Raw genomic sequence first — 230,686 nt, forward strand, 5'->3', positions numbered from 1 at the left:
TTGGAAATAGCACCCGTTATTAGGGCCTGGAAAAATGGGCGTTCAGACCAAGAAATCAGCAGCGCTATGGGGGTGGACCTTTGGAAATTGAATCAACTGCGAAACGACCTCCAGAAAGCGCACACCCGTTATCGTCTTCAGGCTAAAAAGCACTAAAGGCAAGAACAAAAGGATTTCATGCCTTCGGCCTCAAAAGGTAATGCTTTTGCACCCAAGGGCATTAAGATCGACTAGGCAACCCCTGGGTGCTACGCACCCGGCCGACTCACCGACTCGGCGGCGCTCGTACCTTGGCGTCACTTATCCGTGACGCCACTCGCCCTAGGTCGCTTCACTATTGCAAAACTCTTAGCAACTTGTTGCTGTAGAGTTTTGGCATGCCCCTTGCGGGTAGACCCTCCTAAAATCGAGTAGCTAGAAAACAGGATAATTAGTCCTGTTTTCTTTGCTCTCACAGAACCGGACTTACGTTTGCCGTATCCGGCTCCTGAAATTTCTCACCGAATTAATAATGATTCGACAACAACCCAACTTCGTATTGGTGCATATCGATAAGACCTAGATTCTCAAAGTATTGATTTGGCAGTATCTGATGTATGATGTGAACATTAGAATTTTTCCATTTTGTCACAGCCATTTTTAATCCATTTCCTTTGATACCTAGCTTTCTCATCTCTTTATCCATTGCCTTGCAGGTTTTCCATTGCTTCATTTTCACCATTCTTAATCTTCTGCGTAGCCAACCCATAAAGTTTCGTGTAAATTCCTTAATGTTCGCTACTCGATAGTAATTCATCCATCCTCTTAACACTGGATTTAGCTCTTTGATTATGTTTTCAAGCTTTCTCCCTGAATTTCTCCTTGTAATTCTTCTCACTTTATCTTTGAAGCGTTTTATCCTTTTCGGATTGACTCCAAGTGTTTTCCTCCGAATTACAAATCCTAAAAATTCAACACCTTCATGCACGCTTGTAAGTTTGGTTTTCTCTTTGTTTATCTTTAGCTTCAGTTCTTCTTCTAAGACTTTTGTGGCATAGGCTCTATAGTCACCTGCTGTTTTCTTATCTTTTGCAAAGATAAGAATATCGTCAGCGTAACGTACTATCCTTATGCCCTTTTTCATCATCTTTTGGTCAAACTGATTGAGGTAGATATTACTAAGTAATGGTGAACAGACGCCGCCTTGCGGGCTTCCGACTTCTGTCTTTGAGAAGTTATCACTGTGCATTACGCCTGATTTTAGAAAGTTTCTAATCAGGTCTAATACTTGCCCGTCACTTATTTGTTCTGATACTGCTTTTATCATGATTTCATGGTCAAGGGTATCAAAACATTTACTTAGGTCCATATCTACCACATGCTCTAAACCATACTTATTCATAAAGCGTTCTGCTTTGGCTACTGCTTGGTGTTGTGAATGATTAGGTCGATATCCATAGCTTGATGGATGAAATGTTTTATCAAAGATTGGCTCTATAATATTTACAATGGCCTGCTGCACCACCCTGTCCTTTACGGTAGGAATGCCTAGTAATCTTACGCCACCTTCTGGCTTCTCGATTTCTACTCTCCTAACTGGACTGGGTTCGAAGCTTTTGGTTTTCAGTCTTTCATGAAGAAACTCAATATTTAGCTCTAGTTTAGCCGCAAAATCAGAAACGGTTTCCCCATCTATCCCAGGGGCTCCTTTGTTTCTCTTTACGTGCTTAAAGGCTAGTTCTAAATTTTCTTTTCGATATATTTTATCGATAAGGCTGTACCATTTCTTCATGACTTTCCTCCATTGTTGCTGTATCTTTCAGCATCTTTTGTTTGAGCTATATGTTCTTCATTAGGGTTACTTGACGTCTCTAGCTCTATGGCAATCTTATCTTCGTTCCCCTAATTATTCATATCCGTGTGGTCGAGGTAGTTCGCAAGTTTTCTTATGCCAACTATTCGTACCTTCTAGCGTTTCAGCTTTCTTTTAACTCCTTCACTCTTACAAAAGACCTTTCGGATACACTTTGAAATCTCTTCTGCCCTTCGCATCTGTCATAGGCTTTTGACCTAAAACAGTCACATCAACTTTGTGATGTGTCACTTAAGTTTTCTCCTCCTTGCGATTACTCGCTTTCATTGGCTTAAGTTTAATCACTACTACGGCTTCATCTGCATACTGCACCCTAATTTCACTTCTTGCTTTCGCTTGAAGTAAAGCCTACAGCTACGAGTACAGTACTTCCAAGGTTAAGTTGCTCTGCCTGTCGTTAAAACGACCATCATAACACATGTAGCTAAGCTAATTTTTGGGACGTTCCCACTTAATGGAGGGTTATCCGCTACATATGCCAACGTTGGTTCACTGACGTTCCGTTCCAACCACCGCCATCAGCTTCCTTCAGACCCTTTCGTCGCCGAAAACGCCCTTGCTTACAGCTTGTCTTCCCTTTAGCTAGGTGACAGGTTTTCTTTCAAACCATTGGCTCGGCAACATGCCTCGCAAACATTAACATAAGGGGGCACACCCCCTTAATAACCCCCATGTATAGGAAATTATCCACAACCCATAATTTCCTATACATAAATAAAGGCCTGGATTTACCAGACCCCCAAAATTTCATGCCCAAATCTTCTTTATGCTGTTTATTACATCATTATAATATTGGTCACCACTATGCATGCCTATTATTATAGTTTCGCAGCTACTGCAAATAAAGCGCCTCTTTATAAAAATACCATCCTTAAATCCATAAATTGGCGTCTCGCCACAAACTATACAATGGGGCAATACTTGTGCCATTTACATCACCAGCCTCTTTTTACATAATACTATTATAAGCATTGCCACCGAAAAACGTTCATATACCTACAGTAATTAAATCTACCCCAATTATTTGGCCTTCTGAGTTCCTTGATGGTCCACATAGTATTCTCCTGGCAATAACAATTTAGACACCGGTACAATTTCAAAATCTTGTGCCTTCAACGTTTTAATAATAGGCTCCAACGCTTCTGCTGTGTGTTTCCCGTTGTTGTGAAAAAGCACAATGGAGCCAGGTTCAACTCTTTTAATGACTCTATCATAGATTTCTTCTGCACTTAGGTCTTTCCAATCTAGGGAATCTACATCCCACTGAATCACATCGTAACCTAGCGAATTGCTGATTTCAATCAACCTGCTATTATAATCACCAAAGGGCGGCCTAAATACTGTGGGTTGAAACCCCGTTATCTCCGCAATCATTTCATGATTATCTTTAAGTTCCTTTTTAATATCCTCCTCACTTAGTTTAGAAAAATGTGGATGTGTGGTGGAATGTAACCCGATCTCATGCCCTTGCTTTACTATTTCTTTAGCAACGTCAGGATAATCCTTAAGCCAAATGTTTACCAGAAAAAAAGTCGTCTTGATATTATACTCATCTAGCTTGGCTAAAATATCATCAGTATATTCGGCACCCCAGCATGCATCAAAAGAAATGGCTACCTTCTTTTCAGTAATACCCACCTTATATATCGGTCTAAGTTCATTGGAACCAGTAGCGGCTATGAAACCTGAAAAATCGGTAAAAAATATAGTGAATAGTAGCATTACACAAGCAAACAACAATACTCCCGCCAGCTTGCCCTTTCTTCCCCCTAAAATAAATATCATCTAAATTCCCTCCTAGCCCTTAACCCTTAACAAATTTTATTCCTTAGCTTTGACTGTTATTACACCCAAATGGGTTGAGTACAAAGGAACAGGTGTGTTAAGATTGTTTCGTAATTTAAGGAGCGGTGCAAATGAAATTAGAAAATAAAGGTGTTTTCAGCGTTGTTGGTGCGGCCATTCTTTGGGGCATGCAGGGGGTGCTGAGTAAATCCGTTTTCGCCACTACAATGAGCCCGTTTTCATTAGCCACTTATAAAGTTGGTTTTGCTTTTTTGGGGCTGATGCTTGGGATTTTAATATTTAGGCCAAGTTATTTTAAGATAAAACTTAAACACTTACCCTTGTTAATTGCTTACGGTATTACGGGCGTTGGATTATTTAATCTCTTTTTACTTCTATCTGTAAAACTTAATACCGTATCTACTGCAATTACCTTAATATATACGGCTCCGGCTTTTGTTTCGATTTTTTCGGCCCTATTCCTGGGTGAGCACTTCTCAACAGCAAAACTTTTTGCGCTCATTTCCACATTATCGGGGTGCTTCTTGGTGGTAAAGGGCTATGCTATAGATTGGTCTGCGCTTGATTGGTCAGGACTTGGCGCTGGTTTAGCCGCCGGGTTTACCTACTCCTTATATAGTGTCTTGGGAAAAAAATGCGTTCACTTTTACAGTCACTGGACTGTTATGTTATACGGGTTAGGATGTGGCACAGCCTTACTGGCAATAATTGCACCACCTGGTGACTTTGGTCTATACCCAGGCATTATTTGGTTAAACATTTTATTCCTGGCCTTAGGTACCACTTTGCTGGCAAACATTCTCTATGTGTTGGGACTAACTTTATTAGAGGCCAGCAAGGCGAGCATGATAGCAACATTAGAACCGGTAGTAGCTGTACTTTTAGCTATGCTCATTCTCAAAGAAACCTTGGTTTGGCCCCAAGTGGTCGGCTTTCTAATGGTTATGTTCGCGGTTTTTCTATTAACACTAAAAAAACCAGATAAATCCCTGCTATCCGCAAAGAAAAATAAAACCGAGGGGGTTTAAAAATACCACCACGGTTTTGCAATATTAATAGTCGTCTTTAAGCTATTTTTACAACTGCCGTAAAGAACCCGACTGGCAAATCAGCTAACTTGCACCCGCCGTTAGACTGTGGCATGGCGGGCCCATGCCCATAATGTAAAGCGGAGACAATTGTCATTGTCTCCGCTTAAAAATTAAATTTGTGGCAACGGCCTACTCTCCCGGGGCAAAAGCCCGAGTACCATCGGCGCTGGAGGACTTAACTTCCGTGTTCGGAATGGGAACGGGTGTGTCCCCTCCGCTATGGTCACCACAAACTTGTAAACTTGTATAAAAAGTTCTCTCAAAACAGCACAGTAAAGGAAGGATCCAAACCTAAGGATGTGAATGTGAGGTCAAACCCTCGACCTATTAGTACCAGTCAGCTAAAGATATCACTATCTGTACACTCCTGGCCTATCAACCTGATCATCTTTCAGGGGTCTTACTGGATTAACTCCATGGGAAACCTCATCTTGAGGGGGGCTTCGTGCTTAGATGCTTTCAGCGCTTATCCCTGCCAGACTTAGCTACCCAGCTATGCCGTTGGCACGACAACTGGTACACCATCGGTCTGTCCATCCCGGTCCTCTCGTACTAGGGACAGCTCCTCTCAAGTTTCCTGCGCCTGCGACGGATAGGGACCGAACTGTCTCACGACGTTCTGAACCCAGCTCGCGTACCGCTTTAATGGGCGAACAGCCCAACCCTTGGGACCTACTTCAGCCCCAGGATGCGATGAGCCGACATCGAGGTGCCAAACCTCCCCGTCGATATGGACTCTTGGGGGAGATAAGCCTGTTATCCCCGGGGTAGCTTTTATCCGTTGAGCGACGGCCCTTCCACTCGGTACCGCCGGATCACTAAGCCCGACTTTCGTCCCTGCTCGAGATGTCTCTCTCGCAGTCAAGCTCGTTTCTGCCTTTACACTCTTCGAATGATTTCCAACCATTCTGAACGAACCTTTGGGCGCCTCCGTTACTCTTTGGGAGGCGACCGCCCCAGTCAAACTGCCCACCTGACACTGTCCCCACACCAGTTTATGGTGCCAGGTTAGAATTCCAACACATCAAGGGTGGTATCCCACCAGCGACTCCAGATACACTGGCGCATATCCTTCTAAGTCTCCCACCTATCCTGTACATCATGTGCCAAAACCCAATATCAGGTTACAGTAAAGCTCCACGGGGTCTTTCCGTCCTGTCGCAGGTAACCGGCATCTTTACCGGTACTACAATTTCACCGAGTCCCTCGTTGAGACAGCGTCCAGATCGTTACGCCTTTCGTGCGGGTCGGAACTTACCCGACAAGGAATTTCGCTACCTTAGGACCGTTATAGTTACGGCCGCCGTTTACCGGGGCTTCAGCTCAGTGCTTCGCCCAAGGGCTAACACGTCCCCTTAACCTTCCGGCACCGGGCAGGCGTCAGCATCTATACTTCAGCTTTCGCTTTAGCAGACACCTGTGTTTTTGCTAAACAGTCGCCTGGACCATTTCTCTGCGACCTCTTCGTGCTTAGAAAGTTAATTCGTCACACTACTGAGGTACCCCTTATCCCGAAGTTACGGGGTCATTTTGCCGAGTTCCTTAACGAGGGTTCTCTCGCGCGCCTTAGGATCCTCACCCCGCCTACCTGTGTCGGTTTACGGTACGGGCACCTGTTGTCCTCGTTAGTGGCTTTTCTTGACAGTGTGGGCTCGGCAAGTTCGCTACTTGAATTTCGCTCCCCATCACCTCTCAGGCTTCTCGATGTGCGGATTTGCCTACACATCACCCTACGGGCTTGGACGCACACAACCAACGGTGCGCTTTACTTACCCTACTGTGTCACCACTTCCTCAAACGGCCACCAGGTGGCATCGGAATCTCAACCGATTGTCCATCGCCTACGCCTTTAGGCCTCGGCTTAGGTCCCGGCTTACCCTGGGCGGACGAACCTTCCCCAGGAAACCTTAGGCTTTCGGCGAAGAGGATTCTCACCTCTTTTATCGCTACTCATGCCAGCATTCTCACTTCTGTACGCTCCACTGCTCCTTACGGTACAGCTTCGCTGCATACAGAACGCTCCCCTACCCCCAATCGAAGTGCGAAGTTCGAATTTCGATGTGCGATTTACTTCCACGTTTGTATAAGTTTATACAACTGCCTTCCGACATGGTCGTAAGCTTCATTAAGTTCTTCATATGCTCCTTTTTCTAGATACTCTAAATCTCTGAGCATTTCTAGCAATACTTGAATCTCATTGCAAGAACCTAATGCGTTTCTTAAAAAGTGCTTGAACTCTTTATTTGAGTCCTTACGTCCATATCCTTCTGCTATATTTAACGGTATGGATATGGCTGCTCTTCTTAATTGACTTCCTAACTCATACAGTTCGTGTCTTGGTAAAAGGCTTAGGCTTAATTTGTTTACCGTAATACTTAATTGGTAAGCTTTCTGATATACCTTGAGGTCTCGAAAGCTTTTTATCAATTTCCTAAACCTCCATTCTCACACCTCGAACTTCCAACTTCACACCTCGACTGAGCCGAAGCTTCGGTGACGGACTTTAGCCCCGTTACATTTTCGGCGCAGAGCCACTTGACCAGTGAGCTATTACGCACTCTTTAAATGGTGGCTGCTTCTAAGCCAACATCCTGGTTGTCTCTGCAATTCTACATCCTTCTCCACTTAGTCCGTACTTTGGGACCTTAGCTGTCGGTCTGGGCTGTTTCCCTCTCGACTATGAACCTTATCACCCATAGTCTGACTCCCTGGCATCAATTTGTGGCATTCGGAGTTTGAAAAGGTTCGGTAACCTGGTAGGGCCCCTAGCCTTTTCAGTGCTCTACCTCCACAAATCTAACCAGAGGCTAGCCCTAAAGCTATTTCGGGGAGAACCAGCTATCTCCGGGTTCGATTGGCATTTCACCCCTACCCACAGGTCATCCACCAACTTTTCAACGTTGGTTGGTTCGGGCCTCCACGAAACATTACTTCCGCTTCACCCTGCCCATGGGTAGATCACCCGGTTTCGGGTCTACGTCAATAGACTAATTCGCCCTATTCAGACTCGCTTTCGCTTCGGCTCCGTACCTTATGGTACTTAACCTCGCCTATTAACGTAACTCGCTGGCCCGTTCTACAAAAAGTACGCCATCACACTTTTAACGTGCTCTGACTGCTTGTAAGCATACGGTTTCAGGTTCTATTTCACTCCCCTCCCGGGGTGCTTTTCACCTTTCCCTCACGGTACTCTTCTCTATCGGTCGCTAAGGAGTATTTAGCCTTGGGGGGTGGTCCCCCCGGATTCCCACGAGGTTTCACGTGTCTCGTGGTACTTGGGATGCTCTCTCACATTCAAAAACTTTCGCCTACAGGACTATTACCTCCTATGGTGGGCCTTTCCAGACCTCTTCGGCTAGTTCTTTCCTGCTAAATGAGAGTCCCGCAACCCCCGTTGGGATGTGAGAAGTGGGATGTTGGAGGTGCGATTATTCTGCAGTCCTTTTTGACCCTTTTAGGGCCTTCTCTTTTGGGCCTTTTGACCCCAAAGATCTGCAAAAGCTCTCACTTCTCGCTTCTCACCTCTCACCTCCCAACGGGTTTAGGCTGTTTCCCGTTCGCTCGCCGCTACTAGGAAAATCGAGTTTTCTTTCTCTTCCTCGGGGTACTTAGATGTTTCAGTTCCCCCGGTTCGCCCCGCTATGCCTATATATTCAGCATAGGGTGACAGAGGTTTGCTCTGCCGGGTTTCCCCATTCGGACATCTCCGGATCTACACTCGCTTGCAGCTCCCCGGAGCTTTTCGCAGCTTACCACGTCCTTCTTCGCCTCTTAGCGCCTAGGCATCCACCGTATGCCCTTCGTAGCTTGACCTTCTTACTTTACTTCTTCGCCTTAGGTTTTTGGATCCTAAAACAACTCAATTCTTACTCAATGAATTGTTTCTTTTCCTTTACTGTGCAGTTTTCAAAGAACTTTTCTTCCCTTTGTTAAAAGAAACTTCTTGACTCTTAATTCAAGAAGTCCTTCAAAACTAAACAGCGGATTTTCTCTCTTAAAGCCTAAATCGACCTAGGAGTATTTCTTTTCTCCTTAGAAAGGAGGTGATCCAGCCGCACCTTCCGATACGGCTACCTTGTTACGACTTCACCCCAATCACTAGCCCCACCTTCGGCGGCTCCATCCTTCTCGAAGTTCGAGGTCCGACTTTCGAGGTGCGATTTCTCCTGTCTTCCTTTAGGGTCTCTTGGGTCTTCTCTTGCTTTTTTCTTTTCTTTATCCTTGACCCTCAAGACCAGCTTGAACTCGCACTTCTCACTTCGAACTTCCAACTTCGAGAAGGTTAGGTCACCGACTTCGGGTGTTGCCAGCTTTCGTGGTGTGACGGGCGGTGTGTACAAGGCCCGGGAACGTATTCACCGCAGTATGCTGACCTGCGATTACTAGCGATTCCGACTTCATGCAGGCGAGTTTCAGCCTGCAATCCGAACTAAGAACTGCTTTTTGGGATTGGCTCCACCTCGCGGCTTCGCTACCCTCTGTACAGTCCATTGTAGCACGTGTGTAGCCCAGGACATAAGGGGCATGATGATTTGACGTCATCCCCACCTTCCTCCGGTTTGTCACCGGCAGTCTACTTAGAGTGCCCAACTTAATGATGGCAACTAAGTACAGGGGTTGCGCTCGTTGCGGGACTTAACCCAACATCTCACGACACGAGCTGACGACAACCATGCACCACCTGTCTCTCCGTCCCCGAAGGGAACTCCCTATCTCTAGGGATAGCGGAGGATGTCAAGCCCTGGTAAGGTTCTTCGCGTTGCGTCGAATTAAACCACATGCTCCACCGCTTGTGCGGGCCCCCGTCAATTCCTTTGAGTTTCAGTCTTGCGACCGTACTCCCCAGGCGGGGTACTTAATGCGTTAGCTGCGGCACTGAAGGGGTCGATACCTCCAACACCTAGTACCCATCGTTTACGGCGTGGACTACCAGGGTATCTAATCCTGTTCGCTCCCCACGCTTTCGCGCCTCAGCGTCAGGGTCAGGCCAGCAAGTCGCCTTCGCCACTGGTGTTCCTCCTAATATCTACGCATTTCACCGCTACACTAGGAATTCCACTTGCCTCTCCTGCCCTCAAGCCAACCAGTTTCCAGTGCCAATCCTGGGTTGAGCCCAGGTATTTCACACTAGACTTGATCGGCCGCCTACACGCCCTTTACGCCCAGTAATTCCGGACAACGCTTGCCCCCTACGTGTTACCGCGGCTGCTGGCACGTAGTTAGCCGGGGCTTCCTCCTCGGGTACCGTCACCTTACACGCTATTGACGTGCAAGACTTCTTCCCCAATGACAGAGCTTTACGACCCGAAGGCCTTCGTCGCTCACGCGGCGTTGCTGCGTCAGGGTTTCCCCCATTGCGCAATATTCCCCACTGCTGCCTCCCGTAGGAGTCTGGGCCGTGTCTCAGTCCCAGTGTGGCCGTTCACCCTCTCAGGCCGGCTATCCATCGTCGCCTTGGTAGGCCGTTACCCTGCCAACTAGCTAATGGAACGCGGGCTCATCCTTTAGCGGGAGCACTAAGGCCTCCTTTACTCAAAATATCATGCGATATCTTGAATGTATCCGGTATTAGCAGCTGTTTCCACCTGTTATCCCGGTCTAAAGGGCAGATTGCCCACGCGTTACTCACCCGTCCGCCACTATCCGTCCCCGTAAGTCTACCGAAGTGTCTTTACGGTTAGAACCGTTCGACTTGCATGTGTTAAGCACGCCGCCAGCGTTCGTCCTGAGCCAGGATCAAACTCTCCTGTTAATTATCTTAAGCTCATTTGAGCTTAATTATCTTAACTTGAAGTTCTCTCCGGCTCCTCTTTGCTTTATTTTCTTACAAAAAGGGTCCGCTTAAATCTTTTGCCTCGGTACTTCAAACGCTTATCACGCTTGGTTGCCGCTGCTTTAAAATTTAGGCTTTAAAACTTTCTTTCCGCTGTTCAGTTTTCAAAGACCTCTCTCGCCGCCGCTTTCGGCGACAAATACTATCTTATCATATTTCTTCCCGCGTTTCAACTGGTATTTTCTACCTCGTCTCTCCGCTTCTTCCGCCGCCTCTAAAAGCGACAAAATCTATCCTATCATCTCTCGCCTTACTTTACAACTGGTAGTTTTTGCCTCGTCTTCTTTCGACTTACTGCTGCATCGAGCGACAAAAGTATATTACCACATCCTATGCCGAACTGCAACTGATATTTCCTTCAATTACTATCGATGCGGCGATATAGAATATATCATATTACTTGTCCACTGTCAATCATTTTTTGGCACTGGCTTTACAGTTCAGGAGACATATCTATTAGCCTGGTGCCGTAAAAATGTGCGTGCTGCCTATCCATTTAAAAGGCCGACCGAATAAGAACGGCCGGCCTTCTTGGCTAAGCTTCTTTCTTTTTTGGCATTTTTTGTATCAATATGGCACAATCTGGGCATACCAGTTCGCATATACCACAAGCAATACAATCTTTTTCGCCATGACCGGGTTCCACCGAAGGTGTGCCATATACGCCTAACTTTTTTGACCAGCCAATCGTATCTACGGGGCATTTCTCTACGCATAACCCACAACCCTTGCAAAGATTGGGGAACAAATGAAAGATACCCGTACCGTTTTCGTGCGTTTCAGGTTTCCAAGGACTGCTCATCCCGTTACCTCCTTCGGTTATAATTTTTCCTTAACCAACTCTATTCCCCGTTCAATCGCCGTATAATTTAAATCCCGCAATTTCGGGTCCTTTTCAAATTTATAGCCCAACTTCTTTTCAATGGCTTCTTTAGCCTTTTCTAAATTAACAACTCCTGTAGCACCAATAACTGCTCCCATAATAATGATGTTAAACACGCGGGGGTGCAATTCATCTTTTGCCACACGGATTGCCGGTATACCCAAGACCTTGGCAGCATTTTTAGGCAAGTCGTCTTCCACCCCATCAATGTCAGCATCATAAACAAAAACAGTCTTTTCACCTACATATTTTTGAGTACGCCTTACCGCTCGGTCACTCAGTGCTACCACTATATCCGCTGTCTTAAATTTTGGTGAACCAATGGGTTCGTCAGAAATCTGGACATAAGCCACAGAAACGCCGCCACGCTGCTCCACTCCAAAGTTAGGAATGTATAGGGCCTCACGGCCATCCTCGTATGCTGCTTCAGTAATAATCATTGCTACTGATTGAACTCCCTGGCCACCTTCTCCTGCGAGAGCTATCTTTGCACCTTTAGCCATTGCCTAACCCTCCTTCTTATCGCCAGGTACCTTAAGTTCACCAATTTTAAAGTACTGCGGCATCGCTTCCTCAATAAATTTCCACGTTTCTGCAGCATTAGTTCGCCAGTTGGTAGGACAACCGGATAACGCTTCTACAAAGGAAAAGCCGTTACCGCTTATCTGGTTTTCTAACGCCCGCTTTAAAAATTTCTTCAACTGCCTCACATTAGATACCGTGCCCCGGGCCACATACGCGCTTTCAGGGGTAATGGCAGCAACCATTTCCGGCCCCTGAGTAGGATTACCCGTTGAGTCAACATCTCTTCCATAGGGACTGGTTTCTGTTTTTTGGCCAGGAAGAGTCGTAGGGGCCATCTGGCCGCCTGTCATACCATAATTTGTATTATTTACCAAGACAACTGTAATTTTTTCGTTTCGGCTTGCTGCGTTTACCAGATGCTGAGATCCGATGGCATAACCACCGCCATCCCCCATGTATGCTATGCCTATTAATTCAGGGTTAGCTCGTTTGACTCCTGTAATAACCGGTGTAGTCCGACCATGATGTGTTTGTACCGAATCAATATTAAAAAAATCCCACGCCAACAGCGAGCAACCTATATCACAACCAAAAACGGTCTTACCCTGGATGTCCAACTCGTCTATCGCTTCTCCCAATGCTTTCAACACCAACCCGTGACCGCAGCCGGGGCAAAATTTGTGGACCTTGGTTTCTAGACGCCAGCACTTTGGCATTTGTGGTGCTACTGACATAAAATTACCTCCTTCCGCTACTTTTATATTTAAAGCAGTTTGTTTACTTCTTCCACGACCTCTTCAGCAGTTATGCCTTCGCCCGGCTTAAGAAAAGTCTTAATTGGTGTACTCAAGCCGTATATTGCATCAGTTATAAGTTTTTTTAACTGCCCATAAGATGATTCTACGACCAATACAACCTTAGCTTTTTCAGCACGCTTACGCAACTGGTCTTCTGCAATTGGACGTAATGTTATCGGCCTGAAATGACCAACATTCTTACCTTCCTCTTTTAACTGTTTTAGTGCTCCTTGTACAGCCCTTGTTACCACACCGTGTGCTACTATTAATACATCGGCACCCTCAACATCATATTCTTGGTATTCAGCAACTTCTGGAGCAACTTTTTCCCAATTTTTCATAATGTCCGTCACAACACCATATAGTTCATCTTCCGTATTATATGTATTACGGAGATGATGAGGGTCTCTGTCTGTCCCTGGCAAGCCTTCATTTCCCATATATGGTTCAGTGGGCACCATTTTTATTCCTCTGGACTCGGGATCATAAATGGTAAGTGATTCACGCATTTTTGATTGATAACCATCACCCAAAACAAAGGTAGGGAAACGATATTTCCACGCAATATTGAAAGCTTTGATAGTATAATCAAACAGTTCTTGATGAGTAGATGTGGAGTAAACTATTCGTGCCCCCTCTCCATTACCGCCAAAGCAGGTCATAGTCACTTCCTGCTGAGAATAAATAACGGTTGCGGTAGATGGGCCCCCTCTTTGGGTTACTACCTGAACGATAGGAATACGCATCATTTCCGCCATAGACATAGCTTCCTGCATCAAAGTATTACCGGGACCCGCTGTAGCTGTAAAAGATCTTCTTCCTGCTAATACGCCACCGATAGTTGTAAACCCAGCTGATATTTCATCTTCGGTTTGCAAAAACTCTCTGCCGTACTTTGGTGCCATACGGGTCCAGTAGTGCATAATCTCATTTTGCGGTGTAATGGGATAGCCGTACATAATGTCCACATCAGCTGCCACTGCCGCCCATGCCACCACCTCATTACCAGTCATAAAAGCTCTTTTTTCTCCTTCAATCGGCTTTCCTGCCATATGTTTAAGAACACCTCCTAGGGTTTTTTACCACATTCTGTGGATATATCACCCCTTTACCAAAATGAACGGGGCATATATCTATGAATATACTTTATGGGGTTGCCGCAGCTATCTTTGTTTTTACCCGTCGTCTTCAGCTTTTTGTCTACAGCAGTGAAAATCACTGAAATACCAATTTCTTTGGAAACTTGGCGCAAAATTTTCGCACCCTCTTCAATTACCTCCCAATCTGTTTCGTCGCCTAAATGAGTATTGTTAATCAATCCGTGAACAGTACCTAACGAAAGCACATATTCCACAATATCCTCCACCGATGCAGTCATAGGGCGAGAAATATTTATTACGGCAAATAATTTTAGGCTCTCTTCCCGTGCCCCCTCTACAAGATTTAAAGTTCTAGCTCCTTCGACTCCATAACCGATATCCAAAATAACATCCGTCTCTCTTCTTAACGCCCAGCGCATTTCCGGTTTCAGGATTGACCCTGCTTCACCAAGCCCCATTGTTTCTCGAGTCTCCCATGCAATTACATCAATCCCTAGGCTCTCCAGTTCCAATTTAATAGGGCGAAGGGTATAAAAGGGTTCGACCAAATCGAGGTCTACTAGAGTAACATTCTTACCAGATTGCTTTAGTTCCACTGCACGATTAATGGCCATTTCACTTTTGCCGCTGGCGTATTCCCCGATGTATGCTTCCAGTACCCGTTTGTTAATTGTCCCCACCTCTTGCATTAGTTTTTTCGAAAACTAGAATTTTATGTTTATTTACTAAAAATAAAAGAAAAAAGTGGGTTATCCCCACTTTCGCAAATAGTCTAGTTAATATAGTCCGATATTTTTTAAGAACCTAGCATTAGTTTAAATAGCACCACTACAATTAACCCCGGTATTCCTAAAAATCCAACTATTACCACAGTTAAAAGATTGATAGGGACTTGAAAATCAATTATCTGGCCGGCGGTATTCAATATCCAAAGTAATAATAGACCGATTAAAGAATTGTAAAGTAATTTAAATAACCACCTTAAAGGCTTGGCCAAGAAATAAAAGATAAAAAAGATCACTAGCAAAACTATTGCGACTACAGCTATCATAAATAAGAATTGAATATCCATTTTTTTACCTCCTTAATTCCTTTCACTTTCTTCAGCATTCTTTTTTAATAGATGCATATAGCGCCGTTCTGTTGCTTGCATTTCAAAAATAGCATAGTCTACTAAATCTTTCTCTGTTGCTTCATTAAAGATATTCTGAGCCGCCTCCCACTCCCGCTTAGCCTGGTCAAGAATCTGTTCCTTGGTAATTTGCCCTTGGGGTGGATTTAGAGGTAGATTTTCACCGGTTATCGTTTCAATAATTTTTTTTACCAATTTCATAGGTTACCACCTGTCAAAAATACCATTTTCCACATCTATATGCTCGCAGATGGTAAAACTTTACTTTCTTTATTGAAAAACTAGTCTTAATTAAAAAATAAAGCGATTATAATTGAGTAAATTTCATAACTCTAAACCATTGGTATATCAGTAAAAATTCGTGCAATAAAAAAGATTTCACCCCATCCTTGTTGAATATCTTTAGTGACCAAACCAAAATTATCCACAAGGTAGGTGAAATCACTAATGTATATTCGCCAAGAATGCTTATTATCCTTTGAAGAAATTTTAAATCTTCAGCCCCAAACAAAGTTGGAATTGGTTTTGTCACAAATTGACCTAAGTGATTTTGAAATAGCCTTTAAGAGAAGTAGGTTTGGTCCCAAAGGCTATGACCCAACACCAATGCTATATGCTTTAATTGCTGCGCAGCTAGAGCAAATAAGAACTGTTAAAGCTTTAGTGCAAAGGTTAAAGCAAGACCCTGTTTTTCGTTACTGCTGCTGTTTTGAAGTATGTGGCCAGGTACCTTCAGAGGCCACATTCAGCCGGTTTCTAACTAAGATTTCAGAAAGTGAGGATCTGCAAAAGCTATTTCATAAATTAGTTATCCGCGCAAAGGAACTGAATATTATCGACGGTGAAACTGTAGCCATTGATTCAACCAAAATGGATGCTTTTGAGAGCCCTAAACCTCATAGTAAACTTACGGATAACGGTTTAACGCCTAACTGGGGCGCCAAGCGAGATACAAACGGCAATCAAGTAAAATGGTTTGGCTGGAAACTTCATATCCTGAGTGATACCAAAAGTGAGCTGCCACTAGAAATATCCGTTACTCCGGCAAACGTATATGACGGAACTGTTGCCTTGCCGCTGATTGAAAAATTATTTGAGAGTTTTGGAGACCTCTTTAAACCCCGATACTATGCCATGGACTCTGGATATGACTTTAATTACATCTATGATGCTATAGTAAATGACTATCAGGCTAAACCAGTTATAGCTTATAATCCACGAGGAAGCAAAAGCGCCCCCGAAGGGTTAGATAATGATTTGCAACCCATTTGTTCCGCAGGCTATAAGATGGTTTACTGGGGTACAGATGGTGACTATATCAAACTAAGATGTCCTCATGTATGCGGGAAAGTCGATTGTGTCCACGGATCTAACTGGTGTTCCAACTCTAACTACGGTTATGTTAGAAAGGTCAACTATAAAAAGGAACCCAGGTTTTATAGCTATCCGTTCAGAGGTACAGAAAAATGGCAAAGCATCTACAATCAAAGAACAGCAGTTGAACGATGTAACAGTAGACTTAAAGAATATCTCAATCTAGGAAATATCAGGGCTAAAGGGATTAAAAAAGCTCTAACCCACTGCCTCTTAAACTCAATTGCTTTAGTTGCTGGGACAATAGCAGCAAACTCAGGCCAAAGCAAACTAAAAGTTGCTTAGCACTACCTGTGGATAATTCAGTACTTTAAAAAAGAAAATATTTTAGTTATCCACAGATTAAAAGTGGGTTTAGTATTTATTGCATTTTTTGAACTATTTTTGAGAAGTTGCAAAAAGTTAATTATGCAATTTCCTCAATTAATAATTTGCCTGGTATAAAAAAAGAACCCTCTTTGGGTTCAATTAATTTAAAAAAGTTCTATTCGTCCTTCGAATGCCTTTGCTAATGTCACTTCATCAGCATATTCCAAAGCACCACCCACCGGGAGGCCGTGAGCTATGCGAGTTACTTTTATCCCCAAGGGTCTTAAAATTTTTGCCAAGTACATAGAAGTAGCCTCTCCTTCTACAGATGACCCTAGAGCTATAATTACCTCTAAGTTGTCTTTAGGCTGGTGCGTTATTCGGGCTAACAGTTCTTTGACCTTAAGTTGTTCGGGTCCTATCCCATCAATAGGGGAAATAATCCCCTGTAGCACGTGATAATGTCCCTTATACTCCCTGGTTTTTTCTATCGCCACGATATCACCCGGTTCTTCTACCACGCAAATAATACTTTTGTCTCTTTTTTCATCCCTGCATATAAAGCATGGATCTATGTCAGTAAAATTACTACATACGGAGCAATAGGTCACTTTATCCACCGCTTCACGGATAGCCTTGGATAAGGCAAGGGAATTTTCCCTAGGTGAATTCAATAAATGATATGTCAAACGTTGGGCAGTTTTGGGTCCCACGCCGGGGAGTTTACCCAATTCTGTAATTAATCTTGCAATTGACTGGGCATGATGCATCATTAAAATTTCTCCTCAGTACATTATACTAGCCCGGGTATGTTCATGCCCCCGGTAATTTTGTTCATTTCTTCTGACATCATTTCTTGCGCCTTATTCATCGCTTCATTAACAGCAGACAATACCAGGTCCTGCAGCATTTCCACATCCTCGGGGTCCACAACATCTTTCTCAATTTTAACACTTAAAACTTCCTGCTTACCGTTAACGGTAACTGTCACCGCTCCACCGCCGGTGCTGGCAGTAACCTCTTTCTCTGCCATCTCTTCCTGAAGCTTAGCCATCTTTTTTTGCATGGCCTGTGCTTGTTTCATCATCTTTCCCATATTTCCAAATCCCATAAAAATTCCTCCTTAGTTGTTTTCTTCTTCTATCTTATCATGCCCAAAAATCTGTTGTGCCTTTTTTAACACATCCTCTTGAGCATCATTTTTGACATTCTCTTTCATTTGGCACTCTACCCGTATATTTTGTCCAAATATAGTCTTCAACATTTCTTCCACCAATGACCGGTGTTCCTTTTGCCCAAGTCTTTCCCTATGAAAACTGTATTCTGGCGAGTAACCTAGAGTCAACACCCCTTGTTTTAAATCCAGAACTTCTGCCTCAACCAAAAATGCATAAGTAGAAATGTTAACCTTCTTGACCGCTTTGATAATCTTTTGCCACTGGTCCTTAATCCCTTTGCTACTAACGGACGAAGTTTGATTAGGTTCAGCATCAGTAACCTTTCTATGAGTACTGGGCACCCCAGGGGCAAGCGTACTTTTGTTTTCTAGGGCAGCAATTCGGTCTGACAATATTTCAATATTTAAATCAGGTCGAAAATTTACTACCTTTAACATTGCCAATTCTAACATTAATCGAGGGTTGCCACTCCATTTCATGGAATTTTCAGCGTTAGTTAGTATATCAATAGCGAAATCCAAGTAAACCCTATGTAATCCCTGGGATTGTTTGCGTATGCGGTCTATTATTTCGTCCGGCAATGCTATAAGTAACGCAGGGTCTTTGCACACCTGTACCAATAAGATATTTCGTAAGTGTTCTAATAAATCCTGCAATAAAATCTGAGGGTCCTTACCTTCATCCAATATTTTGCCTAAAAGCTGTAATAAAGAAGTTACATTTTTGTCTAGTATTAACTGAGTAATCTCCACTACTACATCTTGAGTTACCGTCCCTAATACATCTGTAACTTCTTTGACTGTAATTTTATTAACTGCATATGAAGTACACTGATCCAATGTCGATAATGCGTCCCTTAAACCGCCATTAGCAGCCTTGGCGAGCAGGGTTAAAGCTTTCTCTTCAATTTTTATGTCTAAAGAATCAACAACCTGCAATAGCCTGCCTTCGATAGCAGTGCTGCCAATACGCCGAAAATCGAAGCGCTGACAGCGAGAAAGAATTGTTGCCGGTATTTTATGAGGTTCAGTGGTTGCCAATATGAAAATAACATGCGCCGGTGGTTCTTCTAAAGTTTTTAGTAAAGCATTAAATGCCTCCGTGGTCAACATGTGGACCTCATCAATAATATAAACCTTATATGTTCCCTCGGAAGGCGCATATTTCACTTTTTCCCGTAAATCCCGAATTTCCTCTATACCCCTGTTAGATGCGGCATCTATTTCCTGTACATCCATGGATGACCCATTATTGATACGAACACATGATTGACAACTATTGCAAGGCTCCGCAGCATTGCGCTCGGTACAGTTTACGCTTTTACCAATTATTTTAGCAGTACTGGTCTTACCTGTCCCCCTTGGACCGCAAAAAAGGTACGCATGGGCAATCCGATTACTGATAATAGCATTTGTTAAAGTTTTTGTAATGTGTTCTTGGCCCACCACATCACTAAAAGACTGGGGGCGCCACTGCCGGTATAAAGCTTTGTAATCCATACCCAGACCACCTCTAAATATTTTTTCGCTATGGTCAAAATATTTCCTTTATTTTTTACTCAAATGCTTTCAACTAGTTTAGGATGCCTGTTTCCAGCACGGTATAAAACAAAACCCCGCATTGCTGCGGGGTATATTAAAACTTTATGGCCGTGCACCCATCCTTGGGAATTACCTTCCGGGCGTAACCCTTGCAGTTAGCTCCAACCAGGCTCCCCTACGGCACACGAAAATACTTACTTACCGCTGCTTCCTTCCGGACCTGACGGGATTGGCAAGTTTCCGTTGCGTAGGACCCGGTTTTCAACACCACTTACAAGAGGCAGACCCCACAAAGCAAAACCCGTAAATGGGAATTCAATCCCGCTATAGCGGATTGCGGGTAACAGGGCACCGCTACCTCCCCATCTAGCACGGCCAAATTTTTAGTCTTTAAAAATGAAAAATGGCGGAGAGGACTGGATTCGAACCAGCGAGGCTGTTACACCTACACGCTTTCCAGGCGTGCGCCATAAGCCAAACTCGGCCACCTCTCCGTATCAAGAAGCAAGAGGCATTATGCCAGCAAAATAAATTAATGGTATCCTGCATCTTACCGCTTGAAACCTAAATATCCTATTTTATCTCTGTCCACCAATAACTTTTGTTGGCGGAGAGAGTGGGATTCGAACCCACGAGGCAAGTCTTACCCCGCCTACTCGATTTCGAGTCGAGCGCCTTCAGCCGGACTCAGCCATCTCTCCGCAGTGTGCCACCTATTTTTTCTCCCTTAATTCACGGAAGAACTGCTTCAAGATATCGCTGCACTCCCTCTTTCTGACACCAGCTATTACATCTAACTGATGGTTAAGTGCAGGAAATTGGACAATATTCATTAAAGACTCTACAGCTCCGGCCTTTGTATCTTGAGCACCGTAAATCAAACAACTAATTCTGGCCATTACCAATGCTCCTGCACACATGGGACATGGTTCTAGTGTTACATAAATACTAGTATCAGCCAAACGCCACCCACCCAGCACCTCTGCAGCTTGCTTCAAAGCCAAAACTTCAGCATGAGCAGTAGGGTCCTTATTAGTTTCTCTTAGATTATGTGCCATGGAAATAACCTTGTTATCTCTAACTACCACTGCACCTATGGGCACTTCACCTTTACTATAGGCTTTTTGAGCCTCATTTAATGCCTCGCCCATAAAAAAGTGGTGATGATCCATAATGTCACCAACCAAGGTCTGCCATATGGTGCGCCCGGGAGGACTCGAACCCCCGACACGCGGTTTAGGAAACCACTGCTCTATCCGCCTGAGCTACGGGCACATCTTGAAAAAATATTAAAATAGTAATGGCGCGCCCGGGAGGACTCGAACCTCCAACCTCCTGATTCGTAGTCAGTTACTCTATCCGATTGAGCTACGGGCGCATAATGGCGGAGAGGGAGGGATTCGAACCCTCGGTACAGGTCTTTACCCGTACAATCGCTTAGCAGGCGACCGCCTTCAGCCAACTCGGCCACCTCTCCAAATTAGATGGTTTTTATCTTCAGTGCGCCAAAGCGCAATTGTTATTATACTATACTCATTTGAAAAAATCAATTTCTTTGTTTTGGTAAAATTAGCTGGCGGAGGGGGTGGGATTCGAACCCACGGCTCCCGGAGGAGTCACTGGTTTTCAAGACCAGCTCCTTAAACCGCTCGGACACCCCTCCGCAAAAGCCTGCCGAAAAGTAGCGACAGACTAAATAAGAGTATAACATATGCATTTTTTATTTGTCAATCTGGATGAATGTTTGCTTTTAGCCAATTTTATCTATACCCATATAAGGCTGTAACGCCTCAGGTACTGATACTGTTCCATCTTCCTGTTGATAATTCTCTACAATAGCAGCGAGCGTTCTGCCGACAGCTAAACCAGATCCGTTTAAAGTGTGTATATATTGCGACTTACCCTTTGCCGGTCTGTATTTTATATCTGCTCGCCTGGCTTGAAAGTCTTCAAAATTACTGCAAGAGGATATCTCCCGATAAGTATCATAACTAGGTAGCCATACTTCTATGTCATAAGTTTTTGCAGCTGAAAAACCCAGGTCTCCGCCACAAAGATTTACCACTCGATAAGGTAAATTCAGCTTTTGTAAAATTGTTTCTGCATTATTTAACAGCCTTTCCAATTCTTCATAAGAATTTTCAGGTTTGCTAAACTTGACTAATTCTACTTTATTAAACTGATGTTGTCTAATTAATCCCCTGGTATCTCTTCCGTGAGCACCAGCTTCCGCCCGAAAACAACCACTATATGCCGTATGATAAATGGGCAGTTTTTCCTCATCAATTATTTCTTCTCGATAAAGATTAGTCACTGGGACTTCAGCAGTAGGAATTAAGTACTGCTCTTTATTTTCCAATTTGAACATATCTTCCGCAAATTTTGGCAGTTGTCCCGTTCCCACCATGGAGTCACGATTTACAATAAACGGTGGGAAAATTTCAATATAACCATGTTCTTTAGTATGGGTATCCAACATTAGATTAATCAACGCTCTCTCTAATCTCGCACCCATTCCTTTCAAAAAGGTAAACCTGGCTCCGGAAACTTTAGTTCCTCTCTCAAAATCAATAATATCTAAAGCTTCCCCTATATCCCAATGAGCCTTGGGTATAAATGTAAATTCCCTTATTTTTCCCCAGACACGTATTTCTTCATTATCATCTTCACTGACACCCGACGGAACCGACTGATGGGGAATATTAGGTATCGATAGCAATTCGTTTTGCAGTTTTTCCTCGGTCTCTTTAACAGCTTCGTCAATTGCCTTGATGCGTTCTGACACCTGCCGCATTTGCACAATCATTTCTTCTGCGTCGTCCCCGGCTTTTTTTCTTCGCCCAATCTCCTCTGATACCTTATTTCTATTGTGTTTTAACTCTTCCACCTCGCCGAGCAATGACCGTCTTTTTTCATCTAACAGCAAAAACTTATCTAGTGATAACTTTGCTCCTCTTTTACTTAATCCCGCATTGACCGCATCAGGATTAGAACGTACAAATTTTAAATCCAACATAGTTAATCACCCCTTAATAAAAATAAACCCCCATCCCTGTAAAGGGACGAGAGTTTTCCCGCGTTGCCACCCTGTTTAACCACAGATAATACTGTAGTTCACTTAAACATCATAACGGCAAATTACCGGAACGCCTACTAAATTCGGCAGTTCACTCCGGAGGGGATTCGACCAGCAAAGAATATCGTTTCACACCAGCCAACGATTCTCTGAAATTCCAGCATAGCCTACTATTCTCCATCATCACTTTAGTTTGTAAAATTGTTACAATGATTATATAACAGATAACCTTCCTAAGCAAATCCTTTACAAACGAACATATTTAACGTCTAACACTCCGTCTATTTTTGCAAGTTCTTTTATTGTCTTAACAGGCACCTCGGAATCTACGTTTAAAAACATTACGGCCCTGCCGCCAATATTTTTTCTACCAACCTGCATACCGGCAATATTTATATCATGCTGACCGATAAGATGCCCCACCGGGCCAATAATTTTGGGTTTATCAATATGAGGAACGACCAGCATATGGCCCTGGGGCACAGCATCAACTGTAAATCCGTCTATGCGTACAATCCGGGCGTCGTGTTTACCAAAAAGTGACCCGCTGATTGTTTTGGTACATTTCTCAGTCTCTACACTGACAGTAATCAGATTTGCATAATCATCCAATTCAACAGATTTATTTTCCGATACGGAAATTCCTCTGCTCTGCGCTATCAGCGGTGCATTCACATAATTAACAGCGTCCTTTAAAATTGGCCGCAATAAGCCTTTTAAAAATGTGTTGGTTAACGATGTCACATTATATTGGGCAATATCACCATTATACTTAATCTCCACTTTTTTGATATGGCTATCTACTAATTGGGAAATAAGTTTTCCCAACTTTTCTACTAGCTCACGATAAGGATTTAAAATATGCTGTAACTCTGGTTTAATAGACGGTATGTTAACCGCATTCTTTACTAATTCCCCTTTTAATGCCTGAATTATTTCCTCCACTACATCAATTGCTACATTAAGTTGTGCTTCTTCTGTGGACGCACCCAAATGAGGCGTTACTACTACATTTTCTAAATCAAATAAAGGGCTTTTGGTTTCTGGTTCGTTTTCAAAAACATCTACCGCTGCTCCGGCTATTTTTCCTTCCTTTAGCGCCTCGTACAATGCCTGTTCGTCAATAATACCACCCCGGGCGACATTAACAATTTTAACCCCAGGCTTCATTTTTTTAATCTGTTCCCCACCAATCAAATGATAAGTTTCTTCGGTCAGAGGAAGATGAATGGTTAGAAAATCAGCATTTTCAATCACACCATTAAAATCAGATAGTTCCACACCCATTTGTTTTGCCCGCTCCTCGGAAATATATGGGTCATACGCCAGCACATTCATTTCAAAGGCCCGGGCCCTACTAGCCACGCCGCTGCCGATTTTTCCTAAACCGATGATTCCCAATACCTTATTTCTAAGCTCAACGCCGGTAAACTTCTTGCGTTCCCAGAGGCCTTGTTTGAGCAATTCATTAGCTTTGGGTATGTTCCGAGCAAAGGCCAACATCATCGCTAGAGTATGTTCTGTAGCGGCTATCGTATTCCCTTCCGGCGCATTAACCACCACAATTCCCTTTTCCGTAGCTGCATCTACATCTATGTTATCAATTCCCACACCCGCTCTACCAATAATTTTTAAGTTACGCGCTTTTTCAATAATATTACGAGTCACCTTTGTTTGACTACGTACAATCATGGCATGATATTCATCAATGAAGCCGCATATTTCTTCCTCTGATTTCTTTGTTCTTACATCAACGTGGAAACCCGCCTCTTCTAGCATAGCCACACCTTTGTCTGCAATCGGATCACTAATCAATACTCTCATACTAAACTCTCCTCTCTTAAATACCTTTTATACTGCGACGACATCATCTTAACAAAATCTATCCCTTTAATTTAAAATTCCTTACTTTAACAGTTCTAAAGAACCACTGCGTCATTTATTTCCATAGGTTGTACATATCCCAGATGGCCTATACGGGACAGTAATCACAGGTACCTTTATAACTAAAAAACTCTCACCCCTTCCGAAATGGAGGGACGAGAGTTTCCCGCGGTACCACCCTTATTGGCCAAATAAAATTCGACCCGCTCGTACGCATGTTAACGGCCATGAACCGGACAGGTTTAATAGCAGAAGCTATTTTTATTGCCTGTCACTCCGAGGTGCCTTTCATTGCCTTAACGGGTTGGTTCACAGCCAACACCAACTCTCTGAGAACCGTTGGGACAATTACTTCTCCTCGTCATCGTATTTGTGCTTATTTAATTAGAAAGGCTTGCCAACTTGTTGGCTTAGTCACACTTATGAGTCAAAAATTATAATTTCTGACATGTACAAGAAATATTAATAGATATAATACCTTAGACTAAAGAAAAATTCAAGCATTAATTTAGTTTTTTCATTTCATGATCAAGAATAATGTGCATAGCGTGCGACCATAAAAGAGGTTCTGCCACAGGCCCCCATTTTTTAACCCAGCTTTGGCATTCAGGGCAATCAGTATCAGTCACCTGTTCAGGTAAGTTCTGTTCCCTGGAATGTCCCTCAATCCATTCTTGATAAACCTTCGCTTTGCTAAGTTTACCTATACGAGCATAGTACCAACCTAGCCAAGCGGTCAGAGGCAGCCACGCACCACCTCCGTAATATTCATCACTAATATAACGTTTTATCCCGCCTTTAAATAATAAACTTCTTTCAATTTCCTCTATGGTGTGTCTCATCACCCGATTGTCCAAGGTTACAACCTCAAAAGGTAAAGCCAGCCATATTAAACTAGAGTCAATTGTTTTGTTCCATCTATCTTTTACAAAATGCCCATTATCAATGTAGCTATGTTCTATCTCTTTTAAAATTAAATCAAGTATAGCTTCAATGTTTTTTTTCTGAATTTTATTTAAAAATCCCTGCTCAGTTTGTGATTTCAGGCCTCCGTACAAAGCTGCCAAAGTCACTGCATGTACTCCTTCACACTCTTCCCAACAATCTAAGCAGCTGGTATGCCAAAAGCGGATTAGATATTCAATTACCACTTTAACTGCCCATTCGCTATCTTCTAAATATGGAGAATTTACGTATTTTTTCCGAAACTGACCTAACGCCCAGAGATAAGTGCCGTACCCATCTAACTGAAAATTCCCCCAGGGTTCTGTCCCTTCATATCCGTCCATTGTAAAACGAGTGTGTAGCAGTTGGTCCGGATGTAATTTTACTCCTTGGTTATACAAAGAAATACTTTTAAACACCTTGTCCTGATAACGCTTCACTACCATACCTGTCCAATTAAAGAAATCTGCTGCTGCTTTCTCTTCGCCGGCCAATATCAGAGCATAGGCAATAAACGAACCATCCCTGAGCCAGCAGTATTGATAAGGCGGAAAATTTGGCGCTGCTGGAAACGCTCCTGATTTATCTTGATGTGTTAAAAGAACTTTTTTGCTAATCTCAGCATCAATCATCAAAATTCCCTCCTTTAAAATCTTTCCCTTAATCCTGTTAAAAAATTAAACCCCGCACATTAAAATAATGTACAGGGTCACTGATGTTTTTTCTTACAAATTTTCCTTTACCATTTTCAAAAAATAACTATGAACACGATCATCTTCTGTAAGCTCTGGGTGAAAAGCACAAGCTAAAAAATTCCCTTGTCTAGCCATGACAACTTTTTCCTCCACCTGAGCCAAAATGCCAACCTGCGGTTCCATATTCTTAACATATGGTGCTCGAATAAAAACAGCATGAAAGGGAACTCTACCAATCGCATTTATGTCTAAATCCACTTCGAAACTCTCTACCTGGCGACCAAAACCATTGCGCACTACCGATATATCCATAAATCCCAAACGTGGTTGTTCAGAACCAATAATATCCTTGGCAAGTAAAATCATGCCCGCACAAGTTCCCATTATAGGGATTCCCTTAGCGGCTAATTCCTTAATAGGTTCCATTAATTTATAGCGATTAAGCAGCTTCCCAATAGTCGTACTTTCTCCACCTGGAATTATTATTCCATCAACATCTTTCAAATGGTGCGGAAGGCGCACTTCTACGGCTTCCTCTCCCAATCTTTCAATTGCCCATTTGTGTTCACGAAATGCTCCTTGCATTGCTAAGACGCCTATTCTCATTTACGTTACTCTTCCTTTCCATCGAAATACCCGTTTTACCAACCGCGCTCCTGCATTCTTTCGTTAGGTTGAATTGAGGATATTTCTAAGCCGGGCATAGCCTCACCTAAACCGCGAGATACCTCTGCTAGAACTTTTGGTTCGTTATAATGTGTTGTTGCTGCTACAATAGCTTCTGCCCTGGCTGCCGGATCATTTGACTTAAATATACCGGAACCAACGAAAACACCGTCACAACCTAGCTGCATCATTAAAGCCGCATCTGCCGGGGAAGCAATGCCTCCTGCCGCAAAGTTAACAACAGGCATTCTGCCTAATTCTTTAACTTGTAACAGTAGTTCATAAGGTGCATTCATTTCTTTAGCTGTAGCCATTAATTCATCTTTTGGCATACCTTGAACACGCCGAATCTCAGACATGACTTTACGCATATGCCTAACTGCTTCTACCACATTTCCGGTGCCCGGTTCTCCCTTGGTACGGATCATTGCTGATCCTTCTCCAATTCTGCGTAAAGCCTCACCGAGGTTTCTGCAGCCGCATACAAATGGAACCTTAAATTGACTTTTATCTATATGGAAATCTTCATCTGCCGGGGTGAGTACCTCACTTTCATCTATATAATCTGCTCCCAATTCTTCAAGTATTTGTGCTTCTACAAAATGACCAATACGAGCTTTAGCCATTACCGGAATAGTAGCCACGTCCATAATACGCAGGATCACTGTGGGGTCTGCCATCCGAGCCACGCCTCCCGCAGCGCGAATATCTGCGGGTACTCTTTCCAGCGCCATAACAGCACAAGCACCGGCTTTTTCCGCGATTTTTGCTTGTTCTGGCGTAGTAACATCCATAATCACTCCACCTTTTAACATCTCCGCTAATCCTTTTTTAACTTTCCATGTGCCCTTTTTAGACAATATTAACTCCTCCTTATGTATATTACATTTTGGTGATTGTCGACTAATATAAGTAATTCCAACTTAAATTTTTAAACCATTGTACTACATTTTAACTAAAACAACAAATATAAACCAGATGGAAAACCTTTCCTTTTGGAGATATTCCAAAGGGGAACTTATCAGTCATCTTTTGTTTCTTTTATCACTACTTTAGCTACAGAAACGATTTTATCGCCTTCATCTAACCTCATCAAGGTTACCCCTTGCGTAGTTCTGCTTAATTTTGATACTCCTTCCACTGCAATACGTATAACTACACCATCGGTATTAATCATCATCAACTCTTCTCCCACTGTAACCAACTTGATAGTAGCCAGTCTGCCGTTGCGTTCACTGCGTCGATAGGCTAATAGTCCTTTTCCACCTCGGGACTGAACACGATATTCTTTAATATCAGTTCGTTTACCGAACCCCTTTTCAGTAATTACCATCACGTCAGCATCTTCTTTGACAATTTCCATACCTACTACCTGATCATCGCCGGATAAATTAATACCCTTAACACCTCTCGTAGCGCGACCAGTACTACGAACTTCTTCTTCATTAAATCGAATGGACATTCCTTCCTTAGTACCTAAGAGTATATCCTCTTTGCCTGTTGTCATCCTAACCCCAATTAACTCATCGTCGTCCACTAAATTTAAAGCAATCAGTCCATCCCGACGAATTGAATCATATTCTTCTAATAAAGTTTTTTTAACAAGCCCATGTTTGGTAGCCATAAGCAGGTAATGATTTGCTTGAAAATCTTTAACTGGAATTACTGCACTAACCCATTCATCTTTATTAAGATAGAGTAGATTAATCAATGCAGTTCCTTTTGCCTGTCTGCTGGCTTCCGGAATTTCGTGACCCTTCAGGCGATACACTTTACCTTGGTTAGTAAAGAATAACAAATGATGATGGGTAGTAGTAATAAATAATCGTTCAACAAAATCCTCATCACGGGTTGTAATACCGGAAATACCGCGGCCTCCCCTTCTTTGACTACGATAAGTCGTAACCGGTAATCTTTTGATATAACCACGATGTGTCATGGTAATAACTATATCTTCCTCGGCAATTAAATCTTCTACATCTAAGGAATCTTCTTCAGCATCAAACTGAGTTCTTCTTTTATCAGCATATTTTTGTTTTATTTGCTCTAATTCTTCTTTGATCAAACTCATTACTAGTCTAGGATTATTAAGTATTTCTGTATAATAAGCAATCTTTTTAATTAATTCTTTATATTCTTCTTCTATTTTTTCTCTTTCAAGTCCAGTTAATCGCTGCAAACGCATATCCAAAATTGCTTGAGCTTGTTTTTCACTAAAGTCGAACTTACTCATTAGAGCTTTCTTCGCAATGTCCGGATTATCAGATGTTTTAATAGTATTTATCACTTCGTCTAGTTTATTTAATGCAATCTTTAAGCCTTCTACAATATGTGCTCTGGCTTCAGCCTTCTTCAATAGGTACTTGGTTCTACGAATGATTATTTCTTTTTGATGTTCTAAATAATGAAAAAGAACTTCCCGTAGGTTTAAAACCTTTGGTTGCCCATCTACTAAGGCAAGCATGATTATACCGAAAGTCTCCTGAAGTTGAGTATGTTTGTATAGTTGATTAAGCATTATATTGGGATTTATATCTTTACGCAATTCAATAATGACACGCATCCCAGTACGGTCTGACTCATCTCTCAAATCTGTAATACCTTCAATTTTTTTATCTCTAACTAACCCAGCAATTTTCTCAACTAATCTCGCTTTATTAACCTGATAGGGTAATTCAGAAACCATAATCCTCATTTTTCCATTAGCCATTTTTTCAATTAGAGTTTTTGCTCTAATTTTAATAATACCCCTACCGGTGGTATAAGCCGACTTAATTCCTTTTCGCCCCATAATTATGCCGCCGGTAGGAAAATCCGGTCCTTTCACAACCATCATTAACTCCTGAGCTGTAATGTCTGGATTTTCAATCATCATAACCAATGAATCAATAACCTCTCTAAGATTATGAGGAGGAATATTTGTAGACATACCTACTGCAATTCCAGAAGACCCATTTACTAACAAATTTGGATACTTTGAAGGTAGAACAACCGGTTCTTCCATTGTTTCGTCATAATTTGGTGCAAAGTTTACTGTATCTTTGTCTATATCTTTCAATAATTCCATAGCAATCTTAGACATGCGAGCCTCAGTATAACGCATAGCTGCAGCGGCATCACCATCTACAGAACCAAAGTTACCATGACCGTCTATCAATTGATAACGAGTAGAAAAATCTTGGGCCATCCGAACCATAGTGTCATAGATGGCAGAATCACCATGAGGATGATAACGGGCCATAACATCCCCAACAACCCTAGCAGACTTTTTATGAGGTTTATCAGGCGTAATTCCTGAATCATACATAGCATAAAGAATCCGGCGATGGACAGGTTTTAACCCATCCCTGACATCTGGCAAAGCTCTACCGACTATTACACTCATGGCATAATCAAGGTAGGAATTTTTCATTTCCTCTTCAATATTTATCGGTACAATTTTACCGTGAGTATATTCATTCATAAGTGGTACCTCCTAAAATTAACTGCATTCTTTAAAAAAATTACTATTAAATATCCAAGTTACGTACCTGTTGAGCATTGACCTGGATGAATTCTTTTCTAGGTTCTACCTTATCCCCCATCAGAATAGTAAAAATTGCGTCAGCTTTAACTACGTCCTCTAAGGATACTTGCAATATTGTCCTGGATTCCGGATTCATGGTTGTTTCCCATAGTTGTTCCGGGTTCATCTCACCAAGGCCTTTGTACCTTTGAATACTAAAATTAGTCCGCCCAGTTTCTTTGAAAAATTTATTTAACTCTTTATCACTATAAAAATAATGTTCTTCTTTACCTCTCTTCAATTTATAGAGAGGTGGCTGGGCAATGTATACATAGCCTGCTTCCACTAGTGGCCTCATATATCGATAAAAGAATGTTAATAACAATGTTCTAATATGGGCACCGTCCACATCAGCATCTGTCATAATAATTAACTTATGATACCTTGCTTTTTCGATGTCAAAATCCTCATCTATGCCGGTACCCAATGCAGTTATCATGGTTCTTATCTCAGCATTGTTCAATATTTTATCCAAACGTGCTTTTTCTACATTAATAATTTTACCTCTCAATGGTAGTATAGCTTGAAATCTTCTATCCCGCCCTTGTTTTGCCGAACCTCCTGCGGAATCCCCCTCGACCAAATACAACTCTGACATGGATGCATCTTTAACCGAACAGTCCGCAAGTTTTCCCGGAAGTGCAGTAATTTCCAACGCATTTTTTCTTCGAGTAAGTTCTTTGGCCTTCCGGGCTGCTTCTCTAGCCCGTGCTGCATGAACACTCTTTTCAACTATTTTTTTGGCTATTGCAGGATTTTCTTCTAAAAAGGCCGACATGTTTGATCCCAAAAACGAATCCATTATACCGCGCACTTCGCTATTACCCAATTTTGTTTTAGTCTGGCCCTCAAATTGCGGATCTTTAACTTTTACACTAATAACCGCGGTCAGACCTTCTCTTATATCCTCACCACTAAGATTGCTATTATTTTCTTTAAGTATATTATGTCTACGTGCATAATCATTGACAACTCTTGTAAGTGATGTTTTAAAACCTACTTCATGAGTACCACCCTCATGAGTGTTAATATTATTTGCAAAGGAGAAAATATTTTCAGTGTACCCATCATGATATTGTAAGGATACTTCTAATTGTACATCGTCTCTTTCAGCTTCAAAATAAAGTGGTTTGGAATGGACAACATTTTTGTTTTTGTTTAAATGATTTACGAAATCTATGATGCCGCCATTATGTAAAAATATCTCTTCTTTGCCACTGATTTCATCCGTTAATGTTATCCTTACGCCTTTATTCAAGAAAGATAACTCACGGAGTCTATTAACCAAAGTATCGAATTTAAAGTCTAATTCCTCAAATATTTCGTCATCTGGTTTAAAAGATATTTCAGTACCAGTTCCTTTAGACTGTCCAACTATCGAAAGTTTGGAAGCGGGTTTTCCCCTTTCAAAGCGTTGATGATGAATACTTCCGTCCCGCTTAACCTTTACTTCCAGCCAAGTCGATAACGCATTAACAACTGACATACCTACACCATGTAAGCCGCCTGCCACCTTATACCCATTACCACCAAATTTGCCACCGGCATGTAAAATAGTTAGTGCCACTTCTACAGCGGGTTTTCCAGTTTTTTTGTGAATATCTACGGGAATACCCCGGCCATTATCTTTCACAGTAATAGTATTATCATGATGTATGGTAACTTGGATTTTATCACAATACCCTGCCATTGCTTCGTCAATGCTATTATCTACTAATTCATATACTAAATGATGTAAACCTCTGGAACTGGTACTACCAATATACATTCCAGGACGTTTTCTAACTGCCTCCAGCCCTTCCAAAACTTGAATTTGGTTGGCATTGTAATCCTGATTATTTAATTTTTCAGCCATTTTAAAACCTCCAATACTTAATTCATCAATAAAATATTATACCATAAAAACATATGTTCCCACAATTTTCCTCCTTAGATTTCTTATGAAATATTCTAAACGATAGTAAAATGTCTAATGGATGACATCTCTAAAAAATCTTATTTTGGGTTTTCCTATTAGTCCATTAATGTTCTATTTTTTCCATTTAATTAAATTTCTAACGAAAAAAACCGTGGTTTAGCCACGGTTAGACGGGTTGATTTTTTACAGTAGACCTTTTTTGCAAAGTAAGAGAGGAAATTGAAGAAAGATAAACCTTCTTTTCTGTAATAATAAATGATTTTGGCTCCATTTCATTTTCAAGTTTTTCCAATAATCCTTCTACAGAAGCTAATTCGACAAATTCGTCTGTTATTAGAGATTTATCTACATTATCGTAATCAATAATAGCTACAATTTCTTTTTTATTAATTAAAACATCGCCGCCAATATGGAGATACACTACTTTTCCCTCCTAAAAATTTACTGACCCATTATCTACTTTATATATTATCCCTTGGTCAGTCAATTCCTTCGTAAGCCCGCTCAAATCTGTTCCAGTAATAAATGTTTGTATTCTGTCTATAACCTTATCCATTAAAAATGTTTTCCTATGATTGTCTAATTCGGAAAATACATCATCTAGTAAAAGTATAGGATACTCACCTATTTCACTTTTTATATATTCTAATTCCGAAAGTTTTAAGGCTAATGCAGCAGTTCGTTGTTGTCCTTGGGAACCGAAGGACCTAATATCAATCCCATTTATCGTAATTATCATATCATCTCTATGCGGTCCCACTAATGTAATTCCTTGGTAATATTCTTCATTATTTTTTTCTTTTAAAGACTGAATATACATCTCTTTCAACACTGAAAGAGAAACATCAAACCCAATATTTTTAACACTAGAAACATATTTTAGTTCAAGGTTTTCAAATCCATTAGTGATTTTTCTGCATACCAATCTAGATAGTGGTTTAAGCTTTTCTATAGTGTCTAGTCTCTTTTTTATTAACTGGCTTCCTAAGTGAATTAGTTGATTCGTCCATACATCAAATTGTTCACCTTTCAAACCCCTTTTAAGGTTATTATTCCTTTGAAGAAGAACACGCTTAAAATCCGCCAAGATGCTATTATATTGAGGACTTACTTGAGAAATTTCATTATCAAGAAATTGGCGCCGTTCTCTGGGACCTCCCTTGACTAGCATTAAGTCTTCCGGGCAAAATAAAACCGTATTAAAATAAGTGCTAACCATGTTATTTTTTTGTAGTTTATTGTTATTAATAAAAAATTCTTTTTTACCTTCTTTTAAGATTACTTCTGCTTCATAATCAATATTATTATTGTGAATCATTGCTTTAATAAGGGCATCGCTTTGATCCCAGCGAATAAGGTCAATATCTTTGTTTGTTCTATGGGACTTTCCCGTTCCAAGAATATTAATAGCTTCCAAAATATTACTCTTGCCCTGGGCATTATTCCCAACTATAATATTGATTTTGTTATGCCATTCCAGCTTTATTAAATTATAATTACGAAAGTTTTTTAATAATAAGTCTTTAACTAACAAATGGTACACTCCTAGCCATGGAAGCAAATCAAAATTGAATCATTTTCAACCGTCACGACATCGCCTGGAAATATTTTTCTAGTGCGTTGGGTAGAATTTTCACCGTTAACTTTTACCAACCCTTGCTGGATAATCGTTTTTGCTTCTCCACCGCTAGAAGTGATGTCTGCCCATTTAAGGAGTTGGTCGAGTCTAATTAATTCACTCTTTATATAAACCTCGCGCATAATGCCCCTCCGAATCTTAGTCTATACTGTTCTTATTGGTAGAATTAGATATAGATAGTTATCCTTAGTAACTGGTTTAATAATTCCGGGACTCAATGTCCCGCTTAGCTCTAAATAAACTTCCTCGTCATCTACAACTTTGAGTACATCTATCAAATATTTTGAATTAAAAGCAATTTTAATTTCTTCACCTTCAATATAAGCAGGTACTTTCTCATGTAGTTTACCCACATCGGGACTATTCATATTAATTATTAAACTGTTTTCTGAAAAAGAGATTTTAATTACATTTGCCTTATTGCCACCTTCATCACCTGCTAATAATGATGCTCTTTCTACCACTTGAAGAAATGTTTTAGTTTCTAGTCTAACTTTTGTAGAATATTCTTTTGGAATAACCTGCTTATAATCAGGAAATTGCCCTTCAATTAATCGGGAAATTAAGGAAATATTATCTATTTTAAATAATACCTGGTTTTTATCAAAGGAAATAGTTATGGACTCTTCATCATTAATAAGGCGGCTAACTTCAGTAAGTGTCTTACCGGGGATAATTTCCAATCTAGATGACAGCCCTTTTTCTAAGACACCGGTTCTACATGATAAACGGTGAGTATCAGTCGATACTAATCGTAATTGGTTTTCATTTATTTCTGTGAGTATACCTGTGAATACGGGGCGGGATTCATCTTTTGATACGGCAACGGATACTTGGCGAATCATATGTTTTAAAAGATCTCCTGGTACGTTAACAGCATCAGTATCAGATAAAGATGGTAATATGGGGAACTCTTCTGGATCGAAACCATTTATAACTACTTGAGAATCCCCATAAATTATATTTGCTGCATTTTGATTAGTCTCAAAGGTAATAGGTAAGTCCGGTAATTTTCTTACTAATTCAGAAAAGTATTTTGAAGGTAGTACTATGCTGCCTGGTTCAATGATATCAGCTTTTATTGAACATTTTATACCCATTTCCAAATCAGTGGCCTTGAGAACTATCTCATCATTATCGGTTGTTTCTAAGAGAATGCCACCTAAAATGGGCATAGTATTTTTTGTTGAAACGGCTCTTTGAACAATTTGTACGCCTTGTACAAGATTTGATTTGTCACACTGAAATTTCATAGTTATGCCTCCCGCCGTATTATTATTATATTTTAGTAATAGTAGTAGGGCTTGTTGATAATGTGGAAAAGACTATTTTTGTCACTCTTGTTAAGCAGAATACCCTGTTACTTATTTGTTGATAATATTTTATGTTATCAACAAGTTGAGCTACATTGTTTTTAAGGTACCGCTTATTTCATTAATAAGGTCTGCTAACGAAGAGTCATTTTTTAAAGCTGTAGAAATTTTATCATATGCATGAATAACTGTAGTATGATCTCTACCTCCAAATTCTTCACCAACTTTAGGTAAGGAAGAATTAGTTAATTCTCTTGAGAGGTACATGGCAATTTGGCGCGGATAAGCAATATTTCTGGTACGTCTTTTTGATTTAAAATCTTCCATCTTTAAGCCAAAGTGCTGGGATACAGCTTTTTGAATTGCTTTTATGGTAATTGGTTTTGGGTTATTCATTTGTACTATAGCTTTAAGTGCTTCTTCGGCTAACTCCAAAGATATTTCTCGATTTATTAGCGATGCATAAGCCACTACCCTAACCAAAGCCCCCTCTAATTCCCGAATGTTTGATTGAATCTTATTGGCAATAAAAGCCATAACATCATTAGGAAGATTTAATCCTTCCAAGGTAGCTTTTTTACGTAAGATAGCAATCCGGGTTTCGTAGTCTGGCGCCTGCATATCAGTAATTAAACCCCATTCGAACCTTGACCTTAAACGGTCTTCAAGAGTTGGAATTTCTTTTGGAGGGCGGTCACTAGAAATTATAATTTGTTTATTAGCTTCATAGAGAGAATTAAAGGTATGAAAGAATTCTTCCTGAGTACGTTCTTTACCTTCTAAGAATTGAATATCATCTACTAACAGTACATCAATATTTCGGTATTTGTTTCTAAATTCCACGGTCTTATCAAATCGAATGGCGTTAATTAATTCGTTAGTGAATTTTTCGGAAGTTACATAAACTACGTTATGAGTGGGTAGTTGGGATAAAACATAATGACCGATTGCATGCATCAGATGAGTTTTTCCTAACCCCACTCCCCCATAAATAAATAAAGGGTTATACGCTTTTGCGGGAGCTTCCGCAACGGCTAGGGATGCTGCATGGGCAAAGCGATTATTATTGCCAATGACAAAAGTATCAAAAGTATATTTTTGATTAAGATGAAAGGAATGAGCATTGTTTTCAGCATCTTCGGTGTCCTTATAGTGGAGGCTTTGCGTTTTTTGTTTTTCAGGCGTAGTGGATAAAGTTTCTCCAGGTAGTACAAAACGTAAAGTAATGGTTTCCTTTAAAATTAATTCGACGGTACTTTTAATAAGATGGTAGTAGCGGTTTTCTAACCAATCTTTTGCAAATTCATTAGGAACGGAAATAATTGCAGTGTTACCAGAGAAGGAAGCCAAGCTGGTATTTTTAAGCCAGGTTTCAAAGCTCGGTTTGCTTAATTCGGTTTCTAAAATATCTAAAGCTTGCTGCCATAAGTCTATTATTTGGTCGGATTGCGTCATAATAAACCTCCTCGAGTTAACATAAAACATCCACACGAAAGGAAAACTTCTGTGGATAAGAAAAAATACTTATGTTTTAATAGAATCAATGAATTAAAGCAGGGTAAATTTGGAAACAATGATTAATAATGAGGTTATCCACAACTTTAAGATAGATTGATGGTGAATAAGGTAAGAATGGAGGATAATTCCCTTTCTAAAGGATTTTCTAAAGGATTTACTAAAATTTGCATATTAATCATAGCAAAATTTATCCACAATATCAACACGGAATATCGTGTTCTATGTGGGTTTTTGTGGATAACATTATTGTATTGCTTCTATTTTCTTGACTGCCGCTATGGATTCGTATATAATTGCTTTATGTCTAAAGGTAAATAAAGGGGGTAAGTAACAATGAAACGAACGTACAAGCCAAAAAGAAGGAAACATAAAAGGGTTCACGGTTTTAGAAGCCGGATGAATAGTAAAGCCGGGCGCAAGGTAGTTAGTAGTCGTCGTCGTAAAGGGAGAAAAAGACTTTCAGCTTAAGGCCGCGTTCAGGTGGCCTTTTACCATTTAATGAGGAAATGTTTATTATTATTATTTTTGGGTACAATAAAAAGTTCGCTAGATTTAAGGTGAAATAAATGCTAGCTGGTGAGAATCGTTTAAAAAGAAAAAAAGATTTTAACAGAGTTTATAGATACGGAAAGTCTTATGCTAACGATATTTTGGTTATTTATGTTTTTGCTAATAACTTAAGCCCAACTAGAATTGGATTTTCGGTATCTAAAAAAGTGGGCAAAGCGGTTCTGAGAAATCGTATTAAGCGTGTTCTTAGAGAAATGTGCCGAGAAAATTTAGACCAGTTTCCTAGTGGCTATGATATTATTTTCATTGCTCGGCAGAAAATAAAAGGAATTAATCAACACTTGATAGAAGTAAAACTATTGCAGTTATTGGAAAAGGCAGGAAAAAAAAGTGGTGCTTTTAAATGACAAGAGTCTTTATATACATTATAAAAATGTATCAAAAATATATTTCCGCAATTATAGGTAGACATTGTCGCTTTTATCCTACATGTTCTCAATATTCTGTAGAGGCCTTGGAGCACTATGGTTTTGTGAAGGGCTTAATCTTAAGTGGTAAGAGAATAATCAGGTGTCATCCCTGGAATGACGGTGGTTATGACCCTGTAATTAAAAATGAAAAAGGGAGGTGAACCCACTAAAATCTTGTGGTTTTAGAGGGGACAAATTTGTGGGCTAGTTTAGTGGATTTTATATCCCAATCGATTCAGTTTTTTTACATACTCACCTTAAAGCTCGGAATACCTAACTATGGATTAGCGATTATTCTCTTCACCATAGTAATTAAAGTAATTTTATACCCATTAACACATAAGCAAATGGATGCAATGCGCAAAATGCAGGAATTGCAGCCTAAAATTAAAGAGGTCCAAAAAAAACACAAGAACGACTCTCAAAAGTCTCAACAGGCTATGATGGAATTATACCGTGAACATGGTGCTAATCCTTTGTCGGGATGTTGGCCGTTATTAATTCAAATGCCTATTCTTTTTGCTTTATTTAGGTCTTTGCGAGTATTTTTTGATCCAGTGCAACACCCTGTGTATGTAAACCTTACTCATGCGTCATTTTTTTGGGTAAAAAATCTCGGGAACGCCGACCCATTTATTCTACCTGTTTTAGTTGGTATTACTACTTTTTTACAGCAAAAAGTTACTACTACTGGAACGGACCAAACCCAGAAAACAATGTTATATGTAATGCCGATTTTTTTGGCTTGGGTAAGTAGAAATTTTCCGGGAGGATTAGCTCTTTATTGGGTGGTATTCAGCATTTTGGGTACTGTTCAACAGATTTATATTAATAAGCAGTCTACTGGCGTGCGGGAGGAGGCAAAAGGTAAATGAGAAGTATTGAAGTTTCTGCAAAAACAGTGGATGATGCTGTTAGTCAGGCCTTGCACGAATTACAGGTGGACAAGGACAGAGTTCAAATTGAAGTATTGGAAGAAGCACAAAAAGGATTATTTGGGTTATTAGGTGTAAAAATGGCCCGGGTTAAAGTGACTATAAGTGATACCCCAGCAAAAATGGCCCGGGAGTTTTTGGAGAAGGTTTTTAAAAACATTAATGTTACTGTGGTCATTGAGGAAACAATAACAGAGGACTATGTATATTTTTCGTTTGCCGGTAAAGACTTAGGTATTCTTATCGGTAGAAGGGGTGAAACCTTGGATGCCCTTCAATATTTAACGAACCTCGTAGTGAACCGAAAAATAGAAGAAAGAGTACGGTTTATTTTGGATGTTGAAGGGTATCGGAAAAGAAGAGAACAAACTCTGCAAAATTTGGCCCTTAAGTTATCAGATAAGGTAAAGAATACTGGTAAGAAAGTGATACTGGAGCCGATGAACCCTCACGAAAGGCGCATCATTCATACCGCACTACAACAGGATAATACGGTGCACACCTTCAGCGAGGGAGAAGAACCGTATAGAAAAGTAGTTATAAACCTCAAGAAGTAACCTAAGCCCAGTAATGGCCACATTACTGGGCTTTATACAATTTATTAATTTAGGAGAAACTTAAAGGAGATACTATCTGTAATGGGAGTGATTGTGTGATTGAAGATACGATTACAGCCATTGCTACCCCTATAGGTACTGGTGGAATAGGAATTATTAGATTGAGTGGCTCTAATTCTTTGGCTATTGCCGACAAAATGTTTAATTCATGGAATGAAGTTAAAGTCCATGAAATACCGTCTTTTAATTTAAGATTAGGATATGTCATTGATCCGGGGGACGGGGAAGTATTTGATGAAGTGTTACTTTCGGTAATGAGGGCCCCGAAAAGTTTTACGGGTGAGGATGTAGTAGAAATTAACTGTCATGGCGGGCCTATTGTAATGGAAAAGATTCTACGCTTAACTTTAGAACTTGGGGCTAGGATGGCTGAAGCAGGTGAATTTACCAAAAGAGCATTTTTAAATGGGCGAATTGACTTGGCTCAGGCTGAAGCGGTAATTGATGTTATTGAAGCAAAGACAGATTTGGCGTTGGGTGTTGCAGTAAATCAACTTCATGGAAATATATCGGAGAGAATTGGATATCTTCAAAAGCGCTTAGTTAGCGTGTTAGCTCAAATGGAAGCTAGTATCGATTTTCCTGAAGATGTCGGTGAAATTGATTGTAGTGAAACACGCCGTATTTTATTAAATATAAAAGAAACTATTCATTCGATGATAGCAGAGGGACAGCGGGGAAAAATATTAAGAGAAGGCCTAACCACTGTAATTATTGGGAAGCCCAATGTAGGTAAATCCAGCCTGCTCAACGCATTGGTCAAGGAAAATCGTGCTATTGTTACCGAATTTCCTGGTACCACTCGGGATGCGATTGAAGAGGTAATTAATCTGGATGGACTGCCTTTAAGGATCGTGGATACTGCTGGCATTAGGGAGACCGGAGATGTTGTAGAAAAAATTGGAGTTGACCGTGCCAAAAAATTATTAGCCGAAGCAGACTTGGTTTTGTTTGTTGTTGATGCTGCCACGATGCTTACAGAAGATGATAAGTTGATTGCCCGCGAACTTAATAAAGATAATACTATAGTATTATTGAACAAACATGACTTAAAGAATATTGAAATGACCGAAAGATTTATTAATGAGACCTTGCCAGAGTTCCAATCATTAAAGATTTCGGCGAAGGAAAAATGGGGACTTGACAAGTTACCTATATTAATTAGAGATAAGGTATTTGGCAACAATATTGTTGCCAAGGATAGAAATATTGTTACTAGGAGCCGTCATTTATCTGCTTTGAATAAAGCGGTAAACTATTTAAATGAAGCTATTAACGGGCTGGAAAACGGCAATATGGTTGACCTTTTAACTATTGATATAAGAGGGGCATGGGACAGTCTCGGGGAAATCACGGGAGAAACTATTGCTGAAGATGTTTTAAATACTATCTTCAAGGAATTCTGTATTGGTAAATGAGGTGTTGTAATGACCTATAGTGCAGGATCATATGATGTAATCGTTATTGGTGCCGGTCATGCTGGGTGCGAAGCTGCTTTAGCTGCGGCAAGATTAAAATGTCGTACGCTACTTTTAACTATTAGTTTGGATAATGTCGCCCTTATGCCGTGTAATCCTGCAGTCGGCGGGCCGGCTAAAGGTCATTTGGTAAGAGAAGTTGATGCGTTGGGGGGACAGATTGGGCTTAACACCGATAAAACTTTTATTCAAATAAGGATGCTCAATACTGGTAAAGGACCTGCAGTTCATGCGTTGAGAGCTCAGGCCGATAAACAACTTTACCAACAGGAAATGACATTGACTTTGGAAACCCAAGATAATCTGGATGTTAAACAAGCGATCGTTCATAAAATTCTCAATCAGGGGAATCAAGTATCCGGGGTTCAAACTCATACGGGAGCGCAGTTTTTTGCGCCCACCGTGGTAGTTACTACCGGTACTTACCTTAGAGGAAAAGTTATTGTTGGTGATGTTCAGTTCCCTGGTGGACCTAACGGCCAATTTCCTGCTAACGACCTTTATTATAGCTTGAAGGAATTAGGTATAAAAATGGGGCGGTTTAAGACCGGTACACCAGCACGAGTTGATCGGCGTAGTTTGGACTTTTCTGTTATGAATGAACAACCTGGTGACGATGGTCCATTGGCATTTTCTTTTCTGACGGAGCAGCCGGTGAGGCCGCATGTTCCATGCTGGTTGACTTATACCAATGTAAAGACCCATCAAGTGATACATAATAATTTACACCGTTCGCCTTTGTACAGCGGCATTATAGAAGGTGTAGGGCCTCGCTATTGTCCCTCAATTGAAGATAAGGTAGTTCGTTTTGCTGATAAGGACAGTCACCAAATTTTCGTTGAACCTGAAGGAATGTTTACTTATGAGATGTATGTACAAGGCATGTCCACCAGTTTACCGGAAGACGTGCAAATTGAAATGCTTCAATCTATCAAAGGGTTTGAGAATGTTAAGATGATGCGACCTGGCTATGCCATTGAATATGATTATGTAGAGCCCAAACAATTAGAAATTAGTTTGGAAACCAAGACCATTCAAGGACTTTTCACCGCGGGTCAGATAAATGGGACATCTGGTTATGAGGAAGCTGCAGCCCAGGGTATTATGGCGGGGATTAACGCTGCGTTATTGGTCAAAGGTGAGGCGCCGTTCCTGCTTAAACGGTCAGATGCCTATATTGGTGTGCTAATTGACGATTTGATTACTAAAGGAACTCAAGAACCATACAGAATGCTTACATCCAGGGCGGAATATCGCTTGCTCTTAAGACAGGATAATGCTGATTTACGGCTTACTCCCAAGGGGCGTAAGCTAGGACTAGTTGATGATCATAGATGGAAAAAATTTGAATTTAAAAGACAGCAGGTAGAGGAAGAGATTAAACGTTTAGGGCTGCACCATGTAACCCCTGGAGACAAAGAATTAGAAGCGTATCTTTTCTCCCTCAATAGCAGTCCCTTAAAAAAAAGTCACAGTATGGCAGAGTTGATACGACGGCCTGAATTGGATTATGATTTAGTAAAAACTTTTGCACCCACACCCGATCCTTTACATGATGATGCCGCCGAACAGGTAGAGATTCAAATAAAATATGAGGGTTATATCAGGAAACAGGAGGAGCAGGTAAAACGATTTATCAAGCTGGAACAACGACGACTACCCACCGACGTAAATTACGATGACATAAAAGGTCTATCTAGAGAGGCACAGCAAAAGCTTAATGAGGTACGACCAGTATCAATTGGACATGCTTCACGTATTTCCGGGGTAAACCCAGCGGACATAAATGTCCTTCTTATTTACTTGGAACAACAAAAGAGGGGCTTTAAATAATGAATAAAGCTATAAACATTTTTAAACAATGCTTAGACAATCGAAATATTTGTCTAGGTATGGACCAGGAAAGACAAATCGAAATGTTTTTGGATTTGTTGAAACAGTGGAATAAAAAAATGAACCTTACAGCCATTGAAGACCCACAGGATAGTGCGATTAAGCACTTGTATGATTCTCTGACGGTGGCATTGGATAGTGGAATTAGAATAGATAGAACAATTAAACTGATAGATATAGGATCGGGAGCAGGTTTTCCGGGAATCCCCCTAAAAATTTTCTGCGAGCAATGGAATGTTACCTTAGTTGACTCATTAAAGAAAAGGGTAGGTTTTTTAAAAACGGTTATTGACCAACTTGATTTGAGCGGCACGTCTGTCATTTGGGGAAGAGCGGAAGAGCTAGGTCAGGATGACAATTTGCGGGAACAGTTTGATGTAGTTACTGCCAGAGCTGTAGCCCCCATTAATGTATTAGCTGAATACTGCTTACCTCTAGCAGCAGTCGGTGGTAACTGTATATTTATGAAAGGCCCCGGGGCACAAGAGGAAGTGACTTTAGCCGGCAGCGCAATTGAAACCCTAGGTGGGGGTGAGGTCCGGATAGAGAAAGTTGTGTTGCCCCAAATACTGCATCAGAGATGCTTGGTAATCATTAAAAAAGTAAAGTCTACGCCAAGGGGATACCCTCGGCGCCCCGGAATACCTTCCAAAAGGCCATTATAGTCAGCCAACCGGATGAGAGTCCGGTTTTTTTAATGCAAATTCACTTCTCTCTGCAGGGAACTGGAATGAATTGTGGAATAAAATAGTAAGATTTAGGTGTGGTTAGGTGGTGCAACAATAGTGGCAAAGGTAATAGCAATTGCAAATCAAAAAGGTGGAGTGGCCAAGACCACTACAGCAGTAAATCTTGGTGCCTGCATGGCAGAATTGGGTAAAAAAGTTCTTCTCGTGGATATTGACCCCCAAGGGAACGCCAGCAGTGGTTTGGGTATCAGTAGAGTGGAATTGGAACATTGCATCTACGATGTATTGATCAACAATATGCCGCCGGCCAGCGTAGCTAAAGACACTGAAATAAAGGGTTTAACTATCATACCTGCTACTATTCAGTTGGCAGGGGCAGAGATAGAATTGGTATCGGCCATATCCAGGGAGATGAAGTTAAAAAAAGCGATAAAAGAAATAAGACAAGATTATGATTTTATTCTTATTGATTGTCCCCCATCTCTTGGTCTATTAACATTAAACGCTCTTACAGCGGCGGATACACTGATAATCCCTATTCAGTGCGAGTATTACGCATTAGAAGGATTGGGACAATTACTCAATACTGTTCAGTTAGTTCAAAAGCACCTAAATCCCCAATTAGAGTTAGAAGGGGTGGTGTTGACTATGTTTGATGCGAGGACAAACTTGTCAATACAGGTGGTGGATGAAGTGAAGAATCATTTTAAGGGGAAGGTTTTTTCTTCCATTGTACCGCGAAATGTACGCTTAAGTGAGGCACCTAGCCATGGAAAACCGGTTATTACGTATGACCCGAAGTCCCGGGGTGCGGAAGTTTATTTCGAACTGGCAAAGGAAGTGATGGAAAATGGCCAATAAGAGAGGGTTGGGCAAGGGACTGCAAGCCCTAATCCCTAATGGTGACACTATGGCGGTGGAAGGAACAATTAGAGAAATTCCGATTAAAGACATTAAACCAAATACATATCAGCCGCGGCGAATATTTTCTGAGGATAAATTAAAGGAATTAGCTCAATCTATCAAGGAGAACGGTGTCATTCAACCAATAGTTGTAAGAAAAATAGGTGCTGATAAATACCAATTAATTGCTGGAGAAAGGCGCTGGCGAGCATGTAATCTGTTAGAGCAGGAAAAAATTCCGGCGGTTATCAAAGATTTGGGTGACAGGCAGGTTACGGAGTTGGCATTAATTGAAAACATCCAGCGAGAGGACCTCAACGCTATCGAAGAGGCATGGGCCTATAAAACTCTATTGGAAGAGTTCGGCTTAACTCAGGAAAAATTAGCTGGACGGATTGGTAAAAGCAGGTCAGCTATTACTAATGCATTACGCCTATTAAACCTGGAGTGTGATGTACAAGATCTCTTAACCTTAGGGGTTATTTCCATGGGACATGCCCGGGCATTATTATCTATTTCAGATGCGGAAAAACAAGTGGCATTGGCGAGACAGGTGGCGGATAAAGGTCTTTCAGTACGGGAGACAGAACGATTAGTAAAAAACACTGCGGAAGGCCGCACTGCTAGAAAGACAGCCGATCAAAAAGTTTTACCAGAAATAATTTCTCTCCAGGAAAAGTTAGAGGAGCAACTCAGCACAAAGGTAGTCATTAAACATGGTGACAATAAAGGAAGAATACTGATCGATTACTACGATAATCAAGACCTAAATCGCATTCTGATGCTTATAGGGGTGAGCGACTAATTGTTTCATGTGAAACATCGGAGAATAATGTTTCACATGAAACATGTAGCAGATAAGCTTCAGATATACTAACTTTAAATCCCGTATATTTCAAGTTGGTGTTTGGGTAATCTAAGTTTAACTTAATGACAGGGGCTAAGTGGTATAGAGCTCATTTAGTTGCTTGCCCGAAAATCAGTAGAGGCTCGTAACTATTTAAATAGGTAAAGATGGAAGATCGAAATAAAGCGGGGCTTTGCCCTGCTTGATTTTTTACCGAGGAGAGGTCAGATGATATATTTTGATAATGCTGCTAGTTCGTGGCCTAAACCCCCGCAAGTAATCGATGCAGTGCGGGAAGCACTGGAGGATAGCGGTGCCAATCCAGGACGATCGGGGCATAGGTTGGCGCGCAAGGCCGCGGGTCATGTATACGAGGCGCGCAAAAGGTTGGCACGGTTCATCGGCGCCGAAAAAGAAGAACGAGTAGTATTCACCGCTAATGCAACAGAGGCGTTAAACACTGCGATAAATGGTGTTCTTAAACAGGGGGACCATGTGGTCACTACTGTTTTGGAGCATAATTCCATGTTGAGGCCGTTGTATTTACTAAAAAAGAAAGGCGTTGATGTGAGCATAGTGTCATGTGACGCATCCGGAAAAATCCGACCGGACCAAATCGAGCACCATATCAAGCTTAATACCAAACTCGTGGCGTTAACCCATGCATCTAATGTAACCGGAACCATACAACCAATAGCTGCCATTGCTGAAATTGCTAGACGCAGAGGAGTTTTGTTGCTAGTAGATGCCGCGCAGACCGCCGGTGCGTATCCACTGGATGTAAGTGCTCTTGGCATAGATATGCTAGCTATGACGGGACATAAAGCTTTTTCTGGACCCCAGGGCACAGGGGCATTGTATGTCTCTCCCGGTACGGCTTTGTTACCTTTGAAGGTAGGCGGTACTGGAAGTTTTTCGGAATTAGAACAACAACCCGAAGGATTTCCTGATTACCTGGAAAGCGGCACACTTAACGGACCGGGCTTAGCAGGACTGGCAGCAGCGCTGGAATTTTTAGAAGAGACCGGACTAAACGAGATCATGGAACATGAACAGCTGCTGTTAAGCAGGTTGGTGACTATGTTAAGGAATATTGAAGGGGTCATCGTTTATGGACATCAGGCAGGGGTATCCCATGTGCCTGTAGTCTCATTTAACATTCATAATTGCGATCCTGCGGAAGTCAGCTTTGCCCTAGATCGGATTTACGATATGGCTGTAAGACCGGGACTCCATTGTGCGCCTCTAGCACATAAGGCATTGGCTACATACCCGCAAGGAACTGTTAGGGCAAGTCTATCATATTTTAATACACTCGTAGAGGTAGACAATTTTATTGAAGCTATTGAACAAATAACTCATGATCTATAAAGCTGACTTGAGAGGAGGAATTGTTTTTGTGGGGGACGGTTGTTAATGCTTTAGCCATAGTTAGTGGGGCAATATTGGGCAAAATATTAGGCAGGTCATTTGCTGATAATCTAAAGATTACGGTAATGCAGGGATTAGGCTTGGGCGTATTACTGGTAGGGATACAGATGGCAATGCAGACAAATAATGTATTGATTGTAATCTTTAGCTTAGTGCTTGGCGGCATCACCGGGGAATTGTTGCGGTTAGAGTGGCATCTGGATAATTTAGGGCGTTATCTTGAAAGTAGAGTCAATAAAGAGAATGGGCGGCAAAGTACTTTCGCCCAGGGTTTTGTTACGGCCAGCTTGATATATTGTGTCGGCGCAATGGCTATAATGGGGGCATTGGAATCAGGGTTGACGGGGCAACATCGTACATTATATGCTAAATCACTTTTGGACGGTGTTATGTCAATCATGCTCAGTTCAACATTGGGGTTGGGAGTAGCATTTTCTGCCCTGCCGGTATTTGTTTATCAAGGGAGTATAACCTTATTGGCTCGATGGATAGGGATGTTATTAAACGAAGCGGTAATAGCAGAAATGACCGCTACTGGCGGGGTTCTGATTATTGGTATTGCTCTTGGTATTTTAGAAATACGTAAGATAAATGTAGGTAACTTATTACCGGCAGTTGTTTTTGCTTTTATTCTGGGGCAAGTCTTTTTAACATAAAGATTCGTGCCAGCTGATTTGATCAAGGACTACAGATGTTAATTACCTGATAAATGACTGCTTTTTGGTAAGAAGTGTCCAAGGGGTTGATAGTATGTCCGCAGAAACACCATATTTGGCCTTAGATAAAGATAAATTAAAGGCAAATATTAAAGATATGGCTCTTTTTTCAGAAAAAGAAGGAGTTGTGCTGCGCCCCCATGTAAAGGCTCATAAGCTGCGCCCTATTGCGGATATGCAAATGCGCGCGGGGGCAGTAGGATTGACTGTATCAAAATTAGCTGAAATGGAAGTCTTTTTATCCGGTGGAATAAAGAATATCTTCTTGGCTTACCAACTGGTCTCTCGGCAAAAAATTCAGAGAATGCTTGAAATCACATACGATGCGATGATCCGAGTGGCGATAGACAATCCTATCCACATCGATATATTAAGTGAGATAGCAAACCAACGACATAGACAGGTCGAAGTATTAGTGGAGGTGGATACTGGTTTGCAACGCTGCGGGGTAGCTACGGCTGAAGAAGCGTTGGGCTTAGTCAAATTGATCAAACAGCGGGATGGAGTACTGTTTAAAGGGATAATGACTCATGCTGGACATGTGTATGCTGCCCGTTCTTATGAGCAGGTACTTCAAATTGGTGAGCAAGAAGGAAAGACTATGGTGGAATTAGCCGACTACCTTGATTCGAAAGGATACTGTTCGGATGTTATTTCGGTAGGGTCAACGCCCACTGCAAAAATATCTGGTAGTATTGATGGGGTGACGGAGATAAGGCCTGGAAATTATGTTTTTTATGATGCTATGCAGGTAGGTTTAGGGGTAGTGCCGCCAGAAAGGTGTGCCTTAATTGTTTGCGCCACGGTGATTAGTAGGGCTCATAATGACCGACGACTAGTTATTGATGCCGGCAGTAAGACACTAGCTTTAGATAAAGGGGCCCATGGGGTGGAGCAGGTCAAGGGTTTCGGTATAATTAAGGGTTTTCCGCATCTTTTATTGGAGCGACTTTCCGAAGAGCATGGCATAATAAGTGTCCTAAGTGACGGCGATATACCTCAAGTGGGCGACCAATTGGAAATAATACCCAACCACGCATGTCCTGTAATTAATTTGGCTGACAGGGTCTTCATCAAAGAAAAAGGCAGGGTTAAGGAAAGTTGGGTGATAGATGCGCGGGGAAAAGTTCAATGATGGGTAAGTAAGCAGAAGTTACGTTTCAAAGTAGCGTAACTTCTGCTTATTTATTTAGCCTATTTATTATTGGTGGTGGACTGCCATGCTAATACCTTTGCTTCGTCATATACTTCTTTTAGTGGTACCCTTGAGCTAACGGCTAGGTCTAGGCAATCCTGGTATTCTGGAGCTATGATTATGGAAGTACCAAAGGTTGAAATTTTTACGTTGACTGGGCCATGAATAGTGTTTACCGCAATGAACTTCCTTTGAGCAGTAACTCTGGTCTCCTCGCGAAATCTAAAGCCAAGGGATGTGGTTTCAGTTTGGAAAACATTCATCAATTTCTGAAGGTCTCCCGGGTTACAAAGAGCAGTTACCAATGTGCCGGGTCTATTACCTTTCATGTATACCGGCGTATAAAAAACATCTAGTGCGCCGGCCTGGAATAGATTTTGCATGAGATAGCCAAAAAACTCAGGATTCATGTCGTCAATGTTGGTTTCAATAATGGAAATGCGTTCCCAGTAGGTGCTGTGGCTGCCGCTTTGGCCAATTAAAACCCTAGCAGCATTTGGAATAGGTAAATCTCTAGAGCCTGCCCCAAAGCCAGTCTTTTCTAATATAAAGTTAGCCGACTCACTAAAGTTAGCCAGTGTTGTCATTAGAGCGGCGCCGGTGGGGGTAGTTAATTCGCCGTGACAACCGGGCGGGGGTTCTCCTATGGGGAAACCTTCCATTAATCTTAATACAGCCGGGCCCGGTACGGGCAAAGTGCCGTGCTCACATTTGACAAAGCCACTTCCAAACGGTAAAGGCGAACAATATATCTTTTTGATACCCAGGAGATGTAGTGCTAATACTGTGCCAACAATATCTACAATGGCATCTATGGCTCCGACTTCATGGAAATGAACATCTTCCACAGAACAGTTGTGTGCAGCCGCTTCAGCTGCAGCAAGACGCTTAAAAACTTCAAAACTTCGTTCTTTCACGATGATGGGCAGGGTGCTGTTGAAGATTATGTCCTTAATATGCCATAAATGACGATGCTCGTCCTGAGACTGAAAAGTGACATTGACCAGTGTAGTTGCCAAACCGTTTTTGACTACGGCGCTCTTTTGGAGCGAGTATCCCTCCAGGGGAAGATTATTCTGTAAGGTATCTAAAAAGAGGGGCCAATCTAGTCCTGCGTCTGCCAAGGCACCTAAAAACATATTACCGCTTATACCGGTGGGACATTGAAAAATAGCAGTTTTCACTAAATCACTCCTTCGCTCGAACAATGCTGCTGGCCAAAGCGGCGGCACCGAACCCGTTATCGATGTTAACAACGCCGATACCGGTGGCACAACTGTTAAGCATGGCCAACAGTGCAGAAAGTCCATTAAAACTGGCTCCATAACCGACGCTGGTAGGAACTGCTATTACGGGCTTATCAACCAGTCCGGCCACGACAGATGCCAGCGCCCCTTCCATTCCCGCCACAACAATTAAAGCAATACTCTTTTCAAATTGGTCTTGCTTATCTAAAAGACGGTGAATACCAGCAACACCTACATCATAAAGCCGAATAACTTGGTGCCCCATCAATTCACAGCAGATGGCGGCCTCTTCAGCAACCGGCTGGTCGGCAGTGCCAGCACTGATTATTGAAACAGACCCTTTTTTATTTGACGGTTGCCCGCTATCTCTGGTAATTAATTTGGACATAGAATGGTATCTGGCGTCAGAAACTTGGGCCGCTACAGCGGCGTACATTTCCTCATTAGCTCTGGTAGCAATAATGCGGTGATTATTTTTGGCCAAAGCCGCGAAAATTACAGCCACCTGTTCAGCTGTTTTACCTTGGCAAAAAATCACCTCAGGGAAGCCGTTGCGCAAGGCGCGATGATGATCGATTTTCGCAAAACCTAGGTCTTCATAATGTAGATGCTTTAACTTTTTTAATGCATCTGCAGGCGCTAATGAACCTCCTGCCACCTGCTTCAATAGTTGTTCAAGGTAACTGTGGTTCATGAGGCAGTCCTCCAGTTAGTATTTCGTTCATACTACCGCTTCTAAAGCCCTTTAGATCTAATGTAACATAGGCAAAACCCAGGTCCTCAAAATAAGAGACAGTTTCTTGGGAAATATCCATAAATTTAGAAAAAGAATCTGTGGGTATCTCAATGCGAGCTAAATTATCATGGTGTCTGACGCGTAAATGAGATAACCCCCTGTTTTGCAAAAAGGCCTCCGCTTTTTCCACCTGTAATAGTTTTTCTGGTGTAATTTGGTGACCATATGGAAATCGGGAAGAAAGACAGGCCATAGCGGGCTTATCCCAAGTGGGGAGCCCCAACATTTTCGAAAGCTCTCTAATATCATTTTTGGTTAGCCCAGCTTCCTGCAGCGGACTGCGTACACCTAGTTCGTCCCTCGCTTTTAGACCGGGCCGAAAATCACCGGCATCATCAGCATTGGCCCCGTCTGCAACATTCAAAACATTTTTACTGATAGCAAGATTCTTAAGTTTCGTAAAAAGTTCTTTCTTACAGTAGTAGCAGCGGGACGGCGAATTGTTTGTAAAGTTATCCTTCGTCAGTTCCTCTGTTTTAATAGAAACATGGTTGATACCGATTTGTTTGACCAGGGCAAGGGCTTCTTGGTATTCACTTTCGGGCATAGTCTCGGACATAGATGTCACAGCTAAAGCTTTTGTTCCCAATTGGTCATAGGCAACTTTGGCTAAAAAGGTGCTGTCCACCCCTCCCGAAAAGGCAATGCAAACGCTGCCCATTTCCTGCAGAATGAGCTGCAAATTATGCAGCTTTGCTTTTAACATTGTATCCTCTCCCCATATAAAGCTCTTAAGGCATAAAACCCGCTTATTCAGGCGAAGTCTATTTTAACTGATTTTAATATACCGCGACTACCCTGTCAATCAAACCGGAATTATCAGGTACTGAAAGGAATTTTTCGTTTCCGTGTTGAATACAACCCAAGGCATTAGACAAAGGAGTGAATGTAAAGCTATGGAGCAACTGTTACAGCAAATCGGTGGCACTACGGCCATAGTGCTGTCGGGACTAACTGCAGTTTTACTGCTTATAGTCTTTCTTTTATGGTTGAAAATCAACGCGATAGGAAACAAATATTACCTATTTATGAAGGGAAGCAGCAGAACCAGTTTAGAGCAGCGACTGATCGAGTATCAGGAGGAAATGTCAGATATAAGAACACAGTTGGGGGATATTTCAAGGAGGCTAGCTTTCGTAGAGCAAATGCAGCCCGGTTATATGCAGAAAACAGGGTTGATAAGATACAATGCCTTTGATGATGTGGGTAGTGACCTAAGTTTTGCCTTGGCACTTTTGAACGAACATGGAGATGGTTTTATTTTGAGCAGTTTATATGCTCGCGACGAGACCCGGATTTATGCAAAACCTGTGGAAAAAGGCTTATCCACTTATCAATTAACTGAGGAAGAGCAATCTGCCATAGACAAAGCTCAGAAAGAATAAATAATATTAAAAGAGGGCCGAGACATGGAAAATCATGTGATAGTAAACTTTCATGCAGGTAGACATAAGACGAAGCAACTGTGGCACCAGGTGCGGGAGGACCTGCGAAAGACTGGTTGGTATTTGGTAGAACATGAAACCCGTTACCCAGGGCACGCTACCGTTTTAGCTCAGGAAGCAGTCAAACAGGGAGCAAAAAGGTTGATTGCGGTCGGAGGGGATGGCACACTAAATGAAGCAGTAAACGGTTTGGCAGGTAGTAGGGTGGCCCTGGGGGTTATTCCTACAGGTACTGGAAATGATTTTGCTAGATCGGTCGGAATTTCAGCGGACCCACTGCAAGCAATAGTACAAATGTACACTGGAAAAGAGCAAAGAATTGATTTAGGTTGGGTGGGAGAAAGGTATTTTCTTAATGCTTGCGGAATTGGTTTTGATGCTCAGGTTGCGAATTTGATTAACGAAGGGTTTAAAAAAATCACTGGAAAAACCGCTTATTTACTGGCAGCGGTAAAGGTTTTTTTATCATTTCGCCCTCAACCGGTGCTTATAGAGGTAGATGGAAAGATAATTGAAAAGAAGATCGTTTTGGTAGCGGTTACCAATGGCCGCTATTATGGCGGGGGCATAAAAATCTCACCTCGGGCCGAAGTGGATGACGGGTTGCTGGATATTTGTATTGTTGAGGACCTATCCCGGCCGCAATTTGTTAAGAATTTCCCCAGTATATACTCAGGGGAACATGTTAAGCATCCAAAAGTATCCTTGCTACAAGGAAGAAGAATTGTGGTTAAAGGGAATGAAGTACTTAAAGCACATATAGACGGGGAAATCAACGGCGGGCTGCCGTTAAGTTATAGTGTGCAACCGGGCGCACTATCGCTTTTGATGCCAGTCAATATGTAGGTAAGGATAAAGAATATGGATAATGGAGACCCTACTGTTTAAAAAGGAGTGTAGGGTTAAATTGAAGCGGATAATTGTGCAAGAAGGGCTCGAGGAAATTAAAGCAGAACTTGATAACAGGGGTTTTGAAACTATAAGCGGCGAAGGTAATGTTGATGCTGCCGCGGTTATTTATAGTGGTGTAAGTTGTGATTGGGAAGGGACGCCGACGGTAACAAATGATTGGGTCCAAGGAAGTGAGACGCCGCTTTTGATTAATGCTGTCGGCATGACTGCCGATGAGGCGGCAGATTTGATTGTTTCACGTGTAGGGGATAATTAGGCAGGAAGGATTTGTATGAAATGATAAGTTTAGCAGAAGTGAAAGAGTACCACGAAATTAAGGCCTATATGGAAAAAGGGCACGAATACCTTGGCACCATGGGAGCGATTGAACATAGTTATAGACATATTGACCGGGTTGCAATAAACAGCAAAAAGATACTTTCCACCCTGGGTTTCCACCCGCGCACCGCAGAGTTGGGTGCCATTGCGGGATATCTTCATGATTTAGGCAACTTTATAAATAGATATAACCATGGTCGCAATGGTGCATTGGTAGTTAGATTAATATTACAACGGATGAACATGAGTCTTGATGAAATCACAATGATTTTACCTGCTATAGGAAACCATGAAGAACAAACCGGGGTGGCAGTCACTCCCATAACTGCTGCGGTAATAATTGCCGATAAAGTTGATGTGCATGGATCTCGTGTCAGGAAAAGGGATATCTCTAGTTTTACTACCCGAGACCGGGTAAACTATGCGGCAAAACATTCTGAATTGGAGATAGAAGACGGTGCAGACCGAGTCATCAGGATGAAATTGGAGATTGATACGAAGGTTTGCTCAGTAATGGAGTACTTTGAAATATTTATGACAAAGATGGTCCTTTGCCGCAGGGCTGCTGAAAAACTGGAATGTCGTTTTGAGTTAGTAATAAACGGAGATAAACTTTTATAAGAAGAACCCACCGCCCCTTATACGGTGGGTTCTTCTTATTGTACTAAGTAAGCGTTTGAGGAGGTTCTTACCTTTCTAATTCCCAGCATTATGCTAGTGGAAATCAGAGTGGCCATGCGCATGACGATGCTAAGCCTTGTATTTTGCAAGACAAAATACTCCATATAACCGCTTACATTAACGATGCCGGTATAATGAACATGCCCGATAGTCGGGAGGCTTTTATTTACCCCGGCTCCAGGTCGAACAGGCCCAGCGGATAATGTGATACTGCCCACGCTTTCACTTTGTCCCAGACAGGCATCTATGGCAATTATGATGGGATTATTCAAATCCTTTTCCAACTGTCGAAGTTTATCAATCATGTTACTGGCATGGACAGGATCATCAAGTGTACCGTAAATACTCAGGTCGGGAATGGCGAACTCTTTTAGTTTGCTGCCTGTGAGCGGACCTAAACTATCACCGGTAGACCGGTCTGTGCCGATGGCTACCACTGCTACTGGTCTGACATTGTTACTATTTAGATGCAGCAGGTGTTTACCTAGGTTGCTGCTTAACTTTTGACTGGCTAAAGGGTCTTGGTGGTCCAGCTTTAGTTTGGGCGGCAATGTATTTGCTTTGTAGGCCAATCTGTTAAAGAATGAATAACCGTTCATATTTGTCTCCTTTTGCCTTTGTTGCCTAGAGTATATGCTTTTTTACCTTACTTTATTCAAGGGACAGTTTTGGTCCCGAAAATAAAATTGGGCAAAGTCACAACTTGACTGCATAAACATTAGGCGGAGGGGGGAAAATTGTGCGTCAGAAATATGTTACATTGCAGGTAGCAGCAACATATATGGGAGCGGTAATAGGTGCTGGTTTTGCATCGGGCCAGGAATTAGTATACTTTTTTGTTCGGTACAAGAATGCTGGATTTTTGGGGCTCGGGTTGACTGGGGTATTATTTGCATTATTGGGAATGCTTACGATAAAAATGGTCAATCACTTTGAAGTTGGCTCTTACACAGAGTTAATTACCAAGACCATGGGACGGGGCGTCGGTAGAGCGCTAGATATTTGGTTAACCATTTTCCTCTTCGTGGGTTTGTGCATTATGTTAGCGGGAAGCGCTGCAGTATTTGTGGAACATCTCAAAGCACCTTTTTGGGTGGGTTTGCTTCTTACAGTAGTTTGTTTATTATCTGCCCTGTTGGCAGGCGGCGAGGGTATTTTGCTTTTTAATACCTGCTTAATGCCACTATTACTAATAATTACACTTATTGTAAGTTTTTCGGCGGTGGGGCAGGAAGCCGCGGTTAATGGAGAATTCTTGGCTATGGATGCAGTTAATACTGGTTTATTGGGCGAAAGTTGGCTTTTGGCCAGTGTCCTTTATGTATCATACAATATGATTATAGGGGTGGTCGTGCTCACTTCTATTCCGTTAGAATTGCGGCGAAATAGCTTGTGGGGAGGGATGTTGGGCGGCCTTGCATTGGGTTTCTTAGGGTTAGTGATGGCCTGGGCATTGGGTTATTATTATCCTCAGGTTCTTGCTTATGAAATACCCATGTTGTTCGTTGCCGGTCAGGTGAACCCGCTGCTAAAACTTCCTTATACCATGGCTCTATGGTTTGCTATGCTGACCACAGCCTTGGCCAATGCCTTCAGCTTAGCCCAAAGGATGTCTGGTGGGGGACGGGACTACCACCGGACGGTACTTGTAATACTGGCCCTTGCTTTACCTTTTGCCGGGCTGAGTTTTGCCCAGATGGTTACCAATATATACCCACTATTTGGCTATATTGGTTTATTTGTAATCTTACTAATATTTGTAAGTGGCTTTATTAAATACCTGAAGCAGCTGTAATTAATGCTTAAATATTTTAAGGTATTTACAATGCTAGAAACAAAAAATGGCTGTTCAGTGGGTGATGGGCAGGATATTGCAAGAATATAATCGAATACTGACTATATGAGGCATTTGAAAATGGTTAATGGACAAACATACTTATAGCTCGGAGAGGAAGAGCATAATGAAAAGGTTGATAGCTTTAGTAGTTGTTATTTTAATGGTCAGCATCATGCTTGCTGGTTGTAGGGGCCAAGAAAATAACAACGATAAAGGGACACAAAACGCCCCTCAAGTGGCCACAAATTCTTCGCAAACAAAAGAACTTCTTGGCGAAACCAGATCCGCTGTCGTTGTCTACTATCAGGACAGCAGCGGGAAATATTTATTGCCGGTTACGATGCCGATAGAACCTACAGATAGGGCTGCTAATGTGGCACTGGAAAAATTATTATCCGGCCCCGAGACGGAACAAGTAAAACCCGTCATTCCCAAAGGTACTAAGTTAAGGGAACTGTATTTAAAAGATAACATAGCATTTGTTAGTCTTACTCAGGAATTTTTAAGTGTTGGGTCCACAAATGAAGTCAATAAGGCAGTGAAGGCCGTGGTTTTGACTTTGACAGAATTTCCCATGGTTGAAACGGTGCAGATATTGGTAGATGGCCAGGTAGTGAAGGACTTACATGGTGTGAATCTTGATAAGGCATTAACAAGACCAGGGGCTGTTAACGGACCTGAATATAAAGATGCTGTGACAGTTTATTATGGTAACTATAACGCTAGTTTACTTGTGCCTTATTCGGCTCCGATTCGCGATGATGACCCGATTAAATCGGCCTTAGAAGCATTGTTGGCAGGGCCCCCGGCGGAGGTAAAAGAGGAGTTAATTCCTACGATATGGCCAGGAACTAAGATAAGAGATATTCGGGTCAATGGCAAAACATTAATTGTAGATTTAAGTCAAGAAGTAATTGGTTACGGCGGCGGTTCTGCTTCAGAAAACATGTTGGTGGATTCTTTAGTAGCGACGATGATACAATTTGAAGAAATAAATGAAGTACAGCTATTAATTGAAGGAAAAGCAGTTAGCACCCTTCCGGAAGGCACTGACGTCTCCGCACCGCTCAAACGACCAATCAACCCTATATTTACTCCCTAAAAAGCTAAGTATAAGGCCAGGAGTGAAAAAGAAGTATATTTTAGATATTTGGTAAATGGGGTGTTTTAGCTGGCTGGAGAAATTACTCGACGTATCAGTACTTTGCAAAGAAAGCTTCAATACCAGGGTATTGATTGTGCTATAGTACTACAAAGTAAAGCTTTATTTTATTACACGGGAACAGCACAGAATGCACACTTGATAGTGCCCTCGCAGGGAGACCCGTTGCTCCTGGTAAAGAAAGACTTTGGTCGCGCGCGAGAGGAAACCGATTTGCAGAATGTGCGACAGTTGGAAAGCATAAAAAAGCTGCCGGACATTGTCAACGATCATTGTAGGACACCAGCTAGAATTGGGTTAGAGATGGATGTTTTACCCGCTAAAAACTACCTATATTACCAGCGACTTTTTGATGGTGCAGAATTGGTTGATGTATCCGGCCTTATCCGTGCACAGCGGATAGTTAAGTCAGTGGCAGAGGTGAATATCATCAGGGAAAGTGCAGCCCGTCAGTTAGAGGTGTATCGGCAAATTCCTGATATCTTGAGGGAAGGTATGGCGGAAATTGAGTTGGCGGCGGAGGTAGAGGCAAAAGCTAGAAAACTTGGTCATTATGGCATTACCCCCTTGCGAGGATTTAATCTGGCCATCTTTTATGGACATATCATGTCCGGGGAAAATGGAGCCGTCCCCAGTAGTTTTGAAGGGCCGACCGGTGGAAAGGGATTAGGACCGGCAATGCCTCAAAGCGCTGGATTGAGAAAAATTCGTGCTCATGAACCGGTAATTGTTGATTATACTGGCTGTTATAACGGCTATATAGTGGATATGACTAGGGTGTACAGTATCGGCTCGCTGCCCGAAACTTTGGTAAAAGCGCACCGGGTTGCAGTGGATATTCAGGATATGATTGCTGAAAAGGCTAGACCCGGTATGTCCTGTGAGAAACTCTACTTTCAGGCCTTAGATTATGCCGAAAAAGCCGGCCTGAAGAGATATTTCTTAGGATACAACTATACTCTGCCCTTTGTCGGGCATGGAGTGGGGCTTGAGCTAAATGAATTGCCGCTATTAGCACGGGGATATGACCAGCCGTTGGTGGATAGTTCAGTAATTGCTATAGAACCAAAATTTCTTTTCCCTGGTCAAGGTGCAGTGGGAATAGAAAATACTTTTCTTGTAACTGAACATGGCTTGGAAAAACTAACGGCCTCAAACGACGAAATTATTGTAATATAAAGGGCCGCTTTGCGGTTCTTTTTTGTTAGTAAGGTGCTGGTTCATTGCTTACCATAAATCACTTAACTGTCAGGTTATTTGCCTTCTGGTTAATTTCTGCTGGTAGAGAGAACGGAGGAATTGCTTGGCAAAAAATAGAATAGACTAGGGACAGGCAGTGCTTGGAAATAATGTAGGCATTAGTTAGATTGCCTTTTTAAGGATATGTAGAAGGGTGGCAGGCATGAATAATAAAGAACTACTCAAAGAATTACCCGCCGTAAATGACCTGCTGACGCGGCCAAAACTTGTGGCTGAGTTACAGCGCATTTCCCGAGATTTTTTAGTGGATGTGGTAAGAGAAGTGTTGGAAAAAATGAGGCAACAAATTCTTTCCGGCGGGGATGCCCTGCCTGCCGTTGAAGAAATTGAACGACAAGTGCTGGCATTAATAGAACATAAAACCCGCCCCAAGCTCCGTAAAGTTATCAACGCCACAGGGGTTGTGCTGCATACAAATCTTGGCAGGGCGGTGCTCTCGGAACAGGCTATAAAGGCGGTGGCCGATACTGCTGCTGGTTATAGCAACTTAGAATTTGATTTGGACGCAGGGCAACGGGGGTCGCGTCATAGTCATGTGGAAAATTTGCTAACCCAAGTAACCGGCGCCCCGGCCGCTATGGTAGTGAATAATAATGCTGCTGCAGTATTATTGGTGCTGTCGGCGTTGGCCAAGAGCAAGGAGGTTATTGTCTCCCGGGGAGAATTAGTGGAAATCGGTGGTGCCTTTCGGGTACCGGAAGTAATGGAACAAAGCGGTGCTATCCTGCGAGAGGTAGGAGCCACAAACAAAACATATTTAAGGGATTATCAGGCTGCGATTACTGACCAAACAGGATTATTATTAAAAGTACATACTAGCAATTACAAGGTGGTGGGATTTACCCACGAGACCTCTCGGCGGGAACTGGTTGAATTGGGGCGAAAGCATGCCATTCCGGTGGTGGAAGATTTGGGCAGTGGCAGCTTGATCGCTTTACAGAGTTTAGGTATTGATGTTGAGCCGACAGTACAGGATTGTCTAAAAGCGGGAATAGATTTAGTTACCTTCAGCGGGGACAAACTTTTAGGAGGACCGCAAGCCGGCTTTATTGTAGGGCGCCATGATTTGGTGCAGTTTTTGAAAAGGCATCCATTGGCTCGGGCGATAAGGGTAGATAAAATGACTATTGCTGCATTGGAAGCAACATTAAGAGCTTATTTAGACCCGGACCAGGCCCAAAGACAGATACCCACATTGAAAATGCTGATGGAAAGCCCGGAAAAGATTAAGCACCGGGCCCAATCATTGGCGGATAGATTAAAAAGGGAAGCACCCCGGTATTTGTTTAATATAATTCCCGGGAAATCTCGCCCAGGAGGCGGGGCTTTACCCACCACGGAGCTGGATACTTGGCTAGTGGAGATTAAAGGGGGCGTTTCTTCGTCCCAATTAGCCGGCAGATTGCGCCAAGGGGAACCGGCGGTGCTGGTACGTATCCAGCAGGATAGTATCATATTGGACCCTAGAACGTTGCTGCCGGGAGAAGATGAAAAATTATCGCAAGCGTTTAGTCAGTGTATAATGGGGTGACCGTATGGATTATGTAATTGTGGGTACTGCCGGGCATGTAGATCATGGTAAGACCGTGCTGGTAAAGGCCTTAACAGGAAAAGATACAGATAGACTCAAGGAAGAAAAGGAACGGGGTATATCAATTGAATTGGGATTTGCGCCGTTGCAGCTCCATGATGGCACAAATGTAGGTATTGTGGATGTGCCCGGCCATGAGCGTTTCATACGCCAAATGCTAGCAGGAGTTGCGGGTATGGACCTGGTTATGCTGGTAATAGCGGCGGACGAAAGTGTCATGCCCCAAACACAGGAACACCTCGATATTATTGATCTGCTGCAGGTAAAGAGCGGAATAGTGGTAATTACAAAAAAAGACCTTGTGGAAGAGGAATGGCTGGATTTGGTGCAGGAGGAAGTGAAGGATGTAATTGCGGAGACAGTTTTAGTCGATGCGCCAATAATCGCCGTATCAGCGGTTACGGGAGAAGGCATGGACGAGCTCAAAAGTTTGTTGGCAGAAAAAATTGCCTATACTCCGCCCAAAAGCACATCGGGCAAACTGCGTTTGCCCATTGATAGGAAATTTTCCGTGACGGGATTTGGTACTGTTGTCACAGGGACATTGTGGGGTGGCGAAATAAAGGTTGGCGACCAGGTAGAAATAATGCCTGAAGGACTGTCCTCTCGGGTAAGAAACCTGCAGGTGCATGGAGATACTGTCAATAGCGCTTCTGCCGGTCAACGGGTTGCTGTCAATCTGGCAGATGTGGAGCTTGAGGAACTCCATCGAGGGCAGATGATCACAGTGCCAGGCTTACTTACCCCTTCGCACCGGATGGATGTGCAACTGAAATTACTCACATCGGCTGCGAAGCCATTAAAACAGCGAGCAAGAGTTAGGCTATATTTGGGTACGGCGGAGACATTTGCACGTGTTAATCTTCTTGATAGAGAGGAAATTAAGCCGGGCGAGAGTTGTTTTTGTCAATTTATGATAGAAGAACCGCTAGTGGGGGCTAGGCAAGACCGATTTGTTGTACGAACATATTCGCCAATGCATACAATCGGTGGTGGTGTGGTAATTGATGCTGCAGCGCCGAAACACAAACGATATCGTCCTCGGGTTTTGGAGTCCTTGGCTACTAGGCTGCAGGGAACGCCGGCAGAACTAATAATGCAGACACTGATACAAGGTAAACAAATGGTTTCTATCCCGCAAATCGAAGAGGAACTGGGCCTTTCTCAAGCTGATATTCAGCAAGGAATAGCGAAATTAGACGCTAAAAACAGGGTCTTACTACAAGTCAATGAAGGAACAGAAGTTATTATGGCAGTGAATGTGTTCCAAAAACTTTCTGATGATGCAAAAAAGTTGCTACAGGACTTCCATCAGCATTACCCTCTTAGGGTGGGTATGCCCAAGGAAGAATTGCGTAGTAGGATGTTTCCCCTGTGGAAGGGAAAACAATTCAACAGTTTTTTACAAGCGGCTGCTGACTCGGGTTGGATTAAGGTAATTGCGAACGAAGTGGCACTAAGCAGTTTCCAAGTGCAAGCTAACCCTGAATTACAGAAGCAGATGGGGCAAATATTAAAGCAGTTGGAAGAGAACCCCTTTCAACCTCCCCTTTGGCCTGAAGTGGTACGGCAGGTAGGGTTAAACGATGAAGCGGTGGAAATACTGTCATACATGATAAGGATAGGTAGCTTAGAACGTATAAGTGACCAGTTGGTGTTTAGCAGAAAAGCGGTCGATGAGGCAAAAAGACGTATTGGACAATATATTGAGGAAAAAGGGACTATCTCCTTGGGAGAAGTACGGGATTTACTGGACAGCAGTCGCAAGTATGTATTGCCTTTATTAGAATACTTCGATCAAATTAAATTTACAAAAAGGGTACAAGACAAAAGAATTTTGTTTTAATTACCGCCGCAAAATTTCGGCGGTTTTGTAGATGTTTGTCAGCGACGATATTTGGTAGTTTTTGTCGATAACAAATTTGGCTATGCAATTGACAGACTTGTCTTAACATTATATAATAACTTAAACGTGACTGACTGCATATTTTGTGCACGACTAGGGTACAATAACAAATTTGTGTGCATACTTCTGCCCGAAAAACGGTGGAGTATGCCCAATTTTATGTTTGCCGTATAAAGACAATGTCCGTGGTGATGGGATAAATATTCGCATTTGTGAATATTTATACAAACCTATTTGAAGGAGGTGGCAGTTGCGACATTCCTTTTTTAACGTATAGAAATGTTCTTTTATAAAAGGAGGTTACATTAAGTGAAATTAAAAAAAAGATTGCTATTGTTTTTAGCGTTGGCATTGGTGATGGCGCTTGCTGTAGGTTGTGGCGCCCCTAAGCAGGAAGAAGGTAAGAAAGAAGAGCCCAAGCAGGAACAAGAAGAGGGCCAGAAGGAAGCTGCAGCAGAGCCGATTAAGATTGGTGTCAACTACGAATTATCAGGTGCGGTGGCAACTTTTGGTCAGCATACCGTTAATGGTATTAAGCTTGCTCTTGCAGAAGTTAACGATGCTGGCGGAGTGTTGGATGGTAGTCAAATTGAGCCAATCATTTTGGACAACAAATCAGAAGGCGCAGAATCCACTAGTGTTGCTACCAAATTAATTACTTCCGAAAAAGTTGTTGCTCATTTAGGTGCTGCTACCACCGGTAATACTTTGGCAGCTGTTCCTATCGCTACTCAGTATAAAGTTCCTTTGTTGACCACTTCTGCAACCAACCCTAAGGTGACTGTGGATGACAGTGGTAATGTACGTGAATACATTTTCCGTACCTGCTTTATTGACCCCCCTCAGGCCATCGTCGGTGCAGAATTTGCATATAACGATCTGGGCGGGAAAAAGGCAGCTATCTACTTTGATAATACCAATGACTACAGCAAAGGTTTAGCAGAAGTATTTGAGGAAGAATTTGTTAAGCTAGGCGGAGAGATTGTTTCTAAGGAAGCGTTTAGCCCGCAGGATAATGACTTCCGTCCAGTAGTGACTAAGTTTAAGCAGGCCGGCGCTGACGTAGTGTATGTCCCCGGCTATTATCAGCAAGTTGGTTTGATCATCAACCAGGCGCGTGAAATTGGTCTGGATGCACCGTTCTTGGGTGCTGACGGGTGGGATTCTCCGAAGTTAGTTGAAATTGCAGGTGCGGAAGCATTAAACAATACATTCTTCACTAACCACTATGCTTCCAGCGACCCCAGCGAAAAGGTTCAAAAATTCGTTGAAGCTTATAAGGCTGAATATGGTGAAGTACCTAGCTCTTTTGCCGCATTAGGGTACGATGCTGCTAAGTTGATTGTTGATGCCATCGAACGGGCAGGCAGCGCTGACCCCGATGCTATCAAAGACGCTTTGGCTGCAACCAAAGATTTTGATGCAGTTACCGGTAAGCTGACTTTCGATGAAAATCATAACCCGATTAAAGAAATTGCTATCATCGAAATGTTAGATGGCAACCAAGAGCTGAAGACTAAGAAAGCTCCTAAATAGGTAAATGAAGAACTGGATATAAAAAAAGGGGGGGGAACCCCCCTTTTTAACCTTTTTTTACTTTTTATAGGATCGGGGTGATAAAGATCGACTCAATAATCTTTTTTATTCAACAACTTCTGAACGGTATAACGCTGGGCAGTATCTACGCATTAATCGCCTTGGGGTATACGATGGTTTACGGTATTATACTACTTATAAATTTTGCTCACGGTGAAATTCTTATGGTTGGGGCGTATGTGGGTTTCTTCGCCATATCTAGCCTGCACCTGAACTTTTTTACAGCATTAATATTGTCAATGTTTGCTGCTGCCGTGTTAGGTGTAGCTATTGAAAGAATTGCTTATAGACCATTAAGAAATTCCACTCGTTTGGCAGCGCTTATCACTGCCATTGGAATGTCACTGTTGTTACAGAACGGTGGTTTGGTGGTACTGGGAACTGATTTTAAAGCTTTTCCGCAAACCATGGTCAAAGAGACTTATTGGATATTGGGCGGACGAGTGCCAGTTACCAACCAGCAAATTTTAATTTTAGCGGTTACGATTGTTATGATGGTTGGCTTACAATATGTGGTTAAACGGACTAAGATTGGTAAAGCCATGCGGGCGGTTTCTTACGATAAAGAAGCAGCCAAACTAATGGGCATTAATGTGGATACGACCATTTCCGCAACTTTTGCTATAGGATCTGCATTGGCCGCAGTTGCGGGCATTCTTTTGGCCATGTATTACCAAACAGTACATCCGCTTATGGGGCTTATGCCAGGACTTAAGGCTTTTGTAGCTGCAGTGTTGGGTGGTATTGGCATTATTCCCGGTGCCATGACCGGAGGTTTTCTGCTCGGAACTGTAGAAGCCATGGTCAGCGGATACTGGGATTCCCAATGGAAGGACGCCATTGCCTTTGGTATATTAATTATAATCTTGGTGGTTAAACCATCCGGATTGCTGGGCAAGGACACCACGGAGAAAGTGTAGGTGAAAAGGATGAAGTTGAGCAAAAATATTATCGGCACGATTTTATTAATATTTGCCGTGTACTTTGCTGTGGGATTTCTAATTAAAGGAGAAATCATTAATCCTTTCCAGCAGGTAAACCTATTTTTGATGGGCATAAACATTATCATGGCGGTAAGTCTTAATCTAATCGTAGGTTTTACCGGGCAGTTAGCCCTAGGGCACGCGGGATTTATGGCTATCGGTGCCTATGTATCTGCAATATTTACCGTTAAGCTCGGTTTGGGTTTTGGATTGGGCGTAATTGCTGGAGCTTTAGCCGCGGCAATTAGCGGTGTAATTATTGGCCTTCCTACTTTGAGGTTAAGAGGAGATTATCTGGCGATAGCCACTTTAGGGTTTGCGGAAATTATTCGAGTTGTTTTTGTTAACACTGAATATGTTGGTGGTGCTGCAGGGATGATTGGCATACCACAGCTTACTAACTGGACATGGTTATACTTTCTGACGGTTGCAACAATTATATTGATTAAGAACTTTATCAACTCCACCCATGGCAGGGCTTGTATTTCCGTACGGGAAAATGAAATTGCAGCTGAAACCATGGGGATAAACACCACTAAATATAAAACATTAGCATTTTCTATGGGTGCATTCTTTGCTGGCGTTGCTGGTGCGCTTTATGCCCACTATTTTTTCTTGATTCAACCCATAACGTTTTCTTTTTTGAAGTCATTTGACGCACTGGTAATGGTGGTGCTCGGCGGGTTGGGTAGTATAACCGGTTCGATAATTGCGGCTTTGTTGGTTACCGGGCTAAGCGCTGCGCTTCAGGACCTAGCGGGCCTGCGCATGGTTATCTATGCGGCAGTACTAATCGTGGTTATGGTGTACCGACCTCAGGGCCTGATGGGTAGCAGAGAGTTTTCGTTGTCTATGTTAAAAAAGGAGAGGGGTGAGGCCGATGACGGAAGTACTAAAGCTAAATCAGTTAACTAAGCTTTTTGGCGGCTTGACTGCAGTATCTCAGGTTGATATGACCTTAAATAAGGGTGAGTTAATCGGTCTTATCGGCCCAAACGGTGCGGGCAAGACAACAATCTTTAATTTGCTTACGGGTGTTTACGTACCTTCTAAGGGTGACATTTTGTTTATGGGCAAGTCAATTAGTGGGAAGAAGCCGTATCAGGTTACTGCTGAAGGAGTAGCCCGGACTTTCCAAAATATTCGTTTGTTTGCAGATTTATCTGTATTGGATAATGTCAAAATTGCCTATCACTGGCATGGGAAATACAATCTAGCCAGTTCGCTGCTACGCTTACCGGGCTATTTCGCCGGGGAGAAAAAGATGACAGAAGATGCAGTGGAATTGTTGGATATATTTAACTTGGCAGATAAGAAGGATGAGATTGCCAAAAACTTGCCCTATGGGCTGCAGCGGCGTTTAGAGATTGCTCGTGCGCTGGCTGCAGGGCCCAAGCTGTTACTTTTAGATGAACCTGCGGCAGGTATGAATCCTTTAGAAACAAGGGACCTAATGGACTTGATCCGTTGGATTCGTAACGAATTCAATTTAACCGTTCTTTTAATTGAACACGACATGTCTCTAGTCATGGGTGTATGTGAAAGAATTTATGTGCTTGATTATGGTAAAATTATCGCAGAAGGGTTGCCGGATGAAATTAAGGCCAATCCCAAGGTTATCGAAGCATACCTGGGCGAGGAGGTATCATATGCTTAAAATAGAAAATCTTAATGTAAAATATGGTGCCATTCACGCCTTAAAAGGGATTTCTTTGTCTGTTGATGAGGGAGCAGTCGTTACTTTAATTGGTGCTAACGGGGCAGGCAAAAGCACTACTTTGAAAGCAATTTCCGGGTTAATGCAGCCGTCAGAAGGCAGTATCGAATACCAGGGGAATAATATAGCAGGAATACCGGCTCAGGAAATCGTGCGCAGGGGTATATCCCAAGTTCCCGAGGGAAGACGGGTATTTGCCAACCTTACTGTAGCAGAAAACCTGGACCTCGGCGCCTATCTGGAAAAAGATAAAGCAGTTATCAAAGATAACTTTGTAAAAGTATTTAATAAATTTCCCCGGCTGGAGGAAAGAAAAAATCAATTAGCAGGCACATTAAGCGGCGGCGAGCAGCAGATGCTAGCAATGGGCAGAGCGTTGATGTCTCGGCCGAAACTTTTGCTGCTTGACGAACCATCTATGGGGTTGGCACCAATTCTGGTGCAAGAGATATTTGATATTATTAAGGAAATTAATGAAGCAGGGACTACAATTCTTTTGGTGGAACAAAATGCTCATATGGCGCTTTCTGTGGCTCAAAAGGCATACGTAATCGAAACTGGCAAGATTGTCCTGCAAGGAACAGCCAGCGAGTTGCGGGAGAGTGAAGAAGTCAAAAAAGCATACTTAGGCGGCTAGCGTTAGCTAGCTGCTTTTACTTCGTCCCACATGTAGCAGTAAAAATCAAGAATAAGCGAAGCATAGGTCAAGTATTCTTGGCGAAACTTGAAAAAAAGTTTAAATCTGTTATAATATCTTTTGTGACAACTTTTATGGGAGTGGATTCGCTCTGGTGTGCGGCCTGGATTTCAAATCCAGTGGGACGCAGCGATCCTGCGTTCGGTGGGTTCGATTCCCATGCACTCCCGCCATATATATCATGATAACTTTATTAATTTGACCGGAAGCATAAGTTTGCCAGATGGCAAGCTTATGCTTTTAATTATTTTTGGCAACTAAAATATTCATAAGGTACCATCTCTCCGTTAAATGCTACTGCAAAGTTGGTAGTATTAATATTATTTAATACATCAAAATTAAATAATTCCAAATAATACTTGCAATTTGCAAATATACGTGATATAAACTAGCTAAAGGTGGTATCTAGAATGAATAAACGAGAATTGTTTCATATCTTTACACGTCGTTTAGGCTTATTAAATAAAAACTGCTGTGATTATAAGTCGCTGGATATTTCTTTAGTCCAAAGCCATATTTTATATGAAATTAGGCGTTTGGATTCCCCATCAATGCAGCAGGTAGCCGAAGCACTGGGCTTTGACATAACAACCTTTAGCCGCCAGGTGCAAACCCTGATACGAAAAGGAATGGTGGATAAAGTCCAGGCTCCTGAAGATAAGCGTATTTACCTACTGTCTTTAACTGACAAAGGCAAATCAATCGATGAAAAAATTGATGATTCTTTAAACACCTACCTAGACGAAATATTTTCTCATCTGTCTCATGAAGAAAGAGAAAAGGTAATTGAAGCAATTGAGCTTTTAAACAGGGCGATGCTTAAATCGGATACATGCTGTATGCCTCCCTTTTAAGGGAGGTCTTATTAGAAAACATACTTGTACTTTACAAATAAACAATGAAAGGAGTGTTTATTTCATGCTGAAACACTACTTCCATGAACAGGAAATGAATGAGCACAAAAACGAATAGGAACAAATATCACGTCATTTTCAGAAGAGAAAAGGCCTGCAAAAACAAGACAGACAAGAAGAACATATCAGCTTTGTCTGGAGTACAAGAAACTACCGATTTTATGTATAAAGCTTAGTTGGTAGACGAAAGTACAATAATACTTAGGATTAAAGAAATTTTCATTATGCGTTTAATACTATATATAAGGAGACGGTTATCATGTCAAAAATTAGAGACGTTGTGAAGCAGAAATATGGAGCGGCAATATCCGAAAAATCAGAATGCTGCGGGAACAGTAGTTGTTGTAGCAGTTTATCGGGGAATCAAGATGATATTATTACTGCTAATCTTTATGATAAGGGAGAAGAGGGATTACCTGAGGAGATATTTAAAGCATCCTTCGGCTGTGGAAATCCTACTGCCTTAGCACAATTAAATCCCGGTGAAACGGTATTAGATTTGGGTAGCGGTTCCGGGATAGATGTTTTTTTATCGGCTAAACGAGTAGGGCCTACAGGAAAAGCGTATGGTTTAGATATGACTGACGAAATGTTAAACGCAGCAAAGGAAAATCAGCGAAAACTAAATATAGATAATGTAGAGTTTTTAAAAGGTTATATTGAAGAGATTCCTCTCCCGGACAGAAGTGTAGATATCATAATATCTAACTGTGTAATAAATCTCTCTACAGATAAAAAGAAGGTTTTGGGAGAAGCTTTTCGAGTTTTAAAAGAAGGCGGACGTTTTGCCATATCAGACATAGTATTGACCAAACCGCTGTCTGAGACAATTCAGCAGGACCTTGTCGTATGGACGGGGTGTGTGGCCGGGGCCCTACAAATGGATGAATACAAGGCGCTATTAAAAGGGATAGGGTTTCAAAATATAAGTGTCGAAGTTACCCGGGAGTATGACCTAGATAGCCCTGAAGCACAAGAATTTCTTCCTAAACTAACAACAGCAGAAAGAAGGGAATATAACGGAGCAGTGGTTAGTGCCTTTGTCCGCGCTAAAAGGCCGAAGTAGATGCAGAAATGAAACGTAAAGGGATTCACAAGCCGACCATAGAGGATATAGTTGAATTAAGTGGTATAGAAACACTGCACCCTGGTGGTTTTGCGCTTACCAAGCGAGTTGCGGAAGTTGCCGCTCTGAAAAAGGGCATGAAAGTTTTGGATGTATCCAGCGGTAGAGGTACACAGGCCATCTATTATGCAAAAAATTTTGGTGTAAATGTGACCGGAGTAGACTTATCAAATGAAATGGTAACTACTGCCATAGAAAATGCTAAAATAGCAAATGTACAAGACAAAGTCTCCTTCGTAAAAGGAGACTCCCAAGAACTGCTCTTTCAAGACAACTCATTTGATGTAGTAATCAATGAATGTGCAGTCGGTATACCTGATAACTCTCAAAAGGTGCTTGATGAGATGGCAAGAGTCTTAAAGCGACAAGGAACTTTAGTAATGCATGAATCCATCTGGCGCAAGAAATTAAATCCGGAGGAAAAAGAAGACCTTTCAGAGAGGTAAGGAACGACCCCGCTTGATTATGAAGAATGGGTTAATATGTTAAAGCAAGCCGGGGTAGCGAATATAATCAGTGAATTTGATGAGTGGTCTAAACCTCATATGTTTTGGGAAGTGCGAAAAGAACGTAATGTTAACCATTACTCCAGAATACTATCTCCAGTTGAGCAGTTGATTACGGCTGGGAGAATTGTTTCTTTATATGGCCTTAAAGGCTTAAAAAAGGGATTTGAAAATAGGAAGATATTTTATAGAGCAATATTGGATGGCAAACTGGGGTATTGTCTCTTTAAAGGTATAAAATAGTTCTCAATGTTATGACTTGAAATTGCTGTAACGGATAACTTGGCAATAGCTTGGTGGGTAAGGTCTTTTAATAGGGGACGATTATTGCAGATGCTTCTTCCCTCAACCACGCCTGCTTAGATGATGATAAATATGTAATTTTTTAACAGTAAAAAGTTTTCATATAAAAATGATCCTTCAGCATGGAGGATTTGGAACATAACTTCTTTTCGTCTAAATTAATAAAGATGAAAAAATAGGAGTTGATCTTTATGAAAAAAACAATTAGTTTCTTGCTTTTAGCAGCATTTCTTTTTTCCATTAATGGCTTGGCATTTGCTGAGACCAAATTAAAGAGTGGTTACTCTGACGTTGATGACCACTGGGCCTTGTCTAATATTTACAACGTTACCGAGCGTGGGTTAATGAATGGTTATCCCGACAATTCTTTCAGACCAGATAAAAACGTAAGTAGAATAGAAATGGCAATCACCTTGGACCGAACTTTTGATTTCAATTTTAGTGCAGTTAAAGTTTGATGATGTATATGATGGTAAATGGTATAGCACTTCCCTTCTGGAAACAACTTTCTTTGGTCTTTTAAATACTGATGATAGAATGTTTAAACCAAACCTGGATATTACAAGAATTGAAGCTGCAAAAGCTATTAAGCAATCTTTTGCAGCTAAAAATTTAGGTGTGATGATGACCCAAATATTCCAATTTATGATGATGCCGAAGATTTGAGTTCAGATGAAAATTCTGCTTTAAGTTTTGTCTTTAATACCGGCATAATGAAGGGTCTAGACAATAATACTTTTGCACCTGATAAGCCGATAACTAGAGCAGAACTAGCAACTGCCTTAAAAAGAACTTTAAACACTTTAGAGGTGGCTGAACCTGTCATGAATGATAACACTGAGGACGCCCCTATAAGTGATAAGAGAGTCATTGAAAACCCGCCTCTCCCAGACAAAGGTGCGAATTAATAGACTTAGAAGACCTGGATACTCCTGTTACTAATGAGTTTGAAAGAGAATAAAATATAACAAAAGCAGCGACAAATAAGAGTCGCTGCTTTTGTTATATAAACACATAAAGTCTAAGATTGTGCTTACAAAAGTTAAAGCTTTACTAAAAAGGCTATATCCAAGTGGTTATATATTTAGATGCTGCAGATCTGCGAGGTATTTCCTCGCAAACCGCTTAGTCAAATTGTTTTTCCACTTAAACTGCACACCGTATACCTGCGTCATAAACGAACCAATTGCCAAAGTACCCTGTAACATACGTACGTTTTCCGGAGAAACGGTATTTAGCCCTAACCACATTGCTAAACCAACTCCTACTGATCCAAAACCTATACGTACAACTTCCCATGATAAGTCCCTTAAGGCACTGTCTAGGGACCTGATAAAGTCTTCTTCAACAGAGTTGTCTTCGAACCTGTTACAAAAGCCGTCAAATTCTCCGTGGAAAGCCGCAAGTTTTTTGCTAAATCCTGCTCTATTACGTAGCTTGATAATTTCAAATAGGCTAATTTCGCTTAGGTTGGCAGGTAGCTTTAAATGAATGATATTTTGGGCCACTTTTATTTCCTTTTGGCCGCCATTATCTAAACCTGCCAGCAGTCTAAATATATTCTGTTCGTCATTATCAGTGATGGCCGCCATACCATGCTTATCTGCGATTGTGTTCGCTTGGATAGATAAATACATATCTCGTATTTCTTTAGCAACCAGTATTCCATAGAGAGTAAATGTTCCTAAGGAATAATTTTTACAATACTCCTCAAAATTGACGGAATATTTATCCGCCAAAATAATATATGGCTTATAGTATTTGTCCACTTATCATAATTACTCTTAAGCTTTGGGTCGGATATTATAAAAATGGCTGTTTCGTGGGATTAGGAAAGTAGCAGGTAGAACAAATACTAAAGTTTATCTAAATAAAGCATTTGGTTTAGATAGCTTTTTCTTCGCCGGTGTTTAAGGTAAAGACCAATGGAATAATGAACAACACTACCAAGGAAGCAACATAAAGACCGGTGACAGGTGTATATAAATCTCCAATGTAACCAATAAGACCTACACCCAAGGATCCTAGGGTACCACCTATGCCCATTACCAAACCGGAAGCCATACCTTTATTTTTCGGAAAAAGGCGATGGCTAATTACCATCGTAACCGGTCCAGAAGAATTTAATGAGGCGCCTAGTAAAGCGATCAAAACAAAAGCAGCGAAGATGTTTTGTGTCTTTAAAAAGAGTACCATCCAAGTACTAGATAGAAGAGCAGACCCTATTATGATTGGCTTAGGCCCAAAAGTATCGGATAAGTAACCGCCGGCAATATTGCCAAAGGTACCCGCAATAAATAAGACTGAAAGCAGACCGGCATTTTCAAAAGTGGGCCGGTTCCACTGTTCCCACATTACCGGTACTATGGTCATAGTGGACAAGACGGTCATAGAATTCAAACCAACAATTGCCATCAAACTGCGGGAACGCCTCAGCCCGGAAAGAAATTCAGGCGTAATAAGTTTTGTACATTGAAAATAATAACGCTGAGAAATTAGAGAGTCAACCTTTTTTCAAATTATTATTAATATATTTTTCGCTGAGACAACAGATAAAAGTAATATGCCGCCGGGTTTTAATAAGCGTTTATTATATCTGCTGCGGTCTGAAGTGTTATAATCATGCCTGATTTACTGATTTCACCTGAAAATCAGGACCGTATCATGTTTCATAGACTTTCCAAGCTGCGTTCTGGGATCTTTAGTATTTTTCACGATTACTCAGTTTGCCTTAGAACTACAGTAAAAGAGTAAAGGTAAAAATGGATACATAGCAGGTGAAAATGACTCAATTAAAGAATAGCAAGATATAAAGACGAACATAGTAGTATAAAGCCGCACGGAATTTCTGTAGGCTCGTCTTAAATCTTCGGGAGGGATAAAGCAGAGTGTTCAGAGCAGCCGTAATATACTGGAGTAATACCGGTAATACACAAAAAGTAGCTCAAAAGGTAGCAGAAGGGCTAAAAGAAGGTGATGCGTCAGTCGATATTATAGATGTTAAAAAGACGGTAGATATTGACTTTTTTGACTACGACCTTATCTGTATCGGGACTCCGTCTTATCATTGGCACCCGCCAAAGCCTATGAACGATTTTTTAAAAACCGCATTTAAGAAGTATCAGAAGGAAGGCAAAGTAAAACTTGGGTCACCAAAGATTGGTGGAAAAAATGCTCTGATTTTCTGTACCTATTCTGGGCCACATACGGGGAAAAATGAGGCAGAGCCAGTGGGCAAGTATGTCGGTCAGTTTTTGGAACATATAGGTTTTAATTTGCTGGATGAATGGTATATCTTAAGTGAATTCCACGGGTCCGAAGAAAATAGCACTAAAGGGCGAATGGGTGATATTAGGGGACTTCCTGATGAAAAAAAATTAAATGAAATTAGGGTAAAAGCGTTAGAGTTGGTTAAGACACTTGGCTAACTTCCTACGTAGTTTTAACGGCACTCTCTATTCAGGGGGTGTTTTTTTAATACAATCAGAGTAATTACTTATCCAAAAAAAGACTCATGTTTTGTCAAAAAATAGTGAAAGATAGAAAAGTATAAAGAATGTGAAAGAAGATGATGCAGATGCAAAGTCCCATTGGCAATATCATCAAAAGATATTCGAGAGAAAAAGAAAATGAAAATTTAAGTTGCGACTAGGTATGCAAATCAGGTTACTGTAGTACATCAGTTTGACCATTTTCAGGCCAGTGAGGGCGCACAGCAGGAAGCCCTAAACAATGAAAAGATAAGGTAATATGGGACTCCGAGGTTAGAGAAATGCACGGGGAAGATCACTTGACGAGTGTAACTATTGAAAATGTTAAGACGAGTAAAACATCTAAGATTGGAGCTGATGGAGTCTTCGTATATATCGGCACTGCGCGAAATTATAAACAAATTCGAAGGTAAAGTGGAAATGAACCAATGGCATTATATCAAGACAGATAAACTAATGGCAACTAATGTACCGGGTGTCTTTGCCGCCGGTGACATTAGAGATAAAGTATATCGGCAGGCAGTTCTGGCTGCTGCTGATGGGGCAATCGCAGGCATTGAGGCGGAAAAATATTTAGTCAAACAGTCTGCTAAAGGCTAGTTGAATATCTAGCCCAGAATATTATTTCATGAAAGTTAGAAAGCCCTTGGCTGCGGGACAGTATATATTCCGCGACAGCTACAGCTTGTCGGTGCGTTGGGGGCTGCATTAGCGAAGCGACAAGTCGAAATAGGCAAGGAGGTAATTCCAAGGCTAAGGCCTTTGGTCCATGGGCAGCGACATAATCTACTTAAACAATAGCAAGATACCCTAAGCAAACAATTACAGATGGCACGCAACAAAATGGCCGCCCTCAACTTGACGCAGCAAAGGTTCTTCCTCCTTACATCGATTTGATGCATATAAGCAGCGGGTATGAAACGGGCATCCTAAAGGAGGGTTGATGGGATTTGGGATATCCCCCTGTAACAATATTCTAGTCCTTTCAATTTCGGGGTTTGGAATGGGAATTGCACTTAATAAGGCTTGTGTATATGGATGACGCGGCTGTCTGAAAAGTGTTTCCTTTGGGGCGAGTTCCAATATTTTTCCTAAATACATTACCCCGACTCTATTGCTGATGTGTTTAATTACACTCATATCATGGGTAATAAATAGGTAAGTAAGGTTAAACTCTTCCTGCAAGTCACGCAGTAAGTTGATTATCTGGGACCTTATCGAGACATCCAATGCTGATACCGGCTCGTCAGCAATAATTAATTTGGGTCTTAAAGCCAGTGCTCGGGCTATTCCTACTCGCTGTCGCTGCCCGCCGCTCAGTTCATGGGGGAAATGATAATAATGGTTCTGCTGCAGACCCACCGCATCCAATAATTCTTTAACGTTTTGCTTTCTTTCCTTTTTATTACCGACACCGTGGATTTCCAACGGTTCGCCAATCAACTCACCAATAGTTAGGCGAGGGTTAAGCGAGGCCATCGGGTCTTGAAAGATTATTTGCATCTCGCGCCTCAAATAGCGTAGCCTACGTTCTTTAAAGGCGGTGATATCGTTACCTTGGAAATATATGTTTCCGGAAGAGGGTTTTAACAAGCGTAGTATTAATCTAGCCACGGTGGTCTTGCCGCAGCCGCTTTCCCCAACTAGCCCAAAGGTCTCCCCGGCTTCAATTGAGAAGGAAACCTTGTCTACTGCATGCACCTGTCCCCTAACGCCTGAAAAAATCCCTTTACTAATAGGGAAGTATTTGCACAAGTCTTGAACATCTATCAGCGATTTGGCTCCTGTGGAGCTAGCTATTGTAATTGGCATTAGCCATGCCCCCCCTTATTTAATAGTATGCCAGCAGCGTACCCAACGCCCCGATTCCTTGCAAATCAAAGGGGGCTGTTCAATGCTGCAGTTGGATATTCTTGCTTCACATCGCGGGTGGAAACGGCACCCTTGCGGGAAAGAAGATGGGTTAGGACTATGCCCGGGAATGATATTAAGCCGCACTTTGTTTTCATCCAGCCGAGGAATTGCTAATAGCAGTCCCTGGGTATAAGGGTGCCCCGGGTCCCTAAAAAGGTCTTTTACCGGCGCTACCTCCACAACCTGGCCGGCATACATTACCACTACACGATGGGCAGTTTCTGCCACCACCCCTAAATCATGCGTAATCAATATTACCGAACTTCCTAATTCACTACTGCTTTTAACTATCAGGTCCAAAATTTGTGCTTGGATGGTGACGTCAAGTGCTGTAGTAGGTTCGTCAGCTATTAATAGTTTCGGGTTACAAGAAAGTGCCATCGCTATCATTACCCGCTGTCTCATGCCGCCGGAAAGTTGAAACGGGTATTCGCCTATTCTTTTTTCCGGGGAAGGAATGCCAACCAAACGCAACATTTCTACGGCCTTAGCTAAACCATCCTTTTTAGACAACCCCTGGTGCATCCTGATGCTTTCGTTGATTTGAAAGCCGATAGTATAGGCAGGGTTTAAAGAGGTCATCGGTTCCTGGAATACCATAGATATTTCTTTTCCTCGCATAAGGCGCATTTCTCCGGGACGCTTGGATAACAAATCTGAGCCTTCAAAAACTATTTCACCTTGAATTTTTCCAGGGGGACAGGGCACAAGCTGCATGATAGACCGGGCAGTGACGCTTTTACCGCTGCCTGATTCCCCGACTATGCCCAGGATTTCCCCACGGCGAACATGAAAGTTCACTCCGTCCACGGCTTTAACCAAGCCGTCTTCAGTGTTGAAATAAGTGCGCAAATCCCTGACAGATAATAAAACATCTTCACGATTAACCTTATCTTGCTGGGCAGCCATATAAATTCCTCGCTTTTTAACGCAGTGATTTTCCTCTTTGCAAAGGGTCCAATTCCGTTCTCATCCAGCCGGATATAATGTTGAGAGATAAGACTGAAAGGGCGATTAATACACCGGGGAAAACAACTAACCACCAACCGCCTGCGGTGATGTATTTTCTACCTTCACCAATAATTAAGCCCCACGAGGCCTTTGGCGGTTGGATCCCGTAGCCTAAAAAGCTCATTGTTGCTTCAGCCAGGATGATTCTCGCGACTTCCAGCACATAAAGTGTCAGCAAAGGGGAAAAAATGTTTGGAAAAATGTGCCGATACATTATCTTTCCGGGGGGTGTGCCAATTGCTTTAGCTGCTTCCACAAGGGGCCCGTCCCGGAGGGAAAGTACCAGGCCCCGGGCCATACGTGCATAGACCATCCAGCCGTTAAATGCCAGAGCCAAGACCAAATTGAATTCCCCGGGGCCCAGCACCATAACAAACACCAGCGCAATCAGCATTCCTGGAAAACAAAACTGGATATCGACAAGCCGCATAATCAAGCCATCTATTCTACCGCCAAAATAACCGGCCGTAAGCCCTAATATAGTTCCAACAGTACCAGATACCAACATAACTAAGAAACCAACTCTTAAGGAAACCCGTCCTCCCCACATTAGCCGGCTCAATACATCTCTTCCTTGTTGGTCAGTTCCCAAAAGGTGTTGAGAGGAACCTCCTTCTAGCCAAACAGGGGGGGTGAGCCTCTCCCAAATAGTTCCCTGGCCCGGGTCGAATGGTGAGAAAATTGGTGCCATGACGCTCGTCAAAATTACTACTGTAATAAATGCCAGCGCAGTAAGCACTAGTTTATCCTTAAGTAATTTTTTTCCCATGGACTTTGCCATATAGAAACGGGGGCGAGAGGTTCTAATTTCACCGTTTGTATCAGCTGCTACCGAGTTACTGTCCATGGTGTTACCTCCCTTTAATCATATTTAATGCGCGGGTCAAAGAAGGGATAGGTCAGGTCAATCACCAAATTAAGTAAACTAATAATTGAGGCGATAACAAAAGTTAGGGCTTGTAACAATGGAAAGTCCTGCTGGTTGATACTTTCAACCACCAACTGGCCCAAACCCGGCCACCCAAAAACAACTTCAATCACTACAGTATAACCGGCCATCATCCGACCCAATTCCCAACCGGAGATTGTTACAATCGTGACGCCGGCATTTTTTAACGCATGGCGTACCACTACCACCCATTCCGCCAATCCTTTTGACCGGGCAGTAACTATATATTGTTGCTGCAGTTGGTCTAGCATAGCCGACCTTACCATTTGGGTAATCCTTCCCAGAGGAAGTACCGAAAGAGTAACTGCGGGTAATACCAGGTGCCTCCACGTACCATAACCCGAAGTATAGAACCACCCAAGCTTTACTGCAAAAACTATTATCAGCATCAGACCCAGCCAAAAGTTTGGCAAGCATACACCCAGTAGTGACCCGGTAGAGCATATTTTGTCTAATAGAGATTTTGGTTTAATTGCCGCCAGTACTCCCAATGGGACAGCCAAAGTAAAAGCAAGTAAAAAAGAAGTCACCAACAGTAGAAAAGTGGCCGGCAAACGCTCCAAAGCCACTGTTAAAGCCGGTTGGCGCTGCCACCAGGACAGACCGAAATCACCTTGTGCTACACCGGAGAAATAGGCCCACAGCTGTATCAAAAAGGGTTTATCTAGACCTAACTGATGGGTCAATTTTACTCGTTCCGCTATGCTGGCTTCTATTGGAAGCATCACATCCACCGGATTACCTATTGTCCGAGTTAAGACAAACACCAGCAGCGATACCCCGCAAACAACTATGATAGCGTTAATCAGCCTAATAAAAATGTATTTATACACAAATTCTCCCCCCCTGGGGGCCAGCAGGTATAGAAACTGGGCAAGGAGTGGGTCAATCTGCCTCAAGGGTTTCACGACTTGTTCCCTGCCCTGCTGGATTATTTTAACTTCATTTCATATACCGCAAGCCTCATATCCTGTCTGGGCTCATACTCTACGTAATCATGCATACCATAAATATCTTGAATGTTGATCAGAGAGATCCAGGCGGGGTCGTCATAAATTGCCTGACCTATTTCCCGGTAAAGCTGACTTCGTTTCTCTAAATCCATTTCTTTTCGTGCTGACTCGATTTTTGCATCCAATGTGTCGGGGTAGGATGATCCTGGGCCCTTGGTATATACATATGTGCCGAATGTTCTGTCCGCATCGAAGATATCGTTACTGTGGAAGGTAAAAATCATGTCCGGAGAGCGCTCGCGGTCAAATAACACCCTTAACCATTGTTGAAAACTAAGCATCTTTACTTCAACATTAAATCCTACCGCCCTAAGCATCTGGGCAATAGCTTCAATTTGTTCACCATCTTTTAACCAGCGGCCGCGTTCGCCAACAAACTCTAATTTCTCCCCATTGTAACCCGCTTCAGCCATTAATTCTTTAGCTTTTTCAGGGTCATACGGATAAGGTGCTAAATCTGGGTTATAACCAATATAGCCGGGCTTAAAGACTTGCCCCTGGGCTACAGTGGCATAACCTTGATAAAGGGCCTCGGCCAGAGCTCTTTTATCCACTGCGTAGCTTGCTGCCTGACGGAGGCGGACATCTTTCATTACGCCTTTAATGGCGTTAAGCCGTAAGAGGCTGAACTCCAGACCATCCACTGTTTTTACTTTAGGAAGGTCGGATACATATTCCGGAAGCATATTTGTTGCTACATCAATTTCGCCCGCCTTCAAGGCCTGCGCTCTGGTGGCATCTTCTTCAATAAAACGATAGATGGCTGTTTTTACTGCCGGCTGAGGGCCCCAGTAATTCTCATTGGCCTCAATAGTTATGGATTGGCCACGCTTCCATTCCGTAAGTTTATAGGGTCCGGTACCGATTAATTGTAGGGGCACTTGGTCCGGGTTTGCCTCTACCCATTCCTTATTCATAATTTTAAGCAATGTTAATCTTACCTTGAAATTAGGGTCGGCTCCTTTGGTTGTGATTTGCACCTCTTCATCTGAAATCTTTTCTATTGCGTCAAAGCTTTCCCAATATCCCCTAATGTCGGAATTCAGCTCATCACTGATCTGACGCCGAACACTGAATACCACATCATCGGCGTTGAAGGGGCTGCCATTATGAAATTTTACGCCCTGACGCAGCTTTATTCGCCATGTTGTCTCATTGGTGGGGGTGACTTCCGTAGCCAATGCTGGAATGGGTTTTAATGACTGTCCATCCATAGCAAGCAAACCCTCCGCTACATTCTCCGTCACCGCACGCATATTACCATCATCCGGGTATTGGACATCCATAGTGCTGGGCTCACTGGGGATTGCTATCCTAACGGTATCCCTCGTTTTTTGCTGGGGTGTTTCCTGCTGTTCCTGTACCTTCGAATTTTTGTCCACTTGTTTATCGCTGACGCTGCCTCCGCAGCCAGAAAGTATCAAACCAACACTCAAAACAAACATCAAAAACAAAGTGACCACAGTAAATTTACGCACTGATTTCCCTCCCTTTACCTATTTGTTTTTTTATTATAAAAATTGAGGACAAGCCGCATTTACCACCTCCCAATTGTTTATTGAAGCTGCATTAAGGGGACATGTTTGTTTGAGGTAAGAAAAACTACCCATATTTTAATTTATTCACAGTTTCGGGTTTAGGTCATAATTATGCGTTATAACAGAAACTTAGTATGTTTTAACATTAATCGTGAACTCTACTATTAAGGTTTGTGTTGCTAGTCATGGTAAGGGTTCAGTGGAAGTAATCCGTAGTCAGCAAAACTTGAGCTAATAAAGTTTATTCAACAAATATCCATCCTAGTAAAAAGAAATACCCGCCAACAGAGGCGAGTGCAATATATTGTGATTTTTTATACGGGACATAGAATTTGTCCATCCTTGGAAAGCTAAGAGTATCAACTTTTGAGGGGCATGCGCTAATGCGATTAACCAGGACAGATAAGCCAGAGAAGCGTTTAATTTATGGGATATATTAAAGTCAAAATATTTAATCGTTGAGCAAATCGGTATATGGGAGCAATACACTCATGATGCTGATTTAAAAGCCCTAAACCAACTTATTGTTAAAAGCTTCAAAACCAACATTAAGATTTTAGAAGCGGCCATGAGCGACTATGTGATAAAATCCCGTGACCGGAACAAGGAAATTACTAAATTTATTGCTAATAACAAAATAGTAACTGATGAATTCATATCAGCAAACGTCTTCGTATACTTACAAGAACATATTGAGAATTTACTTAAATCTTTTCGGACCGCTGTTACCAATGAACAGGTTCGAGACACTATCAAAAAAATGACCATCAAAACAATTAAGCAAGAAGAGAAATACTTGAAATATTTAAAGCTAAAAGGATGGATTGAAGTGGCGCCGCTAAACCGACCGCTTTTAACCTCTTAGAACCTCAAAAGTGCGGTCATGAAGCCTGCTTTAAAACCTGTCGTATTTATATGATCTTATGTTGGTGTATTTCAGTAATTTTAATTTAAAACATAAAAACGGTTAGAAAGGGAAAAAATTAGCAAAAAAGGAGGTGAACAGATGTCAAGAAATAACTGGTCAACATTAATAGTAATCGTATTGATGTTGGTATTGGCCGTTGCAGTATCCGCCTGCGCAAATACTAATAACACCAATACCAAGAATGATAGTGAACAGAAGCAAGCTGCGGAGAACGAACAAGCTCAAAAAGAAGGGGATGAAGGGGCTGGGGAAGAGCAACAATCAGAGCCGCCCCGCCGCGGATGTGCTGCCTGCCATGTCAAGACCGCGGATAATGATTACTCCTTAACCGCAGAGGCAAAATCTCGGGCGGAAGGGCATCCTACCAAGGCACCTGATGGAACAACTATGGATGAAAACACAACAGTGGAAACTTGTCTAGAGTGCCATGCTCCCGGGAACAACGGACGGGGTAAATCTGCGCCGCTAGCATTGAGAACAATTGTTCATCCGGCGCACTTGTATAGTGAGCACTTTGTGGCGAACTATTCGGGCAATTGTTTTACCTGCCACGAAGTGGATAACCAAGGTGTCTTTAACCTATTAAGCCAGAAGGTTGAGACTAACGAGAAGGGAGTGCCCAAGACTGTTCCAATTCCAGGTATGATAGCACCAAGTGAAAGGATAGGAACAGCAGGAACACCCGGATCAACTGGAGCACCTAATACATCAAATACAGCGGGAACATCTGGTACATCAGGAGGTTAAAAAAAGACTTCCGCCTTAATGGGCGGAAGTCTTTTAATGTTTGCGAGGCATGTTGCCGAGCCAATGGTTTGAAAGAAAACCTGTCACCTAGCTAAAGGGAAGACAAGCTGTAAGCAAGGGCGTTTTCGGCGACGAAAGGGTCTGAAGGAAGCTGATGGCGGTGGTTGGAACGGAACGTCAGTGAACCAACGTTGGCATATGTAGCGGATAACCCTCCATTAAGTGGGAACGTCCCAAAAATTAGCTTAGCTACATGTGTTATGATGGTCGTTTTAACGACAGGCAGAGCAACTTAACCTTGGAAGTACTGTACTCGTAGCTGTAGGCTTTACTTCAAGCGAAAGCAAGAAGTGAAATTAGGGTGCAGTATGCAGATGAAGCCGTAGTAGTGATTAAACTTAAGCCAATGAAAGCGAGTAATCGCAAGGAGGAGAAAACTTAAGTGACACATCACAAAGTTGATGTGACTGTTTTAGGTCAAAAGCCTATGACAGATGCGAAGGGCAGAAGAGATTTCAAAGTGTATCCGAAAGGTCTTTTGTAAGAGTGAAGGAGTTAAAAGAAAGCTGAAACGCTAGAAGGTACGAATAGTTGGCATAAGAAAACTTGCGAACTACCTCGACCACACGGATATGAATAATTAGGGGAACGAAGATAAGATTGCCATAGAGCTAGAGACGTCAAGTAACCCTAATGAAGAACATATAGCTCAAACAAAAGATGCTGAAAGATACAGCAACAATGGAGGAAAGTCATGAAGAAATGGTACAGCCTTATCGATAAAATATATCGAAAAGAAAATTTAGAACTAGCCTTTAAGCACGTAAAGAGAAACAAAGGAGCCCCTGGGATAGATGGGGAAACCGTTTCTGATTTTGCGGCTAAACTAGAGCTAAATATTGAGTTTCTTCATGAAAGACTGAAAACCAAAAGCTTCGAACCCAGTCCAGTTAGGAGAGTAGAAATCGAGAAGCCAGAAGGTGGCGTAAGATTACTAGGCATTCCTACCGTAAAGGACAGGGTGGTGCAGCAGGCCATTGTAAATATTATAGAGCCAATCTTTGATAAAACATTTCATCCATCAAGCTATGGATATCGACCTAATCATTCACAACACCAAGCAGTAGCCAAAGCAGAACGCTTTATGAATAAGTATGGTTTAGAGCATGTGGTAGATATGGACCTAAGTAAATGTTTTGATACCCTTGACCATGAAATCATGATAAAAGCAGTATCAGAACAAATAAGTGACGGGCAAGTATTAGACCTGATTAGAAACTTTCTAAAATCAGGCGTAATGCACAGTGATAACTTCTCAAAGACAGAAGTCGGAAGCCCGCAAGGCGGCGTCTGTTCACCATTACTTAGTAATATCTACCTCAATCAGTTTGACCAAAAGATGATGAAAAAGGGCATAAGGATAGTACGTTACGCTGACGATATTCTTATCTTTGCAAAAGATAAGAAAACAGCAGGTGACTATAGAGCCTATGCCACAAAAGTCTTAGAAGAAGAACTGAAGCTAAAGATAAACAAAGAGAAAACCAAACTTACAAGCGTGCATGAAGGTGTTGAATTTTTAGGATTTGTAATTCGGAGGAAAACACTTGGAGTCAATCCGAAAAGGATAAAACGCTTCAAAGATAAAGTGAGAAGAATTACAAGGAGAAATTCAGGGAGAAAGCTTGAAAACATAATCAAAGAGCTAAATCCAGTGTTAAGAGGATGGATGAATTACTATCGAGTAGCGAACATTAAGGAATTTACACGAAACTTTATGGGTTGGCTACGCAGAAGATTAAGAATGGTGAAAATGAAGCAATGGAAAACCTGCAAGGCAATGGATAAAGAGATGAGAAAGCTAGGTATCAAAGGAAATGGATTAAAAATGGCTGTGACAAAATGGAAAAATTCTAATGTTCACATCATACATCAGATACTGCCAAATCAATACTTTGAGAATCTAGGTCTTATCGATATGCACCAATACGAAGTTGGGTTGTTGTCGAATCATTATTAATTCGGTGAGAAATTTCAGGAGCCGGATACGGCAAACGTAAGTCCGGTTCTGTGAGAGCAAAGAAAACAGGACTAATTATCCTGTTTTCTAGCTACTCGATTAGCAAGTTTCAATAGTTATAGAAGTGGCTCACGGCTTCTATCTTTCATCCAAATTAGGGCGCCCAAACTAACTGCTGCCCACAGAAGCATGTAAAGCGCGGGAATAAAATTGACACCTGTTTTTGAAATCAGCCAAGTGAGGACCATTGGCGTGGAGCCGCCCACTATACCCATCCCGATGTTAAATGAAACAGAATAGCCGGATAGGCGGTCACGGGTAGGGAATAATTCCACAAACATGGCAGGGGCGACTCCTCCAGGGACAGCCACTGCAACAGCGAAAAATAGCTGGCCGACCACTGCCGCTTCAATGCTGCCTGATTGCATCCACAAAGTTAAAGGAATCGCAGATGCAGCTATTACTAGCATACTTAATGAAATAAAGTGGGTACGCCTTATGTAACGGTCTGAGAGCCAACCCATAACTGGAATAAGCAGCATTACAATAACCATGGCCACGGTGTTTATCTGCATGGCTCTTTTCAGCATAACGCCGGTATATTCACTCAACCAGGTAGGCAGGTAAACCAAAGAGATATAAAATATGGCGCCATATCCTGAAGCAAAAACCATACCTTGTAATGTTTCCTTAAGATTACTGGAAAAAGCTTCTTTAATAGGTGAAGATTGCTCGCGTCTTTTAGTATGTTCCACAAAATGTTCCGATTTGGGCAGGTGTCTTCGCAGCAGAATTGCGGTACTGCCTAATACTCCGCCTAGTAGAAATGGTAACCGCCATCCCCAGGCCATAACATTATCATGACTAAGCAAACTGGTCACAGCCGCTGCCATTAATGAGCCAAGCAACATGCCTGCACCACTGCCCGCATTGGCCCAACTTCCCGATAAGCCCCTTCTCGAAGCAGGTGAAGTTTCAACCAGGTAAGTTACGGAACTGGAGAATTCACCCCCAACAGACAGCCCTTGGGTCAAGCGAATAATAACCAAAAGTGCTGGTGCCAGCAGCCCCGCGGTGTTATAAGTTGGCAGTAATCCCAGCAAAAAAGTGGGAATCATCATCATTGCAACTGATATAAGCATGGTGCGACTGCGCCCGATTGTATCACCCAGCCAGCCAAATACCCCGGACCCAAGGGGGCGCATTACAAAGCCGGCGGCAAAAATACCATAAGTAGCAATTAATGAGGCAACCTGAGATTCATTTGGAAAAAATAGCTGAGATATAATTGGTGCCATGTATCCGTACAACGCGAAATCGTACCATTCGATAACATTGCCGATAATGCCCGCAATAATTGCAATCTTCCGTTTGTCGTGGGGCAAATGAAAAATCAAGCTAACTACCTCCCCTAAAGTTGTTATTTACTTTAATCCCTACCGTTAAACGCTAGTGTAAATAAATAAAACCACTTTTCAGTGATGAGTTTTTTATGATGACGGATAAGGAGTACTATAAATAATAGTCTATCATAGGAAACAGATGATTTCCAGGTGTCTCAAGGGTTGACAGCAGCTGCAGATGCTTCTTGCGAGAAGAGAGCGAGGCTCAGGGAAGGGAAAAGGCTAATGAAGATAAGATTACATGATACTGCTGATTAGTATAGCATAGGCAGAAAAAAGGTATTTTCTGCCTATGCTATTTATCAGGATATTAGTTTTCTGAGGATTTGCTAGTAGGTATTTCTAGTTCTGGTGCATCCAGGGCTTCCTGGGGCACTTCAATGGAAAAGTCTTCATTAAAACTAACTTCTGTAATCGTGGCCACCATTTCCATGGATTGAATGGGTATAGGCTCGCCATTAAATTCCTCTGCATAGTTCATGAAGGAAGCATAATCAGATCCGTAGGTCAGAAGGTCTTCTACCCCAATATATTCAATACCCCAATAGGACATTGACTTGAGCATAGATGCACTCTTGCTCAGACCTGGGTTATTCATGTCGCCAAACTGACCGCTGGCCGCTTCCATGAATTTATTAAAGTCATCTATCCGCCCATAAAATGCAATTTCGTAGACCTCTGTTCCATTGAGGTCTTTGGTGCCCAGTAGTTGGTAATGCATGTACTCCTGTAGCTCCGGCGGTACTGCTTCCAGTTGCTGCGTTTGCTTTTCTAACAATTTATCCAAGTTAGGCATCAGGTCATCGGGGAACCGGTACCAGACCGTTTCGCCGGTTTCGGGGTTGCTGGTCTGTTGGTAAAACTTGCCGTTAACCAGGTAAAGCTCCGTATTGATTTCCTGCTGGCCTTGCTCGGGCACTTGTACGGTTAAAGTCGCAGTTTGATGGAGACGTGCAGGAAACTCCATTTCTTGAACCATGGAGATAGAGCTTCCAGTAAGGCTCTTTGCATCAGGTGCATCAGCCCGGGCAATTACTGTGAAACTGCCTTCCATCTGCATGCGCAATGTTTTTAACTCACTTTCATTTTTCTGTGCTTTGTTTACAATTTCTGTTGCTTTAGGGTCTATGGAGAATACTGTGTTCAAGAAAGCCGAGCCTTGTTCGTTTGTTAAAAAGGATTTCGGGTCAGCCTCGGTAGATACAAGCCCCTGCCTTTCAAACCAAGAATATAGGGCATAACCCCAATGTTCTTCCCCTAAGGGGACTTCAATACCAACGATGGGGCTAATGCCATCCTGAAGTCCAAGTGTCCTTGCACTGAGTGTAACTGCTTCAACAAGGGTTGTCGCTTCTTCCAGCCCCATTTCCCCGTTGGGGTAGCCCTTTAGAATGCCTTTGTTTATCAACAAGTCAACCGGTGCTGCATCACCAGTAATATTGGCAGCCTCCACCAGCATGGCAGCAAATTCCCCCCGAGTTAACAACCCATCATCTTTTTCTGCAGCCATTGCAGCCACCGGCAAAGTCAAAATCAGTAACATTACCAATAAAACAGAAAAATTTTTAACCATGTTTTTATTCCTCCCCAGCAATTTCGTTATACGCCTGTAGCCTTTGTTTGCCCCTCCCTTAAATTAGCGATTGTACTTGTTGATGTAAATCTTTGTCGTGGTATTATATTCTTCGGAAAATGGTTAATGCCTTTTACCAAAACCAATAAATGGAAAAAATATAAAAATACTCCTTCTCGTTTATCCGGCGATTAGTAAGAGAAGGCGATGTATTGAAGGTGGACATGATTCAAGGGTGGGTGACAAATCAGAGCAGCAGGGCGATATTACAAGGAGAGTAATTTATCGAAGTAAGCTTTGGAAGTATTTGCAGCGGGAGGAATAAAGCCTTTATTTTGGAAAGCGTAGAGCTGGGAGATGATAAGAATTTAATAAAGACCGCGGCTAAGTAAGCAACACGGTCTTTATTTGGATAGTTGCTTTATGGTGCAGTCATTCACATCCTAGATTGCAAGGTAAAAAAGGATACCAAAGTAATGAGCGGCACTGCCACCAAGTACGAAAAGGTGCCAAATGCCGTGGTTAAATGGTATCTTTTTGCAGGCATAAAACACAACACCTAAGGTATAAATCAAACCACCTATCACTAACCAGACCAACAGCCCATGGGGAGCTTGGGCCAGCATCGGTTTTATGGCAACTACTAGTAACCAACCCATAATAAGGTATAGTGCTAAAGATGCATGCTTAATTCTATCCATACGAACAACCTTAAGAACAATACCCGTTATTGCCAGGCCCCAGACAAGGCCAAAGAGAGTCCAGCCCCAAATGCCTTTAATTGCTAAGATTGTTATGGGGGTATAACTGCCGGCAATCAATAAAAAAATGGAGGCATGGTCAAACACTCTAAAAACCTGTTTTATTTTTTCATGGAAAATACTATGGTACAATGTTGAGGACAGATAAAGAAAAAACAAAGTGAAGCCGTAAATACTAAAGCTTACTATACGCCAGACATCTCCTTGAATGCTAGCATAGGCAACTAGGATGACCAGAGCGGCAATGCTGAGCAATGCGCCGATTCCATGGCTGATACTGTTAAAGAGTTCTTCTTTGAGGGAATACCTTTTCGGCAGCTTCCCGCCGGTTTTAGAATTTAGTGTGTCAGAAGCCATATTGTTCACCCCTAATTAATTTAGTATAGTTGTATTTTTTGGCAATAACCAGTTAATATGTATCTGCAATGGAATTATTTAAGCTCTCTCTAGGATGATATTATACAAGTTCAGTATTTCAGTTTTTATCATTCAAGTCAATGCTATTAAGCTAAAATAGTAGGTAAATCCTTTTTAGAGGTAACTTGCCAGTCATAAAAAAATGTGCTCTAATGGATACTAAAATAGAACCTAATAAAAAATTATGGGGATGGGGGATTTTATGTATTGTGAATTTATTGCTACTGCTACATTCGGTCTTGAAAGCGTAGTAAAGAGAGAGTTGGAGCATCTGGGATACGATCGACATGAAGTAGAAAACGGCAAAGTGACTTTTAAAGCAGATGAAAAGGCTATTCCTCATTGCAATTTGTGGCTGCGCTCTGCGGACAGGTTACTTTTGAAAATGGGCCAATTTAGGGCGGTTTCCTTTGAAGATCTTTTTGAAAAGACCAAAGCCTTGCCTTGGGATCAATGGATTACCAAGGACGGCAAATTTACCGTCAACGGCAAATCAATTAAGTCTCGATTGTACAGCGTTCCCGATTGCCAAGCAATAGTTAAAAAGGCAGTGGTTGAAAAACTTAAAGAAAAATATCATACCGATTGGTTTCAAGAGACAGGGCCGGAATATAACATTGAAGTTGCCCTCTTAAAAGATGAAGCTACGCTAACTATTGACACCAGCGGTCCGGGACTACATAAACGAGGTTATCGGTTGGAAGCAGTTGAGGCCCCTTTAAAAGAGACTTTGGCTGCTGCATTGGTAAGCCTAAGTTTTTGGAACAAAGGTAGAGTGCTACATGATCCGTTTTGCGGTTCGGGCACTATTGCAATTGAAGCTGCTTTGATAGGTAAAAACATTGCCCCGGGCTTAAACAGAAGCTTTGCTTCAGAGGGGTGGCCCCAATTAAGGAAACTTTGGAAGCCAGCAAAAGTTGAAGCATTTAAAGCTATCGATCACGATGCTGAGCTAGACATCCTCGCATCAGACATTGATGCGAGGGCCATAGAACTCGCTCAGGAAAATGCAATTGAAGCTGGGGTGGCTGATTGTATAACCTTTAGCTGTGCCCCGGTATCTCAAGTGAAGATTAAGGATAAATACGGAGTGATGATTACCAATCCCCCTTATGGGGAAAGAATTGGTAATAAATCTGAATTAGCAGACGTGTACCTAACCTTAAAAAACTTATTTAAAAATCAAGAAACCTGGTCATTGTATGTCATTACTGCCGATGAGCGCTTTGAACAGATTTACGGTAAGGCGGATAGGCGGCGAAAGCTATTTAACGGGCGCATCAAAGTAGATTATTATCAGTATTATGGTGAGCGGCCGCCAAAAAAAACGGTATAAAAAAGGACCTGCTTTAAGTAGCGGGTCCTTTAGCTCGTGCAGGGGGTTGTTAGGATTTGCTTCAGTCTGTGAATGCAGGAATATGATGGCAGGGGCAGAAATTAGGTATTTGAGAGCTAGAAAACTTAAAGGGACTGATTAAAGTGTTAGATTACCATGTACATACGAATTTTTCATCGGACGCAAAAATGTCTATGAAAGAAGCCTGTCAAGCAGGTCTAAACAAAGGCGTAACAGAGATTGCCTTTACTGAGCACTTGGATGTTATTTATCCTGACAGTAACCTTGACTGGGACTTTGATATTCAAAAGTATAGCCAGACGATACAGCATATGAGCCAAGCTTATCCTGCCTTAAAGATAGTTAAAGGGGTTGAAGTAGGGCTGCATCCTTCCGGCTTGGAAAAGAGTAAGGACTTTACTGACCGGGGCGAATTTGATTTTATTATTGGGTCGATCCATGTGGTAGGAGATAAAGATATGCATGAAGGGGAGTTTTTCCGGAATAAGTCAGTCAATGAAGCATTGGAAGAATATTTTCTCACAGTCAACAGCTTAGTTAAAGCCTACCCCTATTTTAATGTCCTCGGCCATTTGGATTTGGTTAAAAGATATCTAAAGTTTCTTGACTGTAAATGTGGGGATATAAATTGGCACAATTATTATGACATCGTAGAAGATACATTAAAGGAGCTTATTTATTCCGGCCGCGGAATAGAGTTAAATATGTCAGGTTACCGATACGGCATCAATACCAGCCACCCTGATTTTAACACTCTGAAATTGTACCGAGAATTGGGTGGCGAAATAATCACTATCGGGTCTGATGCTCATAAACCTATGGATATTGGCTATAAAAACATTCAAGCAGTGGAGCTTTTACAAGGTGCTAAGTTTAAATACCTGGCCGGTTTTTCCAAACAAATCCCCCAATTTTATAAAATAGGCAGCTAACCGCTTGACAGGCGCAGCGAAAAAAGGTAATATTATTTACGTAAATAATTACCCTGAGGGGGTATAAATCTAAGGAGTGGGGGGTTACCATGAAGGCGTACATTGATCAGCAGCGGTGCGACCGCGCCCCTAGCTGTGTTGTCAAGCGGGCCTGTCCTACCGGGGCTATTGTCCAAGAAAAGGGACGTTTGTTTGCCGGGGGAAAAGTTAGTGTCGATGAGGATGCTTGTGAAGGTTGTGCTATTTGCACGCGGTATTGTCCGCACGGTGCGATAAAAATGAAGCAGTAATCTTATAATTTTAGCCATCCAACTCCGTTTTGGGGTTGGATTTTTTTGTGTTTTTTTAGGCGGTTGATTTAAAGACAATAATTTGGGAAAAGTAATGATAGATTTTCAAAAGGAGTGATATGATGGCCAAAAGTAAATTTTCCACGGACAATGTAAGTGTCCATCCTTCGGTTCAGGAAATGTACCAACATCTAAAAGCGGATAATATGTCAAACACCTTTGACCGCTTTCCTGCACAGGAAAAAATCCGTTGTAATTTTTGCTCCGCAGGACTGAGTTGCCAATTGTGTACTAATGGGCCATGTCGAATATCCGACAAGACAGGAGCGGTGTTAGGAGTTTGCGGCATTGACCGCAATGCCATGGCCATGCGGGATATGCTGCTAAGAAATGTCATGGGGACTGCTACTTATTCTTACCAGGCTTACGAAGCATTCCGTACATTAAAGGCCACCGCCTTGGGACAGACCCCATATGAGATCAAGTCCAAGGACAAGCTTTATGATTTCTCTAAGCAGTTAGGGGTAGATACTTCCGGTTCCGAGAAAGATGTAGCTATTAGATTGGCAGACTATCTGCAGTGGGAGCTTCATCGGGGGTATGACGAACCATCTAAAATTATTGATATATTCGCCCCGCCTCAAAGGGTTGAGCTCTGGCGTAAGCTTGCTCTTTACCCCTCCGGACCGCTTCATGAAATTAAGGATGCTACCGCCAGTTGTTTGACCAATATTGATGGAGATTATGTCTCCCTGGCACGCAAGGCGCTGCGCCTGAGTATATCCTGTATTTATGGTGCGCAAGTTGCCGGGCAGTGGGCGATAGATATCGTACTGGGGACTCCTTATCCTCACGAAGTTCAATATGACATGGGTATTTTGGACCCCGAATATGTCAACGTAGTTTTCAACGGCCACGAGCCCTTTGATGGTGCCGCATTGGTATTGAAAGCCAGGGAAGCGGAAATGCAGGAGCTGGCAAAAAAAGCTGGGGCCAAGGGATTAAGAGTGATTGGTTCAATCGAAAGCGGTCAGGAAATTGTTCAGCGATTTGAACTGGATGATGTTTTTCGCGGTTTGATTGGTAATTGGCTATTTATTGAGCCAATGCTGGCAACCGGTGCAGTAGACTTCTTTGGTATGAGCGAAAACTGCTCACCCCCTTATTTGGCACCTTATCAAGAAAAATATCAGGTCACGCTGGCATCCACTACTAGATTGGTGCGAGTACCTGGGGTAGAGAAACATTATGATTATAAACCCCAGGAGATAGAAGGCCAGGCTAAGGACATGATTATGGTAGGTGTAGAAAATTTTAAAAAGCGGAAAGGCAAAGTGAAATCTCGGGTGCCGCAAAGAATTCAAAAAGGATACTCCGGCTTCGGCGTGGAGGCGTTATTGCAGGCATTGGGCGGGTCAGTGCAACCGCTAATTGATGTAATTGCCGCGAATAAAATCAAAGGTGCGGTAGGATTAGTTAACTGTACTACTTTGGCTAATGGACCTCATGACTATATGACAACAGAACTTACCCGCGAGCTGATAAAACGTGATATCATTGTACTTTCCGGCGGCTGCGGCAACCAAGCTTTGGAGGTAGCCGGTTTTACCAGTCTTGATGCAATTGAATGGGCTGGCCCAGGACTGCAGGAAGTATGTAAGTCCTTAAATATTCCGCCGGTGCTGAGTTTTGGTACCTGTACTGACACTGGTAGAATTGCTGTGCTTGTCAGCGAACTGGCTAAGGCCCTTAATGTGGATAGTGCGGATTTGCCCGTGGCTGTAACTGCACCGCAATATATGGAGCAGAAGGCAACTATCGATGGGATATTTTCGTTGGCCTTTGGTCTATACACCCATCTTTCGCCGACCCCGCCGATTGCAGGGGGGCCCGAGCTGGTTAAGCTTCTAACAGAAGATTTGGTTGAGATTACCGGGGGTCGTGTGGCTTTGGGGGATGAACCTGATAAAGTGGCAGATGGTATCGAACAATACATTAAGGAAAGAAGAGAGCATCTGGGACTAAAAAATTAGTAAAGAGATAAGGCTGGCGTCGTGCCAGCCTTATCTCTTTATTTCGTAGTTTTATTTGTTTTCAGGTTTTCCAACAAGGAAGATTGTCCCCTGTCTTCATCTTGTTCGATTGCGCTGTTAAGACCAAATTGCTCCATTTCTTCAGCTAAAAAATTATTTTCTTGGGATTGGCCGCTTAGTTGCTGTCTAGATGTCTTGTGGTTGCCTGAAAGTTGATTAAGGTATTGATCATACGGTATTTTGCTGTTTACATTGCCTAGTTCCTTACTATGAGCTTGGCTGTCCTTTTGGATGTCTTGGACCAGTTCTTCAGTTAGTTCCTTGCTTGCCTCAGACTTAAGCTTATCATAATGTTTTTTTGGCAAAGCACATCCCTCCTTTATTGTATTATTGGAAAAAGAGGGATGGCGTATACTATTTGCGTAATTAAAAGCTAAAAAAATAGCTTTCCAAAAAAGTTTTATAATTAAAATTCCATCTGTTTAGTGGTCAAGGTCATTAGTTCTGATGAACGGGGAATACAGCGTGTAGCTTCATAATTATCGTTACCGTCTTAAAATGTCACTATCAGCCCTAATTGCTATTTTTTATAAGAGAGAGACCAATTCTCTTCCTAGAAACATCTACATCCAGCACTGTTACAGTGACGATGTCGCCGACAGCCAGCACATCCAGGGGGTGTTTTACGTAGTTATGACTCAGTTGAGATATATGGATGAGGCCGTCCTGATGGACACCAATATCTACAAAAGCACCAAAATCCACTACGTTACGAACTACTCCCTGCAGGCTCATGCCGGGGTTAATTTCCTCAAGCTCCATTACATCTTGACGGAACAACGGCGGAAAGTTATCTTCTCTTGGGTCACGACCCGGTTTCATTAATTCTTCAAAAATATCCTGGAGGGTAGGTAGTCCTACATTTAATTCAGCGGCCCATTGTTTTGGGGATAGCTGTTTCAGAGAACTATCACCTAAGATTTTCTCAAGGGGTTTGCCAAGCTGCTTAGTCAAAGACTCCACTACGGCGTAGCTTTCCGGGTGCACTGCGGTATTATCTAATGGGTTCGCGCTGTCGGGGATTCGTAAAAAACCGGCGCATTGTTCAAATGCCTTAGGACCAAGACCGCTTACCTTTTTTAACTGTTTTCTGGTGGTAAATGACCCTTCTTTTTCTCGCCAAGCGGCAATTTTTTTTGTCAAAGAAGGGGTCAGGCCTGCGACGTAGGATAGAAGCTGTGACGATGCAGTGTTAAGATTGACCCCGACGCTGTTGACACAATCTTCTACCACGCCGCCCAATTTTTCGTTAAGAGCCTTTTGATTGACATCATGCTGGTATTGGCCCACACCGATGGCCTTGGGCTCTATCTTTACCAACTCCGCCAGGGGGTCCTGCAGGCGCCGGGCGATGCTTACCGCACTGCGTAAGGATACATCCAGTTGTGGAAACTCTTCTTGAGCAATTTTCGAAGCGGAATAAACGCTGGCACCGGCTTCACTGACTATGGTATAGTTTACCGGCAAATGATGCTTTTTGATTAACTCGCTGACAAATAGTTCTGTTTCCCGGGAGGCGGTGCCGTTGCCTATTGCGAGTAGGTTAATGCTGTGCTTATTGATAAGTTTCAATAATACCTCTTCTGCCTGTGCGGTTTTATTATGGGGGGCGGTGGGGTAAATGGTATCGGTGGCCAGCACGTCGCCGGATTCGTTTATTGCTGCTACTTTGCATCCGGTGCGAAAGCCTGGGTCAATAGCCACTATTTTTTTATCCATTACCGGCGATTGCAGCAAGAGTTTATCAAGGTTTTCACCAAATATTTTGATGGCTTGGGCTTCTGCCTTGTCTTTTAGCTCAGAACGGATTTCTCGTTCCATGGACGGAAGTATTAGACGTTTTAAAGCGTCCGTAATGGCATCTTCTATGACAGCGGTTGTGGGTGAGTGTGGCTTGATAATTTTCCGAGCATAAAAAGAAGAGATTTTTTCCCGAGGGAAGTCCACATTTACTGATAAAAACCCATCCCGTTCACCACGGTTAATGGCTAAAATTCGGTGCGCAGGGATGGACATGACAGTTTCTTTGTAATCAGCGTAATCACGATATGGAGTGTCATGAACCTCTTCTTTGGCTGAAGCAGTAAGAAGAGTTTCTTTGTGAGAAAGCTGTCTTAAAATGCTGCGCAGTTCAGCATTATCTGATATCCATTCTGCAATAATATCCAGAGAACCGGCAAGGCAGTCTTCACCATTATTCAAGTCCATTTCCGGATTTATGTATTGGGCAAGTATTTCTTGGTTAAGGGGTTGATCCTGTTGGTAGATATGTTGGGCCAGGGGTTCAAGACCTTTTTCCCGGGCCTTTGCCGCTCTGGTGCTTTTTTTCTGCTTATAAGGACGATAGAGGTCCTCCAGTCGCGCAAGAGTTGTGGCTGCTTGAATCTCTTTGGTCAGCTGGGCAGTAAGTTTGCCCTGTTCTTCAATATTTTTAGCTATTTCTTCCTTCCGTTGTGTCAGTTTTTCAAGGTAGCTTACCCGCTGTTCGATATCTCTTAGAGTTTTATCATCGAGACCACCGGTCATTTCTTTGCGATATCGAGCGATAAAAGGAATGGTATTACCTTCTTTTAAGAGCTTTACTACTGTGTCAATCTTTTTTTCCGGCAGATTAAATTCTGCTGCGATTGCATTAATCAACGGCCAACAAACTCCTCTCCTATTGCATTACTAATAATGAAACTCCAAGAAGTACTACGGCTGCGCCGCCAAGGAATTTTAAGCTAATGGGTTCATCGTCTAATCGGTAAAGATGTGCCAGTAATATGGTAAATAAGGGTTCTATGTTTGCCACTGCCATACCCACCGATACAGGGATAAATTTTAAAGCCATAAAATAGCTGAACAAAGCTATTCCCGATAGAAAGCCACCAAACCAAAAATAACGGGCGCTGCTTTTATCAACAACTAAAAGGGTCTTTAGCTGTCCCTTGATGAGGTAGTAACCTGAAAATACTATCAGGGCAGACACGGTGCTGATAGCAGACCCAAGCAGTGCCGAAGTGACAAATGCCAGTCCCGCCTTGCGGGAAACGTTTGTTGCGGCAAAGAAAAAGGCTGCTAGAAAGCCTAAGAAAAACCCACTTTTGGCATCCGGGGCAGTGGACGCTCCTGTGGGGGTGGCTATGACCATGTAGACACCGCCAATTATGATAATGATGGCGGTAATCATTTGCAGCGACAGGAATTCCCCTAAAATAACCCAAGCCATTATTGCCGAAAATACTGGAGCAGTGATTTTGATGGCAGATGAGCGAGTAGCGCCGATCCGGCGAATGCTTCCGTATAGAGAAAAACGTCCAAAAACTGGTCCTAAGAGGCCAGATAAAGCGAAGTAGCCGACCCCTTGCAAGTTTAGTATGGGTTCACTGACTAGAAACAACACCGGCAGGGCCAGTAAGAACATGGCCGTATTGGCCATTAGGGTATAAATAACCCCGCTTTCAGTAGACGCCTGATACATGCCTTTCTTCATAAAAAGACTGCTCCAAGCAAAACAAAACGCCGTCAATAAAGCGAAAAGAAGACCAGTTAATTCCATAATGCATAGCTCCTTTTAAGATTACCTTTTATCATACTATATTATGGCTGATATTACTCATTCTAGTCTTCTAATGGTGTAACGGCATTTTAAAACACAAGTTACAATTTAATAAGTGGGTGTGGGGATAGGCACCGTGGTACCACCTGGTGTCAGCTTGGTCCGATAGTCATTTAGATAAGATACTTCTTCTCTTGCCCAATAAAGCGCCTCTTTATCAACCGCACGAATTAGGATTTCTTCCCGATGCTCTGATGCTTCAGCCAGGGTATCTCCTAATGGGCTCACTAGCTTGCTTTTGCCGCAGCTATTATTACCTACGGTATTTACCCCGAAGACATAAACTGTATTGTCCAATGCCCGGGCAGGAAGCTGAATGTCCCAACGGCGGGACGCGGCAACGCTCCAAACAGATGGACAGACAATAATTTCCGCACCCTGAAGTGCCAAAAGCCGGCTGGTTTCAGGAAATTCCATCTCGTAGCAAATCAATACTCCGACTTTGCCGATTTTCGTATCAAAAATCGGGTAGCGTATTTCTCCTTTTTGAAATATGTTTTGTTCCCTACCCCAGAGTAAGCTTTTTCTTGCAACTGCCCGCAATTCACCGTCGCTGTCAATTATCGCAGCGGCAATAAAGATGTCATCTTTATCATTTTTTTCTACGAAAGGGCAGATTATAGATGATTCAGTTCTGTGTGCCTCAGCCTGCATGGTGGAGACGGTCTTTCCGTCCCTTTCTTCGGCAAGTAGGTTAAACGCCTCTTTAGACAAATAATAGCCGGTGGTCCAGAGTTCAGGGAGTACTATCAGGTCGGCTTCCTGGCCTGCCTGACGGATGGATTGAATGCCGCGTTTGAGATTAGCATCTACATCATTCATTATTGGTGTCATTTGGATACCTGCAATTTGGAACATTTTTTAATACCCCCCCTGAAAGTTTGTAGTGAGTACATTTTACGGGGAAGAATTATCTTTTGCAAATCTTCACGCTTAAATGGTGCGAGTTGGGAATCAGGCGCTATTAGGCAGGAAAGATTTGGGCAAAAATAGAATTAAGTAGGACTAATGATCTTCTCGAAAAGAGGTTTTCTCTTTGACTAACCCGCGTTATCGCCAGTATTCTGCCTTTTTGCGACAGAAGTATGGGGAAAAGGTATATAAGCTTCCGGTAAATCTGCCCGGTTCCTGCCCTAACAGGGATGGAACAATGGGAAGGGGCGGGTGTATCTTTTGTGATGAACAGGGTGCGGGCTTTGAATGCTTGCCATCAGCTTGGTCAGTCAGGCAGCAATTAGAGCGAAACAGAGCCTTTTTCCGCAAACGTTTTAATGCAGAGAGATTTATCGCCTATTTTCAAGCCTTTACCAACACCTATTTCCCGTTGGCTCAATTTAGAGAGTATATGGAGGCCGCAGCAGAGGCGGAATTGGTGGGAATTTCCGTATCCACTCGACCTGATTGTGTCAGTGACCCCTACCTTGATGTACTTCTTTCATTGGCAGAGAAGGGTTTAGATATTGATGTGGAGTTGGGCCTGCAAACAGTAAATTATCATACTTTAAGGAGGGTAAACCGCGGTCATACGTTGGCTGAATTCCTTGATGCAGTTTTACGCGTTAAAAAACGGGGCTTTTCGGTATGTGCCCATGTAATTTTAAACCTTCCAGGAGAGAATATAGATGATGTGATAGAGAATGCGAAGATACTATCCGCTATGAGGGTAGATTATGTCAAGCTTCACTCACTGTATGTGGTCAAAGGGACTGAATTGGGCAGGCAGTACCAGCATGGTGAAATTGAAATGATTACTTTAGATGATTATGTCAGCCGAGTAGTAACGTTTTTAGAGTACTTACATCCGGAAACGGTAATCCAACGCCTAGTAGGAAAGGGGCCTAAAGAGAAGCAATTATTTAGTAACTGGGACACTAGCTGGTGGAAAATAAAACAGATGATTGAAAAACGGTTGGAGGACTTGGATACCTTCCAAGGAGCAAAGTGTGACTATCTTAACGGTGCGGCACTGCGGCGGTTTGAAGATTGACAGCAGGTAGATTTGTAGAGATAGAATTTGGAGGAAGGTAAAATGACAGAAGATAAGGCAAAGGACGACACTTTAAAGGGACTAAGCTTGACTTTAATTGTAGCTGTAATTGCGTATATTTTAGGTAGTAATTATGAGATTATTGGCGGCCCGGTTTTTGCCATAATATTGGGGATGCTTTATAGTAATATTTGGGTGCTTAAGGAAAAATATGGGCCGGGGGTCAACTTTGCAGCGAAAAAAATTCTGCAGTGGTCCATAATTGTATTGGGGGCGTCCTTAAGTGTGCAGCAGGTTTGGCGAACCGGGCGCGATTCTGTTTCCGTAATGTTAATTACATTAATTACTGCATTTATTGTAGCATTGGTATTGGGGCGTTTTTTAAATGTTTCCCCAAACCTTACAAGTTTAATCGGGGTGGGCACCGCAATTTGCGGCGGGTCGGCTATTGCGGCAATTTCTCCAATTATTAAAGCTAAAGACGATGAGATTGCATATAGTGTTTCTACAATTTTTTTCTTCAATATTATTGCAGTGTTGATTTTTCCCTCCCTGGGGCATCTGATGGGCCTGTCAGCCAGTGCCTTTGGCTTATGGGCGGGTACAGCCATTAATGACACATCCTCTGTGGTTGCGGCGGGCTATGCGTTTAGTAAGGCTGCCGGCGACTACGCTACGGTGGTTAAACTCACTCGAACTACCATGATTATTCCCATTGCCCTTATTTTTGCCGTCATTGGCGCGGCGGGTAGAAAAGGCAGCGGGGTAAAAGTACCCTGGAAGCAGGTGTTCCCGTGGTTTATTATCTGGTTTTTGGCGGCATCAATGCTAAATACCTTTGGCATTATTCCTGCGAAAACAGTGCCTTTTGCCCATAAGCTGGCGAAATTCATGATTGTCACGGCGCTGGCTGCAGTGGGGCTGAAGGCAGATTTTCGTAAGATGCTTTCTACCGGGATTAAACCAATGTTGTTGGGAATGATAGTTTGGTTTAGTGTGGCAGTGACAAGCATATTGGTTCAACTTATACTAGGTAAAATATGATTCCAACTGTCCAAACGATAAGTCAGATATTTAATATGGGTATCAAAAGATGCGAAAAGAATTAAATGGGAGGGAGAAAATGCGTAATACTACTATCGGTATGGCAGTTGCCGCGGTGCTGCTGACAATAATCGCCTTTTATCGCGGCGGCAGTGCGTTGATTTTTGAGGGAATTATCCTTGGGGGAAAAATGTTGTTGCAGGTCTTTCCGCTTTTGCTGGCAGCTTTTCTAGTGGCGGGATTGATACAAATCATGGTATCAAAGGAAGTAATCAGCAAGTGGTTGGGGAAAGAATCTGGATTTAAAGGCCTGATGTTGGGTGGCATTGCTGGTGCATTGGTGCCCGGCGGCCCCTATGTATTTTACCCAATCGCCGCTTCTTTTCTGATGGGCGGCGCCGAAATAGGTACCGTGATGGCCTTTGTCACTGCAAAAAACCTTTGGACATTGAGTCGCTTGCCCATGGAGATAGCTCTTATCGGTCCGCGTCTTACCTGGGTGCGTTATTTGGTTACATTAGTATTCCCAGTACTGGTAGGTTTAATGGCCAATTTATTTTACTCAGGAGCGACTGACAGGATAAGGGCACAAATAACTGAACTCAGTAAGGAAGGTGAGACAAAATGATATTCGCTTTCGGACTGTTATCTGTCTTGGCGGTGGTGCTATTTGCGATGGCATATAGGCGTAAGGATGGCAGTCACATCAAGGCAGTGAATATTGGTGGCAAAATGCTGATAAATCTCCTGCCGCTGCTGCTGGTGGCTTTTGTGGTGGCGGGTATGCTTCAGGTGGCGTTGCCTCCTGAGTTAATACAGTCCTGGCTCGGCGAAGAAGCGGGGTATACGGGTATTTTGGTTGGCGGCCTAGGAGGAGCGCTTATTCCCGGCGGCCCTTACGTATCTTTTCCTATTATTGCTTCGATATTTAAGGCGGGAGCAGGTATCGGTACCGCGGTGGCATTTGTTTCCGGCTGGGCAATGCTGGGTATTGGCCAGATGCCATTTGAACTGGCCATCGTTGGTCCGCGCTTCATGCTGCTCCGTTTGAGCTTAGTAGTGCTCCTTCCGTTTATTGCAGGCGGACTTGCATTGGTTTTATTTGGCTGATTTTTGGAAAAAATATAGCTTGTCAGCAGGTTTTTTCTAGGGTAGGTAAAATATACTATATAAGAAGAGTTTTCGCACGCATGTGCATATTTTCACAACCATATGCTGGCGAAAAACTATTTGCAAAGGGTGGGGTGGGGTACCATGAAATTGAGGAACGGTATGCTATGGTTGGTGTTAGTGGTTATGATGGTTGCCGCAGTAGGCTGCGGCGGCAGTGGTGTGTCCCAAGAAGAGCTGCAGCGTGCCCGGGATTTGGCGGCAAGAATTGACGAAGACTTAAAAGATGTTAAGAAAATAGGGGTGACATTTGACCCGGGGAAGAAGGAATACGAAATCACAACTACGATTTATTCCTACTTGAATAAACAGCAGATTGCGGATATCGCGGCCCAGATTAGGGATCGTTTTATGACAGGGATTGATGTAAAAAGCCGTAAAATCTCAGTGACGGTATTTGCCGTGTATGATAGCGGTGAAAAAGTAGGTAAAGCATTCTATGATGCGCGCTATGACAGATTACACCAAACATATTTAGGTACTGATTAGCAAAAAACATCAGCAGGGGGTATATCCCCCTGCATTATTTATACCTAGACGCCCATGTAGTTGCATAATACCTTTCGAGGGATGAAGATATCTATTAGCGATGGATACGCCGTCCGTCTAAGGCGGCAAGCAACTTTTATATATTTTCTCCCAAAAAATCTAGCATCAATGCCAATGCTGCCCTAGCGGAGTTTTCCTTTATTTCTTGTCGCTTGCCATGAAAATGAAATCTCTTTACCGTTGTTTGAGTATTGTTTGCTACGGCGATGTATACCAGCCCCACCGGCTTATCCATGCTGCCTCCGCCGGGACCGGCAATGCCGGTGATACCAACGCCTAGGTCCGTCTCCGCCCTGAAACGCACACCCTCTGCCATGGCAGCCGCGACCTCCGGGCTTACTGCGCCGCGCGCCGATAGCAAATGATTGGAAATGCTCAACAATCTTTCTTTCCAAAGATTATCATACGTGACCAATCCTAAGGGGAAATAGGCGGAACTACCTGGCACCAAGGTGAGTTTATGGGCAAGGAGACCGCCGGTACAGGATTCAGCGGTAGCCACAGAAATATTTTTTTCCAACAAGATACTCCCCACCACTTGGTTAAGGGAATCTGTTTTCAGCACTTTCTTTAATTTTACCGTGTCGTCAAGCCCGGGGAAGTTTTGCAGGTGTATCATAATGTTGGGACCCCCCTTTTAGCGATCATGAACTATGTTCTGGAATATTTTAGAATTCCTTACGGTGTCATCAAGCTGCAAAAAGTTGAGTATGGATGTTTTGATGTTGCGGTCCTCCCGTTAATATTTAGGAATTATATTCTGTAATATTATTTAAAATCCTTTGAAATAGTATTGACAGATTAAAAACACGGAGTATAATTTAAATGGTTAGAACATTATCTAAATATCTAAATGCCTTTTATTAAGGTAAAGGGCTAGGAGGAATGTTATGAGTCCAGTCAATGATACCTTTAAAGCGCTAGCTGACAAGAGCAGGCGCCACATTATCCGAATATTGCACAATGGAGACATGACTGCCGGGGAAATTGCGAAAGAATTTTCTATTTCTAAACCCAGTATTTCACATCACTTAAATATCCTAAAGCAGGCGAACTTGGTAAGTGCGGAAAAACAGGGTCAGCATATTTATTATTCCTTAAATACGACTGTGATACAAGATTTGTTGGGCTGGATTATGGATCTGACCGGTGAAGAGGGAGGTAATGAACATGAATAAGGACATTAAAATTAACTGGGAATGGCCGTTGCTGCTGCTGGTCATAGGTACCCTGGCGGTAGGGATTTGGGCTTATCCACAATTGCCGGACCAGGTACCGATGCATTGGAATGTTCAAGGTGAAGTAGATGACTATGGCAGTCGATTAACAGGGGCGTTTGCGATACCCTTACTAAACGTGGCAATTTACTTCTTATTTATCTTCTTGCCTCGGCTAGACCCCAAATATGATAATTACCGTAAATTTTCTGAGGTTTACCGTATTTTTCGGTACGCAATGCATTTATTCTTTACGGGCCTCTATCTGGTGACAATTGCTACTGCCCTGGGTAATCCGCTGCCAATAGGGCGGATTGTGCCCGCCGGCGTGGCGCTTTTGCTGCTGGTTATTGGTAATTATTTGGGGCGAGTGCGTCATAATTATTTCCTTGGTATTAGGACGCCCTGGACTTTAGCTAATGAGGAAGTATGGCGTAAAACTCATCGGCTTACCGGTTACCTATGGACAGGTACATCTTTGACTGCGTTGGTAGCAGCTTTGATGTTACCCCAAGATTTGATTTGGATGGTATTCTTTCCTTTAATATTGGGACCGCCCTTTTTTGCCGTGGGATATTCTTATTGGCTATATAGGCGCATCAGCCATTGACAACGCCGTGACAGACCAATAAAATAGAAGAAAACTTGGAGGTGTAAATATGAAACACACCTTGGCCTTGTTAGTGGTAAACCGTCCAACTGTTTTATCGCATATAGCGGGATTAATCAGTCGTAGGGCCTTTAACATTGTTAGTATTGCCGCCGGACCTACTGAGGATCCCAAGGTTACCAGAATAACTTTGGTTGTTGAATGTGGTCCTGAGGAGATTGAGCAGGTAATTAAGCAGTTGGCAAAGTTGGTAGATATTATTAAAATTACCAACCTTACATCTAACAAATCAATTAACCGAGAACTGACCATGATTAAAGTAAAAGCAGCAGCAGAAAAAAGAACAGACATTGTTGATATAGTTAACATTTTTCGTGCCAAGATTGTTGATGTTAACAGGGAGACCATGGTGATAGAGTTAACCGGGGAGACGGATAAGATTGACGCTTTGTTAGAAGTCTTGCAGGAGCATGGGATCATTGAAATTGTGCGAACAGGGAAGATTGCACTAGGCCGCGGGCCTGAGGCAGCACGGGATATGGAAGAATAGGAAATAAAAAGGGGAGCTCTAAGGCTGAGCTCCCTTTTTTTGTTGGGCCGTTTAGTGTCATGCCCGGGACTTAATTGAGCAGCCGTCACTGCAGTGAGCGACACGCGGAATAAAAAATCTTTTCGCCAACATTTTAAAATCCCCCCCCTTTTTAATTATCTGAGTAAATTATACCATTGAGGGGTATGGGTATCAAGGGCCCTGATGAAACTTTTATTAGCTTTGGACCTGATACCAGCCACGCTGCTGCATAGCTTGAAAGATTTGTTCAGCATGGGACTGTTCGTCCTTTTGAATGTGCTGAAAGGCCTGACGTACTTGGGGTGTGGCAGATTCCAGCACGGCGGTATCATAACTACTAGATACAAATTTTTCCGTCATCAGCATATCTGTAAGGACTTCCTTGTCCTGAAGTGCTTGGTTTTGAACCAACGGTATCACTCCTTTGAATTTTGATTAATGTAGTTAACTGTTCTTAAGCTGGTTCAACGTATTAATATGTTGTTCTTCCTTTTGTTGTAACTGGGTAAACAAATTTTTTAACTCTTGGTCCTGCAGTTGGGCAGCATAGCTGGCGTATTTTTTTGCGCAAATTTGTTCATGCTCTAGGGCGTCTTTAATTAGTCCTTGTTCTTTTGAAGTAAGCTGCAAAATTTCTCACCTCCTGTATAAATAGAGACTGTACATAGTATGGCAATAACTGTACCCTTTTAATTCAATTTAATTTAGCTAAATTTAATGGTAATATTTGCCGGGTACTGCTATAATTAAGAAAAAATGATAAAAGGAGAATTCCATGAGGCTGGTAAGGAGAAAAAAAGCATATTTCGCGATGCAAGCATGCGTAATTTTAAGTCTTGCTTTTTTTGGTTTGGGCGTTTATTCCCTTTCCAAAGGAAAAGGAACGCTGTTATTACTGCTTTCGGCCTTATTTTTCGTTTCTTTTGAAATAATATTGGTCAAATACACCCGAGTTAGGGTACTGCGCAATCGGCTGCTTAAGCTTCAGCGCGAAGAGCTGGCCCAAAGGGTTAATGAACTCAGTGTACTCTATAAAGTAAGCGAACTTGATTATTCGGCCAACGACCTAGATTCATTTTTGCAGTCACTATTGGAACACACCTGTAATGTTTTCCATGCACCGGCCGGCGAGCTGCTGCTTCTTGAAGGTGATGAACTGAAATATCGTGCGTGGCGTGGTTTAACTGATGCGTATGTCCAAAAGGTTCACTTTCGCATTGGTGAAGGTTTAATTGGACGATCTGCTTTGGGTGAAGTAATCCGTGCCGATGACCTTCATAGTCATCCTCAAGCCCTTTTTGTAGAGGAGAATTTACAGGAAGGTTTCAGTTCGTTTCTAAGTGTGCCGTTGCGAGTCAAAGATAAGATTATCGGCGTACTGGCTATTCGTGCTCGGGAAGTGCGTACCTTTGGTGATGTAGATACGCAGTTGTTGGCTACCATTGCTAACAATGCAGCGTCTTTTATTGATCAGTCCCGCCTTTACTATTTACTGAAGGAGACCAACAAAGAATTAGAATTGGTAAATAAAGTATCTAGGGTACTTAATAGCAGCCTGCATACAGACAAAATCTTTAAAAATCTGCTTGATGAAATCGTAGCTGCTACCGGATTGCGCCGGTGCACCTTATTTAGCGTCGATTACGACAACGGTGTTATTGTCCCGGAAGTTTCTACATTTCTCTCCGAGGGAACCATGGAAAAATGGAATATGCCGATTGATGGCTCATTGACTGGAAAGGCAGTGAGGAAGGGGAAAGCGTTAATAATTTCCGATATGAGTGCAGAAGTACTAAGTGCTCAAGGCAAAGAAAACGTTACAGAGCTTAATATTAAAAACTTGGCCATTATTCCTATTATTTACCGCGGAAGGGTAAATGGTGTGATACATCTAAATGATAGAGACAGCCACGAATTTAGAAAATGGGAAATAGAGTTGGTGGAAGCAGCAGCTGACCATGCCGGTGTGGCGTTGGAGAATGCCCGACTCTATCAAAGAATGGCAGCTCTGGCAGTTACTGACGGCCTAACAGGGGCTTATACTCGGCAGTATCTGAATACTCGTTTTGAAGAGGAATGGGTCCGGTGTCAGCGGGAAAATGCTTCACTGTCATTATTAATGATTGATATTGACGACTTCAAGGTAGTAAATGACAAATATGGACATTTAAATGGGGATAAGGTTTTAAAGCAGCTAGTCAAAATTGTTAAGGAAAATGTGCGGCGCAGTGACGTTGTATCCCGCTACGGCGGAGAAGAATTTGTAATCATTCTCCCGGATACTGACCGCCTAGGGGCCCTAAAGGCCGCAAAAAAAATCCGCAGGGAAGTTGAAAGACAGACAACACCTCAAGTTACGGTATCAGTGGGGATAGCAGAGAATACAGAAGAATATGTTAACAGCGAGCAGTTGCTTCAAGAAGCTGACGCGGCAATGTACGGAGCAAAGAAGGGCGGTAAAAACAGAGTATACTTAGCTTCGAGCGGTAAACTAGAGGTTATTGAAAACTGCGGGCAAAAGAAGTAAGGTTGAGCTTAAATTACAGACCGCCTTTTATGACGGACAGGCCATAGGATCTAATTCCCAGGCATCGCTGCAATTGAATCACTGACCAATAAGGATTAGCGTTGGTAAAAAGATAAATGCGGCTGGGTGAAGTTTCAGGCCAATATTCTAGATGGTAGACCGTATCAGATTGACCTGAGTGCATTATCCAGACCCATATCGGCCCGTCAATGGTTCCGGTGATAATAAATGAAGGTGTATTGAAATGACAGAGCACTGCATTCACTATTCTTTGGGGTGATGCCAATTGGTTTAACGATGTGCTGCAGGACTTGCCTGCTTCTCGGCTGAGCGCTACTGCTTGCTCGCCTTTAACAAGCCGAATGTTCCTAACCACAAAAATGCCTCCCCTGCGTTTGCTTAATGGTAGCATATGCAAGGGAGGTATAGTTTATCACTAGGCTACAGGCGGTAGGCCTTATCCTTTAACTTAAGCATTACCTGTCCGTCCGTTCCTTCTTCCATGTAGTCACTGAGGTCCCAAAGTGCCTGCCGGGAGAACTTGGTGTCGTGGGCCCATTTAAACTCTCCGTAGGGAATGTTATTATTGACGACTAACGATTGTGCCGAAATGGTTTCTGTACGCCCATCCGCTAATTGCAGGATTAAGGATTCTGCGTTTACTGATAATAATCTTCTTGCGAAGAATGGAGTTTCTTCCACGGTAACTGGGTAGACTTGTTCTTGGTAGATGATATGGTAGTTGCCATTTTCGTCTTTTTCCAGATGATTAGCCAGAAGTGTCACTATATCTAAGCGAAACATCCTGCTATTTCCGTAATACCATTCGCCATCTTTGCTGATAGTAATAGGGACCATGTTATCCATATTTCCCTCCTGGTTTTCTACTAATTATACTATTTGGGCTTAGTTGACGCAAATACAGATGAGCTAGGTAGATAGCATGATAAAAACTGATTTAAAAGGAGCATACTCTGTGGATCAAATCTTTCCGGAATTATTAAATATTAAGGATTATGGGGTTATAACCTTTGATACTACCCATGATGCCGTCAAAAGCGAAGTAATTTTGAAAGAACAACAAGCCAGATTTCTGTTGATACCTACGCCAAGGAGTATCTCAGCCAGCTGCGGCATGGCGGTAAAGTTTCTCTGGGAGGATAAGGAAAGCATTATTGCAATTCTTCTAGAACAAGGCGTGCGCTATCATGGAGTGCATCATATAGTAAAAGGGTGATGAAAATGACCGACGGCGCTAGCGAATTTAATTTTGTTTTGAATGGCAAGACCCCCCGACATATATTACGCGGGGAATTTTCTTTAAGTCATGAACTATGTACTATTCTAACTGGTAATTCCGGGGAGGATAATTATTTGCCCGCCGTGAAGCAGTTGGGGTTCGATTTCTTTGGCGTTATTGCTGAATATCCTGATAAGAAGTATTTGAGTACAGACAGCAAAGGAAGAAAGGTTTTCCGGGATTATTGGGGGCGAATTTTCTGGCGGCTGCCTCAAGGCAGGGAACAACTGGTGGAATATCCGGTGGTGGATTTCAATCAGTTAAAAGGCTACCAATTTCCCAGTGTGAAAGAAGTTTCATTTAACCATAGCAAGCTGTTGAAAAATAGGGATATCTTTACTTTCGGTGTGGTGGACGGTGTTTTCCAGACAGCAGCCCGCACCATGGATTTATTGGACTTTTTGGGCATATTGGCTGAGCGACCGAAAAGGGCGGCATTGCTTATTGAGCAGGCGACAGAGTATGCTTGTGCGCTTGCCTCGCAGCTTAGCAGTTTGGGGGTTGATGCTATCTTGGTGGCAGATGATGTGGCTCATTACGGTGGTCTTTTTTGCTCAGAGCAGACATTTATGAGATGGATTGCCCCATGGGAAGAAATGTTATTTCGCCATATTGCTAAGCAGGGCAAACCGGTTTTTTTTCATTCTGACGGAAACATTATGTCTCTTATGGATTGGTTATCTGGTAGCGTATTGGGTGTACATTCTCTAGATCGGTGTCCAGGTATGGATATGGCTGCTATTAAAAATCATTATGGTAATAAGCTAATTCTAATGGGAGGAATGCCATTAGCGGCACTTTATTCGGATGAGCTGGTCCAAGTTAGGGATGAAACTAGTCAACTTATTTCCCAGCTTAGCCCAGGGGGCAGGGGATATATTCTTTCCACCACCAGTGGGTTCCTAACTGAAGAGATAAACCCTCAAGCACTGCAGGAAATGTACCGCTTGCCCCGTGGCTAAGGCAGTGGTATGTTTCAGATTCGCTGGAATGTATCTATAGTGTAATAAAATGAGAGGTGACTGACTTGCAGGGCTATCTGACTATTGCTCGAGGAGCGAGAGTAGAAATTGAAATTAAGAAATCCCGTTTTATTGCCCATGTTAAGCAGGTGGCAGATGCCGAGGAAGCAGCAGGATTCATTGATACCATAAAACTCAAACATCGGGAAGCAGCCCATAATGTCTCGGCCTTCGTGGCCGGTATTGATCATAAGGAGCAGCGGTGCAGTGATGACGGGGAACCGAAGGGTACAGCGGGATTACCTGTTTTAGAAGTATTGAGGCGTAATAATATTACCAACACGGTGGTGGTTGTAACTCGCTATTTTGGTGGCATTAAGTTGGGAGCGGGCGGACTAATTCGAGCTTACGGGCGAGCTGCCCGGCAGGGAATTGAAAGTGCCGGAATGGTACGAATGGAGGTTTTTGTCAAGCTGGTAGTAGAAGCGGATTACAGTTTGATGGGAATTATAGAGAGAGAAGCTGCTGATGCGGGGGCTAGAAGAGGGAAACACCTTTTCCGCGAAAAAGTATTATTAAATTTCTGGGTTCGAAATGAAAAGCTGGAACAGACGAAGAAACGCTTAGTTGAGGCAACTAACGATGCGCTGAAACTAGAGTCAAAAGAAGAGAAATATTTATCGGTGTAGAATTCTATAAAAAAAAATCAGGTGTGCATTTAGGCTGAAAGCACACCTGATTTACGGCCTTAGCCAAATTGGTAAAGCAGTATAAAGACGAATAATAACAAGCCGCTGAAAATAAGCCATGCCATAAATGTGGAGGCATGTTCTTGATGCTCCGTTTCCGGTTTATAATAAGTCTGCATTAATGAAGCGGGTTTTTCGCCTGCCATGTTTATCCCTCCTTGGTAGGTTTGCGTTTGTAAAACATTCTAGTAATAGTTTATTTCGTCAAAGAGTAAACAATTCCTGCCTATAACAGGTAGCAAATGGGAGCGAGAGAATTGGAGCAAGAAAGAATAACAGCTGCAAAGGCCGCGGTGTTTATCGGGGTGCTGGCGGTTTCCTTCGCGGCTATCTTTGTGCGCTGGGCCGAGGCGCCGCCTGTAATTATTGCTATGTATAGATTGCTATTTGCTGCGGCTTTGACGCTGGCTATAATAGTTTTTAAGAATGGGCGTTTCAAAAAAGTGGCGGTTGCTGACATTGGTTGGGCACTGTTGGCCGGCTTTTTTTTAGCGATGCATTTTTATAGCTGGTTTACCTCCTTAGAGCTTACATCAGTAGCCAGTTCCACAGTATTAGTCACCATGCAGCCGTTGTTTATTTTTGCTGGCGCATATTTATTTTCCAGCAAAAGGGTGACCTTTGCTGAGATTTCGGCAGCAGTTATAGCGCTGATAGGAAGCGCTATAATTGCGATGGGTGACTGGGACGCTGCCAATGCCTTTGCCGGGGATGCCCTGGCTTTGTTAGGAGCACTGTTAGTGGCGCTGTATCTTCTGGTGGGAAGACGGGTAAGATCTCATGTGCCAACTTTGGAATATACCTTTATTGTATACTTTACCAGTGCAGCGGTTTTGGCCCTTATGGCAGTAATAACTGACAAGTCTTTTTACCCATATCCCCAAAGCACATGGGCGATATTTTTACTGCTGGCGTTAGTACCTACATTGCTTGGACATAGCTTGTTTAACTGGGCGCTGGAATATTTGGAAACCAGATTTATCTCTGTAAGTATCTTGGGTGAACCGGTAGGAGCGGCAGCGTTGGCTTATATTTTTTTGGGAGAACTACCGGGGATTTATACTGTCTATGGCAGTTCTATGGTGTTATTCGGATTATATTTGTTTCACCGAAAGAAAGTATGAACCACAGTTCGAAAGCATAAGCATTAAGAAAAAGCAGGGGAGGCTGGGCTATTGTGGTTCTTAATCAAGGATAAATATGTATTCGGCATGGCTTTTATGCGTGTATTCTCAGGTTGTATCGAAATTAGCGCAGCCCTGCTGATGCTCTACTTTAACCGGGTGGAAACAGCTGTTAAAATTAATGCGGGGCTGGCATTGGTGGGACCGATAATCTTGTTTTTAGTTATGTCTCTTGGCTTGCTGGGGTTGGCAGGAAAGCTGCCGATCAGTAAAATGGTCTATGTGTTGTTGGGAGTGGCATTGATATTTTACGGCGTTAACAAGGGCTGATTGAAAGCTCGGTTAACGTTGTTTTCTTTTTATGAAAGGAAACAAAATAAGCAGGCTGCCGGCAACCCCTAAAGCGGGCTTCCAAACCTTACGAAAGGTTAGTGACGAGGTGCGGCGTGGGATGCTATCTTGTTTTTGGTTATCCAGCGGCTTAGAACCTCTTGTTTGGTCCGGATTTTGGTCGCTTTCTTGCTCAATAGAAGATTGCTGTTCTCCTGCTTCCTGTTTACCAGTTTTTGAATCGCCCGAGTTATCCGCTGGCTGAGCCAATTCTTTTTTAGTAATCAATAGGAAGCTCAAGCCAAAGGCCAGCAAGGCGATGCCGCTTGCTCCCCAAAACATCACCGGCTTACTAATTTCCAGCAGTTTACTATAGGTTGGCGGACCAGCGGCCACACCGAAGAAACGGACTGTGCCATAAAGGGCGGTAACACCGCCACGTTCTTCTAAAGGTGCAGCACTGGTAACTACAGTATTAACTGCGGGTAGTACGGAACCGGTGCCGATGCCCATAATTAGAATGGCAATAAAGAAGATGATATTGGCCTTAAATATGGATAATACAATCAAGGAGAAAGTCAGTATCGCTAACCCCCCGACGATAAAGAGTTTCATCAGGTTGGCATTATTTTTTAGCACCCTGCCGGATATAAAGGAAGTGGTGGACATGGCCAGTACTGGTCCGGCCAGAGCGAAACCCTTGATTACCCCATTAAGCCCATATTCAACTTCCAAGACATCGGACAGGTATGCTAAAATACCAAACAGGGTAAAAAGAACCACGCTGGCAGCAAGATACGAACCGATAAGAGATTTGCCGGTTTTAGCAAAGATATTGCCTATACCTGCGATGTACTGTTTAAAGGAACTGCTCTCTTTTTCCGATTTTGGTTCCTTTACCAGAAACCAGACGCCCAACGCGACCGGAATGGCGAGGAACGAATAGACAAAGAAGAGTGTGTACCAGGTAATTAAAGCTATCAGAGAGCCAAGAATCGGGCTGACAACTTTGCCCAGTCCGTTGGCGGACTCTATAGCTCCTTGGGCTTGACTCCTTTCGTTACTAGTGAAGATATCACTTACCAGAGCCATCGCAATTGGTCCTGTGCCTGCGGCGCCGACACCTTGGATAATTCGGCCTGCAAGCAGTACCGTATAAGCATTAGACTGAAAAAATATAGGGGCAATTCCCGAAACTAGGCCGCCAATTCCGTAAATCAATAGGGAAGGGACAATAATTAGTTTCCGACTGATCTTATCGGATAAAAAACCTAAAATAGGTATACTTAACCCTGCGGGTATGGAAAACAAGGTAATTATTAAGCCAACTTGAAATTGAGAGATGCCTAAGGCACTTTTCATCTGGGGGAAAACCGGAATAAGCATGGAATTACCTAACACCATTAATAACGGCACGCCACCCAGTGCCGTTAATTTGATAATGGAATCTTTTTTCATTTTATGCCTCCTTTTCTCGGCTAAGAAATAGTGTGCCCCATCGTATGATAAAAAATAAACGGTGCTGCGGCACCGAGAAAAAGAATTATAAAAATAACTAAAAATTTTTTTGTGTTATTATGCGTACACCAGATAGACCATGACCAGGGTTACTACACTTACAGCCAGCATGGCCCCGAAACCGACGATAACTGGTTTGAAACCGGATACACGCATTCGGGCAAATTCCGTACGGAAGCCAATACCGGCAAAAGAAAGCATGAAAGCCCAGCTGGATAAGTGTTTCAGAGAAGTGATATTATCACTGGAGAAAAAGCCAACTGTTCCCAGTAAAGAAAAGGCTAAAAACCCTAGCAGAAATTTAGGGAAGCGGCTCCAAATAAACTGCCCTTTGTTTTCCACTTGGCCTGTCATTCCTTTACGGGCGTAGACTAAAGCGAATGCTAAGATTACTACACCCATTAGGGCATTACGGGTCAGCTTTGCTATAGTTGCAAACTGCCCGGCTTGGTCGGAAAAGGCAAAGCCCGTTGCCACAGCTTCGGCGGTATTATCTACGGCAAGGCCCGCCCAGAACCCAAATACTGTGTCAGATAGACCCATGAGGTGGCCCAGCAGTGGGTAAAGGAATACTGCCACAGCGCCAAAGATTAAAATGGTGGCGATGGCATAGCTGGCATCCTCCTCATCTGCTTCGATGGCTCCGGTGGCTCCGATAATAGCGGATACGCCGCAGATACCCACGCCGATAGCGATGAGACTACCCATTTTGTCAGGAATTTTGAATATTCTTTCCAGTAATTTGACAGTTGCAATGGATACGGATATTTCGATGAGCACCAATAGGAAACCGGTGCCGCCCAATTGCGCCACATGCTGCAATAAAAGTCGCGCGCCCAAAAAGACAATGCCGGTTTTAAGCCACAGTTCATAAGTATTTATTCCGGGGACGAACACCTGGGGAATTGTCACGGCGTTGCTTATTATCATGCCCAACAGGATGGCTATTAGGACATAATCCATATGAGGAATATAGCCAGCAATTATTTTCGCCGCATAGCCCACTGCAAGCAGCAGCAGTATTCCCGGGATTTTCTCAAAAAACCGCATGAACAGGGATTGGGGTTGGCTAATTATTACACTCTGCTTAACAGACAAATGTACCACTCCTTAATTAAATTTGTTTACCAGGGAACATTGCTAATGATACCGAATTTTACTACCAGCGCCACAACACTGGCGAGAATTACGGCGAACCAATCGGTGGATATTTTCATGGCTTTTCCTCCTCTCTTTTAAGGACACAAATAGGCGTTTGCAAAACGCCGCAACCCTTGCAAATTCTATCTTTTTTCTTGCTTAGTTATATAGAACTCCTCACTTGTCTTGTGTAAAATATAGTTAACAGGCAATATCTACATTCAACAAGAAAGGAGATCTATTCTGTGAAATTTAAACAATTATCCCTATCTGATATTTATGACGGTTGTCTTGATTTCGTTGATAAGGATAAACCTCGGTTTCTAGCGCTTCTTGAAGAGCATATTCAACTTTCAGAGTATATTTCGCTGAGTTTCTATCAGGCTTTTTACAAGCACTTTGGTCGCAAACGAAAATTTAAGCTTGAGTCTTTTCTTTATGCACTCATCATTCAGAGAATCTTTTCTATTCCTACAGATGCGCTTCTGATTATTTTTTTGAATTTTTCCAAGGAAATCCGTGAATTCTGTGGTTTTTCTAAAGTACCTGATGCATCAAAATTTACACGATTTAAGCAAGATTTTTCTAAACATCTTCAAACACTTTTTGATAACCTTGTTGATCAAACTGAACCTATTTGTGAGCAAATTAACTCAGAACTTGCTTCATATCTCGTCTTTGATACCTCTGGCGTTGAAGCTTACGTTACTGAGAATAATCCTAAGTTTATCAATCGCTTAATCAAGCAGCTTAAGTCTCAATACAAAGGCAACTCTTCTGTTGACCCATACAAAATGGCATACGGCATTATGCCTTCCTGCGCATCATCAAATCCAAATGTCAAACAGCTTTACATCAATGGCCATTTTTGCTATGTCTATAAATTTGGTATGCTCACAAATGGCCTTGGTATAGTCAGAAATATTTCCTTTTTTGATGAAGACTTTATAAATGCACACCCTGAAATCCCAATAGAGAAAAAGTCTGATTCCCCTGATGAAGATAAATCCTTATCCGATTCTAAAGCACTTAAACCTGTTCTGCGCGACTTTTTTAAAACACATACTCATTTTAAACCCAGCACGTTTATTGGCGATGCTGCTTTTGATACAAACGATTCCTATAACTTTTTATTGAAGGATTGTCACTTTTTAAAAACAGTCATTCCTCTGAACGAACGAGGTTCTAAGAACCTCCCTGAACCCGGGTTCAACGAATCTGGACAACCTCTGTGTCCGTTAGATTCTTCTTTACCCATGAAATATGAAGGTAAAGCGCCCTTAAGGAGTGGCGTTGTTAGAGATAAATGGGTTTGCCCAAAAATGAAGTGGAAAGGTTCTAAACGCATTACTTTATGTGAACATCCTTGCTCCGACTCTCCTTCTGGTAGAATGTTTTATACCTATCCTGAAAAAGACTTAAGACTTTATCCTGGCATTATTAGAGACACCCCTGAATGGATTGATATCTACAAAAATCGTTGCGTTATTGAGCAAACCATTCAACACTTTAAATCCAATTTTGGCGTCGCCAACAGAAAAACTACAAATGCTTTAACCATTAAGGCTGACTTACTCCTTGCAGGAATTACTCAACTGCTTACCGTTATTCTTGCAGACAAACTCCATAAACACGAACTCATCAGAAGCCTTAAACCTCTTTTGGCTTAGCAAATCCTTTATACTTGCTCTTTCAACCCGCAAAATACTTGCGGTTATTTGTGCCGAATTTTTTCTGTCCAACCTCTGCTTAAAATTTTCTGTCCTCTTTATTAAACTTTCTGATTAGCTGCCTACGTTAAATTTTGAATTTCGCAATTACCTAAAGGACACAAATATACCTGCTCCCTATATATGCTTAAGCCCGCATTTTTGCTACTAACGGGGAATTATTTACGCTGTCACCGGACAATGTTTCTCTGAATAATGTGACATAAAACTGTGTTGAAGGAGATGTTCGTTCGGTGAAGAAGTTTAATGAAATTAAAGCCTGGAAAGAGTTATTTGAATTTCCCCTGCTGGGGCGACAGGGGAAGCCGAGAGATAATGGTCTTACCATGATCATTGATAAGGGCTTGGGGCTTACAGAAACCAGAGAACTGCTTGACCTGGCTGCAGATTATATTGACTCTATTAAACTGGGGTTCGGTACCTCGGCTTTTTACTCCCACGCTTTGCTGGCTGAAAAAATTCGCCTGGTGACGTCATATGGTGTGGATATTTTCCCTGGCGGTACTTTCCTTGAGGTAGCTGTGCTACAGGGTAAGCTGCCACACTTTCTTGATACCGCTAAGGATTTGGGGTTCACCGCCGTGGAAGTGTCTGACGGCACCATCAATATGCCACAGCGTTTTCGTACTGCAGCAATTAAAGAGGCTCTAAAAAGAGGATTTAAGGTAGTGGCCGAGGTAGGTAAAAAAGACCCTCGGGATATGCTGGAAACCGATCGTATTTGCGAACAAATAGAGAAGGATTTGGAAGATGGAGCATTTAAGGTAATAGTGGAAGGCCGTGAATCCGGTAAGGGCGTGGTTATTTATGACAGTCAGGGCGCCATAAAAGACGAAGATTTGCGGAAACTGCTGGATAACATTAAGGATCCGGATAGAATACTATGGGAGGCACCTTTAAAAGCGCAGCAGCAGGCGTTAATAATGCAGTTTGGTCCTAACGTAAACCTTGGTAATGTTCAACCAAATGAAATATTGGCACTGGAGGCCTTGCGGGTGGGACTTAGAGGGGATACGTTAAGAGCTTGTCTCAAGGCAAAAGCTGTACTGCCGCCCTTATTTAAAGACGATGAAAACGACTCGGCCACGGCAGAGGAAGAAGTAAAATGGTGTTGAAGCCCAGCCAGAGGTGGATAGATGGATATAACATTAATTATGAGGTCGGAGGATATTAATAACTTAAAAGGGCGTGTGGCGGTGGTCATTGATGTTTTAAGAGCAACATCGACCATGGTCACGGCATTAAGAAATGGTGCTGAAGCGGTTGTACCATTCTTATCACCTGAAGATGCCCGGGCATTTTTCCAAAGCCATGACGGCGATTATCTTATGTGCGGTGAGCGGGGTGGGGTGAAGCTACCGGGCTTTCACCTGGGTAACTCTCCGCTTGAATATAGGAGGGATGTTATAGCCGGGAAAACATTACTCATGACCACCACCAATGGCACTAGGGCCATACGCGGCTGTGAGGCAGCAGAAGAAGTGCTTATCGGCAGTACCCTTAACGCCCACGCTGTTGCAAAAAGGATTAAGGAAATAGACAAATCGGCGGCTCTAGTCTGCGCCGGTACAAAAGGTAATTTCTCTCTTGACGACTTTGCCGCCGCCGGGGCGATAATAAAGTATCTGACGAAAATGTGTAAAGTGTCGTTGGCCGATTCGGCTCAAGCAGCACTGCTATTAACGGAGCAGCATAACCTTCGAAGTATATTTAATCAATCATTGCACGGTCAGCGCTTGGTGGAACTGGGTTTTGAAAAAGATGTAGATTATTGCTCCCAATTAGCAACGATGGACTTAATAGCCGAGTTTGATGGAGTCAGCATACATTTAATTTGAGGAGCAACAACCTCTTAAAAAAATGAGAAAGTATTGAAACCGCCTCTAGTAGGCGGTTCTTTCCATTAAAGGAAGAAAGTTCTTTATGCCCCGGGCAGGATTAAGAAGAAGGTATCGGGAACTTTTTCAGGAATATGCAGTCTAATTGTAAACGAGTCGTTATATCTCTATCAGGGGGTCCAAAAAATGCGCAAGATTTATTCAGTAATAATCGCGGTACTATTGGTACTGTTGTTTATAAATACCGCACATGCTGATGTCGAAAACGATTTAACTATGAGGGTGGAGGCTGGTTTTCAAAAGGAAGCTCAAGTAGGTAGTTGGGTACCGATAACCGTTTACTTGGAGAATAATGGTGAAAAGAATTTAAAGGGACAGGTAATATTAAAGCAGGCTCAGCGATTACCCGTTAGTTATACCCGTTCGGTGGTAATCGCTGCCGGCGCAAAGAAAAAATTAGACTTTTTTATCCCTCTTGGGCGCAATATTCCCACGACCACCAGTGGGGTGGCCTCAAACAATGGGACAACTGCCGTATTCCAAAGTAATGCCGGGGAATTAGTTGAAGAGGTTGAACTCTTTATTACCTCACCTAATACAGTTAATATCGCTGCGGTGGCTCGGCAGAATTCACTTAATTACTTGAACGGAATTAATCTCATTGACCCCGGCAAAACACAAGTAGCATACATGATGCCTGATCAAATTTATTCGTACAGCCAAGTGTTGGGCAATTTCAAGGTAATTGTCATTAACGATGCAGATACAAGTGTTTTCAAGGGTGAACAGTTGTCTGCTCTTAAGCATTGGTTGACAAAAGGCGGTACTTTGATCTTGGGCGGCGGGCCCAACTGGCGCAATGTTATGTCAGGAATGCCTCAAGAATGGCTTCCTGTGGAGCCGCTGGAAACGGTGATGTTGACCCAATTGTCTTCTTTGGCGGTCTATGGGGATGAGAACCCCGCGGTAAATCAACCTATACCGGCGGCAAAAGGAAATCTCCGTACTGACGCCCGAGTACTGGCGTCGGAGGGGGGGGTACCATTATTAGCAGCAAAAGATGTAGGTCGGGGAACCGTCATCTTCTCCTCTCTCGATTTGGCATTGGAACCGCTGTTGTCTTGGCGCGGCAGTGGTAAGATGTGGCAGGAAATTCTTAAAGCAGGAGTTTCCGTTCCCGTGTCTGCAAAAGGCAGAGCCATGTCTATGGGGTCGGCGGATGTTAATAGTAGTATATTTAGAGCACTGCAGCAGTTGTCTGCCCTGGAACTGCCAGGTGTGATGCTGGTATTGGCGGTGATGGTTCTATACTTATTGCTTATTGGCGTTGTTAATTACTGGGTATTAAGGCGTTTAGATCGGCGGGATTGGGCTTGGGTGACCATCCCTTTGTTGGTAGTGTTTTTTACATCCGGAATATATTTAGTGGGTTCCAAGGGCCGAGGTGATGTAATTTCCAGTAATGTCAGTGTCATTGCCTTGGAGGATAATAACACTGCTTGGGGTCAGTTTTATACCGGGGTATTTGCGCCCAGCAGGGCGGATTATAATATCAGTGTCTCTGATACGGTTCTGCCTTTGATTGAAGGTCCCGGATACTATGGGCCCGGGGAAGGCAGGACAACTGCCGTTAGTTGGCAGCAAGGCAAAACAACGGTTTCTTTTGAGCACATGCCTATCTGGTCAATGCGCTCCATGATGTACGAGCAGCCATTAAATATTAATGGCGGTATAGATAGCCAGCTGGCTATCAGCGGAGGCAATATAGAGGGTACTGTTACTAATAACACCGATGAGACATTTACGGAGGCAGTGCTATTTACCGCACAGGCGGATGTAGTTAAGCTGGGGAAATTAGCCCCCGGTCAAACAGTAAAGGTAAAGATAACAACATCTCCATTCAGTGGACAACGAGGGCCGGCAATTTCTTATGAGCTGGCAGATAAGATATGGGCTTTTGGGCGTACTCAGAATTCCAAAGCGGGACAGTACAGGATGATTTTAGACGGGATGTTTGGGTATGAGGGTTCTTTGGAACCTTCAGGATTGAACTTCCTGTCGTGGAATGAAAGCCCGCTGCACGAGGTAGAGATCAATGGTGCGGTGCCTGAGCAGAGAAAGGATTTAAACATGTATTATGCGCCGGTTTCTTTTGACTTGGTTAGCCAGGATTATTCATTACCGGCGGGACTGGTTAACGGCGAAATGTATGCTACGGAGGGAAATAACATTGATGTCAATCCTGACGGGGTCCATTTTCAGGCAGGGTCGGTTTATTACCGCCTGAACCTGCCACAGGCTATCAGCGCCGGTGCCGAAAAAGCCGTGCTTTATTTGCAGGGAGAACCGGGGCTTACCGTCTCTGTGTATAATGCGCAGTCAGAAAAATGGGAGGAACATGGTCTTAAAGGCACAGAAATTATTTTGGAGGATATTAAACCATATCTTAGCAACGGCCAGGTTAAAGTAAAAATCACAAACTCCTCCAAAAACCATAGCTTTTTTCAAGGTATGACCATTTCTATCGATGGGGTGGATAAATAATGTTGCAGGTTGATAAACTTACCAAGTTTTATGGCGATTTTGCCGCCATTGAGAACATCAGTTTTAAGGTGCCTGAGGGAAGTATTTTCGGTTTTGTTGGTCCTAATGGTGCCGGCAAGAGCACCACCATTAAGATATTAGCCACCCTGATGGAACCGTCGTCCGGTACAGCGTGGTTAGACGGTATTGATGTGGTGAAAAACCCTCGGGCTGTGAGAGGATTACTGGGATACATGCCGGATTTTTTCGGTGTTTACGATGACCTTAAAGTGACAGAATATCTGGACTTCTACGGAGCGAGCTACGGACTAGCCCCGGCCCGGCGCCGGGCAGTAATTCCTGATTTGCTTGAACTGGTAGACCTAAGCCATAAAGCAGAAAGTTACGTGGATAATCTTTCGCGGGGGATGAAGCAGCGGCTTTGTTTGGCCCGCTGCCTCGTACATGACCCCAAAATACTGCTGCTAGATGAACCGGCATCGGGACTGGACCCTCGGGCACGAGTGGAAATGAGGGCGCTTTTGCGTGAATTGCAGCAGATGGGTAAGACCATTTTGATCAGCTCCCACATATTGCCGGAGCTTGCGGAGCTCTGTCAGCATGTAGGTATTATTGAAAAAGGCCGCCTGGTGGCTTCGGGTACAGTTGAAGAAATTATGCAGCAGGGGCATTACCGCAAAGTGGTAAAGGTGCGCCTGTTGTCCAGGGAAGAAGAGGCCGCGAAAATTCTGTCGCAGCAGCCCGCGGTTGACCAAGTGGTGGTGAGTGAGGGACAGGTGCAGGCCGGGTTTGACGGTGACGATGCGGCGTTGGCGAAGGTGCTGGCCACATTGGTGAATGCGAAATTACCGGTGATAAGCTTTGGCGAAAGCAGCAATAATCTTGAGGAGATATTCATGCGGGTCACTAAGGGGGAGGTTAACTAATGAAGTTAAATGCAGTATTAGAACGGGAACTGCGCTCGCGCATGCGCAGCTGGCGTTCACCCTTGGCCTTAACTATCTACGCCGGGGTGCTGGCTGCCATTGGCTTTGCTTTTTTTTACCTGAACACCCGCAATCGGTATATGTTTAATTACCAGATGGGGATGGAAATGTATGTCCTGCTGGCAGTGGTTCAGTTTGCTTTACTGGCCTTTGTCACGCCGGCACTGACAGCCGGAACTATTAGCGGGGAAAAGGAACGGCAAACTTTCGATATTCTCATATCCACTAAGCTTTCCGCTGCCGGTGTTGTACTTGGAAAGCTGGCAGCATCTTTAAGTTATGTATTTCTACTGATTATCGTTTCGCTGCCTCTTTTTAGTCTGGTCTTCCTGCTCGGCGGGGTAACTTTAGGTGATTTACTGGGTACTTTTTTGATTTACTTAGTCACGACAGTTTATATCGCCGCTTGGGGGATGTTTTTCTCTGCCATATTTCGGCGTACGCAGATTGCCACGGTAGCGACTTACCTAATAACTCTATTTCTTGGCGGTGGTACTTACCTTATTGCCGCGTTTATTCGTGCGTATTTGGGAGCGAATGCCTTTTCCGGCGTACCCACGATAATTTATTTTAGTCCTGTTACATCTCTATTATACGCTCTGCCGGGGGATGTTGGGATGCAAATTATCAGAGAGCTGAGCAACAGTCATAGTGCTACTCTTAACGAAATACTTTACGGTAATTTGGCGGTAGAGGGCATTATCATTGTGCTCTTGCTGCTGCTTACTATTAATTTAGTCAAGCCGGTGAAGCGGTGGTCGTGGCGGGGGCGAAAGAAGGAGCAGATATGAAAAGGTCAACTGAGCCGAAGGATGAAAGAATAAAAAATACATTGCTGCCTATAAAAAGGCGGCTTTTTGCAATTCACCTGCTTAAGTGTTTAAGCTGGGGGATATTGGGCGGGATGTTGGTACTAATAATTCTTATAGCAATATCCCGATTTATTTACCCACTGACATTATCACTGTGGGGTATGGTGGCCGCCATCCCGTTATTGGGTGCGTTGCTGGCCGCGTGGTTGACGGCACCGGGCTACCATGAAGCGGCTAAAGTTGGTGACTCTCTTGGGTTGGAGGAACGTTTAGTTACTGCTCTGCAATTTGCCGATGCGCGCAGCCCTTGGGCTAAAATGCAGCAGGAAGATGCGATTAGTTACGGGCAGGGTTTAAATGAAAAAAAGATACCATTGCGATTGGAGCGGCGGCCTTTGGGTGTTGCGTTGGTTCTGCTGCTTATGCTGACAATAGTACCGCTGCTTCCTCACCCTACGGCTTCGGTGTTGGCCAGAAATGAGGCGGAAGCTAAAAAAATTGCTGACCAAAAGGAGAAGGTTGCGGAATTGGTGGAGCAGATGGAGAAGCAGCCCGATGCAATGGATAAGGAAGTATTAGACCGTTTAAAAAAATTAGAAAAAGAGTTGGCGAAAAGTACGTCTACACGAGAAGCTCTGAAAGAAGTATCCGCGGCTCAGGATGATTTGAAGAAACTTGCGGCTGAAAAAAAACAGCAGCAATTGGAGCAGCTGACCGCTGCATTATCAGATAATGCGCAATTGAATGAGTTAAGTGGTGCTATCAAAAATGGCGGGGGAAAGGAAATTCAGGCCGCAGCGGCTAACTTAGCCAATAACTTTGGGGGTATGGACCCGGGAGAGCAGCAGCGGGTGATGAAACAACTGCATGCCTTGGCCAATACCAGTTCCCCCACAGCTGCCGATCAATTGCTGCAGGCGGTAGAGGCCATGCAGCAGGGTGATGGGGGTGCCGCTGCCTTAGCCTCTGCTCTCAACGCGTCAGTACAGCAAGGCACCAAAATGCAAAGCATGGCCCAATTAGCACAGATTAAACAAGGACTAGCGGACCAGCAGGTGGCTATGGGAACTGGTCAAGAGGGGCTGCCCCAGGGGGGTTCTCAAACCGGGGGGCAGCAGGGCCAAGGAGAACCAGCTGGAACGGCAGGTGGTTCTGCATCCCAGGGTGGCAATGGCTTTGCGGATAATGGAGGCGACTCGGGTTCTGGTTCAGGTGCTGGGAGTGGCTCGGGTAGCGGCTCAGGGTCCGGCTCCGGGGCCGGATTAGGAAGTGGAAATGGGACCAATGGTTCCAGTAATACTTCTGTTGGACAATCGGGTTCGGGAACACTAGCAGAACCGCAGTTAAAGATGCGGGGATTTGAGCCGATTCTTGCTCCTTCCCGTTTGGGGGATAACGGCACGCCAACTCAGGTGTCAGGGCAGCAGGATGGGAGCTCAAACAGTGATTATCTGGACATTCGGTTGACTCCCCAGCAGGTAGAGGAGGCAGTGGTACCGTACTCTCAGGTGTTGGAGATGTACGCTTCGAATGCTCGTCAAAGTATAGAGCGGGAGCAGATCCCACTCCGATTAGAAGGAATGGTAAGGGATTATTTTTCCTCGTTAGAATAAAGCAGCCTTGGCCTTTCGATTTGTTAGATAAACCAGACCATCAGACAGGCCTATGGTAATAGGGGAGTGAAAAATGAAGGAAATAGAAGCAAAGGTCACTCAATTTCAAACAACCGCCAAAGTAATAAAGGATGAAATTAGCAAGGTGATTGTGGGGCAGGAAAAGATAGTGAATCAGGTGATGCTGGCCCTTTTTAGTGGTGGTCACGTACTGCTGGAGGGGGTTCCCGGCTTGGGGAAAACCATGCTGGTGCGTACGGTGGGGCAGGTGCTGCAATTGAATTTTAAAAGAATCCAGTTTACCCCCGACTTAATGCCCGCAGATATCATGGGCACGAAAATTATCGCAGATAACCCCAACGGCGGGAGGGAATTTCGTTTTCAACCCGGTCCCGTATTTACTAATGTCTTATTAGCTGATGAAATTAACCGGGCTACGCCCAAAACTCAGAGTGCTTTGCTGGAAGCCATGCAGGAGAATACGGTGACGGTAAGCGGTGAAACCAGGCAGCTGCCGGCACCATTTTTTGTCCTCGCTACTCAGAACCCTTTGGAGATGGAAGGTACGTATCCACTGCCCGAGGCACAAATGGACAGATTTTTATTCAAGGTGAAGGTGCCCTTCCCTCAGCGAGAGGAACTGCTGGAAATTATGAGCAGGACTACCGGGAAGAAGGAAGAGGCTGCGGCCCCAGTTGCAAGCGGTGACCAGGTGATTGAGATGATGTCTACCGTGCGACAGGTGATGGCAGCAAAGGCGGTGACGGATTATGCGGTGAGATTGGTACTTGCTACCCACCCAGAGACTGATTATGCACCGGAAAGTGTTAAACGTTTTGTACGCTATGGCAGCAGTCCCCGGGGTGCGCAGGCCTTGGTGATAGCCGCTAAGGCCCATGCTTTGCTGAAAGGGCGTTTAAACATCTCTTATAACGATATTAAGGATATAGCGATTCCCGCATTGTGCCATCGTTTCTTTCTAAATTTTGAAGGTGAGGCTGAGGGGATTGCTCCAGAGCAGCTTCTGGAGGAAATTATCGCCGGGGTACCCACCACAGAGGGATAAAATGTGGGCTGCAAAAAGAAAGGGATGTCTAGTAGCATCTCGGAAACTAGGTAAATAAATCGGGAACAAGAAAAGGTTTTCCCAAGAAGATAGCTCTTTGACAACTTCACATAGCAAAGGTAAGCAAAGAAGGTTAGCTTGGTGGAAAAAAGGCAATAGAAAACTAAGCCGGTGTCCTTAGAGTTAATAGACCAGCCAATAACTAGGGTAGGATGAAATTAAGAGTGTAGGTTTAAGCCGATTTAGAGAAGGTTTCTAAGCCAATCTTTTCTAAAATATTTGGTTTAACAACAGCAACTTGAGCATCCAAGTGTTGATTAATGGCCGCCAAAGTTGCCTGCCAAAACCAACGTTTTTTAGTCCGGGCATTAGCCAACTCAATTTTGTAATCGACAAGTATACGTTTAAAGGTGCGCTCTACGGTAGTTCGTCTAGCATAAACATGTTTCCATGCCTTAGAGTTACGAGGAGTTGGCGTAAAAAGACGCAAATCCCAAATGGGTTTAGTGTAAACCACCCGGCCGTACGCACTAGGAGAACATTCATGTTTTTTAGAACACTTGCTACTATCCTTGTGATGAGGGCAGCGCCACTTAATGCGGCATCTATCGTTGCTAAAACCCCAGTTAAGCATCGGTAAACCTTCAAGGCAGATAGGGACACCATTTTCATCAACGTTAATAGGCCCAGGAAATGTATTGTTTCCTTTAGCCCTATTGTTAAGGTCAATAAAAGGTTCGGTTTCATTAGCATGCAGCAGACGGTAAATATCATAAACATCATGAGCAGCATCCAAAAGGGCTTTAGAAAACTTAAAATCAGGATAGAGGTGAAGCAATTCAGCCCAAGAAACAACAAAAGTAACACTATCATTTCTAGACCCCTGTACCAAACGCAGATAAAGCGGCAGGTCATTTTTACTATCCGCTGAAGTAATAGAGTACAGGGTGTGACCGTAAAACCATTGGTCATGGTAACTATCCCAACCCCAATTAGCATCCGGGTCAGTAAAGACACGTTTGCACTTGCAGCGGTAAATGCCTTTAGAGGGGCAATCACAGATTCTTTTACCGTAGGGAGTGGCACCGGTAAGGAGTGGGGCTCCGTCACCGGCAATAGCCAGTTTGTTGGGATTACCAAGAAGACCTAACTTGGATGATGGTAAAACGGCACACTCTTTTAAAATTTTCTGCAAGATACTTTCTGGCCTTTTCTCAATGACCTGCCCTTTAAGAGCCCTATCAACTAATCTTTTAACAATACCAGGATGCTTAGCAGGTAACTTTTTCCCAGACTTAGGACGTTTTCTCCCTTTGGATTTTGGTTTTCGGATAGCCTTTTGCGGATTATCTAGAAGCCATAAACGTTCCAACAAGTCATAAAAAGTACCAACACCAGGGGTTTCGCCCTTTTCAAACCCGCAAATGGCCCTAAGAACAGGAGAAGCCCTCAACTTATCAACAAACTTAGTAGGGTCATGAATCTGGCAATGAAGCATTACCACCAAAGCCCTAAGAAGTTCAGGTTGATTTTTAGCTGGTCTTCCCAGAGGAGAATAAAGCTTAGCAATGACCTTTTTAACCGGGTCAAGGTTAAATATATAGACCTTCTCAATGAGCGGAGCATAAAAACGAATATTAGCTTCATGCGTCACCGTTAAAGAAACAAGTTCAGATTTCAGCCAATCCTGGTACTCGACATGTGTACGCCAATAACCTAACAAAAAATCGCCTCCAACATTAGTCGATTAGAGGAAAAAATTACCTCTATCTCGATTGTGGGACGAAATTACGTTTGTCAAGTAGCATTTAGACTGTTTTTTTAGAAATACAGATAATTGTGTCACAATACCTCATCATATCTTGCTATGCCGCTTATTTTTGCTATGTGAAGTTGTTGGGTTGAGTGGGGGTGAACCAGTTATTACCAGCTTGTTGTAACCCGGTATAACTGACTTGAGACTTTCCGAGAAACTACGTCTAGTTTAGGGGGGTGAGCCGTGTGGCTGATGTTATCTTTGATAAGAATTTTTTAAGAGCATTAGAAAAGTTGATGCTGATGGGCCACAGGACATCGCCCGGGCGTTATAGCGGCCAACGCCGTTCCGCCCGGCGAGGCGATTCCGTTGAGTTTGCCGATTTTAAAGCATATGCGCCGGGTGATGACTTCCGTCATGTGGATTGGAATGCATATGCCCGGATGGAAAAGCTCTTTTTAAAGCTGTTTTTGGCAGAACAGGATACATCTGTACGTATATTACTGGATTGCAGTGCATCAATGGCCTGGAAAGATGGCAGCAAATTTCGTATGGCTAAGCAGCTTGCCGGGGCATTAGGGTATCTTAGTCTGGCGAATTATGACCGAGTAACGGTGATTGGCTTTGGTGATGAAAATTATCTCTGTGGTCCTTTACGGGGGAAAGGGGCGGCGCGGAAGCTATTTAATTTTATTGAAGGACTGCCCCAACAACAAAGAGGAGATCTATTTACTTTGCTAGAACAGCTGCGGCCTCATTTTAAGGGCCCCGGTATCACCTTGGTAATCAGCGACTTGTTTTTTCCGGTGTTGGATAAGGCTTTGGCTGCATTAAAGCATCAAAGACAGGAAATCGGATTGATACAAATCTTGCACCCCTTAGAGTTAAACCCTGACTATCAAGGAGACTTACAGTTGCTTGATTGTGAAACTGGAAATGAGAAGGAGATTTCCTTTAATAGTTCAGTGCGCGGCCATTATCAGGAACGATTAGAAGATTGGCGGGGAGGCATTAAAAAGCTTTGTCATAAGTATTCTGTTAACCTGGTGGATACTGCCAGTAATGCATCTTTAGAAGAACTGACCTTAAAAAGATTGAGAAAATTAGGCTTTTTGGGTTAAATAAGGTTTCGATCCGGTTTACCTTTATATTTTAGTTAGGAGGTTCCCATGGGTTTTTTATCACCGGCCAGCATCTGGTTTGCGGCAATCATACCAATAATTATCTTAATGTACCTTTTAAAAAAAAGGCGGCAGACGCTGACGGTGTCCAGTACTATGCTGTGGGACAAATTACTAAAAGATATGGATGCCAATACCCCATGGCAGCGGTTAAAGTCTAACTTACTGCTGCTATTACAGCTTTTAGCGGCATTGTTATTGGTGCTAGTACTGCTTCGTCCTTATCTCCCCCAAGTGGTACCTTTAGCCGGTGATACTATCGTTTTGGTAGATGCATCGGCGACGATGCAGGCCACAGATACGGATACCAGTAGATTCGAAGAAGCCAAAAGAAGGTTGGATGATATGATCGCCCGGCTGGGTCAAGGACGGTTGGCCGTAATCCGTGTCGGTCAGCAGCCGGAGGTTGTTTCTGCATTATCAGGGAACCAATCCATGCTTAGGCAGACATCAAAGAAGTTACGGCCGGGTTATGGTAAAGCTAATTTTCCGGCTGCGTTTGCGCTGGCAGAGGCGATGGCCCGGAAAAGCACAGACCCGTTGATTGTAATTATCTCAGACGGAGTCAATCTACCGACCGAGGTAAAATTTAATTTCCCGGTAAGCTTTAACCATGTTGGTGAACGGAACAATGATATAGGGATAGAGAATTTGTCTACCCGGTATGGGGATAATGGGCTGGTTGGGTTAATTAAAGTAAAAAACTATTCCGAAAAGAGTGTTAGCGCGGATATGGAGCTGGCTGCTGACGGGAATCTTATGGATGTACGCAGCATTACTCTTGGCCCCAATGAAAGCCAAAACGTATTCTGGCAGAATAAAGGCTCCGGTACCAAAGTGCTTGAGGCCCGCCTAGTGGTGAAGGATGACTTTATCTTAGATAATACCGCTGCAGCGGTTGTTAAGTCCCGTGCGAAATCTGAGGGAGTATTGGTAACTCGCGGTAACATTTTTTTGGAGAGGGCGTTGACTCTTTCACCCCAAATTACCTTATACAAGACCACGCCTGAGGATTTCCGCCCCGGCGAATTCGACTTTTATGTCTTTGATGGCTGGATGCCTAAAAATCTTCCGCTGGCACCGGCACTGGTGGTGAACCCCCCGGGTGACCAAACGGTCTTTCCGCTGGAAGGCAGTGTAGGCCCTGCTTTTATTGAAAGTGCCACTGGTAGCGCGCTGCTGGAATTTGTGCAGTTTAAAGATGTATTGTTAGCTGAGGCTCGAACACTGCACGCCACACCGAATTCCAAATTGCTGACTGCCGCTGGTAGCACTATTGCTGCCACTTTTACGATTAATAATTCGCGGCAGGCAGTATTTGCGTTTGATTTGCATGATACTGATTTGGCCTTAAAGCCAGGGTTTCCTATTCTAATAAATAATCTTCTGGATTGGCTTGTTCCCCCCGGTGCAGTGCTGACTCCAGCGGTAACGGCAGGGGAGTCGGTATCAATATTATTAAACCCCAAAGCTATTGATGCGACGGTCTCGGGCCCCAATGGAGGGGAATGGCCGCTCCGGACAGGGCTCGGCCAGACGCTTTTTACCGGCGAATATCCCGGCTTGTACTCTCTAAGACAAACTTACTCAGGCGGTAAGGAAGATATTGCTTACTTCTCAGTTAGTATTCCACCGTTAGGTGATAATGGTATTTTACCTCAAGAAGTATCCTCGGACTACGATGGAACATCAGGAGGCACCCAAAACGGGGCAGGTAAGTACGAATTATGGAGATGGCTTGCCTTTATGCTGTTACTGGTTATTGCCGCTGAATGGTGGGTGTTTACCAATGGCTATTAGTTTTGATCATGTCTGGGTGCTGCCGCTTTTGCCGCTCGTTTGGGCGGTGCTATATTATCTATGGAAAAAATCTCAGGTTAATATGGGCTCCGCCAAATTAAGTTTGATACTTAGGTATATAATAGTTTCTTTGATAGTACTGGCGTTAGCAGGAGTATCTTGGAACTTTATTGTTTCTCGCCAGGCGGTTACCTTTTTAGCGGACTTGTCAGACAGCAATAAAGGTGCTGTACCCCGGATGGAGCAATTTATCCGTGATGCCACGGACGCGAAGGATACTGATGATCAAACGGCGGTAGCAACATTTGGGGAGGTTCCATTGGTGGATATCCCTATGTCCTCGGAACCTCTATTTGATACAATACAGGCCATACCCGATAGTAACTATACCAATATTGGGCAGGCCCTGCAGCTGGCAGCGGCCTTATCTTCGGAGGGTTTTCGTAAGCGGGTGGTACTTTTGAGCGATGGAAAGGAAAACCTGGGTGATGCTGTGGAGGCGGCATCCTTGCTAAAAAAGCGCGGCATTCGTGTAGATATAGTTCCGGTGCAGACAGGTGAAGTTCAAGATGCCAGGATAGATAAATTGACAGTACCGGAAGTGGTTCGTGCCGGCGAAAGGATTCCGCTGACGGTGTCGATAGGTAGTAACTTTGAGGGTGCGGCAGAAATATATATTTACCGCGACCGTACGCTGGCGGGTAAGGAAACAGTGCAGTTAGATAAGGGGGAGAATCAGTTTCTGTTCTCCCGGGTTGCTGAAGAATCCGGATTTTACCCCTTTCGGGTAGAAGTACACGCCGCGGGGGATAAAGAGTCCCGTAATAATTCAGGTTATGCTTTGACCCGGGTTACGGGTCCGCCTCGAGTGTTGATGGTAAGTAGTCAGTCGGGTGAATCTGCGTTGATGGCAGCTTTGTCTCAACAATTTCAGGTGGATATCCGTTTACCGGGGGCGGTGCCCCAAACCGAGGCCGGACTAGCGGGGTATGACGGTATAATTTTGGACAATATACCTGCTTTTGACCTGCCGGCTGCTTTTCTTGATGCTATCAAGGTGTCCGTGCGCGATTTAGGTACGGGATTGGTGATGCTAGGCGGTAAGAATAGCTTTGGAGTAGGCGGTTACTACCGTACGCCGATAGAGGAAGCGCTGCCGGTACACATGGATTTACGGGGTAAAAAAGAACTTCCCAGTTTGGGATTAATGTTGGTTATTGATAAATCAGGCAGTATGGGCGGAGACCAATACGGTAACGCCAAAATGGAGCTGGCTAAAGAAGCGGCCATTCGTTCTACCCAGATACTAATGCCCAAAGACCAGGTAGGGGTATACGCATTTGATGATTCCGTCTACCCGGTGGTCGAGTTGGGTCCGGTGACTGATGCCAGAAAGATACAACAGCGCATTGCATCTATCGGTGCCAACGGCGGGACCAATATCTATCCCGCTTTGGCACTGGCAATGGAAAAATTAGCAGAAGCGGAAACCAAGTTAAAACATATTATTTTACTAACTGATGGTCGTTCAGCAACCGGTGGGTCGTATCAGGCCTTAACTGACAGGATGAAAGAAAAGAATATCACTTTAACCACCGTTGCAGTGGGTAATGATGCGGATGCTCAGCTGCTAAGCACGTTGGCCGAATGGGGCCAGGGCCGTTATTACTTTACTGCTGACGCAGCTTCCATACCAAAGATTTTTACTAAGGAAACCATGCTGGTAAGCCGCAGTTATTTGATAGAAGAGAGATTTACCCCGAGGGTTACCGCGCTCAGCCCCATTATGGAGGGGATAGAAGGCCTGCCTGAATTAGGTGGTTATGTAGCTGCCAGTGCCAAACAAACTGCTACGGTTGTACTTAGCAGTCATAAACAGGACCCGGTACTGGCTACCTGGCAGTTTGGCTTAGGCCGATCACTCGCTTGGACTAGTGATGCTGGCGGGCCTTGGAGTAAAGCATGGTCAGACTTTGATAACATTTTAGCAAAAATGGTGGCCTGGACTCTGCCAAGGCACCACGAAAGCGATCTGCTGGTTAACACTGATTTTAGCGGGGAAGAAGGCATGGTCAGCGTGGACACGCCCCGTCAGCTGCTGACTTCAAAGGCGTTTAGTGCGAATTTCATAGGGCCTCGGGGGGACGAGGGAGAGGTAGAATTAAATCAAGTTGGTCCAGGTCAATATCGTGGCAATTTTCCCGTAAGTCAGTCCGGTGTTTATCTGCTGAAGGTGGTGGATAAGTCGGATGACGGTCAGGCCCTCTCCACGGTAGGACTAGTGGTTCCATACTCTCCGGAATATGGACAGACGACGGATGGCCGCGGCATTTTGGAGGCAGTGGCCTCGGCAGGGGGTGGGACTTTGCTGAGTTTACCAGAAGCAGCATTCGCAGACAATCTACCGCCTGTCTCCGGACGGTACCCGCTTTGGCCATACCTTCTAGCTGTAGCTGCCGTACTATGGCCAATCGATATAGCAGTAAGAAGGTTGACTTTAGATGGGCTGCTGAAAAGACTGGTAGGATTTTTTAAAGCCAAACCTGCCGGGGTACCGGAAACGGGGAATATAGAAATACTTAGTCGATTAAAAATGAATAAGGACCGCGTTCGAGAGGAGCAGAAAAGGTGGTCGGAGGATAACGCCCCCGACGGTGCCGTTAGACCGATGAAGGATACTAAAGCGGAGACTGAAATTCCAACGGGCAAAAGGCCACCTGAGCACCCGAGACGAGTTAATGAGACAGCAGATAATAAATCAACCAACGATAATTCATATACTTCCCGATTACTTGATGCTAAACGACGTGCTCATGACGGTGACAAAAGGTAGTATCGCGGCTTTGACCCGGATATTTTTGGGTACAGTTTTACCGGCAGACGTTGCTTGCGGGAAAAAGGATGACCGCATTTATTCTAGTCCCATACCTTGGTGAATAGGATTTAAGCGGAGGGGTTACTGTGCCACAGATTAATTGGATTATAATTTTGGTTTTAATATTAGGGATATTGGGAAAGTCAGATATCATAGCTGCGGCTGCGGCCATTTTACTGGTTATTGACTACGTGAATTTGGAGCGATTTTTGCCTACCCTGGAGCGACGGGGGCTGGAATTGGGGCTCTTATTTTTGGTAATCTCAGTGCTGGTGCCTTTTGCAGCCAATAAAGTGGATGGTAGAGTGATTCTTAACTCTTTCTTTTCCCTGCCCGGCCTGCTGGCACTGATTGGTGGTGCTGTGGCAACCAGCCTCAATGGGCAGGGACTGCATATGCTGCAGCAGAGACCCGAGTTGATGATTGCGCTGGTCTTTGGTTCTATCCTGGGCATTATATTTTTGAAAGGCATTCCGGTGGGGCCGCTGATGGCGGGAGGGATCGCTGCACTATTAATGCGGCTGTTGGGGCAGTGGCCCTAGTAGTTTAGCTGGCCGGATTGTTATGGTGTTTAGCTAGATAATAAAGAATAACTATAGACACCAAAGAAAAATTTACGCCTAAAAACCAGGGATCGAGATAATTGACCCAGCCGCTTATCCGGTGTACCGGGAGCGGGAAAAGATAGGTAAGAGTGAATTTGGTATGGGTAAGGATATCAATAAGAATATGTATTGCCGCTGCTAAGCCGAAGAACTTAAGGGCGGTATTTTTTATTACTATTCCCAGAATAAGTATGGCTGCCCAGATAAATAATGAATGCATCACCTCGTCAGTTAAACGCCAGGCGGGGTTACTATAAATGGCCTCTAACCATCCGGCTCCAGGCTGCTTCTTTCCGGTTAAAAAAAGGTAGGCTGCTGCCGTAAAAAGTCCTAGATCCGGGACTACTGAACCGAATATAAAAGGGATAATATCCTTATGCAGGCATTTATTAAATAGCAGGTACAGCCAAAAGCCATGGCTAAATGTGTCCATCGTATTAACCTCCATGAGAATTATCTTTTTTTAGTTTATATTGACATAGTACTATCTGCTTAAGGCGTTCTTAATGTCCCCAAACACTAAAGACTTTATAGATAGTGATGGACTTGGGTGCGGCCCTTGGTTCAGGAACTGCCAAAGCGATTACCTTAAGATGCCGAAGGCGATTCAATCACTTTTCTTGTTAAATAATGCCAAAGGTAATATAATAAATTATATACTAGCAAATAGGGGGCGAAGATATGACCAAAAAAGTGACCATAAATATACTGAGGCAGATGAAGGCGGGCAAAGAAAAAATAACTATGCTGACGGCCTATGACTACCCAACGGCATTGTTGGTGGATCGAGCCGGAATTGATATGATATTGGTGGGGGATTCGCTGGGTATGACTGTTTTAGGTTTGGAGGATACAGTGCCGGTGACTATGGAAGATATGATTCATCACACCCGTGCGGTTACCCGTGCAGTCAGCCGCTGTTTTGTTGTGGCGGACATGCCATTTATGTCCTATAACATTTCCCGAGAAGAAGCCATTAGAAACGCCGGTCGTTTGGTCAAGGAGGCGGGCGCTCATGCAGTTAAATTAGAAGGAGGAGTGGAGATGGCCCCGGTAGTGAAAGCCATTGTAGATGCGGGCATTCCGGTACTGGGTCATTTGGGTCTTACTCCTCAGACCGCCACCAAGTTGGGCGGATTTAAAGTACAGGGACGTTCCGATACTGCTGCAGACAAAATGCTTTCCGATGCCCGTGCTTTACAGGAAGCAGGTGTCTTTGGAATCGTTTTGGAATGTGTACCTGTTACCCTGGCAGATATGGTTACCAGTTCGGCACAAGTACCTACCATCGGCATAGGAGCCGGACCGGGGTGCGATGGACAGGTGTTAGTTTACCATGACCTACTGGGCTTATTTGACCGTTTTCAGCCGCGTTTTGTAAAGCGGTACCGTGATCTTTCCCAGGAGATTACCGAAGCCCTGACGGAATATAAAGAGGAAGTGCAGACAGGGAGCTTCCCGGCGGAAGAACATACCTTTAAATAAGGGGAATATATTCTAACTTCTTTAAACGGTACATATATTTTAGCAAGTCCGTTTAAAGGGGGAAGAATAATGCAAGTTATAGAAGCATTAATCTTTATGGCTCTGGTGGTGGAATTTCTTACTACGGTATTCAAGAAATTGGTTTCCGACCGGTATAGTCAGCTGGTATCCATGGCCATTGGGATGTTTTTATGTACTATCTATCAGGTAGGCATATTTGCTGCCATGGAACTTGAGACACCATATCCGATAGTAGACTATATACTTTCTGGAATTATTGTCTCTCGAGGTTCCAACGCCCTGTATGAACTTTTAGGAAAAAAGGCCGGTCAGGGATCCCGTTCACAGAGGAAGTAAATTTGTACTAAGGAGCAGAGGATGAATTATATAGACTGGATTTTGCTGGTTTTTATATTGTTAGCTGGTTTTCGTGGCTACCGGCGCGGATTACTTTATGCCATCACCGGGCTTTTGGGTTTGGTGCTGGGCTTTGCAGTGGCATGGTCAATGACGGGAACGGTGGCAGACTTCGTCAATACTAAGTATCATTTGGCAGGGAAAATTAGCCTTTGGTTGGTGGACAAGTTTCCCGGGCTGGCGCTGCCGGCCCAGACGGGTGATGCCGGTATGGTTAACAGTTTATATCGGAGTTTGCTATCCATCTTGATGGGGCAAACGCCAGATAATCCTGTAGCAGCTGTTAAGTTTTTTGGCGAAGCTATTTGTTTTGTATTAGTTTTTATTACGCTGCTGATAACTATCAATATCGTACTTCGACTGCTCGCTTATATCGTTACTGCCGGTATTAACCGAACGGTTTTTGGTAGTATTAATCGGCTTGGCGGACTTCTAGTAGCATTTTTTACCGCCGGGGTTGGCTTAGGGCTTTTACTTACTCTGGTTACTCCGTTATTTGGAGTAGGAAATTACATTCCCGATGGCAATCAAATCAGCGGAATTGGCATGAGAATTCAGGAATCGGTCTTGGCTCCTAAACTGATGTTTCTTTTTCAGGTAGTGATAGCAAAACTGCTTGGTAGTTAAATGGGTTATTTCACTTAAATGTTACCTCCATACCGGGGTGGTAACAATCGGTCCCCTTTGGGGGCTTTTTTCATTAAATTTCGGTATACATCATCTCATCGTCCCATAACTTTTTAGAAATACCTTTGTGGCGGTGACTGGTGATGAGTAGTCGACATATAGACACGTTGGAATACGCCCTCACGGGCATATTAATGGTACCGATACTGCTGTTTTTTGGCTTGATAACAGCAGCGTTAGTGGATCGGGTTATTCCCTTACAGGCAGGAATGCTGTTAAAAGCATATTTGTTTTTGTATCAGGGGTTATATTTGGCCGGGGCCGCCGGAGTAGCTTTTTCACTTTTCCGTCGAAATGGCGCTAAAGGTGCTGCTTTTTGGCTTAGTGTAGCGGCAATACCCGGGGTGTTCATGCATCCGCCGGTACAGGCCATGGTAAGTGTTATTACTGTAGTGACAAACATACCTGCTTCGGCTTTAGCGTTAATAGTCGTAGCCGTGTTGGCGGAACGTGTTGAAAGAAGTCCGCTTTGGTGGTTGTTGTTACTAGCAGCATATCCTTTGCTAACGTGGGAATTATTTCAGTTTTGTGCCTTATGGGCAGCCCCTCAGGCATTGAGTTCTTTTTGGCAGCAGCATGTAATTTTGGAGGGGATTGCCCGCTTTGGCGGCGTGTTTAGTTATCTGTTGGTACTCCTCTTGCTCTTGTTTATCCGTTTCGGGGTTAAGTCAGAGAAACGAAGCGCTGCGTATGTTATCCTAGTTTGCTACTTAGCCGGGGTGTTGGTATCTGCCGGGATACTGTTTACTGTGTTTTCCCGTACCACTCCCCGAGCTTATGCCAGCTACGTGATAGAGTTGGTACCGAAGAAAAATGTTTCTCAACTGGTGGTGCAGTTTCCCCTGCCTTTAAAGAATGGTAAAGTGCCGCCGGCTTTTTTGCGGCGCACTCGGTCAATAGGTAAAAACAGAGATGAGGCACAATTAGCTGTGGTGCTCACTCCCTATGGACGCATGGGCCAGGTCAAAATAAGGGAAATTAAAGAGCCATTGAGGATATTTTGGGATGATAAAGCACCATTAAATTGGTTGGCCGGTGCTAGTGCGGTACCGATAGCGCTGCAACCACGCTATGCGGGAGATTGGTTTCGCTCTTTGGGGCTTGAAAGCACGGCAATGCCTGACTATGCACGGGTGGTAGGACTCCCATTTTTCACCGCCTCTAAAGGGGGGAGCATTTCAGTTAATTTTCGTTTCGAACTGGAGGTACAGGGTACGCGCGGCAGCAGCTATAGGCAGATATTTTGTCAATATCTGCCCATGCAATACCAAGGCAGCATTGATATTACCAGTGAAGGGTGGCAATTGCTGCCAGTCATGGAAGAAGTGATTGTTACGGAGTAAAAGGGAATACTATCATTTAGTTCATAAATCTTATTTTTCGGGTAATCCTATAGTAAGCATGGTAACTTTAACCATACAGGAGGCGATATTTTATGGGAGAAAACAATAAGTTTAAAGAACTGGCGGACAAGCTGGCGGCAACGAAGAAGAATGGATGGCTGAAGTCAGAACCTCAAGAGCGTCAAGAGGTCTTTTCACTGGCGAGAAGGTATATGGCTTATTTAAGTGCTGCCAAGACAGAACGCGAAGCGGTAACAGAAACTGTGGCTTGGTGTCAGAAACAGGGGTTCATACCGCTGGAAGAAGCGATGAAAGGGGGGCAAAAAACCGGGGATAAATTTTACTGGGTTTGGCAGGAACGTTCTGTGGTAATTGGTATTTGGGGTAAGGCGGGTCTAAAGCGCGGGTTTAAACTGGTGGGCAGTCATCTAGACTCTCCGCGGTTAGACTTAAAACCTCAGCCGTTGTATGAAGCGGAAGGATTAGGCATGTGTAAAACTCATTATTACGGCGGCATAAAAAAATACCAGTGGACAGCGGTGCCGCTTGCGCTGCACGGAGTGGTAGTGACTGCAACTGGAGAAAAGAAAGTTATCGTCATTGGTGAGGATGATAATGACCCTATTTTTACTATCACTGACCTGCTGCCCCACCTAGCTAAGGACCAGATGCAGAAAAAGCTTGGCCAGGCTATTGCGGGGGAAAGTTTAAACATAATTTTTGGCAGTATCCCGGTGGAGGATGAGGAGGTTAAAGAACCGGTAAAGCTAGCTCTTCTTGAGTATCTGAACCGTGAATATGGGATGGTTGAAGAAGATTTTATCAGTGCTGATTTGGAATTGGTGCCTGCGGCTAATGCCCGGGATTTAGGACTGGACCGCAGTCTTATCGCTTCCTACGGTCAGGATGATCGTATCTGTGCCTATGCCACCATGGAAGCAATGGCTGAGATTGAGCAGCCGGAGCGTTTGGTTTTGGGGCTTTTTGCAGACAAGGAAGAGGTAGGCAGTATGGGCATCACTGGGATGAGGTCCAACATGCTTGAATATTTATTGGAGCAGCTGCTGACTTGGTCCGCAGAACAGATGGGCATCTACCAACTGATGGCTGAATCTCAAGCCATATCTGCAGACGTTAACGCCGCGGTTGACCCAAGTTATGCTGATGTCATGGATAAACATAACGCTGCCAGATTGGGGTACGGTGTAGTGTTGACAAAGTATACGGGCTCCGGAGGGAAATTTAATGCAAATGATGCAGCTGCCGAATATGTAGGAGAAATTCGTAACATTTTTAATAGTCACGACATTCTGTGGCAAACCGGGGAACTGGGTAAAGTGGACAAGGGAGGCGGTGGCACAATTGCGCAATTTCTTGCCAACAAAGGTATTCAGACCATAGACTGCGGGCCGTCCATTCTTAATATGCATGCACCGCTGGAAATAGCTAGTAAAGTAGATTTCTATCATACTGTGCGCGCCTATCGGGCATTCTTGGCAGAAAACTAGCAGGATACGCGGAAAATTTGGCGAAATAATGGGACATAGAAAGAGGTGAGGATGTTGGATAAGAAAGTCAGACTCACCCAATATGCTTGCGCTGCAGGTTGAGCAGCCAAAGTAGGGCCCGGAACGCTTCAGGATATATTAGCGGACTTACCGCAATTTTCGGACCCTAGGCTGCTGGTCGGCGGCGCAACGATGGATGATGCTGGAGTATTTAAAATAAATGAAGAACAGGCTTTAGTACAGACAGTAGATTTTTTTACGCCTATGGTAGATGACCCTTATGCTTTCGGACAGATTGCAGCAGCAAATGCGTTAAGTGATATTTATGCCATGGGTGGTACGCCGCTTACCGCTTTAAATGTTACTTGCTTTGATACCAAAAAGATGGATTTGGACATCTTACGGAAGATTCTTGCCGGCGGGGCGGATAAGATGCAAGAGGCTCGCTGTACATTGGTAGGTGGTCATACTGTAGAAGATAAGGAGCCCAAATATGGTTTGGCAGTTACAGGGATAGTGCACCCGGGGCAAATTATAACTAACAGCGGGGCCAAGCCCGGAGCTGCTGTGGTTTTGACAAAACCTTTGGGCAGCGGCATTCTCAGTACTGCCGTGAAAGGTGAGCTGCTCAGTACTGAGGCAGAAGAAAAGCTGATCGCCACAATGGCCAGGCTGAACAATGAGGCAGCAGCCGTTATGCGTCAGGTAGGTGTTTTGGCAGCCACGGATATTACCGGCTTCGGCTTACTAGGACATGCTTGGGAGGTCTGCCACGGCAGTAAGGTGAGTATGCAGCTTAATATAGATGCGCTGCCATTACTGGAAGGTACAGTGGAATATGCTAATATGGGGGTTATTCCCGGAGGTGCGTATACAAACTTGAAATACCTTCAGGATAAAGTGAACTTTACTGCAGACTTACCGGATTACTGGAAGGCAATTTTATCAGACCCGCAAACTTCAGGGGGACTTTTGTTAGTTGTCGAAAGAGAAAATGTGGAGGAACTGGTGACCCGGCTCAAAGCGGTTGGTGAGGCAGCTGCGGTAATTGGTGAAGTGACTACGGGCGAAAGCATGATTGAAATAAGGAGATAACGGAGGGAGCATGATGGATAATATTGTGGATGCCACGGGCCTTTCCTGCCCGCAGCCGGTGGTTGTTACCAAGAAAGCTTTGGAGCAGCTGACCGGTGGGAAGCTGGTGACCATTGTCGATAATGAGGCGGCGCGTGACAATGTGGTGAAGTTGGCTAAGAGTCTGGCCATGGATGTCCAGGTGGAACAGCAGGAGGATAGGTATCATGTGCATATTTATAGAGAGGATATCCAGGGCCTGTCTCGATCTGCAGATGAAAAGACGGCTGTTATGCTATTTGGCGATAATGTACTCGGTTCCGGTGAAAGAGAATTAGGTGAGGTGCTAATTAAGAGCTATTTTTACACTTTAGTGGAGAATGATACTAAACCCAGGGTATTGATGTTTATTAATCAGGGGGTCTATCTTACTTGTGAGAGTTCACCGGTATTGTCTCACCTGTTGGCTTTGGAAAAAGCTGGGGTAGAGGTTTTATCCTGCGGGACCTGCCTAGATTTTTATCAACTAAAAGAAAAGCTTTGTGTAGGGACCGTAACAAATATGTACACGATTCTTGAAAATCTGATGAATGCAGAGCGGGCCATAACATTTTAGGCCTCTCTTTTATTATTAGGTCCGAAAGTTAGAAAGGGAGAGCATTATGGGGTCTATGAAGTTAACACTTATTTTACCTTTAATCTCGGTGGTAGCACTATACCTTTTTATTCGGCACAGAAAAGGCTTGAAGAAGGCAAAGATCAGTCTAAACGAACTTGAGCCAAAAGAGGCTGCTTTGCTGCTTTTACACAGTGACAGCGAGGAGCAGGTAGTATTAGCTCAGCAGTTTGAGGCGATTTTTAATAGGCCCGAATGGGGGCGTTGGCAGAAGAAGGTTGCCACGGCAGACCCCGATACTCAGGCGGATTTTGCCATGGCAGCGGCTAAATTTGGCGGCGATCCCGGGCAAGAGTGGTTGATGTGGGCTTGGCAGCAAAGTAATCCGGGGCTACAACTAGCCGTATCCAGAGCTTTAGCTGAAACTGTTAATCAGACTACATTGACCCAAATATTACCTTTGCTGCATAGCGCAAAAGCAGGACTGCCCACCAGGGCCGCCGAAGTGGTGCTTTCCATGGGTGAGAAAGCAGTACAGCCACTGCTTTCTCACCTTAAGGAAGTTCAAAAAGCAGTGGAAAAGAAGTTTGTTATTCAGCTATTAGGGGAATCGGAGTCAGTAAGGGCGGTACCTGACCTAACAAAGTGCCTCCTGCATGACCATGAGGACGTTCGTCGTGAGGCAGTAATAGCATTGGGTAAATTGGCGGAAAAAGCGGAAGTCTCTGAGGCACTGGTGAAAACGTTGGACGATGAGAGCTGGCAGGTTAGGGCACAGGCAGCTCGGGTCGCCGGTCTGATGGGAATCGTGGAAGCGGCGCCAGCTTTGGAAGCACTAAGCGTTGACCCCCGCTGGGAAGTCAGTACTCATGCCAAAGAAGCGCTGTCAATGCTAGGAGGTGCTAAAGATGGACTTTAATTATTTTTTTTCTTTTTTAGAAAGCTATGTAGTCAGGTATATCACGTATGGGAACTTATTTGCCTTAATTAAGGTAGTCTTACTATTCGTTGCTGCCCGGCTGGTTATATTCGTGGGCAATAAAATAATAGAGAAAATTTTTGCTAAGGCAGAAACCGGCCGTCTGGCAATGGATGAAAAGCTTGCTCATACGGTGAAAGTCTTGGCCAAGACTTTTCTCATCTACGGTGTTTACTTTGCTGCAGCACTTATCACATTGGAGATTTTCCAAATCCCTATCATCGATGTAGTATTTTTAAAAACTTTAGGCAGTCGGGCCTTTAAAGCGATATTAATTTTTATTGCAGCCCGCCTGGTGTTGCGTTTTGGTGGCTTAGCAATTGACCATATTTTCAACAGAGAGGACAAGGAAGGGCTCTTTTTGGAAGAAAGAAGGGCCCATACTTTAAGTGTACTGTTACGCAGTATTTTAATGTACACAGTTTATTTCATTGCTGGATTGATGGTGTTAGAGATTTTTACTATTCCCACTGGTTCAATCTTGGCATCCGCCGGAATTGCCGGTCTGGCTGTGGGTTTTGGGGCACAAAACCTAGTTAAGGATATAATTACCGGATTTTTTATTATTTTTGAAGATCAGTTTTCTGTTGGTGAGTTCGTGTCGGTGGCAGAAGTGACAGGTATTGTGGATGAGATGGGGCTGCGGACCACTAAAGTACGGGAGTGGACAGGACAGCTGCACACTATTCCCAATGGAGAGATTGGTAAGGTAACTAATTATAATCGCGGCAAGATGGCTGCATTAGTGAGTATAGGTATTGCTTATGAAGCGGATGTGGACTGGGCTATTGAGGTGTTGCGTAAAACTTCGGAACAAGCCTATCAGGATATGGCCACTATTGTGGATGTGCCGGTGGTTCAGGGTGTTGTGGAGTTGGCGGATTCAGCGGTGGTGATTCGGACTGTAGCTCAAACAGTCCCCGGGGAACAATGGGCAGTCGAAAGAGAACTGCGTAAGCTGTTTAAACAGGCGCTGGATGCCAACGGCATTGAAATTCCTTATCCGCGCCGGGTTGTCATTACCCCGGAGGAGACGGATAAACCTCGAGTTGGCGAAGGGGGATAGGTATGGTTAAATATCTACTGGGCGATATTGTGAAGATGAAAAAGCAGCACCCTTGTGGCAGTGACCAGTGGGAAGTAATGCGTACCGGGATGGATTTTCGCATTAAATGTTTGGGCTGCGGCAGACAAGTGATGCTTCCGCGCCGGAAATTCGAAAAGAGTGTACGCGAGATTGTCGGACGGGCGGACTAGCCCGCCCAATAACTTGGAGGTAAATTATCTATGTCGTTATCGGTTGGCATTATAGGATTACCTAATGTAGGCAAGTCAACTTTATTTAATGCTTTAACGAAACAGCAAGCTGAGACTGCAAATTACCCTTTTTGTACCATTGACCCGAACATTGGAATTGTGGCCGTACCGGATGAACGGCTTGAACAATTGGCGGATATGCTGGGTAGGGAGCGAAAGATTCCCTCCACAGTCAAATTTGTAGATATCGCCGGGCTAGTCAAGGGTGCCAGTTCCGGAGAAGGTTTGGGTAATCAATTTTTGGCTCATATTCGGGAAGTAGATATGTTGGTGCATGTAGTGCGCTGTTTCCAAGAAAGTGATGTGACTCATGTCACGGGTAATGTTAATCCTTTAGAGGACATTTCCATCATTGAGACAGAATTGGCTTTAGCAGATATTGAGACAGTAGTCAGACGAAAGGAAAAGGTTGAGAAACTTATTAAAGCAAAAGAAAAAGGGGCACAAAAAGAGAAAGAACTATTGAATAAAGTCGAAGAAATCCTCAATGCCGGCGGGCTGGTCAGGGAGGAAATGGATGGAGAGCAGATGGCACTGTTAGCTGAACTTAATCTCCTTACGGCGAAGCCTATCATTTATGCAGCCAACATATCGGAAGAACAATTACTTAGTGATACTAACGATGTCTTGGCAGATTTAGAAACCTACGCTGGAAAGAAAGGGGTGGCGGCAGCACCCATTTCCGCTCAATTAGAAGCAGAGGTAGCGGAACTAGACGATATTGAACGGCAGGAATTTCTGAAAGATTTTGGCCTGGACAGTTCCGGGCTTCACCGCTTGATAAAGTCAGTCTATCGGTTACTGGGTCTTAATACTTTTTTTACGTATAACGAAACTGAAGTAAGGGCTTGGGAAATTTCGGTGGGGACACCTGTGCCCCAGGCTGCGGGGAAGATACATAAAGACATGGAAACAGGGTTTATCCGAGCGGATGTTATCAATTGGCAGTTACTTCTTGATTGTGGCGATTTTGTCGCAGCAAGGCAGAAAGGGCTGCTCAAGTCAGAAGGCAAGGAATATGAACTGGCGGACGGTGATGTGGTTTACATTCATTTTCGCAGTTGAACTTGTGATATCCGTATGATTATGCTATAATACTGGAGCGTTTAATTCCCTGCTCCGCTATCGTGGCGGAGCCATAGTCCAAAGGGAGGAGGTGAAGTCCAATGCGGGCTTATGAATGTTTATATCTGGTTCGTCCTGATATTGAAGACGAAGCGTATACTGCTCTGGTAGAAAAGTTTAATGGTGTTATTACCAGCGGCGGTGGTGAAATTGAAAGCGTAGATGAATGGGGCAAGCGCCGCTTGGCATACGAGGTGCGTGATTACCGTGACGGTAAGTATATCTTGGTGCAATTTAGCAGCAACCATGAGGTTTCCCATGAAATGGAGCGTCTCATGAGGATTAGTGACGATGTGCTGAGATTTATGGTTACTCGTAGAGAAGAAGAAAAATAACTTTTAATGCCAAGACAGTGCTAAACACAGTGGTTAATGCTAAGGAGGGAATACTGTGGCCAGAGATAAAAGGCGGGGTCGGAAACGGGTCTGCAATTTCTGTGTTGATAAGGTTGATTATATTGACTATAAAGATACTAATCGCCTGCGCCGGCACGTTACTGAACGTGGTAAAATTCTTCCCAGAAGAATTTCCGGTAATTGCGCGCACCATCAACGTCAGTTAACCAGGGCAATCAAGCGGGCTCGGGTAATGGCATTGATGCCTTACACAATGGAATAGGATATACTACACTAGGGGGAGCGGGAGCTCCCTTTATTTTTTAATCAAAGTATAGGTATTTGCTGATTAATTTAATGGGCTGGTAAGGGGGGGATGCCCCCTTACGGTTGCGGGCGGTGCTCAGTCCTGCAGGGGCGCCGAAGGGGTGGCAAACCCCTGAAGATGATGCTTTTAGCGGCATGGGGGTTTATTATAGACAAAATGGCATATGTTCGGCATAACGGGGATTATTGAGAGTCCAGCCGATAGCGGGCAGCAGGAGATAAGGCTAAAAGGGAGAAGATATTTTATAGATATAATTTTAAAAGGTAAGGGGATTTTTATGAGCCACGCACATAAGGCGGCCATCGCCAGGAATATTCGTGTGATTGAGGAACTGAAAGCGGAATTAGTCACCAATACCGCAGCGGTGCTGCAATCAATGGCGAAAGATGATCCAAATGCTGTATTGGATTCTTTAGCGGGCACGCTAATCAGTACCTATCTGCTAAGCAAAAAACTAAATGTGGACTTTGAGCATTTAGATAAACAAGTGGTTGAGAAACTGCACCAGACTTTAGCAGTAACCCTTGAAGGACAGAATCTTAATGCAGAATTAAACCAGTTATTGGAATATCTTACAAAAAGTTAGGGGTGATGCCTGTTGTCAAAGCAGATAACGGTTAATGCATTGGTTGAGGGAGCCTTGTTGGCCGCCATTACTGCTATCCTGGCGTTAATAGGTCTATGGGTCCCACCGCTTCAGTTTATTACCAACTTGGTGTGGACCGTACCGATAGTGGTGGTTATCTTAAGGCAGGATTTAAAGGTGGGTATCCTTGCTACCTTAGTTGCAGCCATACTTGTGCTTTTGTTTTCCGACCCCGTTAGGGCTTTTTTCCTAATTCTGCAGTTTGGCGGTGTGGGGATTGTTTACGGTGTCCTCTTTAAGAAGCAAACTCCGCCAGGTAAGACCGTGATTATCGGTAGTTTGGTAGCAGCAGTATCCATGGTGCTGATGATTGTGCTTTCGTCGTGGGTGATAGGAGTGGATTTCGCCCAGTGGACTGAACAGTTTTCCGCCACTATCAATCCAGTTATAGAAATGTATCGGCAGATGGGTATGCTGGATCGTATGGCAGAGAATGGTATCAGTGAAGCCCAACTGCGGCAGACATTGGAGCAGGTTATCAGCTGGCTGCAAATTTTAGTGCCGGGGATTTTAATACTAAGCGCCATAGTTTCTGCGGCTCTTAACTTCTTAGTGGCGAGGGCCATTGTTAAAAAATTGGGTTTTAAGGTGCCATATGTGCCGCCATTTAGACGCTGGCAGTTGCCGTGGTATGCAGCATGGGGCGTAATTGTGGGGCTCGGTTTAGTACTCTTTGGCGATGCTAATCAGTTACCAGCACTGCGTACCATAGGTCAAAACATTATGTACGTATACGTGCCGTTTTTGTTTATCGGCGGCCTAAGCGTAATAGTGTACTTTTTTAAAGAACGGAATTGGTCGCCGGTGCTGCGGGTGATGATTATTATTTTTGTACTGTTTTATTGGCCCGTTGCGGTCTTAATACTTACTTCGATTGGGTTATTTGATCCGTTATTTAATTATCGGAAACTTGGAAGGGAGATGAAAGAATGAAGGTAATTTTAGAGCAGGATGTGAAAAAACTGGGCGCGAAAGGGGACGTAGTTAATGTCTCCGATGGTTATGCAAGAAACTATCTTATTCCAAAGGGGTTGGGAGTGCAAGCCAGTAGCGGCAACCTTAAGGAAGTAAAAAGGTTAAAGGAAAAAGAAGAGAAACGTGAGCAGCAGGCGTTAGATAAGGCAGAACAGTTGAAGAAAAAACTTGGTGAGCTGACAGTAACTATTCCTACTAAGGCAGGGGAGAACGGTAAACTGTTTGGTTCCGTAACCAGTAAAGACATTGCTGCGACCCTGCAAAGTAAGCATGGTATTAAAATTGATAAACGGAAGCTTGACCTGACTGAATCAATAAAAGCCTTAGGGGATTATAACGTACGAGTGAAAATTCACCCGGAGGTTCACGGGCAGTTAACTGTTAAAGTGGTAGCCCAATAATAAGCGGACTGAAAGGGGTACTTTATGGCAAGGAGTAATGACGGAATAGACGATATGCATCTGGGGACTTCTTCTGACAAAAGACGAAGTGAAGTGGAGAAAAGGATAGCGGCAATCTATGCCATATTAGGTGATTTATGGGGTAAGGATAAACTGGTGATGCGCGCAAGTAAACTGGAGGCGCTGCAGGAGATGCGTTCAAAGGATGTTTCTCAGCGCATCATTGCGCTAGTTAAACTGGTTGATAACAACCCAGCACTTGATATACAGCCGGAAGAAGAAGATTATGGCCAGGTACTGGACCGGGTAGAGGAAAAGATTGCCGAACAGATGGCCCGCCGCAGCGTTGAAGAACAACTGGAGGAAAATATTAGTCAACGCATGCAGCAGCGTCAGGAGGAATATCTTAAAGAAATTAAGATGCAAATATTGAAGGAAAAGACCGACCCAGAAAATGCTAAAACTTTAAAGAAATTAGCTGAATTGGAAAAAATGGATACTATCGGCTTGGCTCGTTCTGCGCAGGAGATCTTACGCCCAGGATGTTTTGAAGAAATAATAGGGCAGGAACTGGCAATCCAGGCATTGATTTCTAAGATAGCCTCCCCCTTCCCCCAGCATATAATTATTTATGGCCCCCCTGGTGTTGGTAAAACTTCGGCGGCTAGACTTGCACTGGAGCAGGCTAAACGAATATCCGGCACACCCTTTGCTGAAGGTGCGCCGTTTACAGAGGTGGATGGCACGACGCTGCGTTGGGACCCCCGGGATGTTACCAATCCTTTGATGGGGTCTGTCCATGATCCAATTTATCAAGGGGCCCGGCGGGACTTGGCTGATACGGGAATTCCTGAGCCTAAGTTAGGCTTAGTCAGTCATAGTCATGGGGGCGTATTGTTTATTGATGAAATTCTTGAGATGGATCCGGTGCTGTTAAATAAACTGCTGAAGGTACTAGAAGATAAAAAGGTGGAATTTGAGTCCTCTTACTATGACCCCGATGATGAAAGTGTTCCCCAATACATTAAGAAGATTTTTGAAGAAGGGGCACCTGCGGATTTTGTGCTTATCGGAGCCACCACTCGCAGTCCTCAAGATTTGCACCCGGCCCTTCGTTCTCGCTGCGCCGAGGTTTTCTTTGAACCTTTGACACCGGGGGATATCCGCATCATAGTGGAAAAAGCTGCGGAAAAATTGGAAGTGGATATGGACCCGTCAGTTCCGGAAGTTATCTCTGAATATACTGTGGAAGGACGTAAGGCAAATAGCATTCTAGTTGATGCTTACGGATTGGCATTGTACCAACGGCAGAAAAACGCTAAGGCGAATGCGCCGATCCTAATAACGCCGGATATCATCTATAGTGTCATTCAAAGTGCTCGTCTAACGCCTTATGCCAATGTCTATGCCGGGGAAGGCCGGGAGGTGGGCAAGATATTGGGGATGGGGGTGAACGGATTTATCGGCTCCGTCCTTGAAATTGAGAGTGTCTCCTTCCCGGCTGGGCAAAAGGGAAAGGGAAAGGTTCGCTTTAATGATACCGCGGGCTCTATGGCTAAAGACTCTGTTTTTAATGCAGCTTCGGTAATACGTAAAGTTACCGGGCGGGATGTATACGACTATGATATGCATATCAATGTAGTTGGCGGCGGGAACATTGACGGCCCTTCAGCAGGGGCGGCTATTTTCCTTGCCATGTATAGTGCCTTGGAGGAGAAACCCTTGCGCCAAGATATAGGCGTCACCGGGGAATTATCCATCCAGGGCAGCGTAAAGCCCGTGGGTGGTATTGCGGAAAAGATCTACGGTGCAAAACAAGCCGGGGTAAGTATGGTGATTATTCCCGGGAAGAATAAAAACGACGTGCCGGCAGGCATAAAAGGGATTGAGATAGTGCCGGTGGACCACGTTCGAGAACTGCTGGAACTTGTTCTATAAATAGATAACGAACCGACCTGTTTAGGTCGGTTTTTTGAATGTATAGGAGGAATTTGGTGTTCGATAATTTCCTATACATGGGGGTTGGTGAGGGGGTATGCCCCCTTGCGATTGCGGAGTGCTCAGAAGACCTGAAATGCTTTTATTCATCATGCTTGAACAGGGGTGCTAAAGATAAATATGATAAATATCTTATTTGGGAGGATTTCCTCAGGAAAATTATTGAAACTAGGATTTGCTAGTTATATAATTGGTTTGGCCTTTGGCCTGCCTAATGTTTTATAGCACTGGTTCAAGCTGCCTTGGTTTTACGTGGTCATGGCGCAGCAGGTGTGAACATAGTCATTGAAGGGCGAGAAAACGGGGATACCGGGGGGGTTTTTAAAATGGAAAAAGTTAAGAGGAAAAAGAAAGTCATTGCAGCGGGAATACTGGCGGTGTTATTAATGCTAACTGTTGGCTTTAAAATGTATGCCGGCACCAAGGGGCAGACTGTAACCGTCAGTACGGAAAAAGCTAAAGTACAGCAGTTGAAAAAGCTGGTTTACGCTACGGGTCGGATAGAGACAAAGGACAAGGTACGGTTTTATGCCAAGGTTGCCGGGGTGGTGGAAGAAGTATTGGTATCTCCTGGGGATGTAGTGGGGCCCGGGAAGATATTGTTGCGGATGGATGACGATGAACTCAACAGACAAGTAACGGAAGCAGAAGCAGGGCTAGCTATGGCAGAGGCGTCACTGGCTGAAGAAGAAATGTCGATAGACAGCCGATTACGATTAAAGAAGATTGCTCTGGAAGAAGCGGAGAGAAATTATTTAAGAAAGAAGCAATTACATGACCAAGGAGTTATTTCGGCTCAGGATATGGAAGAGGCCCAGTCGAGTTTTGCCGGGCTGCAGTTGGAATATCAGCAGGCCAAGATTGAAAAGGATAATTTGCGTTCAGAAAAAAACAGTTCTACCGGGGCCAGAGTTATTCAAGCCAAGACAGCTTTAGCAGCGGCCCAAGAAAAGTTGGCAGCGGCCACAGTGACGTCTAAAAGCGATGGGACAGTTTTCACCCTGCCGGTGGAGGAAGGACAGTTTGTATCAGTGGGCACCCCGCTGCTAACGGCAGGAGACCCGGATAGTTTACTGGTAAAGGCTGCTGTTACCGAGGCGGACAGCCGTGATCTGATTCCGGGGCAAATGGTAACTCTTCAGTACGGAGCGGGTTCTCATGATGAAATATCCGGAAAATTAACCCAGGTGGCGCCGGTGGCAACTTCGGAAAATACCAGCAGAGGAACTGATATAACAGTGGATATTGAAGTAGAGATAACTGCCGGCGGCGAGGTACTTCGGCCGGGTAACACTGTTGACCTGAGTATAACTACGGCTCAAAAAGAGGATGCACTGGTGGTGCCTTATGAAGCAGTGATAAATCGTGAAAATCAGGATTATCTTTACGTAGTTATAGAGGGTAAAGCCCAGGAACGAAAAGTTCAAAAAGGGATTAGCAATGATATGGTGGTTGAGATAACTTCCGGATTAGAAGAGGGAGAAGAGGTTATTGTTAACCCCGATGACAAGGTTGAAGATGGATTAATGGTGCAAGTACAGCAGGTGAAAGAAAATGATTAAGCTTCAAGCGCTAGGAAAAGTCTATAGTACCGGTACACTATCGGTAACGGCACTAAAAGACATAACCCTGCACATTAAGGACAACGAATTTGTCTCCATCATGGGGCCTTCAGGGTCCGGTAAATCTACATTAATGAATATATTAGGGTGTTTAGACCGGCCGAGCAGCGGGAGCTATGTTCTTGCCGGCGATAGTGTTCAGCAGCTAGATGATGACCAACTTGCGGCAATCAGAAACATTAAAATAGGATTTGTCTTTCAGACATTTAATTTGCTGCCGCGCATGTCGGCCCTGCGTAATGTGGAGCTTCCCCTTCAGTATGCCGGGAGGGATAGGGATTATCGCAGAGCTAAAGCAATGGAGGCCCTTGAAAAGGTGGGGCTGGCAGAACGGGTTCACCATCGTCCCAATGAACTTTCCGGAGGACAGAGACAAAGGGTGGCCATTGCCCGAGCGTTAGTAAACCAACCGGCTGTAATACTTGCCGATGAGCCTACCGGGAACCTGGACACTCGTTCCGGCGAGGAAATTATGGCCATATTTCAGCAGCTTCACCGGGAAGGGGCAACTATCCTACTCGTTACCCATGAACGAGAAATAGCAGAACATAGCCAAAGAGTCATTAGCTTTCGGGACGGTTGTTTAACCAGCGATGAATGGATTAAAAGCCCGATTCAGGCGGCAGATATATTGGCGAGCCTGGAGGTGAACAGCGCATGAATATTCTAGAAAGCATTCGTATTGCGCTAGAAGGGGTATGGAGCAATAAGATGCGTTCCCTGCTTACTATGCTGGGTATAATTATTGGTATTGCTGCGGTTATTACAGTCGTTGCAGTGGGGCAGGGCGGCAGAGCATTGCTGATGCAGGAAATGGAGAGCTTTGGCTCCAATTTATTTGTAATTTATGTACCATGGGATAGTGACCATCCGCGCCAAGCAGATGATATAACTCTGAGAGATGTTCAGGTGCTGAAAGAACTAATTCCCGAAATAAAGTTGATGGCACCTTCTTACTATACCCGGGATGAAATCCGGGGCGGGAGGATAAATAAACAAGTAAGTATTCAGGGTACCAATGCCGATTATAGCGTGGTACGTAATGTCAATATTATTTCGGGAAGGTTTATGTCAGAGGATGATGTCCAGTCTACTCGCCGAGTAGCGGTTATTGATGAAGCCTTCGCTCGGGAAATGTTTGGCAGCAACGAGGCAGTGGGTAAGCGTATTCATTTACGTAACAATGCTTTGTGGGTTATTGGTGTGTACCGGCCTCACGAATCTTTTCTAAGCGGTGACCAGGGCAATAATGTTTTTATCCCAATCAGCTTAGCACATAATTTCTACGGGCGCTGGGTTAACCAACTGGAAGGTCAGTCCACGGAGAGAACCAATGTATATGCGACGGTGGATAAGGCAGTGAACCTGATGGAGCGGCGTCACGATGCAGCGGAAGGAAAGTATACAGGTGTCACTCTTGAACAGGAAATGCAGATGGCTAATCAGATAACCGGTGTAATGGCGTTAATCATTAGCGCCATCGCTGCCATATCCCTTCTGGTTGGGGGTATTGGTGTCATGAACATTATGTTGGTTTCCGTTACAGAACGGACCAGGGAAATAGGGATACGTAAGGCCCTAGGCGCCCGACGCAGGGATATATTGACACAGTTTTTAATTGAGGCCATTACAATTTGCCTGCTTGGCGGAAGCATCGGTATGATTGTAGGTATTGGCGGCGCCTTCCTTATCGCCATGATTGCCAAATGGCCGCCCATGGTTTCATGGGTGACCGTAATGATAGCGTTTCTGTTTTCAGCCATGGTGGGGATATTCTTTGGTATTTACCCGGCTAATAAGGCATCTAAGCTCGATCCCATTGACGCGCTGCACTATGAATAAGAACAAATTTATTAAAGCAAATAAAAAAACCACCTAGATGGTGGTTTTTTTATTATAAAATGTGGCCTTACAGGTGAAAAAAAGCCCAGATTGCGAAGGAGTGCAATCGCTTTCTTGTATTTGGACTTGTATTTAGGAGTGGTGGCATTACAATAAAGGTAGATAGAGTAGTTTTATAATTTTACGTTGGCTTATAAACGTTTGATCAAATTGGGATAGGGGAGTGTGGATATGTCAAAGAAGATATTCGGGCTGATAATACTAGCTATAGTTTTGCTGCTTGCCGGCTGTACCGGGGAACAGGATTTGCTGGAAGTATCAGGGACGGTCGAAGCGCTGGAGGTAGACCTAAGCAGCCAGGTGTCAGGGGAAGTAGTGGCTGTAAAGGTAGAAGAAGGGACACAGGTCAAAAAAGGGGACCTGCTCACGAAACTCGATGAAACAGGGCTGGCCCTACGCAAGCGCCAGGCCCAGGCTGTCCTTAATACTTTGGAAGCACAATATGCTGAGCTAAAATCAGGTAGTAGAAAACAGCAGCTGGCCCAAGCCGCCGCCCAGGTGAACCAGGCTGCTGCCGGCGTTGAGGCGGCTAATGATGTCCTAGCCACGGCCGAGACTGAGCTCAATAGAATTCGTAAACTTTATTCAGCAGGTGCGGTGTCGCAGCAAAAATTAAATCAGGCCGAGCTTTCATATAATCAAGCTCAAAGTAGTTACCGAGCCGCTGTTTCGCAGAGACAGGCTGCTGAGGCCCAGTACAGTCTGGTTAAAGAGGGAGCTGCTGCCGACGCGCTTAGGTCCGCAGCAGCTCAGGTGGAAAATGCCGAGGCCGCTTTGGAAAGTGTAGAATGGGAGTTGGCAAAGACCGAAATAACTGCCCCTAAGGATGGAGTTATTCTATCCGTCAACATTAGAGAAGGGGAATTGGCCCGGCCGGGGATTCCCTTATTCACCCTAGGCAGAATGGATACGCTTTATGTGGAAACCTATATTCCTGAGCCCTGGCTTTCCAGGGTGGAGTTAGGGCAGGCGGTTACTCTTGGTGTAGACGGTTTAGGGGAAGAAATAAGCGGCAAACTAACTCATATCGCTTCAGAGGCCGAATTCACGCCCCAAAATGTGCAAACCAAGGAAAAAAGGGCGGATACGGTCTATGCGGCGAAAGTGAAAGTAGAACAAGGGAAGCGGGTACTGAAGCCGGGCATGCCCGTGGATGTATATATACATCCACGGGATAAAAAGGATGCTGACAGTATATGACGGTGATGGTAAAAAACCTCAGTAAAAGTTTTGGTTCCCTTAGGGCAGTAAATAATATTTCCTTTACCGTATCTAAAGGGGAAATATTCGGATTTCTTGGCCCTAACGGGTCAGGAAAATCCACTACCATTCGTATGCTTTGCGGTTTATTAACTCCAAGCGAAGGGGAAGCAAGGGTATTGGGCTATGACGTTTATCGCGAGGCGGAGAGCATTCGCCAAAATATTGGCTATCTGTCTCAGCACTTTAGTCTTTATGAGGAACTGACAGTAAAAGAAAATATGGATTTCTATGCAGGCATTTATGCAGTTCCTTATCGCAGGGTGAAAGAAAGGATTGCTGCTTTGGCTGACTGGCTGGAATTAGGTGACAAGATGCGTACTCGAGCCCAACACCTTTCCGGCGGTTGGAAACAGCGCTTAGCACTGGCTTGCGCTCTGGTGCACCAACCACCGCTGTTATTTTTAGATGAACCCACCGCTGGGGTGGATCCGGCATCGCGAAGACAGTTTTGGGATATCTTAAAAGAATTGTCTGACCGGGGTACTACTATTTTTGTTACCACTCATTACATGGATGAAGCGGAACAATGTGGCCGTCTGGCATTTATGCATCAAGGTGATTTAATTGCTCTTGATAGCCCCGCAGACTTGAAAGCGGACAGTGGTCTTAACAGCTTAGAAGAAGTATTTATTCAGTTTGCGCAAGGAGGGGGCGGTGGTAATGAATAGGCAGCGCCTGGCTTCGGTGGTTCGTAAAGAAATCCTGCAGATACGCCGCGACCCTGCCAGTTTAGGCATAGTTATTGTGATGCCGTTGTTGATGCTTTTTTTATTTGGTTATGCAGTTACAACCGATGTGGACCATATTAACACCGTAGTGGTTGACATGGACCGTACCCCGGACAGCCGTCGCCTGATTGCAGACTTTCAGCATTCTGGTTACTTTGATGTGGTTACTGCTACCAGTAATAGTAATGAGGTTGACCGTCTGCTTGACGGTGGAACCGTAAAAGTAGGGATTATTATCCCCGCCGGGTACATGACTGAATTAAGGCGGGGGCAATCGGCCCAAGTGCAGGCTGTTATCGACGGTTCGGACCCAACGGTGGCCCGCACTGCCCTCAATTCTGTCCGATTGTTAGCCCAGCGTGAAAGCTTGCAGCTAAAGGTAGAGGCAGCCAGAGCCAAAGGAGATGGTATTCCCTTGGTGGCGGTGGATATGCGCCCCAGAGTCAGGTATAATCCCGATTTGGACAGCGTCAGATTCAACATCCCCGGGCTAATTGGGTTGATTATGCAGAATATTACCGTCATGCTTACCGCCTTCGCCATGGTCAGGGAAAGGGAACGCGGTACTATGGAGCAGCTGATGGTAACACCGGTGCGACCCGGGGAACTTATTTTGGGAAAACTTATTCCATATGTATTTATTGGGTTTTTTGATATTATTCTTGTTTTGGCTGCGGGGGTATTTTGGTTCAAGGTACCGGTGGCAGGCAGCGTCACGTTACTATTGGCTCTATCCGCAGTTTTTTTACTGACTGCCCTGGGTTTGGGTTTATTTATTTCTACCATAGCCAGAACTCAGCTTCAGGCAATGCAGATGACGGTACTAGTCATTCTCCCGTCTGTCTTGTTGAGCGGTTTTGTTTTTCCCAGAGAGGCCATGCCTTTACCGATTAATTGGTTGGGCTATGTCATCCCCTTGACCTACTTTCTGACCATCCTTCGAGGGATAATTTTAAAGGGGGTTGGTGCGGCCTATTTATGGCCCCAGGTGCTGACTTTGGCCTGTATTGGCACAGCAATCCTCGCTATTGCAATTATTCGTTTTCAAAAGAAGCTGGATTAAGTATTACGGTCTAGAATATACGAATATTAGGCGCTTTCATAGCCCTATCGTTCAGTTTTTCTTGACGGAAATCCAGGAGGGTGGTAAAATTACTGCTGGTGTACAGGGTAATGTGAAAACCATTATCTCATTTAATTAAGTTGAAAATGAATTTTTTTAGGGGAATTTAACTTTGGAGGATGAGAGCCATGTCAAAGTCAAAATATGATGTGATTATTGTTGGGGCCGGACCCGCTGGAATTTTTACGGCTCTGGAACTGGTTGATTTGCGTCCGGGTGCAAGGATATTGATGGTTGATAAGGGCCTGACTATTGAAAAGAGGACCTGCCCGGCCCGCAAGACCGGTGTTTGCCGCCAGTGCAATCCTTGCGGTATTACTTCAGGTTGGAGCGGTGCCGGGAGTTTCTCCGACGGGAAACTTAGTCAATCGCCACAAGTAGGCGGACGTATCACCGAGTACATGGGGGAGGAAAAAGCCCAAGAACTGATAGATTATGCCGATAATTTTTACCTTAAATTTGGCGCGCAGGATATGGTTTACGGTTTAAACAATCAAGTTATTGATGATTTGACCTATGAGGCCATAAAATATGCTATTCAATTGATACCCTGTCCGGTAAGACATCTAGGCACTGAAAAGGCCTACTATGTGTTGAAAGCCATGTATGAATACCTTATTGAAAAACCTAACTTTGAATTTCGGGAATTAACTCGGGTGGAAGATATTTTGGTGGAAGATAATCGGGTAGTGGGAGTACGACTTACTACTCGGACAAAAGAAACAGAAGAAGTATATGCCCCTTCAGTAGTGGCTGCCCCTGGGCGGGGGGGTGCAGAGTGGTTGTCTCAGCAGACTCGAAGACTGGGAATTAATACGGAAAACAATGAAATAGATATTGGGGTACGGGTGGAGGTGCCTAACGCTATTATGGACCATCTTACTGAACATCTCTACGAGGCGAAGATGGTTTATTTCTCGGACACTTTCGATAACCGTGTGCGTTCCTTTTGCATGAACCCCGGCGGTATCGTGTCTGAAGAGCACTATGACGGGCGGGTAGCAGTGGTTAATGGGCACAGCTATGCCGACAACAGTTTGCGTACTACCAATACCAACTTTGCACTTTTAGTTTCAACCAGATTTACCGAACCGTTTGACCAACCTATTGAATACGGAAAGTATATTGCCGGCTTGGCTAATATGCTTACCGGCGGGGGTATAATGGTACAGCGCTTAGGTGATTTGTTGCGCGGAAGACGGACGGATGAGGACCGCTTGAAAAAGTCTACTACCGTTCCTACCATGAAAAGTGCAGTTCCCGGAGACTTATCCTATGTGCTCCCTGAACGCTACCTTACTTCCATAGTGGAAGCGCTAAAAGCATTTGACAATATTGCCCCGGGACTTTATGCCCGTAACACACTGCTTTACGGTGTGGAAGTAAAATTCTATTCTTCCAAGGTCAGAACCGGTGATAATTTTGAAACTTCCATTAAAGGTCTTTATACCATTGGTGACGGGGCCGGTATCACCCGCGGGTTGATGCAGGCATCGGTTACCGGTATTGTGGTGGCCCGGAATTTAGCTGACCAATGAAACATTTGTTTAATTTCTCTATGATAAGTTATAAGTAGACTATCACATTTTTAGGCATAGCCTTGAAGGAGACATCTTCTTTCAGGGCTATTCTTTTTGCGCTAATAACTGGTGGTGTAAGTCTACTATGGGGGCTTTCACGGTGGTGTGGGCGGTCAACTGCTCAAATAATGGGTAACCGGCCTCCCAATTTGCTTTCAGGATATACTCAATATTTTCGTTCTTTTTTCCGCTTTCCTGAATAAATGGATTTTAAGAGCTGTTTTTCGCTGTTTGCTTTTCGGGAGGTGATCCTATGTAGAATAGGCAGACAGAATGGAACTCGATTAACGGATTTCGAAAGGAGGTAATCTGGTGAATTCTTTAGTTGTTGCCATAATTTCTTTTGTTGGTTTTATAATCGCTTATCGGCTTTACGGAACTTACCTCAGCAGCAAAATATTCAATCTAAACCCTGACAGCAAAACTCCAGCGCACGAATTTGAGGACGGTATTGACTATGTACCTACTAAGAAGGAAATTCTTTTTGGGCACCACTTTACTACCATCGCCGGAGCAGCACCTATAGTTGGACCGGCAATTGCGGTGATTTGGGGCTGGGTACCCGCTCTTTTATGGGTAGTCTTTGGTTCAATCTTCATGGGTGCGGTGCATGATTTGGGTGCCTTGGTTCTATCTGCTCGTCATCAGGGACGTTCGGTCAGTGATATTACCGAAGATTTAGTTGGGCCAAGGGCAAGAACATTATTCCTGCTGCTAACTATGTTCGCTCTGTTGATAGTGATTGCCGTCTTTGCTTTGGTAATTGCTATTCTCTTTACCACATACCCGCAAAGCGTGCTGCCTATTTGGGTAGAAGTGCCCATCGCTATTGCTGTTGGATATTATATTTACAAAAAGTCGGGCAATTCAACTTTGGCTGGTTTAGTGGCCATTATCCTGATGTATATTTTTGTAATTATCGGCGTATTCCTACCTATCGAAATTCCAGCCTTCATCGGCGGAAATATCATTTATACTTGGGTGGTAATTTTACTAGTATATGCCTACATCGCGTCTACTTTACCGGTTTGGGTGCTGCTACAGCCCCGGGATTACATCAACTCCCACCAGTTATTTGTTGGTCTAGGTTTGATGTTCTTAGGCCTTTTGGTCAGTCATCCAACCATAGTAGCACCGGCGGTAAATGTTAATGTGAGTGATGCACCGGCATTCTTCCCATTTTTATTTATCACCATCGCCTGCGGTGCACTATCCGGCTTTCATAGTATGGCCGCATCAGGCACCACCGTAAAGCAGCTCAACAGGGAAACTGATGCCAAAGCCATTGGGTACGGCGGTATGCTGATGGAAGGGGCATTGGCCACTATGGCCATTTTGGCGGCCACTGCGGGCTTTAAGTCTCTCGATGCCTGGAACGGTCACTATGCCAGTTGGGCAGCTGCATCAGGGTTAGGTGCTAAAGTAGGTGCTTTCGTAGAGGGTGGATCTAGTTTCGTTTCCGCGCTGGGTATCCCTGGAAACATTGCTGCTGGAATTTTGGCGGTATTGGTAGTGAGCTTTGCAGCCACTACTTTGGATTCGGCCACCCGGATTCAGCGTTATATCATCAGCGAATTGGCAGAAGACTTAAATATCAAAGTGTTGACGGGAAGATACTCAGCTACATTATTGGCGGTAGTAGCAGCCTTTCTCTTGGCTTCTATCAACGGTGGTCAAGGGGGATTGATCCTATGGCCTCTATTTGGCGCTACTAACCAATTGATGGCAGGGTTGGCTTTGTTGGTTGTGACGGTGTGGCTGTTAAGAATGAAAAAACCAGCATATATTACCATGCTGCCTATGTTATTTATTATATTTATGACTTCTTGGGCCATGGGCATCAATGTCATGAACTACTATACCAGCGGCAGTAATCTATTGTTGGTATTGAGCGTATTGATGATTTTATTGGAAGTCTGGGTAATTGTTGAGGCCATCATCGCTTATAAAAACACCAAAGAAGTATTATAAAGCAAAATTAACAATAGAGGAACAAGCAGCAAGGAATGAGCAACAGGAAACAAAGCCTGCCGGCAATAAGCGGCAGGCCTTGTTTTTGAGCCCATTGAAGATGGTTATTTTTTGTCAGATAGTAGGCGATAACCTGTGGTAAGCGCTTGGTTATTCAGTGCTATGAGTTTCTCGTCTGTCGGAAATAATGTCGCCAATTCAGTTAAAATAGTTTCTTTCTTCACCAGTTCACTCAGCTTAACTAAAGCGCCCAGCATTACCATGTTCGCCGCTTTAATTGCGCCTAGTTTTTCCGCCCATTGGTTAGCTTCGATAAGGTACTGCCTGATGTCCGCTCTGGGGGATAAGCTCGTTACCAGCGAACTGTTGAGAATGATGGCCCCTTCAGGAGCAACTTCGGCTGCGAACTTATCCAGGGAAGGCTGATTAAATGCCAGTAAGATGTCCGGGCAATCTATTACCGGCGAAGAAATTTTGTCTCGGGAAATAATAACTCCACAGTGTGCAGTGCCGCCGCGCATTTCCGGACCGTAAGAAGGTACCCATGATACTTGATAACCTTCACGCAGGGCGCACCGGGCCAACAGCTGACCAGTGAATAATACCCCTTGGCCGCCAAAACCGGCGAAAAGAAGCTTTGCCATTATAATACCTCCTCACCAATGTCCATAAATTCTCCTAGAGGATAGTAGGGCAGCATATTTTGTTTAAGCCAGTCTAGGGCCTTTTCGGGCTTTAACTTCCAGTTAGTAGGGCATGTGGAAAGCACTTCAACGAGAGAAAATCCCTTACCTGCCAATTGGTAAGCAAATGCCTTTTCAATACTTCTGGCAGCTTTTTTTACCTGTCCGGGGCTATGAACGGAAACCCGGCTGAGGTATGCGGGCCCTGTTAAGGTGGCCAGCATCTCCGGTATCCTGATAGGGTACCCTGCTGTATCGGTGTTTCGTCCTGCGGGAGAGGTAGTGGTAATTTGTCCCGGCAGAGTAGTCGGGGCCATCTGCCCGCCGGTCATGCCAAAATTGGCATTATTTATGAAGATCACGGTAATGTTTTCTCCTCGGGCAGCCGCATGAATAATCTCCGCCGTACCGATGGCTGCCAAATCACCGTCCCCTTGATAAGTGAAAACTATTCGGTCGGGTAAAACCCTCTTTATTCCGGTTGCAACTGCGGGAGCACGGCCGTGGGCTGCCTGCTGCATATCAGTATTAAAATATTCGTAGGTTAGTACGGAACACCCTACCGATGCGACGCCAATGGTGCGTTCGCGGATGTCCAAGCTGTCTATGGCTTCGCCGACAAGTCGGTGGATAATGCCGTGAGTACAGCCCGGGCAGTAATGAAATGGTTTTTCGGTTAGCGACACGGGACGAGTTATTTTATTAACCATTGGGTTGCACCTCCCAAAGTTGGACGATTTTTTCTAAAATTGCTTGAGATGAAGGCAGCATGCCGCCGCTTCTGCCATAGAAATGAACGGGGACCTCTCCGTTAACAGAGAGCTTTACATCCTCAAGCATTTGGCCGGTATTCATCTCTACGGTGAGCAGTGCTTTTGCAGTATCGAGATGCTGCTGAAGTATACGTTGGGGAAACGGCCAAAGTGTTATCGGTCTTATCAGACCCGCCTTTATTCCTTTGGACCGAGCCATGTCTACGGCTTCTTTGGCGATTCGTGCCGCCATGCCGAACGCTACTAGAATAACGCTGGCATCTTCTGCCCGATACGCTTCTGCGCGTTGTTCTCTATCGTTGATTGTGGCATATTTTTCCTGCAGGCGGCAGTTATGCTCTTCGAGCTTGGGCGGGTCTAAATAGAGCGTATTGACGATGCGCTTTTTCCTACCTTCGCAGCCCGTGGTTGCCCAAGCAGGGCTATCTGTTGGCATAGTTTCTGTCGGCTGGTAGGTCCGTACCGGTTCCATCATCTGTCCAAGGAGCCCATCTCCTAACAGCATTACCGGATTCCGATAATCATGCGCTAACTGGAATGCAGTTAATGTCAGATCATAAATTTCCTGGACAGAGTCAGGTGCCAGTACGATTAAACGATAGTCACCATGTCCGCCGCCTTTTGTGGCCTGGAAATAATCCGACTGGGCCGGTTGAATACCGCCAAGGCCGGGGCCGCAGCGCATTACGTTTGCGATAACGCAAGGGAGTTCCGCTGCCGCAATATAAGAAATTCCCTCCTGCTTTAAGCTGATACCCGGACTGGAAGAAGAGGTCATTACCCTCCCTCCGGCGGCTGCAGCGCCGTATACCATGTTGATGGCAGCTATCTCGCTTTCGGCCTGCAGGAAGACACCACCCGTCTCGGGCAGTCTCTTTGCAAGGTATTCGGGCAGTTCTGTCTGGGGGGTGATGGGATAACCAAAGAAATACCTGCACCCGGCCTGAATAGCGGCCTCCCCCAATGCGGTATTACCCTTCATCAATTTTGCGGTCATTACTGTTCACCTCTTCCAGCGTTATAGCCATATCCGGGCACATCAGGGCACAATTGCCGCAGGCAGTACACTTGTCCGGATTTTTGACTGCTACCGGGTGATGCCCAAGTGTATTAATGGACGAGTCCAAATACAAAATTTTTTGGGGACAGTGATGGATGCAAAGCTCACATGCTTTGCAGTATTCCTTGTGAATAGTTGTAATTTTTTCATTGGTGGAAATTAAATTAACTGCCATTTCTGAAACCTCCTTGGCAAGTAGCCGCTGCTAATAGTTCTAATGCCATTAATTCCGCTGCTTCGCTGGTGGGGATTTTTTGTGCCTGGGATATGGAAATAATTTTGCTTATTGACTTGGGAATTTGTTGGATGCGAGCGTGGGCCTTTTCGGCGTTATAGCCATTAAGTTCCTCTGATACATTGATAAGGCCGCCGGCATTGATCACAAAATCAGGAATATAGAGAATGCCTAATTGGTGCAATTCCATTCCATCCGCCGGCTTTTCCAGCACGTTATTGGCAGAACCGGCAATAATGTCACATCTTAGCTGGGATAGGGTCCGTTGGTTAACTACCGCGCCTAAGGCGCATGGTGCAAGTATGTTGCAGTCAGATGCTAATATCTTTTCTGGCGATGCCGCTAGGGCATTAAATTCTAGTTCTGCCCTTTTTACTTTAGCCGGATCCAGATCCGTAACTGTCAATTTGACTCCATTTTGATGGAGCAGCTGGCACAAGTGGTAGCCGACACTTCCCAGGCCTTGGACTGCCACTGTCTTACCTGTTAAATTGTCACTGCCGTAAGCGGCTTCAGCAGCAGCCTTTATTCCCAGATAGACGCCGTAAGCGGTAGCGGGGGAGGGGTCACCGCTGCCGCCGGTGACACCTACTACGGATTTTGTTTCCTGGCTGATCACATCCATGTCTGCTTGAGTCATTCCCACATCTTCTGCGGTAATGTATCTTCCCTGAAGCGATTGGACGAGCTTACCATAAGCTGCCAGCAGGCCAGGGTTTTTGTCTAGCTTGGAGTTACCGATAATTACGGCCTTACCGCCCCCCAGATTTAAACCGGCGGCTGCAGCTTTAAAAGTCATGCCCTTGGCCAGGCGAAGAACGTCAGTGAGGGCTTCTTCTTTACTCTGATAAGGCCACATCCTAGTGCCCCCTAGCGCCGGCCCCAAAGAGGTATTATGGATGGCTATAATTGCATTTAGGCCACTTTTCGAGTCCTGTCCGTGAACCACTTTTTCGTAACCCGGAACAACGATTTCTTTAATAATCAAGATAAACACCTACCTTGAACAGTTTAAGGGCGTAACACCCCCGAAAATAGAAAGAATGGCACCTCCCGGGAAAACAATATTAGCAATTATTAACTAACTAGGAGCAATAGTTGTGCCAATTGACTAAATCATCTGAATAGTACTGCTAATAAAGGCCGCCCCGTGTATTTCCGGGGCGGCCTTTAAAAGGATGTACAGGTAATATCTTGCCGATTATGAAAATTTCTGCAGGCAAAAAATTTCAATCCAGATCTAAGTTTTTTAATTTATTGTAAAGGGTGCGAACAGAAATGTTTAAAAGCCTTGCCGCTTGAGTTTTGCTGCCACCGCTTTGCTGCAGTACCTGCTGAAAAAGTTCTTTCTCCCAGTGATATTTGAGTTGATTGTAGTCTTTGCCGGAGTCCAAACCCGCTACGGTGCTAGCTTGAGCCCTGTTGTTTGGTGATTGGTGCTCCAACTGCGGCAAGTGGGCCAAGGTGATTTCAGTATCGCTGAGTTTCATATTGATAATCGCACGACCGAGAACGTTTTCTAATTCCCGGACATTTCCGGGCCAATGGTGCTCCTGCAGGCGGGAAATTACCTGTCGGGAAATACTTGCTACATTGCGCCCGTATTCTTGATTATACTTCTCGATTATCCGTTTGCTGAGATACGGTATGTCTTCTTTACGGCGCCTTAAAGCCGGAATACGGATGGGTATCACATTAAGCCGGTAATAAAGATCTTCACGGAATTTACCCGCGTGGATAAGTTCTTCAAGGTTAGCATTGGTAGCAGTTATTATTCGTACATTTATCGGCGTGGGGGTTGTGGAGCCTACGGGCAGCACCTCTTTTTCCTGAAGTACCCGCAGCAATTTGGCCTGGACATGCAGGCCAATTTCCGCAACTTCGTCAAGAAATAAAGTGCCGCCGTGCCCTTCTTGGAAGAAGCCCTGTTTCCCCCCCCTTAAAGCGCCGGTAAATGCTCCTGCGACATAGCCAAATAATTCACTTTCCATCAGGCTATCCGGGATAGCAGCGCAGTTTACCCGCACAAACTTTTCCCGCGCCCTTTGGCTGGAGTGGTGGATAGCGTGGGCAAATAGTTCCTTGCCGGTACCGCTTTCACCACGTAACAGGACTGTAGCCGGGGTAGCAGATGCCCTTTTCGCTAGTTCTACCGCCTGCCTCACCGCGGTACTTTTACCTGTAATGTCTTGAAAGGTATATTTCGCTTCAAGGTGACGGATGAGCTGCTTGGCATGTTCTAATTCTTCCGATAAGCGGTGAATCTCGCTCACGTCGTGAATTACACCGACACTGCCTTTTGACTTGTTTTGAACTTTTAAAGGGGCGCAATTGACAATCACTTCTCGTTTGCTTGGGCCTACTTTCATAGGCACACCTGTCACTGGCCTGCCCGTACGCAATACCTGAAGGTGCATGCTTTCCCCCTCGGCAATATCAACAGTGGCAGGTTTATCTAAAACTGCTTCTTCCGTAAGGCCGGTTAGCCGCGTATAAGCGGGGTTGATCATCAGGCCCAGACCGTTTTCGTCTACTACTGAAATAGCATCATGGGTGGAATTTATTATGGCCTTTAGCAGGGCCTGGGTTTCTTTCAGCTTGGTAATTTCTTCTGCAAGAATTACGATTTCACTGATATCTCGAAATACTGCGGCAGCACCTATAAGGTCACCAACCTCATCGCGTATGGGTGCCCTATTAGTAACGATGGTGGTATTATGAATTTTCTGCTGGCTGTTTAACTCAGGCTGTCCCTTTTTAAGAACTAAGTGTAAACGGGTGTTGGGGATCACCTGAGCGATGGGTTGGCCCATTACCTTTGCCGTCGGTAATTTCATAATCCGCTCCGCGGCCCTGTTAAAAACGGTAATAAGACCGTCACCATTGATAGCAATAATGCCTTCATGTATGGAATCAAGGATTACGGAGAAACCTTTGGAAGTGATGGACACAGAAGAAACACCCCTTTGCCGGAAAGTTATTTCTATTACTATTATAATATGTAGTTCAAATAAAGTAATGGTTTTATTCAGATAAATGTGACGAAAATCACATATATGGATGCAGGGAGTCACGGTCTCGATGGAGTAAAGCTTTTATAATGTATGTAAGAGCAGAAAGGTCAGCACCGAATCCTGACCGATTGAATTAGTGATGAGAATTTTAGGAGATAAATAGAAGGGGGCCATAAGATGGTTAAAAGAGAGATTATTTTTATTGATGAAGAGAAATGTAACGGATGCGGCCAGTGCGTGCCTAACTGTGCAGAAGGGGCTATCAAAATCATTGATGGCAAGGCAAAGGTTATTGATGATAAATATTGCGATGGATTGGGGGCCTGTCTGGGTCACTGTCCTGAAGATGCTTTAAAGATTGTTGAAAGGGAGACAGTAGAATTTGATGAACAGGCGGTAGAAGACCTGTTGGCTCAACAAAAGAAAGAAAAGCAAGCCGCTGCGGTAAAACCGGCTCCTGATCATGGCTGCCCCGGAAGTATGCTGCGGGACTTAAGCCCCACCAAGGCAAAACCTGCTCCGTCTGAAGAGGCGGGTATTGATAGTGGCGATATTTCCCTCTCCATTAAATCTCAGTTGGGCCAATGGCCGGTACAACTAGCATTGGTCCCCATTCAGGGGGATTTATGGAAGGATGCTGATGTGCTAATCACCGCTTCTTGTGTGCCGGTGGCTTACCCAAACTACCATCTTAATTTGCTAAAAGGTAAAAAAGCGGTAATCGGCTGCCCGAAACTGGACAACTTAAAATTTTATACCGAAAAAATGGTGAAGATATTTGCCCACAATAGTATTAATAGTGTTACCGTAGCATTCATGGAGGTGCCGTGCTGCGGCGGGATCGTTATGGCAGTGGAGCAGGCCATAAAAGCCGCGGGAAAGGATATTCCAGTGAAGCGAGTTAAGATTGGTATTAAAGGAGATATCTTATCTTAACTGCCTGCTAAGCAAGAAGAAAATAAATCAGTGCAGACAAACCGTTGGGAAATACCCGGCGGTTTGTCTTAATTTATCAGACAATGAGATACTTATAACATAAAAAGCTTTAAAATATACTTTAATTACCAGCGAAAACATGATATGATATTAGTGGTTTTGTTGAACGATGGGAGTATAAAACATCCTAATGTTCGGGTTTTACCTGTCATAAGGGTTATCCCGTTGGTAAATACTAAAAGGAAGTCAATAATGGAGGTGGACTCCTTGCCGGCAGTGGTTTTAGTAGGTGCGCAGTGGGGGGACGAAGGAAAAGGTAAGATTACAGATTTTCTTGCTAAAAAAGCAGAATATGTTGTTCGTTACCAAGGAGGTAACAATGCCGGTCATACTGTCAAGGTGGATGACCGGGAATTTAAACTACACTTAATACCTTCGGGGATACTTTATCCCGGTAAGATTTGTGTTATTGGTAATGGAGTGGTGGTAGACCCGGCGGTGCTGCTTGAAGAATTGGCGTATTTGGCTCAAGAAGGGATCGATACTTCGGGGTTGAGAATAAGCTCTAATGCTCATTTGATTATGCCCTACCATCGAAAGCTTGATGAGGTAGAGGAAGAACGCCGCGGCGAGCACAGAATTGGTACTACTAAAAGAGGCATCGGCCCTGCTTATATGGATAAGGCTGCTAGGGCAGGTATGCGGATGGTTGACCTGTTAGATGAGGAAGAATTTAAGGCAAAGTTAACCCGGGTGCTAGCAGAGAAAAATTATCTGCTGGAAAAGGTTTATCAGGCAGAAGGGTTTAAAATCGAGGAAATCTTTGAAGAATATGTAGCTTATACAGAACGCATCCGTCACTTTATTACCGATACATCTTTGCTGGTAAATGACGCGATTAATGAGGGCCGGGATGTGCTGTTTGAGGGAGCACAGGGTACCTTGCTGGATTTGGACCATGGCACATACCCGTTTGTTACATCGTCTAACCCAACTGCCGGAGGTGCTTGCATCGGTGCCGGTATCGGTCCTACGAAGATTGACCAGGTTATCGGTGTTTGTAAAGCATATACCACTCGAGTGGGTGAGGGGCCCTTTCCGACGGAATTAGATGACCAAATAGGCGAGGAAATACGTAAAAACGGTGCTGAATTCGGCACTACTACAGGTAGACCTCGCCGCTGTGGTTGGTTTGATGCTGTAATACTACGGTATGCTGTACGAGTAAGCGGCTTGAGCTCGCTGGCGCTGACCAAATTGGATGTGCTGGACAGTCTTGAGCGAATTAAAGTTTGCACAGGATATAAGTTGAATGGGAAGGAAATTAGTGAATTCCCTCATAGTCTCAAACAGCTATCTTTGTGTGAGCCGATTTACGAGGAACTGCCCGGTTGGCAGGAGAATACTTCTAACGCCCGGCAATTTAACGAATTACCCCTAAATGCCCAGAAATACATCAAACGTCTTGAAGAGATTGCCGGTGTTCCCGCGGCAATTGTGGCAGTAGGGCCCAAACGTACCGAGACCATTCAGACAAAGGATATGTTTGCAAAATAATAGAAGTTTGTAGTTACCCCCGCTAAAAAGTGGGGGTTAATTTTTGAGTTTTTCCGAAATGTAAAAAAGATTGGCGGGCTATAAACAATACTAATAATTCTGATAAAAGATATTGAATTGTCTTAAAATCCATGGTAGGCTAATTTTAGCGCTTGAAACAAGCGCTAAAAATTTCGGACAGGTGGCCTGACCACCTGTCAGGTCCGTCATATACCGGTTTTTCTGGCTAGGACAGCCTGACTGGGTGAGCCGTCATTTCAACATACCACTGTTACCGCAGGAGGAATTATTCTCCCCCTGCACAACTATACATTATAAACATAGAGTTTGGCAGAGGAGGAAGTATTACGATGCTGACCAGTAAAGTGATAGAGCAGCTAGTTGGTGCATTAGGTAAAGAAAAGGTGTTTACTGATAAAGAGGATCTTGCTGCATATAGTTTTGATGCCACAGCGGACATGCCCAAGGTTGTTCCGGAAGTGGTGGTGACTCCCACCTCAACCCGGGAAGCTCAGGAAATTGTAAAACTGGCGGCGCAACATAAGGTGCCACTATATACCCGCGGGTCAGGAACCAATCTGAGCGGCGGCACAATTCCTATTAATAAGGGAATTGTGATGGTGATGGTCAAGATGAATAAGATTTTGGAAGTAGATGCAGAAAATCTAACTGCCACTGTTCAGCCTGGTGTAATTATCCAGGACTTGAATGATGCCGTGGCCGGACATGGGCTTATTTACCCACCTGATCCCGGTACTATAGCTACGGCAACCATGGGCGGCAGTGTCGCTGAATGCTCCGGCGGGTTAAGAGGGCTTAAGTATGGCGTTACCAAGGATTATGTCATGGGGCTTGAAGTTATATTAGCCAACGGTAAAATTATGCATTGCGGCGGTAAAACGGTTAAAAATGTGACAGCTTACGATATGGTCAAGCTTTTTGTGGGGTCCGAGGGTACATTGGGTGTCATTACTGAGATTATAGTTAAACTTATTCCCGCCCCGGAAGCCAGAAAAAGTGCTTTGGCGATTTTCCGCTCCTTGGATGACGCAGCGAAGGCAATTACTGGTATTATCAATAACAAGGTTATCCCGGCAACTTTAGAGATTATGGATAATGTAACCATTAAAACTGTAGAAAATTATGCCCATGTGGGGCTTCCCACCGATGCAGAAGCGATTTTGTTGATAGAGGTGGACGGCATACCAGAAGTAGTGGAGAAAGAGGCTGAAGCTGTTATTAAAGTATGTAAAGAGAATAACGGGCAGCTAAAAATTGCCCAAACTGCTGCCGAGAGAGACGAAATTTGGCAGGCTCGCAGAGACGCACTGCCGGCATTGGCGCAGCTAAGCCCCACCACTGTGCTGGAGGATGCCACTGTACCTCGCAGCAAGATACCGGAGATGCTCAAGGCATTAAGAGATATTGCTCAAAAATACCAATTGACCATTGGCACTTTTGGACATGCCGGAGACGGAAACCTGCACCCTAGCATTATTACTGATGAGACTGATATCGAGGAAATGAAACGAGTGCACCAAGCGGTGGATGATATTTTCGCTGTCGCGCTGGAACTGGGCGGCACCTTATCCGGAGAGCATGGTATTGGTATTGCCAAACAAAAATACTTGGAACAAGAATTTGGCGAAGCAGGTATTGAAGCTTTAAGGGCCATCAAGCGGGCGTTGGACCCGGAGAACCTGCTTAATCCGGGAAAAATTGTCCAACCTTAGGGGGCGTTATTAATGGCATATTACGACTCTTTAGACAATGTCAGAGCAGAAATCACCAGATGCATGAAGTGCGGTAATTGCCAGGCTGTCTGCCCCATCTATAAAGAGGTATTGGGGGAGTCTGGTGTTGCTCGGGGTAAAATTCAAATAGCGAAAGACCTGCTTGAAGGGGAACTTGAGTTAACGGATAAAATGCAGGATATTTTCAGTCTTTGTCTTACCTGTAAGGCATGTGCCGCTAACTGCCCTTGTGGGGTACAGCCGGATAAAATTATTTTGGCTGCCAGAGCAGAGCTGGTAAGGAAGAAAGGATTACCCGGTTTAAAACGGCAGATATTTGGCGTATTAGGGAAACCGCAGCGTTTTAAGCTTGGCATGGGTATGGCTGCGAAACTCCAGGGTTTTGGGCTGAAAAAGATACCATCCAGTAATGCTGCTCATCCTCGTTTTCCCATTGGCATAGACACCCGGCGTATTGTGCGTCCCTTGGCCAAGCAGAGTTTGCTGTCCCGACTGCCGGAAGTTAGTAAAGTCTCTAAGCCCAAGCAGCGAGCAGCTTTTTTTACCGGTTGTATGCTTAACTATATGTACACCGAAGCGGGTAAGGCCGTGGTGGAAGTGCTTAATGCAAACGATGTGGAGGTTATTACACCTAAAAGCCAGCACTGCTGCGGTATTCCTGTTTTTGTCCACGGAGATGTCAAAACGGCCAAGGCTATTGCCAAATATAACCTCGATATATTTGCAGCCGGAAATTACGATGCCGTTATTACCCACTGCGGCACCTGTATCGGCGCCTGGGTACAGCATTATCCTGAACTGCTGTTAGATGATGCTAAATATTCTAAATTGGCCGAGCAAATGGCTGCTAAGGCATACGATGTCAGCCAATATCTTATCGATAAAGTAGGATTGAAGGAACCAACCGGGCAGGTCGCAGCTAATGCAACCTATCATGACCCCTGTCATATGGTTCGTGGCGCCGGAATTGCGGCACAACCTCGACAAGTGATAGAAAGTATTCCCGGCGTAACCTTGACGGAAATGCAAAAGCCGGACCGCTGCTGCGGTGGAGCCGGATCTTTCAGTCTGACCCATTACCCGCTTTCTTCCCAAATAAGGGATAAAAAGATTGCAGATGCTTTATCTGTTAAACCTGATATGGTATTGACCAGCTGCGGCGCTTGCCGTATGCAGTTGGAGGATGGATTATTTCAGGCCGGTTCAGACGTACCGGTTAAACACGTGGTAGAACTGTTAGCCGAGGCCTATGTAAAGGGGGGAGGCAGAGATAGTGGGCAAAAAACTGGTTAGCCAATTTATGGAGAAGGCCAAGGCAGTATCCGCGGAAGTAACCCGAGTGAAAGACTGCCGGCAGGCTTATGATACAGTGGTGCAGATTATCAATGAAGCCAAAGTAACTAAGGTGGGTTGCCCCGCGGCCTTATCTAAAGGACTGGGGACTGTCCTTAAGGAAAATGGCATTGTTAGCGTTAGCCAATGCTCACCGCAGGAAGCGGCGGAGCTGGAAATTGGGATTACTCCAGGGCAGGTGGGTATCGCGGAGACTGGTACAGTGGCCCATGATGCCAGTGAGCTATTTAGCCGCTACTTTTCCATGCTCTGCTCTACCAATATAGTGCTGCTCAGCGCAGCCCAAATTAAGGGAACAATGGATGAGGCAATTAAGGACCTTGAAAATGACGGTGTGCAGCCTGGTTATACGGCCTTTATCACCGGTCCAAGCCGTACGGCAGATATCGAAAGAGTGCTTACCATCGGTGTGCATGGCCCCGAACGTTTATGTATCATTTTAATAGATGGGGGGGAATGTTAGATGGCAGTGAGTAAGGAATTTCAAGGTAAAGTAAAGGATGCTTTGAATAATGATAACCTGCGCCGTGCCCTTACTAAGTTTGGCAACGATTACCCCGCGTCAAGGGAAAAGGCATATATAGGGAAGGATATCGAGGGCCTAAGAGATTATATTTCTACCGCCAAAAGAGAAGCCGCCCAAAAGGTGGATCTATTGGTGGAGAAATTTACGCAAGAGGCCGAAAAGCGCGGTGCCAAGGTATATTTCGCCCCTACGGGGGAAGATGCCAACCGCTATATTGCCCAAGTTGCCGCACAAAACGCAGTTAAAACTGTGGTTAAATCAAAATCTATGGCCTCCGAAGAGATACACCTCAACAGTTATCTTGAAGGAAAGGGCATAGAAGTCACTGAGACGGATTTGGGGGAGTGGATTATCCAACTGATGGGGCAGAAACCATCTCATATGGTGATGCCTGCAATACACCTCACCCGTCAGGAGGTGGCTGATACATTCTCCAAACATCTTAATGAAAAGCTTCCAGCTGACCCCGACACTTTAACCAAGGTGGCCCGCCGGGAACTACGCAAAAAATTCCTCGGCGCTGATATGGGTATTTCAGGTGCTAATATGGCGGTGGCTGACAACGGCTCCATGGTAATCATGACTAACGAGGGTAACGCCAGACTTACCACCACTTTACCACCGGTTCATGTGGCTTTGGTGGGTATAGAGAAGTTTGTGGAGAATATGGAGACCGTTACTAAGGTGCTGGAAGCATTGCCCCGGAGTGCCACCGGTCAAACTATTACCAGTTATGTCACTATGATTAAGGGCAGTACCCCCACTTGGAAGGACGGGAAGATTCAGGATAAAGAGCTGAACATAGTCATTCTGGATAATGGGCGCAGTGAATTAATTAATGACCCGGTATTTCTAGAAGCAGCTCAGTGCATTCGATGTGCCTCCTGTCTAAATGTATGTCCCGTTTACCAGCTTGTGGGTGGTCACGTGTATGGCCATATCTATGCCGGTGGAATCGGCAGCATTTTGACAGCATTCTTTAACGGGGAAAATGAGGCATTTGACCCACAGAATCTGTGTATTAGCTGTGGTAAATGCGCCACCATCTGTCCCGGTAAAATAAATATTCCTGATTTAATTAAAGAGTTGCGTCAGCGCTTGACGGAGAAGAAAGGGTTATCTTTTACTGAAGGGTTTGTCTTAAAGAAAATTCTTTCAGATCCTCGCACCTTTCACAAATGGCTCCGTCGGGCAAAACATTTACAGAAGCCGTGGGCTAAGGATGGCTATATCAGGCACCTGCCGCTGGCTTTTTCTAAGCATACCGAGCACCGCAGTTTACCGGTCATTGCTGATAAGCCGCTGCGGGACATGATACCGGAGCTAAAACGGAATATTAAAAAACCCAAAGCAAGAGCTGCATTTTACGCTGGTTGTGTAATTGATTTTTGTTATCCGGAGGTTGGGCAGGCTGTTTTCAAGACTTTGCAGGACCGCGGTATTGAGATGGTATTTCCCGATGAGCAGAGCTGCTGTGGTGCACCGGCCAGTTATATGGGGGATCGGGAAACTGCCAAAGAAATGGCTAAACAAAACATCTCTGCCTTGGAAAAAGCAGATGTAGATTATATTGTGGCCGCGTGCCCTACATGTATAGATTCCTTGAAACATGATTTCGTTCATCTCTTGGAGGATGATAAACAGTGGAAGCAGCGGGCAGAAAAGTTGGCAGTAAAGGTGAAGGATTACTCTGAATTAATGAATGATCTGCCAGGGAAATACGCCGGTAAAGCAAAGGGTACCAAAGTTACCTATCATGATTCCTGCCATTATAATCGCAAACTGGGTCTGTCGGATAAACCCAGGAATTTGCTTAGGGAAGGCTATAATTTGGTAGAGATAAAAGAATGTGACCGCTGCTGCGGCTTTGGTGGATCATACACCGTTAAATTCCCGCAGATATCTGCCGAAATTATGAAGCGAAAAGTTAAAAACATTGATGACAGCGGTGCGGCTATTGTCGCCATGGACTGTCCCGGTTGTATGATTCAGCTGAAGGGCGGCCTAGAAAAGGCAGGCAGTAAAGTGAAAGTAAAGCATAGTGCTGAATTGTTGGCCGAGGGCGATAAATAGGACTTGTTCTGGAGCAAAAAGACAATCAGTATTATATTAAATATGATCTCATAAAAATTAGCATAAGGGGAGATGACTAGTGGATTTAAATAAAGTGAGGGAAATTGCCAAAGATAGGATGAAGGGCTACTGTCGTGTCTGCCCGGTCTGTGACGGTAGAGCATGCGCCGGTCAAGTCCCTGGTATCGGCGGTACAGGTACTGGCAGTGCTTTTTCCGCAAACCTGAATGCCTTGGCCAAGGTAAAACTAAATTTAAGGACCATTCATGAAGCAGTAAATCCTGACTTATCAATAGCGGTATTTGGTGAGAAACTAAATACTCCGATTCTCGCTGCGCCTATCACAGGAGCATCAATAAACATGGGCGGAGCCATTAGCGAACGGGAAATGGTTGATGCTATGCTGCAGGGTACATTGGCAGCAGGCAGTCTGGGTATGACCGGGGATACCGGTGTGCCCAGTATGTATGATGATGGCCTAGCGGGCATTCGGGCGGTTAATGGTAGAGGTATACCGTTTATCAAACCGCGTAGCAATGATGAAATTAAAAAACGAATAGAAAAAGCTGAAGAAGCCGGTGCACTGGCAGTTGGTGTGGACGTTGACGGTGCCGGTCTCATCACCATGGCCTTAAACGGACAACCGGTTGGCCCCAAATCCTTTAAGGACATTAAAGAATTAGTCTCTTTTACTGAACTTCCATTTATCATTAAAGGCATCATGACTGCAGATGAGGCAGAAACAGTAGCTGCAGCAGGTGTTTCTGCCATTGTGATATCTAATCACGGCGGTCGTGTGCTGGACTATGCCCAAGGTGCCGCCCGGGTGCTCCCTGCTATTGCGGACAGGTTAGATGGAAAGCTGACAATCTTTGCAGATGGTGGCGTGCGCGCTGGTACCGATGTGCTGAAGCTGTTAGCACTTGGAGCAGATGCCGTATTGGTGGGAAGACCGCTGATAATCGGGGCCTTTGGCGGCGATAGAGAAGGCGTTAAACTAACAATAGAGACTTATACCAAGCAACTGCTTCAAGCGATGATATTAACCGGTACAGCGAAAGCATCAGATGTGCCCCAAGGGGTAGTTGTTTCTTAAAATTTGCACTAGCGGCAAACTGTATTATAATAATAGGGCGATTAAAGGTCGCCCTATTACTGTTAAGAGGGTGTGGATTATGCAGTTTAAACCAATTAAGCATAAAAGAATTTATGAGGAAATAGTTGGCCAGATTAAAGAACTAATCGTAGAAGGAAGCCTCAATCCCGGTGATAAACTTTTATCCGAGCGAGAACTGGCAGACAGCTTAAAGGTCAGCAGGGCTTCGGTAAGAGAAGCATTGAGTGCATTAGAGATTGCCGGACTAGTGGAAATACGTCCTGGAGAAGGTACTTTTATGCGCTGTGCGGATCTCGATACAATTATCGAGCCTTTGGCGCTGATGTTCTTGCTTGAAAGGGATAAAATACGAGAACTGCTTGAGGTACGTAAGGCTTTAGAAGTTGAAGCCATTGGGTTGGCCACAGAGCGAGGTGAAAAGGAAGATTTTTTAAAGGTTGAAAAGGCACTAAATGAGATGGAAGACGGGCTGGGCAGTGAGGAGCGAGCTGAAAAAGCAGACCTTAAGTTTCATTTTGCCATTGCCGAAGCAACGAAAAATTCAATGCTCATTCGTCTTATGAATACTATCTATGATACTATGAATCAAACACTGCGAACCTCCAGGGAATTATGGATGTCCCGTAGGAAGGAAACCCCGGACAGACTGCTGGAGGAACATAAGGCAATGTTTCTTGCGGTTAAGAAGGGCGATAGCCCGAAAGCACGCAAGCTTATGTATGACCATTTGAAATCGGTGGAAGAGGAGTTGGCTAAATTAGACCTTTTAAAGGCCAGAACATAAAAAGATTTTAAATAATGAAGGCGGCTCAAATGGTAACAAAAGGGAAGTTAAAAATAATGTTGACAGCGGCAAAAAAATGCTGTAATATATAGCATTGTGAGGACATGAGCCATTAGCTCAGCTGGCAGAGCACCTGACTTTTAATCAGGGTGTCGAAGGTTCGAATCCTTCATGGCTCACCAAAGCATGGCCCGTTGGTCAAGGGGTCTAAGACACCGGCCTTTCACGCCGGTAACAGGGGTTCGAATCCCCTACGGGTCACCATTAGGGCGATTAGCTCAGCTGGGAGAGCACCTGCCTTACAAGCAGGGGGTCGGCGGTTCGATCCCGTCATCGCCCACCAAAAGCGAGATGAGACTAAACTTGTCTCGCAACATATGGAGCTGTGGTGTAGAGGCTAACATGCCGGCCTGTCACGCCGGAGATCGCGGGTTCGACCCCCGTCAGCTCCGCCATTTTTTTAAAAAGCGAGTCCTCATTGGCTCGTCTTTTTATTGCATAACAGACCAATTATGGATATAATATATTCATATGCGGGAATAGCTCAGTGGTAGAGCATCGGCTTCCCAAGCCGAGGGTCGCGGGTTCGAATCCCGTTTCCCGCTCCAATACCGCCGTTGTGGGATTTTTGGACATCAAGAAAGCCTATTTGGATGTTAGAGGCCAATGCTCCTAAAAATCGCTATTAAATTTTTAAAGGACACCTCTTTTTCTAAAAAATTTAGATGGAGGTGTCTTTTTTGTGGGTCGGATTTTAAAAATTCAGGCGGATAATTATGCAACATGGGATGATGCGTTGGAAGATTTTGTTTTAAGCTGAAGGAAAAGCAGAACGTACGATTGATGACTACCGGTGGCATGTAAAAAAATTTCGAGGCTTTACAATGAAGCTTGGGCCTTTTACTAACTCTGCGCAAGATTTTTGATTGACCCAGAAAAATGGAGTCGCGCCTCTATTAGACTTACTTTACTATGTTGATTTTGCCTTTTTGTATTTGATTTTTTTATTTATTTTTATGTCTTTACAGCCTGGATATCGCTTTGCTACATAAATCCTTGCTTAATTAGTAAAAATATGGTAAAATGCACTAAAAAGACCGCTTATAAAAAGTAAAGCGGTCCATGAGGTGCAACATGATCATAATTGAAAAAATTAAAAAGGAATTTAGACAGCATGGCGGTGTACTTAAGACATCAGAACTTAACGCAATGGGGCTATCAAGCCGACAAATAAAAAAATTACTTGAGGATGATGTGCTTTCAAGAATTAAATGTGGTTTTTATGAATTAACAGATGAGATGCCCCAGGAAGAAGTTATTATAGCACGACTATTTCCCCAAGCAGTAATATTTCTTGAAAGTGCTTTGATGCACTATGGATATACAGATAGAATACCATTGGCATTGCAAATAGCAGTGGATAAAAATAGTAAGAAGAATCAATATGATATTAATTACCCTGCAATAGAGCCTTATTATTTGCTACCTAAGTTCATTGAAGTTGGTGTAGGTACAATGGAAGTAGAAGGGGTAAAGGTGAGGATATATAATCGTGACCGAACGATTTGCGATGTTCTTCGTTATGAGAATAAGCTAGAAAAAGAAGTGTTTAGCTGTGCAATCAGGCGGTATGCACGAGACACAAAGAAAAATGTGAGAAGATTATTTGAGTACGCTGAAATATTTAATATAAAGAAAAAAGTGCAGACCTATGTAGGAGTGTGGTTGTAATGGCAGATAAGGCAACATCAGTTTTAGCTAAGTTAAAAAATGAGTCAAAAAAACAGGGCATTCAACTACAACAACTGCTAAACCTCTTTTGTCAGGAAGAGTTTATTCGCAGGCTTTCTCAATCGCGCTACAGAGATAACCTCATCCTTAAAGGAGGTTTTTTATTATATTCAATGAGCAATTTTACAGCTAGGCCGACTGTTGATGCGGATTACCTTTTAAAAAATTATGCAAATAACAAAGATGCTATCGAAAGTCTAGTTAGGGAAGTGATTTCTTTACCTAGCGTAAATGACTATATAAAATTTGAAATTAGAGGTCTAGAGGTAATAAGTGAAATTAAAGAGTACCACGGCATTAGAGTTAATCTTACCGGTTTTATCCGAAATACAAAGACTCCTTTGAGTATCGATTTTGGAGTGGGGGATATTATTGTTCCTTCACCAGTTGAAAGAACATTACCAGCAATGCTTCCGGAGTTTGAGCAACCTAAAGTCTTAACCTATTCTTTGGAGTCTACGGTGGCAGAAAAATTAGATGCAATTATAGCCCTAATGGAGGCCACGGGGCGTATGAAGGATTTCTATGATATATATTATATAGCTATAACCTTTAATTTTGAGGGTAGAAAGCTTCAAGAAGCAATTTATGAGACCCTCTCTAATCGCGGCAGACCGTATGAAAAAGATTCTGTTGCTATAATTGCTAGATTAGCTAAGGATGTAGATATCCAGAAAAGGTGGAATAATTTTTGTAAAAAAGTGCTAAAATATGATTTGAGCTTTGATGAGGTAGTTAAGGTGATTATTGATTTTACGCTACATCCCTATACATCAATCATTCAGGAGAATGACTTTTTCAAAACTTGGAATTATAAAGACAGAAAGTATGTTTGACGGGAAATAATGGACAATTTAAAACAACCCGATAATATGAAACAGCTTTACTGCCAACGGTGCTGCAAAGGCAGTGATTAAACCCGCTAATCCCATAGCAAGACCACTATATGCTCCCTGGATTTCCCCCTCCTGTAATGCGCGGCCTGTACCAATGCCATGGGCTGCAGTCCCCAGCGCCAAGCCTGTTGAAATAGGGGAGGCCAGGCCGGTATAACTGAGCAAAGCTGGACCAAGTATGGCCCCTACTAAACCGGTAATAACAACAAAGACGCTGGTGAGAGAAGGTACTCCGCCTACTATGTGGGATATTTCTATAGCGATGGGTGTAGTAACCGATTTGGGTACCATAGATAAAATTAATTCTGTGGTTCCCCCTAATAATTTTACGGTAAATACCGCAATTAGCATGGCAGTAAGTGTTCCCGCCGCGACACTAGTTATGATGAGGGTTAGCTGCTGACTGATGCGCTGTGAGTTTTTATATAAAGGAATAGCCAGCGCCACTGTTGCAGGTCCCAATAAGAAAGAGATCAGTTGGCCACCCTGCTGATATGTATGATAATCAATTCCCAGTAGTGTTAAAAAGAAAATGATTGCAGCGCTGCTGATAAGAAGGGGATGGGTTATGGGTGAGGGGTACCGTCTATAAAGCTTTTTGGCAGCTAAAAAGAAACCTAATGTAAGGGCAACCCCAAAAGCGGGCTTAGCTGCGATGGTTTCTGTCAGGCCTGTTAATGTACTTATTATAAGATCAAGCATCTGTACCCTTCCTTTTCCAGTGAGTAGCGATCATGCCGGTTGCCAGCATACCAGCTAAAGTGCTCACTATTATCCCCAGTCCTAAGGCCAGCCAGTATTCAATGAGTATATCGGCATAAACCATGGCTCCGACTACGATAGGCACAAAAAGTAATACAAGGTTATTTAATAGAAGATTCGCTGTTTCTTCTACAGATTCAAGACTTAGCCAGCCCTTTACTAATGATAGCCACAGCAGAAGCAGTCCCATTACCGGTCCAGGAATGGGCAGATTAAGGATATAAACTAAGGCTTCGCCAGCTAACTGAAAAACAAGAATAAGTGTAAATCCTTTAAGCATGGAATTATCCTCCGCATTATATTTGTGTTTACAAAATCTAGTATAACATAAGAATAAATAGGGAGTTAAATCATAAAATCAAGGGGGCATGTATGAATACACGGGTAGCTTTCGGCCAAAAGCTGTCTGCGGTATTGTCCTTGGCTCAACTACTAAACTTTTTTAAAGATGAAAGCAGGAGTTTCGTTTGTAATAATAGAAAATAATAACTAAAGTATAATCGAAAGGGTGGTTTTAAATGACCAACAAATTATTAGTTACTGTAACCGTAGGGGAAAATGACCCCGAGAAAGCTACTGTAGCCTTTAACATGGCTGCTACCGCTGTTGTATCAGGAATGGAAGTCATAGTAGCCTGTAGTGCTGAAGGAGTGGAGCTGGGAATTAACAATGGTGCCGCTGAAGGCATTACTGTGGACAAGATGCCTCCATTGGTTGAATTGATGGATACATTTTTCGAGGGCGGCGGTAAGATGATAGTTTGCACCCCCTGCTTTGCAAAAAGAGGTTATCAGGAACAGGATCTGCGTGAGGGCGCTATTCTAGCTGGTGCAGCTAAAGTGGTAGAGTTTCTCTCAGAAGGCGCAGCCACTATGTCCTTTTAGCTAAAAAAGCCGAAATTTAATACATCGCTATATTTGTCTAGGCTTTAAAGACTGGGATTTTCTTTCCTGGTCTTTTTTATACCAGTCAGAAAGAATAAGTTTACGATTCCCGGACACTGCCCATATATTTTATGCATATATTGTATTAAACAACTTATAAAGGATGGGTTTTTATGTTTATCACTCACGAAGTGCAGCCCGGAGAGACATTGGAAACTATTGCTAGACATTATAGTGTTTCCGTACCAGAAATAACGGAAATAAACGAAATTTCTAATCCGCAAGTAATCAGAACCCGGGTAATAATAAGGATTCCCGTTCCGATCATTCCACCGACGATACCCTCACCGAGACCTATACAAAATATTAGTTCGCGTGTAATCAATGGGATTCTGTATATTTTCTCAACTGACAGGATGTTCTACTTTCGGGGTCAATCGGTGCGGCTTCTTTTGGTTAAGATTAATATAACTAGCAGGCCGATAACGTTAACCTACAATACCTCACAAAGGTTTGACTTTTTTGTGCGGCGAGGGCTAAGCGGTCCTATTATCTGGCAATGGTCTGAAGATAGAGTTTTTACCCAAGTTGTCCAAAGGATTACCCTTCAACCTGGTGAATCCCAGATATTTAGAGCTACATGGAATCAGGAAACCAATGAAGGCAGGCAGGTCACACCGGGAGTTTATCGTATTTTAGCGGAAAACGTTGCCCGGGAACTACGGGGTAGAAGGATACCGGTGCTCATCAGAATAAGATAAATGAAAAGCTAAGGTTTGAGATAAATATGGTAAAGGTAAAGGCACATTATCCAGGGGACTGAGGGATGCTGAAGGCGCTAAGCCCAGTGGCTTGGGCTTTCTCTTTGTTGTAAAATCGGACAAGCCTTAAATAGGGTCAAGCAGACCAAAAATATGAATATGGGTAATAAAATATAAAATACCAAAAAATAGTTCCGAACTGCAATGGGCGGTACCGCGTCTATATAGTGTGACCGGTCAGGAGGTGGGGGTTAAATGAATGAGATAAAAATTATAAAAGCTGCGCAGCGAGGCGATAGGCAGGCTTATGAGAAATTGGTGGAGATTTACGATACCCAGTTGTTTCGCACCGCCTATGGCATTCTTGGCAACCGGGAAGATGCTCTCGATGCAGTTCAGGATGCTTTTTGGCAGGGTTTAAAATCTATTTCTCGATTGTCAGACCCGGTGGTTTTTCGCAGTTGGTTGACAAGGATACTGGTGAACAAATGTATGGACCTACTTAGGAAGAATAAGCGTGTGGTAGTGTGTGAGGATTTTTCCCAATTGTCACAACCCGGAAACGACATCGAGTTAAGTATCGATATGGCGGCTGCCTTGGCGAAGCTAGGCGACAAATATCGACTGATATTGAGTCTGCGTTACTTTCAGGACTTATCAATCAGCGAAATAGCCCATGTGCTGGAGTGCCCCGAGGGCACTGTTAAATCCCGACTGCATTATGCATTGATGAAATTGAAGCAGGAACTGAAGTATGGCCGGGAGGTGGTAAAATGAAATGTATTGATGTGCAGAGCTTAATGGAACAGTATATTACCGGCGAACTTGACCATAGGGAATTTGATAAGGTAGAAAGTCATATTCAAAAGTGCCCCAATTGTCGACAGGAATACGAGGATTTGACGAATATAATAGGCATGTTGACGGATGCCAAGGATGAATTGGAGCTAAAGCCCCAAGAGAAGGAGGAACTAAAATTTATGTTTGCTGTGGATAAAAGACGAAGCGGGGTGGCCCGTTGGTTTCAGTATGGTTCGTGGGTGGCGGTATTAGTATTGGCTGCATTTATCGGTACGATGTTTATGTCGCCAGCTGCAGCTGCCAAGATTTTACCGGACTTTCCTTTGGTCAGGGAAATGCTGCAGTTAAAAGCAGATAATGCCGACCTGAAGGGTAAGCTGGAAGTATATTCCCAAAAGGACAATGGTTTGGATGAGGTACAGGAAATCACTGACCAGGAAAAGTTTGAAGTGCAGAATACGGTGCTAAGCTTTGTGAAAGCTCAGTATGAGGGAGACCGCCAGAAGATGCTCGCTCTGGCAACCGAAGATTTTGCCATAATGATGCAGAATGACCCGGGCCTGGTGCCAACTTACGACCAGACTACGTCGCTAAGTTTTATCATTGTCACCAATACCGTTAAAATGGATAATCAATATCTAACATTTGTCCGGCTGGAAGACTCCCGTACGGATAGCCAATATCAGGAGAACTTCTATATCCAACGGGTAGGGGATAAATTTAAAATAAATATGGTAGAAATGGACGCTTAGTAGTGAGTTCTAACAAAAATATAATACCTAAAATGCCGGGTGACTCCCCGGCATTTTCTTATAGTGTATAGACTTCCATGCCGCTGGCGCGGCACCATCAGTTGAATGAAAATAGGTATTTTCAGGACAGGAAATTATGGGTTGCGGGTAGGGGCGTGCTCTCTTACGGCTTGTCATGCGAGATCGTAAAGACATCGAAGGGAGTATTGCAAATTTTTAGTTTTTGGCAGGAATATCCCGTGGTAAATGGAATATAAAAAAATGAATGAAAATTCACTCAAAAGCGAGGGGATAGTTGTGGGTCACATGACCATTGCCAAACAGAAAGTTTACCAAAGTCTTGCGGAGAGGTTAGACAAAAACCCGGTGGGTGCGGTAATTAACGAAACTTTGTTCAAAATTCTTTATATTATGTATTCCGGGGAAGAAGCGGAAATTGGCAGCAAATTTCCTTTGCGCCCGGCACCATTGGATGTAATTGCTAAAGCAACGGGTGTGCCGGAGCAGCAGTTGGTGAAGCATTTAGATAATATGGCTAACAAAGGACTGGTAATTGATGTGCCGCGAAAGGGGCAGGTATATTATATGCTTTCGCCGTTGGTCATCGGATTTTTTGAATATACTTTCATGAGGGTTACTGATGAGCTGCCTATGAAAGATTTAGCGGTTCTTTTCAATCAGTATCATCATGATAAGGGCGTACCTGAGAAATTTTTCGGAGCTGACACTAAATTGTTTCAAACGCTGGCTTACCAGGGATTGATGCCTGACGATGTTAAGACAGAAGTACTAAGTTATGAAAAGGCGGAGGAGATTATTCGAGATTCAGGCGGCGGTTCGCTGACCATGTGCTACTGCCGACATCAGGCATTGCATTTGGGTACAAATTGTGATGCACCCATCGATGATATTTGTATGTCTTTGGGCGGCGCGGCGCAGTGGTTGATAGCCCGGGGCTTTGCCAAACCGGCTACCACTGATGAAATGCTGCGGGCCTTGGAAAAAGCAGAACAGCATGGTTTGGTCCATCTGGGCGATAATGTACAGAACAACCCGGCATATATCTGTAACTGCTGCGGCTGCTGCTGCGGCGTGTTGAGCAGTATCAACCAGCACGATATTGATGCTGTGCATTCCAGTAATTTTGTCCCCGCAATAACTAAGGATGAATGCAAGGGCTGTGGTGTCTGTGCCAAGCGCTGCCAAATTGACGCCATTAAAATAGTGGAGGAAATCGCCGGCGATAAAACATCGGCCAAGGCGGTTATCGACGAAGAGCGCTGCATCGGCTGCGGGGTTTGTATCAAGGGATGTAAGCAGGAAGCGATACATTTGCGTCAACGTGATGTACTTTATGTCCCGCCCAAGGATAAAAAAGAGCAGATGATGAGGATTGCTGCTGCGAGAAAAAGCTAGGGTTGCAGGCGAAAGCCTTTTCGCCTTTTTGCACTTGTGATATAATGTGGGCAGAAGTGTTTAAGGAGGCGTTTGCATGAGTAATAAGGTACATATTAAAACAGTGGTTAATCCCAACCTACAGTCAACGTTGAAAACCGGCGGATGCGGTACCTGCCAGTCTTCCTGCCAGTCCGCTTGCAAGACTTCCTGTACCGTCGGAAATCAGGTGTGTGAAAAGAAATAAGATAAGCCCACTGCGGTGGGTCTTATTTTTTTATAAACATGGAACCTTTTTGTGCTTGGAATGGCAAAGCGCAAGTGTTGTTAAGTTGTTCTTCTAGGAGTGACAAATCATGAACTTAGTTAATCAAGCAGATAATATCCATATTTTTAGCTATAGAGAACTTAATATATTATTGGATGTAAATAGTGGTGCTGTTCACCTGCTTACCGATACGGCAGCAGCAATCGTAGCTGCTGCCATTAAAGGGGCCTCCGCTGATCTGCTGCAAGATAAGTTCGGTAATGATGCGGTAAGCCAGGTTATGACTGAGCTGAGAGGTCTGCAGCAGCAGGGAGTGCTGGCGTCTCCTGTTGAGGACAATAGATTGCCACAGGAAGAAGTTTCATATATAAAATCGCTCTGTCTTCATGTTTCCCACGATTGCAATCTCCGGTGCCGCTATTGTTTTGCCGGCACTGGTCGTTTTGGCGGCGATAGAGAATTGATGACCGCGGACACCGCCAAACAGGCAGTAGACTTTCTCTTGGCTGCCTCGGGACCGCGGCAGTTTTGCGAAATAGATTTCTTTGGCGGTGAGCCGCTGATGAATTTTTCGGTGGTTATGGAAACGGTAAAATACGCGCAGAAAGCGGCCGCTATTAAGGGCAAAAAGATTAATCTTACCCTTACAACCAATGGGATGTTGTTGGATGAGGATGTGCGAAGGTTTTTAGTAAAAAACGAAATCAAGCTTGTTCTTAGCCTTGATGGGCGTCCGGAAATCAATGATTACATACGCCCGGGTGCCGGGGGTAAAGGCAGCTATCGGGAAATAGTACCCAAATTTAAGGCGATGGTAAATGAACTGGGTGGGAAGAATTACTACATCCGCGGCACATATACCAAGCATAACCGCGATTTTGCCGCTGATATAGCGCATATGCTGACTTGCGGCTTCCGTGAGCTGTCAATAGAACCGGTGGTGGCATCTTCGGAAGCGGGGTATGCCCTGACTGAAGAAGATTATCCCTTTATCGCTTCAGAGTATGACCGCTTGGTGGACCTTTATCTGGAGTACTGGGATAATGGTGACCCGTTTAACTTTTTTCATTTTAATGTGAATTTGGAGCAGGGACCATGTCTTGCGAAACGCCTTCGCGGCTGTGGTGCGGGTTTTGAATACTTGGCGGTTACGCCTGGTGGTGAACTCTACCCTTGTCATCAGTTTGTCGGCGATGAGAAGTTTCGCATTGGTACTGTGACAGAAGGTATTATCAATACCAGTGTAGGAGAAACCTTTAAACAAACTCATGTTTATAACAAAGAGGAGTGCCGACGCTGTTGGGCGAGGTTCTACTGCGGCGGCGGCTGCAACGCCAATGCTTACCAGCAGAGTGGAGACCTTTTTGAACCTTATAAAGTTGGATGTTTGGTACAGCGGAAACGGCTTGAATGCGCCATCTATTTGGAGACCAAGAAATTGATTGATACCGGGGGAGGGGAATGATTTGAACATAGCTTTTGACCCGCAGTTAGCTATGAACAGCATTGACCAGATATCATTGGCTACTTTTATTTTGATTTATATCGGTGGTGTGCTTACCAGTATCAGTCCCTGTATCATTTCCATGATGCCTGTATTAGTGGCTTATATCGGCGGCTATGGGGAAGCATCAAAAGCCAGGGGGTTTGTCTTAGCTCTGGCATTTACTGTAGGGTTAGCCACTACCTTCAGTATATTTGGTCTGATTGCCGGAACCATGGGCACTATTTTTGGCAGAGTTGGGGACGGGTGGTATTATTTCATGGCAGTGGTGGCGATTGCTATGGGATTAAACTTGATGGGATTTTATCAGATAAAATGGCCGGCTTTGAATATAGTTGCCCCTAAAAAACGTGGTATTGGCGGGGCATACCTGGTGGGCCTGTTTTTTGGTACAGTTGCTACCGCTTGCTCCACCCCTATTTTGGCAGTCATTCTGGCCTTTGTCGCCACCAATGGGCAGATGGCCGACGGAGCGGCCCTATTATTTGTTTATGGTTTGGGTCAAGGGGTTCCGCTTTTGGTGGTAGGGACATTTACAGGGCTGGTAAAAAAACTTACTGCCCTACAAAAATGGGGTCAGTGGATTAATATTATCAGCGGCTTAATTTTGATTGTTTTAGGGGTTTATTATCTTAGTTTAGCAGTTAGGTAGGTGATACTTATGGCGACGTTTAAAACTATGTGCCCTTTGGATTGTTTTGACGCTTGTGTCTGGCGGGTAGAAGTTAACGATGGCAAGATAACAGGGGTAAAAGGCGATGCGAACCACCCCTTTACCCGGGGAAAGGTCTGTCCTAAGGCAAAGAGGCAGGTAGAACGGCTATACAGCCCCGACCGGGTGCTGCATCCTTTACGAAAAGCAGGTTCGGGTTGGCGGCGGGTTTCCTGGGATGAGGCCCTTAGTGAGATAGCTGAAAGGTTGACTGAAATTGCTGAGGAAAGCGGGACTACGGCAGTACTGCATAATTATGATTCCGGCAGTAATGGCCTGCTTAATAACCTTGACAGGCGCTTCTTTAATGCTTTTGGCGGTGGTACCGAAACTCAGGGCAGTCTTTGCTGGGGTGCCGGGTCTGCAGCCCAAAAGCTGGATTTTGGCGAATGTCGGTCAAACCAATGGGAGGATGTCCTTAACAGTAATTTGGTGGTGCTGTGGGGAAGGAATGTTGCCGATACCAACCGGCACCTGCTGCCTTTTTTAAAGCAGTTGAAAGAGCATGGCGGGCAGGTGGCAGTAATCAATCCAATAAATATTAAGCTGCCCTTTGCCGCGGATATTTTTCTCCCGGTAAAGCCCGGAACTGACGGGGCCTTGGCCCTGGCGGTAGGGCACATCCTCTGCCGGGAGAGGTGGTTAGATCTATCCTTTATTTCTAATCATGTATCGGGCTTTGAAAAATATCTGGAAACAGTAAAAGAATATCCGCCGGAAAGGGCAGCAGAGATTACTGGCCTATCTGTGGAAAGCATAGAGGAATTTGCTGCCGGTTACGGGCGGGCCGGGGCGGCCAGTATTTTCCTGGGCTATGGAATGCAGCGGTACACTAACGGAGGCAGCAGCGTTAGAGCGATAGATGCGCTTGCTGCAGTCAGTGGTAATGTGGGCAAGTCAGGTGGTGGTGTCAACTATTCCTATTCCGGATACAAGAAACCAATTTTTGCGGATATTACCGGCAAGGAATTATCGCATCAAAAACGGTATATCAAGTATCCGTGCTGGGGGGATGAGGTGTTATCTCTGACAGACCCACCGATACGAGCGATATTTGTTACCCGCTCTAATCCCGTTTGCCAACTGCCTAATACCAAGAAGGTACTTGAGGCGTTCAGACGGACGGAATTTAAAGTCACCGTAGACTTTGTCCTTAATGATACAGCGGCAGAAAGTGACTTGGTGCTGCCATGTGCCACATCTTTTGAAGCCGAAAATATTATTACCAATGGGATGAACCAACACTTTGGTTATTCGCCCCAGCTTGTTGAGCCAAGAGGCGAAGTCCGTTCCGATGCCTGGATATTTACCGAGTTAGCTAAGCGGATGGGTCTGGAAGAGACGTTTGGCAGATACACTGAAGCTCAGTGGCTGGAAGAGGCCTTGGCACCCCTTAATGGCTATGGAATTAACCTGGATGCCTTAAAAAGGCAGAGCGTAATGGATAATCCATTAATTGTGCCGGTGGCCTGGCAGGATAAGAAATTCACCACAGCGTCCGGTAAAGTGGAACTTTATTTAGGGACCGCGGCTGATGAGAGTTCGGCAGTGGGGCATTATCGCCCCAGTGCTGAAGCCGGCGGTGACTTGATAGATCAGGAACAATACCCGTTAATTATGCTAACTCCCCATTCAGGTGGAAGGATTCATTCTCAATTTCATGATTTACAAGATGACGGCAGTATGCACATGAGCGTGCTGATGCATCCTCAGACGGCCATTGATTATGGAGCGGTGGATGGTGGATTGGTACTGTTAGAAAGTCCTCGGGGACAGGCGAAGGGTACCGTCAAACTTACTGAACATGTCTTAGCAGGGGTAGTTGTGATAGAGTCCGGCTGGTGGATTAAGTATGGCGGCGGCGTAAATTTTCTCACGCCGGATAGGGTTTCCGACTTGGGTGGGACTGCGGTATATTATGACTGCCGTTGCAGTGTAAGACGAATCACCGAGGTGTGAACATGAGTACAGGACAGGTAAAAATTGAGCAAAATAGTAAAATGCTGCCCGGGCCAGGTCCGCTGGTTTGGGCAGCATTGCTTTTCACGGTCTTTTCATGGGGCAGTTCATTTGCCGTGGCAAAATATGCCATGAATCAACTGACGCCAATCAGTCTGGCTACTTTACGTTTTCTTTTGGCAAGCGTCTTTTTTATGCCTCTCTTGGCTTCGGGTGGGCGGTGGAAGCAGGTAGATGCCAAGGATGTACCCAAAATGGTGGGGTTGGCATTTTTAGGCATTACCTCGTATTTTTGGGTTCAGTATGCCGGGGTAAGTCGTACCACGGCCACCAATGCTTCATTGTTAATCACTACCGCGCCGGTCTTTGTGACAATTCTTTCCGCTGTAATTTACCGGGAAAAAATTACCCTAAAGGTCTTTCTGGGCATAGCCATTGCATTTTCCGGGTCGACACTAATTATTACCGGGGGTAAGAGTCTGTCTCTACTGAATCACCAATATCTTATTGGTAACGGGCTGATGGTTTTCAATGCCTTTTGCTGGGCTCTTTTTACAATTGCCGGGAAACAGTTGATGAAGAAGTATGATCCGGTGCTATTAACCGGTTACATTACCATTGTAGGCACTGCGTTGTTTATCCCCCTAGCCGTACGCGACGGGTTACCGGGACAGCTAAGTGGTATTGGAGTCGATGGTTGGGCTGCAATAGTCTTTCTGGGAGTATTTTGTTCTGTGGGCGGATATCTAGGATGGAATTATGCCCTTTCAAAGCTCAGCACTAGCACTACGGCGGTTTTCCTATACATTCAACCGCTGATTACGGCGTTGATGGCTGCGCTTCTGCTCAACGAAAGAATCACTTTTATTATTATCTTGGGAGGAATTTTGATTGTCTATGGCGTATTAATATTAACTAGAAAATAAAAGCAGCGATGGTGGCCAGCTGCTAATGAGAACGTAGAATCTTCGACGTGCTGGCCTGATACCAATTCCTCTCAAACGAGAGGAAATTTTTTCCAAGCAGTAACCAGTCCTATTGGACATAGAATGAAATAGGAGTAGTATGGAAAGGGGGAATGTAATGTATTCCTTCAAAAAAGAAGAGGTGCTTGCACCGGACAGCAAAATCCCTATTTGCAGTCAAACCGTTAAGGCAAAACTGCGCAGAGCCGTAAAGCAGCCGATACTTTGGGTAGTCTTGCTGCTGCTGGTAGCTGGTGTTGCAGCTATGTTCGTACCCCAGAGCAAACCTGCCGTTGCAGTTATATTAGACGATAAACAGATCGCTTTAGTTCCCGAAGCAGCTATGGCAGAAGCAGCATTTTCCCAAGCAAAGGTAGACGTCAGAAAATATTTAGCCGGCGAACCGGTTTGGCAGAATAATTTTGAGGTTAAGTCCGTTCAAGTTCCGGAAGATAGTGACCTTATCAGTCAGGATGAACTGTATGCTATGCTGAAAAGGGAACTGAGCTTTGAGCTGATGGCTACCGCTATTCAGCTTGGCGAGGAGCGCTTACTGGTGCTGCAGGATAAGGATGTTGCAGAAGGAGTGTTGGAACGGGTAAAGAATCAGTTTCTGCCGGACGAAGAAGGAACAAAGGTGGAAAGTGTGGTATTCGAGCAGAAGCCGGAGTTAACGCCGGTGGAGGGCCGACAAGGTGAAGTTGTCGGTGCTGCTGAGGCATTTAATTTGCTTACCACCGGGAATAAAGTAATTAAGACACATATTGTTAAGGAGGGGGACTCCCTCTGGACCATTGCCAGGGCTAACGACTTAGACATAGCTGACATTGTGCAGGCTAATCCTGGTATTACGGAAGGTACCAGGTTGAAACTTGGGATGGAGCTAAAATTGATTAAGGCTGAACCCATGCTGGATGTGGTAGTTACTTATAAGGCGGAAGAGAAAGAAAAGACGCCCTACGCTGTGGAAGTTAATAAAGATGACAATCTCTGGCGGGGACAGGAAAGGGTACAACAATCGGGGCAGTATGGAGAAAAGGAAATGTTGTACCGCATTGTCCAGCGTAACGGCCATGAGCTTTCAAAAGAAGTGCTTGAAGAGAAAGTTATCAAAGACCCCCGCAAAAAGATAGTCAAGCGGGGCACCAAGGTGATGGTGGCCTCCCGGGGAGGCGGCAATGGCGAATTGGCCTGGCCGCTGCGGGGCGTGATTACATCCGGCTACGGTTACCGCGGTAGTGAGTATCATACAGGCATTGATATTGACGGTCAGACTGGGGACCCGGTATACGCTGCTGAGGCAGGCACCGTGATGTTTGCAGGATGGAACGGCAGTTATGGCTATATGGTGACTATTGACCACGGTGATGGTCTGCAGACTCGGTACGCCCATAATTCAAAACTATTGGTCAAAGTAGGAGATAAAGTGTCTCGCGGCGACCCGATTTCCCAGGTGGGAAGCACCGGCCGCAGTACAGGCTCGCACTTACACTTTGAGGTGCTTGTTAATGGCGAAACACGCACGCCTATGCGATATTTAAACTAATTCATTAACAAATGTCCTTCACATGAAGGGCATTTTTTTTGGGTAAAATAAATAGGGGTTGAAATATGAGCGAAAAAGTGTTTATAATATAAGCAAAACACATACCCTTAGGGGGTAATTAAACTGGGGAGGTATTGTATGAACTGGAAAGAAATCAAGAATATTGCAGTTGTAGGTTTATCAGATAAACCTGAGCGTGCCAGTAATCGGGTTGCGAAGTATTTGCAAGAGCAGGGTTACAAAGTGATACCGGTAAATCCAACAGCTGCCAATATATTGGGCGAAACCAGCTATCCATCCGTGGCGGAGATTCCTAAAGAAATTGTTGTAGATGTAGTGGATGTCTTTCGAAAGTCAACTGTAGTTCCGGAAATAGCGGAGCAGGCCATTGACCGGGGAGCTTCGGTGCTATGGCTACAGGAAGGCGTTATCAATAATGATGCAGCTAAGAAGGCGGAGGCAGCGGGGATGGAAGTTATTATGGACAAGTGTATCATGAAAGAACATAGAAAGGATGTTGGATAATGCTCTATGATTTGGCAATAATCGGCGGTGGGCCGGCTGGATTGACAGCGGCACTTTATGGTGCCCGGGGCGGGATGAAGACAGTAGTTTTGGAAAAATCGGTGCCCGGCGGCCAGGCCGCCCTGACCGATATGATCGCAAACTACCCGGGGTTTCCTTCGGGAGTAAGCGGTGTTGAACTGATGACCAAATTCCACCAGCAGGCGGTTGAACACGGCGCTGAGCTGAAGATGAAGAATGTCACCGGCTTGGAAGACAGGAATGAAGTAAAAATTATAAAGACCGGTGAAGAAGAGATAGAGGCTAAGACTATCGTTATCGCCACCGGCGCTAAAGCTCGCCAATTAGGTGCCCCCGGGGAATTAAAGTTTCAAGGGCGCGGTGTTTCTTACTGTGCTACTTGTGACGGGGCATTTTTTAAAGACAAGAGAGTGGCGGTAGTGGGTGGCGGAGATTCAGCCGTAGAGGAAGCCCTTTTCTTAACAAAATATGCGTCTCAGGTGGTACTAATCCACCGAAGAGATGAATTAAGGGCGGTAAAAGCACTTCAGGAAAAAGCTTTAAACCATGAAAAAATGGATTTTATTTGGGACAGTACCGTGGAAGAAATTAAGGGTAAGCAAAAGATAGAGAAGGTTGCTATTAAAAATGTCAAAACAGGCGAAGTGGCGGACCATGATTTTGACGGCGTATTTATCTTTGTAGGCACAGAGCCAAATACAGATTTTTTGAATGGAACGGTACAGCTAAATGAAAAAGGGTATGTAGTAGCTAATGACTTTTTGGCTACCTCTGCAGCGGGAATATTTGTCGCCGGGGATGTGCGAGAGAAATTCTTGCGTCAGGTTAGCACTGCAGTGGGCGACGGTGCTCATGCAGCTATGGCCGCTGAGAGATATCTGGGTGGAGTACTATAATAGAAATTAATACCAAGGGGGGCTTTCCGTATCGGCGGGAGCTCCTTTTTATATGTATAGGAAACACCCATGGAAAGCGTGGTTTCACAATTATAATGAAAATATCTGCGTAAGATTTCTTTCTGTAACGGCAAGACTTAATGATGTAAATTAAAAACCGGGCCTGAATTAGTGAAAATTGCTTATCTTAATGATTGGTGGCTCAAGGGGGTGATTTAACAGGAGCAGCTTGATAATTGCCGTTGACAAAGTTGACGTTGTTGCATACAATTGGTACTAGATAGCATACCCCAGTAAGGTATATGAGATATATCATAGTTTTATGGCAAGACTATGAAGACAACATTAGGAGGGAAAGCTCATGGAAGCTGCAGAAGGCAAACAGTTAAAAAAAGTTACTCTGCCCATCAGCGGCATGACTTGTGCGGCCTGTGCTGCTCGAATTGAGAAGGGACTAAGTAAGGCAGAGGGTGTTGATACCGCGGCAGTGAATTTCGCTGTAGAAAAAGCCACTGTATCTTATGACCCCCAAGTAGTTCAGGCTGAAGACTTGGTCAAAACCGTTGAAAAGCTGGGTTATCATGTGCAGACTGATAAGGTTGAGTTAAAATTGTCGGGCATGACTTGCGCGGCCTGTGCTAATCGAATTGAAAAAAAACTAAATAGTTTGTCCGGAGTCACTAAGGCAGTATTGAACTTTGCAACGGAAAAGGCCACCGTGGAATATAATCACGCAGAAATCTCAGTAAGAGATATGGTAAAAGCGGTGGATGGTATGGGATATGGTGCAAAAGAAGCAGATAGCGGTCTTGATAATGACAGGGAGAAAGCGGAGCGTCAACAAGAAATCACAAGGCAGCGTAACATGTTTATCTTATCGGCAGCTTTGTCGCTTCCTTTACTTTTCATCATGTTTGCAGAGATGTTTTCTCTGCATTTAAATGAGTTTTTTATGTCACCGATTTTTCAATTTTTGCTAGCGACGCCTGTACAATTCATTCCCGGCTCTCAGTTTTATAAAGGAGCTTATCATGCATTAAGAAACGGCAGTGCCAACATGGATGTACTGGTTGCATTAGGAACATCTGCAGCATATTTTTACAGTGTTGTAAACACATTCTTTGCGGACGGGATGCTTTATTATGAGACCGCATCAGTATTAATTACATTAATCTTATTGGGTAAACTATTGGAGGCCAATGCTAAGGGCCGCACTTCAGAAGCGATTAAAACGCTTATGGGGTTACAGGCTAAAACGGCTCGGGTTATTCGTGACGGAGAAGAAGTGGATATACTTATTGAAGAAGTGACCCCCGGAGACAAAGTATTAGTTCGGCCAGGAGAGAAAATTCCTGTGGATGGAGTGATTGTAGAAGGGAATTCTGCAGTTGATGAATCTATGCTCACCGGCGAAAGTATTCCTGTAGATAAGCATCCGGATGATGAGGTCATAGGTGCAACCATTAATAAGCATGGTTCCTTTACTTTTGAGGCTACTAAAGTTGGAAAGGACACTGCCCTGGCTCAGATTATCAGAGTTGTGGAGGATGCCCAGGGCTCGAAAGCACCCATCCAGCGGATGGCAGATATAATTTCCGGGTATTTCGTACCAGTAGTGGTGGGTATTGCGGTAGTTACATTTTTAGTTTGGTACTTTTTCTTAACGCCGCCCGCGGGGTTAGATGCGTTTACCTGGGCGTTGGTAACCTTCACTGCGGTATTGGTAATTGCCTGCCCTTGTGCACTGGGGCTGGCCACACCTACTTCCATTATGGTAGGCACCGGTCGAGGGGCGGAAAACGGCATACTCTTTAAAGGCGGAGAGCATTTGGAACATACCCATAAGGTTAATGCGGTGGTGCTTGATAAGACCGGCACAATTACCAAGGGAGAACCTGAACTTACTGATGTAGTCACCGTGGGTGGATTTAACAAGGATGACCTGTTAAAACTCGCGGCTTCTGCCGAAAGGGCTTCGGAACATCCTTTGGGCCAAGCAATATTAGATGGCGCGAAGGCAAAGGGCATAGCCTTAGCGCAGCCGCAAAACTTTAATGCCGTTCCGGGACATGGTATCGAGGCGGATATTGACGGCCGGCATGTGCTTTTAGGCAATCGAAAGCTAATGGACAAAAATAAGATTGACGTCAAACAGCTTATTGATAAAAAGGAAGACCTGGAGGAGCACGGAAAAACAGCAATGTTAATTGCAGTGGATGGCAAGGCTGCTGGGGTTGTGGCAGTGGCGGATACAGTAAAAGCAAGTTCCGCTGAAGCGGTTAGTGCTATCCGGAAGATGGGTATCGAAGTAATTATGATAACCGGAGATAACCAGAGGACCGCTCAAGCTATCGCTAAGCAGGTGGGTATTGAAAAGGTACTTGCTGAAGTGCTTCCAGAAGATAAGGCAAATGAGGTACAAAAGCTGCGCGACCAAGGTAAAGTGGTTGCTATGGTAGGTGACGGTATTAATGATGCTCCTGCTCTGGCAACCGCAGATGTTGGTATTGCCATCGGCACAGGCACTGATGTCGCCATGGAGGCCGCAGATCTCACCTTAATCAGAGGGGATCTAATGGGGATCCCTGCCAGCATCCAATTAAGCAGGGCGACGATGCGTAATATCCGCCAAAATTTATTCTGGGCACTGGTTTATAATTCAGTGGGAATCCCGGTAGCAGCTATGGGACTGCTGTCTCCTATCATAGCTGGGGCGGCCATGGCCTTTAGTTCCGTATCGGTAGTAAGCAACTCTTTACGTTTGAAACGGTGGAAATTTAAAACAAACTAAGAAAAGCAAACCTTTATAAGGAGGTGATTTAGTATGGCTGAAAAGACAATGGATATCAGCGTGGCCGGGATGTCCTGCGGCCACTGCAAAATGGCTGTTGAGAATGCGTTAAAGACTTTGGATGGGGTGACTTCCGCTGAGGTAGATTTAGCGGCTAATAAAGTCGCTGTAAACTTTGACGAAGCCAAAACCTCTTTCGATCAATTAAAAAGCGCGATTGAGGAAGCTGGTTACGAGGTACAATAAGTTTTATGGAGGGTGCGCGGAGCTAACTGCTTCAGGCATCCTTTATTTTATTACTGGTTACTATTGACTGTAGTAGCAGTTGCAGATATTATTAATGTTAGTTAAAAATATAGTACAGCTCCAAGTGCAGGTAAAACCATCTAAAGGGGGAGAGAAGGCACAATCAATACTAACGCATGTAGTATAGCTGTTTCCAAGGAGTCCTAGTTTTAAGGTTTAATATTTGCACAGTTAAGAAATGGAATATAAAAAATTGCAGAAAGTGCAGGATTATTAGCGCAGTCAGAGAATAAGTTATAGTACATTTTTATGGGCATTTTATATTTTTTATTTGTCACCATGTGAAAATGGTTACAATACAAGATAAATTGCGAGGAGGAAGAACATGCTAAAAAGCAGAAGTCAGAAACTACTTATGGTAACTTTAGTTTTCGCCTTGATGTTAACGCTAATACCGACTATGCCGGCATTTGCCGAAGGCGAGACTATGACAATGAAACAGCTTTATTATTCTGTTTGGCCAGAATATGACAAAGCTCCCGATGTATTGGTGATTTATTCAGGGGTCTTTGTTAACGATACGGGTGCCCCTTTTCAGGGAGAACTTCGTTATAAGGTTCCCAAAAATGCGAATATCAACATGGTCTGTGAGACTGAAAAGGGAATGCTTTGTCAGAAGTATGTAGTGGACAAGGATAACCCGGATTATGATGTGATTGTATGGAAACCATCTCACCCGGTTGAGCCAGGAGCTGAATTTCCGGTAATGATGGAGTATTATCACCAACCGTTTGCTGCGGGAAGTAGTCCCAAGGCATTCACTGAGACTTTCAGACCGGCTTTCCCGGTAGAAACACTTGCTGTGGATATCAAAGCTCCCACTGGTGCCTCTGAAATTGCTTTGACACCTGAGGCCCAGCAGACTGAGTCTGACGCAGAAGGTTTTACCAGTTATTACTATCAATACACTAATTTGACCAATGAAGATGCATTCACTTTTGATGTAAGTTATGTTCGCGAAAGCAACGAACCTTCCGTGGACCCTGGCACTGGCCAGGGGGCACCCCAAGAGGATAGCTCTTCCCAGGCGGGTTCAACAAATACAATGGTTATTGTACTGTTATTAGTTTTTGTGGCACTGCTGTCGGTGTTCTTGTTTATTGCAATCAATAATAACAATAAACAGAATCAAAATAAGGGCAAGGGTAAGAAAGGTAACAAAGGTAATCAGGGTAAAGGCGGCGGTAAAGGGGCCAGTGCCAAGAAAAGCTCCGGCAAGACTTCTGCCGAGGAAAAGCGGAAATTGCGTAAGATGCTTATTGACGGTAAAATAAGTGAAGAAACTTATCATCAGTTGTTGGAAGAGATTGATGACTAATTAGTTGGTGGAGGTGCCACAGGTGAACCAGACTACAAAAATTTTTATTGGGGTTCTTATTATCATTGCTGCGGTGGGTTATTTGATGTTTACGGGTTTTTCAAGTTTTTCCGGATATGAGGTGGGAATATCAGAACTACTCACCGGTCAAAAGGATTACAATGATGAATATCTGTTGGTGCCGGGGAAATTAATCGGGGATAGTGTGAACTTTAACGGTGATAAGGTGGAGCTGGTATTTACACTTACGGACATCAAGGGTGAAGGTTATCAACTACCGGTGGTTTACAATGATGTTAAGCCGGACAACTTTGACGATGGTGCCGATGTAATATTAGAGGGGTATTATGACAAAGAAGATAATCTTTTTAAGGCGGAGAAGGTTACTACCAAATGCCCGTCAAAGTATGAAGGTGTAGAAGAAGGCGCGGAGACCCCGCCACAAGGGGAAAATTAACATCCATGAGACGGGTAGAGTAACTTGTCTACCCGTCCCGGTATTCATTTCGTCAAGCTTGACAAGGAGGTTTACTAATGGCTGATATTGGTTATTTAGCGCTTGTTATTGCAGTAGCAATCGGAGTTTATTCCCTTGCGGCATTCATTATTTCAATTGTCACGGATAATGAAAAACTTAAGGCCAGCGCAAAGGGCGGGGTTGCTGCTATCGGCCTACTTACTACGGCGGCTTCGTTTATTCTTATTTACTTACTGTTAGTAGGCGACTTTTCGGTAAAATATGTGTTCGAGTATACCAGTACGAACTTACCGCTTTTTTATAAGCTTTCAGCTTTCTGGGCCGGTAATGCCGGGTCGTTGCTGTTGTGGTCGTGGGTGCTGGCTATTTACACAACTATTGTTACTTTTTCTAAAAAACATGAACAGGATGAAAAAATACCTTATGTTTCCGCTATTCTATTAGTAATTAATATTTTCTTTCTTTTGGTAATGACTTTAAACAGCAGTCCTTTTGAAAGGATTCCCAGTGGTGTGGCAGTTCCTATGGATGGACAGGGATTAAATCCCATGCTGCAAAACCCGGGTATGGTCTTTCATCCGGTGACACTTTATCTAGGTTATGTCGGCTTTGCGGTTCCATATGCATTTGCTATGGCGGCATTGTTAACTAAGAAGGTGGACGATAGTTGGATTAAAGTTACCCGACGGTGGACAATTATTGCCTGGATGTTTTTAAGCCTAGGCAACCTATATGGAGCCCAGTGGGCATACGTGGAACTTGGTTGGGGCGGTTTCTGGGCTTGGGACCCGGTGGAAAACGCATCCTTTATTCCCTGGCTAACGGGTACGGCATTTCTACATTCAGTGATGATTCAAGAAAGAAAGGACATGTTAAAAATATGGAACATGTCATTGATTATCATTACATTTATATTAACACTCTTTGGCACCTTTTTGGTGCGAAGCGGTGTGCTGCAATCAGTACATGCTTTTAGTAATTCAGGGTTAGGTACCTGGTTCTTGGCATTTATGTGTCTGGCAGCGGTAGTATCCCTCTACCTGTTGGTGGACCGGATTAACCTTTTGAAACAAGGAAATAAATTTGAGTCATACATTTCTAAAGAGAGCAGTTTTTTGGTGAATAACCTATTGCTTGTGGGTGCTGCCTTTGCAACCTTCTGGGGTACTATTTTCCCATTGATTTCTGAAGCGGTAAGAGGGGTTAGAGTTACGGTAAGTGTACCTTTTTTCAACCAGGTAAACGGGCCAATCCTATTAGCTACGATATTTGTGATGGGTGTTTGTCCCTTGATTGCTTGGCAAAGGGCGTCTTTGAAGAATATAGCAAATAGCTTCTTGTGGCCCTTGATTCTGTCAGTGCTGATTGGCGTTGGGCTGTATTTGTATCTGCCCGGACATGAATTATATGGAGCGCTTGCCTTTTTGGTAGCCACATTTGTAATGTTGACTATCCTCCAGGAATTTTACCGGGGCGTGCGTGTGCGCCGGCGTATGACAGAGGAAGGGTTCTTGACAGCGTTTGGGAGATTAATGACACGAAACCGCAGACGTTATGGTGGTTATACTATTCACCTTGGCATTATTTTGATCTCTCTAGCAATTATTGGCAGCGGTGCATATAAGCAGGAAGTTACCAAACAGGTATCCGTAGGGGAGACTATTACTATTGACGATTATGCCATTACCTTTAACGGTCTCCGCCAGCGTCAGGAAGGCGAAAATGATGTAGTATACGCTGAAATGCCGGTCATGAAAGACGGCCAGGTAATAGGCACGATCACTCCAGAAAAAGTCTTTTATGCCACATGGGAGCAACCGTCTACAGAAGTTGCAATTAAGGGCACTTTAGTAGAAGACTTATATGTAATTCTGGCTACATGGGAAAACAGTGGTCAGACGGCGACATTTAAGGTTCATGTTAACCCATTGATGAGTTGGATGTGGATAGGCGGTTATATTTTGGTTCTAGGCACTATTTTCGCTGTCTGGCCTGGAAAGGGCAGCCAGTTAGGCCCTAAATATACCCAATAAGGGAGTTGAGCAGATGAAATACAAGGATGTCCGTTGGGTTTTGGCAGTTGTGGTGTTTATTCTAATATTTGCGGCACCGGTATCTGCGCAAAACTTTGTGGTGGATGAAGAAGTTTTTAAGGAAGTAGAAGCCGATTTAATGTGTACGGATGGCTGTGGTATGTACCTCAAGGCATGTGATAATGCCACTGCACAGCAGATGCGTAAAGAAATTAGAGAAAGACTGTCACAAGGAATGACACCTGAACAGATTTACGGGTATATGATTAGTGTTTACGGTGAAGAAGTAATGGCTGCACCACCGCCAAGCGTTCCTTTTAATATTACTGCATGGGTTACACCTTTCCTCGCTATTCTAGGCGGGGGGTTAGTGATTTACACAGCATTGGACAAGTGGGTTTTTTATAATAATAATGAGAAAGAAAACAGTGGTGTTGATGAAACTGACTTGGCCGAGTACGATGAGATCGTTGAAGAAGAAATGAAGAAATATTACTAGGGTTGGCCCGGACAGGAGGGGGAGCAGTTGGAATTAGTAATTGGGTTGATATTGGTGGTGGCTTCCGTATTTTTAGTGGGCTACCCGCTGATAAAGAAAGATGATGATTATAAAGCATTAGATAGAACTTTAGATTTTGATGCGGAGGATTCATTAGAACGCCAGAAAGAATCTGCCTTTACTACCTTAGGAGAAATAGAATTCGACTACCGTATGAAGAAGCTATCCACCGAAGACTATGACCGTTTAAAGGCAAAGTACAAGCGCCAGGCAGTGGCCGTTTTAAAGGCGGAGGAAAAGGAACTTGACCTTACGGGCGACCGTGAAATGGCAGAGCTCGAGAAAGAATTGGAGCGGGAAATAGAACAAGAGATTGAAAGAGAAGTACAGCAATTAATGGAAGAGGAAGAAAAAGAAATATAAATCTTGCCCAAGGTTTGGAGTGACTTGATATGAATAGAAAGTTACTGGCGCTTTTTCTGATGGTGGGGATTTTAATATTTGCCGCATCCTTGCCGGCCATGGCTTATCCAGGAATGTCCGATAGCGAAGGGAATACCGCACAGGGCGAGTCCCCTGGGGGGATTATCTTTGAAGCACATCACTTTTTTATTACACCCAATGAAACAGGAATAGAAGTATCCGAAACCTATGTTATTAATAACCCCGGTGAGGCGGTAACCGGGGACAAGACGATAGAATTAGCAGTTCCTGAGGGTGTTACCGAAATTATACCTTATAGAGGATTAGAAGAGGGAGCGTATCAGTTAGATGAAGGCAATTTGGTTCTTTCCCAAGAAATAACCCAGGGTCAGAATGTCATCGCTTTTGGCTATACAATAAAGTCGGACGATACTACCTTTCCATTTAAAGAGACCGTAAATTTTAGTACATCCTTCGTTTCTGTTATCCTTCCTCCTCATGGTATGGCGGTCACCAACGAGGATTTCACTGATGACGGTGTGCAGCAATTTGATGAGAACACTCAATATAAGGTTTTCAGCAAGTCTCAGTTGGAGCAGGGTACGGAATTAAACTTTCAAGTTGCTTTTTCCGGGAGCGGGCCTGCCGCTTCAGGGGGGACAGACCCTCATAATGAAGGTGGTACGGGTGCGGTAACTCAAGCAGCTCCTGAATTTCATAGTGCCGGTCACATCCGCTTTTGGCAGCAGTCACCATTCGCTGGTATGAATGCACACTTGTTTCTGTTTCTTGTAATCGTAGTACCTATTGCTGCTACCGGCTACTATTTCTATAGGCGCAGTCAGGATGCTGCGGAAATGGCGAGGGCTAATAGCGAAGATGAGGAAGAAGAACAATTCCAAAAGCTTCTAAAAAAGCAAGATAGCTTAATGAGTAAGTTAAAAGAGTTAGAAATGCAGCGAAAGAATAAGGAAATAGATGACGAAACCTACAATAAGTTAAAGGACACATACAAAAAACGTCTTATCAAGGTAAGGGCAAAGCTGAAGGAATTTGTCGGCTAGGGGGTTTTTCCCATCATTAGAGCTGAAAATATAGTAAAGACCATTGGTTCAAAAGATATTTTAAAAGGAATAAACCTTCATATCCGCCCAGGAGAATTTGTCAGTGTCTTGGGACCAAATGGGGCAGGCAAGACCACTCTGCTGAAAGTTTTAACTTTACTAACTCCAACTAGCAGCGGGGAAATTCATATAGCTGGCAGAAAGGTATCTGGGAATAGCCTGGCAGAGCGGAAAAAGATGGGCGTTATTTCTCACAGCACTTTTCTGTATGGCAATCTTACTGCTTATGAGAACCTGATGTTTTATGGGCGCCTATATGATGTGGATAATCTGAAGCAGCGCATCAAGGAAGTAATCAATGAAGTAGGGCTTCGATACAGCTTGAATGATCCGGTACGGACTTTCTCTAGAGGCATGCAGCAGCGATTGGCCATTGCCAGGGCAATCATCCATAATCCCGATATTTTGTTTCTTGATGAGCCGTATACCGGGTTGGACCAGCATGCTATTGAAATACTGAATAAAGTACTGCTTAACCTTGCTAACCAACAGCGTACCATCTATATGATCACACATAACTTTGAACAAGGACTCAATCTTAGTGATCGGGTAATTATTCTGGTGAGTGGAAGGATAGTTTTCGAAGCTCCCGGAAAAGAAATGGCTTTGGAAAAGTTGAAGGAAAAGTATTTGCACTGCGTGGAGGAAAACTAATGGGCTTTTTCGCTAAGGTTGGCAACATTGTGTGGAAGGATTTGGTTACCGAGTTTCGAACCAAAGAGATGCTTAGTGCTATGCTGATTTTTTCGGTATTGGTAATTGTAATTTTCGCCTTTGCCTTTACCCCTACCCGGGACTTAACTAGTAAGGTATTTCCGGGCATTATCTGGGTAGCGTTTACTTTTTCCGGTATATTGGGGTTGAATCGGTCCTTTCTTAATGAAAAGCAAAATGAAACTTTATTGGGTCTGATGTTGGCGCCAGTGGACCGAACTGCCATCTATTTTGGCAAAGTTATCTCTAATTTGGCCATGATGTTGATTATGGAAATCATTTCTTTACCGTTGTTTTTTGTATTATTCGATTATCGTTTTAGCGGTTCTTTGCTGCAGTTATTATTAGTAATATTTCTTGGGACGCTTGGTTTTATTGCGGTCGGAACTTTTTTAGCGGCATTGGCGGCCAATACCAGAACTAGTGAAATTTTACTACCAATCATCCTTTTTCCCATATTGGTTCCGGTGATTATCGCCGCGGTCGAATCCACAGGTTTAATTTTAGCAGGGCATGCTTTTGCTGATTTCTCCGGATGGGTGAAGTTGATTGGGGTATACGATGTGGTTTTTCTGGTAGTTCCCTTTATATTATTTGATTATGTACTGGAGGTTTAACTATGCTGAAGTCCTCAAAAACCCATAGTATATTGGGATGGATATCATTCATTGCCATATCAGTTGGGCTTTATATGGCGTTTATCTATGCTCCCGTTGCGGTTAACCCGAGTACCGGCAAAGCATTTATCTCTCAGAAAATATTTTACTTTCATGTGGCGTCGGCATGGAATGCCTTTCTTGCGTTTTTTGTAGTATTCATCGCCAGTATTGGTTACTTAAAGAATCGGAACCCTAAATGGGATATTGTAGCCAAAGTATCCGCGGAAATCGGAGTGGTATTTACCACCATAGTATTGGCTACCGGGCCTATCTGGGCTCGGGCAGCTTGGAATCGCTGGTGGGACTGGGAACCGAGACTTACCACTACCATGATACTTTGGTTTATTTATCTGGCTTATGTTTTAATTAGATCATCCAGCCTTGAAGGCGAGAAAAAAGCGACGATGGCTGCCGTATTCGGCATTATTGGTTTTCTTGATGTGCCTATTGTATTTTTTGCAATCAAGTGGTGGGGGTCCCGCTATCATCCAGTAGTGTTGGAAGGAGCCGGTGGAGGGGGATTGGCGCCAACTATGCTGCAGGCATTGATTGTAAGCGTTATAGCGTTTACCTTTCTTTATTTTTATCTGCTACAAAAAGGGATTTACGTTGAACATACGGCTGAAAAAGTGAAAAAGATTAAAGAAAAGTTAAGGGCTAAAACTCATTAGGTCTAGAGGGCGAAATAAATCGGCGATTACTAAGGAGGTTGGCAAATGAGTTATGTTGCTGCTGCGTATGGAGTGATTTTTGCACTGATATTTATGTATACATTAATACTGGGAGGTCGGCAGAACAAGCTGGCCAAGGAAGTGGAGATGTTACAAGAAGCGGTAAGGGACCGGTAAGAGGAGGAGACAATGAATAAGAAAAGATTTATATTATTTGCCTTCGTGCTGGTGGTAGCACTGGTGGTGTCCTGGAATCTTACTAAGTCGGAGGCGCTGCCTACCCTCAATGCTGAAGAATTTCCAGCCGAGCTTGCCGGGATGCCGCGGGTTGAGCTTTCTGTGGGGCCTGACGCGGTGAAAAATATTAGCGGCCTGCACGGTACGGATATCGAGATTGTTGAAGGTTTGGTCGCTATCTACAGCACTGCTAAGGAAGACCGACAAATGATTGTCTGGGTATCGGAATCTAGGAACAAGCAGGAAGCAACGAAGCTTTTGACTATTATGGATAACATGATGCCTAATAGCAGCGCCTTTTCTAACTACCAAGTTAAGATATTAAACGGCCGCACGTATTATTATGTTACCGGAATCGGCATGGATAACTATTACTACCAAAAAGGGAAAAGATTGTATTGGGTCGCTATTAAAGATAAGGATCCAGAAACCGTTTTGCTAAATATCGTAGATAGGTTTTAAGCGGACAGTCCTAATTAGGGCTGTTTTTTTTATTTGTCTATCGCTGGGTGATAACACCTTTGAGCGCATTAGTGCGATAAAATCCCGCATCAAAATGCGCCCGAGAACAATGGGGCGTCATTACCTACGTGATTGAAGAGAGTAATTACCAATGAGATAGACGAATAAGTATTGTATAATTTAAGAGAGGAGCGAGACGGGGAGAAAACGGAGTTGTTTTATTTAGGGGGAGGGTTTTATATGCTATACCTGCGGGAAATGGCTTTCGAGCCCAGGTCCTGGGGTTTGGTGCTGCGCAATATGCTGGTAGCTGTCATGCTGGTGGTATTTAGCATGTTCAGCAACAATCCGAATTTACCTAAATCTGCGGCCTATAAACTGGTGCGTCAAGTGGTTCGTCTGCAAACCGATATTAAAACACGTAATTGGATGCAGCTTTCCGGCGACCACTTCTATCTGCGTTATAAGGCTCAAGATGCCCTAGTAGCGCAGATGGTTTTAGATACAGCGGAAAAGGCTTTCGGTCCGGCCAACGGCATCCTAGGGGCAGTACCGGATGATAAAATTCCTATCATTCTTTACCCCGATAAGGGTGCATTGAATAGAAGTTTTGGCTGGGATGCTGACCAAAGTGCCATGGGCGTCTACTGGGCCGGAGTAATACGGATTCTGTCGCCCACTGAATGGGTTCGGGGAGAAACTTACCAAGAAAGAGAAGAATATTTCGTCAGTAACGGGCCTATGGCTCACGAATACACCCATATGATAGTTGATTACAAGACTGGGGGTAATTACCCCCGGTGGCTTACTGAGGGAATTGCTCAATATGTTGAACGAGAGCTGACGGGATTTCAATTTAAGGTGCCAGCCATAAACAGTCCGGAGGAGCTTTATTCAATCGCCCAAATGGATGGTCAATTTGATCTGTTATCCAGCCAAAGTGTGGCTTATTGGCAGTCGTTGGCCATGGTTGAGGATATGGTTGATCTAAAGGGCATGGATGGAGTGCAGCATCTGTTGGCTCGGTTAGGCGAAGGGAGAACTTTTGCTAATACTTTTAAGGAAACGTACGGCATGACACTGGAAGGGTTTCAAAACAGGTTTACACATTCTTTTAAATAAGTTAATTATTATTTCCGCCCCTTACTATTGCGTGTAGTAAGGGGTTGTATTATAATTGATGTAGGGTTTGTGAAAGGGGTGTACAAAGTGTCTTTTAAGTCTTTGATCGGTGAATTTAAACCGAAGAAAAAAGGTCTGGGTAAGGTAATGGGGCATTTGGAAGCGTCTATCATGGAAATTATCTGGGATAAGCAGGAGGCTACGGTCCGAGATGTTTTTGAAACCCTTTCTTTGTCAAGGGATATTGCTTATACTACAGTGATGACCATTATGAGCCGCTTGGCGGACAAGGGAATGCTGAACAAACATAAGGATGGAATTGCCTATCTTTACCGGCCTGCCTTGGGTAGGGAGGAGTTCACTCAGTCTATAGTGGATGAAATACTCAATGGCTTATTCGAGGACTATGCAGACGCTGCTTTTTCACATTTCATTCATCGGGTAGAAGAGGACGAAGACAAAATATCCGAATTGGAACGGTTAATAAAGCGGCATCAAAATAAAGGAGAGTAGTCATGTCCTTAATTTATGCATTTACTCATACATTTGCATCATACGTCCTATTCGGCGGGATGTTTGTCTATCTTACTTACTTGGTATGTTCTAAATTATTGAGCAATCGTTGCAGCAAGCTGCGCAGCGGCTTTATGTGGTTTGCACTGCTGATTCCTTTTATTACTTATTTTGCATTGAAGGTACTCTTCCCGCGAATTGGAAATTACCACGATAATCTTATTTCTGGCACATTCTGGTTTACCCTTTTTGACCTTGCCTGCCAGGTGGGCTATTGGACATCATTAATACTTACACCTTTAGTCTTTGCTTGGGTAGCGGTAATTGGAATAAGGATATTCTATGTGTTTTTGTCAGGGCATAAATTCCGCCAAATCAATCGAACGGCCAGGAAGGAAGATTACCATCAGTTGTTCTCTATGATAGATGAGGGAGCTGCAAGGTTAGGTATAAAAAGCCCTGAGGTATTTGTGTTAGCGGGATGGCCGGATACCTTTACATTTGGTATTTTTCGTCCTGCGGTAGTGTTTGGGGAGGACATGCTTGGGTTGGATGATCAGGACCTGCGAGCTGTGATTGCACACGAACTAGCACATATTTATCGCAAGGATGCGCTGCTAAGTGTGATTGCTGCTTTCATGCGGGATTTGATGTTCTTTAGTCCGATTAGTCACTGGGCCTTTAACGGATTGATGACGGCCAAAGAGGAGATGGCTGACGATATCGCGTCAAAACTGGTTGGCGACCGGCTTCAATACGGATCAACTTTAATCAAAGTATGGAAACTATTTAACGGTGGTAACGGGTCGGTTAATCATAATGTTTATCCGGCGATGGGCATGACCCAGGGCAATTTAACTCGCAGGGTGGAAAGATTAGTTAACCCGGGGAGAATGACGGCATTGCCCAAAATTACTTTTTTGGTGATGGGACTAGTCATTATAAATTTACTGTCATTTATCTGCTAGAATACGGAGGAGGGCATTTATGTCTGATAGGAAAAAGACCAAAGAAGAATTTTTGAGTGGGAAACAAAGATACCGCGGACCCAATAGGGTGGTTTTTTTAGTTTTTTTAATAGTTGCAGTAGTCGGAGTGGGTTGGTTTGCTTTTATGGCCAGGGATAGTGCCCAGTTACCGAAGCGATATGAAGGCGGCAACTATAATATCGGGGAGACACCCCAATATAAAGGGCAGACCATTAGTATGACTGACATTACAAGTGAAGTCAAGGATGGTAAAATTGTCATACCATTAGACAAGATCATAGAAAGTAATATTATTTATACACAGTATAATGCTGGTGGCGAAGCGAAAGCAATTACAGCTTTTATTACTCCGTCTGGGCATCTTTCTGCAAATATGGCCATGTGTGAGCCGTGCCGCTCAGAAAGATTCCATATCCAGGATAATGTATTAGTATGCGATACCTGTGGTACAAGGTGGTATTTGAACGATCTTAATGGGATATCCGGTGGGTGCGTGAAATACCCTCCCGAGGACCTACCATATGAAGTAAAAGACGGCCAGGTTTTGATTCCTGCAGATATCGTAGAGGAATGGCAGCCAAGAATATAACCGGAGGTATGACGCATGCGGTTAGACAGTATCGCCATTAACAGCTTAAAAAGACGAAAAGTAAAAATGGCATTCCTGCTTTTGGGCATGGTAGTGGCCATGGGTACAGTGGTAACAATGTACAGTATTACTACTGCCATGAATCAAGAGTTGGCCAATACTTTTGACGAAATTGGCGCTAATATTATGGTAATGCCTAAAAATGATGACCTTTCCTTGTCTTACGGCGGGGTGAACATTCCGGCGGGGAATGGCGAAGGGTCTATGCTGACAAATAACGACATTATTAAGATTAATACTATACCCAACCGAGATAACATTGCCTTTGTGGCACCCAAGATATTAGGTTTGGCTGAATTTAATGGTCAGGACCTGATGCTGGTGGGAGTAGACTTCCCCTATGAGCTTAAATTAAAGAAATGGTGGCAGTACCGGGGTGAAAAACCGGTGGCGGTTGACCATTTGCTGCTGGGCAGTACGGTGGCCAAAAAGTATGGTAAAGACCCCGGTGACAGCATGGAGATTAAAGGCAGGAAGTTTAAGGTGGCCGCAGTGCTAGAGCCTCAAGGGACAGAGGAAGACGGACTGGTATTTATGCACCTGCTCACTGCCCAAGACCTACTGGGAAAGAAAAATAAATTAAGTTTTATCGAGGTGGCAGCATATTGTACCACCTGCCCTATCGACCAAATTACCACTGACATTGAAAAAAGTGTCCCCGGCGCTAGGGCAACTGCTCTGGCAGAATCCGTCAGGGCTAGGCAGCAGGTGATAGATCGATTCACCAATTTTTCTTTCGCTGTGTCCCTGGTGGTAGTGCTTATCGGTGCATTGGTAGTTATGCTTACAATGATGTCATCAGTTAGTGAGCGAACGGCTGAAATCGGTATTTATAGAGCCATGGGTTTTCGTAAAAGTAATATTTTTGAAATTATTCTTACTGAGGCCGGGGTTATCGGTATCGTCGGCGGCGTGCTTGGCTATGTGGTTGGCATACTAGCAGCGAAGCTCTTAGCCCCGGGAATTGCTCAGATGCAGATCAGTATCCCCTGGAACCCTTTAATAGGGGTGACAGTGGTACTAATTGCCACAGCAGTAGGTATCTTGGCCAGTGCGTATCCTGCAATTCAGGCAGCTAAGCTTGATCCCGTGGAAGCACTACAGTATATCTAGCAGGAGATGATAGGATGAGCTTAATCCAAGTAAAAGACGTCATGAAAATCTACCAGAGCGGTGGTGAGCAAGTACGGGCCTTGGACGGGGTTAACCTGGAAATAAGAGAAGGCGACTTTACCGCTTTAATGGGTCCTTCCGGTTCCGGGAAAAGCACTTTGCTCACCGTTATGGGTGCTTTAAATCCACCCAGCGAAGGTAAGGTAATAATTGACGATATTGATGTTTACCAATTAGCGGTTGAGCGGCGGGCAGATTTTCGCAGTAATTATATCGGCTTTGTTTTTCAACAGTTTCAACTGATTTCATACTTAACTGCGGTGGAAAATGTAATGCTGCCTTTGGCAATCTTGCGCTATTCCCAAAAAGAACAATTGGATTTGGCCAATAGCGTACTGGAAAAGGTAGGCCTGGCCCAAAAGCGTAACCGCCTGCCCAGTCAGCTTTCTGGCGGTGAGCAGGAGCGAGTGGCAATTGCCCGGGCCATAGTCAACCAACCACCAATCGTATTTGCTGATGAACCGACAGGCAGCTTAGATACCAAGACCGGTGAGGAAATTATGGGTCTATTTCAATCGCTGAATAATGAGGGATTAACCATCGTTATGGTTACCCATAACGAAGAAAATTTAAACTATGTCAAACATGCAGTTTCTGTTCGTGATGGAGTTGTGGACACTGAGAGGCGAACTGAAGTGTTGGGTGGGCATAATTCCCAAACAAACTTAGTATCAGACAGCCAAGCATTGTAGCATCTAAAAGTAAGCTACTGAAACCAGGAGGGTGACATGTATCTCAGGGATATAGCTATCAGTAACCTTAGGGTAAGAAAATCAAAGATGCTTTTTTTGATATTGGGTATTGTTTTAGGCATTACCACCGTGGTGGCCCTCACTAGTATTACCGTTGCTATGGAGGAACAATTAGAGAGCAACTTTAAAGCAATGGGCACCAAGGTTTTAATTACCCCCATATCCAAGTCACTATCTCTTTCCTATAACGGAGTGAGTGTGGCATCAGCAACTTCCTATCAGAGTGCTGGAATCCCCGATGGAACATTGACTGGCTTAGACAGCTATAGCCAGCGGGGTGTAGGGATTATCTCGCCTAAGCTGGTACGGCCTGCTGAGATTAATTCTACCAGGGTGCTGGTGGCCGGTGTTCGCTTTGACGGTGAGACACGCCTTAAGCCATATTGGAAAATAGATGGTAGGGTTCCAGGTGCCGACGAAATTATGTTAGGTGCGGTGGCTGCTCAAAAGCTGGCACTAAAGGTAAACGACACCGTGGAAATAGCAGGGCAACCTTTTACTGTGGCCGGTGTGCTTCAGGAAACTGGTGCTGCCGAAGATAAATTAGTACAGATGGAATTATCCAAAGCCCAAGAAATTTTTAAAGAGCCCGGGGCGGTTTCTTTTGTAGAGTTGAATGTAAAGAATGTACCCATAGAAAACGAATCAGAAATCAATCCGGTGGTAAAAAGCATTCAGGAAGAGTTTCCCCAGGTAAATGTTAAAGTCATCAAGGATCAGACAGAAGCACGGCGAGAAGTAGTTGAACGCTTCGCCAAGTTCTCTTTACTTGTTTCTATCGTGGTGTTGTTTATCGGCTGCCTTATTGTTTTGACTACTATGATGGCTTCGGTAAAAGAACGTACGCGGGAAATAGGAATTTTTCGAGCCATTGGTTTTCGTCAGCAGCACATTATTAAGATTATTCTAACCGAAGCACTGATAATAAGCTCTTGCGGCGGCGTTATCGGCTATATAGCTGGAGTAGTCTTAGCTAAAGTGACCGCACCGTTTATTGCTCAGATAGATGTACAGGTAGGGTGGAGCTTAGGGATAGGCTTGGCTGCCATTTTGGTCTCGGCACTGGTAGGGTTGCTGTCAAGTGCTTATCCCGCGTACCAGGCGGCGAAACTGGATCCAGTAGAAGCATTTCGATTTATCTAACGTTACCTTGGAAAAATCCCCGGAAGTATGGGATTTTTTCATCTTTAATACAGGAATACTACAATTTATTGCGAATACTGATAGTATTGACCCTAATTAGAGAGAGGTACTTACATTGAGCAAGTTTATTGTCAGGCCTAACGGGCCTTTAAAAGGAAAAGTAAATATCAGTGGTGCAAAAAATGCAGCATTAGCTATCCTTCCTGCAGCTTTGATGGCGCCGGGAAGGGCGACTTTAGAGAATGTACCTGATATAGAAGATACCCAGGTGATGGTGGAGATATTAAAGAGCCTAGGGGTGGATATCAATCGCACGGGGGATACCTTACACCTGGATATTCCGGATAAACCGGAAACAACTGTCCCGTATCCTTTAGCGAAAACTATTCGTGCTTCCAACCTTTTGTTGGGGGCGCTTCTGGCCAGGTGCGGCAGAGCCGCAGTACCCATGCCTGGGGGCTGTGATATTGGTGCTCGCCCGATAGACCTTCACTTGAAAGGATTTCAAGCTATGGGTGCGGAGGTTACCTTATCCCAAGGCGCCGTGGTTGTGGAAGCTAAACAACTGTATGGTGCTAAAGTATATCTGGATTTTCCCAGTGTGGGTGCCACGGAAAATATTATGATGGCTGCCTGCTTTGCAGAAGGCAAAACAACCATAGAAAACGCTGCTAAGGAGCCGGAAATAGTTGATTTGGCCAATTTTTTAAACGCCCTGGGTGCCAAGGTGCGGGGAGCCGGTACAGACATTATTCGCATTACCGGCATGGGACCGTTAAAACCAGTCAATTATTCAGTAATTCCGGACCGCATCGAAGCGGGGACTTTTATGGTAGCTGCTGCTATTACGTGCGGGGAAATTCAATTGACCAATGTAATTTCTACCCACCTTCAGCCATTGATAGCGAAGCTAAAGGAAGTGGGGGTAAATATAACTGATAACAACGGACTGCTGACAGTACGGGGCAGTAAGTATCTTATGCCCGCTGACATAAAAACGCTTCCCTATCCGGGATTTCCTACAGACCTGCAGAGCCCAATGATGGCCTTGCTTACCATGGCTGAGGGCACTAGTATCATTGTGGAAAACATCTTTGAGAACCGTCTGGGCTTGGCGTCTGAATTAAAACGACTGGGTGCTTCCATTAAGATTGAAGGACATACCGCCATTATTCAAGGTGTGTCGCATTTGACAGGAGCGAAGGTAAGAGCACTTGACCTGCGTGCAGGCGCAGCCTTGGTGTTGAGTGGTTTGGTTGCCTCGGGCGAGACAGAAGTTTGCCACGCCAAGGTCATTGAGAGAGGATACCAGCGACTTGATGAAAAACTGCGGTCTCTTGGAGCGGATGTAGAATTGGTGAAATAATGAAAGCCGGCCTTCTGCAACAGAGGGCCCTTTTTGTTGGACAGAATATTCAGGAGTACGGGAGAGGAGAATAAACTCACACATGCGTTTCAGTACTTTATTCAGCGGCAGCTCCGGTAACGCCATTTACATAGAAAGCGATGAAAGCAGCATACTGGTGGATGCAGGATTGAGCGGAGTTAGAATACAGACAGCATTGGAAACAATCGGTCGCAGTGCTTCTCAGCTGGATGCCATCCTAGTCACCCACGAGCATAGGGACCATATCTGCGGGGTGGGGGTGTTGTCCCGGCGTTTTGATATACCAGTACTTGCAACCAAAGACACCTGGACAGCTATGAAAAGTACCGTGGGAAAGATAACCGATAAAAATAAAATTTGTTTGGGCCCTGGCGAAAGAAAGGCAGTTCAGGACATTGGTATCGATTTCTTTGCTACATCCCATGACGCAGTTGACCCTTGCGGCTATGTATTTAGCCATGGACATGAGAGGATGGGCCTGCTTACCGATACAGGGTGCCTTCATGAGCACATGGATGAGGCACTTACTGGGTGCCAATGTTTGGTACTGGAAGCAAACCACGATATGGAGATGCTGATAAATGGTCCCTATCCGTGGCACCTTAAACAGCGTATTAGAGGGAACCGGGGACACCTATCCAATGATGCTGCCGGGGAAGCGTTGAGTCGCTTTGTAACCGCAGATACCTGTCGGGTGGTACTGGCTCATTTGAGTGCAGAGAATAACCTGCCCGAGCTGGCCATGGCAGCAGCAGTAGGTATTATGGAACAATTGGGTCGCCGGAGTGTTTCCGTCTCGGTTGCGCCGCGCTATCAACCGCTGCCGTTAGCGGCTGTGGGTGAAGAATAGAAAGCCAGTTTTTGGGATAAATAAACAGTGGAGGGAAATATGATGCAACAGTTCTATGACGATTACAGGCCTCGGCGTTTTGGCTTTCTTCGTACTATCGTGGTAGCAATAATCAGCGCAGTTGTGGGCGGGTTGGTGGCGTTGACTTTTTTTCCATATTTCAGTTCCCAAGGTGCACTGCCCCAGCCGTCGCCAGGACAGGATAATAGTTATCTTCAGCAGCCCGCCAATCCGCCAGTGGTCGTTCAACCCGGTGATAACCCGGTAGTCACTATCGCAGAGACGGTAGGCCCGGCAGTGGTTGCCATTAATAATATTCAGGAAAACCGCGGTGGTTTCTTTTCCAGTCCCCACGGGGCAGTTTCCTCGGGTTCCGGCGTGATATTTGATGCCCAAAAAGGGTATATCGTTACTAATTTCCACGTGGTCGCTGATGCGAATCGCTTGATAGTCTATCTTGATGAAGAGCGTCAGTATGAGGCAAAGCTTGTGGCCGGAGACAGCCGTACCGACTTGGCCGTTATTCAAATTGATGCACCTGACCTTCCCGAAGCAAGGTTTGGTAATTCCGCGCAGCTTAAAGTAGGCGAAACTGCCATCGCTATCGGTAACCCTCTGGGACGTTTTGCCCGTTCGGTCACGGTAGGTGTCATCAGTGCTCTAGATCGTGAGCTTATAGTACAATCTGCTGCGGGTGAAGAAGTAACCCTGCAATTAATACAGACCGACGCAGCCATTAACCCTGGTAATAGCGGCGGTGCCTTGGTGAATACCAGGGGAGAGCTGGTGGGAATTAACAGCGCGAAGATTGCCCGACAGGATATTGAGGGCTTAGGTTTTGCCATCCCCATCGACGACGCTCGGCCGATAATAAAGGATCTAATAAGCAAAGGATACGTCAGCAGACCCTTTATCGGTATTTTTGGCTTCAGTGAAATATCGGAACAGATGTCCAAGTGGTATGAAATGCCTGTAGGGATATACATAGGCGGTGTAGTGGAAAATGGCCCGGCGGCTAAAGCAGGCATGCAGGAGCGGGATGTAATGGTTTCCTTGGACGATAAAAAATTGGAGACCACGGCAGATCTATATGACTTCTTGAATAATCATTCCCCGGGGGATAAGGTGACTGCTGCTGTTATCCGTAACGGGAAAAAAATAAAAGTAGAAGTAACTCTGGGCGAGATGCCGAGATAATGGGAGCGAATATATATGTATGTAACGTGTATTGAACACCTTGACCGGGCTGTGGACGAGTTTGTGGAGGTCTATGAAAGCCCGCCGGATATTTATTTTTTGGAAAAAGTCACATTCACCGATTGGATCAGCCCCCATACCTGTGATTTTTGTGACCATACGCCAAAGTATTTGATAGTATAACGGGGAGATACCATGCGCGTCACAATAATTGCAGTAGGAAAGCTGAAGGAAAAATATCTGGTGAATGGGTGTAAAGAATATCTAAAACGTTTAGGCAGGTATGGTAATTTCACCGTGGTGGAGCTTACCGATGAACCCTGCCCGGCCAATGCCTCGGCAGCGGAAGAAGAACAGGTGCGCCACAAGGAAGGAAACAAGATACTGGCTTCCCTTCCCAAAGACAGCCAGGTCATCGCCTTAGATGTGACCGGGGATAAGACAGACTCGCCAGGCCTTGCCCGGCGAATAGAGAACCTAGCCCTCCGCGGTAACAGTCACCTAACATTTATCATCGGCGGCAGCCTAGGCCTAAGTGCTAAAGTAATAGACAGGTCCCACTGGCGCCTGTCCTTTTCTGATTTTACCTTCCCCCACCAACTCATGCGGCTGATATTATTAGAACAGTTGTATCGGAGTTTTAAGATTAATAGGGGGGAAACGTACCATAAGTAACGGATAATTATGGATCATGATTTTTGAAAAAGAAGTTATCTATTGTCAGGAGCATGGCCTATAATGGATTATGCATAGTTTTATTATATTTTTAGCGGATAATTTAAAAATTTGACTAAAAACAAGTATTTTTCCAATACTACAAATATATATCCTAATTTTGTTATTAGGGAATGGAGGATTTTAAGCACCTTCTGTCAAAGTAATGAAAAACATTATTTTGAAGTTGTAATACACTATTTAGTATATATAGTATAGATTCTAGTAAGTGTTAGTATGCCTTATAAGAGAGGGTTGCTAAAATGATTAAGAAATATAATAATGCGCCTATAACAGAGGCATTATGCGAGTTCTCCTTTGCTTCACAACAAGATTGGGACTGGACTATTCCTGGCCTAATTTATGAGAGAATTAAAGTAGATTACCCTAAAAAGAAGCAAGTTCAACAGCATACGGTTGAATTGAATATTAATGAAGACGGGATGAAAAACCCTAGCCCTGTTGAAATTGGGATTTCGAAGATGCAGTTCTTTAAAGAGGATGAAAGTTCTTTAGTACAGATTGCACCTAATGTTTTGGTAATAAACCAACTAAAGCCTTATCCAGGATGGAAAGTTTTTAAAGAGCAAATCGATAAGATGTTGTCATTGTATGAAAGCGTTGCTAGTCCGGAGGGGATAAATAAAATAGGGGTGCGATATATTAATAATTTTTCTTTTGATGAGGATATTACCATTTCTGAATACTTTAATATAAAACCAAGTTATCCATTATCAAGAGAAAGCAAATCATTTTTAATGCGAAATGACTTGCTTTACGAAGAGTGTAAATCTGTTTTGAATTTAATTATGGCTAAGAAACCAGATGATAAATCTATTATTTTAGATTTTAATTTTACAACAGATCAAATGAATTTAGATAATGCTACCCAATGGATTGAGGAGGCACATTATAATATTGAGGAAGCTTTTGAAGCCTGCTTAACAAGTAATTTAAGGGAAATCATTGAGTAAACAAAAGGAGGTGTGTTCCTTGACAATAAGGGCTACTTATAATGATATATACGCGGAATTCAAAGGGGCTATTAATAATAGTGTTATGCAAAGTATCGACAACCAACAGTATTTTTCTCGGAAAAAGGATCCAATTATAAATAGCGTATTATTTGTGGATTATGAAGTTTTAGCTCAAGATGCAGCATCTTATTTAGAGGCAATGGAACCTATTAGAGGAAAAAAAGAAATCATAGATCCTGAATTAATTGAAGAATGGAAGCCTATGCCACCTAAAAGAGTATCAACAATTGAGGTTAGTGTTAAAAGGAAAAAAGGTAAATTTACTTCAAGGTTTTGTGAGGATATAAACGAAATATATTTAGATGACTTTGGGGAGTAATTCATATGGTTGCTATAGAATATCCTTGGTATATGATGGTTAAAGGGTCGAGTATTGAGCAAGGTGATATTATCAGGGACTGCCCTGTGATAAAACCGAACATAGAAGTATTATCGGGTGAGAATACTAAAGTTACTGCTGAAGAATACGATGTAGTTGTAATGTCTCAGTCTTGCGATTTACAACAGCGTAAGGTGGAATTAGTTTTGCTTTGCCCTATTTTTTCGTTAGATGAGATTATTGATTACTATGGGGGTAATAGCAAAGAGCGGCGAAAAAGAAAAGAAGCAATTAAGAAAGGTCAAATACATCACCAACACTTATTACACAAATATGAAGATGATGAAGTGCCCATACCAATATCTGTTGTAGATTTTAGTAAAATATTTAGCGTGCCTATAGAATTTTTAATGCAATTTGCGGAAGACCAAGGGCATAGAGTTCGGTTGTTACCACCTTATAGAGAACATTTATCCCAATCTTTTGCGAAGTTCTTCATGAGGGTAGGGCTACCTACTCCAATTAAACTGGAGTAAAAGAGAAGGTTTAGTAAAGATAAACCTTCTCTTTTCTGTTATATGTTAATATAAATTATCCGTTACTTATGACCCGTTACGCAAAACGTACCATAAGTAACGGATAATTTTGTTGAATAAAAGAGACTTCCTTTAGATCCGGAAGTCTCTCAAGATATCAGGTCCTATGGTCTGCTAAGTTTTGTAAAAATGTTGTAGGAATTTTGACTGACATTGTGGTTTTCCTACGCTGCGCGGCCATAAACATATGAGTTGGTCTATAAGAAATTTCGGATACTCCTATGGTCAATCATTTTTGATAACTCTGAAGTATCATTGGGCATACAACAATAGTAGTACTTTTTTCCCGAGCCGCTCCGGCAATTTCCATTTTTGATTGCTAATATGGAAGGAAATTCTAATTAGAATATAGAAGAGTAAGTGGCAATGCAATTCCAAAAACCGAAGAGGATGTACAAAATGGCGAAGAGCAAAAAAAATGTCAACAAGGAAGAACCAATTGAAAAACTGCTATGGAAAGCAGCAGATAAACTTAGAAAAAACATTGATGCAGCCGAATATAAGCATATTGTATTAGGCTTGATTTTTTTGAGATATATCTCTGATGCTTTTGAAGATTTATACCGTAAGCTGGAAAAAGGTGAACGTGAATATGTCGGTGCTGACCCTGAAGACAAAGATGAGTACAAGGCAGAAAATGTCTTCTTTGTTCCTGAAAAGGCCCGCTGGTCTTATCTGCAGTCTAGAGCAAAACTACCGGAAATCGGCAAAGACATGGATAGTGCAATGGATGCAATAGAAAAAGAGAATCCCTCTCTCAGGGGCGTTCTGCCTAAGGTTTATGCAAGAGGAAATCTAGACCCTACAAATTTAGGTGGATTAATTGACTTGGTTGGGAATATCGCTCTTGGTGACGCCAAAGCTAGAAGTGCTGATATTCTTGGTCATGTTTTTGAATATTTCCTTGGAGAATTTGCTTTGGCTGAAGGTAAAAAGGGCGGGCAGTTCTACACCCCTAGAAGCGTCGTTGAGTTGCTTGTAGAAATGTTAGAGCCATATAAAGGTAGGGTATTCGACCCATGCTGTGGCTCAGGTGGGATGTTCGTTCAGTCGGAAAAATTTGTGCAGGATCATCAGGGAAATGTAAACGATATCTCCATTTACGGACAGGAGAGCAACCAAACCACCTGGCGTTTAGCGAAGATGAACCTTGCCATTCGAGGGATCGACAGTTCACAGGTAAAGTGGAACAACGAAGGTTCATTCCTAAACGACAGTCATAAAGATTTAAAGACTGATTATGTCATTGCCAATCCGCCTTTTAACGACAGCGACTGGAGCGGTGATTTGCTCAGCAAAGATGGCAGATGGAAATATGGCACACCTCCCATCGGTAACGCAAACTATGCCTGGATACAGCACTTTATCTATCATCTTAGTCCAAGCGGACAAGCCGGATTTGTCCTAGCGAAGGGATCGTTGACTTCCAAAAGTTCCGGTGAGGGCGATATTAGAAAAGAGCTTGTCGAAGCCCCGTTGATTGATTGTATTGTAAATCTGCCTGCAAAGCTCTTTTTGAATACGCAGATTCCTGCCTGCTTGTGGTTTGTAAGTAGGGATAAAGAAAACGGTAAATTCCGTAATAGAAAGAACGAAATTCTGTTTATCGATGCCAGAAATATGGGGCACTTGATAAATAGAAGGACTAGGGAACTGTCTAAAGAGGATATTCAAAAGATAGCGGATACCTATCATAATTGGCGTAATCCTGATGCGAACTATGAAGATATAAAGGGTTTTTGTAACTCTGCATCTATTGATAGGGTTAGAAAACTGGACTATGTACTTACTCCAGGAAGGTATGTCGGCTTGCCTGTCGAAGAGGATGATTTTGATTTTAATGAACGATTTACCAAGCTGAAAGCGGAATTTAAAGAGCAGCTTAAAGAAGAGGAAAGACTGAATGAGTCAATCATTGAAAATCTTGCCAAGATTGTTGTTAGTAAAGATAAAGAATAAGGCGGAGAATTCACAGGCTGGAAGTGAAAAAACATGAGTGATTGGAAGGAATGTAAGTTAGGCGAAGTTTTAAAGTTTGGAAATGGAAAATCGCGTCCCAAGTCCCAAGGTTGTTTTCCTGTTTATGGCGGGAATGGTATTCTAGGGTCTTCTGACTGTACAAATTATGAGGGGGAAACAATTATTATTGGGAGAGTGGGAGCTAACTGTGGCTCAATATATTATGAAAACAATCCTATATGGATTTCTGATAATGCATTAGCAGCTAAAGCAAAATCAAATAACAGCACCAAATTTTTATACTATTTTCTAGGGAATCTTGGCTTGAACCAATATGCTGAAGGGTCCAGTCATCCTTTGATCACGCAAACTCTTCTTAGTTCAATTGACATTGATATATGCGTTAATATAGAAGAACAAAAAACCATAGCTTCTGTGTTGAGCAGTCTTGACGATAAAATAGACCTGCTTCATAGGGAAAATAAAACCCTTGAAGCAATGGCGGAAACGCTCTTCAGGCAGTGGTTTGTGGAGGAAACAGAAAAAAACTGGGAAAAAGGAACGCTGGGGGAAATAGCTTCTTTCAATAATGGGAAGTCAAGGCCACAAGAATCTTTAGGTGGCTTAGTTCCCATCTACGGTGGGAATGGGATATTAGGATATACAGATCAATCAAACCATGAAGGGATTTCAATAATAATTGGTCGGGTTGGTGCATATTGTGGAAGTCTTTACATAGAACATAGACCTATTTGGATTAGTGATAATGCCTTATATGCAAAGCCAAATTATAATGTACCCATGAATTCAGACAAAATTTTCGACAAACTAAGTGAACCTGATATAATAAACGGCAGGAAAACTGTCAGAAAGAAGGTTCATACAAAATGGGAAGACGAAAATTTACAGCCGAATTCAAAACTAAAATCGTACTGGAGCTACTCAAAGAAGAAAAACAGATCGGCGAACTAGCAGCCGAACATGAGTTAAGCCCCAATCAACTGCGCAACTGGAAAAAAGATTTTTTAGAGAATGCACCACAGGTGTTCTCACAAAGCAAGCAAGAAAAAGAGCTTCGTGCCCAAGAAAAAGCTTTGGACGAAGAAAGAACCGAATTAATGGCAAAAGTCGGTCAACTCACTATTGAGAATGACTGGCTCAAAAAAAAATCTAAAGAAGTTCTTGGGGTCGACTGGGAGAATAAGTCTGGTTTCAAAAAATAACAAACTGCCGGTTAATCGGCAATGCCAGTTACTTGAGATCAATAGAACCAGTTTTTATTACACACCTAAAGAACCTGACAGAGAGCGCGAAAATATGATTAAAAACAGGCTTGATTACTGGCATACCAAGATGCCATATCTAGGGGTTAGGAAGCTTCGCAAAAAGCTACAGAATGAAGACCACATTAAGGTTGGCCGTAAGTTAATTAAACGCTATATGGACGAAATGGGAATATATGCGGTCTATCCTAAACCCAACCTGTCAAAGCGTAATAAGCAGCACAAAATCTATCCTTACCTGTTAAGAAACCTAGATATTAATCGGGCAAACCAGGTTTGGGCCATTGACATTACCTACATTAAGATGGGCAGAAGTCATATGTATCTAACAGCCGTCATCGACTGGTATAGTCGTTACATAGTAGGCTGGGAACTATCAGATACTTTGGACACCGCACCGGTGTTAGCAGCAGTTAAAGAAGCTATCAACAGATACGGCACGCCGGAAATTATCAACAGCGATCAGGGGTCTCAGTTCACAAGCGCTGATTACACAGAATATTTAAAGAGCGTGAACATCAGACAAAGCATGGACGGCAAGGCCCGTTGGATTGATAATGTTATCATAGAGCGATGGTTTAGAAGTCTAAAAACCGAACAAATCTACACACATGAATATCTAACACCTAGAGACCTAAGGATCGGTATTAGAGAATATATCCAAGAATATAATATAGAACGGCCACATCAAACCCATGACTACCTAACTCCTCAAGAAGTCTATCTGGGGATAAGCAAGGCAGCTTAATAATAGCAAGACATATCGTATATCAAAGTCAAGTAGGCTGATGGATAGTGCCGCCATGTGGACAACCCTCCGCTACGCTCCAGGTTGACGCACAAGGCTTGGACAACAAAAACCGTGTTGTCCACACTCTCCACAGCCTCGGCGACTGGTCTAAAGTTTACGACGACGATAAAATCATTTCAAAAGAGGCAACTAATAGCATCGTTATTGCTGCTACTAAATGGGAATATCTGGTTCACTTAGAAAATTAAAATTTCTGTCTTGACAAGGGGGACACTTTAAATAAACAAGAACATACCACATATCTATTTTATCTCCTAAAGACTTTAAACTTGAATAAAATGGCTGAAGGATCGGGCCACCCTTTGCTAACTCAATCTCTTCTAAAATCTATTGAAATAGATATACCTACAGAGAGACTTATAAGATCTTTTGATAACAGTGTTAAGTTTTTGTTGAAAAAAATTGATTCTAATAGTAAACAAATGACTACTTTAGAAAAAGTTCGGGATACTCTATTGCCAAAGCTTATGAGGGGCGAGGCTAGAGTTAAAATGTAAACAAGAGTACGGGTGGTATCCGGGGATAAGAAGGTGAACAGGGTGACAAATAGAATAACTGAAAATTCAATAGAGAAATTTGCCATTCAGTTGTTAGAAAAAGTTGGCTACCAATATATTTATGCCCCAGATGTAGCACCTGACAGCGTTTCGCCTGAAAGGAAATCCTTTGAAGATGTATTACTGCTGGAACGTCTACAAAAAGCCGTTGGCAGAATAAATCCGAAAATTCCGGTAGATGTAAGGTTAGATGCAATCAAAGAAATACAGCGTCTAAGTTCACCTGAACTTATTGCCAATAATGAAGCTTTTCACCGGATGCTTACCGAGGGCATAAACGTAAGCGTTCAGAAAAACGGAAATGATAGAGGTGATTTAGTCTGGCTAGTAGACTTTAATCAACCAGAAAATAACGAGTTTATTATTACTAACCAATTTACAGTAATCGAAAACGGCGTCAATAAGCGTCCGGATATTATTCTTTTTGTAAATGGCTTACCTTTAGTAGTCATTGAGCTTAAAAACCCAGCAGATGAAAATGCCACAGTTAAATCAGCTTTCAAGCAATTTCAAACCTACATGGAAACTATCCCGAGTCTCTTTACTTACAATAGTATCATGGTTATTTCCGACGGTCTGGAAGCAAAAGCAGGTTCGCTTTCAGCTGGGTTAAGCCGCTTTTTGACCTGGAAATCCTCTGATGGTAAAACAGAAGCATCCCCACTAATTGGACAACTGGAAACTCTGATTAAAGGAATGCTCAACAAGGAAACATTACTAGACCTAATTAGCCATTTCATTGTATTTGAAAAGTCCAAAAAAGAAGATAAGGAAACCGGTGTCATAACCATTCAAACGGTAAAAAAATTAGCGGCCTACCATCAATATTATGCAGTAAACAGAGCTGTAGAATCTACCTTGAGAGCCGCAGGCTATCTATCCCATTGTTGGAGTGGCTTAGATATCGCAATGGAATCACCAGAGAGCTATGGGCTGAATGGTGTGAACCAACAACCAACAGGAGACCGCAAAGGGGGCGTGGTCTGGCATACCCAGGGAAGCGGAAAATCATTATCCATGGTGTTTTATACTGGGAAAATTGTGCTTGCAATGGACAATCCGACTATAGTGGTTATAACAGATCGTAACGATTTGGACGATCAGTTGTTTGATACGTTTGCTGCTTCAAAACAACTTCTTAGGCAAGACCCTATGCAGGCTGAAGACAGAGGACAATTAAAAAAACTGCTAAAAGTCACATCAGGAGGCGTAGTTTTTACTACCATACAGAAGTTCCAACCGGGTGAAGGTAATGTCTATGAAGAGCTGTCAGATAGAAAGAACATCATAGTAATAGCTGATGAAGCCCACAGGACCCAATATGGTTTTAAAGCAAAAACAGTGGATGCTAAGGATGATCATGGGAATATAATCGGTAAAAAGATTGTTTATGGATTTGCTAAATATATGCGGGATGCCCTGCCCAATGCAACTTACCTTGGTTTTACTGGAACGCCAATAGAGAAAACGGATGTAAACACACCTGCTGTTTTTGGGAATTATGTTGATGTTTACGATATATCACAGGCGGTTGATGATGAGGCAACCGTAAGGATTTACTATGAAAGTAGATTGGCAAAGATTAGCCTCAGCGGGGAAGGTAAAAAGCTGGTGGCTGATTTAGATGAAGAACTAGGTGAGAATGATTTGGCAGAAACCCAAAAAGCCAAGACAAAATGGACACAACTTGAAGCTTTGATTGGCAGTGAAGACCGGGTAAGGCAAGTTGCACAGGACATTGTCAATCATTTTGAACTAAGACAAGAAGTTTTTGAAGGTAAGGGAATGATTGTGGCGATGTCAAGAAGAATCGCTGCCGATCTATATGGGGAAATTAATAAAATTAGACCAGAGTGGCATAGCGATGACTTGAAAAGGGGCGTCATCAAGGTAATCATGACCTCTTCATCATCCGACGGACCGAAAATGTCAAAACATCATTCAACAAAACAACAAAAAAGAATGTTAGCAGACAGGATGAGAGATCCGGAAGACGAATTGCAACTGGTAATTGTTCGGGATATGTGGCTTACTGGTTTTGATGCTCCTCCGCTACATACCATGTACATCGACAAGCCTATGAAGGGTCATAACCTAATGCAGGCTATTGCAAGAGTTAACAGAGTATATAAAGACAAGCCTGGTGGTTTAATAGTTGACTACATTGGCATTGCATCAGACCTGAAAAAAGCCTTATCATTTTACTCTGACAGTGGGGGGAAAGGTGACCCCGCCATTGCTCAGGAAAAAGCTGTTCAATTGATGCTAGAAAAGCTGGAAGTTATTTCGCAGATGTACCATGGATTTTCCTATGAGGACTACTTTGGTGCAGATACGTCAAAGAAACTATCGCTTATTCTTGCAGCCGAGGAACATATTTTAGGCCTTGAAGATGGCAAAAAAAGATACATAGACGAAGTAACTGCATTATCTAGTGCTTTTGCAATTGCGATTCCCCATGAACAAGCAATGGATGTCAAAGAGGAAGTTTCGTTTTTTCAGGCTGTGAAGGCCAGGTTGGTGAAGTTTGATAGCACCGGTACAGGTAAAACTGACGAAGAAATTGAAACCGCCATCAGGCAGGTTGTTGATAAAGCCTTAGTATCAGAGCAAGTAATTGATGTCTTTGATGCTGCAGGTATTAAGAAACCGGATATTTCCATACTTTCAGAAGATTTTCTTTTGGAAGTAAAAAACATGGAGCATAAAAACGTTGCTCTAGAAGTGCTTAAGAAACTGCTAAATGATGAAATAAAAGCAAGGACCAAAAAGAACCTGATACAAAGTAAGGCCTTAATGGAGATGCTTGAAAAATCCATCAAGAAATACCACAACAAGATAATAACAGCGGCAGAAGTTATCGAGGAATTGATTGAACTCGGTAAGAATATTCAAAAGATGGACAAGGAACCTCATGAAATGGGGTTGTCAGAATACGAGTATGCTTTTTATACAGCTATTGCAAACAATGATAGTGCCAGAGAACTAATGCAAAAAGAACAGCTGCGAGAATTGGCTGTAGTCCTCTTTGGTAAAGTGAAGGCAAACGCCTCGATAGACTGGACAATAAAGGAAAGCGTGAAAGCCAAGTTAAAGGTGATTGTAAAAAGGACTTTAAGGCAATATGGTTACCCTCCAGATATGCAGAAACTTGCAACAGAGACAGTGTTGAGGCAGGCTGAAATGATTGCAGAAGAGTTAACCCAGAGTTAAAGAAAAGTAAAGTCATGTTTTTCGCAGTTTGAGGTGAAATTTTTGAGCTTATTTTATAGTGAACTGAAGCATTTAGTTACTCCACAGTCTGCAAAAGAGCTAGTTGACTTTAACACTGAACAATCAATCGGTGTAAGTGGGCGTTTTGCTGAAGCACTATTGCTAAACGATGCAGTCAATATCCCTATTGGCGGTCCTGCTTTAGAAATAGTGGCTTTGATAAGATTGTTAGGTCAAAATGGGCTTGAAGCAATTTTCGACGTAGGGGCCTTAACTTTTAGTTTTCACCCTGGGACGTTTGCATATATTTCCCAATGCAAATAGAAGAGCCTTGTCACTAAAAAATGGACCTGGTATTACGTGGGTTAAGGGTAAAGGAAAAGAATGGGAGGAACCAATTGAAGCGGTCAAGTTCGCGTTAATAAAGCAATTGAATTATCCTTTTGGCAAAGCACGTAGATTTGCCCGAAAGGTTGAAAAATTTACTTCCTTTATACCTCATAAAGAAATATATGAAGGTATTGAGATATCCACGTATGAGACTGCACTACCTATTATCGCCCAAACAACCAATTTCAATGACCTGAGTGTCCTAAAGAACCTTGACAATAAAAAGGATAAAGATAAAGTTAGGCTACTTCTAGATATTGCAAAAGCTAACCTAGATCTTTCTTGTGCATCCTATTTAGATTGTCAATCTGTTTATGGCAATGAGTTAACCTGGCAAATTTTTGGTAAAGCTGTTTCAGGGAGCAAAGAAGATTTATCCAAAATAAATAGGATATTAGAGTTTGAAGATATACCAAAGTCAAGCGGGGATGGTTTGCCTCGGAAATAGTAAGTATGAGGACTGACGGCAATGTCGAGAAATTTAGAGAATGGTTAAGGGATTTGCCGTCTTATCCTGATAAAGATTTGCTAAAAGCGTATTATGAAAGCTTTTCAAAAATTAAAGGTGATAATCTTCCGGTTAAAACATTACGTTTCGGAATTCCTGCTTTCCTGGGCCTGTTGGGGCCTATTGGAACGGCAATAAGTGTTTCAATTTCAGTAGCGGACGCGTTCTGGGGTAATCGAGTCATTAATGGCTGGAACCCTAAATTGTTTATTGAGAAACATTTTAGGTATAAATAGAAAATCGTTAAACCAAATTCACCTATCCCTTCTACGTCTTGTTGGCCAAAAAGGTCCTTTTAGTCCTAAAACTTCAATCTTTGTTTTATGTAATCTGGGGTTGCAAAACGAGTATTCATCGTGTCTCTAATATTGTGCAAAGCAGAACGGAATTAAACAAAAGACATATTTTAACAAAAAAAATTGGAATCATGAAATGAACTCATTTTCGGAGGTAAAAATATATGACTGTTCTAACAGCAGAAAAATTGATGAAGCTGACCTCGCAAGACTTAACTAAAAACATAGAATTGCACGTCCATGATTGCCCGGCAAGAATATCATTAATGATATCCCGTCCAAATTTATTAGATTATTGGTCTGATATTTTAACAGACCTTTCAACGAACATAATTCTGAAGGAAATAGGGTATGACCTATTGTCATCAATATATATAAGTACTAATGGCATGTATAGAAATGCTTACATAAGTTTGAGAAGTGCAGTAGAGCTAGGCATAAGCTTTTTCTATTTTACCGACCATAACTACCATTTTTTGCAATGGAAAAGAAATGTATTTGACATGACATGGAGCAGGTTAGTTGACGTAGATAAGGGAGTTTTATCTAATAAATATCTGTCTTTATTTAATGAGGCTTTTAACACCGAATTATTCATAGAAACAGTAAAAGAAATATATAGAAATTGTTCGGAATATGTCCATGGAAAATATGAATATATGCATTCTATAGGTACTCAAAGGATTACCTATGATAAAGCAAAGTTCATGCAATGGAGTACTATATTTTTGAGGACAGTGGAACTCCTACTAATATTACTTTCAGTAAGGTTTACCGAAAAAATTAATGACTTAAACCAAGACCATAAGGAAACCATGAATGAAATTTATAAAAATTTGGGATTTGGGGAGTTGGAAATAAATAATGAGTAATGTTATGCTAGATGATTTCATTTTTAGAACAGAGGATATTAAAGAAGAAGAACTTCTTGATTTGTACGTAGAGTCAAAGATGGACAGAGAGAATATAAACTTTATCAAAACAAAAGCTCCGCTTTTATTAGTCGGAAGCCGAGGTACTGGAAAAACGATGCTATTAAGGGTAGCGGAAAAGGAATTAGACGATTCTTTTGAGCAAGAAAGGGTTCTTTGTGTTTTGGTTAGCTTCAAAAAAGCTATTTTTTTGGAAGCAGTAGAAGACCCTCAATACTTTAGACAGTGGATGATAGCGAAAATACTTTTTACATTAAAAAGAAAAATTGAAAAAAAAGGTCTTATGCTCTCTGAACCGGGCATCTTTGCGCGTTATTTCGACATTGGTGCAGGCCAGGACGAGACCCTTACTGATAGACTAGGGGGATTTATTAAAGTATTAGAACAATCATCACGGAAAAGAGACTTTGACGTAAAAAATGAAATACGGAAAATCATGAATTATGATACGGAAGATATAGAGATATTGAATGAAGTTGACTATTTGCATGCTTTAGTTGAAGACCTTTGCCAAGTACTAAATATTGATAGACTCATTTTTTTGTTTGATGAAGCCTGCCACAACTTTATTCCTTCACAACAAAGGCAATTCTTTACGTTATTTAGGGATCTAAGGTCATCACTTATTTCATGTAAGGCAGCAGTTTACCCTGGAATAACCTCTTATGGAACGTTTCAACAATTTCATGACGCTTCAGTTAGAAAAGTGGAACGTGACCTTCAAGAACCAGGTTTTGTGCCATTAATGAGGGAAATTGTTAGAAACCAGGTGAGTGATGAGATATATAAAAAGTTAGAGCAACAAGGGGAACTCTTTGATTGTTTGATATATGCTGCTACTGGTAACCCAAGATTATTGTTAAAGAGCATCTATTTATCTACTAGCAAAAGTTTTAACTCCAACAATGTGAATAATACTTTAAAAGAGTTCTATAGAACAAACATATGGAACGAACATACTAAATTGGGTGAGATCTACAGAGGGCACAAAAGTTTAGTTGACTGGGGAAGGGACTTTATTGAGAAGGTTGTATTAGTCGATACAAATGAAAAAAATGAATCAAGAATCAATGAAGGACGAACACAACAAACGATTTATTTTGCTATACATCGTGATGCTCCCGAAGCAGTAAAACATGCAATTAGAATTCTTGAGTATTCCGGGATTGTATCAATTGAGACTGAAGGAACAAGAGTAAGAGGGAAAGTTTTTGATAGATATCAAATAAATATTGGAATCATATTAAGTACAGTTAAGACTCCTACTTTATTAGCCAGAAACTTAATACAGGGGTTATCAGTAAAGCTATATACAGATTATGGAATGAATTCGCCGCACTACCAAGGCATTACCCATTTTTCGGAAGATCAGGTTAATTTTAATGATGTTATTGAACACGTGTTACGAATATCGGTTGAGGGACTGGATATAACAGAATTTCAATGTCAACGAATTAAAGAAGCTGGATTTAAAACATTGGGCGATATACTAGAGGGCAGCGAGGATAACTTGCAAAAGGCTGTAAACATTGGACCGAAAAGAGCTAGAAGAATTTGGAATGTAGCCTATAATGCTACTATGGAATATTTTTCGGGTTAACTAAACGTTTCCAAACTTTAACCGTTTCACCCGTTACGCAGAACCGTATCACAAGTAACGGTAATTTTTACCCATTGGCATTCAGGCTTTAATTATCAACCGTTACCATTAACGGTTACAGAGGACTAAAAACATTTGTGAACAACCAAGAGGAAGCTAAGAAGTTCTGGACGCAAAAACTTAATTTTGATTCCCCTGCAAAAACCCCTAAAAAAAGGTCTTAAAAAGGAAGATTTTACCCCCTTCGCGTCGAAGTAATAATGGTAGAAACCATTGGTAGGTCTACACTTGAGGCGAAGGGGCGTGCAAAGAATGTTTAGAAAAAACGATGGTCATTTGCAGGAAGAATTGTTCAGTCACTATCAAACCATGAACCCTAAAATAGCTAAAATGCTGAAAGATACCTGGGCACCGATTTTTTATGAGCATGTCTTTTGTAAAATAGATGAAGAAGTGTTTGCTCCACTTTACTGTTTTGATAACGGCAGGCCTAATTTCCCGGTAAATATCCTTTTATCATTGGAATTAATAAAGAATATGTTCGACTACACAGATGAAGAAATCTTAGAACAATTCTATTTCAATTATCAGGTAATCTACGCTTTAGGTATCAAAAATATTGGCGAAATATACTTTGCTGAACGCACCCTGTATGAATTTAGAGAACGCCTCGTCAACTACGTTAAGGAACACCCCGATGAAGAAGAAATCATGTTTAAGCAGTTTGAAATCTTAACTCGGCATTTCATCGATAAAGCCAATATTAAAACAGACGAACAAAGAATGGACTCAACCTATGTTACCCCTAATATTAAAAGAGCTGGAAGGTTATCCCTTGCTTATGATTTTTTAGAAAAAGCCGTGAAAGCAATACCTCAAAAACATTTAAGCAACTCACTAAAAGAAGTACTGGAGCCTTCCTTCAAGACCAAACTGCTGTTTAAAACCAAGGCCAGTAAGATAAATGCCAAGCTTGAGACAGTACTCATACTTTGTACAGAAATTTATGACCTCGCTAAAGCAAAACAACTAACTTCAAAAGAGGAAATCAAACTGTTAGCTCGTTTTCTCAATGAACAAGCACATTATGATACAGAAAAGAAAGTCTGGGTGCCCGAAGATAATAAAGAAATTTCTTCCGCATCCATGCAGTCTGCCCATGATACGGACGCTACCTTTAGAAATAAAAACGGTAAGACGAACCAAGGCTATGTTGTTAATCTAGCTGAAACATGTTCGAAAGATAATCCGGTGCAGCTAATTACAGATTACGATCTGGATGTCAATATAAAAAGCGATACAGAACTGGCACGAAAACGTGTAGATACTATCAAGAAAAATACTGATGTTACTGACCTCTACGTAGATGGCGGCTATTACGGCGAAGAAACAATTAACAAAGCTGATGAAGCAGAAGTCAAACTGCATTTTACAGACATGACCGGCAGGAAAAGTACCAGTAACAAATTACCTCTGACAAACTTCAACTTCAATGAAGAACATGAGGTGGAAAAATGTCCTGCAGGTAAAATACCACTTCGAAGCGACTATAGTAAGAAATCTAAAAGTACAACGACCCATTTTGAGAAGTCAGAATGCCTTTATTGCCCCATAAGAGAGCATTGTCCCGTAAAGCCGCAGAAAAAATCAATGGTACTGAGAGCCAGTAAAAAAGCAATACTAGCAGCCAACACCCGCCAAGAAATTTCAAAAAAGGAAATACGACGTGAAAACACCAGTAAAAGGGCTGCCATAGAGGGTACCAACTCTGCAATTAAAAGGGGCCAAGGTGCTAACAAACTTAGAGTAAGAGGCCTGATCAAATGTCAGTTACAAATTGGCCTCAAGGTAATTGGTCATAACTTCAAACAATTTTCCCGAGCAATGAATAAGCCTAAACCAAAAGGCAGGGAAGTGGTGTGTCCAATGTAGAGCAAAACACAGTGAAAACAAGGATTTATTGATGTATATGTACATCATATACCTGAAAAAATCCGGCTTTGAGGTAACTAAACAAAAAATGAGCTTATTTTAAATTCTCCCAAGGGGTTAATAGGGGGTAATCACTCCCTTTCAGCAGGGGAATCAATTTTGTATTCAAATTGGAGCAATCAATGGGACCAAACATGAAATGGCTAGAAGTGGGTCCAGTCAAAGTGAATTTACCACTTTTGCTTTATATGATAAGAATTTAATGAATCCCAAAATCCATCAGCTAATGTTTCACATCCCTAACTATCTAAACAACCCTGTCCTCTGGGTTGTGAACTTTGTACTTACGTTAAATTTAACTGTGGGGTAAACCTTGTGCCAATCATTTTTATCCCATTTATAGGGGTAATTCAATCTGAACTCTTGTCCAAAACCTACCGCATCAGCATTTAAGGCCTGTAGTTTGACCAATAATTCCTCAAATTTCCTTTTGGTGTACTGTTCAGCCAGCTTTTCAAAATGTTTTTGGTTAGCTATACTGACTTCCTTCTGCCGGGGATTAATATCCGCAACCTTTGCTAAAATATCTGTCTTTACATCAAAAATTAGTACATTGTTAACAAAACGTGGTTCAATTTTAGTCTTAGAACTGACATTGGAAAATGAAATATATTTATCATCTTGAGGCACTGTTAGATTTCCTGAGGCGGTGTCTTTTAATAAGGCCAGCATCCTAGTCTCATCTAATGTAAGTTCTCCCACCATTTGACCCTGCGAAAAAAGAGCGACTCCGGCAATTCTATATTGGCCTTGGGAAGGTTCAATTAGCGGAATTACAAGGTCGCTGGTTCCATTGTCCAAAATTTTATAGACTTCCCAAAGGCTAATGGGTAATGCAAGATTGCTTTTAGATTTTGACCGAAAAAAGGTCATAATATATTCACCGGGAATAAAATTGTTTTTGATTTTTCGATCAAGTACTCCTTTTGGGTCTGATTTAGTAATCATGACATTCGCATCCGGAGGAACTGTAAACCTACGGCCAATAAAATCTAATAAGTTATTAATATTATCCTCGGCAGCTTCATCTGATAACATTATGGCATGGGTTTGACCTAAAAAAAGATTTCTCATAATATTGGATTGCAGCTCATTCCAAGCGTCCATTAAGCTGTTTCCTTCCGCCGAAAATGCATAGTGCCGCTTTTCAAACTCTTGGCTGGTTCCGACTACGGAGGGCATTAAGCTCCCGGGCACGTGTATTGCTACACCAATTCTAAAGGCGTGCTGATCGCCCTTATCGAAAAAAACGGCATTAACTGTCCCCCGCCGGTTAATCTCTTCAACATCCCAACAACCGGATAAGAACAACATCCCAAAGAGCAATAATGAAACAAAAAGCATTCTACGCATCGGTCGGTTCACCTCTTCCCAAAAACCTAACCAAGAGCCATGAAACCAATGGTATCAGCACAATGACAGCTAAGCCGCTAATCCGTAAATATGTAAATAGTTGTAGGACAAGCGGGCCCCCGGTAACAGACGTTAACAGGAAGAACATCGGAAGAAATAATATCAAAATAAACCACTTGTAGTTCAATGTGCTAAATAACTCTGTCAAACCTTGGGCTATAACATAGTTCAGGGCACTGATTGTAATCAATAGTTGAGTCATCCACACTATAAAAAGAAACATCCCAAAAGTCTGCAGTATAAAGGGGATGTCAGCTTGCCATGTCAACTCTATAAGCGACCAATGGTAACGCAATGTACCTTCAGCACCAAAAACACCTAGTGTACCAAATACAATTGAAAACATCAAAAGGCTGGCTAGTGCGGATGCCCAAATGATTATCTGCCTGCCTTTGGTTTTTTCGGTAAGGTATTGATAGGTCATAAAAACCAGGGCCAAAGGAAAAAACATATTGGCTGAATGCAAACTACCCATCGGAAGTTTAAAACCGTCAAAATAAAACACAGGTCTGATCTGATCCAAATCAACGTTTTTATAAGATAAGGCAATCACTAGCACCGTAAATATTAACGCAAGCGGAAAAACAAAAGCTGCTAGCCGGCTAATGGTCTCAATGCCTTTTAGAGATATGTACACACTTGTTAGAAGTACGGCAAATAAGATAACAGAGTCCGGAGTTCGTTGCAAAAAATATATATTACTTACATCAACAACTGATTTTAAAGACCAGGCGGTAATGGCGAATAAAAACAATAAGAAGATAAAACCAAGGATTTTACCGAAGGCGTTACCAAAGATATGCGGCAGGTATTCAATAATAGATTTATCAGGAAACTTTTTTCCTAAATCAACTGCTATTAAGATAATCGGAAGCATCAGGATAAAGGCTAAGAGGATGCCTAAATACCCATTATGGCCGATATATTTTGCTTCAATATGTGACGCATCCGTTAATCCAAAACTGAGGATTGCGGTGTAGAGTAACATAAACATCAGGCCCGGACCAATACCTGTTTTCTCTGGCAGCATTATTCTTCATCTCCTTGATCTGAGTTAAGGCGGTCTTCCTGTTGAGGCCGGTACATAGGTGGTCTTCTAAAGCTAGCCCACCAAGGAATTCTAAAATAGGCATCGATCATATCTACCGGCAAGGGAGGGCTCCATGGCGCTAAATATGAAACCCCAAACGATTTTAAGCCGGACAGATGGGCTAATACAATAGTTCCGGTCAACACCAAGCCCGGCACCCCTAAAGCGGCCCCTCCCAGGAGCAGGAAGTAGCGCACCAATCGCCATGCCTGCTCTATTTCTTGGTCTGCAGTTGCAAATGTAGCCAAGACAGTAATAACCATCACTGCAAGAGTTGCTCCAGAAACTACGCCGGCTTGGGTTGCTGACCAACCTAGAAGAATTCCTCCCGCTACACCCAAAATAATGTCTACTCCTTTTGGAACACGGAGGATTGCTTCCCTAAATACTTCAAACGTTATCAGCACAACAAGCATTTCCACAATTACCGAGAAAGGTACGGTAGTTCTGCCTGAAGCCAGTACTAGGACAACGCTTGCCGGTAAGATTTCCGGGTTTATGGCAACTGCTGAGACATACAAGCCGGGTAGAACTATTGATATGAGAGTGCCGATGGCACGGATAATACGTAAAAATGTGCCTACCCAATAGTTAAAATAGAAATCTTCAGGGCTTTGATATAATTCTGTAGCAGTGACCGGTGCGATTAAGGCAAAAGGTGACCTGTCCACAATTAGTGCTACTCGCCCCTCTAACAAAGCACTGGCAACTTTATCGGGGCGCTCTGTTGATTGAAGTAAAGGAAAGGGTGTTAATTTATTGTCCGCTATTAGTTCCATAATATAGCTGCTGTCTAAGATTCCATCTATGTTAATCTGCTCAAGCCTTTTATGTACTTCCCCGACAATGTCCGGGTTCACCACATCATTAAGATACACTATCGCAACCTTTGTTTTAGTGCGTTCACCAATATGTTTTGCATCTATCCTTAGGTTAGGGTCTTTAATGTATCGTCTAACCAAAGAGAGATTGTCTGTTAGGTCTTCAATGAATCCTTCCCGTGGTCCTCGTACAACTCTTTCTTTGGGTTCTTCAATCATCCGACGAGGATAACCGGGAAAAGAGACGGTCAACACTTCATTAGCGGCAGCCAGGAAAATTAAGGTCTCGCCGCTTAACAAACCTTCAATGGCTTTGTGAAGATTACTATATCTTTCTATCTTAGCTGATAATAATAAAAGTTCAGTAATTCTCACATCCAGACCGCCATCATTAACCTGAGTAAATTTACTGATAGGTTTTACCACATTGGACGCGATTAAATGACCATCAGCTAAGGAAGCTAAGTACACCACTGCAGCTATTGCTTGACCGTTATTGTTAATTTGCTTAACAACTAGGTCGTCCGGCTTTCCTATCGATCGTTCAATTGTTTCTAAGTTAGTGGCAATTTCTTCACTTATATTCTGATGTTCAATGACGCTGGAATGTACTCTATCAGATTGCGGTGCTTTATTGGATTTTTTTAAATACTTATCTAACAACATAACCACACCTACCATGCAATAATATTAATACTTTTTCCTTATAAGTAGTTATATATGTAGTGATTGTCAAAGTTCTTATATAGTACCGGGGATGTGACGTTAGATTAGCATGGAATGAACAAAAGTGGGGAAGTCCCCGAACTAGGGGTTCTTTACCTTTTTTAGGAATTGAAGTAGATTTTCAAACAAGGTGGGAGAAGTTTTTGAAAAGAGTATTTAACACCCCGCTTGAATATGCCTGGGCGCTAGGCGGATTTCCGGGAGAACAAATGGCATGGATGTTAAATTTTTTTCTTGCCCCTAATCTAAG

General features: G+C 43.5%; 224 protein-coding genes, 12 tRNA genes, 3 rRNA genes, 1 other RNA gene and 2 other annotated features (1 of these 242 cut by a window edge). Of the genes, 164 read left to right on the forward strand and 76 right to left on the reverse strand.

What is annotated here, in order from left to right:
* Positions 1–156: the 3' portion of a hypothetical protein gene (locus MFMK1_RS01455; protein WP_366923410.1), read on the forward strand. It extends 60 nt beyond the left edge of the window; 156 of the gene's 216 nt are visible here — the last part of the coding sequence; its start codon lies off the left edge, out of view; its stop codon occupies positions 154–156.
* A 349-nt stretch (positions 157–505) separates the two neighbouring features.
* Here MFMK1_RS01455 and ltrA (MFMK1_RS01460) read toward each other — a convergent pair whose 3' ends face one another.
* The 3 genes from ltrA (MFMK1_RS01460) to MFMK1_RS01470 form a co-directional block, all read right to left on the reverse strand.
* Positions 506–1,771 (reverse strand): group II intron reverse transcriptase/maturase, encoded by a 1,266-nt coding sequence (gene ltrA / locus MFMK1_RS01460; protein WP_366922498.1) that lies wholly within the window; start codon positions 1,769–1,771, stop codon positions 506–508.
* Positions 1,772–2,599: 828 nt separating this feature from the next.
* Positions 2,600–2,782 (reverse strand): sigma factor G inhibitor Gin, encoded by a 183-nt coding sequence (locus MFMK1_RS01465; protein ID WP_366923411.1) that lies wholly within the window; start codon positions 2,780–2,782, stop codon positions 2,600–2,602.
* A gap of 90 nt (positions 2,783–2,872) precedes the next feature.
* Complete coding sequence (locus MFMK1_RS01470) at positions 2,873–3,637, reverse strand: polysaccharide deacetylase family protein (RefSeq protein ID WP_366923412.1); 765 nt, start codon at positions 3,635–3,637, stop codon at positions 2,873–2,875.
* A gap of 131 nt (positions 3,638–3,768) precedes the next feature.
* Here MFMK1_RS01470 and MFMK1_RS01475 point away from each other — a divergent pair, with 131 nt between their 5' ends.
* Positions 3,769–4,686 carry a DMT family transporter gene (locus MFMK1_RS01475; protein WP_366923413.1) on the forward strand — a complete coding sequence of 306 codons (918 nt, stop codon included), beginning with the start codon at positions 3,769–3,771 and terminating at the stop codon, positions 4,684–4,686.
* A 179-nt stretch (positions 4,687–4,865) separates the two neighbouring features.
* Here the strand turns inward: MFMK1_RS01475 and rrf are convergent.
* From rrf to MFMK1_RS01530, 11 genes are all read right to left on the reverse strand, one after another.
* Positions 4,866–4,980, reverse strand: a 5S ribosomal RNA gene (gene rrf / locus MFMK1_RS01480).
* 76 nt (positions 4,981–5,056) lie between these two features.
* Positions 5,057–8,562 (reverse strand): 23S ribosomal RNA (locus MFMK1_RS01485).
* A gap of 223 nt (positions 8,563–8,785) precedes the next feature.
* Positions 8,786–10,501: ribosomal RNA gene (locus tag MFMK1_RS01490) — 16S ribosomal RNA — on the reverse strand.
* The 16S, 23S and 5S rRNA genes sit together here, the layout of an rRNA operon.
* 185 nt (positions 10,502–10,686) lie before the next feature.
* Positions 10,687–10,809: a hypothetical protein gene (locus MFMK1_RS01495; RefSeq protein ID WP_366922618.1), complete on the reverse strand. Its 123-nt coding sequence runs from the start codon at positions 10,807–10,809 to the stop codon at positions 10,687–10,689.
* Between the two features lie 308 nt (positions 10,810–11,117).
* Positions 11,118–11,384 (reverse strand): 4Fe-4S dicluster domain-containing protein, encoded by a 267-nt coding sequence (locus MFMK1_RS01500; RefSeq protein WP_366923414.1) that lies wholly within the window; start codon positions 11,382–11,384, stop codon positions 11,118–11,120.
* Between the two features lie 17 nt (positions 11,385–11,401).
* Positions 11,402–11,968 carry a 2-oxoacid:ferredoxin oxidoreductase subunit gamma family protein gene (locus tag MFMK1_RS01505; protein ID WP_366923415.1) on the reverse strand — a complete coding sequence of 189 codons (567 nt, stop codon included), beginning with the start codon at positions 11,966–11,968 and terminating at the stop codon, positions 11,402–11,404.
* 3 nt (positions 11,969–11,971) lie between these two features.
* Positions 11,972–12,724, reverse strand: coding sequence for a thiamine pyrophosphate-dependent enzyme (locus MFMK1_RS01510; protein WP_366923416.1), 753 nt, complete (start codon positions 12,722–12,724; stop codon positions 11,972–11,974).
* 29 nt (positions 12,725–12,753) lie between these two features.
* Positions 12,754–13,839 (reverse strand): transketolase C-terminal domain-containing protein, encoded by a 1,086-nt coding sequence (locus MFMK1_RS01515; protein WP_366923417.1) that lies wholly within the window; start codon positions 13,837–13,839, stop codon positions 12,754–12,756.
* 56 nt (positions 13,840–13,895) lie between these two features.
* Positions 13,896–14,576 carry a P-loop NTPase family protein gene (locus tag MFMK1_RS01520; protein ID WP_366923418.1) on the reverse strand — a complete coding sequence of 227 codons (681 nt, stop codon included), beginning with the start codon at positions 14,574–14,576 and terminating at the stop codon, positions 13,896–13,898.
* 107 nt (positions 14,577–14,683) lie between these two features.
* On the reverse strand, positions 14,684–14,959 hold the full coding sequence (locus tag MFMK1_RS01525) for a pro-sigmaK processing inhibitor BofA family protein (RefSeq protein WP_366923419.1): 276 nt from the start codon (positions 14,957–14,959) through the stop codon (positions 14,684–14,686).
* A 12-nt stretch (positions 14,960–14,971) separates the two neighbouring features.
* Positions 14,972–15,220, reverse strand: a complete 249-nt coding sequence (locus tag MFMK1_RS01530) for a DUF2508 family protein (protein ID WP_366923420.1) — start codon at positions 15,218–15,220, stop codon at positions 14,972–14,974.
* 246 nt (positions 15,221–15,466) lie between these two features.
* Here MFMK1_RS01530 and MFMK1_RS01535 point away from each other — a divergent pair, with 246 nt between their 5' ends.
* Entirely contained in the window at positions 15,467–16,678 is a 1,212-nt protein-coding gene (locus MFMK1_RS01535; protein WP_366922865.1) for a transposase, read from the forward strand.
* A 188-nt stretch (positions 16,679–16,866) separates the two neighbouring features.
* On the opposite strand, the gene recR is transcribed toward MFMK1_RS01535, so the two are convergent.
* From recR to dnaA, 23 genes are all read right to left on the reverse strand, one after another.
* Entirely contained in the window at positions 16,867–17,475 is a 609-nt protein-coding gene (gene recR / locus MFMK1_RS01540) for a recombination mediator RecR (RefSeq protein ID WP_366923421.1), read from the reverse strand.
* 20 nt (positions 17,476–17,495) lie between these two features.
* Positions 17,496–17,813, reverse strand: coding sequence for a YbaB/EbfC family nucleoid-associated protein (locus MFMK1_RS01545; protein WP_366923422.1), 318 nt, complete (start codon positions 17,811–17,813; stop codon positions 17,496–17,498).
* Positions 17,814–17,825: 12 nt separating this feature from the next.
* Complete coding sequence (gene dnaX, locus MFMK1_RS01550) at positions 17,826–19,379, reverse strand: DNA polymerase III subunit gamma/tau (protein ID WP_366923423.1); 1,554 nt, start codon at positions 19,377–19,379, stop codon at positions 17,826–17,828.
* Between the two features lie 150 nt (positions 19,380–19,529).
* Positions 19,530–19,796: signal recognition particle sRNA large type (gene ffs, locus MFMK1_RS01555), an RNA gene on the reverse strand.
* 29 nt (positions 19,797–19,825) lie between these two features.
* Positions 19,826–19,915 (reverse strand) — tRNA-Ser (locus MFMK1_RS01560).
* Between the two features lie 111 nt (positions 19,916–20,026).
* A tRNA-Ser gene (locus MFMK1_RS01565) sits at positions 20,027–20,122 on the reverse strand.
* 12 nt (positions 20,123–20,134) lie between these two features.
* Positions 20,135–20,593: a tRNA adenosine(34) deaminase TadA gene (gene tadA, locus MFMK1_RS01570; RefSeq protein ID WP_366923424.1), complete on the reverse strand. Its 459-nt coding sequence runs from the start codon at positions 20,591–20,593 to the stop codon at positions 20,135–20,137.
* 26 nt (positions 20,594–20,619) lie between these two features.
* Positions 20,620–20,696 (reverse strand) — tRNA-Arg (locus tag MFMK1_RS01575).
* Between the two features lie 26 nt (positions 20,697–20,722).
* A tRNA-Arg gene (locus tag MFMK1_RS01580) sits at positions 20,723–20,799 on the reverse strand.
* Positions 20,800–20,803: 4 nt separating this feature from the next.
* A tRNA-Ser gene (locus tag MFMK1_RS01585) sits at positions 20,804–20,898 on the reverse strand.
* 97 nt (positions 20,899–20,995) lie between these two features.
* Positions 20,996–21,084, reverse strand: a tRNA-Ser gene (locus MFMK1_RS01590).
* Between the two features lie 87 nt (positions 21,085–21,171).
* Positions 21,172–22,437, reverse strand: a complete 1,266-nt coding sequence (gene serS / locus MFMK1_RS01595) for a serine--tRNA ligase (RefSeq protein ID WP_366923425.1) — start codon at positions 22,435–22,437, stop codon at positions 21,172–21,174.
* A gap of 39 nt (positions 22,438–22,476) precedes the next feature.
* Positions 22,477–22,690 (reverse strand) — a binding site (T-box leader).
* A 53-nt stretch (positions 22,691–22,743) separates the two neighbouring features.
* Positions 22,744–24,321: a phosphoglycerate dehydrogenase gene (gene serA, locus MFMK1_RS01600; protein ID WP_366923426.1), complete on the reverse strand. Its 1,578-nt coding sequence runs from the start codon at positions 24,319–24,321 to the stop codon at positions 22,744–22,746.
* A gap of 208 nt (positions 24,322–24,529) precedes the next feature.
* Positions 24,530–24,755 (reverse strand) — a binding site (T-box leader).
* 129 nt (positions 24,756–24,884) lie between these two features.
* Complete coding sequence (locus MFMK1_RS01605; protein ID WP_366923427.1) at positions 24,885–25,958, reverse strand: glycoside hydrolase family 15 protein; 1,074 nt, start codon at positions 25,956–25,958, stop codon at positions 24,885–24,887.
* Between the two features lie 93 nt (positions 25,959–26,051).
* Positions 26,052–26,627, reverse strand: coding sequence for a pyridoxal 5'-phosphate synthase glutaminase subunit PdxT (gene pdxT, locus MFMK1_RS01610; RefSeq protein ID WP_366923428.1), 576 nt, complete (start codon positions 26,625–26,627; stop codon positions 26,052–26,054).
* Between the two features lie 35 nt (positions 26,628–26,662).
* On the reverse strand, positions 26,663–27,547 hold the full coding sequence (gene pdxS / locus MFMK1_RS01615; protein WP_366923429.1) for a pyridoxal 5'-phosphate synthase lyase subunit PdxS: 885 nt from the start codon (positions 27,545–27,547) through the stop codon (positions 26,663–26,665).
* Between the two features lie 161 nt (positions 27,548–27,708).
* Positions 27,709–30,150 carry a DNA gyrase subunit A gene (gene gyrA / locus MFMK1_RS01620; RefSeq protein WP_366923430.1) on the reverse strand — a complete coding sequence of 814 codons (2,442 nt, stop codon included), beginning with the start codon at positions 30,148–30,150 and terminating at the stop codon, positions 27,709–27,711.
* Positions 30,151–30,196: 46 nt separating this feature from the next.
* Entirely contained in the window at positions 30,197–32,107 is a 1,911-nt protein-coding gene (gene gyrB, locus MFMK1_RS01625) for a DNA topoisomerase (ATP-hydrolyzing) subunit B (protein ID WP_366923431.1), read from the reverse strand.
* 229 nt (positions 32,108–32,336) lie between these two features.
* Positions 32,337–32,591, reverse strand: a complete 255-nt coding sequence (gene remB, locus MFMK1_RS01630) for an extracellular matrix regulator RemB (protein WP_366923432.1) — start codon at positions 32,589–32,591, stop codon at positions 32,337–32,339.
* Between the two features lie 12 nt (positions 32,592–32,603).
* On the reverse strand, positions 32,604–33,704 hold the full coding sequence (recF, locus tag MFMK1_RS01635; RefSeq protein WP_366923433.1) for a DNA replication/repair protein RecF: 1,101 nt from the start codon (positions 33,702–33,704) through the stop codon (positions 32,604–32,606).
* 11 nt (positions 33,705–33,715) lie between these two features.
* Positions 33,716–33,931 carry an RNA-binding S4 domain-containing protein gene (locus MFMK1_RS01640; protein WP_366923434.1) on the reverse strand — a complete coding sequence of 72 codons (216 nt, stop codon included), beginning with the start codon at positions 33,929–33,931 and terminating at the stop codon, positions 33,716–33,718.
* Between the two features lie 21 nt (positions 33,932–33,952).
* On the reverse strand, positions 33,953–35,062 hold the full coding sequence (dnaN, locus tag MFMK1_RS01645; protein WP_366923435.1) for a DNA polymerase III subunit beta: 1,110 nt from the start codon (positions 35,060–35,062) through the stop codon (positions 33,953–33,955).
* Positions 35,063–35,212: 150 nt separating this feature from the next.
* Positions 35,213–36,577 carry a chromosomal replication initiator protein DnaA gene (gene dnaA, locus MFMK1_RS01650; protein WP_366923436.1) on the reverse strand — a complete coding sequence of 455 codons (1,365 nt, stop codon included), beginning with the start codon at positions 36,575–36,577 and terminating at the stop codon, positions 35,213–35,215.
* A 396-nt stretch (positions 36,578–36,973) separates the two neighbouring features.
* On the opposite strand from dnaA, the gene rpmH reads away from it, so the two are divergent.
* The 13 genes from rpmH (at position 36,974) to MFMK1_RS01715 (ending at position 48,264) form a co-directional block, all read left to right on the forward strand.
* Positions 36,974–37,108 carry a 50S ribosomal protein L34 gene (rpmH, locus tag MFMK1_RS01655; RefSeq protein WP_366923437.1) on the forward strand — a complete coding sequence of 45 codons (135 nt, stop codon included), beginning with the start codon at positions 36,974–36,976 and terminating at the stop codon, positions 37,106–37,108.
* A 98-nt stretch (positions 37,109–37,206) separates the two neighbouring features.
* Positions 37,207–37,557 (forward strand): ribonuclease P protein component, encoded by a 351-nt coding sequence (rnpA, locus tag MFMK1_RS01660; protein WP_366923438.1) that lies wholly within the window; start codon positions 37,207–37,209, stop codon positions 37,555–37,557.
* Positions 37,554–37,781, forward strand: a complete 228-nt coding sequence (gene yidD / locus MFMK1_RS01665) for a membrane protein insertion efficiency factor YidD (RefSeq protein WP_366923439.1) — start codon at positions 37,554–37,556, stop codon at positions 37,779–37,781. The genes rnpA and yidD overlap by 4 nt, the downstream gene beginning before the upstream one ends.
* A gap of 36 nt (positions 37,782–37,817) precedes the next feature.
* A complete protein-coding gene (locus MFMK1_RS01670; RefSeq protein ID WP_366923440.1) occupies positions 37,818–38,495 on the forward strand; it encodes a YidC/Oxa1 family membrane protein insertase in 678 nt (225 codons plus the stop codon).
* On the forward strand, positions 38,492–39,112 hold the full coding sequence (gene jag, locus MFMK1_RS01675; RefSeq protein ID WP_366923441.1) for an RNA-binding cell elongation regulator Jag/EloR: 621 nt from the start codon (positions 38,492–38,494) through the stop codon (positions 39,110–39,112). Before MFMK1_RS01670 ends, jag begins: the two co-directional genes overlap by 4 nt.
* Positions 39,113–39,207: 95 nt before the next feature.
* On the forward strand, positions 39,208–40,590 hold the full coding sequence (gene mnmE / locus MFMK1_RS01680) for a tRNA uridine-5-carboxymethylaminomethyl(34) synthesis GTPase MnmE (protein ID WP_366923442.1): 1,383 nt from the start codon (positions 39,208–39,210) through the stop codon (positions 40,588–40,590).
* Positions 40,591–40,599: 9 nt separating this feature from the next.
* Positions 40,600–42,483 (forward strand): tRNA uridine-5-carboxymethylaminomethyl(34) synthesis enzyme MnmG, encoded by a 1,884-nt coding sequence (gene mnmG, locus MFMK1_RS01685; protein WP_366923443.1) that lies wholly within the window; start codon positions 40,600–40,602, stop codon positions 42,481–42,483.
* Complete coding sequence (rsmG, locus tag MFMK1_RS01690) at positions 42,483–43,208, forward strand: 16S rRNA (guanine(527)-N(7))-methyltransferase RsmG (protein ID WP_366923444.1); 726 nt, start codon at positions 42,483–42,485, stop codon at positions 43,206–43,208. The genes mnmG and rsmG overlap by 1 nt, the downstream gene beginning before the upstream one ends.
* A 120-nt stretch (positions 43,209–43,328) precedes the next feature.
* Positions 43,329–44,093, forward strand: coding sequence for a ParA family protein (locus MFMK1_RS01695; RefSeq protein ID WP_366923445.1), 765 nt, complete (start codon positions 43,329–43,331; stop codon positions 44,091–44,093).
* The gene (locus MFMK1_RS01700) at positions 44,083–44,940 is read left to right on the forward strand and encodes a ParB/RepB/Spo0J family partition protein (RefSeq protein WP_366923446.1); all 858 of its coding nucleotides are present in this window, start codon (positions 44,083–44,085) and stop codon (positions 44,938–44,940) included. Before MFMK1_RS01695 ends, MFMK1_RS01700 begins: the two co-directional genes overlap by 11 nt.
* Before the next feature lie 270 nt (positions 44,941–45,210).
* Positions 45,211–46,353, forward strand: coding sequence for an aminotransferase class V-fold PLP-dependent enzyme (locus tag MFMK1_RS01705; RefSeq protein ID WP_366923447.1), 1,143 nt, complete (start codon positions 45,211–45,213; stop codon positions 46,351–46,353).
* A 26-nt stretch (positions 46,354–46,379) separates the two neighbouring features.
* Positions 46,380–47,069, forward strand: a complete 690-nt coding sequence (locus tag MFMK1_RS01710) for a DUF554 domain-containing protein (protein WP_366923448.1) — start codon at positions 46,380–46,382, stop codon at positions 47,067–47,069.
* Positions 47,070–47,163: 94 nt separating this feature from the next.
* Positions 47,164–48,264, forward strand: a complete 1,101-nt coding sequence (locus tag MFMK1_RS01715; RefSeq protein WP_366923449.1) for an alanine racemase — start codon at positions 47,164–47,166, stop codon at positions 48,262–48,264.
* Between the two features lie 59 nt (positions 48,265–48,323).
* On the opposite strand, the gene larC is transcribed toward MFMK1_RS01715, so the two are convergent.
* Genes larC through larE form a run of 3 tightly spaced genes read right to left on the reverse strand, consistent with a single transcriptional unit; the run spans position 48,324 to position 51,073 of the window.
* A complete protein-coding gene (gene larC, locus MFMK1_RS01720) occupies positions 48,324–49,508 on the reverse strand; it encodes a nickel pincer cofactor biosynthesis protein LarC (RefSeq protein WP_366923450.1) in 1,185 nt (394 codons plus the stop codon).
* 4 nt (positions 49,509–49,512) lie between these two features.
* Positions 49,513–50,265, reverse strand: coding sequence for a nickel pincer cofactor biosynthesis protein LarB (gene larB, locus MFMK1_RS01725; protein ID WP_366923451.1), 753 nt, complete (start codon positions 50,263–50,265; stop codon positions 49,513–49,515).
* Positions 50,246–51,073 (reverse strand): ATP-dependent sacrificial sulfur transferase LarE, encoded by an 828-nt coding sequence (gene larE / locus MFMK1_RS01730; RefSeq protein ID WP_366923452.1) that lies wholly within the window; start codon positions 51,071–51,073, stop codon positions 50,246–50,248. The genes larB and larE overlap by 20 nt, the downstream gene beginning before the upstream one ends.
* Before the next feature lie 190 nt (positions 51,074–51,263).
* Between larE and MFMK1_RS01735 the strand changes: the two genes are divergently transcribed.
* The 4 genes from MFMK1_RS01735 to MFMK1_RS01750 all read left to right on the forward strand — a co-directional run bounded on the left by MFMK1_RS01735 (position 51,264) and on the right by MFMK1_RS01750 (position 53,663).
* On the forward strand, positions 51,264–51,752 hold the full coding sequence (locus MFMK1_RS01735) for a DUF4446 family protein (RefSeq protein ID WP_366923453.1): 489 nt from the start codon (positions 51,264–51,266) through the stop codon (positions 51,750–51,752).
* Between the two features lie 24 nt (positions 51,753–51,776).
* On the forward strand, positions 51,777–52,658 hold the full coding sequence (locus MFMK1_RS01740) for a diacylglycerol/lipid kinase family protein (RefSeq protein ID WP_366923454.1): 882 nt from the start codon (positions 51,777–51,779) through the stop codon (positions 52,656–52,658).
* A 61-nt stretch (positions 52,659–52,719) separates the two neighbouring features.
* Entirely contained in the window at positions 52,720–52,980 is a 261-nt protein-coding gene (locus MFMK1_RS01745) for a YkuS family protein (protein ID WP_366923455.1), read from the forward strand.
* 20 nt (positions 52,981–53,000) lie between these two features.
* Positions 53,001–53,663 carry an HD domain-containing protein gene (locus MFMK1_RS01750; protein WP_366923456.1) on the forward strand — a complete coding sequence of 221 codons (663 nt, stop codon included), beginning with the start codon at positions 53,001–53,003 and terminating at the stop codon, positions 53,661–53,663.
* 35 nt (positions 53,664–53,698) lie between these two features.
* On the opposite strand, the gene yyaC is transcribed toward MFMK1_RS01750, so the two are convergent.
* Positions 53,699–54,322, reverse strand: coding sequence for a spore protease YyaC (yyaC, locus tag MFMK1_RS01755; protein WP_366923457.1), 624 nt, complete (start codon positions 54,320–54,322; stop codon positions 53,699–53,701).
* A gap of 140 nt (positions 54,323–54,462) precedes the next feature.
* Between yyaC and MFMK1_RS01760 the strand changes: the two genes are divergently transcribed.
* The 18 genes from MFMK1_RS01760 (at position 54,463) to MFMK1_RS01845 (ending at position 70,229) form a co-directional block, all read left to right on the forward strand.
* On the forward strand, positions 54,463–55,518 hold the full coding sequence (locus tag MFMK1_RS01760) for a YkvI family membrane protein (RefSeq protein ID WP_366923458.1): 1,056 nt from the start codon (positions 54,463–54,465) through the stop codon (positions 55,516–55,518).
* 166 nt (positions 55,519–55,684) lie between these two features.
* Positions 55,685–56,662: a GerMN domain-containing protein gene (locus MFMK1_RS01765; protein WP_366923459.1), complete on the forward strand. Its 978-nt coding sequence runs from the start codon at positions 55,685–55,687 to the stop codon at positions 56,660–56,662.
* A gap of 102 nt (positions 56,663–56,764) precedes the next feature.
* The gene (locus tag MFMK1_RS01770) at positions 56,765–57,901 is read left to right on the forward strand and encodes a M24 family metallopeptidase (protein WP_366923460.1); all 1,137 of its coding nucleotides are present in this window, start codon (positions 56,765–56,767) and stop codon (positions 57,899–57,901) included.
* Between the two features lie 223 nt (positions 57,902–58,124).
* The gene (selA, locus tag MFMK1_RS01775) at positions 58,125–59,513 is read left to right on the forward strand and encodes an L-seryl-tRNA(Sec) selenium transferase (RefSeq protein ID WP_366923461.1); all 1,389 of its coding nucleotides are present in this window, start codon (positions 58,125–58,127) and stop codon (positions 59,511–59,513) included.
* 4 nt (positions 59,514–59,517) lie between these two features.
* Positions 59,518–61,419: a selenocysteine-specific translation elongation factor gene (gene selB, locus MFMK1_RS01780; RefSeq protein ID WP_366923462.1), complete on the forward strand. Its 1,902-nt coding sequence runs from the start codon at positions 59,518–59,520 to the stop codon at positions 61,417–61,419.
* Between the two features lie 369 nt (positions 61,420–61,788).
* Positions 61,789–63,015, forward strand: coding sequence for an ABC transporter substrate-binding protein (locus MFMK1_RS01785; RefSeq protein WP_366923463.1), 1,227 nt, complete (start codon positions 61,789–61,791; stop codon positions 63,013–63,015).
* A 95-nt stretch (positions 63,016–63,110) separates the two neighbouring features.
* Positions 63,111–63,995: a branched-chain amino acid ABC transporter permease gene (locus MFMK1_RS01790; protein WP_366924849.1), complete on the forward strand. Its 885-nt coding sequence runs from the start codon at positions 63,111–63,113 to the stop codon at positions 63,993–63,995.
* 9 nt (positions 63,996–64,004) lie between these two features.
* Positions 64,005–64,973 (forward strand): branched-chain amino acid ABC transporter permease, encoded by a 969-nt coding sequence (locus tag MFMK1_RS01795; RefSeq protein WP_366924850.1) that lies wholly within the window; start codon positions 64,005–64,007, stop codon positions 64,971–64,973.
* Positions 64,939–65,715: an ABC transporter ATP-binding protein gene (locus MFMK1_RS01800; RefSeq protein WP_366923464.1), complete on the forward strand. Its 777-nt coding sequence runs from the start codon at positions 64,939–64,941 to the stop codon at positions 65,713–65,715. Before MFMK1_RS01795 ends, MFMK1_RS01800 begins: the two co-directional genes overlap by 35 nt.
* The gene (locus tag MFMK1_RS01805) at positions 65,708–66,412 is read left to right on the forward strand and encodes an ABC transporter ATP-binding protein (protein ID WP_366923465.1); all 705 of its coding nucleotides are present in this window, start codon (positions 65,708–65,710) and stop codon (positions 66,410–66,412) included. The genes MFMK1_RS01800 and MFMK1_RS01805 overlap by 8 nt, the downstream gene beginning before the upstream one ends.
* Before the next feature lie 136 nt (positions 66,413–66,548).
* A tRNA-Sec gene (locus MFMK1_RS01810) sits at positions 66,549–66,645 on the forward strand.
* Between the two features lie 237 nt (positions 66,646–66,882).
* A complete protein-coding gene (locus MFMK1_RS01815; protein ID WP_366923466.1) occupies positions 66,883–67,326 on the forward strand; it encodes a MarR family winged helix-turn-helix transcriptional regulator in 444 nt (147 codons plus the stop codon).
* A gap of 319 nt (positions 67,327–67,645) precedes the next feature.
* Positions 67,646–68,452, forward strand: coding sequence for an arsenite methyltransferase (locus MFMK1_RS01820; protein WP_366923467.1), 807 nt, complete (start codon positions 67,646–67,648; stop codon positions 68,450–68,452).
* An 8-nt stretch (positions 68,453–68,460) separates the two neighbouring features.
* A complete protein-coding gene (locus MFMK1_RS01825) occupies positions 68,461–68,958 on the forward strand; it encodes an SAM-dependent methyltransferase (protein ID WP_366923468.1) in 498 nt (165 codons plus the stop codon).
* 36 nt (positions 68,959–68,994) lie between these two features.
* Complete coding sequence (locus tag MFMK1_RS01830; RefSeq protein WP_366923469.1) at positions 68,995–69,261, forward strand: hypothetical protein; 267 nt, start codon at positions 68,995–68,997, stop codon at positions 69,259–69,261.
* Between the two features lie 251 nt (positions 69,262–69,512).
* Entirely contained in the window at positions 69,513–69,779 is a 267-nt protein-coding gene (locus MFMK1_RS01835; RefSeq protein ID WP_366923470.1) for an S-layer homology domain-containing protein, read from the forward strand.
* Positions 69,763–69,987 carry an S-layer homology domain-containing protein gene (locus tag MFMK1_RS01840; protein ID WP_366923471.1) on the forward strand — a complete coding sequence of 75 codons (225 nt, stop codon included), beginning with the start codon at positions 69,763–69,765 and terminating at the stop codon, positions 69,985–69,987. The genes MFMK1_RS01835 and MFMK1_RS01840 overlap by 17 nt, the downstream gene beginning before the upstream one ends.
* Complete coding sequence (locus MFMK1_RS01845) at positions 69,984–70,229, forward strand: S-layer homology domain-containing protein (RefSeq protein WP_366923472.1); 246 nt, start codon at positions 69,984–69,986, stop codon at positions 70,227–70,229. The genes MFMK1_RS01840 and MFMK1_RS01845 overlap by 4 nt, the downstream gene beginning before the upstream one ends.
* A gap of 168 nt (positions 70,230–70,397) precedes the next feature.
* On the opposite strand, the gene MFMK1_RS01850 is transcribed toward MFMK1_RS01845, so the two are convergent.
* Complete coding sequence (locus tag MFMK1_RS01850; protein WP_366923473.1) at positions 70,398–71,090, reverse strand: hypothetical protein; 693 nt, start codon at positions 71,088–71,090, stop codon at positions 70,398–70,400.
* A 115-nt stretch (positions 71,091–71,205) separates the two neighbouring features.
* Entirely contained in the window at positions 71,206–71,736 is a 531-nt protein-coding gene (locus MFMK1_RS01855) for an MFS transporter (RefSeq protein ID WP_366924851.1), read from the reverse strand.
* Between the two features lie 473 nt (positions 71,737–72,209).
* Between MFMK1_RS01855 and MFMK1_RS01860 the strand changes: the two genes are divergently transcribed.
* Together MFMK1_RS01860 and MFMK1_RS01865 are read left to right on the forward strand one after the other, a co-directional pair.
* Positions 72,210–72,749: a flavodoxin family protein gene (locus tag MFMK1_RS01860; protein ID WP_366923474.1), complete on the forward strand. Its 540-nt coding sequence runs from the start codon at positions 72,210–72,212 to the stop codon at positions 72,747–72,749.
* Between the two features lie 384 nt (positions 72,750–73,133).
* Entirely contained in the window at positions 73,134–73,412 is a 279-nt protein-coding gene (locus tag MFMK1_RS01865; RefSeq protein WP_366923475.1) for an FAD-dependent oxidoreductase, read from the forward strand.
* Positions 73,413–73,634: 222 nt separating this feature from the next.
* Here MFMK1_RS01865 and MFMK1_RS01870 read toward each other — a convergent pair whose 3' ends face one another.
* From MFMK1_RS01870 to MFMK1_RS01890, 5 genes are all read right to left on the reverse strand, one after another.
* Positions 73,635–74,624 (reverse strand): ABC transporter ATP-binding protein, encoded by a 990-nt coding sequence (locus tag MFMK1_RS01870; protein ID WP_366923476.1) that lies wholly within the window; start codon positions 74,622–74,624, stop codon positions 73,635–73,637.
* Between the two features lie 15 nt (positions 74,625–74,639).
* Positions 74,640–75,635, reverse strand: a complete 996-nt coding sequence (locus MFMK1_RS01875; RefSeq protein WP_366923477.1) for an ABC transporter ATP-binding protein — start codon at positions 75,633–75,635, stop codon at positions 74,640–74,642.
* Between the two features lie 16 nt (positions 75,636–75,651).
* Positions 75,652–76,584: an ABC transporter permease gene (locus tag MFMK1_RS01880; RefSeq protein WP_366923478.1), complete on the reverse strand. Its 933-nt coding sequence runs from the start codon at positions 76,582–76,584 to the stop codon at positions 75,652–75,654.
* A 14-nt stretch (positions 76,585–76,598) separates the two neighbouring features.
* On the reverse strand, positions 76,599–77,519 hold the full coding sequence (locus MFMK1_RS01885) for an ABC transporter permease (RefSeq protein WP_366923479.1): 921 nt from the start codon (positions 77,517–77,519) through the stop codon (positions 76,599–76,601).
* A 98-nt stretch (positions 77,520–77,617) separates the two neighbouring features.
* Positions 77,618–79,177: an ABC transporter substrate-binding protein gene (locus tag MFMK1_RS01890; RefSeq protein ID WP_366923480.1), complete on the reverse strand. Its 1,560-nt coding sequence runs from the start codon at positions 79,175–79,177 to the stop codon at positions 77,618–77,620.
* 640 nt (positions 79,178–79,817) lie between these two features.
* On the opposite strand from MFMK1_RS01890, the gene MFMK1_RS01895 reads away from it, so the two are divergent.
* The 3 genes from MFMK1_RS01895 (at position 79,818) to ltrA (MFMK1_RS01905) (ending at position 82,932) form a co-directional block, all read left to right on the forward strand.
* Positions 79,818–80,102, forward strand: a complete 285-nt coding sequence (locus MFMK1_RS01895; RefSeq protein ID WP_366923481.1) for a hypothetical protein — start codon at positions 79,818–79,820, stop codon at positions 80,100–80,102.
* A 141-nt stretch (positions 80,103–80,243) separates the two neighbouring features.
* The gene (locus tag MFMK1_RS01900) at positions 80,244–80,912 is read left to right on the forward strand and encodes a hypothetical protein (RefSeq protein WP_366923482.1); all 669 of its coding nucleotides are present in this window, start codon (positions 80,244–80,246) and stop codon (positions 80,910–80,912) included.
* A gap of 754 nt (positions 80,913–81,666) precedes the next feature.
* Entirely contained in the window at positions 81,667–82,932 is a 1,266-nt protein-coding gene (gene ltrA / locus MFMK1_RS01905; protein WP_366922498.1) for a group II intron reverse transcriptase/maturase, read from the forward strand.
* Between the two features lie 116 nt (positions 82,933–83,048).
* Here ltrA (MFMK1_RS01905) and MFMK1_RS01910 read toward each other — a convergent pair whose 3' ends face one another.
* From MFMK1_RS01910 to trhA, 3 genes are all read right to left on the reverse strand, one after another.
* Positions 83,049–84,329: an MFS transporter gene (locus MFMK1_RS01910; protein ID WP_366923483.1), complete on the reverse strand. Its 1,281-nt coding sequence runs from the start codon at positions 84,327–84,329 to the stop codon at positions 83,049–83,051.
* Positions 84,330–84,645: 316 nt separating this feature from the next.
* Positions 84,646–85,908, reverse strand: coding sequence for a DUF6612 family protein (locus MFMK1_RS01915; RefSeq protein ID WP_366923484.1), 1,263 nt, complete (start codon positions 85,906–85,908; stop codon positions 84,646–84,648).
* A gap of 443 nt (positions 85,909–86,351) precedes the next feature.
* Positions 86,352–87,026 (reverse strand): PAQR family membrane homeostasis protein TrhA, encoded by a 675-nt coding sequence (gene trhA / locus MFMK1_RS01920; RefSeq protein ID WP_366923485.1) that lies wholly within the window; start codon positions 87,024–87,026, stop codon positions 86,352–86,354.
* Between the two features lie 262 nt (positions 87,027–87,288).
* Between trhA and MFMK1_RS01925 the strand changes: the two genes are divergently transcribed.
* The 4 genes from MFMK1_RS01925 (at position 87,289) to cooS (ending at position 91,698) form a co-directional block, all read left to right on the forward strand.
* Positions 87,289–88,422 (forward strand): THUMP domain-containing class I SAM-dependent RNA methyltransferase, encoded by a 1,134-nt coding sequence (locus MFMK1_RS01925; RefSeq protein WP_366923486.1) that lies wholly within the window; start codon positions 87,289–87,291, stop codon positions 88,420–88,422.
* A gap of 188 nt (positions 88,423–88,610) precedes the next feature.
* A complete protein-coding gene (locus MFMK1_RS01930) occupies positions 88,611–89,375 on the forward strand; it encodes a histidinol-phosphatase HisJ family protein (RefSeq protein WP_366923487.1) in 765 nt (254 codons plus the stop codon).
* An 89-nt stretch (positions 89,376–89,464) separates the two neighbouring features.
* On the forward strand, positions 89,465–89,665 hold the full coding sequence (locus MFMK1_RS01935) for an ATP-binding protein (RefSeq protein ID WP_366923488.1): 201 nt from the start codon (positions 89,465–89,467) through the stop codon (positions 89,663–89,665).
* A gap of 122 nt (positions 89,666–89,787) precedes the next feature.
* Positions 89,788–91,698, forward strand: coding sequence for an anaerobic carbon-monoxide dehydrogenase catalytic subunit (cooS, locus tag MFMK1_RS01940; protein ID WP_366923489.1), 1,911 nt, complete (start codon positions 89,788–89,790; stop codon positions 91,696–91,698).
* Between the two features lie 38 nt (positions 91,699–91,736).
* Here cooS and MFMK1_RS01945 read toward each other — a convergent pair whose 3' ends face one another.
* The 4 genes from MFMK1_RS01945 to MFMK1_RS01960 form a co-directional block, all read right to left on the reverse strand.
* Positions 91,737–92,063 carry a hypothetical protein gene (locus MFMK1_RS01945; protein ID WP_366923490.1) on the reverse strand — a complete coding sequence of 109 codons (327 nt, stop codon included), beginning with the start codon at positions 92,061–92,063 and terminating at the stop codon, positions 91,737–91,739.
* 208 nt (positions 92,064–92,271) lie between these two features.
* The gene (locus MFMK1_RS01950; RefSeq protein ID WP_366923491.1) at positions 92,272–94,398 is read right to left on the reverse strand and encodes a Tex family protein; all 2,127 of its coding nucleotides are present in this window, start codon (positions 94,396–94,398) and stop codon (positions 92,272–92,274) included.
* A 19-nt stretch (positions 94,399–94,417) separates the two neighbouring features.
* Positions 94,418–95,299 (reverse strand): EamA family transporter, encoded by an 882-nt coding sequence (locus MFMK1_RS01955; RefSeq protein ID WP_366923492.1) that lies wholly within the window; start codon positions 95,297–95,299, stop codon positions 94,418–94,420.
* Positions 95,300–95,407: 108 nt separating this feature from the next.
* On the reverse strand, positions 95,408–96,217 hold the full coding sequence (locus tag MFMK1_RS01960; protein WP_366923493.1) for a nitrilase-related carbon-nitrogen hydrolase: 810 nt from the start codon (positions 96,215–96,217) through the stop codon (positions 95,408–95,410).
* 178 nt (positions 96,218–96,395) lie between these two features.
* Here MFMK1_RS01960 and mnmL point away from each other — a divergent pair, with 178 nt between their 5' ends.
* From mnmL to MFMK1_RS01985, 5 genes are all read left to right on the forward strand, one after another.
* Positions 96,396–97,346: a tRNA modification radical SAM protein MnmL/YtqA gene (gene mnmL / locus MFMK1_RS01965; protein ID WP_366923494.1), complete on the forward strand. Its 951-nt coding sequence runs from the start codon at positions 96,396–96,398 to the stop codon at positions 97,344–97,346.
* Positions 97,347–97,388: 42 nt separating this feature from the next.
* The gene (locus tag MFMK1_RS01970) at positions 97,389–98,390 is read left to right on the forward strand and encodes a YeiH family protein (protein ID WP_366923495.1); all 1,002 of its coding nucleotides are present in this window, start codon (positions 97,389–97,391) and stop codon (positions 98,388–98,390) included.
* A 79-nt stretch (positions 98,391–98,469) separates the two neighbouring features.
* On the forward strand, positions 98,470–99,018 hold the full coding sequence (locus MFMK1_RS01975) for a permease (RefSeq protein WP_366923496.1): 549 nt from the start codon (positions 98,470–98,472) through the stop codon (positions 99,016–99,018).
* Positions 99,015–99,500 carry a permease gene (locus tag MFMK1_RS01980; RefSeq protein ID WP_366923497.1) on the forward strand — a complete coding sequence of 162 codons (486 nt, stop codon included), beginning with the start codon at positions 99,015–99,017 and terminating at the stop codon, positions 99,498–99,500. Before MFMK1_RS01975 ends, MFMK1_RS01980 begins: the two co-directional genes overlap by 4 nt.
* A 144-nt stretch (positions 99,501–99,644) precedes the next feature.
* Positions 99,645–100,049 (forward strand): hypothetical protein, encoded by a 405-nt coding sequence (locus MFMK1_RS01985; RefSeq protein ID WP_366923498.1) that lies wholly within the window; start codon positions 99,645–99,647, stop codon positions 100,047–100,049.
* A 136-nt stretch (positions 100,050–100,185) separates the two neighbouring features.
* On the opposite strand, the gene MFMK1_RS01990 is transcribed toward MFMK1_RS01985, so the two are convergent.
* Positions 100,186–100,728: a CinA family protein gene (locus MFMK1_RS01990; protein ID WP_366923499.1), complete on the reverse strand. Its 543-nt coding sequence runs from the start codon at positions 100,726–100,728 to the stop codon at positions 100,186–100,188.
* Positions 100,729–100,999: 271 nt separating this feature from the next.
* On the opposite strand from MFMK1_RS01990, the gene MFMK1_RS01995 reads away from it, so the two are divergent.
* Genes MFMK1_RS01995 through ilvN form a run of 3 tightly spaced genes read left to right on the forward strand, consistent with a single transcriptional unit; the run spans position 101,000 to position 102,486 of the window.
* Entirely contained in the window at positions 101,000–101,287 is a 288-nt protein-coding gene (locus MFMK1_RS01995) for an autorepressor SdpR family transcription factor (protein WP_366923500.1), read from the forward strand.
* Positions 101,280–101,936: an SdpI family protein gene (locus MFMK1_RS02000; protein WP_366923501.1), complete on the forward strand. Its 657-nt coding sequence runs from the start codon at positions 101,280–101,282 to the stop codon at positions 101,934–101,936. Before MFMK1_RS01995 ends, MFMK1_RS02000 begins: the two co-directional genes overlap by 8 nt.
* A gap of 49 nt (positions 101,937–101,985) precedes the next feature.
* A complete protein-coding gene (gene ilvN / locus MFMK1_RS02005) occupies positions 101,986–102,486 on the forward strand; it encodes an acetolactate synthase small subunit (protein ID WP_366923502.1) in 501 nt (166 codons plus the stop codon).
* Between the two features lie 216 nt (positions 102,487–102,702).
* Here ilvN and MFMK1_RS02010 read toward each other — a convergent pair whose 3' ends face one another.
* Both MFMK1_RS02010 and MFMK1_RS02015 read right to left on the reverse strand, forming a co-directional pair.
* Positions 102,703–102,918: a spore coat protein gene (locus tag MFMK1_RS02010; RefSeq protein WP_366923503.1), complete on the reverse strand. Its 216-nt coding sequence runs from the start codon at positions 102,916–102,918 to the stop codon at positions 102,703–102,705.
* A 33-nt stretch (positions 102,919–102,951) separates the two neighbouring features.
* Positions 102,952–103,137 carry a ferritin-like domain-containing protein gene (locus MFMK1_RS02015; RefSeq protein WP_366923504.1) on the reverse strand — a complete coding sequence of 62 codons (186 nt, stop codon included), beginning with the start codon at positions 103,135–103,137 and terminating at the stop codon, positions 102,952–102,954.
* Positions 103,138–103,282: 145 nt separating this feature from the next.
* On the opposite strand from MFMK1_RS02015, the gene MFMK1_RS02020 reads away from it, so the two are divergent.
* Entirely contained in the window at positions 103,283–105,034 is a 1,752-nt protein-coding gene (locus tag MFMK1_RS02020; RefSeq protein ID WP_366923505.1) for a sensor domain-containing diguanylate cyclase, read from the forward strand.
* Between the two features lie 13 nt (positions 105,035–105,047).
* Here the strand turns inward: MFMK1_RS02020 and MFMK1_RS02025 are convergent, their stop codons facing one another.
* Both MFMK1_RS02025 and MFMK1_RS02030 read right to left on the reverse strand, forming a co-directional pair.
* Positions 105,048–105,410 (reverse strand): hypothetical protein, encoded by a 363-nt coding sequence (locus MFMK1_RS02025; protein WP_366923506.1) that lies wholly within the window; start codon positions 105,408–105,410, stop codon positions 105,048–105,050.
* A 65-nt stretch (positions 105,411–105,475) separates the two neighbouring features.
* Positions 105,476–105,901, reverse strand: coding sequence for a DUF1285 domain-containing protein (locus tag MFMK1_RS02030; protein WP_366923507.1), 426 nt, complete (start codon positions 105,899–105,901; stop codon positions 105,476–105,478).
* A gap of 109 nt (positions 105,902–106,010) precedes the next feature.
* Between MFMK1_RS02030 and MFMK1_RS02035 the strand changes: the two genes are divergently transcribed.
* From MFMK1_RS02035 to MFMK1_RS02045, 3 genes are all read left to right on the forward strand, one after another.
* Positions 106,011–106,271 carry a putative Se/S carrier protein gene (locus MFMK1_RS02035; RefSeq protein ID WP_366923508.1) on the forward strand — a complete coding sequence of 87 codons (261 nt, stop codon included), beginning with the start codon at positions 106,011–106,013 and terminating at the stop codon, positions 106,269–106,271.
* 5 nt (positions 106,272–106,276) lie between these two features.
* Positions 106,277–107,296, forward strand: coding sequence for a uroporphyrinogen decarboxylase family protein (locus tag MFMK1_RS02040; RefSeq protein WP_366923509.1), 1,020 nt, complete (start codon positions 106,277–106,279; stop codon positions 107,294–107,296).
* 65 nt (positions 107,297–107,361) lie between these two features.
* On the forward strand, positions 107,362–107,985 hold the full coding sequence (locus MFMK1_RS02045) for a YigZ family protein (RefSeq protein WP_366923510.1): 624 nt from the start codon (positions 107,362–107,364) through the stop codon (positions 107,983–107,985).
* Between the two features lie 59 nt (positions 107,986–108,044).
* Here the strand turns inward: MFMK1_RS02045 and MFMK1_RS02050 are convergent, their stop codons facing one another.
* Entirely contained in the window at positions 108,045–108,191 is a 147-nt protein-coding gene (locus MFMK1_RS02050; RefSeq protein ID WP_366923511.1) for a hypothetical protein, read from the reverse strand.
* A gap of 111 nt (positions 108,192–108,302) precedes the next feature.
* On the opposite strand from MFMK1_RS02050, the gene MFMK1_RS02055 reads away from it, so the two are divergent.
* The gene (locus MFMK1_RS02055; RefSeq protein ID WP_366923512.1) at positions 108,303–109,169 is read left to right on the forward strand and encodes a DMT family transporter; all 867 of its coding nucleotides are present in this window, start codon (positions 108,303–108,305) and stop codon (positions 109,167–109,169) included.
* 51 nt (positions 109,170–109,220) lie between these two features.
* Entirely contained in the window at positions 109,221–109,499 is a 279-nt protein-coding gene (locus MFMK1_RS02060; RefSeq protein ID WP_366923513.1) for a YqhV family protein, read from the forward strand.
* 12 nt (positions 109,500–109,511) lie between these two features.
* Here MFMK1_RS02060 and MFMK1_RS02065 read toward each other — a convergent pair whose 3' ends face one another.
* Both MFMK1_RS02065 and MFMK1_RS02070 read right to left on the reverse strand, forming a co-directional pair.
* Positions 109,512–110,957, reverse strand: coding sequence for an MFS transporter (locus MFMK1_RS02065; RefSeq protein ID WP_366923514.1), 1,446 nt, complete (start codon positions 110,955–110,957; stop codon positions 109,512–109,514).
* 117 nt (positions 110,958–111,074) lie between these two features.
* Positions 111,075–112,115 (reverse strand): YeiH family protein, encoded by a 1,041-nt coding sequence (locus MFMK1_RS02070; RefSeq protein WP_366923515.1) that lies wholly within the window; start codon positions 112,113–112,115, stop codon positions 111,075–111,077.
* Between the two features lie 278 nt (positions 112,116–112,393).
* Between MFMK1_RS02070 and MFMK1_RS02075 the strand changes: the two genes are divergently transcribed.
* The 8 genes from MFMK1_RS02075 to MFMK1_RS02110 all read left to right on the forward strand — a co-directional run bounded on the left by MFMK1_RS02075 (position 112,394) and on the right by MFMK1_RS02110 (position 122,746).
* Complete coding sequence (locus MFMK1_RS02075; protein ID WP_428846297.1) at positions 112,394–113,827, forward strand: transposase; 1,434 nt, start codon at positions 112,394–112,396, stop codon at positions 113,825–113,827.
* A gap of 293 nt (positions 113,828–114,120) precedes the next feature.
* Entirely contained in the window at positions 114,121–115,002 is an 882-nt protein-coding gene (gene comA / locus MFMK1_RS02080) for a phosphosulfolactate synthase (protein ID WP_366923516.1), read from the forward strand.
* Positions 115,003–115,023: 21 nt separating this feature from the next.
* Complete coding sequence (locus MFMK1_RS02085) at positions 115,024–115,725, forward strand: 2-phosphosulfolactate phosphatase (protein WP_366923517.1); 702 nt, start codon at positions 115,024–115,026, stop codon at positions 115,723–115,725.
* Between the two features lie 186 nt (positions 115,726–115,911).
* The gene (locus tag MFMK1_RS02090) at positions 115,912–118,269 is read left to right on the forward strand and encodes a hypothetical protein (protein WP_366923518.1); all 2,358 of its coding nucleotides are present in this window, start codon (positions 115,912–115,914) and stop codon (positions 118,267–118,269) included.
* Entirely contained in the window at positions 118,269–119,195 is a 927-nt protein-coding gene (locus MFMK1_RS02095) for an ABC transporter ATP-binding protein (protein WP_366923519.1), read from the forward strand. Before MFMK1_RS02090 ends, MFMK1_RS02095 begins: the two co-directional genes overlap by 1 nt.
* Entirely contained in the window at positions 119,195–120,046 is an 852-nt protein-coding gene (locus MFMK1_RS02100) for an ABC transporter permease (RefSeq protein WP_366923520.1), read from the forward strand. Before MFMK1_RS02095 ends, MFMK1_RS02100 begins: the two co-directional genes overlap by 1 nt.
* Positions 120,043–121,680 carry a hypothetical protein gene (locus MFMK1_RS02105; protein WP_366923521.1) on the forward strand — a complete coding sequence of 546 codons (1,638 nt, stop codon included), beginning with the start codon at positions 120,043–120,045 and terminating at the stop codon, positions 121,678–121,680. Before MFMK1_RS02100 ends, MFMK1_RS02105 begins: the two co-directional genes overlap by 4 nt.
* 73 nt (positions 121,681–121,753) lie before the next feature.
* Positions 121,754–122,746: an AAA family ATPase gene (locus MFMK1_RS02110; protein ID WP_366923522.1), complete on the forward strand. Its 993-nt coding sequence runs from the start codon at positions 121,754–121,756 to the stop codon at positions 122,744–122,746.
* 232 nt (positions 122,747–122,978) lie between these two features.
* Here MFMK1_RS02110 and MFMK1_RS02115 read toward each other — a convergent pair whose 3' ends face one another.
* Positions 122,979–124,469 (reverse strand): transposase, encoded by a 1,491-nt coding sequence (locus MFMK1_RS02115; RefSeq protein ID WP_366922067.1) that lies wholly within the window; start codon positions 124,467–124,469, stop codon positions 122,979–122,981.
* Positions 124,470–124,747: 278 nt separating this feature from the next.
* Here MFMK1_RS02115 and MFMK1_RS02120 point away from each other — a divergent pair, with 278 nt between their 5' ends.
* The 4 genes from MFMK1_RS02120 (at position 124,748) to MFMK1_RS02135 (ending at position 130,900) form a co-directional block, all read left to right on the forward strand.
* The gene (locus MFMK1_RS02120) at positions 124,748–125,623 is read left to right on the forward strand and encodes a DUF58 domain-containing protein (RefSeq protein ID WP_366923523.1); all 876 of its coding nucleotides are present in this window, start codon (positions 124,748–124,750) and stop codon (positions 125,621–125,623) included.
* A 48-nt stretch (positions 125,624–125,671) separates the two neighbouring features.
* Positions 125,672–127,483: a vWA domain-containing protein gene (locus MFMK1_RS02125; protein ID WP_366923524.1), complete on the forward strand. Its 1,812-nt coding sequence runs from the start codon at positions 125,672–125,674 to the stop codon at positions 127,481–127,483.
* The gene (locus MFMK1_RS02130) at positions 127,473–130,316 is read left to right on the forward strand and encodes a VWA domain-containing protein (RefSeq protein WP_366923525.1); all 2,844 of its coding nucleotides are present in this window, start codon (positions 127,473–127,475) and stop codon (positions 130,314–130,316) included. The genes MFMK1_RS02125 and MFMK1_RS02130 overlap by 11 nt, the downstream gene beginning before the upstream one ends.
* Before the next feature lie 137 nt (positions 130,317–130,453).
* On the forward strand, positions 130,454–130,900 hold the full coding sequence (locus MFMK1_RS02135) for a DUF441 domain-containing protein (RefSeq protein ID WP_366924852.1): 447 nt from the start codon (positions 130,454–130,456) through the stop codon (positions 130,898–130,900).
* A gap of 4 nt (positions 130,901–130,904) precedes the next feature.
* Here MFMK1_RS02135 and MFMK1_RS02140 read toward each other — a convergent pair whose 3' ends face one another.
* Positions 130,905–131,396, reverse strand: coding sequence for a hypothetical protein (locus MFMK1_RS02140; protein ID WP_366923526.1), 492 nt, complete (start codon positions 131,394–131,396; stop codon positions 130,905–130,907).
* A 248-nt stretch (positions 131,397–131,644) separates the two neighbouring features.
* On the opposite strand from MFMK1_RS02140, the gene panB reads away from it, so the two are divergent.
* The 25 genes from panB (at position 131,645) to MFMK1_RS02265 (ending at position 156,386) form a co-directional block, all read left to right on the forward strand.
* Positions 131,645–132,448, forward strand: a complete 804-nt coding sequence (gene panB / locus MFMK1_RS02145; protein WP_366923527.1) for a 3-methyl-2-oxobutanoate hydroxymethyltransferase — start codon at positions 131,645–131,647, stop codon at positions 132,446–132,448.
* Positions 132,449–132,517: 69 nt separating this feature from the next.
* On the forward strand, positions 132,518–132,805 hold the full coding sequence (locus MFMK1_RS02150) for a hypothetical protein (RefSeq protein WP_366923528.1): 288 nt from the start codon (positions 132,518–132,520) through the stop codon (positions 132,803–132,805).
* Between the two features lie 21 nt (positions 132,806–132,826).
* Entirely contained in the window at positions 132,827–133,492 is a 666-nt protein-coding gene (locus MFMK1_RS02155) for a CvpA family protein (RefSeq protein WP_366923529.1), read from the forward strand.
* A 143-nt stretch (positions 133,493–133,635) separates the two neighbouring features.
* Positions 133,636–134,895 (forward strand): hypothetical protein, encoded by a 1,260-nt coding sequence (locus MFMK1_RS02160; protein ID WP_366923530.1) that lies wholly within the window; start codon positions 133,636–133,638, stop codon positions 134,893–134,895.
* A gap of 92 nt (positions 134,896–134,987) precedes the next feature.
* Positions 134,988–136,403 (forward strand): aminopeptidase, encoded by a 1,416-nt coding sequence (locus MFMK1_RS02165; protein WP_366923531.1) that lies wholly within the window; start codon positions 134,988–134,990, stop codon positions 136,401–136,403.
* A 51-nt stretch (positions 136,404–136,454) separates the two neighbouring features.
* Positions 136,455–137,498 (forward strand): selenide, water dikinase SelD, encoded by a 1,044-nt coding sequence (gene selD / locus MFMK1_RS02170; RefSeq protein ID WP_366923532.1) that lies wholly within the window; start codon positions 136,455–136,457, stop codon positions 137,496–137,498.
* A 13-nt stretch (positions 137,499–137,511) separates the two neighbouring features.
* Positions 137,512–138,093, forward strand: a complete 582-nt coding sequence (gene yedF, locus MFMK1_RS02175; RefSeq protein ID WP_366923533.1) for a sulfurtransferase-like selenium metabolism protein YedF — start codon at positions 137,512–137,514, stop codon at positions 138,091–138,093.
* 55 nt (positions 138,094–138,148) lie between these two features.
* Positions 138,149–139,012, forward strand: coding sequence for a HEAT repeat domain-containing protein (locus MFMK1_RS02180; RefSeq protein ID WP_366923534.1), 864 nt, complete (start codon positions 138,149–138,151; stop codon positions 139,010–139,012).
* Positions 139,002–140,138, forward strand: a complete 1,137-nt coding sequence (locus MFMK1_RS02185; RefSeq protein WP_366923535.1) for a mechanosensitive ion channel family protein — start codon at positions 139,002–139,004, stop codon at positions 140,136–140,138. Before MFMK1_RS02180 ends, MFMK1_RS02185 begins: the two co-directional genes overlap by 11 nt.
* 2 nt (positions 140,139–140,140) lie before the next feature.
* Complete coding sequence (locus MFMK1_RS02190) at positions 140,141–140,329, forward strand: DUF951 domain-containing protein (RefSeq protein WP_366923536.1); 189 nt, start codon at positions 140,141–140,143, stop codon at positions 140,327–140,329.
* Positions 140,330–140,359: 30 nt separating this feature from the next.
* Entirely contained in the window at positions 140,360–141,454 is a 1,095-nt protein-coding gene (ychF, locus tag MFMK1_RS02195; RefSeq protein WP_366923537.1) for a redox-regulated ATPase YchF, read from the forward strand.
* Between the two features lie 101 nt (positions 141,455–141,555).
* A complete protein-coding gene (gene rpsF, locus MFMK1_RS02200) occupies positions 141,556–141,849 on the forward strand; it encodes a 30S ribosomal protein S6 (RefSeq protein WP_366923538.1) in 294 nt (97 codons plus the stop codon).
* Between the two features lie 55 nt (positions 141,850–141,904).
* On the forward strand, positions 141,905–142,132 hold the full coding sequence (gene rpsR / locus MFMK1_RS02205; protein WP_366923539.1) for a 30S ribosomal protein S18: 228 nt from the start codon (positions 141,905–141,907) through the stop codon (positions 142,130–142,132).
* A gap of 322 nt (positions 142,133–142,454) precedes the next feature.
* On the forward strand, positions 142,455–142,763 hold the full coding sequence (locus tag MFMK1_RS02210) for a MazG-like family protein (RefSeq protein ID WP_366923540.1): 309 nt from the start codon (positions 142,455–142,457) through the stop codon (positions 142,761–142,763).
* Between the two features lie 12 nt (positions 142,764–142,775).
* Positions 142,776–143,756: a YybS family protein gene (locus MFMK1_RS02215; RefSeq protein ID WP_366923541.1), complete on the forward strand. Its 981-nt coding sequence runs from the start codon at positions 142,776–142,778 to the stop codon at positions 143,754–143,756.
* Positions 143,753–144,199, forward strand: coding sequence for a 50S ribosomal protein L9 (gene rplI, locus MFMK1_RS02220; protein WP_366923542.1), 447 nt, complete (start codon positions 143,753–143,755; stop codon positions 144,197–144,199). The genes MFMK1_RS02215 and rplI overlap by 4 nt, the downstream gene beginning before the upstream one ends.
* Positions 144,200–144,223: 24 nt before the next feature.
* Positions 144,224–146,137, forward strand: coding sequence for a Lon family ATP-dependent protease (gene lonC, locus MFMK1_RS02225; protein ID WP_428846283.1), 1,914 nt, complete (start codon positions 144,224–144,226; stop codon positions 146,135–146,137).
* A 386-nt stretch (positions 146,138–146,523) separates the two neighbouring features.
* Entirely contained in the window at positions 146,524–147,759 is a 1,236-nt protein-coding gene (locus MFMK1_RS02230; RefSeq protein WP_366923543.1) for an efflux RND transporter periplasmic adaptor subunit, read from the forward strand.
* A complete protein-coding gene (locus tag MFMK1_RS02235; protein ID WP_366923544.1) occupies positions 147,752–148,480 on the forward strand; it encodes an ABC transporter ATP-binding protein in 729 nt (242 codons plus the stop codon). The genes MFMK1_RS02230 and MFMK1_RS02235 overlap by 8 nt, the downstream gene beginning before the upstream one ends.
* On the forward strand, positions 148,477–149,661 hold the full coding sequence (locus tag MFMK1_RS02240; RefSeq protein ID WP_366923545.1) for an ABC transporter permease: 1,185 nt from the start codon (positions 148,477–148,479) through the stop codon (positions 149,659–149,661). The genes MFMK1_RS02235 and MFMK1_RS02240 overlap by 4 nt, the downstream gene beginning before the upstream one ends.
* A 231-nt stretch (positions 149,662–149,892) precedes the next feature.
* Positions 149,893–150,921, forward strand: coding sequence for an HlyD family secretion protein (locus MFMK1_RS02245; RefSeq protein ID WP_366923546.1), 1,029 nt, complete (start codon positions 149,893–149,895; stop codon positions 150,919–150,921).
* Positions 150,918–151,652, forward strand: coding sequence for an ABC transporter ATP-binding protein (locus MFMK1_RS02250; protein ID WP_366923547.1), 735 nt, complete (start codon positions 150,918–150,920; stop codon positions 151,650–151,652). The genes MFMK1_RS02245 and MFMK1_RS02250 overlap by 4 nt, the downstream gene beginning before the upstream one ends.
* Positions 151,645–152,775 (forward strand): ABC transporter permease, encoded by a 1,131-nt coding sequence (locus MFMK1_RS02255; protein ID WP_366923548.1) that lies wholly within the window; start codon positions 151,645–151,647, stop codon positions 152,773–152,775. Before MFMK1_RS02250 ends, MFMK1_RS02255 begins: the two co-directional genes overlap by 8 nt.
* A gap of 188 nt (positions 152,776–152,963) precedes the next feature.
* Positions 152,964–154,373: an NAD(P)/FAD-dependent oxidoreductase gene (locus MFMK1_RS02260; RefSeq protein WP_366923549.1), complete on the forward strand. Its 1,410-nt coding sequence runs from the start codon at positions 152,964–152,966 to the stop codon at positions 154,371–154,373.
* A gap of 354 nt (positions 154,374–154,727) precedes the next feature.
* Entirely contained in the window at positions 154,728–156,386 is a 1,659-nt protein-coding gene (locus tag MFMK1_RS02265; protein ID WP_366923550.1) for a carbon starvation CstA family protein, read from the forward strand.
* A 104-nt stretch (positions 156,387–156,490) separates the two neighbouring features.
* On the opposite strand, the gene MFMK1_RS02270 is transcribed toward MFMK1_RS02265, so the two are convergent.
* The 6 genes from MFMK1_RS02270 to MFMK1_RS02295 all read right to left on the reverse strand — a co-directional run bounded on the left by MFMK1_RS02270 (position 156,491) and on the right by MFMK1_RS02295 (position 162,088).
* Positions 156,491–157,030 carry a 2-oxoacid:ferredoxin oxidoreductase subunit gamma family protein gene (locus MFMK1_RS02270; RefSeq protein ID WP_366923551.1) on the reverse strand — a complete coding sequence of 180 codons (540 nt, stop codon included), beginning with the start codon at positions 157,028–157,030 and terminating at the stop codon, positions 156,491–156,493.
* Complete coding sequence (locus MFMK1_RS02275) at positions 157,030–157,779, reverse strand: thiamine pyrophosphate-dependent enzyme (protein ID WP_366923552.1); 750 nt, start codon at positions 157,777–157,779, stop codon at positions 157,030–157,032. The genes MFMK1_RS02270 and MFMK1_RS02275 overlap by 1 nt, the downstream gene beginning before the upstream one ends.
* Complete coding sequence (locus tag MFMK1_RS02280; protein ID WP_366923553.1) at positions 157,772–158,839, reverse strand: 3-methyl-2-oxobutanoate dehydrogenase subunit VorB; 1,068 nt, start codon at positions 158,837–158,839, stop codon at positions 157,772–157,774. The genes MFMK1_RS02275 and MFMK1_RS02280 overlap by 8 nt, the downstream gene beginning before the upstream one ends.
* On the reverse strand, positions 158,814–159,077 hold the full coding sequence (locus MFMK1_RS02285) for a 4Fe-4S dicluster domain-containing protein (protein ID WP_366923554.1): 264 nt from the start codon (positions 159,075–159,077) through the stop codon (positions 158,814–158,816). The genes MFMK1_RS02280 and MFMK1_RS02285 overlap by 26 nt, the downstream gene beginning before the upstream one ends.
* Positions 159,067–160,125, reverse strand: coding sequence for a Glu/Leu/Phe/Val family dehydrogenase (locus MFMK1_RS02290; RefSeq protein WP_366923555.1), 1,059 nt, complete (start codon positions 160,123–160,125; stop codon positions 159,067–159,069). The genes MFMK1_RS02285 and MFMK1_RS02290 overlap by 11 nt, the downstream gene beginning before the upstream one ends.
* Positions 160,126–160,366: 241 nt before the next feature.
* Positions 160,367–162,088 (reverse strand): sigma 54-interacting transcriptional regulator, encoded by a 1,722-nt coding sequence (locus MFMK1_RS02295; protein WP_366923556.1) that lies wholly within the window; start codon positions 162,086–162,088, stop codon positions 160,367–160,369.
* Positions 162,089–162,328: 240 nt separating this feature from the next.
* On the opposite strand from MFMK1_RS02295, the gene MFMK1_RS02300 reads away from it, so the two are divergent.
* From MFMK1_RS02300 to MFMK1_RS02370, 15 genes are all read left to right on the forward strand, one after another.
* Positions 162,329–163,087, forward strand: a complete 759-nt coding sequence (locus tag MFMK1_RS02300; protein ID WP_366923557.1) for an ATP-binding protein — start codon at positions 162,329–162,331, stop codon at positions 163,085–163,087.
* A gap of 267 nt (positions 163,088–163,354) precedes the next feature.
* Positions 163,355–164,644 carry an adenylosuccinate synthase gene (locus tag MFMK1_RS02305; RefSeq protein WP_366923558.1) on the forward strand — a complete coding sequence of 430 codons (1,290 nt, stop codon included), beginning with the start codon at positions 163,355–163,357 and terminating at the stop codon, positions 164,642–164,644.
* A 350-nt stretch (positions 164,645–164,994) separates the two neighbouring features.
* Positions 164,995–166,377 (forward strand): FAD-binding oxidoreductase, encoded by a 1,383-nt coding sequence (locus MFMK1_RS02310; protein WP_366923559.1) that lies wholly within the window; start codon positions 164,995–164,997, stop codon positions 166,375–166,377.
* Positions 166,378–166,389: 12 nt separating this feature from the next.
* Positions 166,390–167,691 carry a (Fe-S)-binding protein gene (locus MFMK1_RS02315; protein WP_366923560.1) on the forward strand — a complete coding sequence of 434 codons (1,302 nt, stop codon included), beginning with the start codon at positions 166,390–166,392 and terminating at the stop codon, positions 167,689–167,691.
* On the forward strand, positions 167,672–168,214 hold the full coding sequence (locus tag MFMK1_RS02320) for a LutC/YkgG family protein (RefSeq protein ID WP_366923561.1): 543 nt from the start codon (positions 167,672–167,674) through the stop codon (positions 168,212–168,214). Before MFMK1_RS02315 ends, MFMK1_RS02320 begins: the two co-directional genes overlap by 20 nt.
* Positions 168,215–170,350 carry an L-lactate dehydrogenase (quinone) large subunit LdhH gene (ldhH, locus tag MFMK1_RS02325; RefSeq protein WP_366923562.1) on the forward strand — a complete coding sequence of 712 codons (2,136 nt, stop codon included), beginning with the start codon at positions 168,215–168,217 and terminating at the stop codon, positions 170,348–170,350. It abuts the gene before it with no gap.
* 79 nt (positions 170,351–170,429) lie between these two features.
* Positions 170,430–171,446 carry an alpha-hydroxy-acid oxidizing protein gene (locus MFMK1_RS02330; protein WP_366923563.1) on the forward strand — a complete coding sequence of 339 codons (1,017 nt, stop codon included), beginning with the start codon at positions 170,430–170,432 and terminating at the stop codon, positions 171,444–171,446.
* 79 nt (positions 171,447–171,525) lie between these two features.
* Positions 171,526–172,251: a FadR/GntR family transcriptional regulator gene (locus MFMK1_RS02335; protein ID WP_366923564.1), complete on the forward strand. Its 726-nt coding sequence runs from the start codon at positions 171,526–171,528 to the stop codon at positions 172,249–172,251.
* A 106-nt stretch (positions 172,252–172,357) separates the two neighbouring features.
* Positions 172,358–172,433, forward strand: a tRNA-Lys gene (locus tag MFMK1_RS02340).
* Positions 172,434–172,439: 6 nt separating this feature from the next.
* Positions 172,440–172,515, forward strand: a tRNA-Glu gene (locus MFMK1_RS02345).
* 3 nt (positions 172,516–172,518) lie between these two features.
* Positions 172,519–172,594, forward strand: a tRNA-Val gene (locus tag MFMK1_RS02350).
* A gap of 36 nt (positions 172,595–172,630) precedes the next feature.
* Positions 172,631–172,706, forward strand: a tRNA-Asp gene (locus tag MFMK1_RS02355).
* A gap of 78 nt (positions 172,707–172,784) precedes the next feature.
* Positions 172,785–172,859 (forward strand) — tRNA-Gly (locus tag MFMK1_RS02360).
* Between the two features lie 526 nt (positions 172,860–173,385).
* Positions 173,386–173,982 (forward strand): type IV toxin-antitoxin system AbiEi family antitoxin domain-containing protein, encoded by a 597-nt coding sequence (locus MFMK1_RS02365; RefSeq protein ID WP_366923565.1) that lies wholly within the window; start codon positions 173,386–173,388, stop codon positions 173,980–173,982.
* On the forward strand, positions 173,982–174,878 hold the full coding sequence (locus MFMK1_RS02370) for a nucleotidyl transferase AbiEii/AbiGii toxin family protein (protein WP_366923566.1): 897 nt from the start codon (positions 173,982–173,984) through the stop codon (positions 174,876–174,878). Before MFMK1_RS02365 ends, MFMK1_RS02370 begins: the two co-directional genes overlap by 1 nt.
* Positions 174,879–174,896: 18 nt before the next feature.
* Here MFMK1_RS02370 and MFMK1_RS02375 read toward each other — a convergent pair whose 3' ends face one another.
* Positions 174,897–175,640: an LrgB family protein gene (locus MFMK1_RS02375; RefSeq protein WP_366923567.1), complete on the reverse strand. Its 744-nt coding sequence runs from the start codon at positions 175,638–175,640 to the stop codon at positions 174,897–174,899.
* Positions 175,633–175,980 carry a CidA/LrgA family protein gene (locus tag MFMK1_RS02380; RefSeq protein WP_366923568.1) on the reverse strand — a complete coding sequence of 116 codons (348 nt, stop codon included), beginning with the start codon at positions 175,978–175,980 and terminating at the stop codon, positions 175,633–175,635. The genes MFMK1_RS02375 and MFMK1_RS02380 overlap by 8 nt, the downstream gene beginning before the upstream one ends.
* Positions 175,981–176,218: 238 nt before the next feature.
* Here MFMK1_RS02380 and MFMK1_RS02385 point away from each other — a divergent pair, with 238 nt between their 5' ends.
* From MFMK1_RS02385 to MFMK1_RS02635, 51 genes are all read left to right on the forward strand, one after another.
* A complete protein-coding gene (locus tag MFMK1_RS02385; RefSeq protein WP_366923569.1) occupies positions 176,219–176,584 on the forward strand; it encodes a DsrE family protein in 366 nt (121 codons plus the stop codon).
* A gap of 173 nt (positions 176,585–176,757) precedes the next feature.
* A complete protein-coding gene (locus tag MFMK1_RS02390) occupies positions 176,758–177,345 on the forward strand; it encodes a BsuPI-related putative proteinase inhibitor (RefSeq protein ID WP_366923570.1) in 588 nt (195 codons plus the stop codon).
* A 255-nt stretch (positions 177,346–177,600) separates the two neighbouring features.
* On the forward strand, positions 177,601–178,122 hold the full coding sequence (locus tag MFMK1_RS02395) for a sigma-70 family RNA polymerase sigma factor (protein WP_366923571.1): 522 nt from the start codon (positions 177,601–177,603) through the stop codon (positions 178,120–178,122).
* Positions 178,119–178,898: an anti-sigma factor family protein gene (locus MFMK1_RS02400; RefSeq protein WP_366923572.1), complete on the forward strand. Its 780-nt coding sequence runs from the start codon at positions 178,119–178,121 to the stop codon at positions 178,896–178,898. Before MFMK1_RS02395 ends, MFMK1_RS02400 begins: the two co-directional genes overlap by 4 nt.
* 261 nt (positions 178,899–179,159) lie before the next feature.
* On the forward strand, positions 179,160–180,314 hold the full coding sequence (locus MFMK1_RS02405) for a 4Fe-4S binding protein (protein ID WP_366923573.1): 1,155 nt from the start codon (positions 179,160–179,162) through the stop codon (positions 180,312–180,314).
* Between the two features lie 76 nt (positions 180,315–180,390).
* Positions 180,391–180,540, forward strand: a complete 150-nt coding sequence (scfA, locus tag MFMK1_RS02410; RefSeq protein WP_366923574.1) for a six-cysteine ranthipeptide SCIFF — start codon at positions 180,391–180,393, stop codon at positions 180,538–180,540.
* 109 nt (positions 180,541–180,649) lie between these two features.
* Complete coding sequence (gene scfB / locus MFMK1_RS02415; RefSeq protein ID WP_366923575.1) at positions 180,650–182,026, forward strand: thioether cross-link-forming SCIFF peptide maturase; 1,377 nt, start codon at positions 180,650–180,652, stop codon at positions 182,024–182,026.
* Between the two features lies 1 nt (position 182,027).
* Positions 182,028–182,717 carry a cytochrome c biogenesis CcdA family protein gene (locus MFMK1_RS02420; RefSeq protein ID WP_366923576.1) on the forward strand — a complete coding sequence of 230 codons (690 nt, stop codon included), beginning with the start codon at positions 182,028–182,030 and terminating at the stop codon, positions 182,715–182,717.
* Positions 182,718–182,726: 9 nt separating this feature from the next.
* Entirely contained in the window at positions 182,727–184,736 is a 2,010-nt protein-coding gene (locus MFMK1_RS02425; RefSeq protein WP_366923577.1) for a molybdopterin-containing oxidoreductase family protein, read from the forward strand.
* 2 nt (positions 184,737–184,738) lie between these two features.
* Positions 184,739–185,662: a DMT family transporter gene (locus MFMK1_RS02430; protein WP_366923578.1), complete on the forward strand. Its 924-nt coding sequence runs from the start codon at positions 184,739–184,741 to the stop codon at positions 185,660–185,662.
* A 157-nt stretch (positions 185,663–185,819) separates the two neighbouring features.
* The gene (locus MFMK1_RS02435; protein WP_366923579.1) at positions 185,820–187,247 is read left to right on the forward strand and encodes a peptidoglycan DD-metalloendopeptidase family protein; all 1,428 of its coding nucleotides are present in this window, start codon (positions 185,820–185,822) and stop codon (positions 187,245–187,247) included.
* Between the two features lie 138 nt (positions 187,248–187,385).
* Positions 187,386–187,772, forward strand: coding sequence for a CoA-binding protein (locus MFMK1_RS02440; protein WP_366923580.1), 387 nt, complete (start codon positions 187,386–187,388; stop codon positions 187,770–187,772).
* On the forward strand, positions 187,772–188,689 hold the full coding sequence (gene trxB, locus MFMK1_RS02445; protein WP_366923581.1) for a thioredoxin-disulfide reductase: 918 nt from the start codon (positions 187,772–187,774) through the stop codon (positions 188,687–188,689). Before MFMK1_RS02440 ends, trxB begins: the two co-directional genes overlap by 1 nt.
* 361 nt (positions 188,690–189,050) lie before the next feature.
* Complete coding sequence (locus tag MFMK1_RS02450; protein WP_366923582.1) at positions 189,051–191,480, forward strand: heavy metal translocating P-type ATPase; 2,430 nt, start codon at positions 189,051–189,053, stop codon at positions 191,478–191,480.
* A gap of 33 nt (positions 191,481–191,513) precedes the next feature.
* Positions 191,514–191,726: a copper chaperone CopZ gene (gene copZ / locus MFMK1_RS02455; RefSeq protein WP_366923583.1), complete on the forward strand. Its 213-nt coding sequence runs from the start codon at positions 191,514–191,516 to the stop codon at positions 191,724–191,726.
* 385 nt (positions 191,727–192,111) lie between these two features.
* Positions 192,112–193,104, forward strand: coding sequence for a hypothetical protein (locus MFMK1_RS02460; RefSeq protein ID WP_366923584.1), 993 nt, complete (start codon positions 192,112–192,114; stop codon positions 193,102–193,104).
* Positions 193,105–193,126: 22 nt separating this feature from the next.
* Entirely contained in the window at positions 193,127–193,561 is a 435-nt protein-coding gene (locus MFMK1_RS02465; RefSeq protein ID WP_366923585.1) for a cytochrome c maturation protein CcmE, read from the forward strand.
* 77 nt (positions 193,562–193,638) lie between these two features.
* The gene (locus MFMK1_RS02470) at positions 193,639–195,615 is read left to right on the forward strand and encodes a heme lyase CcmF/NrfE family subunit (protein ID WP_366923586.1); all 1,977 of its coding nucleotides are present in this window, start codon (positions 193,639–193,641) and stop codon (positions 195,613–195,615) included.
* A 13-nt stretch (positions 195,616–195,628) separates the two neighbouring features.
* The gene (locus MFMK1_RS02475) at positions 195,629–196,114 is read left to right on the forward strand and encodes a cytochrome c-type biogenesis protein (protein ID WP_366923587.1); all 486 of its coding nucleotides are present in this window, start codon (positions 195,629–195,631) and stop codon (positions 196,112–196,114) included.
* A gap of 27 nt (positions 196,115–196,141) precedes the next feature.
* A complete protein-coding gene (locus tag MFMK1_RS02480; protein ID WP_366923588.1) occupies positions 196,142–196,537 on the forward strand; it encodes a hypothetical protein in 396 nt (131 codons plus the stop codon).
* A 29-nt stretch (positions 196,538–196,566) separates the two neighbouring features.
* Positions 196,567–197,601 (forward strand): hypothetical protein, encoded by a 1,035-nt coding sequence (locus tag MFMK1_RS02485; protein WP_366923589.1) that lies wholly within the window; start codon positions 196,567–196,569, stop codon positions 197,599–197,601.
* Between the two features lie 108 nt (positions 197,602–197,709).
* A complete protein-coding gene (locus tag MFMK1_RS02490; protein WP_366923590.1) occupies positions 197,710–198,315 on the forward strand; it encodes an ABC transporter ATP-binding protein in 606 nt (201 codons plus the stop codon).
* Positions 198,315–198,992: a heme exporter protein CcmB gene (locus MFMK1_RS02495; protein WP_366923591.1), complete on the forward strand. Its 678-nt coding sequence runs from the start codon at positions 198,315–198,317 to the stop codon at positions 198,990–198,992. The genes MFMK1_RS02490 and MFMK1_RS02495 overlap by 1 nt, the downstream gene beginning before the upstream one ends.
* Before the next feature lie 2 nt (positions 198,993–198,994).
* Complete coding sequence (locus MFMK1_RS02500; RefSeq protein WP_366923592.1) at positions 198,995–199,705, forward strand: cytochrome c biogenesis protein; 711 nt, start codon at positions 198,995–198,997, stop codon at positions 199,703–199,705.
* 45 nt (positions 199,706–199,750) lie between these two features.
* Entirely contained in the window at positions 199,751–199,882 is a 132-nt protein-coding gene (locus tag MFMK1_RS02505; protein WP_366923593.1) for a CcmD family protein, read from the forward strand.
* Positions 199,883–199,894: 12 nt separating this feature from the next.
* Positions 199,895–200,404 (forward strand): hypothetical protein, encoded by a 510-nt coding sequence (locus MFMK1_RS02510; RefSeq protein WP_366923594.1) that lies wholly within the window; start codon positions 199,895–199,897, stop codon positions 200,402–200,404.
* Positions 200,405–200,644: 240 nt separating this feature from the next.
* Positions 200,645–201,526: a peptidase MA family metallohydrolase gene (locus tag MFMK1_RS02515; protein WP_366923595.1), complete on the forward strand. Its 882-nt coding sequence runs from the start codon at positions 200,645–200,647 to the stop codon at positions 201,524–201,526.
* An 87-nt stretch (positions 201,527–201,613) separates the two neighbouring features.
* Entirely contained in the window at positions 201,614–202,039 is a 426-nt protein-coding gene (locus MFMK1_RS02520; protein ID WP_366923596.1) for a BlaI/MecI/CopY family transcriptional regulator, read from the forward strand.
* Positions 202,040–202,041: 2 nt separating this feature from the next.
* A complete protein-coding gene (locus MFMK1_RS02525; protein WP_366923597.1) occupies positions 202,042–203,007 on the forward strand; it encodes a M56 family metallopeptidase in 966 nt (321 codons plus the stop codon).
* A 19-nt stretch (positions 203,008–203,026) separates the two neighbouring features.
* Entirely contained in the window at positions 203,027–203,617 is a 591-nt protein-coding gene (locus MFMK1_RS02530) for a Fe-S-containing protein (protein WP_366923598.1), read from the forward strand.
* Positions 203,618–203,632: 15 nt separating this feature from the next.
* Positions 203,633–204,790: an ABC transporter permease gene (locus MFMK1_RS02535; protein ID WP_366923599.1), complete on the forward strand. Its 1,158-nt coding sequence runs from the start codon at positions 203,633–203,635 to the stop codon at positions 204,788–204,790.
* 14 nt (positions 204,791–204,804) lie between these two features.
* Positions 204,805–205,542: an ABC transporter ATP-binding protein gene (locus MFMK1_RS02540; protein ID WP_366923600.1), complete on the forward strand. Its 738-nt coding sequence runs from the start codon at positions 204,805–204,807 to the stop codon at positions 205,540–205,542.
* Positions 205,543–205,578: 36 nt separating this feature from the next.
* A complete protein-coding gene (locus MFMK1_RS02545; RefSeq protein WP_366923601.1) occupies positions 205,579–206,745 on the forward strand; it encodes an ABC transporter permease in 1,167 nt (388 codons plus the stop codon).
* A 115-nt stretch (positions 206,746–206,860) separates the two neighbouring features.
* Positions 206,861–208,111, forward strand: a complete 1,251-nt coding sequence (gene murA, locus MFMK1_RS02550) for a UDP-N-acetylglucosamine 1-carboxyvinyltransferase (RefSeq protein WP_366923602.1) — start codon at positions 206,861–206,863, stop codon at positions 208,109–208,111.
* 82 nt (positions 208,112–208,193) lie between these two features.
* The gene (locus MFMK1_RS02555; RefSeq protein ID WP_366923603.1) at positions 208,194–208,982 is read left to right on the forward strand and encodes an MBL fold metallo-hydrolase; all 789 of its coding nucleotides are present in this window, start codon (positions 208,194–208,196) and stop codon (positions 208,980–208,982) included.
* A 39-nt stretch (positions 208,983–209,021) separates the two neighbouring features.
* A complete protein-coding gene (locus MFMK1_RS02560) occupies positions 209,022–210,179 on the forward strand; it encodes a S1C family serine protease (protein ID WP_366923604.1) in 1,158 nt (385 codons plus the stop codon).
* 15 nt (positions 210,180–210,194) lie between these two features.
* Positions 210,195–210,362 (forward strand): CxxH/CxxC protein, encoded by a 168-nt coding sequence (locus tag MFMK1_RS02565; protein WP_366923605.1) that lies wholly within the window; start codon positions 210,195–210,197, stop codon positions 210,360–210,362.
* 12 nt (positions 210,363–210,374) lie between these two features.
* Positions 210,375–210,854, forward strand: coding sequence for a 23S rRNA (pseudouridine(1915)-N(3))-methyltransferase RlmH (rlmH, locus tag MFMK1_RS02570; protein WP_366923606.1), 480 nt, complete (start codon positions 210,375–210,377; stop codon positions 210,852–210,854).
* A gap of 302 nt (positions 210,855–211,156) precedes the next feature.
* The gene (locus tag MFMK1_RS02575) at positions 211,157–211,867 is read left to right on the forward strand and encodes a TIGR04255 family protein (protein ID WP_366923607.1); all 711 of its coding nucleotides are present in this window, start codon (positions 211,157–211,159) and stop codon (positions 211,865–211,867) included.
* A 19-nt stretch (positions 211,868–211,886) separates the two neighbouring features.
* Positions 211,887–212,249, forward strand: coding sequence for a hypothetical protein (locus MFMK1_RS02580; protein ID WP_366923608.1), 363 nt, complete (start codon positions 211,887–211,889; stop codon positions 212,247–212,249).
* A 5-nt stretch (positions 212,250–212,254) separates the two neighbouring features.
* Positions 212,255–212,785: a hypothetical protein gene (locus MFMK1_RS02585; RefSeq protein ID WP_366923609.1), complete on the forward strand. Its 531-nt coding sequence runs from the start codon at positions 212,255–212,257 to the stop codon at positions 212,783–212,785.
* Between the two features lie 459 nt (positions 212,786–213,244).
* Positions 213,245–214,804: a type I restriction-modification system subunit M gene (locus tag MFMK1_RS02590; protein ID WP_366923610.1), complete on the forward strand. Its 1,560-nt coding sequence runs from the start codon at positions 213,245–213,247 to the stop codon at positions 214,802–214,804.
* A 33-nt stretch (positions 214,805–214,837) separates the two neighbouring features.
* The gene (locus MFMK1_RS02595) at positions 214,838–215,776 is read left to right on the forward strand and encodes a restriction endonuclease subunit S (RefSeq protein WP_366923611.1); all 939 of its coding nucleotides are present in this window, start codon (positions 214,838–214,840) and stop codon (positions 215,774–215,776) included.
* Positions 215,692–216,835 (forward strand): IS3 family transposase gene (locus tag MFMK1_RS02600; RefSeq protein ID WP_366922096.1). Its coding sequence is split into 2 segments (ribosomal slippage): positions 215,692–215,966 and positions 215,965–216,835, totalling 1,146 coding nucleotides; the frame shifts between segments, so codons are not numbered across the junction. The genes MFMK1_RS02595 and MFMK1_RS02600 overlap by 85 nt, the downstream gene beginning before the upstream one ends.
* A 602-nt stretch (positions 216,836–217,437) precedes the next feature.
* Positions 217,438–220,668: a type I restriction endonuclease subunit R gene (locus MFMK1_RS02605; protein WP_366924854.1), complete on the forward strand. Its 3,231-nt coding sequence runs from the start codon at positions 217,438–217,440 to the stop codon at positions 220,666–220,668.
* Between the two features lie 42 nt (positions 220,669–220,710).
* Entirely contained in the window at positions 220,711–220,992 is a 282-nt protein-coding gene (locus MFMK1_RS02610; RefSeq protein WP_366923612.1) for a hypothetical protein, read from the forward strand.
* Between the two features lie 7 nt (positions 220,993–220,999).
* Positions 221,000–221,506, forward strand: a complete 507-nt coding sequence (locus MFMK1_RS02615) for a hypothetical protein (protein ID WP_366923613.1) — start codon at positions 221,000–221,002, stop codon at positions 221,504–221,506.
* A 5-nt stretch (positions 221,507–221,511) separates the two neighbouring features.
* Positions 221,512–221,802: a hypothetical protein gene (locus tag MFMK1_RS02620; protein ID WP_366923614.1), complete on the forward strand. Its 291-nt coding sequence runs from the start codon at positions 221,512–221,514 to the stop codon at positions 221,800–221,802.
* A 224-nt stretch (positions 221,803–222,026) separates the two neighbouring features.
* On the forward strand, positions 222,027–222,734 hold the full coding sequence (locus MFMK1_RS02625; RefSeq protein ID WP_366923615.1) for a hypothetical protein: 708 nt from the start codon (positions 222,027–222,029) through the stop codon (positions 222,732–222,734).
* Positions 222,727–224,394: a helix-hairpin-helix domain-containing protein gene (locus tag MFMK1_RS02630; RefSeq protein ID WP_366923616.1), complete on the forward strand. Its 1,668-nt coding sequence runs from the start codon at positions 222,727–222,729 to the stop codon at positions 224,392–224,394. Before MFMK1_RS02625 ends, MFMK1_RS02630 begins: the two co-directional genes overlap by 8 nt.
* 312 nt (positions 224,395–224,706) lie before the next feature.
* Positions 224,707–226,326 carry a transposase gene (locus tag MFMK1_RS02635; protein ID WP_366922135.1) on the forward strand — a complete coding sequence of 540 codons (1,620 nt, stop codon included), beginning with the start codon at positions 224,707–224,709 and terminating at the stop codon, positions 226,324–226,326.
* 303 nt (positions 226,327–226,629) lie between these two features.
* Here MFMK1_RS02635 and MFMK1_RS02645 read toward each other — a convergent pair whose 3' ends face one another.
* The 3 genes from MFMK1_RS02645 to MFMK1_RS02655 are packed head-to-tail and all read right to left on the reverse strand — an operon-like array spanning position 226,630 to position 230,376.
* Positions 226,630–227,739 (reverse strand): Ger(x)C family spore germination protein, encoded by a 1,110-nt coding sequence (locus MFMK1_RS02645; RefSeq protein WP_366923617.1) that lies wholly within the window; start codon positions 227,737–227,739, stop codon positions 226,630–226,632.
* Complete coding sequence (locus MFMK1_RS02650; RefSeq protein WP_366923618.1) at positions 227,732–228,829, reverse strand: GerAB/ArcD/ProY family transporter; 1,098 nt, start codon at positions 228,827–228,829, stop codon at positions 227,732–227,734. Before MFMK1_RS02650 ends, MFMK1_RS02645 begins: the two co-directional genes overlap by 8 nt.
* Positions 228,829–230,376 (reverse strand): spore germination protein, encoded by a 1,548-nt coding sequence (locus MFMK1_RS02655; RefSeq protein WP_366923619.1) that lies wholly within the window; start codon positions 230,374–230,376, stop codon positions 228,829–228,831. Before MFMK1_RS02655 ends, MFMK1_RS02650 begins: the two co-directional genes overlap by 1 nt.
* Between the last annotated feature and the right edge of the window lie 310 nt (positions 230,377–230,686).

Source organism: Metallumcola ferriviriculae (assembly GCF_035573695.1).
GTDB classification, from domain to species: Bacteria; Bacillota; JADQBR01; order JADQBR01; family JADQBR01; genus Metallumcola; species Metallumcola ferriviriculae.

Coding starts and splice junctions, on each gene's coding strand:
- ltrA (WP_366922498.1), bottom strand. CDS start 1,771: ATGAAGAAATGGTACAGCCTTATCGATAAAATATATCGAAAAGAAAAT.
- MFMK1_RS01465 (WP_366923411.1), bottom strand. CDS start 2,782: ATGGCACAAGTATTGCCCCATTGTATAGTTTGTGGCGAGACGCCAATT.
- MFMK1_RS01470 (WP_366923412.1), bottom strand. CDS start 3,637: ATGATATTTATTTTAGGGGGAAGAAAGGGCAAGCTGGCGGGAGTATTG.
- MFMK1_RS01475 (WP_366923413.1), top strand. CDS start 3,769: ATGAAATTAGAAAATAAAGGTGTTTTCAGCGTTGTTGGTGCGGCCATT.
- MFMK1_RS01500 (WP_366923414.1), bottom strand. CDS start 11,384: ATGAGCAGTCCTTGGAAACCTGAAACGCACGAAAACGGTACGGGTATC.
- MFMK1_RS01505 (WP_366923415.1), bottom strand. CDS start 11,968: ATGGCTAAAGGTGCAAAGATAGCTCTCGCAGGAGAAGGTGGCCAGGGA.
- MFMK1_RS01510 (WP_366923416.1), bottom strand. CDS start 12,724: ATGTCAGTAGCACCACAAATGCCAAAGTGCTGGCGTCTAGAAACCAAG.
- MFMK1_RS01515 (WP_366923417.1), bottom strand. CDS start 13,839: ATGGCAGGAAAGCCGATTGAAGGAGAAAAAAGAGCTTTTATGACTGGT.
- MFMK1_RS01520 (WP_366923418.1), bottom strand. CDS start 14,576: ATGCAAGAGGTGGGGACAATTAACAAACGGGTACTGGAAGCATACATC.
- MFMK1_RS01525 (WP_366923419.1), bottom strand. CDS start 14,959: ATGGATATTCAATTCTTATTTATGATAGCTGTAGTCGCAATAGTTTTG.
- MFMK1_RS01530 (WP_366923420.1), bottom strand. CDS start 15,220: ATGAAATTGGTAAAAAAAATTATTGAAACGATAACCGGTGAAAATCTA.
- MFMK1_RS01535 (WP_366922865.1), top strand. CDS start 15,467: ATGTATATTCGCCAAGAATGCTTATTATCCTTTGAAGAAATTTTAAAT.
- recR (WP_366923421.1), bottom strand. CDS start 17,475: ATGATGCATCATGCCCAGTCAATTGCAAGATTAATTACAGAATTGGGT.
- MFMK1_RS01545 (WP_366923422.1), bottom strand. CDS start 17,813: ATGGGATTTGGAAATATGGGAAAGATGATGAAACAAGCACAGGCCATG.
- dnaX (WP_366923423.1), bottom strand. CDS start 19,379: ATGGATTACAAAGCTTTATACCGGCAGTGGCGCCCCCAGTCTTTTAGT.
- tadA (WP_366923424.1), bottom strand. CDS start 20,593: ATGGATCATCACCACTTTTTTATGGGCGAGGCATTAAATGAGGCTCAA.
- serS (WP_366923425.1), bottom strand. CDS start 22,437: ATGTTGGATTTAAAATTTGTACGTTCTAATCCTGATGCGGTCAATGCG.
- serA (WP_366923426.1), bottom strand. CDS start 24,321: ATGAGAGTATTGATTAGTGATCCGATTGCAGACAAAGGTGTGGCTATG.
- MFMK1_RS01605 (WP_366923427.1), bottom strand. CDS start 25,958: ATGATTGATGCTGAGATTAGCAAAAAAGTTCTTTTAACACATCAAGAT.
- pdxT (WP_366923428.1), bottom strand. CDS start 26,627: ATGAGAATAGGCGTCTTAGCAATGCAAGGAGCATTTCGTGAACACAAA.
- gyrA (WP_366923430.1), bottom strand. CDS start 30,150: ATGAATGAATATACTCACGGTAAAATTGTACCGATAAATATTGAAGAG.
- gyrB (WP_366923431.1), bottom strand. CDS start 32,107: ATGGCTGAAAAATTAAATAATCAGGATTACAATGCCAACCAAATTCAA.
- MFMK1_RS01640 (WP_366923434.1), bottom strand. CDS start 33,931: ATGCGCGAGGTTTATATAAAGAGTGAATTAATTAGACTCGACCAACTC.
- dnaN (WP_366923435.1), bottom strand. CDS start 35,062: ATGAAATTTCAGTGTGACAAATCAAATCTTGTACAAGGCGTACAAATT.
- dnaA (WP_366923436.1), bottom strand. CDS start 36,577: ATGACGCAATCCGACCAAATAATAGACTTATGGCAGCAAGCTTTAGAT.
- rpmH (WP_366923437.1), top strand. CDS start 36,974: ATGAAACGAACGTACAAGCCAAAAAGAAGGAAACATAAAAGGGTTCAC.
- rnpA (WP_366923438.1), top strand. CDS start 37,207: ATGCTAGCTGGTGAGAATCGTTTAAAAAGAAAAAAAGATTTTAACAGA.
- yidD (WP_366923439.1), top strand. CDS start 37,554: ATGACAAGAGTCTTTATATACATTATAAAAATGTATCAAAAATATATT.
- jag (WP_366923441.1), top strand. CDS start 38,492: ATGAGAAGTATTGAAGTTTCTGCAAAAACAGTGGATGATGCTGTTAGT.
- mnmG (WP_366923443.1), top strand. CDS start 40,600: ATGACCTATAGTGCAGGATCATATGATGTAATCGTTATTGGTGCCGGT.
- rsmG (WP_366923444.1), top strand. CDS start 42,483: ATGAATAAAGCTATAAACATTTTTAAACAATGCTTAGACAATCGAAAT.
- MFMK1_RS01700 (WP_366923446.1), top strand. CDS start 44,083: ATGGCCAATAAGAGAGGGTTGGGCAAGGGACTGCAAGCCCTAATCCCT.
- MFMK1_RS01705 (WP_366923447.1), top strand. CDS start 45,211: ATGATATATTTTGATAATGCTGCTAGTTCGTGGCCTAAACCCCCGCAA.
- MFMK1_RS01715 (WP_366923449.1), top strand. CDS start 47,164: ATGTCCGCAGAAACACCATATTTGGCCTTAGATAAAGATAAATTAAAG.
- larB (WP_366923451.1), bottom strand. CDS start 50,265: ATGAACCACAGTTACCTTGAACAACTATTGAAGCAGGTGGCAGGAGGT.
- larE (WP_366923452.1), bottom strand. CDS start 51,073: ATGTTAAAAGCAAAGCTGCATAATTTGCAGCTCATTCTGCAGGAAATG.
- MFMK1_RS01735 (WP_366923453.1), top strand. CDS start 51,264: ATGGAGCAACTGTTACAGCAAATCGGTGGCACTACGGCCATAGTGCTG.
- MFMK1_RS01740 (WP_366923454.1), top strand. CDS start 51,777: ATGGAAAATCATGTGATAGTAAACTTTCATGCAGGTAGACATAAGACG.
- MFMK1_RS01750 (WP_366923456.1), top strand. CDS start 53,001: ATGATAAGTTTAGCAGAAGTGAAAGAGTACCACGAAATTAAGGCCTAT.
- yyaC (WP_366923457.1), bottom strand. CDS start 54,322: ATGAACGGTTATTCATTCTTTAACAGATTGGCCTACAAAGCAAATACA.
- MFMK1_RS01765 (WP_366923459.1), top strand. CDS start 55,685: ATGAAAAGGTTGATAGCTTTAGTAGTTGTTATTTTAATGGTCAGCATC.
- selA (WP_366923461.1), top strand. CDS start 58,125: ATGAATAATAAAGAACTACTCAAAGAATTACCCGCCGTAAATGACCTG.
- selB (WP_366923462.1), top strand. CDS start 59,518: ATGGATTATGTAATTGTGGGTACTGCCGGGCATGTAGATCATGGTAAG.
- MFMK1_RS01795 (WP_366924850.1), top strand. CDS start 64,005: ATGAAGTTGAGCAAAAATATTATCGGCACGATTTTATTAATATTTGCC.
- MFMK1_RS01800 (WP_366923464.1), top strand. CDS start 64,939: ATGACGGAAGTACTAAAGCTAAATCAGTTAACTAAGCTTTTTGGCGGC.
- MFMK1_RS01805 (WP_366923465.1), top strand. CDS start 65,708: ATGCTTAAAATAGAAAATCTTAATGTAAAATATGGTGCCATTCACGCC.
- MFMK1_RS01815 (WP_366923466.1), top strand. CDS start 66,883: ATGAATAAACGAGAATTGTTTCATATCTTTACACGTCGTTTAGGCTTA.
- MFMK1_RS01820 (WP_366923467.1), top strand. CDS start 67,646: ATGTCAAAAATTAGAGACGTTGTGAAGCAGAAATATGGAGCGGCAATA.
- MFMK1_RS01825 (WP_366923468.1), top strand. CDS start 68,461: ATGAAACGTAAAGGGATTCACAAGCCGACCATAGAGGATATAGTTGAA.
- MFMK1_RS01830 (WP_366923469.1), top strand. CDS start 68,995: ATGTTAAAGCAAGCCGGGGTAGCGAATATAATCAGTGAATTTGATGAG.
- MFMK1_RS01835 (WP_366923470.1), top strand. CDS start 69,513: ATGAAAAAAACAATTAGTTTCTTGCTTTTAGCAGCATTTCTTTTTTCC.
- MFMK1_RS01855 (WP_366924851.1), bottom strand. CDS start 71,736: ATGGCAATTGTTGGTTTGAATTCTATGACCGTCTTGTCCACTATGACC.
- MFMK1_RS01865 (WP_366923475.1), top strand. CDS start 73,134: ATGTTAAGACGAGTAAAACATCTAAGATTGGAGCTGATGGAGTCTTCG.
- MFMK1_RS01870 (WP_366923476.1), bottom strand. CDS start 74,624: ATGCCAATTACAATAGCTAGCTCCACAGGAGCCAAATCGCTGATAGAT.
- MFMK1_RS01875 (WP_366923477.1), bottom strand. CDS start 75,635: ATGGCTGCCCAGCAAGATAAGGTTAATCGTGAAGATGTTTTATTATCT.
- MFMK1_RS01880 (WP_366923478.1), bottom strand. CDS start 76,584: ATGGACAGTAACTCGGTAGCAGCTGATACAAACGGTGAAATTAGAACC.
- MFMK1_RS01900 (WP_366923482.1), top strand. CDS start 80,244: ATGTCAAGAAATAACTGGTCAACATTAATAGTAATCGTATTGATGTTG.
- ltrA (WP_366922498.1), top strand. CDS start 81,667: ATGAAGAAATGGTACAGCCTTATCGATAAAATATATCGAAAAGAAAAT.
- MFMK1_RS01915 (WP_366923484.1), bottom strand. CDS start 85,908: ATGGTTAAAAATTTTTCTGTTTTATTGGTAATGTTACTGATTTTGACT.
- trhA (WP_366923485.1), bottom strand. CDS start 87,026: ATGGCTTCTGACACACTAAATTCTAAAACCGGCGGGAAGCTGCCGAAA.
- MFMK1_RS01925 (WP_366923486.1), top strand. CDS start 87,289: ATGTATTGTGAATTTATTGCTACTGCTACATTCGGTCTTGAAAGCGTA.
- MFMK1_RS01930 (WP_366923487.1), top strand. CDS start 88,611: ATGTCTATGAAAGAAGCCTGTCAAGCAGGTCTAAACAAAGGCGTAACA.
- MFMK1_RS01935 (WP_366923488.1), top strand. CDS start 89,465: ATGAAGGCGTACATTGATCAGCAGCGGTGCGACCGCGCCCCTAGCTGT.
- cooS (WP_366923489.1), top strand. CDS start 89,788: ATGGCCAAAAGTAAATTTTCCACGGACAATGTAAGTGTCCATCCTTCG.
- MFMK1_RS01955 (WP_366923492.1), bottom strand. CDS start 95,299: ATGGAATTAACTGGTCTTCTTTTCGCTTTATTGACGGCGTTTTGTTTT.
- MFMK1_RS01960 (WP_366923493.1), bottom strand. CDS start 96,217: ATGTTCCAAATTGCAGGTATCCAAATGACACCAATAATGAATGATGTA.
- MFMK1_RS01970 (WP_366923495.1), top strand. CDS start 97,389: ATGACAGAAGATAAGGCAAAGGACGACACTTTAAAGGGACTAAGCTTG.
- MFMK1_RS01975 (WP_366923496.1), top strand. CDS start 98,470: ATGCGTAATACTACTATCGGTATGGCAGTTGCCGCGGTGCTGCTGACA.
- MFMK1_RS01980 (WP_366923497.1), top strand. CDS start 99,015: ATGATATTCGCTTTCGGACTGTTATCTGTCTTGGCGGTGGTGCTATTT.
- MFMK1_RS01985 (WP_366923498.1), top strand. CDS start 99,645: ATGAAATTGAGGAACGGTATGCTATGGTTGGTGTTAGTGGTTATGATG.
- MFMK1_RS01990 (WP_366923499.1), bottom strand. CDS start 100,728: ATGATACACCTGCAAAACTTCCCCGGGCTTGACGACACGGTAAAATTA.
- MFMK1_RS01995 (WP_366923500.1), top strand. CDS start 101,000: ATGAGTCCAGTCAATGATACCTTTAAAGCGCTAGCTGACAAGAGCAGG.
- MFMK1_RS02000 (WP_366923501.1), top strand. CDS start 101,280: ATGAATAAGGACATTAAAATTAACTGGGAATGGCCGTTGCTGCTGCTG.
- ilvN (WP_366923502.1), top strand. CDS start 101,986: ATGAAACACACCTTGGCCTTGTTAGTGGTAAACCGTCCAACTGTTTTA.
- MFMK1_RS02020 (WP_366923505.1), top strand. CDS start 103,283: ATGAGGCTGGTAAGGAGAAAAAAAGCATATTTCGCGATGCAAGCATGC.
- MFMK1_RS02030 (WP_366923507.1), bottom strand. CDS start 105,901: ATGGATAACATGGTCCCTATTACTATCAGCAAAGATGGCGAATGGTAT.
- MFMK1_RS02040 (WP_366923509.1), top strand. CDS start 106,277: ATGACCGACGGCGCTAGCGAATTTAATTTTGTTTTGAATGGCAAGACC.
- MFMK1_RS02050 (WP_366923511.1), bottom strand. CDS start 108,191: ATGGCAGGCGAAAAACCCGCTTCATTAATGCAGACTTATTATAAACCG.
- MFMK1_RS02065 (WP_366923514.1), bottom strand. CDS start 110,957: ATGAAAAAAGATTCCATTATCAAATTAACGGCACTGGGTGGCGTGCCG.
- MFMK1_RS02085 (WP_366923517.1), top strand. CDS start 115,024: ATGGATATAACATTAATTATGAGGTCGGAGGATATTAATAACTTAAAA.
- MFMK1_RS02090 (WP_366923518.1), top strand. CDS start 115,912: ATGCGCAAGATTTATTCAGTAATAATCGCGGTACTATTGGTACTGTTG.
- MFMK1_RS02095 (WP_366923519.1), top strand. CDS start 118,269: ATGTTGCAGGTTGATAAACTTACCAAGTTTTATGGCGATTTTGCCGCC.
- MFMK1_RS02100 (WP_366923520.1), top strand. CDS start 119,195: ATGAAGTTAAATGCAGTATTAGAACGGGAACTGCGCTCGCGCATGCGC.
- MFMK1_RS02105 (WP_366923521.1), top strand. CDS start 120,043: ATGAAAAGGTCAACTGAGCCGAAGGATGAAAGAATAAAAAATACATTG.
- MFMK1_RS02110 (WP_366923522.1), top strand. CDS start 121,754: ATGAAGGAAATAGAAGCAAAGGTCACTCAATTTCAAACAACCGCCAAA.
- MFMK1_RS02125 (WP_366923524.1), top strand. CDS start 125,672: ATGGGTTTTTTATCACCGGCCAGCATCTGGTTTGCGGCAATCATACCA.
- MFMK1_RS02130 (WP_366923525.1), top strand. CDS start 127,473: ATGGCTATTAGTTTTGATCATGTCTGGGTGCTGCCGCTTTTGCCGCTC.
- MFMK1_RS02140 (WP_366923526.1), bottom strand. CDS start 131,396: ATGGACACATTTAGCCATGGCTTTTGGCTGTACCTGCTATTTAATAAA.
- panB (WP_366923527.1), top strand. CDS start 131,645: ATGACCAAAAAAGTGACCATAAATATACTGAGGCAGATGAAGGCGGGC.
- MFMK1_RS02150 (WP_366923528.1), top strand. CDS start 132,518: ATGCAAGTTATAGAAGCATTAATCTTTATGGCTCTGGTGGTGGAATTT.
- MFMK1_RS02155 (WP_366923529.1), top strand. CDS start 132,827: ATGAATTATATAGACTGGATTTTGCTGGTTTTTATATTGTTAGCTGGT.
- MFMK1_RS02160 (WP_366923530.1), top strand. CDS start 133,636: ATGAGTAGTCGACATATAGACACGTTGGAATACGCCCTCACGGGCATA.
- MFMK1_RS02165 (WP_366923531.1), top strand. CDS start 134,988: ATGGGAGAAAACAATAAGTTTAAAGAACTGGCGGACAAGCTGGCGGCA.
- yedF (WP_366923533.1), top strand. CDS start 137,512: ATGGATAATATTGTGGATGCCACGGGCCTTTCCTGCCCGCAGCCGGTG.
- MFMK1_RS02180 (WP_366923534.1), top strand. CDS start 138,149: ATGAAGTTAACACTTATTTTACCTTTAATCTCGGTGGTAGCACTATAC.
- MFMK1_RS02185 (WP_366923535.1), top strand. CDS start 139,002: ATGGACTTTAATTATTTTTTTTCTTTTTTAGAAAGCTATGTAGTCAGG.
- MFMK1_RS02190 (WP_366923536.1), top strand. CDS start 140,141: ATGGTTAAATATCTACTGGGCGATATTGTGAAGATGAAAAAGCAGCAC.
- ychF (WP_366923537.1), top strand. CDS start 140,360: ATGTCGTTATCGGTTGGCATTATAGGATTACCTAATGTAGGCAAGTCA.
- rpsF (WP_366923538.1), top strand. CDS start 141,556: ATGCGGGCTTATGAATGTTTATATCTGGTTCGTCCTGATATTGAAGAC.
- MFMK1_RS02210 (WP_366923540.1), top strand. CDS start 142,455: ATGAGCCACGCACATAAGGCGGCCATCGCCAGGAATATTCGTGTGATT.
- rplI (WP_366923542.1), top strand. CDS start 143,753: ATGAAGGTAATTTTAGAGCAGGATGTGAAAAAACTGGGCGCGAAAGGG.
- lonC (WP_428846283.1), top strand. CDS start 144,224: ATGGCAAGGAGTAATGACGGAATAGACGATATGCATCTGGGGACTTCT.
- MFMK1_RS02230 (WP_366923543.1), top strand. CDS start 146,524: ATGGAAAAAGTTAAGAGGAAAAAGAAAGTCATTGCAGCGGGAATACTG.
- MFMK1_RS02235 (WP_366923544.1), top strand. CDS start 147,752: ATGATTAAGCTTCAAGCGCTAGGAAAAGTCTATAGTACCGGTACACTA.
- MFMK1_RS02240 (WP_366923545.1), top strand. CDS start 148,477: ATGAATATTCTAGAAAGCATTCGTATTGCGCTAGAAGGGGTATGGAGC.
- MFMK1_RS02245 (WP_366923546.1), top strand. CDS start 149,893: ATGTCAAAGAAGATATTCGGGCTGATAATACTAGCTATAGTTTTGCTG.
- MFMK1_RS02250 (WP_366923547.1), top strand. CDS start 150,918: ATGACGGTGATGGTAAAAAACCTCAGTAAAAGTTTTGGTTCCCTTAGG.
- MFMK1_RS02255 (WP_366923548.1), top strand. CDS start 151,645: ATGAATAGGCAGCGCCTGGCTTCGGTGGTTCGTAAAGAAATCCTGCAG.
- MFMK1_RS02260 (WP_366923549.1), top strand. CDS start 152,964: ATGTCAAAGTCAAAATATGATGTGATTATTGTTGGGGCCGGACCCGCT.
- MFMK1_RS02270 (WP_366923551.1), bottom strand. CDS start 157,030: ATGGCAAAGCTTCTTTTCGCCGGTTTTGGCGGCCAAGGGGTATTATTC.
- MFMK1_RS02275 (WP_366923552.1), bottom strand. CDS start 157,779: ATGGTTAATAAAATAACTCGTCCCGTGTCGCTAACCGAAAAACCATTT.
- MFMK1_RS02280 (WP_366923553.1), bottom strand. CDS start 158,839: ATGACCGCAAAATTGATGAAGGGTAATACCGCATTGGGGGAGGCCGCT.
- MFMK1_RS02285 (WP_366923554.1), bottom strand. CDS start 159,077: ATGGCAGTTAATTTAATTTCCACCAATGAAAAAATTACAACTATTCAC.
- MFMK1_RS02300 (WP_366923557.1), top strand. CDS start 162,329: ATGGTTAAAAGAGAGATTATTTTTATTGATGAAGAGAAATGTAACGGA.
- MFMK1_RS02310 (WP_366923559.1), top strand. CDS start 164,995: ATGCTGACCAGTAAAGTGATAGAGCAGCTAGTTGGTGCATTAGGTAAA.
- MFMK1_RS02315 (WP_366923560.1), top strand. CDS start 166,390: ATGGCATATTACGACTCTTTAGACAATGTCAGAGCAGAAATCACCAGA.
- ldhH (WP_366923562.1), top strand. CDS start 168,215: ATGGCAGTGAGTAAGGAATTTCAAGGTAAAGTAAAGGATGCTTTGAAT.
- MFMK1_RS02335 (WP_366923564.1), top strand. CDS start 171,526: ATGCAGTTTAAACCAATTAAGCATAAAAGAATTTATGAGGAAATAGTT.
- MFMK1_RS02365 (WP_366923565.1), top strand. CDS start 173,386: ATGATCATAATTGAAAAAATTAAAAAGGAATTTAGACAGCATGGCGGT.
- MFMK1_RS02370 (WP_366923566.1), top strand. CDS start 173,982: ATGGCAGATAAGGCAACATCAGTTTTAGCTAAGTTAAAAAATGAGTCA.
- MFMK1_RS02375 (WP_366923567.1), bottom strand. CDS start 175,640: ATGCTTGATCTTATAATAAGTACATTAACAGGCCTGACAGAAACCATC.
- MFMK1_RS02380 (WP_366923568.1), bottom strand. CDS start 175,980: ATGCTTAAAGGATTTACACTTATTCTTGTTTTTCAGTTAGCTGGCGAA.
- MFMK1_RS02385 (WP_366923569.1), top strand. CDS start 176,219: ATGACCAACAAATTATTAGTTACTGTAACCGTAGGGGAAAATGACCCC.
- MFMK1_RS02390 (WP_366923570.1), top strand. CDS start 176,758: ATGTTTATCACTCACGAAGTGCAGCCCGGAGAGACATTGGAAACTATT.
- MFMK1_RS02395 (WP_366923571.1), top strand. CDS start 177,601: ATGAATGAGATAAAAATTATAAAAGCTGCGCAGCGAGGCGATAGGCAG.
- MFMK1_RS02400 (WP_366923572.1), top strand. CDS start 178,119: ATGAAATGTATTGATGTGCAGAGCTTAATGGAACAGTATATTACCGGC.
- MFMK1_RS02405 (WP_366923573.1), top strand. CDS start 179,160: ATGAATGAAAATTCACTCAAAAGCGAGGGGATAGTTGTGGGTCACATG.
- scfA (WP_366923574.1), top strand. CDS start 180,391: ATGAGTAATAAGGTACATATTAAAACAGTGGTTAATCCCAACCTACAG.
- scfB (WP_366923575.1), top strand. CDS start 180,650: ATGAACTTAGTTAATCAAGCAGATAATATCCATATTTTTAGCTATAGA.
- MFMK1_RS02425 (WP_366923577.1), top strand. CDS start 182,727: ATGGCGACGTTTAAAACTATGTGCCCTTTGGATTGTTTTGACGCTTGT.
- MFMK1_RS02430 (WP_366923578.1), top strand. CDS start 184,739: ATGAGTACAGGACAGGTAAAAATTGAGCAAAATAGTAAAATGCTGCCC.
- MFMK1_RS02435 (WP_366923579.1), top strand. CDS start 185,820: ATGTATTCCTTCAAAAAAGAAGAGGTGCTTGCACCGGACAGCAAAATC.
- MFMK1_RS02440 (WP_366923580.1), top strand. CDS start 187,386: ATGAACTGGAAAGAAATCAAGAATATTGCAGTTGTAGGTTTATCAGAT.
- trxB (WP_366923581.1), top strand. CDS start 187,772: ATGCTCTATGATTTGGCAATAATCGGCGGTGGGCCGGCTGGATTGACA.
- MFMK1_RS02450 (WP_366923582.1), top strand. CDS start 189,051: ATGGAAGCTGCAGAAGGCAAACAGTTAAAAAAAGTTACTCTGCCCATC.
- copZ (WP_366923583.1), top strand. CDS start 191,514: ATGGCTGAAAAGACAATGGATATCAGCGTGGCCGGGATGTCCTGCGGC.
- MFMK1_RS02460 (WP_366923584.1), top strand. CDS start 192,112: ATGCTAAAAAGCAGAAGTCAGAAACTACTTATGGTAACTTTAGTTTTC.
- MFMK1_RS02470 (WP_366923586.1), top strand. CDS start 193,639: ATGGCTGATATTGGTTATTTAGCGCTTGTTATTGCAGTAGCAATCGGA.
- MFMK1_RS02475 (WP_366923587.1), top strand. CDS start 195,629: ATGAAATACAAGGATGTCCGTTGGGTTTTGGCAGTTGTGGTGTTTATT.
- MFMK1_RS02485 (WP_366923589.1), top strand. CDS start 196,567: ATGAATAGAAAGTTACTGGCGCTTTTTCTGATGGTGGGGATTTTAATA.
- MFMK1_RS02495 (WP_366923591.1), top strand. CDS start 198,315: ATGGGCTTTTTCGCTAAGGTTGGCAACATTGTGTGGAAGGATTTGGTT.
- MFMK1_RS02500 (WP_366923592.1), top strand. CDS start 198,995: ATGCTGAAGTCCTCAAAAACCCATAGTATATTGGGATGGATATCATTC.
- MFMK1_RS02505 (WP_366923593.1), top strand. CDS start 199,751: ATGAGTTATGTTGCTGCTGCGTATGGAGTGATTTTTGCACTGATATTT.
- MFMK1_RS02510 (WP_366923594.1), top strand. CDS start 199,895: ATGAATAAGAAAAGATTTATATTATTTGCCTTCGTGCTGGTGGTAGCA.
- MFMK1_RS02515 (WP_366923595.1), top strand. CDS start 200,645: ATGCTATACCTGCGGGAAATGGCTTTCGAGCCCAGGTCCTGGGGTTTG.
- MFMK1_RS02525 (WP_366923597.1), top strand. CDS start 202,042: ATGTCCTTAATTTATGCATTTACTCATACATTTGCATCATACGTCCTA.
- MFMK1_RS02530 (WP_366923598.1), top strand. CDS start 203,027: ATGTCTGATAGGAAAAAGACCAAAGAAGAATTTTTGAGTGGGAAACAA.
- MFMK1_RS02535 (WP_366923599.1), top strand. CDS start 203,633: ATGCGGTTAGACAGTATCGCCATTAACAGCTTAAAAAGACGAAAAGTA.
- MFMK1_RS02540 (WP_366923600.1), top strand. CDS start 204,805: ATGAGCTTAATCCAAGTAAAAGACGTCATGAAAATCTACCAGAGCGGT.
- MFMK1_RS02545 (WP_366923601.1), top strand. CDS start 205,579: ATGTATCTCAGGGATATAGCTATCAGTAACCTTAGGGTAAGAAAATCA.
- MFMK1_RS02555 (WP_366923603.1), top strand. CDS start 208,194: ATGCGTTTCAGTACTTTATTCAGCGGCAGCTCCGGTAACGCCATTTAC.
- MFMK1_RS02560 (WP_366923604.1), top strand. CDS start 209,022: ATGATGCAACAGTTCTATGACGATTACAGGCCTCGGCGTTTTGGCTTT.
- MFMK1_RS02565 (WP_366923605.1), top strand. CDS start 210,195: ATGTATGTAACGTGTATTGAACACCTTGACCGGGCTGTGGACGAGTTT.
- rlmH (WP_366923606.1), top strand. CDS start 210,375: ATGCGCGTCACAATAATTGCAGTAGGAAAGCTGAAGGAAAAATATCTG.
- MFMK1_RS02575 (WP_366923607.1), top strand. CDS start 211,157: ATGATTAAGAAATATAATAATGCGCCTATAACAGAGGCATTATGCGAG.
- MFMK1_RS02585 (WP_366923609.1), top strand. CDS start 212,255: ATGGTTGCTATAGAATATCCTTGGTATATGATGGTTAAAGGGTCGAGT.
- MFMK1_RS02590 (WP_366923610.1), top strand. CDS start 213,245: ATGGCGAAGAGCAAAAAAAATGTCAACAAGGAAGAACCAATTGAAAAA.
- MFMK1_RS02595 (WP_366923611.1), top strand. CDS start 214,838: ATGAGTGATTGGAAGGAATGTAAGTTAGGCGAAGTTTTAAAGTTTGGA.
- MFMK1_RS02620 (WP_366923614.1), top strand. CDS start 221,512: ATGAGGACTGACGGCAATGTCGAGAAATTTAGAGAATGGTTAAGGGAT.
- MFMK1_RS02625 (WP_366923615.1), top strand. CDS start 222,027: ATGACTGTTCTAACAGCAGAAAAATTGATGAAGCTGACCTCGCAAGAC.
- MFMK1_RS02630 (WP_366923616.1), top strand. CDS start 222,727: ATGAGTAATGTTATGCTAGATGATTTCATTTTTAGAACAGAGGATATT.
- MFMK1_RS02635 (WP_366922135.1), top strand. CDS start 224,707: ATGTTTAGAAAAAACGATGGTCATTTGCAGGAAGAATTGTTCAGTCAC.
- MFMK1_RS02645 (WP_366923617.1), bottom strand. CDS start 227,739: ATGCGTAGAATGCTTTTTGTTTCATTATTGCTCTTTGGGATGTTGTTC.
- MFMK1_RS02650 (WP_366923618.1), bottom strand. CDS start 228,829: ATGCTGCCAGAGAAAACAGGTATTGGTCCGGGCCTGATGTTTATGTTA.
- MFMK1_RS02655 (WP_366923619.1), bottom strand. CDS start 230,376: ATGTTGTTAGATAAGTATTTAAAAAAATCCAATAAAGCACCGCAATCT.